Origin of the sequence: Streptomyces humi, assembly GCF_001005085.2 — a bacterium.
GTDB classification, from domain to species: Bacteria; Actinomycetota; Actinomycetes; order Streptomycetales; family Streptomycetaceae; genus Streptomyces; species Streptomyces humi.
In genome coordinates this window covers 1-162,330 of the sequence record NZ_LBMU02000022.1, presented here as the reverse complement: position 1 = coordinate 162,330, position 162,330 = coordinate 1, and the positions used below count along the sequence as shown (strand labels likewise).

Annotated in this window: 108 protein-coding genes and 2 pseudogenes; 63 read left to right on the top strand and 47 right to left on the bottom strand. The window is 72.3% G+C overall.

Translation table 11 applies throughout. The features are described from left to right. Nucleotides 1-27: 27 nt before the first annotated feature. The 10 genes and pseudogenes from AAW13_RS09180 to poxB form a co-directional block, all read right to left on the bottom strand. Nucleotides 28-945 carry a TIGR03619 family F420-dependent LLM class oxidoreductase gene (locus AAW13_RS09180; RefSeq protein ID WP_046731562.1) on the bottom strand — a complete coding sequence of 306 codons (918 nt, stop codon included), beginning with the start codon at nucleotides 943-945 and terminating at the stop codon, nucleotides 28-30. A 10-nt stretch (nucleotides 946-955) separates the two neighbouring features. Then, complete coding sequence (locus tag AAW13_RS09175; RefSeq protein WP_046731561.1) at nucleotides 956-1,642, bottom strand: HAD-IA family hydrolase; 687 nt, start codon at nucleotides 1,640-1,642, stop codon at nucleotides 956-958. A 399-nt stretch (nucleotides 1,643-2,041) separates the two neighbouring features. Further along, the gene (locus tag AAW13_RS09170) at nucleotides 2,042-2,878 is read right to left on the bottom strand and encodes a prephenate dehydratase (protein ID WP_046731560.1); all 837 of its coding nucleotides are present in this window, start codon (nucleotides 2,876-2,878) and stop codon (nucleotides 2,042-2,044) included. A 230-nt stretch (nucleotides 2,879-3,108) separates the two neighbouring features. Continuing rightward, nucleotides 3,109-4,101, bottom strand: coding sequence for an NAD(P)-dependent oxidoreductase (locus tag AAW13_RS09165; protein ID WP_046731559.1), 993 nt, complete (start codon nucleotides 4,099-4,101; stop codon nucleotides 3,109-3,111). A gap of 313 nt (nucleotides 4,102-4,414) precedes the next feature. Then, nucleotides 4,415-4,903 carry a nuclear transport factor 2 family protein gene (locus AAW13_RS09160; RefSeq protein ID WP_046731558.1) on the bottom strand — a complete coding sequence of 163 codons (489 nt, stop codon included), beginning with the start codon at nucleotides 4,901-4,903 and terminating at the stop codon, nucleotides 4,415-4,417. A gap of 210 nt (nucleotides 4,904-5,113) precedes the next feature. Beyond that, nucleotides 5,114-6,247, bottom strand: a complete 1,134-nt coding sequence (locus AAW13_RS09155) for a glycosyltransferase (protein ID WP_046731557.1) — start codon at nucleotides 6,245-6,247, stop codon at nucleotides 5,114-5,116. Nucleotides 6,248-6,289: 42 nt separating this feature from the next. Continuing rightward, nucleotides 6,290-6,910, bottom strand: a complete 621-nt coding sequence (locus AAW13_RS09150) for a TetR/AcrR family transcriptional regulator (RefSeq protein ID WP_052768644.1) — start codon at nucleotides 6,908-6,910, stop codon at nucleotides 6,290-6,292. Nucleotides 6,911-6,975: 65 nt separating this feature from the next. Then, a pseudogene (locus tag AAW13_RS09145) lies at nucleotides 6,976-8,879 on the bottom strand (MFS transporter); the annotation flags it as partial. Between the two features lie 83 nt (nucleotides 8,880-8,962). Continuing rightward, nucleotides 8,963-9,466, bottom strand: coding sequence for a MarR family winged helix-turn-helix transcriptional regulator (locus AAW13_RS09140; RefSeq protein ID WP_046731556.1), 504 nt, complete (start codon nucleotides 9,464-9,466; stop codon nucleotides 8,963-8,965). Between the two features lie 128 nt (nucleotides 9,467-9,594). After that, nucleotides 9,595-11,328 (bottom strand): ubiquinone-dependent pyruvate dehydrogenase, encoded by a 1,734-nt coding sequence (poxB, locus tag AAW13_RS09135; RefSeq protein WP_046731555.1) that lies wholly within the window; start codon nucleotides 11,326-11,328, stop codon nucleotides 9,595-9,597. 705 nt (nucleotides 11,329-12,033) lie between these two features. Between poxB and AAW13_RS09130 the strand changes: the two genes are divergently transcribed. Further along, the gene (locus tag AAW13_RS09130; RefSeq protein ID WP_079178759.1) at nucleotides 12,034-13,209 is read left to right on the top strand and encodes an RICIN domain-containing protein; all 1,176 of its coding nucleotides are present in this window, start codon (nucleotides 12,034-12,036) and stop codon (nucleotides 13,207-13,209) included. Between the two features lie 62 nt (nucleotides 13,210-13,271). Here the strand turns inward: AAW13_RS09130 and AAW13_RS09125 are convergent, their stop codons facing one another. Further along, a complete protein-coding gene (locus tag AAW13_RS09125; protein ID WP_071659491.1) occupies nucleotides 13,272-16,289 on the bottom strand; it encodes a S8 family serine peptidase in 3,018 nt (1,005 codons plus the stop codon). Nucleotides 16,290-16,499: 210 nt separating this feature from the next. On the opposite strand from AAW13_RS09125, the gene AAW13_RS09120 reads away from it, so the two are divergent. Together AAW13_RS09120 and AAW13_RS09115 are read left to right on the top strand one after the other, a co-directional pair. Next, nucleotides 16,500-17,483 carry a transcriptional regulator gene (locus tag AAW13_RS09120; protein ID WP_046731553.1) on the top strand — a complete coding sequence of 328 codons (984 nt, stop codon included), beginning with the start codon at nucleotides 16,500-16,502 and terminating at the stop codon, nucleotides 17,481-17,483. A gap of 595 nt (nucleotides 17,484-18,078) precedes the next feature. Beyond that, entirely contained in the window at nucleotides 18,079-20,871 is a 2,793-nt protein-coding gene (locus AAW13_RS09115; RefSeq protein ID WP_046731575.1) for a helix-turn-helix transcriptional regulator, read from the top strand. 363 nt (nucleotides 20,872-21,234) lie between these two features. On the opposite strand, the gene AAW13_RS09110 is transcribed toward AAW13_RS09115, so the two are convergent. Next, the gene (locus AAW13_RS09110; RefSeq protein WP_046731552.1) at nucleotides 21,235-21,990 is read right to left on the bottom strand and encodes a TetR/AcrR family transcriptional regulator; all 756 of its coding nucleotides are present in this window, start codon (nucleotides 21,988-21,990) and stop codon (nucleotides 21,235-21,237) included. 307 nt (nucleotides 21,991-22,297) lie between these two features. Here AAW13_RS09110 and AAW13_RS09105 point away from each other — a divergent pair, with 307 nt between their 5' ends. The 3 genes from AAW13_RS09105 to AAW13_RS09095 all read left to right on the top strand — a co-directional run bounded on the left by AAW13_RS09105 (nucleotide 22,298) and on the right by AAW13_RS09095 (nucleotide 28,690). Further along, nucleotides 22,298-23,218, top strand: coding sequence for an alpha/beta hydrolase (locus AAW13_RS09105; protein WP_046731551.1), 921 nt, complete (start codon nucleotides 22,298-22,300; stop codon nucleotides 23,216-23,218). Between the two features lie 255 nt (nucleotides 23,219-23,473). Then, nucleotides 23,474-25,744, top strand: a complete 2,271-nt coding sequence (locus AAW13_RS09100; RefSeq protein WP_046731550.1) for an ATP-binding protein — start codon at nucleotides 23,474-23,476, stop codon at nucleotides 25,742-25,744. 162 nt (nucleotides 25,745-25,906) lie between these two features. Further along, on the top strand, nucleotides 25,907-28,690 hold the full coding sequence (locus tag AAW13_RS09095; RefSeq protein WP_046731549.1) for an AAA family ATPase: 2,784 nt from the start codon (nucleotides 25,907-25,909) through the stop codon (nucleotides 28,688-28,690). Between the two features lie 246 nt (nucleotides 28,691-28,936). Here the strand turns inward: AAW13_RS09095 and AAW13_RS09090 are convergent, their stop codons facing one another. Further along, nucleotides 28,937-32,275: a LuxR family transcriptional regulator gene (locus AAW13_RS09090; protein ID WP_079178758.1), complete on the bottom strand. Its 3,339-nt coding sequence runs from the start codon at nucleotides 32,273-32,275 to the stop codon at nucleotides 28,937-28,939. 190 nt (nucleotides 32,276-32,465) lie between these two features. Beyond that, the gene (locus AAW13_RS09085) at nucleotides 32,466-32,900 is read right to left on the bottom strand and encodes a hypothetical protein (RefSeq protein WP_046734438.1); all 435 of its coding nucleotides are present in this window, start codon (nucleotides 32,898-32,900) and stop codon (nucleotides 32,466-32,468) included. A gap of 332 nt (nucleotides 32,901-33,232) precedes the next feature. Here AAW13_RS09085 and AAW13_RS09080 point away from each other — a divergent pair, with 332 nt between their 5' ends. Beyond that, nucleotides 33,233-33,808, top strand: a complete 576-nt coding sequence (locus AAW13_RS09080; RefSeq protein WP_046734437.1) for a TetR/AcrR family transcriptional regulator — start codon at nucleotides 33,233-33,235, stop codon at nucleotides 33,806-33,808. Between the two features lie 75 nt (nucleotides 33,809-33,883). On the opposite strand, the gene AAW13_RS09075 is transcribed toward AAW13_RS09080, so the two are convergent. Beyond that, a complete protein-coding gene (locus AAW13_RS09075) occupies nucleotides 33,884-34,423 on the bottom strand; it encodes a CGNR zinc finger domain-containing protein (RefSeq protein WP_071659488.1) in 540 nt (179 codons plus the stop codon). A 120-nt stretch (nucleotides 34,424-34,543) separates the two neighbouring features. Here AAW13_RS09075 and AAW13_RS09070 point away from each other — a divergent pair, with 120 nt between their 5' ends. From AAW13_RS09070 to AAW13_RS09055, 4 genes are all read left to right on the top strand, one after another. Further along, entirely contained in the window at nucleotides 34,544-34,972 is a 429-nt protein-coding gene (locus AAW13_RS09070) for an SRPBCC family protein (protein WP_046734436.1), read from the top strand. Between the two features lie 127 nt (nucleotides 34,973-35,099). Beyond that, nucleotides 35,100-35,975 carry a helix-turn-helix domain-containing protein gene (locus AAW13_RS09065; protein WP_046734435.1) on the top strand — a complete coding sequence of 292 codons (876 nt, stop codon included), beginning with the start codon at nucleotides 35,100-35,102 and terminating at the stop codon, nucleotides 35,973-35,975. After that, nucleotides 35,972-36,328, top strand: a complete 357-nt coding sequence (locus tag AAW13_RS09060; RefSeq protein ID WP_046734434.1) for a DUF2255 family protein — start codon at nucleotides 35,972-35,974, stop codon at nucleotides 36,326-36,328. Before AAW13_RS09065 ends, AAW13_RS09060 begins: the two co-directional genes overlap by 4 nt. 244 nt (nucleotides 36,329-36,572) lie before the next feature. Beyond that, nucleotides 36,573-38,798, top strand: coding sequence for an ATP-binding protein (locus AAW13_RS09055; protein ID WP_046734433.1), 2,226 nt, complete (start codon nucleotides 36,573-36,575; stop codon nucleotides 38,796-38,798). Nucleotides 38,799-38,861: 63 nt separating this feature from the next. Here AAW13_RS09055 and AAW13_RS09050 read toward each other — a convergent pair whose 3' ends face one another. The 3 genes from AAW13_RS09050 to AAW13_RS09040 form a co-directional block, all read right to left on the bottom strand. After that, nucleotides 38,862-42,212, bottom strand: coding sequence for a right-handed parallel beta-helix repeat-containing protein (locus AAW13_RS09050; RefSeq protein WP_071659487.1), 3,351 nt, complete (start codon nucleotides 42,210-42,212; stop codon nucleotides 38,862-38,864). Between the two features lie 36 nt (nucleotides 42,213-42,248). Beyond that, nucleotides 42,249-43,922, bottom strand: coding sequence for a hypothetical protein (locus AAW13_RS46645; protein WP_240528579.1), 1,674 nt, complete (start codon nucleotides 43,920-43,922; stop codon nucleotides 42,249-42,251). A 78-nt stretch (nucleotides 43,923-44,000) separates the two neighbouring features. Further along, nucleotides 44,001-47,027: a hypothetical protein gene (locus AAW13_RS09040; protein WP_052768614.1), complete on the bottom strand. Its 3,027-nt coding sequence runs from the start codon at nucleotides 47,025-47,027 to the stop codon at nucleotides 44,001-44,003. A gap of 576 nt (nucleotides 47,028-47,603) precedes the next feature. On the opposite strand from AAW13_RS09040, the gene AAW13_RS09035 reads away from it, so the two are divergent. After that, nucleotides 47,604-48,800, top strand: coding sequence for a S8 family serine peptidase (locus AAW13_RS09035; RefSeq protein WP_240528578.1), 1,197 nt, complete (start codon nucleotides 47,604-47,606; stop codon nucleotides 48,798-48,800). 361 nt (nucleotides 48,801-49,161) lie between these two features. On the opposite strand, the gene eccCa is transcribed toward AAW13_RS09035, so the two are convergent. Then, a complete protein-coding gene (gene eccCa / locus AAW13_RS09030) occupies nucleotides 49,162-53,259 on the bottom strand; it encodes a type VII secretion protein EccCa (protein ID WP_063777077.1) in 4,098 nt (1,365 codons plus the stop codon). Nucleotides 53,260-53,661: 402 nt separating this feature from the next. Between eccCa and eccD the strand changes: the two genes are divergently transcribed. The 8 genes from eccD (at nucleotide 53,662) to AAW13_RS08990 (ending at nucleotide 61,767) form a co-directional block, all read left to right on the top strand. Beyond that, nucleotides 53,662-55,062, top strand: a complete 1,401-nt coding sequence (gene eccD, locus AAW13_RS09025) for a type VII secretion integral membrane protein EccD (RefSeq protein ID WP_046731021.1) — start codon at nucleotides 53,662-53,664, stop codon at nucleotides 55,060-55,062. Nucleotides 55,063-55,080: 18 nt separating this feature from the next. Next, complete coding sequence (gene eccB, locus AAW13_RS09020) at nucleotides 55,081-56,586, top strand: type VII secretion protein EccB (protein ID WP_046731020.1); 1,506 nt, start codon at nucleotides 55,081-55,083, stop codon at nucleotides 56,584-56,586. 159 nt (nucleotides 56,587-56,745) lie between these two features. After that, entirely contained in the window at nucleotides 56,746-57,105 is a 360-nt protein-coding gene (locus AAW13_RS09015) for a hypothetical protein (protein ID WP_046731019.1), read from the top strand. Between the two features lie 64 nt (nucleotides 57,106-57,169). Next, nucleotides 57,170-57,478, top strand: a complete 309-nt coding sequence (locus tag AAW13_RS09010) for a WXG100 family type VII secretion target (RefSeq protein ID WP_046731018.1) — start codon at nucleotides 57,170-57,172, stop codon at nucleotides 57,476-57,478. Between the two features lie 44 nt (nucleotides 57,479-57,522). Next, complete coding sequence (locus tag AAW13_RS09005) at nucleotides 57,523-57,984, top strand: type VII secretion system-associated protein (RefSeq protein WP_046731017.1); 462 nt, start codon at nucleotides 57,523-57,525, stop codon at nucleotides 57,982-57,984. A gap of 31 nt (nucleotides 57,985-58,015) precedes the next feature. Further along, complete coding sequence (locus AAW13_RS09000; RefSeq protein WP_046731016.1) at nucleotides 58,016-60,928, top strand: AAWKG family protein; 2,913 nt, start codon at nucleotides 58,016-58,018, stop codon at nucleotides 60,926-60,928. A gap of 64 nt (nucleotides 60,929-60,992) precedes the next feature. Continuing rightward, entirely contained in the window at nucleotides 60,993-61,415 is a 423-nt protein-coding gene (locus tag AAW13_RS08995) for a YbaB/EbfC family nucleoid-associated protein (protein WP_046731015.1), read from the top strand. Next, nucleotides 61,408-61,767 (top strand): hypothetical protein, encoded by a 360-nt coding sequence (locus tag AAW13_RS08990; RefSeq protein WP_046731014.1) that lies wholly within the window; start codon nucleotides 61,408-61,410, stop codon nucleotides 61,765-61,767. Before AAW13_RS08995 ends, AAW13_RS08990 begins: the two co-directional genes overlap by 8 nt. 120 nt (nucleotides 61,768-61,887) lie before the next feature. On the opposite strand, the gene AAW13_RS46640 is transcribed toward AAW13_RS08990, so the two are convergent. Then, nucleotides 61,888-63,381, bottom strand: a complete 1,494-nt coding sequence (locus AAW13_RS46640) for an RICIN domain-containing protein (RefSeq protein ID WP_240528577.1) — start codon at nucleotides 63,379-63,381, stop codon at nucleotides 61,888-61,890. A 277-nt stretch (nucleotides 63,382-63,658) separates the two neighbouring features. Between AAW13_RS46640 and AAW13_RS08980 the strand changes: the two genes are divergently transcribed. Both AAW13_RS08980 and AAW13_RS08975 read left to right on the top strand, forming a co-directional pair. Further along, nucleotides 63,659-79,183 (top strand): hypothetical protein, encoded by a 15,525-nt coding sequence (locus AAW13_RS08980; RefSeq protein ID WP_071659486.1) that lies wholly within the window; start codon nucleotides 63,659-63,661, stop codon nucleotides 79,181-79,183. 50 nt (nucleotides 79,184-79,233) lie between these two features. Beyond that, a complete protein-coding gene (locus tag AAW13_RS08975; protein ID WP_240528576.1) occupies nucleotides 79,234-80,046 on the top strand; it encodes a type VII secretion system-associated protein in 813 nt (270 codons plus the stop codon). A gap of 144 nt (nucleotides 80,047-80,190) precedes the next feature. Here the strand turns inward: AAW13_RS08975 and AAW13_RS08970 are convergent, their stop codons facing one another. Beyond that, nucleotides 80,191-81,603 (bottom strand): DUF6461 domain-containing protein, encoded by a 1,413-nt coding sequence (locus AAW13_RS08970; RefSeq protein ID WP_046730254.1) that lies wholly within the window; start codon nucleotides 81,601-81,603, stop codon nucleotides 80,191-80,193. 316 nt (nucleotides 81,604-81,919) lie between these two features. Here AAW13_RS08970 and AAW13_RS08965 point away from each other — a divergent pair, with 316 nt between their 5' ends. The 5 genes from AAW13_RS08965 to AAW13_RS46630 all read left to right on the top strand — a co-directional run bounded on the left by AAW13_RS08965 (nucleotide 81,920) and on the right by AAW13_RS46630 (nucleotide 86,373). After that, nucleotides 81,920-83,617: an amidohydrolase gene (locus AAW13_RS08965; RefSeq protein WP_046730253.1), complete on the top strand. Its 1,698-nt coding sequence runs from the start codon at nucleotides 81,920-81,922 to the stop codon at nucleotides 83,615-83,617. A 444-nt stretch (nucleotides 83,618-84,061) separates the two neighbouring features. Then, a complete protein-coding gene (locus AAW13_RS08960; protein ID WP_046730252.1) occupies nucleotides 84,062-84,529 on the top strand; it encodes an SsgA family sporulation/cell division regulator in 468 nt (155 codons plus the stop codon). A 184-nt stretch (nucleotides 84,530-84,713) separates the two neighbouring features. Beyond that, a complete protein-coding gene (locus AAW13_RS08955; RefSeq protein ID WP_046730251.1) occupies nucleotides 84,714-85,598 on the top strand; it encodes a Bax inhibitor-1/YccA family protein in 885 nt (294 codons plus the stop codon). Between the two features lie 148 nt (nucleotides 85,599-85,746). After that, nucleotides 85,747-85,884 (top strand): hypothetical protein, encoded by a 138-nt coding sequence (locus AAW13_RS46635; protein WP_240528575.1) that lies wholly within the window; start codon nucleotides 85,747-85,749, stop codon nucleotides 85,882-85,884. 279 nt (nucleotides 85,885-86,163) lie between these two features. After that, entirely contained in the window at nucleotides 86,164-86,373 is a 210-nt protein-coding gene (locus AAW13_RS46630) for a cytochrome P450 (protein ID WP_240528574.1), read from the top strand. A gap of 121 nt (nucleotides 86,374-86,494) precedes the next feature. Here AAW13_RS46630 and AAW13_RS08945 read toward each other — a convergent pair whose 3' ends face one another. The 5 genes from AAW13_RS08945 to AAW13_RS08920 form a co-directional block, all read right to left on the bottom strand. After that, nucleotides 86,495-87,079 (bottom strand): DUF308 domain-containing protein, encoded by a 585-nt coding sequence (locus AAW13_RS08945; protein ID WP_046730250.1) that lies wholly within the window; start codon nucleotides 87,077-87,079, stop codon nucleotides 86,495-86,497. A 44-nt stretch (nucleotides 87,080-87,123) separates the two neighbouring features. Continuing rightward, on the bottom strand, nucleotides 87,124-88,737 hold the full coding sequence (locus tag AAW13_RS08940; protein WP_046730249.1) for a tannase/feruloyl esterase family alpha/beta hydrolase: 1,614 nt from the start codon (nucleotides 88,735-88,737) through the stop codon (nucleotides 87,124-87,126). A 226-nt stretch (nucleotides 88,738-88,963) separates the two neighbouring features. Beyond that, nucleotides 88,964-91,567, bottom strand: coding sequence for a SpoIIE family protein phosphatase (locus tag AAW13_RS46625; RefSeq protein WP_240528573.1), 2,604 nt, complete (start codon nucleotides 91,565-91,567; stop codon nucleotides 88,964-88,966). Between the two features lies 1 nt (nucleotide 91,568). Then, on the bottom strand, nucleotides 91,569-92,270 hold the full coding sequence (locus AAW13_RS08925) for a cytochrome b/b6 domain-containing protein (protein ID WP_079178761.1): 702 nt from the start codon (nucleotides 92,268-92,270) through the stop codon (nucleotides 91,569-91,571). Continuing rightward, nucleotides 92,218-92,940 (bottom strand): molybdopterin-dependent oxidoreductase, encoded by a 723-nt coding sequence (locus AAW13_RS08920; protein WP_206306178.1) that lies wholly within the window; start codon nucleotides 92,938-92,940, stop codon nucleotides 92,218-92,220. Before AAW13_RS08920 ends, AAW13_RS08925 begins: the two co-directional genes overlap by 53 nt. A 447-nt stretch (nucleotides 92,941-93,387) precedes the next feature. Here AAW13_RS08920 and abc-f point away from each other — a divergent pair, with 447 nt between their 5' ends. The 5 genes from abc-f (at nucleotide 93,388) to AAW13_RS08890 (ending at nucleotide 99,674) form a co-directional block, all read left to right on the top strand. Continuing rightward, complete coding sequence (abc-f, locus tag AAW13_RS08910) at nucleotides 93,388-95,022, top strand: ribosomal protection-like ABC-F family protein (RefSeq protein ID WP_046730248.1); 1,635 nt, start codon at nucleotides 93,388-93,390, stop codon at nucleotides 95,020-95,022. A 79-nt stretch (nucleotides 95,023-95,101) separates the two neighbouring features. Continuing rightward, nucleotides 95,102-96,733, top strand: coding sequence for an ABC-F family ATP-binding cassette domain-containing protein (locus AAW13_RS08905; protein WP_046730247.1), 1,632 nt, complete (start codon nucleotides 95,102-95,104; stop codon nucleotides 96,731-96,733). Nucleotides 96,734-96,930: 197 nt separating this feature from the next. Continuing rightward, complete coding sequence (locus AAW13_RS08900; RefSeq protein WP_046730246.1) at nucleotides 96,931-97,494, top strand: CGNR zinc finger domain-containing protein; 564 nt, start codon at nucleotides 96,931-96,933, stop codon at nucleotides 97,492-97,494. 192 nt (nucleotides 97,495-97,686) lie between these two features. Next, nucleotides 97,687-98,637 (top strand): RNA polymerase sigma factor, encoded by a 951-nt coding sequence (locus AAW13_RS08895; RefSeq protein ID WP_046730245.1) that lies wholly within the window; start codon nucleotides 97,687-97,689, stop codon nucleotides 98,635-98,637. A 116-nt stretch (nucleotides 98,638-98,753) separates the two neighbouring features. Then, on the top strand, nucleotides 98,754-99,674 hold the full coding sequence (locus AAW13_RS08890; protein ID WP_046730244.1) for an alpha/beta fold hydrolase: 921 nt from the start codon (nucleotides 98,754-98,756) through the stop codon (nucleotides 99,672-99,674). A gap of 163 nt (nucleotides 99,675-99,837) precedes the next feature. On the opposite strand, the gene AAW13_RS08885 is transcribed toward AAW13_RS08890, so the two are convergent. The 3 genes from AAW13_RS08885 to AAW13_RS08875 form a co-directional block, all read right to left on the bottom strand. Next, nucleotides 99,838-100,218, bottom strand: coding sequence for a DUF6009 family protein (locus AAW13_RS08885; RefSeq protein ID WP_046730243.1), 381 nt, complete (start codon nucleotides 100,216-100,218; stop codon nucleotides 99,838-99,840). Between the two features lie 202 nt (nucleotides 100,219-100,420). Beyond that, complete coding sequence (locus AAW13_RS08880) at nucleotides 100,421-101,986, bottom strand: DNA primase family protein (RefSeq protein WP_046730242.1); 1,566 nt, start codon at nucleotides 101,984-101,986, stop codon at nucleotides 100,421-100,423. Continuing rightward, nucleotides 101,983-103,089, bottom strand: a complete 1,107-nt coding sequence (locus tag AAW13_RS08875; protein WP_079178756.1) for a bifunctional DNA primase/polymerase — start codon at nucleotides 103,087-103,089, stop codon at nucleotides 101,983-101,985. Before AAW13_RS08875 ends, AAW13_RS08880 begins: the two co-directional genes overlap by 4 nt. Nucleotides 103,090-103,892: 803 nt before the next feature. On the opposite strand from AAW13_RS08875, the gene AAW13_RS45835 reads away from it, so the two are divergent. Continuing rightward, a complete protein-coding gene (locus tag AAW13_RS45835; protein ID WP_167391697.1) occupies nucleotides 103,893-104,063 on the top strand; it encodes a hypothetical protein in 171 nt (56 codons plus the stop codon). 858 nt (nucleotides 104,064-104,921) lie between these two features. Here the strand turns inward: AAW13_RS45835 and AAW13_RS08865 are convergent. Beyond that, nucleotides 104,922-105,548 carry a nucleotidyltransferase family protein gene (locus AAW13_RS08865; protein ID WP_046730240.1) on the bottom strand — a complete coding sequence of 209 codons (627 nt, stop codon included), beginning with the start codon at nucleotides 105,546-105,548 and terminating at the stop codon, nucleotides 104,922-104,924. Nucleotides 105,549-105,887: 339 nt separating this feature from the next. Here AAW13_RS08865 and AAW13_RS08860 point away from each other — a divergent pair, with 339 nt between their 5' ends. From AAW13_RS08860 to AAW13_RS08835, 6 genes are all read left to right on the top strand, one after another. Next, nucleotides 105,888-107,153, top strand: a complete 1,266-nt coding sequence (locus AAW13_RS08860) for an AAA family ATPase (protein ID WP_046730239.1) — start codon at nucleotides 105,888-105,890, stop codon at nucleotides 107,151-107,153. Beyond that, a complete protein-coding gene (locus tag AAW13_RS08855; RefSeq protein ID WP_046730238.1) occupies nucleotides 107,150-108,325 on the top strand; it encodes a ParB/RepB/Spo0J family partition protein in 1,176 nt (391 codons plus the stop codon). The genes AAW13_RS08860 and AAW13_RS08855 overlap by 4 nt, the downstream gene beginning before the upstream one ends. 682 nt (nucleotides 108,326-109,007) lie before the next feature. Beyond that, on the top strand, nucleotides 109,008-109,460 hold the full coding sequence (locus AAW13_RS08850; RefSeq protein ID WP_046730237.1) for a MarR family transcriptional regulator: 453 nt from the start codon (nucleotides 109,008-109,010) through the stop codon (nucleotides 109,458-109,460). After that, complete coding sequence (locus AAW13_RS08845) at nucleotides 109,457-109,768, top strand: replication initiation protein, RepL2 (RefSeq protein WP_046730236.1); 312 nt, start codon at nucleotides 109,457-109,459, stop codon at nucleotides 109,766-109,768. The genes AAW13_RS08850 and AAW13_RS08845 overlap by 4 nt, the downstream gene beginning before the upstream one ends. A 661-nt stretch (nucleotides 109,769-110,429) precedes the next feature. Then, nucleotides 110,430-110,858, top strand: a complete 429-nt coding sequence (locus AAW13_RS08840) for an Ohr family peroxiredoxin (RefSeq protein WP_046730235.1) — start codon at nucleotides 110,430-110,432, stop codon at nucleotides 110,856-110,858. 121 nt (nucleotides 110,859-110,979) lie between these two features. After that, a complete protein-coding gene (locus AAW13_RS08835; RefSeq protein WP_143144992.1) occupies nucleotides 110,980-111,177 on the top strand; it encodes a hypothetical protein in 198 nt (65 codons plus the stop codon). Between the two features lie 120 nt (nucleotides 111,178-111,297). On the opposite strand, the gene AAW13_RS08830 is transcribed toward AAW13_RS08835, so the two are convergent. Further along, nucleotides 111,298-112,161, bottom strand: coding sequence for an SGNH/GDSL hydrolase family protein (locus tag AAW13_RS08830; protein ID WP_046730233.1), 864 nt, complete (start codon nucleotides 112,159-112,161; stop codon nucleotides 111,298-111,300). Nucleotides 112,162-112,569: 408 nt separating this feature from the next. Between AAW13_RS08830 and AAW13_RS08825 the strand changes: the two genes are divergently transcribed. The 5 genes from AAW13_RS08825 (at nucleotide 112,570) to AAW13_RS08805 (ending at nucleotide 117,329) form a co-directional block, all read left to right on the top strand. Further along, the gene (locus AAW13_RS08825; RefSeq protein ID WP_046730232.1) at nucleotides 112,570-113,016 is read left to right on the top strand and encodes a VOC family protein; all 447 of its coding nucleotides are present in this window, start codon (nucleotides 112,570-112,572) and stop codon (nucleotides 113,014-113,016) included. A gap of 97 nt (nucleotides 113,017-113,113) precedes the next feature. Next, nucleotides 113,114-114,577, top strand: a complete 1,464-nt coding sequence (locus AAW13_RS08820; RefSeq protein ID WP_046730231.1) for a dihydrolipoyl dehydrogenase family protein — start codon at nucleotides 113,114-113,116, stop codon at nucleotides 114,575-114,577. Next, nucleotides 114,574-115,170, top strand: coding sequence for a GPP34 family phosphoprotein (locus AAW13_RS08815; RefSeq protein WP_046730230.1), 597 nt, complete (start codon nucleotides 114,574-114,576; stop codon nucleotides 115,168-115,170). Before AAW13_RS08820 ends, AAW13_RS08815 begins: the two co-directional genes overlap by 4 nt. Nucleotides 115,171-115,311: 141 nt before the next feature. Further along, complete coding sequence (locus AAW13_RS08810; RefSeq protein WP_052768585.1) at nucleotides 115,312-116,361, top strand: hypothetical protein; 1,050 nt, start codon at nucleotides 115,312-115,314, stop codon at nucleotides 116,359-116,361. Nucleotides 116,362-116,474: 113 nt separating this feature from the next. After that, a complete protein-coding gene (locus AAW13_RS08805; protein ID WP_046730229.1) occupies nucleotides 116,475-117,329 on the top strand; it encodes an LLM class flavin-dependent oxidoreductase in 855 nt (284 codons plus the stop codon). A 7-nt stretch (nucleotides 117,330-117,336) separates the two neighbouring features. Here AAW13_RS08805 and AAW13_RS08800 read toward each other — a convergent pair whose 3' ends face one another. Beyond that, nucleotides 117,337-117,879, bottom strand: a complete 543-nt coding sequence (locus AAW13_RS08800) for a hypothetical protein (protein ID WP_206306177.1) — start codon at nucleotides 117,877-117,879, stop codon at nucleotides 117,337-117,339. Between the two features lie 441 nt (nucleotides 117,880-118,320). Further along, the gene (locus AAW13_RS47385; RefSeq protein ID WP_167391696.1) at nucleotides 118,321-119,055 is read right to left on the bottom strand and encodes a YbaB/EbfC family nucleoid-associated protein; all 735 of its coding nucleotides are present in this window, start codon (nucleotides 119,053-119,055) and stop codon (nucleotides 118,321-118,323) included. 407 nt (nucleotides 119,056-119,462) lie between these two features. On the opposite strand from AAW13_RS47385, the gene AAW13_RS08790 reads away from it, so the two are divergent. Continuing rightward, nucleotides 119,463-119,861 carry a 6-pyruvoyl trahydropterin synthase family protein gene (locus AAW13_RS08790; RefSeq protein ID WP_046730228.1) on the top strand — a complete coding sequence of 133 codons (399 nt, stop codon included), beginning with the start codon at nucleotides 119,463-119,465 and terminating at the stop codon, nucleotides 119,859-119,861. A 63-nt stretch (nucleotides 119,862-119,924) separates the two neighbouring features. Here AAW13_RS08790 and AAW13_RS08785 read toward each other — a convergent pair whose 3' ends face one another. Continuing rightward, nucleotides 119,925-124,019, bottom strand: a complete 4,095-nt coding sequence (locus AAW13_RS08785) for a discoidin domain-containing protein (protein ID WP_046730227.1) — start codon at nucleotides 124,017-124,019, stop codon at nucleotides 119,925-119,927. Nucleotides 124,020-124,668: 649 nt separating this feature from the next. Here AAW13_RS08785 and AAW13_RS08780 point away from each other — a divergent pair. Beyond that, complete coding sequence (locus AAW13_RS08780; protein ID WP_079178753.1) at nucleotides 124,669-125,166, top strand: sigma-70 family RNA polymerase sigma factor; 498 nt, start codon at nucleotides 124,669-124,671, stop codon at nucleotides 125,164-125,166. A gap of 113 nt (nucleotides 125,167-125,279) precedes the next feature. On the opposite strand, the gene AAW13_RS08775 is transcribed toward AAW13_RS08780, so the two are convergent. Beyond that, nucleotides 125,280-127,367, bottom strand: coding sequence for an AfsR/SARP family transcriptional regulator (locus AAW13_RS08775; RefSeq protein WP_240528572.1), 2,088 nt, complete (start codon nucleotides 127,365-127,367; stop codon nucleotides 125,280-125,282). A gap of 806 nt (nucleotides 127,368-128,173) precedes the next feature. Here AAW13_RS08775 and AAW13_RS08770 point away from each other — a divergent pair. The 3 genes from AAW13_RS08770 (at nucleotide 128,174) to AAW13_RS08760 (ending at nucleotide 131,656) form a co-directional block, all read left to right on the top strand. Continuing rightward, the gene (locus AAW13_RS08770) at nucleotides 128,174-128,800 is read left to right on the top strand and encodes a hypothetical protein (protein WP_046730225.1); all 627 of its coding nucleotides are present in this window, start codon (nucleotides 128,174-128,176) and stop codon (nucleotides 128,798-128,800) included. A gap of 682 nt (nucleotides 128,801-129,482) precedes the next feature. Further along, nucleotides 129,483-130,523, top strand: coding sequence for a M28 family peptidase (locus AAW13_RS47380; RefSeq protein ID WP_046730224.1), 1,041 nt, complete (start codon nucleotides 129,483-129,485; stop codon nucleotides 130,521-130,523). 149 nt (nucleotides 130,524-130,672) lie between these two features. After that, complete coding sequence (locus tag AAW13_RS08760; protein ID WP_046730223.1) at nucleotides 130,673-131,656, top strand: methyltransferase domain-containing protein; 984 nt, start codon at nucleotides 130,673-130,675, stop codon at nucleotides 131,654-131,656. Between the two features lie 186 nt (nucleotides 131,657-131,842). Here AAW13_RS08760 and AAW13_RS08755 read toward each other — a convergent pair whose 3' ends face one another. Further along, nucleotides 131,843-132,313 carry an SsgA family sporulation/cell division regulator gene (locus AAW13_RS08755; protein ID WP_046730222.1) on the bottom strand — a complete coding sequence of 157 codons (471 nt, stop codon included), beginning with the start codon at nucleotides 132,311-132,313 and terminating at the stop codon, nucleotides 131,843-131,845. 324 nt (nucleotides 132,314-132,637) lie between these two features. On the opposite strand from AAW13_RS08755, the gene AAW13_RS08750 reads away from it, so the two are divergent. Further along, nucleotides 132,638-133,441, top strand: a complete 804-nt coding sequence (locus AAW13_RS08750; protein WP_046730221.1) for an alpha/beta hydrolase — start codon at nucleotides 132,638-132,640, stop codon at nucleotides 133,439-133,441. A gap of 59 nt (nucleotides 133,442-133,500) precedes the next feature. On the opposite strand, the gene AAW13_RS08745 is transcribed toward AAW13_RS08750, so the two are convergent. Next, nucleotides 133,501-136,248 (bottom strand): helix-turn-helix transcriptional regulator, encoded by a 2,748-nt coding sequence (locus AAW13_RS08745; protein WP_107483280.1) that lies wholly within the window; start codon nucleotides 136,246-136,248, stop codon nucleotides 133,501-133,503. Between the two features lie 422 nt (nucleotides 136,249-136,670). Here AAW13_RS08745 and AAW13_RS08740 point away from each other — a divergent pair, with 422 nt between their 5' ends. The 3 genes from AAW13_RS08740 to AAW13_RS08730 all read left to right on the top strand — a co-directional run bounded on the left by AAW13_RS08740 (nucleotide 136,671) and on the right by AAW13_RS08730 (nucleotide 138,664). Next, nucleotides 136,671-137,645: a zinc-dependent alcohol dehydrogenase gene (locus AAW13_RS08740; RefSeq protein ID WP_046730219.1), complete on the top strand. Its 975-nt coding sequence runs from the start codon at nucleotides 136,671-136,673 to the stop codon at nucleotides 137,643-137,645. 166 nt (nucleotides 137,646-137,811) lie between these two features. Next, nucleotides 137,812-138,129 carry a WhiB family transcriptional regulator gene (locus AAW13_RS08735; RefSeq protein WP_046730218.1) on the top strand — a complete coding sequence of 106 codons (318 nt, stop codon included), beginning with the start codon at nucleotides 137,812-137,814 and terminating at the stop codon, nucleotides 138,127-138,129. Nucleotides 138,130-138,376: 247 nt separating this feature from the next. Further along, nucleotides 138,377-138,664 (top strand): metal-sensitive transcriptional regulator, encoded by a 288-nt coding sequence (locus AAW13_RS08730; protein WP_046730217.1) that lies wholly within the window; start codon nucleotides 138,377-138,379, stop codon nucleotides 138,662-138,664. Nucleotides 138,665-138,975: 311 nt separating this feature from the next. Here AAW13_RS08730 and AAW13_RS08725 read toward each other — a convergent pair whose 3' ends face one another. After that, nucleotides 138,976-139,332 (bottom strand): hypothetical protein, encoded by a 357-nt coding sequence (locus AAW13_RS08725; protein ID WP_046730216.1) that lies wholly within the window; start codon nucleotides 139,330-139,332, stop codon nucleotides 138,976-138,978. 396 nt (nucleotides 139,333-139,728) lie between these two features. Between AAW13_RS08725 and AAW13_RS08720 the strand changes: the two genes are divergently transcribed. Beyond that, nucleotides 139,729-140,769, top strand: coding sequence for an alpha/beta fold hydrolase (locus tag AAW13_RS08720; protein WP_046730215.1), 1,041 nt, complete (start codon nucleotides 139,729-139,731; stop codon nucleotides 140,767-140,769). Between the two features lie 46 nt (nucleotides 140,770-140,815). Here AAW13_RS08720 and AAW13_RS08715 read toward each other — a convergent pair whose 3' ends face one another. Continuing rightward, nucleotides 140,816-141,595, bottom strand: a complete 780-nt coding sequence (locus AAW13_RS08715; RefSeq protein WP_046730214.1) for an SDR family NAD(P)-dependent oxidoreductase — start codon at nucleotides 141,593-141,595, stop codon at nucleotides 140,816-140,818. 182 nt (nucleotides 141,596-141,777) lie between these two features. Here AAW13_RS08715 and AAW13_RS08710 point away from each other — a divergent pair, with 182 nt between their 5' ends. The 4 genes from AAW13_RS08710 to AAW13_RS08695 all read left to right on the top strand — a co-directional run bounded on the left by AAW13_RS08710 (nucleotide 141,778) and on the right by AAW13_RS08695 (nucleotide 144,657). Further along, on the top strand, nucleotides 141,778-141,972 hold the full coding sequence (locus AAW13_RS08710) for a hypothetical protein (protein WP_046730259.1): 195 nt from the start codon (nucleotides 141,778-141,780) through the stop codon (nucleotides 141,970-141,972). A gap of 78 nt (nucleotides 141,973-142,050) precedes the next feature. After that, entirely contained in the window at nucleotides 142,051-142,356 is a 306-nt protein-coding gene (locus AAW13_RS08705; protein ID WP_071659482.1) for a helix-turn-helix domain-containing protein, read from the top strand. Next, complete coding sequence (locus tag AAW13_RS08700; RefSeq protein ID WP_046730213.1) at nucleotides 142,353-144,044, top strand: helix-turn-helix domain-containing protein; 1,692 nt, start codon at nucleotides 142,353-142,355, stop codon at nucleotides 144,042-144,044. The genes AAW13_RS08705 and AAW13_RS08700 overlap by 4 nt, the downstream gene beginning before the upstream one ends. Before the next feature lie 37 nt (nucleotides 144,045-144,081). Further along, the gene (locus AAW13_RS08695; protein WP_046730212.1) at nucleotides 144,082-144,657 is read left to right on the top strand and encodes a hypothetical protein; all 576 of its coding nucleotides are present in this window, start codon (nucleotides 144,082-144,084) and stop codon (nucleotides 144,655-144,657) included. Between the two features lie 218 nt (nucleotides 144,658-144,875). On the opposite strand, the gene AAW13_RS08690 is transcribed toward AAW13_RS08695, so the two are convergent. The 6 genes from AAW13_RS08690 to AAW13_RS08665 all read right to left on the bottom strand — a co-directional run bounded on the left by AAW13_RS08690 (nucleotide 144,876) and on the right by AAW13_RS08665 (nucleotide 154,615). After that, a complete protein-coding gene (locus AAW13_RS08690; RefSeq protein ID WP_046730211.1) occupies nucleotides 144,876-148,274 on the bottom strand; it encodes a S8 family peptidase in 3,399 nt (1,132 codons plus the stop codon). A gap of 53 nt (nucleotides 148,275-148,327) precedes the next feature. Further along, on the bottom strand, nucleotides 148,328-149,113 hold the full coding sequence (locus AAW13_RS08685; protein ID WP_046730210.1) for a L,D-transpeptidase family protein: 786 nt from the start codon (nucleotides 149,111-149,113) through the stop codon (nucleotides 148,328-148,330). Between the two features lie 399 nt (nucleotides 149,114-149,512). Beyond that, nucleotides 149,513-150,727 (bottom strand): CU044_5270 family protein, encoded by a 1,215-nt coding sequence (locus AAW13_RS08680; RefSeq protein ID WP_046730209.1) that lies wholly within the window; start codon nucleotides 150,725-150,727, stop codon nucleotides 149,513-149,515. Further along, on the bottom strand, nucleotides 150,724-151,308 hold the full coding sequence (locus AAW13_RS08675) for an RNA polymerase sigma factor (protein ID WP_046730208.1): 585 nt from the start codon (nucleotides 151,306-151,308) through the stop codon (nucleotides 150,724-150,726). The genes AAW13_RS08680 and AAW13_RS08675 overlap by 4 nt, the downstream gene beginning before the upstream one ends. Nucleotides 151,309-151,544: 236 nt before the next feature. Further along, a complete protein-coding gene (locus tag AAW13_RS08670; protein ID WP_046730207.1) occupies nucleotides 151,545-153,791 on the bottom strand; it encodes an ATP-binding protein in 2,247 nt (748 codons plus the stop codon). A gap of 134 nt (nucleotides 153,792-153,925) precedes the next feature. Continuing rightward, the gene (locus tag AAW13_RS08665; protein ID WP_046730206.1) at nucleotides 153,926-154,615 is read right to left on the bottom strand and encodes a TetR/AcrR family transcriptional regulator; all 690 of its coding nucleotides are present in this window, start codon (nucleotides 154,613-154,615) and stop codon (nucleotides 153,926-153,928) included. A gap of 100 nt (nucleotides 154,616-154,715) precedes the next feature. On the opposite strand from AAW13_RS08665, the gene AAW13_RS08660 reads away from it, so the two are divergent. Beyond that, nucleotides 154,716-155,633, top strand: coding sequence for an SDR family oxidoreductase (locus AAW13_RS08660; protein WP_046730257.1), 918 nt, complete (start codon nucleotides 154,716-154,718; stop codon nucleotides 155,631-155,633). A 121-nt stretch (nucleotides 155,634-155,754) separates the two neighbouring features. Beyond that, nucleotides 155,755-156,465 carry a hypothetical protein gene (locus tag AAW13_RS08655; protein ID WP_046730205.1) on the top strand — a complete coding sequence of 237 codons (711 nt, stop codon included), beginning with the start codon at nucleotides 155,755-155,757 and terminating at the stop codon, nucleotides 156,463-156,465. An 85-nt stretch (nucleotides 156,466-156,550) separates the two neighbouring features. Here the strand turns inward: AAW13_RS08655 and AAW13_RS08650 are convergent, their stop codons facing one another. Next, nucleotides 156,551-157,246, bottom strand: a complete 696-nt coding sequence (locus AAW13_RS08650; RefSeq protein WP_046730204.1) for an SDR family oxidoreductase — start codon at nucleotides 157,244-157,246, stop codon at nucleotides 156,551-156,553. 102 nt (nucleotides 157,247-157,348) lie between these two features. Here AAW13_RS08650 and AAW13_RS08645 point away from each other — a divergent pair, with 102 nt between their 5' ends. Then, on the top strand, nucleotides 157,349-158,227 hold the full coding sequence (locus AAW13_RS08645) for a helix-turn-helix transcriptional regulator (RefSeq protein ID WP_046730203.1): 879 nt from the start codon (nucleotides 157,349-157,351) through the stop codon (nucleotides 158,225-158,227). Nucleotides 158,228-158,363: 136 nt separating this feature from the next. Here the strand turns inward: AAW13_RS08645 and AAW13_RS46605 are convergent. Beyond that, nucleotides 158,364-158,486, bottom strand: a pseudogene (locus AAW13_RS46605) (arsenite S-adenosylmethyltransferase); the annotation flags it as partial. Nucleotides 158,487-158,578: 92 nt separating this feature from the next. On the opposite strand from AAW13_RS46605, the gene AAW13_RS45825 reads away from it, so the two are divergent. Together AAW13_RS45825 and AAW13_RS08635 are read left to right on the top strand one after the other, a co-directional pair. Beyond that, nucleotides 158,579-158,752, top strand: coding sequence for a hypothetical protein (locus tag AAW13_RS45825; protein WP_167391695.1), 174 nt, complete (start codon nucleotides 158,579-158,581; stop codon nucleotides 158,750-158,752). 197 nt (nucleotides 158,753-158,949) lie between these two features. Continuing rightward, on the top strand, nucleotides 158,950-160,026 hold the full coding sequence (locus AAW13_RS08635; protein WP_052768582.1) for a lytic polysaccharide monooxygenase auxiliary activity family 9 protein: 1,077 nt from the start codon (nucleotides 158,950-158,952) through the stop codon (nucleotides 160,024-160,026). Nucleotides 160,027-162,330 lie beyond the last annotated feature (2,304 nt).

The following is a 162,330-nucleotide window of genomic DNA, read 5'->3' as shown; positions in this document are numbered from 1 at the left end:
GCCGGGGGCAGGAGGCGGTGCGGGCCGTCAGCCGCGGCGGACTCCCTCCAGGAAGCGGCCGGCCAGGTCGACCCGTTCGGTGAGGGTCGCGGGCCTCTGCCCGAAGTCCACGAACAGTTCGTGCACCCCCGCCTCGGCCGCGGCGCGGGCGTAGTCGACGTACTGGCCGAGGGTGCCCGCCCGGGGCATCCGGCCGGGGTCGGTTGGGGTTTCGGTCAGCTCGGGGTTGACGCGCAGCGCCATCCGCAGCCCCTCCGGGTCACGGCCGGCCGCGGCCGCCTCCTCGCGGACGGTGTCCCACATGCCCATCAGAGGGGTCAGCGGCATCGCCACGGGCAGCCAGCCGTCCAGCCGCCGTCCGATGCGCCGCAGACCACCGGGCGTGAAGGCGGCCAGCAGCACGGGCGGTGCGGGCCGCGTGCTCGGCTTGAGCCCCACCACGGTCTCCGGGATGGTGAACAGCGGTCCCTCGTGGGAGAAGACGTCGCTGGTCCAGTACTCCGCCAGGACGTCCAGGGTCTCGTCGAGCCGCGCGCCGCGCCCCTTCCAGGGGACCGAGACCGCGGTGTACTCGTCGGGCATCCAGCCGAGGCCCAGGCCCACGACCAGACGCCCCTGGCTGAGGACGTCCAGGGTGGTCAGCGAACGGGCGAGCATGATCGGCGGCTGCCACAGGCCGTTCAGCGTGCTGGTGCCCAGCTGGACACGGGTGGTGTGGGCGGCGGCGAAGGTGAGGGCCACCAGGGGGTCCATGTGGTTCTCGTAGACCCGTGGCATCTCGCCGTCGCCGCTCGGATAGGGGGCGCCCGGCACCGGCGGCGCGAGGACGCGGTCGCCCGTCCACAGGGAGTCGTAGCCGGCCTCCTCCGCGGTCCGGGAGATCCGGAGGATGCCCTCCGGCGTGGCGTCGGGGCCGAAGGTGGGCAGGGCCAGGCCCAGTTTCATGGGTGTCTCCTCACAGGATGGCCCGGTCGGGGGCCGGTTCGGGGGCCGGTTCGGGGGCCGGTTCGGGGGCCGGTTCGGTGAGCGGGATGCCCAGCAGGGCCTCCAGGGCGGCGACCGTCCGCGCGGGATCGGTCGCGTGCACGGTGGCGAAGCCCAGTTCAGCGGCGGGGGGCAGGTAGTGCTCGGTGTCGTCCACGAACACGCACTCCCCGGCGGACAGGCCGAGTTCCCGCAGCACGAGGCGGAAGATCTCCGGTTCGGGCTTGCGCAGGCCGTGGACCTCCGACAGCACCACGGCGTCGTACAGGGTGTCGAGCCCGTAGCCGTCGTACAGGTTCCACGGGGTCAGGCCGACGGTGTTGGAGAGGATGCCCACCCTGACCCCGGCCCGGCGGGCCGCGGCGGCCGCGGCGATCACCGCGGGCTGCGGGCGCAGGTCGGCGAAGACACGGCCCATCAGGTTGTCCGGTTCGACGCCGAGAAGCCGGCCGGCCGCCTCGTTCCACTGTGTCTGGGTGAGCGCGCCGCGCTCCAGGTCCTCGGTGAGCCGGACGCCCTCGGGGTTCAGGTAGATGCCGGTGAGCAGTGCCCCCTCGGCGAGTCCGGCGCGCTTCTCGAAGGCGAGCGCGGCGGGCAGCAGGGGGGTCGTCAGCACACCACCGAAGTCGAGCACGAGGCCCTTGCGGTGCTGGGTCATGCTCACACCTTAGAAGGCCGCCGGGGCCGCTCTTCCGGCAGGTCGCCAGGTGTCCCGGTGGGCAGCCACATGTGCGGCGAACGGCGGCCGGGGGCGGAACATGTGATGAGTGTGAACCCTCCGGGCGGCTCGTCACGTTCTACGGGTGGAAGGGTTCCGGGCCGCCCCGGCGACGGCGGCCGCGGCCCGGCCCGCGCCGTGTGACCGGTCACGACGGTCACGGTCGCGGGCGACCTGGTACCGGAGAGGGCGCGTCCCCCTTTCCGGACCGCTCCGCACACCCTCTGCCGTGGGTGCCGGAGCGGCAGCGGTCCCGCCCCGGCCCCGACGGCGGTGGCGGGACCGCGCACCACCCCGGCGGCCGCGGCCCGTCCCCGGAACCGCCCGGACGGCGCGCGGTCAGTCCTTCAGGCGGTGCGGGTGTGCCGCGTACACACCCAGGATGCGTACCTCGGAGGAGAAGAAACGCAGCTCGTGCAGGGCGAGTGCGACACCGGGGTCGTCGGGGTGGCCTTCGATCTCGACATAGAAGCGGCTGGCGTTGAGCCCCGCGCCCATCTGGTAGCTCTCGATCTTCGTGAGGTTCACCCCGCTGGTGGCGAACCCGCCGAGCGTCTTGTACAGCGCGCTCGGGATGTTGCGCACGCTGAAGAACAGGCTCGTCATGGTCGGCTCGCCCGGTGCCGGGGCCGGTGCCGCGTCCCGGGACAGGACGACGAACCGGGTCGTGTTGTCGGGGTCGTCCTCGACCTCGGGCCGCAGCACCTCCAGACCGTGGAGCGCGGCCGCGGCGGGCGGGGCGAGCGCCGCGTGCCGCGGGTCGCCGAGTTCCGCCACCTCGCGCGCCGCCCCGGCGGTGTCGTCGCTGACGAGGGTGCGCCAGCCGCCCTCGCGCAGCACCTTGCGGCACTGCCCGAGGGCGTGCACATGGCTGCGTACGCACTCCACCTGGTCCAGGGCCGCGCCGGGCACCCCCATCAGGTCGAAGCGGATGGCGAGGAAGTACTCGGCGACGATGAACAGCCCTGACTCCGGCAGCAGATGGTGGACGTCGGCGACGCGGCCGGCCGCGGAGTTGTCCACCGGGATCACGGCCACGTCGGCGCTGCCGAGGGTGACGGCCTCCAGGGCCTGCTCGAAGCCCGTGCAGGGCAGTTCGCGGCCGTCGGGGTAGAGCGCCGCGGCCGCGGTCGCCGAGTTCGAGCCGGGTTCACCCTGATATGCGACGGTCGTCACCGGTCGTGCCCTTCCGTAGGAGGTCCTGTCGTCGCGCGGCAGAAGCTCCCTTGCGAACCGCACCTGTTGAAGTATCGGTGAACCCACCCCGGCCGACGGCACCAGGGGGCGTGCCGGGCCGCGGAGGGGGCGCGGTGGCCGTTCGTCTCGGAGCGGGTGAGCACCTGGGCGAGAGGGGGTGTCCGGTCCCGGCACCCGCGGGCGGTGGCCGTGGGTGGATGCCGTCATGGCTAGGCGGCCCGTTCGCCGGTGCCGGCACCGGTGGTCGTGAGGACGACGTTGTCCAGTGCCTCGCCGCGCGCGAAGCGGGTCAGCTGGCTGCGCAGGAAGTCCGTGTCCATCGACGGGAACACGTCGGTGGACGCCGCCACGCGCGGGGTGACCAGCGCGCCCGGCAGCCGCCGCAGGGGGTGACCGGACGGCAGCGGTTCCGGGCCGGTGACGTCGAGGGCGACCCGCAGCCGGCCGGCCCGTACCTGCCGGAGCAGTGCGGCGGTGTCCACCGGTTCGCCGCGGGCGACGTGCACCAGGAGGGCCCCGTCCTTGAGCAGTTCCAGCGCGTCGGCGTCGAACATGCCGCGCGTCCGGTCGGTGAGCGGGGCGCACACCACCACCGCGTCGGCTGTGGGCAGCAGGGCGGGCAGGTCCGCCACGCCGTACACCCGTCCGGCCGGCGTGGTGCGCGCCGTCCTGGCCACCAGTACCGCCTCGCACCGGAAGGGGCCGAGCCGGGCGGCTACGGAGGCGCCGACGGCTCCGTAACCGATGACCAGGACGCGCTTGCCGTGCAGGGAGGACCGGAACTCGGGGCGCCTGACGCCCTCGGCCTGCCGGGCGGGGAACCGGTCGAGCCCCCGGCACAGCGCGAGCAGCAGGGTGATTGCCCGCTCGGCGGTGGTCTCGCGCCGTCCGGCGGTGGTCTCGCGGTGCACGCCGCGCCCGCCGGCCAGTCTGGTGCCGGCGGGCATCTCGTCCAGCAACGGCAGCATGTGCTCGTGGCCGGAGCCGAGCAGCTGGAGCACCTCGAGGCCGCGCATCCGCGGCAGCACCGGGCCCAGGACGTGTTCCGCGCCGGGTCCCGGCGGGCCGACGAGGAAGCGCACGGCGGCGGGGTCGCCGGGCAACGGGCCCGAGCCGTCCCAGCAGGCGTAGGAGAGCCCGTCGGGCAGTCCGGAGATCTGGTCCCGGTGACAGGGCAGCCAGACGGTCTTGCCGTCCTTCATGGTGCATCAGCTTCTTCCGGCTCTGGTGCCACACGGCCCGGTGGCTGACTGCCGGGCCGGGAAAACCCACACGTGTGTTCACCCACTTGCTTGAGTCAACGTGTGTATCACGGAGCGGCGTTCACATGAAACTCGGACATGTGCCGCGAAGTGACGTGTGTCACGGCGTGAGACAGATGTGCCAGGAGACCGCGGCTGCCCGCCGGATCGGGCACCGCTCCGAGGCGACCAGGCCATTGGCGAGCAGGGCTATCGGCGAGCAGGGCTATTGGCGAGCAGGGCTATTACGGCGTAAAGACGCCCTGCCGTTGTCCTAGCCCCGCCCGGCCGGCTGACGCAGGTGCCCGCTCACGTCGCCGACCAGATTGATGCGGACCCGCCGCTCCACGAAGCGCCACTGACCGCCCCGGCGTTCGAAGCGGTCGTGGTACCGGCCGCCGGCGATGGCCTGGAGCGGCAGTTCGGGGAGGGCCTGGAGCACGGTGACGTACGAGCGCGCCACAGCCGTGCCCGCCTCCTCGTCGACCTCGACGGCGAGGTTGGTGGTGACGTGCTGCGTCCGCGGAGTGCCGTCGGCGTAGACGATCAGCGTGTCGTGGAACATCTTCTCGATCGCGTCACGTCCGCTCACCGGCTCGCCGCTGCCCGTGAAGACGGCGTCGGCGAGGAGCTCGCCGAGTCCGCCGAAGTCCCCGTCGTCCACCAGCTCGGCGTACCGGGCGATCAGGTTCTCCACAACGCGGTGACCGGGCGTCCGGTGACCTGGCGTCCGGTCACCGGTCGGGCGGGGGGAAATGGACATGATCGCCTCCAGATGGGACGGGCCGGGTCTCGCGCGCCGACCCAGGTGTCCGCGGTGACGCACCGGCCGGTGGTGACACCCAGCTTGCCATGCGGCGGCACCTGGTCCGAGCGCCACACCTCGGTCCCGGACACCTGTGTGCCGTGGGCCTGCCGGTCACAGACACAGGTGTGTGCCCGGCAGGCTCCGCACCGGGGGCGGACGGCGGGCTCAGGCCAGGGCGGCGGCCAGCTGGTCCGCGACGGCGCTCGCGGAGGGCATCGCGGCGATCTGCTCGGCGGCCCGGCGGGCGTTGTCGCGGTACTCGGCGCCGCTCAGCACCTCGGCCACGGCCTTCGCCACGGCCTCCGGTCCGGCGGGCGGCGGTACGGCGGCCCCGAGACGCGCCCCCGCGACGGCTCCGGCCTGGAGGAACTGGTCGGCGCCCTGCGGAACGACCACCATGGGCAGGCCGCGGGAGAGGGTGCCCAGCGTCGTGCCCGCGCCCCCGTGGGTGACCACGAGGTCGACGTTGTCGAGCAGTTCGGCCAGCGGGGTGAACCCGACGAACTCGACGTGGTCGGGCCGGTCACCGTAGTCGGCGGCGGTGGCGGTCAGACCGAGGGTGACCACGAGGTCGGCGAGCGGCGCGAGGGCGTCGACGATCGGGCGCAGCAGCGCAGGCGTCCCGAAGTGGGTGCCGAAGGAGAGCAGCACCTTCGGCCGGGTCCGGACGGCGAGAGCGGCCGGGGTGACCGGGCCGTCTGTCGGGACGGGGCCGCGATGGGCCTCGGTGCGCAGCGGAAGGCGGCCCTGCGGCGGCTGCCAGCCGGGTCCCTGGAGGACTTCGGGGCAGGGGTCCACGTACCAGGCGGGCGTCGGCACGGCCAGCCCGCGCTCCTTGTAGGCGCGCTCGGCGATCACGTCGAAGACGTCGGTGAACTCGGCGGGGATCAGCGGCCCGAACGCGTGCTTGGCGTAGGGAACTTCCAGGGCGGCGGCGACGAACGGGCCCACGTAGTCGGTGGCCTCGGCGACGATCACATCGGGCCGGAACCCGCGCGCCGCGGCGATCGCCGCGTCCGCGCTCAGCTCGATCCGCGCCCCGGCGAACACCTCGGCCGCGACGGCGGGGCTGGGCACGGTCGGATCGTCCACACCGGCCCGGCGCGCGCCCTCCGCGAGCAGCTCGGGCATCTCGGGGCCGGCGGCCAGCAGCGGCAGGCGCTCGGCGTCGAGCATCGGCCCGAAGGCGGCCGAGGTGAGTACGGCGACGTCGTCCCCGCGGTCGCGGAAGGCGCGGGCGAGCGGAAGCAGCGGCATGAGATGACCGTGTGCCGGGGTGCTGGAGAAAAGGATACGCATACCGGCAGTCTAGAACTTCGATGAAGTCACACTTCAACGAATTCAGTCACACTTGAGCAACAGGGCGGCACACACGGCGTCCGTGAGGAAGACACATGCGCCGTCCCAGTCCCAGCCGATCTCCAGCATCCGGAACCAGGACGGCGGGGTCACGAAGTACTCCAGGACGCGGACCGCGTCGCTCGCCGTGACACCCGGGCGCAGCGCGCCGAGTCGCTCCAGCCGGCCGGTCACCACCGCGAAGCGCTCCCGTTCCAACTGGCGGATCCGGTCCAGCAGGGCGGCGACGCCCTGGTCGACGGTCGCCGCGTCGAAGAGCGCGGTCATGGTGTGCCGGTGGTGGCGCACCAGGTCGTGGATGCTGCGCACCACCAGCCGCACCACCTCGTCGCCGGTGGTGGCGCTCTCGATGGCCACCAGGACCTCGCCGATGCCCGCGTCGCCGGCGGCGCGCTCGGTCAGCGCGGTGACCAGGGCCGCCTTGCTGCCGAACGCCGCGTAGACGGTGCCCTGGGCGACCTCGGCCTCCTCGGCGATGCGCTTGATGGTGACCCGGGCGTACCCGTGCTCGGCGAACAGCGCCTCGGCCGTGTCCAGGACGGCCGTCCGCGTCGCCGCGGCTGCGCGTTCACGCACGGTGGAACGGTAGGTGCGGGTCGTCATGGGCCCCAGTCTAGGAATACGCCGTGCACGGTGATCGTCGAATACGCCGTGCACGGTGATCGTCTCGCCCGGTCACCGCCGGTCAGAGCACCGGTACCGGCAGCCGGACGTCGTGGACGACCGGCTGCCCGGCCACCACGATCGTTGACTTCAGGGGCCGGCAGCCGTCGGCGACCGTGGTCAGGACGTACCGCCCGTCCGCCGGGACGCGCAGCGCGTACGTGCCGTCGGACCCGACCGCCGACCGGCCGAGCTCGTGGCCCTCCACGGTGCTCAGCGTGACCGTGGCCCGCGGTACGGCGCCGCCCCCGGCGACGCTGACCCGGCCGCGGACCGCGACCCGTTCGGCCGGGTCCACGACCCGCTCGGCGGCGATGTCCCGGGCGTCCGCGTCGACGGCCTCGGCCGCCACCGGGAGGCCGGCGACCGCCTCGGCGTTCTGGAGTTCCTCCGCGGCCTGGGCCAGCCCGCTGGAGGCGCGCAGCGGAACCTCCTTGATGAACAGGGTGAACAGGAAGGCGATCAGGGCCACCGGGGCGACGTACATGAAGATGTCGCCGATGCCGTGGCCGTAGGCGCTCTCCAGCCAGGTGCGCACCGGGGCGGGCAGGGCCGCGAGGTCGGGCAGTCGGCCGCTGCCGGAGGCCTTCGCGGCCGCGGCCCGGTCCTGCGGGCCGAGTCCGGTGACGGTCGCGCGGGCGTAGTGGCCGATCCGAGTGGTGAGGACCGAGCCGAGCACCGACACGCCCACCGCGCCGCCGAGGGAGCGGAAGAAGGTCACCGTGGAGGACGCGGCGCCCAGGTCACCCGGGGACACCTGGTTCTGGGTGCACAGCACGAGGTTTTGCAGCGTCATGCCGACGCCGAGGCCCATCAGCGCCATGCACAGCGCGATGAACGGGTACGGGGTGTCGTGGCGGAGCATGCCCAGCAGGGCGAGGCCGGCGGTCAGCAGGACACCGCCGGTCAGCAGCCACCCCTTCCACCTGCCGGTGCGGGTGATGATCCGGCCGGAGACCGTGGAGGAGACGAACAGGCCCGCGATGAACGGGATCGTCATCACACCCGACCTGGTCGGGGAATCGCCGCGGGCCAGCTGGAAGTACTGGCTGAAGAAGACCGTGCCGACGAACAGCGCGATGCCGACGAACAGGGAGGCGACCGAGGCGAGGGTGATGGTCCGGTTGCGGAACAGCCGCAGCGGGATGACCGGCTCGCTGGCCTTCGTCTCGACGTACAGGAAGACCAGCGTCAGCACGAGCGACGCCCCGACCAGCGTGTACGTCTGCCAGGACAGCCAGTCGTACTTGTCGTCCGCGAAGGTGACCCAGACCAGCAGGGTGCAGACGGCGGCGGTGACGAAGAAGGCGCCGGCCCAGTCGACCCTGACCCGGCGTCTGGTCACCGGCAGGTTCAGGGTGCGCTGGAGCACGACCAGGGCGACCACGGCGAACGGGATGCCGACGAACAGGCACCAGCGCCAGCCGAGCCAGTCGGTGTCGGTGATGACACCGCCGAGGAGCGGTCCGCCGACGGTGGCGACGGCGAAGGTGGCGCCGAGGTAGCCGGAGTAACGGCCGCGCTCCCGGGGCGAGATCATCGCGGCCAGCACGACCTGCGCGAGGGCGGACAGACCGCCGCCGCCCAGGCCCTGGATGACCCGGGCGCCGATCAGTGTGGCGGGGTTCTGCGCCAGACCGGCCACCAGGGAGCCGACGACGTAGATCACCAGCGCCGACTGGACCAGGATCTTCTTGCTGAACTGGTCGGCGAGCTTGCCCCACAGCGGGGTCGAGGCGGTCACCGCGAGCAGGGAGGCGGTGACGACCCAGGTGTAGGCGCTCTGGCCACCGCCGAGGTCGCCGATGATCCGCGGGAGCGCGTTGGTGACGACGGTCGAGGACAGGATGGCGCAGAACAGGCCGAGCAGCAGGCCCGACAGCGCGCGCATGATCTGCGCGTGGGTCATCGGTGCCGGGGTGTCCCCTCCTTCCGGGTGGGCGTGCGCCCGCACACCTGCGCTGGGAGTGGTTGTCATGGGTTCTGGGTTCCTTACGTGCGTGTGACAGCGGGGGTGGGCGGGAAGGGGGCGGCCTGCGGCGGCTCGGCAGGGGTGTTCCGTTCGGGCCGTGGGTCGTCGAAGCCGGCCCGGAGCCGGGACAGCAGCCCGGTCAGCCTGCGGACGTCGTCGTCGCTCCAGTCGCCCAGCCGACGGGCCAGTTCCTCGGCGGTACGGTCGGAGAGTTCGGCGAGCCGGGCCCGGCCCTCGGCGGTCAGGCGCAGGATGCGCGAGCGCCGGTCGGCGGGGTCGGGGCTGCGGTCCAGCCAGCCCCGGGCCGCCAGGTGGGCCACGAGGCGGCTGGTGACCGACATGTCGACGGCCAGCAGTTCGGCGAGCCTGCCGATCCGCATGTCGCCGTCGCGGCCGAGCAGCGCCAGGGCGGTGGCCGCTCCGTTGGAGCAGCCGTCCGGGAGGACCCGGCCCAGCTCCCGCCGCACGGAGGCGACGGCGCCCAGCTGGCGCATCAGCTCCTCGTACTCGGCCTTCTCGGCCACATGTGCCTCCATAGTCATTGCTCAAGGCAACTATGAGACCAATCGGTTGCCTTGGGCAAACACCTGAGGTGTGCACTGACGCACACCTCAGGGTCGACAGGTATTTCGGACGGGTCCGCCCGTGCCGGTCAGCGCAGGAGTCGGCGGGCGACGTTGGTGGTGACCAGGTCGAGGAGTTCCTCACCCCGGCCGGACAGGACGGTGCGGATGGCGTAGAGGGTGAAGCCCTTGGCCTGTTCCACCGTGACCGCAGGCGGCACGGAGAGTTCCTGGCGGGCCGTCATGACCTCGACCAGCGCGGGTCCCTCGTGGGCGAAGGCGCCCTTGAGCGCGTCCTCCAGATCGCCGGGCCGTTCGACCCGGCGGGACCACAGCCCGACCGCGGCGGCGACCTCGGCGAGCTGCGGGTTGTCCAGCTCGGTGGCGTAGTTGACGATGCCGGCCGCCTTCATCTCCAGCTCCACGAAGTTCAGCGAGCCGTTGTTGAAGACGACGATCTTGGCGGGCAGCCGGTTCTGCCGGAGCGTGAACAGCTCGCCCAGGAGCATGGTGAGACCGCCGTCGCCGGACAGCGAGACCACCTGCCGGCCCGGGTACGCCGCCTGCGCGCCCACGGCGTGCGGCAGGGCGTTGGCCATGGTGCCGTGGTTGAACGAACCGAGCAGCCGCCGGCGCCCGTTGAAGGTCAGGTAGCGAGCCGCCCACACCACCGGGGAGCCGACGTCGACGGTGAACACCGCGTCCTCGTCGGCGAGCCGGTCGATGGTGCTCGCCACGAACTGCGGATGGATCGGGGTGCGTTCGTGATCGTTGACGGCGAGCGCGTCCAGCGACCTGCGGGTGCGGGCGTAGTGGGCGAGGGCGTCGTCGAGGTGCTTCCGGCCGGTCTTGACGGTCAGCAGCGGCAGCAGCGCGGGCAGGGTGTCGCGGACACTGCCCACCAGGGGCAGGTCGACATGGGTGCGGCGGCCGATCTGCTCGCCGCGGAGGTCGAGCTGCACGACCTTGGCACCCTGCGGGTAGAACTGCCGGTACGGGAAGTCGGTGCCCAGCATCAGCAGGGTGTCGGCCTCCTCGATCGCCTTGTAGCCGGAGGCGAAGCCGAGCAGGCCGGTCATGCCGACGTCGTACGGGTTGTCGTACTCGACGTACTCCTTGCCGCGCAGCGCGTGCACCACCGGGGCCTTGAGGGTCTCGGCGAGCCGGACCAGGTCGTCGTGGGCACCGGCGGCACCGGCGCCCGCCAGGACCGTCACCCGCTCACCGGCGTTCAGCAGGGCGGCGGCCTCGCGCAGGGCCTCGTCGTCCGGGCGCACGACGCTGCGGGCCGGGCGGACCACCGTGGGGGCCAGGTCGCGGCCGACCCTGCCGAGGAAGATCTCGCCGGGTACGACGACCACCGCCACTCCCCTGCGCTCCACGGCGGCCCGCATCGCCGTCTCCAGGATGCGCGGCCCGTGTTCGGGACTGGTGACGGTCTCCGCGTAGACGCTGCAATCGGCGAACAGCTCCTGCGGGCGGGTCTCCTGGAAGTAGCCGGAGCCGATCTCGGCGCCCGGGATCTGCGCGGCGACGGCGAGCACCGGCACCCGGCTGCGCTGGGCGTCGAAGAGGCCGTTGATCAGGTGCAGGTTGCCCGGACCGCAGCTGCCGACGCAGACGTTGAGCTCCCCGGTCAGCCCGGCCTCGGCGGCCGCGGCGAGGGCGGCGCTCTCCTCGTGCCGCACGTGCACCCAGTCGACGTCGTCCTCCCGCCGTATGGCGTCCGTCAGGCCGTTGAGCGAATCGCCGGGCAGGCCGTAGAGACGGCGCACGCCGGAGGCCTTGAGGGAGGCGATGACGTGTTCGGCGAAGGTGCGCATACGGGTTGCCTTTCGTCGGTCGTGAGCGCGTCCGGTGCGCGGGGAGGCCACGCTGGGCGGGGGCGACGGCACCGGGGCCCGCCGGGGTGGACGAGCTCCCGCCAGTCTCGGGGAGCCGGCATCGCGCACACATCCGTCGGATGACTGCTTCCTCGCCACCGGACCGTCCCGGCCCCTCGGTCGGACTACTGCCGGGCCGGGCGCCCGCACGCCGCACCCGCCGCACCCGCCGGCCCGGCGGACGCCCGGCGTGCGGCTGTTGTCCGTCGGCCTTCTCGTGATTCCGCCACGCGGTCACCCCGGGTGGCACACCTTGTTCCGCGGTCTCACCCACCTGTCCCTCGGGACACCTCCATGTCTTCGAGCCGATCGCGTACCCGGCACACCTGATCACCCGGGCGGAGCCGGCGAACGCGGGCCGGCCGGTGCCGGCGGGGCTCGGGAGGCACGCTGCTCGTGTCATCGCCCACAGCATGGGCGGATAGCATCAACTCCCCCACGACCGGACGCCGTCCGCGACACGGAACGCCCGGTGGCGGGCCGCCGGTGCGCCGGTTCGAGTCCGCGTCCGCCGACCGGTATCAGTCGTGTGCCGCACGTGGCGGGGCGCGCCGCACGTGTGGTGGGGCCCGACCGCCCGGCGGACCGGTCGGCCACCCCCTCCCGCGGCAGCGCCCCGTCCCCGGCCATGCCGGAAAGGAACCCATGAAACCTCCACGTACGCCCGGCCCCGAGGGGAACCTCCCCCGGCGGGTCCCGGGCACCTCCAGACCGGTCGGAGCCGGCTCCGGGCCGGCCCGGGACGGCGCCGCGCCCGACGGCACGGAGCAGGCCGAGGTCGGCCGCGCGCCCGACGGCACGGAGCAGGCCGGGGTCGGCCGCGCGCCCGCGGCGAGCGGGAGGGACGCCCCGGTGCCCCGGCTCGCCCAGGTCTCCACGCTCGGCTCGCGGTCCGGCGCCGGCCGCGGTGCGGGGGCGGCGCCCCCGGCGCCGGGCTCCGCCGTGGGCGGCTCCGCCCCGGACGGAGACCGGGCGGGCGACGCCTTCGCACGGGGCGGGAGCACCCGCCGGGGGCCGTCCCCGCGCGTGGTCGTGCCGCTCCGTCCGGCCGCCCGGCGCGGTGCCGACACGTCACGGCGGGAGGGACTGCGCGGCGCGCTCGCCGTCGTCGGCATCGTGGGCCTGCTGTCGGCGGGCAGCGTCCTGCTGACCCTGCACCTGCTCGACGGCGACGACGACGGCACCCGGCACGACAGGGCCTCGGTGTCCGTCGACTCCGGTGGCCGCGACACGGACGTCGTCGACGGACTCGGCATCACACCCGGTCCCTCGCGGTCCTCCGGAACCGCCGTCGGCACGACGCCCGACGGCTCGGCGGCGCCCACGTCGGGCTCTCCCGGCGTCAGCGCGTCGGGCAGGGCCTCCGCGACCCCGGGCGCACACGCCACCGCCTCGGCGAAGAGCACCGGCGGGGCGAAGACGACCGCCCAGGCCGTGGCGCCGGGGGTGCGGGTGTACAGCCACGCGTCGCAGCGCTGCGTCGACGTCGTGGGCGGCAGGGCGGCGCAGGGCGCGAAGCTGATGATCTGGGACTGCGGCGGGACCGCGTCGCAGCACTGGACGTTCACCGGCGGCACCATGCGCGCGCTCGGCATGTGCGTGCAGCTCGCGGGCGGTTCCACCGCCGACGGGGCGGACCTCGAACTCGGCGCCTGCGACGGGAGCCCGGCCCAGGAGTTCGCGCTGAACCAGCGCAGCGACCTGGTCAGCGCCCTCGCGGACAAGTGCGCGGACGTACGGGACAACGGCACCGCGAACGGCACCCGGCTCCAGCTGTGGTCGTGCTCCGGCGGCGACAACCAGAAGTGGTCCACGTCCTGACACGTGTGCGACACGCCGGGGCGGGCCGGCCGCCGTGGCGGCCGGCCCGCGGGAGAGTGGGCTCAGCCGCCGATGCCGACCAGCGTGCCGGTGCCGTCCTGGTACCTGACGTAGGCCGTGGCCGGCGCCGAGGTGTCCACCCCCGACCAGGTGCCGGTGACCGTGAAGGGGACCCCCGGCCTGGTCGCGGGCCGGGTGGGCGTCACACCGAAGGTGCCGGTCGTGGGTGTGTCCGCGCCCACCACGTTCGCCTGGAGGGTGTATCCGACGGCGGACGGGTCCGACGACACGACACCGCCGGGCGCGATGACCATGATCGCGTACTTGCCCGGTGTCAGGGCCGTCAGGCCGACACGTGCCCGGTGCTCGTACGCGCTGAGGTTCCCGGACGTGGCCGGCGTGCCGTCCGCCCGCAGGGGCGTCACCAGCAGGTACAGCTGTTCGTCGGGATCGTCCGCGGTGGCGTAGAACTCGGCCGCCGCGGTCCCTTCGGGCACCGTGAGATCGTATTCCCGCAGGTAGTCCGTCTCGGCGGACACCTCGCCGTGCACCCGCGCGCCCGCCACCGGGCCGTAGGCGGTGAGCGTCTGCTTCTCGGTGCCCGGGGTCACGGAGTAGGAGACACTGCCCGCGGCACCGCTGCCGGTGACCCGGTCGGGAGCGAGTTGGCCCTGCGGGGTGACCACGATCGGGCTGCGCACCGACACCCGGCCGCCGCCGGTCCACGTGAGGGATCCGGTGACGGGTGTGCCGGAGACCGCGGTGGTGCGCGTCAGTTCGATGCGGACCTCGGCGGTCTGGCCGGCGCGGGTGAAGCGCAGCGTCGAGGGCCGCACCTCGGCCCGGAAGCCGGGCAGTCGCACCGACGCCCGGTACACGCCCGGCCGGACCGCGGTCAGCGTGCGGGTCAGGGTGCGTGAGCCGAGCAGCCGGTCGACCGAGAGGGACGGGTAGTTCAGGTCGCTCGGCGCGACGGCGGCGACGCCGGTCCCGGTGTGCACGCCGAGACCCTCCTCGTAGCCGAGCCAGTCACGGTTCGACGAGTCGTACACCAGACCGGGGTTGAGCATCGCGGTGGGGTCGACCTCCCCGGAGCCCTGTGCGTACGGGTCGGTCTCTTTACCGCCCGAGGCGTCCTTGGTGTCGACCGCGGTCGTCATCAGGGCGGACTTCACCGCCATCGGGGACCACTCGGGATGGACACCGAAGTAGAGCGCGGCGAGCCCGGAGACCTGCGGCGCGGCCATCGACGTACCCGTCATGAAGTCGAAGTCGTGCCCCTGGTTGCTCGCCGGCGCGACGGAGGCCAGCACGGCCACGCCCGGTGCGGCGAGGTCCGGCTTGATCAGCGCGCCCTTGTTGACGCCCGAGGGGCCGCGGGAGGAGAACGGCGCGATCTGCGGATAGGGCGTTCCGGTGGAACCGCCCGGTTCCAGCGTCGCGACGGCGCCGGGCGTCGCCGCGTAGGCCCGGACCGTCGAGGCCGCCGGCGTGTTCAGGTGCACCGTGGGCACCTGGTGGATGTCGCCGTCGGTGTCCTGGTCGCCGACGTTCACCAGCACCATGCCGACGCCCCCGGCCCGCGCCACCTCGGCGGACTTGCTCACCCGGGAGGTGACACCCCGGTCGCACACCACGATCTTCCCCGCCGTCTTCGCGGGATCGAGGGTCCCCGCCCGGCACAGGTCCGCGTCGCCCGCCGTCGCCTGGGAGGTCCTGGCATCGGCCGACAGCACCAGCGGCTTCGGCCCCAGCCCGGTGCTCACGGTGACGCTGGCGCCGACGAAGGTCCGTCCGTCGCCCAGCTCCACCGTGGCCTCAGGGGTCTTCATCGTGCTGGCCGCGACCGTGGTGACCCAGGGGGACGTGTTGTCGATCCAGCCCTCCGTGGGCCCGCTGTTGCCCGCGGACGCCGACACGAACACCCCGGCCTCGGCCGCCGCCCGGAACGCCTGCTGGACGGGCGAGTCCAGCGCCGATTCCGTGACCGAGCCCGCGGAGTAGTTGATGACGTCGACGCCGTCCGCCACCGCCTGGTCGATCGCCGCGACGATGTCGGAGTCGACGGCGGTGCCCTCCCCGTCCGAGTCCGTCCAGAAGGCCTTGTACACGGCGACCGCCGCGCCGGGCGCCACTCCGGAGATCTTCCCGAAGTCCTGGCCGTTCACGGTGGCCCGGACGTCCGCGTCGCCCGCGGCGGTGGACGCGGTGTGGGTGCCGTGGCCGTTGCCGTCCCGCGGCGAGACGTAGTCGTCCTGCTGGTCCGCGGGTGTGTTCGCCCGCCAGCCGTCGCCGAAGTACCGGGCACCGACGATCTTCGTGTTGCAGGCGTCGGCGGTGAACTGCTCACCGGTCTGGCAGACGCCGGTGAAGGTGCCTCCGTCGGCCTTGCGCATCCTGATCGTGCCGCTCTCGCGGTAGGGGCGGTACGGGTCCTTGGCAGTGGCCGGGGCGGTGCCCAGGGCGGGGGCGGCGAAGGACGCGCTCTCGGGCCACACACCGGTGTCGATGTCGCCGATGACCACGCCCCTGCCCGACTTCGCGGTGCCGCCCAGCGCCGACCACAGGCCGTGCGGGCCCGACAGCCCGAGGACGTCGGTCGAGCGGGAGTCGTCGGTGAGTTCGCTCCGCCCGTCCGGACTGATCCTGAGCACGTCCGGCCGGGTGGCCAGCCGGGCCGCCTGAACGGCCGTCAGGTCGGCGGTGAAGCCGTTGGTCACCACGGAGTAGCGCTGCCGGACCTTGGCGCCGACGGCCGCGGCGGCCTTGTCCTGCCGCCCGTCGAGGTAGTCCCGGTAGCGGTGCGCGGCGGTGCTGGAGGCGTCTATCCGGCCGCCCGAACCCGGTGCGGTGGCGGCCAGTCCGCGTACCCCGCCCTGGTAGAGGGCGACGGGCGCGTCGGCGAGGGTGACGATGTACCGGGCGGACGGCAGGTGCCCGGTCACGGGGACGGGGACGGGGACGGGGGTGAGCGGATCGCCGGCGGCCTGGGCCGGTGATCCGGTGCAGACGGCGGCCAGGGCGACGGCGAGAGCCGCCGTGCCCCGGGCGAGTGTCCTTCTTCGGACCGTGGATCTCACACGTTCCTCCAGGAAGTGGGCCGAGCCGGAGGGTGTCTCCAGCACCTCGGGTGGCGCTGCGCGTGCGGGTGAAGGGCGCGGACGGGTGTCGCGGCGAGGAAAGTGAACGCTGTACCTCGGACAGGTGTCCAGATAATCTGGTGGCCGGTTTGGACGGATGGCCAACCGCGTCACGGATGTCACACATCTCACCGACGGAGGTACGCATACGTGCTCACGACCCTGGGCATAGCAGAGTCCGACGAGCAGGTGTACCGGTGCTTCCTGGATCGCGGCCGGGCGACGGTCGCCGACGTCGTCGCGGCCCTGGGCGTCCGGGAGCACGACGTCCTGCGGTCCACCGACCGGCTGCGCGGACTCGGGCTGCTGCACGTCACCGGCCCCGGCCGGTTCCAGGCCACGAACCCCCAGGCGGTGCTGTTTCCGCTGCTGGCCAGGCGACAGCTGGAGCTGGAGACCGCGCTGGCCTCGGCCCGTACGGAGGTCGACCGGATCGCCGAGCGCTACCGGGAGGGGCGGCTGCGCTCCGATCCGCGCAACCTGGTGGAGGTCCTGTCCGACCGCGAGCTGATCCTGGAACGGGTCGCGGAGCTGAGCAGTTCGGCGAAGAGCCACATGTGGGCCCTGGACCGGCCGCCCTACGTGGGCCGCCCGGACGGCGCACTCCACAGCAACGAGGAGGAGTTCGAGATCACGGCGGCCTGGCTGGCGCAGGGCATCGACGTGCGCTCGGTCTACTGCCCGCAGTCCATGGAACGCCCCGGCCGGTTCGCCACGGTGCTCCGGCTCGCCGAACTGGGCGAGCAGTCAAGGATGTTGCCGTACCTGCCGTTCAAACTGCACATCATCGACCGGCGGGTGGCACTGGTCCCGCTGTCCGGCCCGGTCTACGACGACCTGGTCGTCATCCATCCGTCCGGCATGCTCGACGCGCTGATGGAGCTCTACGAGGCCTACTGGGCCCGCGCCGAGCCGGTCTCCGGGGCGGCGGACGCCGAGGACGAGGCCTTCGACGCGGACGACCTCCTGCTCCTCGGGATGCTGAAGGCCGGGCTCAAGGACCAGGCCATCGGCCGTCAGCTGGGGTGCAGCACCCGGACCGCGACCCGGCGCGTCGCCGCCGTACTGAGCAAGCTGGGCGCGGACACCCGCTTCCAGGCGGGCAGCAGGGCCGCCGCCCGGGGCCTGATCTGAGCGGCGGCCCCGGCGCCGGCGGTACGACTCGACGTAGCCGTCGGCGGGGATGCCCACGCCGGTGACGTCGTCGTAGCCCCTCACGGCCTTCAGGGAGGTGTTCTCGCCGAGGCCGCGGACGGTGGTGACCCGGCCGTCACACCGGACGGGTTCACATGTCACACGGACCGGGACTCACACACGTCGGCGGCCCGCACGCGTGTGCGCGCTGAAGCATGTGGGCGGGGCAGGCGTGTGCGCGGGGCGCGGACGGAGCGCGGGGCACGGGCGGGGCACGCGTGTGCGGGGCGCTCGGGCGGGGCGCAGGGCACGGGTGGGCACGCGTGTGCGGGGCGCTCGGGCGGGGCACGGGCGGGGCGCAGGGCACGGGCGGGCACGCGTGTGCGCGGGGCGGGGACGGTGCGCGGGGCGGGGCGCCCCGGCTTGGCGCTCCGGGGTTCGGAACGGTGCCCTGCCTCACCGTGGGGCGGGCCGCTGACCTGGGCGGCTCCTACAATTGCGGGGCACCGTTGGAGGGACGCCGATGACCCGTTTCGGGAGGACGCGCACGACGCACACACCGCCGTCGGGGCACGGCCCGCAGGGGGCGGTGCCCGTGGCGTCCGCTGACGCACCGCTCGGCGGCGCCGTCGGCCACCTGGTGGGCCGGGAACGGGACCTGGACCGCGTTCTGGGCGCCGTCGGACGGCACCCGGGGGGTGCGCTGCTGCTGTCCGGGGATCCCGGCGTCGGCAAGTCCGCGGTCCTCGACGCCGTGGCCGCGGCCGCGGCGCACGACGGGATCCGCGTGCTGCGTGCGGCCGGCGCCGAGTTCGAGGCGGACGTCGGCTACTCGGCGCTGAACCAGATCCTGCTCCCGTTGCACGGCGCCCTCGACCGGCTCGACGCACCGGGCAGGGACGCCCTGGGCGTCGCCCTGGGCTTCGGCGCCGGCCCGCGCCCCGAGCGCCTCGTCGTCTGCAACGCCACCCTGGCCCTGCTGCGGTCGGCGGCCGCGGACGGCCCGGTCCTGCTGATCGTGGACGACCTGCCCTGGGTGGACCGGGCGAGCGCCGCCGTCCTCGGCTTCCTCGCCCGGCGGCTGTCCGGGGACCGGATCCGGTTCCTCGGGGCCTCCCGCACCGGCGTGGACGGCTTCTTCGACGGCGCAGGCCTGCCGTCGTACGAACTGCCCGCGCTGGACACGGACTCCGCCGCCCGCCTGGTCGACCTGCGCTTCCCCGATCTCGCGCACCCGGTACGGCGGCGGCTGCTGGACGCCGCGCAGGGCAACCCGCTGGCGCTGCTCGAACTCCCCGACGCGCTGCGCGCGGACCAGCGCCGGGCCCGGGAGGTGCTGCCGGCGGTCCTGCCGCTCGGCGAACGCCTCCAGTCCCTCTTCGTCTCCCGGGTCCTGTCGCTGCCCGCGCCGACCCGCGACCTGCTGCTGCTCGCCACCCTCGACGGCACCGGCGACCTCGGCGTGCTCTCGGCGGCCGCGCGGGAGTCGGACGGCGCACCCGACCTGGCTGATCTCGACCCCGCCGAGCGGGACGGGCTGGTGCGGGTGACGGAGTCCCCGCGCCGCCTGGTGTTCCGGCATCCGCTGATCATGTCCGCCGTGGTCGAGGCCGCCACCAGCAGCACCCGCCGCGCGGCGCACCGCGCGCTGGCGCGGGTGCCGGGCGGCCGGCCCGAGCAGCGCGCCTGGCACCTGGGCGAGGCCACCCTCCAACCGGACGAGGAGGTGGCCCTGCTGCTGGAGCGCACGGCCCGCCGCATCCTCGACCGCGGGGACGCGGTGGCGGCGATCGCGGCGCTCACCCGGGCGGCCGACCTGAGCCCCCGGGGCGCCGACCGTGCGCGGCGGCTGTCGGAGGCGGCCTACGTGGGCGCCGAGTCGATCGGCGCGCTGCGCAGCGCCTCGGAGCTGCTGGAGGACGCCCGGCGGGCGGATCCCGGCCACGGCTCGTCCCTGAACTCCGCGAACGCCGCGGTGCAGCTCGTGCTGAACAGCGACGGCGACCTGGCCACCGCCCACCGCCTCCTGGTCGGCGCCATCGAGGAGGGCGACCACGGCTACGACGCCGGGGACCCGGCCCTCGTCGACGCGCTGCACTTCCTGCTGCTGCTGTGCAACTACGGTGCCCGCGAGGAGCTCTGGCAGCCCTACTACCGGGCCGTGGCCCGGCTGCGGCCCGCTCCCCCGCCGCTGCTCCTGGTCGCCGCCCGGACCTGGGGGGACCCGGCCCGCGCCGACGCGGCCACGCTGCGCGAGCTGGACGGGATCATCGACGGCGCGCTGCGGGAGACCGATCCGGCCAGGGTCGTCCGGGTGGGGACCGCGGCCGTCTACCCGGACCGGCTGTCCGCGGTGCGCGAGGCGGCCTGGCGGCTGGTCCGGCAGGGCCGCGAGGGCGGTCCGGTGCGCCGGCACATCGGGGCCCTGCTGCACCTGTGCCTGGACGACTACCACCGGGGCAGGTGGGCGGAGGTCCTGGAGCTGTCGGAGGAGGGGCTGACGCTCTGCGCGGCCTCCGGGTACGCCGTCTGCGCCTGGTTCTTCCAGTACACCAAGGGGCTGGTGACCGCCTCCCGGGGCGACACGACCACCGCGCACGCGCTCGCCGAGGCGATGACGGGCTGGGCCGCGCCGCGCGGTGTCCGGGAGGCCGTGCACTGTGCCCAGCACGTGCACGCGCTCGCGGACATCGCCGACGGCGACTTCGACGCGGCGTTCCGCCGGGTGAGCGACATCAGCGCCGCGGGCAGCTTTCCCCCGTACGTCGCGCACGCGGCGTGGGTGTTCTTCGAACTGGTGGAGGCCGCGGTGCGCACCGACCGGCGGGCGGAGGCCCTGGCACACGTGCGTGCGCTGCGCGCGACCGAGGTGGCCGGGCTCTCGTCCCGGCTGGCCCTGCTGGCCGGCTGTGCCGAGGCCCTCGTCGCGGACGACGCCGCCGAGACGGCCCGGCTGTTCGCGCGGGCGCTGGCCGTACCGGACGTGGAGCGGTGGCCGTTCGAGCTGGCCCGGGTACGGCTGGCACAGGGCGAGTGGCTGCGCCGGTCCCGGGCGCTGTCCGAGTCGAAGGGTCCGCTGACGGCCGCGCTGCGGGCCTTCGAGGAGCTGGGCTCCTCGGCGTGGGCGGAGCGCGCCCGCAAGGAGCTGCGCGCGGCCGGGCGGGTCCTGCCGGGCGCGGGCCACGACCGGTCCGGGACGGCCCTCACCCCGCAGGAGCGTGAGATCGCGGAACTCGCGGCGAGCGGTCTGACGAACAAGCAGATCGCCGAGCGCCTGTTCATCTCGCACCGCACCGTCGGCGCCCATCTCTACCAGATCTACCCGAAGCTGGGCATCGCCTCCCGGGTGGCGCTACGGGACGCCCTGCGCCGGCACGACACGGACTGACGGCGAGCGGACCGACGGCGCGACGCGGACCGACGGCACGAGCGGACCGACGGCACGACACGGACCGACGGCACGAGCGGACCGCCGGCACGAGCGGACCGACGGCACGACACGGACTGACGGCGAGCGGACCGACGGCGCGACGCGGACTGACGGGCACGAGCGGACCAACGGCACGAGCGGGTGACAGTGCCGCACGGCCGGCCGGCTCACCGTGCCGGCGTGCGACGGCATCCGTCGTGGGCCGGGACAGCCGGGACCACGTGGCCCCTCCGTCCGACCGACCGCACCTGTGCCGGCGGTGCCCACCGGGGCCGCGTCATCGGGACATGACCATTCCTGTCCGTGCCCCGGCGCTCCCGGTCAGGCGTCCGCGTCCGCCCCGTCCGCCAGCCGGTTGAGCCACTCCAGGAGCAGGATCCGCTCACCGGCGCTGAGCGGCGCGGTCCCGTCCTCGCCGACTGCGGCGAGCAGGGCCATGGCGGGGGCCGCCACGGCCGCGCCGGTGGCGACGGGACCGCGTTCGGCCGGGTCCGCGGACGGGAGCGTAAGGGTGTTGATCACCATCTCGCGGGCCTCCCGGGCGTTGCGCAGATCGCGCTCGTGCTCCGGGTGACCGATCAGGGTCAGGATCGTCCCCACACCGGTGGAGTGCATGACCTCGGTCGCCCGCTCGACGCTCATCCGCAGCCGCCCGGCGGCGGCGACCCTGGTGACCATGCGCCGCAGGTCGTCGGCGGCGCGACGGCCGGTCCCCGGCACGTGCCCGGGGCGGACCTGTCCGTAGACCAGCGTGTAGTACGCCGGGTGTTCGAGACCGAAGGAGATGTGGAGGTCCCACGCGTCCCGCAGCGCCTGCACGGGGTCGTCGCCGGTGAACAGTTCCGCCTTGATCTCGAGGTAGCGCCGGAAGCCGTGCTCCGCCACCGCTTCTAGCAGCCCGTCCTTGTCCCCGAAGATCCGGAAGATCGACGGCGCCGGGACACCCGCGCGGGCGGCGACGGCCCGGGTCGACACCGCTTCCAGGCCGCCTTCCTCCAGCAGGCTCGCGGCGGCGAGCACGATCCTCTGCCGGAGTGTGGGTCCCGCCTTCTCCGACGCCGTCTCCTCTTCAACCATGTATCGACGATATCATTTACGCGGATCATCGATTCACGCGGGAGAACGAGCGGGCCGAGCGGTCAGTGGGCGTCGGGCTCCGTGGGGCCGGTCCCGGTCTGTCGGGCGGCGGGCGCTGCCTCGAGGAGATGGTTGCGCGTCGGTCGACGGGCCGGCTGTCCGACGGCCGCCCAGGCGCCGGGGGGGCAGGTTTCTTCCCAGGCAGAAACCTGTCTCTCCCGTCGCCGGGCGGCCGGGCGCATGGTGGGTGTGTGCCCGGCGGACCGGCCGGGACACGGAACACATGTCACCCCAAGGAGCTGTCACCATGTCCATGACCCGCGTCGGTTTCCTCAGCGCCGGCATCGAGATCGCCGCGCACCTCTACCTCCCCGAGACCCCCGCGGACGGCCCGCGTGCGGCCCTGGTGGTCGGCCACCCCGGCACCGGCGTCAAGGAGCAGACCTCCGGAATCTATGCCCGGTTGATGGCCGACCGCGGCTTCGTCACCCTCGCCTTCGACGCCGCCCACCAGGGCGAGTCGGGCGGCCTGCCGCGCGGCCTGGAGGACCCCGCCCAGCGCGTCGAGGACTTCAAGGCCGCCGTCTCCTACCTCACCACCCGGGACGAGGTCGACCCCGACCGCATCGGCCTGCTCGGCATCTGCGCCGGTGGCGGCTACTCCCTCGCCGCCACCGGCGGAGACCACCGCGTCAAGGCCGTGGCCACCGTCTCCACCGCCGAACCCGCCCGCCAGTTCCGCTACGGCGCCGACGGCTCCCAGGACCCCGCCGTCTTCCAGCACCTCCTCGACGCCGCCGCCACCGCCCGCACCGCCGCGGCCCGCGGCGAGGACCCCGGCGCCCTGACCATGTTCCCCGACACCGCCGAACAGGCCCGCGTCCTCGGCGGCGAACACGGCGTCGAAGGCTGGGAGTACTACTGCGGCCCCCGCGGCCACCACGAGCGCTCCGCCAAGTCCCTCGCTTGGGAGAGCATCGACAAGATGGCCTCCAGCGACGTCTTCCACGCCGTCCCCCTCATCGCGCCGCGCCCCGTCCTCCAGATCATCGGCGAACGCGCCGTCACCGCCTGGATGGCGACGGAGGCCCACCAGCGCGCCACCGGCCCCAAGGAACTCCACCGCCTCCCGGGCGCCAGTCACGTGGACCTCTACGACAAGCGCGAGTACATCGACCCCGCCGTCGACAAGCTCACCGAGTTCTTCACCGCCGGTCTCGGCAGGTGAGCCCCGGGCGCGGCCGGTCCCGGCGCGCTCCCCACGGACACACCGCACTTCCGCGCGGACACACCGCACTTCCACGCGGGCACACCCTGACCCACAGGGCTCCGTGGGGCACGTGTCCGCCACTGGTGTCCCGCGGTGTCCGCCCTTCCCCGTCACCGCGGACACCGCCGGCGGCACACACCCGGAGGGCGGCTCCGTCACCCGGGCGCCCCTTGCTTTAATGGGCGTTCCAGAACTGGTGCACCGGGGGCGGGTTTGGACGGGACGGAGTTCGGGCGGCTGTTGCGGGAGGCGCGGCAGCGGGCGCTGCTGACGCTGGAGAACCTCGCCGAGGTGTCCGGTGTGAGTGTGCGGGCCATCAGCGACATGGAACGCGGCCAGAGCCTGCCGAGGCAGGCGACGCTCAGCGAGCTGATGGACGCCCTGGAACCGAGCGAGGACGAACGGCGCCGACTCGTCGAGGCGTCGATGCGGCGCGCGGGCGACCCGGCGGTGCGCGTTCCTCGCCAACTGCCGCCCGACCTCGCCGTGTTCCGCGGTCGCGAGGCGGCCCTCGCGACGCTGTACGGGCTCAGCGCGCAGGTCACCGAGCAGGGCGGCCACGTCGTCGTCTCCGCGATCGGCGGCATGGCGGGCGTCGGCAAGACGACCCTCGCGGTGCACTGGGCGCACCAGGTGGCCGACCGGTTCCCCGACGGACAGCTGTACGTGAACCTGCGCGGCTTCGAGGACACCGGGAGTCCCCTGGACCCCGCGGAGGCCCTGGGCGGGTTCCTCACCGCCCTCGGCGTGGCCGACCGTGACATCCCGCGCGGCGCCGAGGAGCGCGGCGCTCTCTTCCGGGAGCGGACGGCGTCCCGGCGGCTGCTCCTCGTACTGGACAACGCGCGCGACGAGGCACAGGTCAGGCCGCTGCTGCCGGCGTCGGGCTGTCTGACCGTCATCACCTCGCGCAGCCTGCTCCCCGGTCTGGCCGCGGTGGAGGGTGCCCGGCTGGTCGGGCTGGACGTGTGGACCCGGGAGGAGGCGCTGGCCGCGCTCGCCGCCCGGATCGGCGAGGAGCGCTGCCTGGCGGAACCCGGGGCCGCCGAGGAACTCGTCGGGCTGTGCGGGTTCCTGCCGCTGGCGGTCGCGATCGTCGCCGCGCAGCTGAGCGCGACCCCGCAGATGCCGCTGCGGCTCGGGGTACGGGAGCTGCGTGAGTCCATGCCGCTCCTGGACGCCCTGTGGACGGGGGCCGGCCGGGGCGACGTACGGGCCGTGTTCTCCTGGTCGTACCGGGCCCTGGCGTCCGGGACGGCGGGCTTCTTCCGGCATCTGGCGCTGCACCCGGGTCCCGCGGTGACGACGGCGGCGGCCGCCTCCCTCGCCGGCGTCGGCATGCCCGAGGCCCGGCGGTACCTGCGGCAGCTGAGCTCCGCGAACCTGCTGTCCCGGGACGCGGAGGGCCGGTACGTGCTGCACGACCTGGTGCGGGCCTACGGCACCGAACTCGTCGAACTGGAGAAGGACGACCGGCTCGGCGCCCAGATCCGGCTGCTGGACTACCTGCGCCACAACGCCCACATGGCCAACCGCTTCCTGGGACGCACCCTCGCCGACGAGGCCGATCCGCCGGCCGACGGCGTGGTGGGCGTCGTACTCGGGACCCGTGAGGAGGCGCTGGACTGGTTCCGCCAGGAGGAGGCCACGGTCGCCGCGGCGCTGCGCTCCCTGGACGACCCCCGGCTGCTGCGGTTCCGGATGACCCTCACCCAGGACTGGGTGAGCTACTACTCGGTCATGGGCCGCTGGAGCGCGGAGATCGAGACCAAGCGCATCGGTCTGGACGCCGCGCTGCTGCTGGACGAACCGGCCGCCGTGGTGCGCAACTCCGCGGCCCTCGCCCGCGCGCTGGCGGAGACCGGGCAGACCGAGGAGGCCGACCAGCAGGTCGAGTTGATGCTCGGGCAGCTGCACCGGCTCGGCCCGGCCGAGCAGGCGTCCACCGAACGGACCGTCGGCTGGGTGCGCGGCCGCCAGAAGCGCCACGCGCAGGCGCTGCACCATGCCCGCCGGGCACTGGAGATCTACCGCGCGCTGGGCGACGACCGGGCAACGGCCCGCGAGATGAACGCGGTCGGCTGGTACCTCGCCCTGCTCGGCCGGTACGAGGAGACGGTCGCCCTGTGCGAGGAGGCGATCCCCCTGCTGCGGCGGGACGACAACCTCCGGATCGAGGCCGCCGCCTGGGACACCATGGGCTACGCCCGGCAGCGCCTCGGCGACCTGGCCGGCGCGGCGGCGGACTACCGGGAGTCGCTGCGGATCTACGGGGAGGCCTTCGACGGCTACAACCAGGCCGAGGTGCTCGACCACCTGGCGACGGCACAGCGGGAACAGGGCGACCTCGCGGGCGCGCGGGCGAGCTGGCTGCGGGCGGCCGAGCTGCTGAGCGCGATCCACAGCCCGCGCGCGGCCCGGATGCGGGCCAACGCGCGGTCACTGCTCCCGGACGCCCCCGAAAGGGGTCCCGGACAGACCTGACCCCGCCCGTTCCCGCACGACCCGGCCTGCGGTCTTCTTCCGGCAGCGGGCAAGCTGCATGTGAACTGCCTGGTTCTGTAGCCGTCATTCCACTGAGATGGGAGGGGCAAGAGAGCGTCCCCCGGTCCGGCGGGAAGGCTCGCCGCGGAACAGGGGTCATCGATGAACGCGCAGTCCAGGCTCTCCTCACCCACCGTCGGTCAGGCGGAACCTCACACGCTGTCGCTGGTCACCCCGCTCGTCGAGGCGCCGCCGGCCGGGCTCGTCGGCCGCGACGGCGAACTGCGGGCGCTGCGCGACTTCCTGCGCGAGGCGACGGCCCACGGCGCGGCCCGGCTGGTGAGCGGACACGCCGGTTCGGGCAAGTCGGCGCTGCTGGAGGCCGTCGTCCAGGACGCCACCACCGCCGGGATGCGGGTGCTGCGCTGTGCGGGCATCCGCGGCGGCGAGCCGTCCGACCTGTCGGGCCTGCTCCAGCTGGTGTGGCCGGTACTGGGCACACCGGGCCGGTCGTCCTGCGCCGGACGGCTCGACGCGCTGGAGATGCTCCTGGTCGACGGGGCGCCCGCGCCCGGCGAACGGTCGCGGCTGTCGTTCGCCGTCCTCGACGTCCTGGAGGCGGCCGGCGCCGGACAGCCGCTGCTGCTGGCCGTGGACGACTGGGACGCGCTGGACGAGTGCAGCAGGGACGTGCTGTCCTTCGTGGCCCGGCGGACCGGGGGCCACCCGCTGGCCGTGCTGCTGACCACGCGCACGCACCGCGGCCGTCCGGCGCCCCTGGCCGGCGTTCCCGAACTGGCGCTCGGCCCGCTGACCTCCGCACGGTCCGCCCGGCTGCTGGCGGCGCGCAGGCCGGGCCTGGACCCGCAGGCCGCGCGCGAACTGCTGGCGACCGCGGCCGGCAATCCGCTGGCGCTGCTCGAACTGCCCGTCCGTGACGAGGACTCGCTGCCCTACGCGCCGGTCTCCTCGGACCGGCTGGCCGCCGCGATGTCACCGGGCGTCGCGCGCCTGCCCGCGGGGACCCGGGACCTGTTGCTGGTGGCGGCGCTGCACCCGGCGGGCGACCTCCCGCTGCTGCTGTCGGCCGCTTCCCGGATCGGCGGCACGGAACTGGGCTTCGCGGCCCTCGAACCCGCCGAACGCGAAGGCCTGGTGGCGTTCGACGGCATACGGCTGGTCTTCGCCCACCCCGCGACGGCGGGGGCCGTGGTCCACGACGTGGCTCCGGGACACCGCCGCAGCGCGCACGCGGCCCTGGCCGCCGTCCTGGCACCCGGCTCGGTCCGGACGCTGTGGCATCTGTCGCAGACCGCCGAGGGACACGACCAGGACCTGGCGGGCCGCCTCGAAGCGGTGCACGGTCACGCCCTGCGGCAGAGCGAGCCGCTGCTGGCGGTACGACTGCTGCGGCGGGCGGCCGAACTTCATCCGGCGCCCGCGGACCAGGGCCGCTGTGCGCTGCGCGCCGCCCAGCTCGCGCACGTCCTCGGACTGGAGCGGATGACCCGGACGATGGCCCACCGCGCGCTGCGCCGGCCGCTGGGCCCCCTGGGCACCCTGTGCGCCGAGGCCCTGGCGCGCACCGGCGGCGAGCGTCCGGCCGCCGACCCGGCGGCGTGGCCCGCGCCGGACGGCCCGGACGAGCGGGAGAACGCGCTGGAGCTGGCCCGTGTCACGGCACCCGACGTCGCGGACGACGAGGTGCGCGCCGACGCGCTGCTCGCCTTCCTGGACGGGCTGCCGGGCCGGGCGGACGACCCGCGGCTGCTCCAGGCCATGGCGACGGCCGGTCCGGTCCGCCGGGCCGCGACGGTCCTCGCGGGGGTCCGCGCCGTCCGGCACCTGGCCGACCTGCCGGTACGCGACCTCGAACGGCTCGGCGAGGCGGCCCTGTTGACCGGTGACCCGTTGCGGGCGCTGGACCTGTACCGGCAGGCGGAGCGCCGGCACCGTTTCCACGACGTGCCCGACCAGCTTCCCCGGGTGCTGCTGCGGCAGGGCCTCGCGCATCTGGCGATGGGCGACTGGGGGCAGGGCGGTCACGCGTTCGGGCGGTGCGCGGAACTCGCCGAGGGCCACGGCCAGGGCCCCGCCGCGGCGGCGGCACGGCTGCTGGCCGACCTGGTGCGGGCGCTGCGCACCGGCGGCACGGTGCGTCCCGGCGGCGTCGCCGAACTGGCGGCCGCCCGGCGTGCGGTCCGCTCGGTCGACGCGGTCCTCGCCGTCGGCACGGCCTGTGCCCTGGCGGAGAGCGGCGACTTCGAGGCGGCCTTCGCCGCGCTGTCGGCCCTCCTGGACGGTCCCCGGGTGGGCGCGGCGGCCCTGTTCGCGCTCGTGCCCTTCGCGGAGGCGGCGGAGGCCGTGAACGCCGCCGAGGAGGCGCTCGGGGTGCTCGACCGGCTGGAGGCCCGGCTGGGCGCGGAGTGCGCGCCCGGGGTCGCCGTCAGGTTCACGGTGGCGCGGGCGGTCCTCGCGGACGACGAGGACACCGGGGAGCTCTTCGAGCGGGCCCTCGCCGAGGACCTGTCCGGCTGGCCCTACCTGGAGGCGCCACTGCGGCTGACGCACGGACGGTGGCTGCGGCGCAGGCGGCAGTTCGCCGACTCCCGCGCCACCCTCAGGCAGGCGGCGGCCGGCTTCGCGATGATGGGCGCCGAGGCGCGCACCGCGCGGATCACCGCGGAGCTGCGGGCGTCCGGTGAGCGGCCGGACAGCGGTGCGGCGGGTGCGCCCCGCCGGTCGACGGCCGGTGACCTGCTCTCCGCCCAGGAGCTGCGGATCGCCGAACTCGCCGGCCGAGGCCTGTCCAACCGCGAGATCGGTGAACTGCTCGACCTGTCGCCGCGGACCATCGGGGCGTACCTCTACCGCATCTTCCCGCGGCTGGGCGTGACGGCACGCGCACAGCTGGCCGCGGTACTGAAGCACCACGCCCCGTCCTGACGCCGGACGCCTCGACGCCTCGACGCCTCGACGCCTCCGAGCGAAGCCGGCCCCACCGCACCCGGTCCTGCTCCGGCCCCACCGCACCCGTCCTGCTCCGGCCCTCCGCGCCTCCGAGCGAAGCCGGCCCCACCGCACCCGGTCGTGCTCCGGCCCCTTCGGCGCACCCGGTCCCGCACGGCAGCGCACCCTCCCTGGCCGGCCCGTTCGTCCGGTACCCCCTGAAGTCCGGGCGACCGCTCCCTCTCAGTCCGCGCCGATCCTCGCCGCGAGCTGGGCGCGGGAGGTGACGTCCAGTTTCGGGAAGATCTGGTAGAGGTGCGAGGCGACCGTACGGGGTGACAGGCGCAGCCGTTCGCCGATGGCCCGGTTGGTCAGACCGCGGGCGGCCAGGCGCGCGATGGCCAGCTGCTGCGGGGACAGCACCTGGGAGACGTCGTCCGAACCGGCCCGTCCGGCCTCCCCGGCCGGGCGTTCGGCCGTCGCCTGCCCGGTCGCCCGCAGCTCCGAGGCGGCCTGTTCGGCACGGGACCGCGCGCCCAGGGCCCGGAAGACCGACTCGGCCGTGGCCAGCGGTGCCCGCGACGCGGTGACCCGGCGCCGGCGCCTGAGCCAGGCCCCGTAGCCGAACTCGGTCATGCCGTGCAGCAGCGGCCACGCCTCGGCCCCCGGTTCCAGCGCCCGGCGGTAGCGGACCTCCGCCTCCTCGTCGGGGGCGAGGACCGCGTCGGCGTACGCCAGGATCCGCTCCAGCAGCGGCGCGCGCCCCTCCTCGGTCAGGGCCGCGATGTGCGCGACGACGGCCCTGGCGCCGGCCGCCTCCCCGGCGGCCGGCGCGGCCTCGGCCAGGAACGCGAGCGCCCAGAACTCCTCGTAGGCGTACGGCGTCGATGCCGGCGCCGACATCGACGCCGACGGCTCGGCGAACAGCGAGCGCAGCCGCGCGTAGGCCTCGGCGTACCGGCCCGTGCCCGACGCGGTGAGCGCACGGGCCAGGGCGGCCAGGCTCAACTGCCGGTTCTGGCCGAGTCGCAGGGAGGCCTCCTCGACCTCCGCCGCGCGTTCCAGTGCCCGTTCGTGGTGTCCCTGGAGAGCGTCGAGGATGCCGAGGGTCACGCCGGCCCGCGCCACCCAGTCGGGCTGCCCGGTCCGGTCGGCGATCGTACGGCCCTCCTCGGCGAGCGCGCGGGCGGTGCGCCAGCGGGTGCCGAGCCATATCTGGCCCATCGCCCTCGGTACGAGGACGTACGGCAGCCGTCCGTAGCGGCCGCCCGCGCGGAGGGCCGCCTCCGCCCTCGCGAAGTGCGCTGCGGCCCGGTCGAGGTCGGTGGCGAGGTGGGCGATCTGGCCGAGCAGGGCCTGCTCATCGCCCTCGGGCAGCGTGGACGCTGGACGCGGGGTCGCCGGCCGGGGTGCCGCGAGCGGGTCGGTCAGCGCCATCACGGCGAGATCACGCGCGTCCGGGGGTCCGGACCGCAGGTCCTCGAACGCCCGCCGGACCGCCCGGCGTTCGGCGGGGCCGGCCTGCTGCCACCAGCACCGGCGGGCCGCCGCGTACAGCAGCTTCCGGGCGAGGTCGGCGTCCTGGGCGGCGACGGCGCGGGCCGCCTCGCACAGTTCCGCGATGCGGCCGCGGCCGACGACGCTGTTGCCGGGCAGCAGTTCGTGCACCCACAGCAGCAGGGCCCGGCCGAACGTGCCGAGTTCGGCCGGGTCGATTCCGCGGGCGTGGCGCAGCGCCTGTTCCACGAGGCCGTGGTCGCAGGCCAGCTCGACGGCGCGCAGCAGCCGGTCCGCCCGGCGTGCCGGGTCCGGGGAGAGCCGGGCGGCGTCCTCCAGGGCGGTCAGGGCCGTGAGCACCCCGGTACCGGAGCGGGGCCCGTCGGCCAGCGACTCCAGCCGCCGGGCGAGTTCCTCGTCGGGGGCCGCCGCGCACCGGGCCGCGTGCCAGGCGGCGTGCGCCGGACTGGTCAGGCACTGCCCCAGCACCGCGTGGGCGGCCATCCGCCGGGCGGCGGGCTCCAGTCGCAGTACGGCGGACCGGAGCAACTGCCGCGGGAAGCACAGCCCCGGCTCTCCCGCGACGACGACACCGGCACCCACACCGGTGCCGGCATCGGCACCGGCACCCCCCACGGCTGGGCCCGCGTCGAGGACGTACCCGTCTCCCGCTGCCTCCGAGCCCACGCCCGCCCCTGCGCCTACGCCACCCCCCGCACCACCGACGGCGCCGACGCCCCCCGCACCACCAACGGTGCCGACGCCCGCCGCACCACCCACACTGCCGGCACCCCCCGCACCACCGACGGTGCCGACACCCCCGGCACCACCCACACTGCCGACCGTGCCGACGCCGTCCGCGCCACCCGAACTGCCGGCACCCCCTGCACCACCGACGGTGCCGACACCCCCGGCACCACCCACACCGCCGGCCCCTCCCGCGGCTTCCGCGGCGCCGTAGGTCTCCCCTGTCGGCACGGCGCTGTCGGCTTCCGCGGTGGCCGCCTCCCGCACGGCTCCCGTCGTCCCGATGAGGAGACCCAGGCCGGTGAGCTCGGCGAGTCCGGCTCGGGCCGCGGCGACGCTGCCCAGCAGCAGCGTGCTCGCCGCCAGGACGTCCCGCGTCAGCGGTGACACGCTCAGCGCGGCGACGAGCAGGACGCCCCGGGCCGCCGCCGACAGCCCCTTCAGGTCCTCCGCGTGCGCCTCCGCCAGCCGCGCCGTGGCCGGCAGCATGCCGAAGCCCGCGGTGTCGCCGAGCGGGCCGGCCCCGAGCGACAGTTCCGTGAGGGCGAGCGGGTTTCCCCCGGCGACGGCGAGGACGAGTTGCTCCTCGGTGTACCCGACGGCCCGTCCCGTGCGGTGAAGGAGGATCCGGGCCTCGGGAACGGGCAGGGCGTCGAGCGTGACGGTGAGCGGGTCCACAGGCGCGGAGACGGTCCCGGGGGCCGCGCGCTCGGCGACGATCATGCCCACATGTGTGTCTCCGCAGAGCCGGGCCAGGGCGTTCAGGGTGTCGCGGCTCGCGGAGTCGAGCCGGTCGAGGTCGTCGACGCACAGCAGCACCGGCTCCGGTGTCCGGGCCAGCAGCCGGAGCGCGGCGGTCGCCGGACCGGCGGGGTCCGGGGTCGCCGGGCCACCGCCGAACGCGGCGTCCAGTAGGGCGCGTTCCGGGGCCGGGAGCTCGTCCAGCCGTGCCAGTTCGGGGCGGAGCAGGCCGTGCAGCGCGGCGTACGGCAGGGCCCGCTCGGCGGGTGCCCATGCCGTCGAGAGCACCTTGATGCCCCGGCGCCCGGCGGCCGCCGCCGCGAAGCGTACGACCGCGGACCTGCCCGTCCCCGCGGCGCCGCGGACACGCAGCACCCGTCCGCCCCGGGGAAGTTCGGCCAGCAGTTCGCTGATCAGCCGCTTCTCGTGGTCACGGCCCACCAGACCGGCGTCGTCCGCACCGGATTGCCCGGTACCCGCACTGCCGGGACCCGAGCCGTCGACACCCGAGCCGTCGACACCCGTGCTGTCGCGACCCGTGCTGTCATGAGCCCTGCTGTCGCGATCCGTGCCGTTCCGGTCGACGTGCGTCCTCACTCCACGCCCTCCTCCGTCTTCCGGAACGACGAAAGGTGCGTTCGTGCGCCGTCCTCGGCCGGCTCCGTCCGCGTACGTACTCGCCCACGTGTGTTCAGCACCGGCACGCGCTCCTACCGCCCGTCTGCATACCCATGCGCATGTGTGCTCATCTCCGTCGCGTGTACGTGCCGTGCCGCCGCGCGCATGGTCATCCGGACGCCTGCTCGTCCGCGCGCCCGTGCCCGGTGCCGGCGGCAGCGCAGAGGTCGCGGATGCTGACATCGGTCCCGAACCGCAGACGGCGGAAGACCCAGTCGATCGGGTGGCACTCCCGTGCGTCGGGCAACTCCACCACCAGCGGATGGTCCGCCGGCTGCGCGGTCGGGGCGTGCCGCCAGGCCCCGCCGGCGTGCCGGGTGAGGATCTCACCGACGTAGCAGCCGAAGCCGACCAGGGACTCGGCCATGTCCTCACCGGTGACACCCTCGGCCCGGAACCCGTCGACGATGTCCTCCACCAGCACGATGCTCTCCGGACTGTAGTCCAGTTCCGCACCGCTGATGTCGGCCGCGGTCGCGACGATGGCGGCGGCGTGCCGGGACGCGTTGCCGGGCTCAAGCGGGGGGTTCAGGTGCACCTGCATGTTGGTCCTCGGGCTGTTGCCGTCAATGTGGACGAGGCTAATCGCACCATGCCCGGCCGAGCATGCCCCTCCCCGTATCGACCGGGTTCCCGGGTGACCGGCGAGGCCGCGCCGGGGACAGGGGCGCCGACACCCCGATTCCATGTTTGCAGTCGATCGACTCATGCCGGTGGGCGGCCGTCCTGCCAGAGTCGGGCCCGTGTTCCGTTTCTCCATGTCCAGGGCCCCGGACCGGGTGCCCACGCCGTACGCCGATCGACGCCCTCGTCCCGCCACGGAGACCCCGTCGGCTGGTACCGGACCGACGGCCCCGTCGACGAAAGGATCCCGGGGTGGCACGCCCTCGTGAGTTCGACATCGACGTGGCGGTGGAGCAGGCCATGGGTCTGTTCCGGCGGCAGGGATACCACGCCACGGCGATGCCGCAGCTCACCGCCCTGCTGGGGATCGGCAGCGGCAGCCTGTACGCGGCGTTCGGTTCGAAGGACGGCCTGTACGCCCGCGCCCTGGCCCGCTACTGCGACGCCATGGTGGCGGCCCTCGACCGGGACGTACGGGCCGGCGCCGACCTCCGTACGGCTCTGCGCGCGCTGCTGGTCGCGATGATCGAGGCCGACGTGACCGACCCCGAGCGCGGCTGCCTGCTGGTGAGCGCGGCCACCGAACGCGCCGCGCACGACGGTACGGTGGAGCAGGTGCGGCTGACGGTGACCGCCCTGGAGTCCGTGCTGACCGAGGCGCTGGAGCGGGCCCGGGGGCGAGGCGAGCTGAGCGGCGAGCGCAGTCCGGTGGAACTCGCCCGGTTCCTCACCACGTTCGTCCAGGGCATGCGTGTGGTGGGCCAGGCACGTGTGGACCGCGCGTTCCTGGAATCCGCGGTCAGCGGGGCCTTGCGGGCCCTGGACTGAGCGTTCGCGGAGCACGCGGGAACGTTCCGGGAACGCCCTCGGGGCCCGCTCGACCGGGGCGGATCCGGCCCGCGTTCATCCGCGGCGGCGGGCGCGCAGGGCGGCCGCCTTGGCGCGGTTCCCGCAGGTCCGCATCGCACACCATTCACGTCGGCGGCCCCGCGAGCGGTCGAGGTAGACGTGTGTGCAGTCGGGGTGCCCGCATTCACGCAGAAGTTCCGCCTGGGCGCCCGCGACGATCTCCACCGTCTCCCGGGCCAGGTCGGTCAGGGCCTGGCCGGCCGTACCGTGACGGCTGGTGCCCGTGGCGCCCAGACACATCGTCACCGGCACCGAGGCGGCCTGCCGGTTCACCGCGGCGACCGCCGGGGCGGGCAGCGGCCGGCCGGCGAGACGTGCCCCGACCAGCGCGTAGATCGCCTCGCGCAGCGTTGTCGCCGCCCGCAGGTCCGCCCGGCCCGAGCCGGGTTCCAGGTCCAGCAGGCCGGACTCGACGAACCAGGAGTCGAGCAGTCCCGGGGTGGCGATCCGCTCGATCGGAACGGGCGCGCGCCGTGCCTGCAAGGTGCCCACGAAGTCGAGCGCGGGCGTCCCGCACGGAAACACATGTCTCACGAGGCCCTCCTGACAGGTGACTGGACACCCTCCAAGAGTAACCGGCTTGACGGGTGACGGAAATACATGGGAGTCTTCCGTCACCGGCCAGACCAGTTACTTATCGGTGAGGACAATCCCATGGCAGTCGTACGCATCCACCTCGTCTCCACGCTCGCCCCCAAGGACGTGCTGGGAGTCCTGACCGACTTCGGCCCATCCCGCGCCCAGGCCTGGCCCACCATCGACGCCGACCACTTCGAGGTCCACGACCTCGGCGACACCTGGGCCGAGGTCACCGAGGGCACCGCCGCCGCCTGGGAGCGGGCCCGCTACGAATGGCAGCCCGGCGGCGACACCGTCACCATCACCACCCTCGACTCCAAGCTCTTCGGCGCCGGCGGCGGCTGGGTCTTCAAGATGACCCCCGAGGGCGACGGCACCCGCGTCGACATCGAACTCACGCGCCGGCCCGCCACCCTCAAGGGCAAGATGCTCGCCTCACTGCTCCCCCTCGCCGCCCCCGGCTCCCTGCGCAAGTCCTTCGCGGGCCCCCTCCAGGCCGCGTGACGCCCGGCACGAGGGGCCGGCGGCGTCGACCGCCGGCCCCGGCCGGGAGAGACAGGTTTCTGCCCGGGAAGGATCCTGCCCCCTCACACCTGTGTCGTGCGGGGCGCGGCCGCATGACACTGGAGACATGAGACAGACACCCGACTCCCCTCTCGGCGCCTTCCTCCGGGCCCGTCGGGCGCAGCTGACACCACAGGAGTGCGGTCTGCCCGAGGCGGACACCCCGCGCCGGGTCGCCGGGCTGCGCCGCGAGGAGGTCGCCCGGCTCGCCGCGATCAGCGTGGACCACTACACCCGGCTCGAACAGGGCCGGGTCCTGGCCTCCGCCTCCGTACTGGTCACCCTGGTCCGCGCGCTGCGCCTCGACGACGACCAGAAGACCTACCTGTACGAACTGGCCGCCCGGAGCGGCGCCCGCCCGCGCCGCCGCCGGTCCGCACAGCAGGTGCGGCCCGCGATGCGCCGTCTGCTCGGCCGGCTCACCGACACGCCGGCGCTCGTCCTCGGCCGGCGGCTGGACATCCTGGCCTGGAACCAGGCCGCCACCGCCCTCTACACCGACTTCGCCGCCGTGCCGGCCGACCGGCGCAACTACGTGTACCTGCTGTTCACCGACCCGGTGGTCCGGGAACTGCACGCCGCCTGGGAGCACGACGCCCGGGACGCCGTCGCCGCCCTGCGCACGGCGGCCGCCGCCGACCCCGACGACCCGGAACTGGCCCGTGTGGTGGGCACCCTGACCATCCGGGACCCGGACTTCCGCACCTGGTGGGCCGAACACCGCGGGAACGGCGCCGGATACGGCACCAAGCACTACCGCCACCCCCTGGTCGGCGACCTCACCCTCGACTGCGACACCTGGACCAGCCCGGACGGCTCCGGACAGCGTCTGATGGTCCTCACCGCCGAGACCGGCACCCCCTCCCACGACGCCCTGCGCATCCTCGACTCGTGGACCGCGCGGGAACACCTCACACCACGGACCGAGGACCTGCCCCGATGAACACCTGGACACCCGAGGAACAGACCCGGCTCACCGAGACCCACTCCCTGGTCCTGACCGCCGGGGACGGTGAGCACCCCGGAGTGGAGATCGGTATGGCGCTCGTGGACGGCCGGCTGTACGTCCGGGCCTACCGGGGCGTCGGCTCACGCTGGTACCGCGCGGCCCGGGAACACGGGCGCGGCAGGATCCGGCTGGGTTCCGAGACCCGCGACGTCCTGCTGACGACGGAGGGCCTCCGGCCGCCCGCCGGACTCGACGCCGCCTTCCGCGACAAGTACGGCCCGGTGGCGGACGCCCTCGTCGCCGTCCCGGAGGCCCGTGCCGCCACGGTCCGGATCGATCCGGTGTGAGGACCGGGTATCGACACACAGAACGGCATACGAAAAGACACACGCGACGACACAGGCGACGGCACACGCAACGACACACGCGACGACAATGCGACGGCACCCGGAACGGCGCACGGAACGACAGCGGCCCGACATGTGAGATCCGGGCTGAACACTCATTCCACAACTGCTACGTTTCACGGCGTCGCGGAGTACGACGCCGGACCCGCGGCAGGCGTCTCGGGACACGGCAGCGGGGAGTGGGATGAGCAAGGAGATGTTCGGCGGCCTGTTGCGGGAGGCGCGGCAGCGGTCGGTTCTCACCCTGGAGGGTCTCGCGGAGGCCTCGGGGGTGAGTGTCCGGGCCATCAGCGACATGGAACGGGGCCGGAGCCTGCCGCGCCGCTCCACGCTGAACGAGTTGCTGGACGCGCTCGAACTGGACGAGTCCGAACGACGGCGTCTCGTACAGGCCGCCACCCCGCGCACTCACCAGGTGCCCCGGCAACTCCCGCCCGACCTCGCGGTGTTCCGCGGTCACGAGCAGGCGCTGGAGGCCGTCCACCGGTGTGCCGGGCAGGCCGACGGACAGGGCCGGCATGTCGTGATCGCCGCGGTGGGCGGTATGGCCGGGGTCGGCAAGACCACGCTGGCGGTGCACTGGGCCCACCGGATGGCGGAACGTTTCCCCGATGGTCAGCTGTATGTGAACCTCCGCGGGTTCGAGGAGTCCGCGCGTCCTCTGGAACCGGGTGAGGCCCTGGGCGGGTTCCTGCGGGCCCTCGGGGTGCCCAGCAACGACATACCTCCCGCCACCCACGAGCGCGCCGCCCTGTTCCGGGAGCGGACCGCGTCCCGGCGGCTGATCGTCGTACTCGACAACGCGCGGGACGCCGAGCAGGTCACCCCCCTGCTGCCCGCCGCCGGCTGCCTGTCCCTCGTCACCTCGCGCAACCAGCTGTTCTCCCTGGCCGCGACGGAGGGCGCCACCCTCGTCAACCTCGGTGTGTGGTCCGAGGAGGAGGCGCTGGCCGCACTCGCCGCCCGCGTCGGTGACGCCCGCTGCCGGGCCGAGCCGGACGCGGCGGCCGAACTGGTCGCCCTGTGCGGGCACCTGCCCCTGGCGGTCGCCGTCGTCGGCGCGCAGCTGAGCGGCAGTCCCGAGGTGTCGCTGCGGTCCGGCGTCCGGGAGCTGCGCGAGGCCGGATCCCGCCTGGACGCCCTCGCGGCCGACGACGGGCAGGGCGGTGTCCGGGCCGTCTTCTCGTGGTCCTACCGGGCGCTCGACGAGGAGACGGCACGGTTCTTCCGCCATCTGGCGGCCCACCCGGGCCCGGCCGTCTCCGCCGAGGCCGCCGCCTCGCTCGCCGGGACGCAGCTGCCGGTGACCAGGCGTCGGCTGCGTGAGCTGACCACCGCCAGTCTGCTGTCCCGGGACGCCGAGGGGCGGTATGTGATGCACGACCTGGTCAGGGCGTACGGCGCCGAGCTCATGGAGCGGGCCGGGGACGACCGGGCGGGCGCCGAGATCCGGCTGCTGGACTACCTGCGCCACAACGCGCTCTCCGCCGGCCGGTTCGTCTCCCGTTTCCCCTCGGAGACGGCCGACGCACCGGCGCCCGGAGTCGTACATGTGGCGGTCGACGACCGCGAGGAGGCACTGGACTGGTTCCGCCGCGAGGAACCCGCCGTCGCGGCCGTCCTGCGCACCGTACGGGACCCCCGTCTGCTCCGGCACCGGGTGAACCTGGCGCTGGAGTGGGTGGGTTACAACGCGGCGGCGGGCCGCTGGGCCGAGGAGGCGTCGGCCGCGCGCCTCGGGCTCGACGCGGCCCTCGCCCTCGACGACCCCGTCGCCGTCGCGCGGACCGGTGCGCATCTGGCGCGTGCCCTGGTCGAGACGGGCCGGCCGGCCGAGGCCGACGAGCCCATCGGCACGATGCTGGGACAGCTGCCGCGGTTGCCCACGGACCACCAGGTCCGGGTCGAACGCAACGTCAGTTTCCTGCGCGGCCGGCAGCAGCGCCACGAGGAGGCGCTGGAGCACGCGCGCCGCAGTCTGGCGATCGCCCGTACCCACTCCGGCGACCACGAGGTCGCGCGCACCCTCGTCGGGGTGGGCTTCTGTCTCGCCATGCTCGGCAAGCACGAAGAGGCCATCGCCACCGGCGAGGAGGCGGTGCCCATGCTGCGGGAGCTCGGGGACCGCAGCGGCGAGGCGTCCGTGCGGGACTCCATCGGCCTCGCCCAGCAGCGGCTGGGCCGCCTCCAGGACGCCGTCGCCAGCTACCACGAGTCCCTGCGGCTCGTCGAGGAGGTCCACGACGACTACATGCGCGCGGAGACCCTGGACCACCTCGCCTCCGCCCTGCTGGAACTCGGCGAGCCCACCAGGGCGCGCGCCCACTGGCTGCACGCGGCCGACCTGCTCACCGCCCTGCGCGTACCCCGCGCCGAGGTGCTGCGCGCCAAGGCGGAGGCCGCCGGATGAGGAAGACGCGGGCCGCGCCGCGGGCCGGTCGGGGCCCGTAGCGGCGCGGCCTCGCCCCCGTGGTCAGACGCTCAGGCCCGGCTGGGTGGCGAGCGCCGCTTCGGGCAGGTCCTCGGGGCGGAGGGTGGTGAGGGCCTCCAGGTCCGGGGCGGGCAGCGAGGCCAGCCGGCCCGCCTGGCGGGTCATCATGGTCTCCAGCAGCTGGCGGGCGAGACGCGCGTTGCCGAAGCTCCTGGTGCGCGGCAGCGAGTCGAGGTGGACACGCAGCGCCTCCACCGTCGGCGGCGCGCACACGTATCCCGCCGTCGTCGCCTGCTCCTCCATGATGGACAGCAGTTCACCGGTCGAGTAGTCCTCGAAGGTGACGTGCCGGGAGAACCGGGAGGCGAGGCCGGGGTTGGACTCCAGGAACCGGTCCATCTCCGCGGGATAGCCGGCGACGATCACCACGACCTCGTCACGGCGGTCCTCCATCAGTTTCAGCAGGGTGTCCACCGCCTCCCGGCCGAAGTCCTGCGGCGAGTTCTCCGGGGTCAGCGTGTACGCCTCGTCGATGAACAGCACACCGCCGACGGCCTCCTCGAACTTCTCCGTGGTCAGCTGCGCGGTGTGGCCGATGTAGCGGCCGACCAGGTCGGCCCTGGCCACCTCGACGAGCTGCCCCTGGCCCAGCACGCCGAAGGACTTCAGCAGGTCGGCGTAGAGCCGGGCCACGGTGGTCTTGCCGGTGCCGGGCGGCCCGGAGAACACCGCGTGGTGGCTGACCGAGGGCGTCGGCAGTCCGAGCGCGGCACGCTGCTGGTAGTTGGTGAGGAGGTTCACGATGCCGCCGACCTCGCGCTTGACCGCCCCGAGGCCGGTCATGGCCCGCAGCCGGGCCAGCACGTCGGACTCGCCGGGCGCCTTCTCCTTGGCCTCCGTGCGCAGTTCCTCGGCGAGGTCGGCGCCGACGTCCTCGGGCAGCATCAGCATCAGGTCCGCCTCGCTGGCCTCGGGCAGGGTGGCCAGCCGCAGCGACTGCCGGTCGACCATCTCCTCGAACACCTGGCGGGCGGCCCGGCCGTTGCCGAAGGTGGCGTCCCGCCGCATCCGGCCGAACCGCAGGCCCAGCGCCTGCCTGGTGAGCGGGTCCAGTACGTAGCGGTGGCCCGCGCACATGGACTCGGCGATGGTGACGAGCTCGTCCACCGAGTAGTTCTCGAACTCGATGGTCCGGGTGAACCGGGAGGCCAGGCCGGGGTTGGCGGCGAGGAGGTCCTCCATCTCCTTCGGGTAGCCCGCGACGATCACGACGGTGTCGTCACGGTGGTCCTCGATCAGCTTCACCAGGGTGTCGATGGCCTCCTGGCCGAAGTCGACGCTGGAGCCCTTGCTGTCCGACAGCAGCGTGTACGCCTCGTCGATGAACAGCACACCGCCCAGGGCCTGTTCGAAGACCTCGGTGGTCTTGATCGCGGTGCCGCCGATCACCTGGGCGACCAGGTCGGCGCGGGCCACCTCCACGATGTGGCCGGACGACAGCATCCCGAGGCTCGCCAGGATGCCGCCGTAGAGCCGGGCCACCGTGGTCTTGCCGGTGCCGGGCGGCCCCGCGAACACCAGGTGTCGGCTCATCGGCGGGGCGGGGATGCCCAGTTGGGCCCGCCGCTGGGCGAGCTTGCCCAGGCTGACGAGCATGCTGACCTGTTCCTTGACGTTGGCGAGGCCGACCAGCCCGTTCAACTCCGCGACCAGGGCGTTCTCCGACGCCCCGCCCTCCGTGCCGCCGGGGCCGCCGGCCGCGGCGCTGTCGGGAACGACCGGATCGGCGGCCGGGTCGGTGCCCTCGTCCGGCGACTTGTTGTCGACACTGGTGAGACCGGAGAGCGTGAACTCGCCCCGGGACGGGGCGCGTTTGATGCCGGCGCCGCGGTTGGAGCGTACGGTGCAGTCGGTGACCTCGACGGACCGGTCGGTGTCGATCCGGATGCCGTCACCGGCGTTCCCGCTGAACTCGCAGGACTTCAGTGCCGCCCGGCCGCCCGAGCCGACCAGCGCACCGTGACCGCCGCTGCCCAGCACCCGGGTGCGTACGAGGGTCAGGTCGCCGTCCTCCTCGACGGCGGCGCCCGAGGCGGAGCAGCCGGAGATCTCGCAGTCGCGCAGCGTGACACGGCCGTTGCCGCCGACGCACACCCCGGACCTGCCCGCGCCGCGCAGCGCGGAGGTCCCCATGTGCGGGTTGCCGCCGCCCTCGACGCGCAGCGCGTGCCCGGCGCAGTCGCCGACCTCGCAGTCCTCGAACCGGCCGCGGCCGTTCCCGGCGACCAGCAGGCCCGCGCCGCGCGCCTCCGTGATCCGGGCCCGGCGCAGCAGCGGGTTGGCCCCGGCGGACAGCGACACACCGTGCCCGCCGGCCCGTACGACGTCCAGTTGGTCGAACTCGGCGGCGGACTCGCCGTCCAGCAGCACGCCCACGGCCTTGCTGTTCGTCACCCGGGTCCCGGTCAGGGACGGGGTGCTGGAGTCGTCGACGTGCACGGCGGCCTCGCCGGCCGCGTCGAAGGCGCAGTTCACGAAGTAGCCGCGGGAACGGCCGGTGACGTACAGGCCGCTGCCGCGGGTGCGGGAGGTCTCGCAGTAGGACAGCTGCGGGTCGGAGCGGTCCGCGACCACGAAGCCGTGACTGGCGGAGTCGTACACCTGTACGTGGGACAGCTCGGTGCGCGCGGAGCTGGCGAGGTGCACGCCCACCGAGCAGTCGCGCAGTGTCGTGCGCACCACCCGCAGTGACGTGCCGCCCTCCAGTGCGAGCCCCGGCTTCTCCACGGCGGTGATCTCGCAGTCCTCCACGACGCCCCGGGACTGTCCGTTGGCCAGCACGCCGTTGCCGCGCGCGTCCCGGATACGGCAGTTGCGCACGTCGGCGCGGCCCTGCTCGCTGATCACCACCGCGGAGGTGCCCAGGTTCTCGATCAGGCAGTCCTCGATGACACTGCCGGTGGTGCCGGCCTCCACCACGCCCGCGCCGACGGGGTTGGTGATCCGGCAGGACCGCACGGCGAGGGATCCGCTGCCGCGGCTGAGCAGGGCCGTCCAGCCCGCGCCGAGCACCTCGCAGCCGTCCAGGGCGACCTGTCCGCGCACCGCGTCGATGACCGGCAGTTCGCCCTCACCGCCGCGCAGCACCAGGTCGGTCAGCATCACGGCGTCGGCGGCGAGTGTGACGGCGGCGCCCTTGTCGGGGGCGATCTCCACACTGCCGCGCGGGCCGTCGGCGACGATGGTCACCCGGTTGTTCACCACCAGGGTCTCCCGGTAGCTGCCCGGCCGGACGCTGATGACGGCTCCCGGCCGGGCGTGGGCGAGTGCCGCGCCGATGGTGGTGTGGTCGCACCCGTTCTCCTGGCCGACGGTGATCAGATGGCGGGCCACGCCTGCTCCTTCGTGTTCGCGGTGTTCGCGGTGGGCTCAGTGCTGGGTGCCGGCGGCCCAGAGGGTCTGATCGCCGGAGCTCAGGATCGTGACGTTGCCGTCGTTCTGGATGACCAGCTCGGCGCCGCTGTGGCCGCCGGTCCGGGAGGACCACAGGGTCTGCTGGTAGGCGGACCGGACGACGAGTTCGCCGTCGGCCTTGAAGGTGGCGTAGTTGTTCTCCCCGGTGGTGTGGGAGGACCAGCGGACGGTGCCGTTCTCGTCGGAGATGACGAGGTCACCGCTCGCGCGCATGGTGATCCGCATCCGGTCGGAGTTCACGGACTCCCCGGAGCGCAGGGTGAAGGCGGAGGTGAAGACCTTGGTGCTCCACTGCGGGGCCGGGTCCGCCTTCGTGGTCTGGTCGGAGGCGGCAGCGGAACCGGCCGAGGCACCGACCGCCGCGGCGGTGCCGCCGGCCGCCTTCGTGTCCGTCGCCTTCGTGTCCGTCGTCTTCGTGTCCGTCGCGGTGGTGTCGGCCGCCTTCGTGTCCGTCGCGGTGGTGTCCGTCGCGGTGGTGTCCGTCGCCGAGGAAGAGCTCGCCCGTGTGCTGTCTGCGGACGACGGGGCGGAGGCGTCGCCGTCCACCGGCGTCAGCGCCTCACCGGCCGCCGTGGGCTTGGTCGTCGTGGCGGCACCGGTGGCCGCCGTCGAGGCCGCCCGCGCCGCGACCGGGGCGGTGTCGGTGGTCGTGTCGGACTTCGTGGTGGTGGGGGTGGTGGGCTTGGCGGCGGCCATGACCGTCGTCTTCACGGGCGTCTTGGCGGGCGTCTTGACGGGCGTCTTGGCGGGCGTCTTGGCGGCGTCGGTCGGGTCCGTGGTCTTGGTGCTCGCGGCGGCGGGCCCGGGCGCGTCGGCCTCCTTCGCGGTGGCGCCCTTCGCGGCCGCGGCGGCCGTCGGGTGGCCCGCCGTGTCCGCTGCCGCCACCGCCGTACCCGGGGCGGGGGTGTCGGCGCCGGAGCCGGAACCGTCCGCGGCCAGCACGCCTGGCACCTGCGCCGAGTCGGACGCCGTCCCGGTGTCACCGGCCGCGGCGGCGCCCCCGGCACCGTGCCAGGCCCCGGCGTCCGGGTCCAGCAGGTTGTCGGCGGACGTCGTCTCACCGCCGGTGGCGGAGTCCTGGAGGGGCATCTCGCTGGGGTAGGCGTCCGGGTGCCGGTCGGGGGCGCCGCCGCCCTCCACCGCCACCGGGTCCGCCTTGCCGAGACCCTCGTACGTCGTCGTGTGGTCCTTGGCGTTGGACGTCAGGAACGGGGTGGCGACCACGACCGCGCCCGCCACGGCGGCGGCGACCAGGAAGGGCCGTTCCGCGACCTTGGAGGTCAGCCGGCCGGACCCCGAACGGCGCTGCGGCGGGCCCGCCGGGGCTGCCGCGCCCTCGGCACCGGCGGCGGGCTCCTGGCCGGCCTCGTCCCTGCCGCGCGGACGCCAGGCGGCCGGGTCGGACTCCGGCTCGCTCGGGACGGTGCGGGAGGCGGCCAGGACCGAGGAGAGGGACCGGAGCGTGCTCTCGTCGTTCCCGGCGCCGAGCGGATCCGCCGGGGCGAGGGGCGTCATGCTCGCGCCGTCGGGCATGGGCAGCGCCGCGGCGCGGCGCACGCGCCGGCCGGCGTGGGCGGTGCCGGTGGTGGCGATCGGTTCGGCGGTGGGCCTCGGCGTTCTGGGGGACATGACGCTCCTCGGGGCGGGACGCTGGGTGTGGGGCTGGTGGGGACTGACTGCCGGCTGTGTTGTCCGGAGGGCCGGGGGCTAGGCCTCCGGGTTCGGGAAGGGCACCGGTCCGGAGCGCTGTGCCGGCGGTGGACCGGCATCTCGTCCGGGCTCGGCGGCGGGCAGGTCGAGCACGGCCCGCAGCCGCTCGAGGAGGGCCGCGTCCAGCTGCGGGGAGGAGGCGTGCGCCTGCTGCGGCAGCTCCTGGAGGAGCCCGACAGTGGCCGCGCCGTGCCGGGTGACGCCGAGGACCCGGAACCTGGACTCCCGGGTGAAGAGGATGTCCTGGCCGTCGTCGCCGGGGCGGGTGCCGGTACGACGGCCGGTGACCGACCAGATGAGCACGTGGTCGGTGGCCGGGCCCGGGTACGTACGTCCCACGGAGACCGCGCGGACCGGCAGGGTCCCCGTCCACTCCTCGCCCACCGCCTCCGGGGTGACGCGCGAGACGAGTTCGGCGGCCGTGCTCGACGTGGCGCCTCGGTAGGAGGGCAGCCGGCGCATGCCGGACCGCAGGCAGCTCAGCAGCGTCCGGCTCTGGTCGTCGCCCTGCGCGAGGGCGGCCCGCAGCTGCCCGTCGTCCACTGCCGTCATGTAGACGTGGACGGCCACCAGTTCCGCGATCGTGACTTCGGACTGCGCGGGCGGGTTCGCCGCGAACAGGCGTTCCGTGATCTGCGCGACCGCCGCACGGTGCTGCTTCCAGAAGGGGCCGAGATGAGCGCGCAGCTTCTCGTGGTCGGGACCGTCGCCCCGACCGGCCCGCGCTGCGGGTGCACCGGCGCTCCCGGTCGGTTCCTTCGTCGCCGACGAGGCGGTCGAGGCCGGCACGGCCGGAGTGTCCGCCCGAGCCGAAGCACCGACCACGGCCGACGGCGCCACGGGGACTTCCTGCACGGGCGCCGAGAGGAACGCGCCCCCCGTCACCGCCACCGCCGCAGGCGAGCCCGGGGCAGAGGAAGAGGCCGCGTTCGGGGCGGAGGCCGAGGCAGAGGACGGGGCGGTGGACGAGGCCGAGTTCGGGGCGGAGGACGGGGCGGTGGACGAGGCCGAGTTCGGGGCAGAGGCTGGGGCGGTGGACGAGGCCGAGTTCGGGGCGGAGGACGGGGCGGTGGACGAGGCCGGGGCGGGGCGGCCGAGGGACGTCGGCGCCGTCTGCTCCTCCGGCCGCGCGGAAGCCCGCTCCACGACGGTCGCCGAAGCCGAAGCACCGACAGCCGACGAGGACGGCCCCGGCTCAACAGCAATGCTCGGGGACGGGGTCGGCGCGCTAGCAGTGGTCGGGGACGGGGTCGGCGCGGCAGCAGTGGTCGGGGACGGCGCGCTCGTCGCAGCCGGTTCCGAAGTGCCGGTACGCGTGGGCAGTTCCCGTGCGTCCCTCGCCGTCCCGTCCACCGCCTCGCGCTCGGTGAACGCCCGTCCGGCGGCCCGCGGGGCGGCCCCGGGCACCTGCTCCCGCTCCTCCACCGCAGGCGTCCGCCCCAGGGACGGGAAGGCCTCGGCGCCGGACGACGACACCGACCGCACGCCCGTCTCGCCCACGGCCGACACCTCGCCCTCCGCCGACACCTCGGCGCCGACAGCCGCGATAGCCGAGGCAGCCGTGACAACCGAGGCAGCCGTGGTAGCAGCGACAGCCGTGACAGCCGAGGCCGGCGCACCTTCCTCCGTCTCCGCCTCCTCCCTCGACTGCGGCATGAGGGAGAAGTCGTGACGGACCGTGAGCCGTCGCAGGTTCTCCATGCCGTTGCGGCCGAGAACTCCGTGGACGTGGACCACGGCCCGCTCCCGCACCTCGGGTTCCAGCTCCCCGAACAGGCGGTCCAGGCTCGGCCAGAGCGCGTCGTCGAGGGCGCGGCGCGGCGTCCCGAGTTCGATCGCGACGGTGTCCGCACCGGCCGTGCGGGTCGCGGCGACGAGCGGCGGCTCCCCGCTGCGCGGCCCGGCCCACAGCCCCGCGGGGGTGACGGCCACCTTCCAGGTCCGGCCGAACGGCAGCGCATCGTGCTCCGTGCCCTCGAGCAGGGCGGCGGGGGCACGCCACGAGGTGACCCGCGTGCCCTGCCTCCGCCCGTCCGTCGCCGGCGCGCAGGTGAGTGTCTCCGCGAACGGCCGCCAGGCCGGCGTGCCCTCGCCGTCGACCAGGTACAGCTCCGTCGAGGCCGTGCCCTCCGCGCCGTCGCCCGCCGCTCCGTCACCCGCCTCCCCGCCTTCGACCACCACCGGAACGCCGTTGGCCACGTGCACGTCGGTGCCCAGCAGGTCCGCCACCTCCTGCCCGGTCTCCAGCAGGGAGCGCCCGTCCAGGGAGAGCAGCCGGATGTCCTTGCGCACGCGTCCCGGCAGCGCGGCGATGACCGTCGCCAGCCCCGCGGCGGACACACCCGGCGCGTCGACGAGCAGGTGCGGCCGGTCCGGGTCGGGCGGGACGGCGTACGGCAGGGTGTGCACGGCGGCGGAGGGCGTACCGGTCGGACGGATCATCAGGCCTGCGGGCACCGGCTCGACGACGTGGTCGGGAACCGCGTCCAGGTCCAGCCGTTCCAGTGCGGACTCCCAGTCGGGGATCGGCAGCCGGCTGCCCACGGGCCGCGGCACGTCGCCCACGGAGAAGTGCCACCAGCCGCCGGGGGCGTCGGGCAGGTCGGGTGAGAAGAGGGTGCCGTCCGGGACTACGACGGCGGGCCCGGCGGTGGCCAGCACGTCGAGTGCCCAGCGCTCGCAGAGGAGCCGGGCCGTGGAAGGGCGGCCGTCGGCCTCGTCGGCTCCCGCCGACATCACCAGCCGCAGCAGCCGTACCTCTTCGTCCTTGAACTCCCCGAGTACGGGGGCGAGTCGTTCGCACAAACCCTCGACGCCGTCGGTGCCGAGGGCGGCCCCGACCAGGACCACGGCCTCGTCGGGGCGGGCGGGTCCGAGCCAGTCGGCGATCTCGGCGAGCCGCTGCGGCGGGGTGCCGCCGGTGTGGACCAGGTGGACGTGCTCACGGGCGCGCGTGACCGTCAGGCGGGTAACCGCGCTGCGGTCGGTGGTTCCGCCTCGCCGGCCGGTGCCGCGCCGGATCATCACACACTCCTCACGAGGACGGCGGTCAGGCGATCCTCACAGTTCGCGGTCACATCCGGCCGGGACGGGCGGGGGCGGGCGCCCCGGCCCGGCGAGTGACCTGGCGGTGACAGCGGACCGGTGCCGGTCCGGCACCGAACGGAAAGTCAGTCGTTCTGCGGTACGTTTCTCAAGTAGTGACATGCGGTTCGGCGACGCCGCCCATTGCCACACGTATCTCTTGCGCGCAGCTTACCCGCTGGCACCGACGAGCGGGTTCCGGGTGTCCCCCATGGGACACGATCGTCACATGTCGCGTCGAGCGGTCGTCGACGCTGACTAGCATGTCCTCTGGTCCCCGCCCATCGGGACACGGCGGCCGCACACGCCCGCCCCGGGCCGGTCGGTCTCCGCCCGTGCCTTCGTTCCTGCCCGCCCCCGCCTGCCACATGGCGTGCCAACCGGTCACACTCGGCCAGGGAATTGGATGACATGACCGACGACAGCCCCTTCCTCCGCCGTCCCGCCCGTGCCCCCCGGACAGCAGGTCGCGCCGGGCTCCGGCCGGTGTGCGGGTCAGGTGTGCCGCGCCTGTCGGTGCTGGCTCCGCTCCTGGGGGCGGTACTGGCGGTGGCTCCGGCGGTCGGTGCCTCGGCAGCCGGGGACGCGACGGCGTCCCCCTCCGCGTCGGCCTCGGCGGGCCCCCAGCTGCCGCTCACACCTTCCTCGGTCGATCCCGAGTCCGGTACCTGCGCCAAGGTGTCGCCCACTCAGGTGGGCGCCACTCCCTGGGCGCAGCTGAGTCTGGACGTGGCGCAGGCCAACAAGTACACCCGGGGCGACGGCGTCCTGGTCGGCGTGGTGGACACGGGGGTGGCACCACAGGCCGCCGGGCTCGCCGGGCGGGTCCACGCCGCCGGTGCCGCCGCGCAGGACTGTGTGGGGCACGGCACGTTCCTGGCCGGGGTGATCGCCGCCTCGGCCGTGCCCGGCAGCGGGTTCGCGGGAGTGGCACCCGGGGCACGCGTCGTCGCCGAGCGGGGCACGGACCAGTGGGGGCGGCCGAGCGCCGAGTTGGTGGCGCAGGGGATCGAGGCCGCGGTCGCGGCGGGCGCGAAGGTGGTGGACGTCTCGGCCGCCCTGTCCGCGGACACCGCCCCGCTCCGGGCCGCCCTCGAGCACGCCGCCGCCAAGGACGTGCTCGTGGTGGCCCCGGCCGCGCCCGACACCGCGCCCGAGAGCAGCTCCGGGCAGTCCTCCGAGCCGCCGCCCGCCTCCTACTGGCCGGCCGCGGCGGACGGCGTCGTCTCCGTGCTGGACGTGGACATCAACGGCGCCCACCCCGACGGGGTCCCGCAGCCGGTCCACGCCGACCTGGCCGCGCCCGGCGACGGAATCACCGGGATCGGACCGAAGGGCACGGGCAATTACGTCGCGAACGGCGCGTCCGTGGCCGCGGCGTTCGTGGCCGGCACGGCCGCGCTGGTACGGGCCCACCTGCCGCATCTCACCGCGGCCCAGACCGCCACCCGGCTGGAGGCGACCGCCGCGCACGCCTCGGTGCCGCTGCTCGATCCCTCCGCGGCGCTCAGCACGGTGCTGCCGACGGCGGCGCCGTCCGCCGCCCCGGACCCCGCGCTGCACCTGCCCGAGCCGGCGCCGACGAGCCGTCTCGTCCCCCGTGCCTGGGCGCTGGCCGGGGCCTGTCTGCTGCTGGGCGTCCTGACGGCCGGTGCGATGACCGTCGCCCGCCTCCGCACGTCCCGACGACGAACCGGCAGAAACCCCGCCTGACCCACGGACGACCACGGCGAAAAACCGCAGCCGAGCAAGGCCTGCCCCACGGACCGCAACGGCGAGAAGCCGCAACCGAGCCAGGCCTGACCCACGGACCACAACGGCGAAAAACCACAGCCGTGCCAGGCCTGCCCCGCGGACCAGCGCGGCCTGAGGCGGGGATCCGCACAGCGAGGCCCGGGGAGAGCGGCATTCACGGCGAGGCCCGGGGTGAGCGGCATTCACGGCGAGGCCGGGGAGAGCGGCATTCACGGCGAGGCCGGGGAGAGCGGCAACCACGGCGAGGCCCGGGGAGAGCGGCAACCACCGCTCGTCCCGGCCCTCGCCTGCGCCGCCGAACCGCTTCCCCTCCGGATGCTCAGCGGCCGGCCGGGACCTCCGCCGTCTCGTCCTCCAGAACCGCCGTCTGGATCTGCGTCACGCTGCGGCGCGTGATGTAGTTGCCGCGGCCGGGCGGCAGGATCCGCGGCTTCACGTTGCCGAACACGTATCCCTCGCTGGGCGGGCAGGACAGCAGCAGACCCGGCGCGTTGACCTCCAGCAGACGTCGTACGAACGGGTCGTTGACGCCACGCATCGAGCCCGCCGCGGACCGGGTGAGGATCACGTGCAGGCCCACCTCGTAACCGAGCGGGAGGTGTTCGAGCAGCGGCTCGAAGACCGTGCGCACGGGAGTCGCGACGAGGTCGTAGTCGTCGACGAGGAGGAACAGCCGCGGCCCCGCCCACCAGTCGGCCTGCCGCATCCGGGCAGGGGTGATCTCCGGCCCCGGGGTGCGGGTCTTCAGCGCGCGGGCCACACCCTTGACGTACTCGTCCAGCTGGTCCACCGACACCGCGTGCCCCAGCCGGTACTCCTCCGGCACCGACTCGACGAGCTCACGGCGGAAGTCCACGGCGAGGATGCGCGCCTCGGCCGGGGTGAACTGCCGGGTGACCGCCTTGGCGACCAGGCGCAGCAGGTTGGTCTTGCCCGACTCGGTGTCGCCGAAGGCCACCAGGTGCGGCGTGTCGGCGAAGTTGTGCCAGGCCGGTGCCAGTTCCTTCTCCTCGACGCCGAGCGCGATCTGGAAGCGGCGTCCCTCGGGTGGCGGGGCCAGTTCGCGGGCGTCGAGCCTCGTCGGCAGCATCCGCACCGGCGGCGCGGCCGGCCCCTGCCACTCCTCGGCCACGGCCCGCACCAGGTCGGCGACGCCGTCACCGAGGTCGGCGGCGTCACCGACCCCGTCGATCCGCGGCAGCGCGGTGAGGAAGTGCAGTTTGGAGTCGACCGTCAGGCCCCGGCCGGGAATGCGCGGGATGTTCCTGGCCAGCCGGATGTCGATCATGGACTCCAGCGCGTCGCCCATCCGCAGCTCCAGCTTGGTGGCCGACTGGTCGCGCACCGCGGCGCTCAGCTCGACCCAGCGGGTGGTCGAGGTCACCACGTGGATGCCGTAGTTGAGGCCGCTGGTGGCGAGCTGGTTGACCACCGCGACGTGGTCCTGGAACTCCTGCCGGACGGTCTGCCAGCCGTCGATCACCAGGAACACGTCGCCGTGCCGCTCCTCGGGGAACTCGCCGGCCGCCCGGCGGCGCCGCAGCGTGGCCATCGAGTCGATGCCGTGTTCCAGGAAGAGCCGCTCGCGGTGGGCGAGCAGGGTCGTCATCTCGGAGAGGGTGCGTCCCACCCGCTCGCCCTCCAGCCGGCCGGCGACACCGCCGACGTGCGGCAGACCGGCCAGCGAGGCGAGTGCTCCGCCGCCGAAGTCCAGGCAGTAGAACTGCACTTCGCGCGGGGTGTGGGTGAGGGCCAGCGCGGTGATCAGGTTGCGGATCAGGGTGGACTTGCCGCTCTGCGGTCCGCCGCCGATGGCCACGTGGCCGCCGGCTGCGCTGAGGTCCACCATCAGCAGGTCGCGCACCTGCTCGAACGGCTTGTCCACGATGCCGAGCGGGACCCGCAGCCTGCCGCGGCCCTCCCAGTCGACGGTGCTGAGCCCGAGTCCGGGGTCCGGGACCAGCGGCGGCAGCAGCGCGTCGAGAGTGGGCGGTGCGCCCAGCGGCGGCAGCCACACCTGGTAGGCGGGCGGCCCCGCGTCCCGCAGCTTGTCGATGGCGACCGCCATCAGGCTGGTGTCGTCCTCGTCCTCCGTGTCCGGGCCGGCGGCCCGCTCCGGCGCCTCGGCCTCAGGTGTCTCCCGGGCGTTCACCCAGTCCCCGGTCCAGGGCACCACCTGGCCGGCGATCTTCTCCTGGGCGAGCGCCCCGACCCGCTGCCGGTAGGCACCCGACACGTAGGCGGCGCGGAAACGGGTGAGCGGCTCCACACCGCTCTTCAGGTAACCGGCGCCGGGCTGGGACGGCAGCTCGTAGGCGTCCGGCACGCCGAGCACACCCCGGCTCTCCATCGCGGAGAACGTCCGCAGACCGATCCGGTACGACAGGTGGCTCTCCAACTGGTGCATGCGCCCCTCGTCCAGGCGCTGCGAGGCGAGCAGCAGATGGACGCCGAGGGACCGGCCGAGGCGGCCGATGGCCACGAACAGGTCCATGAACTCACGGTGCGCGGAGAGCAGTTCGCTGAACTCGTCGACGACGACCAGCAGGCTGGGCAGCGGCTCCAGGTCCGCTCCGGCGGCCCGCGCCTTCTCGTAGTCGAGCGCGGAGGTGTAGTTGCCGGCGCTGCGCAGCAGTTCCTGGCGGCGCTGCATCTCGCCGCGCAGGGCGTCCTGCATCCGGTCCACCAGCGCGGCCTCGTCGGCCAGGTTGGTGATCACGGCGGAGGTGTGCGGCAGCGCGTCGAAGCCGAGGAAGGTGGCGCCGCCCTTGAAGTCGACGAGGACGAAGTTCAGCGTCTCGGACGAGTGGCCGAGGGCGAGTCCGAGGACCAGGGTGCGCAGCAGTTCGCTCTTGCCGGAGCCGGTGGCGCCGATGAGCATGCCGTGCGGGCCCATGCCGTCCTGGGCGGACTCCTTGATGTCCAGTTCGACGGGGCGGCCGTCGGCGCCGACGGCGATGGGCACGCGCAGCCGCCTGTGCTGGCCGGTGCGGCGCTCCCAGTACTCCTGCGGGGAGTAGCGGTGCAGGTCGGTGATGCCGAGGAGGGTGGTGAGCTGGATGTCCGTGGCCAGCGGCTGCGCGGCCTCCGCGGTCGCGCCGGTGCGCATCGGCGCGAGGTGGGCGGCGAGCGCGCGCACGGCGGCCGGGCCGAGCCGGTCGGCCCGGCCCAGCGGGATCGCGGTCTCCTTACGGTTGCGATCGGTCCGTACGATCTTCACCTCGTCGTACGTTCCGGCCGTCCCCGCGCTCGCCGTGCCGGACGCGGGCGTCCCCGCGCTCGCCGTGCCGGACGCGGCCGTCCCCGTCGGCCGCGCGGCCTCCTCCGACTCCTCCACCAGCAGCCGCAGCACGGTCCGGCCGGGCTTCCAGGCCAGGCCCTCGGAGACGTCCAGCACCACCACGTTGCGGTACCCGGCCCGCTCGAAGCGGTGGCCGGCGGGCACCTGGCCGCCGTCCAGCACCACGACCACGTACGGCTCGTCCTTGCTCGGGGAGGCGCCCGCCTCGAAGAGCCCACGGTCCGTCAGCTCCTCGCCGAGCAGGTCCTCCAGCTCCGCGAGGGTCGAGGTGATCAGCCGGGCCGGTCCCGCGCCGTCGGACTCCTTCGGATGCAGGGCGTGCGGCAGCCACTTCGACCACTCCCACTCGGCGCGGTTCTCCGGCGCCACGCAGAAGGCGATCATCAGGTCCTGCGGGGTGTGCAGCACGGCGAGCTGGGCGAGCAGCGCCCGGACGGTCCCGAGCACCTTCTCCCGCTCGCCCCGGAACATCACCCGCGACCACGCCCTCAGGAAGACCGCGATGGGCTGGCCGGGGACCGTGGAGTAGGCGTTGATGAAGGCGCGCAGCGCGTGCGCGGAGAGCGGGTCGAGGTCCTCGACCGGCTTCGCCGTCCTGTTGACCAGCTGCATCGCGAGCCGCTGTTCACCGACCGCGACCCGCACCTCCGCGAAGTCCTCGTCTGAGGTGCGGCGTTCCCACAGCCGGGTCGTCTGCGCGAACGACCACAGGGCGGTGGGCTCGGGGTGCCGCCAGGCCAGCGCGCGCTGCTGCGCGGCGACCGCGGACCGCACCCGGCGCCGCACCCCGCCGAGGTAACGCAGGTAGTCACGGCGGACACCCTGCATCTTCTGCTTGCGTTCGGAGCCGGACTTCACCAGCTGCCCCACCAGCATCATGATCATCGACAGCAGCATCAGTCCGACCACCAGATAGATGACCGGGCCCGTGCCACTGCCGATACGTGTGTAGAGCAGCACCATACCGACCGACATACCGGCCATCGGCAGGTAGGTGAGCATGTTGGCCGCGGACGACGGTGTCGCCTCCGCCAGCGTCGGTGGTTCCTGGAGCGTCAGCTCTCCGTCGGGCAGTTCCGGGCCCCGGCGGCGGGCCGGCCTCCGGAAGAAAACCACACTCAACTGGGCTCTCCTTCAACTGTGCACAGGGCGGTCAACAGGGCCCCGGGGCAACGGCGGTGAGGGGCCTGGAGAGCGGGCTCACCACAGCGGGGACGGTCATGTCCCACCTCCGCCCGGGACGGTCCTGGCTCCGGGCCGCGGCGGCATCGGAGCCATCCGTGAACACGTGTGCCGCCGGGGGCTCGGGTGATGAAACGCTTCCGGCCATGAGAGTATCTGACTGTCAGGTGTTTCTGACGAAGGCATCGGTAGCCTCGACCGCCCCGCTTCTCCCGGCACAGTGACGCCCACGCCGTGACGGAGCGGCGTCCCCGCCCGCCTCGCCCTGCCGTCACATGTTCCGCGGAGCACGTGGCGGCACGGCCGTGTATCTCCCCTCGGAAGGCTGTTGCCCCCATGAGCGAAGGCTCACTGAACGGGCTGTGCCGTCTCACGGTGCGCGCCCCTGAGAAGACACTGGACCTCGCCGTCCCGGCCGACGTCCCGATCGCCGACCTGCTGCCCGTGATCGCCGGACACGCGGGCGAGGACCTCGCCGAACAGGGCCTGGAACACGGCGGTTGGGTGCTGCAACGCCTCGGCGGGCATCCGCTGGACCTGGAGGGCACCCCGGAGTCGCTCGACCTCCGCGAGGGCGAGACGCTGGTACTGAGCCCCGGGACCGAGGCCCTGCCCCCGGTGCGCTACGACAGCCTCCTGGAAGCCGTCTCGGCGGTGGTCCAGCACCTGCCGCACGCCTGGACCCCGCAGGTCAGCCGGTGGGTGCTGCGGGTGCTGATGGCCGCGGCCCTGCTCGGCTGCCTGGTGCTGCTCGTCACGTCGAAGGGCGCCGCCGGCGACCGGGTGGCCCTCGCCGCGGGCGCGGCCCTGCTGACGCTCTCCGGGGCGGGCTCGGCCGCCCGGGTCCTGGACGACCCGCAGGGCGGTGTGGTCCTGGGCCTGTTCGGCGCGGCCTTCCTGGCGGCGGCCGGCCTGCTGCTGGTCGGTGGCGGCCGGGCCGGGGACGGTTCGGCCCGGACGGTCGGCGCCCATCTCCTCGCCGCGGGCGCCGCGGGCAGCGTGGGACTCGTCCTGGCCACCGCGGTGGTCACCGGCTACCCCGTGGTGTTCGCGTCCTGCGGGGTGCTGTCGCTGGCGGCCGTGCTCGGCGGCAGCCTGATGGTGGCGCTGGACGTCTCCGCGCACCAGGCCGCCGCCGCCGTCGCCGCGGCCGCCGTCCTCCTCGGCGCCTTCATCCCGATGATGTCCTTCTCGCTCTCGGGTCTGCGCCTGCCCCCGCTGCCCACCACCCCGGACCAGCTCCAGGAGGGCATCGAACCGCGCACCGAGAACGACGTCGCGAGCGGCGGCGCCGCCGTCGACCGGTGGATGACCGGCCTGTACGGCGCGGTGGGCGTGGTCTGCCTCGCCGCCTTCGCCGCGCTGGCCCGCCACCCCGGCCTGCCGGAGACGGTCACCTCCGTGGTCCTCGCGGTCCTGCTCGGCCTGCACGGACGGAGCCTGGGCACGTCCTGGCAGCGGATCGCGCTGAGCGTGCCCGCGGGCATCGGCACGGTCCTGCTGGTCACCGAACTCGCGGTACGGCACGGCCGGCCCGGGGAACTCCTCGGTATCGCGGCGCTGCTGCTGTGCGCCGCCCTCGCCGCGGTCGTCTCCTGGACGGTGCCCGGCCGTCGGCTGCTGCCGTACTGGGGGCGGGCGGGAGACCTGTTCCAGTCCGGCGCGGCCCTCGCCCTGCTCCCCCTCGCCCTGTGGGTCCTGGACGTGTACCAGCGCCTGCGCGGCCTGTTCGGCTGAATCTGAGGAGGTGTCACCATGCAGTCCCGACGCGACCAGGTCATCGCGCACCAGTTCCTGGTGTCCCGGCTGACCTCGGGTTTGCTGCGCGCCGACCCCGACGTGACGGAACCGCCCACCCGGCGCACCAACCGCGGCATGACCTACGGCATGGTGATCGCCGCCGTCGTCTCCGCCGGGTCCCTGGTGTTCGGTCTGGTCAAACCCGGCGGCAACACCACCTGGGAGAGCGGCAAGGCGCTCATCGTCGAGAAGGAGACCGGCACCCGGTACGTGTACGACGGCCGGCTGCACACGGTGCTCAACTACCCCTCGGCGCGCCTGCTGCTGGGGGCGGACATGACCACCGTGTCCGTCTCCGCGAACTCGCTGAGCGCGGCCAGGCACGGCAGTGAGGTCGGCATTCCCGGCGCCCCGGACTCCCTTCCCACGGCGGACAGCCTGAACGCCCACCCCTGGCAGGTGTGCGCCGCCACCACGAGCACCGACTCCGGGGCCCGCAAGCCGCTCACGGTGCTCGCCGTGGACAGCGCCCAGGAGGGCGCGGGCGTCCGGGAGGACCAGGCGGTCCTGGTGAAGGGGCCGGACGGCGACACCTATCTGCTGTGGCAGGACAACCGGTTCAAGGTGGCCGGCGGCCAGCAGGCGCTGGCGGCGCTCGGCTACGGCGGTGCCGGCGCCACCTCCGTGTCCGCCGCGTTCCTCGACGCGGTGCCCGCCGGCCCTGACCTCGCGGCCCCGCCGGTGTCGGAACCTGGCACCACCGGGCCGGTCCTGGACGGCCAGGCCACCCGGGTCGGGCAGGTCTTCTCCGTCCAGACGCCGGGATCGGCGAAGCGCTACTACGTGCTCGGCGACGACGGCCTGGTCCCGATCACCACGACCCAGGCGGCGCTGGCCCTCGGTGACCCCGGGACCAGGCAGAAGGCCTACGGGGGAGCCGTGCCGAAGGAGGTGGTCCTGTCGGCGCAGGCGCTCAGCGGCGCGCTGGCGGCCTCGGGTTCGGCCTCCGCCACCGCCGTACGGCAGGCCGGGGCGCAGCTTCCGGCCCGGCCGCCTGCCCTGCTGGGCGTGCCCGACTCCGCGGGCGTCTGCGTCGGCCTCGACGCACAGGGCGCCAAGAGCATCCGGGTGACGCTGACCGTGGTGTCCGGCAAGACGGTCGTCGACGACGCCCTGCCGCCGCTGAAGGCGTCGGCGCCCGCCTGTCTGCCCGTCGACGGCATCGCGGTGGCACCGGGCAGCGGAAGTCTGGTGCGCGCGCTCAGCAGTTCGGGCAGCGGCACGGGAACCACCACCTACCTCGTCACCGACAACGGAGTGAAGTACCGGGTGCCGACGGCGTCCGCCGCCACGGACCTGGGCTACGACCTCTCGGCCGCCGACGGCCTGCCGGCCGCCCTGCTGAACATGCTGCCCACCGGCCCCGACCTCTCCCCGGCCTCGGCGGCCACCGGCCACCCGGCGACCACGGGCACACCCACGTGCGGACAGCGCAAGGGGACCGGGACCGACGCGCAGTGAATCGGCAGCGGCTAGAGTGAACCGCGAGACACGTATCTCGCGTCTCACACGTGCGGGGGTCGCCGTGCGACGCACGCACCCCCTCCGGCCACGCACCACCACGGCCGACCGACCTCACCGGAGGCCCTGGTCGGATCCCACCACATCCCGAGGAGCAGCATGAGCAGCAACCTTCAGGCGTCATCGGCGCGCACGTACGGCAGCGTCATCGACTCGCTACAGAGTGCCCAGCGCAAGATCATCGCGGCGCAGGGCGAGGTCAACGGCCAGCGCTCGTCGCTCTCCCACGCGTACCAGGGCGAGGACGGTGCGCTGTTCGGCCAGAAGCTCGACGAGTGGCTCGACGAGGGCACGCAGATCCTCAACCTCTGCTCGCTGATGCAGGAGACGCTCACGCAGGCCAGCCAGCGCTCGGCCGCCACCCAGCAGCACGCCGTCTCCGCGGTGCACAACGTCCGCACCGGCGACGGGACCGGCGTCTCCATCTCGCAGAACGCCTACAACCAGATGACCGGCTGACCTTCCGGCTTCCCGGACCAGCCCCACCGCTTCAGCCCTTCACTTCGACATCCGAGGAGACATCGTGTCCGACGGCATCTACATGGACCACAGCCAGGTCATGGTCGCGATCGAGGACCTGCAAAACCAGACCAAGAAGATCATCGACGCCGTGCACGACCTGGAGAACGAGATCAGGCCCGCTCTGCACACGTGGTCCGGCCCGGACCGGGACGTCTACACGACCCAGGTGCAGCCCGGCTGGGACAACAACGTCAACAAGCTCACGGTCAGCCTGGACAACCTCATCATCATCCTGAACGACAACAAGGAGAACTACGCCCAGACCTCGCTCAGGAACGAGGAGAGCTTCGCGAACATCCCCGTCCACTGACCTGACCCACCCTCCCCACTCGTCAAAGCGGCAGGAAGGCGCCCATGGCCGGCAGCGAGCACCACAATCTGGAGCAGCTGGACTACACAGCCCTACAGAACTTCATCGACACGGACGTCGGCGGCTTCCTGCACAAGATCGACGACATCCGTTCGCCGGACGCGCATCCGACCTCGCTCTACGACGTCAGCAAGAAGCCGCAGGTCCTGGCGATCGGACCGATGGCGAGTGACGACCAGACGGGCGGCAAGAACATCTGCGACAACGCCAAGAAGGCCGCGACCGCCATCGACGAGGTGTTCAACCACCACAAGGCCGCCTTCACCAAGCTCCAGGCGGATCTGCGGAACGTCATCACGACCATGAAGAGCGCCCAGGCCCACAACCTCACACAGGTCCAGTCGGCGAAGTTCATGAACGCCATCGGCGACTACCAGACGGCCCTCGGCGGCAGCACGGCCACCGGATCCGGCACAGGCAACGGCCAGAGTTCCCTGGGTCTCTGACCACTGACGACATCCCTGGAGTAAGACGACCATGGCCGTGCAGAGCTGGGAAGACATCCTGCACCTGTTGACCGGTTGGTCGCTGGTCAAACGCACCGACGTCACCGACGTCACGGGTGACAGCGGCATGCCCTGGATCAACTACACGTTCAAGAGGGGCGGGCTGACGTTCGACAGCGACGACGACTTCTTCGCGTGGATCGTGCCGCAGAACCCCAACAAGGGTTTCCACTTCGAGTTCTACACAGCCGGCGGCGGAGTGCGTAAATGCCGGGTCGACATCACGTACATCGACAGTCCCGCGTTCCACGGCTACTGGGGCAACTCCAACGCGGTGCTGTCCGACCTGCTCACCCAGCACTCCTCCGTCAAGGGCGACATCGGTGACGGCGGAGACAGCGCACCCGACGTCGACGGCGTGAAGCTGAGCACGTTCGCCGAGCTCGCCTGGTCCTTCGACGCCGCGGGAGACTTCTTCAAGCAGCAGACCGCGGTCCTGGCGGACTGGAAGCAGCAGCTCGGCAGCGAGCAGGCGTCCTGGAAGGGCAACGCCGCCGGCGCGTTCTGGCTGCTGGTCGACGATCTGCACAAGAAGTACGAGAACTACACCTCCCAGCTCCAGCCGCCGGGCTTCAGCCCCCAACACCGTTCTCCCACCACGGGGTTCGTCAGCAAGACGCTGCACGGGGACGACCTGATCGGCGCCGAGGAGTCCCTGTACAAGGCGTACACCGAGCTGCACAAGATCTACAACGACTTCTACTGGCAGCAGGGCAAACCCGTCACCACCACCCTGCCGGACGGCTCGACCACACAGCAGCAGATCGCCGCCGATCCCCTGGACGTGCTCAACCAGGTGTTCGTCGAGATCGGACGCTGGATCATCGACAACAACGCCCGCCGCATCGGAACCCCTGATCCGGACTACCTCTCGGACGTCCCGGCTGCTCCGGTCGCCGAGACCAAAGAAGGCTTCAGCGAGAACATCACCTGGGGCGGCCTCACCGACGCGGGCACCTGGCACGCCGCGGCGAAGGAAGCGGTGCAGCGCTGGACCAGCAACGTCGAGACCAATCTGGACGCCCCTTCGCGGCAGGTACTGGAGACCCTCCAGAAGGACTGGTCCCGGGTGCTCGACTCGTCGTGGAACCCGGCCTTCTCCTTCACCGACACGAGTTCCTCGCTGACCTCGGACGTGCAGTCGGAATCCAGTGACTCGAGCAACAACAGCCTCAACGACAACCTGAAGAAGCTCGGCGACGGCCTGAACAACCTCGGCGGTGGACTGAACAACCTCGGGGGCGGGATCAACGACGGTTTCAACAACCTCGGGGACGGCCTCAACAACAGCTTCAGCCACCTCGGCGACGGCCTCGACAACGTCGGCAACGGCCTCAGCAACGGTCTGTCGAACCTCACCGGCAACGGCGGGTTCTCGAACTTCTCCGCCTCCGGGAACGGCGGCCTCACCGACGGGCTGGGCGGCGGACTGGGCGGCGGGGACGGCCAGTCCACGAACATCCCGGACATCAGCGGCAACGGCGGCTTCGGTTCCGGCCTGCCGGACACCAGCACACTGACAGGTGACGGCGGAGGTACGGGGTTCGGCTCCGGGCTGCCCATCAGCAACATCGACGGCAGCACCACCTCCCGTACCGGCAACGGTGTGACGACCACCTACCCGAACGGCAACACGGTCACCCGCAACGCCGACGGCAGCATCACCTCCACGTTCTCCGACGGCACCAGCCGGACCGTCTCACCCGACGGCGACGTGACCACCGTGGACGCCCAGGGCAACACCACCACCAGCCATCTCGGGGTCGGCGAGTCGCTCGGCAACCCGGACGGCACGAGCATCACCCGCAACGGCGACGGCAGCCTGACCCAGACGGCCACCGACGGCACCAAGACGACGACGTTCAGCAACGGCGCGTCGGAGATCGTCACCCCGGACGGCAACACGCAGCTGACCTCGCCCGACGGCACCGTCTCGCACGTCAACTCCGACGGCAGCCTGACCACGGACAACCCGGACGGCTCGAAGATCACCGTGCACCCGAACGGCGACGTGACCACCGTCGACGCCCAGGGTCACACCACCACCAGCCACCTGGACACCGGCAAGAGCATCACCACCGGGGACGGCAGCACCATCACCGTCGACGGCAAGGGTGACATCGTCACGCACAACCCGGACGGCAGCTCCACGACACTGCACCCGGACGGCACGATCACCACCACCCAGGCCACGTCGGACCACCCGGGCGGGAACGGCAACGGGACGCTCACGACACCCCACATCGACATCCCCACCTACAGCGGCGGCGGCCAGACCACGTACACGCCGGACGGCACGTCCGTCACCAGCCACCCCAACGGCGTCACCGAGTACAAGCACACCGACGGCAGCGGGCTGGTGACCACGTCGGACGGCCGGTTCCAGTCGGTTCCCAGCCCCGAGAGCGCGGCGGCCGCGGAAGCCGCCAAGTCCGCCGCCGAGGCGTTGGGCGGCGGCACCGCGGCCGGCGTCGCCGCGGGTGCGCAGGCCCAGGCCGGGAGCACGGACAGCCAGAGCGCCATGGGGCTGCTCTCCCCCATGATGATGATGGCCGGCATGAACCGCATGGGCGGCCAGCAGGGCGGCCAGGGCGGTGGGGACAGGGAACGCAACCTCTACGACGGCAACGACATGGACGGCGCCGTCGTCCAGCACGGCATGTCACCGTTCGGCGCCCGGACCGCCCCGGAGGAGCCGGCGGAGTGGGAAGAGGAGGAGACCGACTCCGACGAACTCCTCGGCCCCCGCCGTCCGTCCACCGAGTCCGGCTACGGCCCCGCCGGCGGCGCCCGGCAGTCGACCGAGAGCGCCGCCTGGTCCGGCAGGAACCAGGACGTCTGGGGCACCGAGGAGGGCGGGCTGCCCGCCTCGATCGGTCACTGACTCCCGCGCGAACCGCGCGTCGCACCGTTCCACGGCGAGCGGTCCCACCGGCACAGGAGAATCCATGAGTTCATCACTTCAGGAACAACAGCAGCAGGCTCTCGACGAGTTCAGGAAGCAGCGGCAGGCGCTCGTCGACGCCCGGAAGGAGATCCGGGCGATCTCCGTCACCGCCCGGTCCAGGGACGGCGTCGTCGAGGTGACGGTGGGCCACGACGGGGCGCCGTCGGGGCTGCGCTTCCCCAACAACAAGTTCAAGGAGATGACGGGGCAGGCGCTGGCGGCCAGCGTCCTGGAGGCCATGACGGCGTCCCGGGCCCAGATGACCTCGCGCGCCATGGCCGTCATCCAGGCCGCGGGGGGCACCGCGCCCACCGGTCTGGACGGCGGGGTCCTCGACCGCGTCGACCTGGACAGGCTCCTGGACGGGGGCTCGCTGGAGGAAGTCCTCAAGCCGCGACGGCCGGGAGGTGACAGCCGTGGCTGACGGCAGCCTCTTCGCGGCCGATCCCAGTCGCATCAAAGCCGGCGGCGACGCCACCGGCCAGGTGGCTGACATGACGGACCGCACCGCCGAGCAGTTCAGGGACGACACCTCCTTCGACCCGGGCGATCCGCCCTGGGGCAACGACTCGTACGGCAGCCAGTACGTCCAGAACTACGTTCCGGCCCACAACCTGATCAACAAGGGCATCCTCGACCTGGCGCGGGCCATGGCGGCCGCCGGTGCCCTCACGGTCGACTCGGGCAAGAGCTTCGAGAACGCCCAGCACGACAACACGCACGCGATCAGCGACCTGCCCGAACCCGACGTCCACACCACCCCCCACCGGGTCTGACGGACCCGCCGACGGGTCCGCGGCACCGCCGCGCGAACCGCGAAGGACCTCACCCCACGCCGGGCGACCGGACGTGCGGTGAGGTCCTTCCGTGCGCTCGGCCCGGTCGTCCGCCGTGACCTACTTCCTGGACCACTTCTGGTTGTCGGTGCCGGCGCAGGACCACAGCTGGAGGCGTGTGCCGTTGGCGGTCTGCTGGTCCTTCACGTCCACGCACTTGTTCGCGAGCACGCTGGTCAGGTCCTGCCGGACGTTGAGCCGGAACTGCTGCGCGGGCCCGCCGTTGCAGGTGGCCAGCTGGACGACCGTACCGTTGGCCGTCGAAGCGCCCGCGGCGTCCATGCAGAGACCGAAGGCGCGGATCGTGCCGTCGGAGGCGAAGGTCCACTTCTGCGCCGAGGAGCCGGAGCAGTCCCGGATCTCCAGTGGCGAACCGTCCTTGCCCTGGCCGCCCGCCACCGTGAGGCAGCGGTGCGAGGCGTGGCTGAACACCATCACACCCGAGCTGCTGGAACCGCCGGAGGAGGCCGGAGCCGTCGTCGCGGCAGCGGCGGCCGGGGTGTCCTGGGCGGCGGGGTGGGTCGCCGACGACGACGCGCCGTGGCCCGCCGAGGTGTCGCCGGCGTGCGACGAGGCCGCCGACGAACCCGAAGCGGCGCTGTGCGAGCCGTTTTTGGCCGGGCCGGACGCGGCGTGCTTGCCGTCACCGCTCTGGCCGTGGCCGGTGTGGCCCGCGGCGGCCGCGTCCGGCGTGGCACCGGACCGGTGGCCCGACGACGGCAGCAGCGCCCCCGGCACACCCGCCTGGGCGCCGCCGTCCCCACCCGGCTCGAGCAGGGTGGCAGCGGGGTCGGGGCCGGCATTGGCGTGGCCGGAGCCGCCGCCCCGCAGCCCCACGAGGACACCCGCCACCAGAACGACGCCGGTGACCGCCGCGACGGTCAGCACGGTGCGGTGGGTACCGCGCAACAGGGCACGGGCACCCCGACGTCCGTTCCGCGCCGCGGCCCCGGCCACGCCGGTGGCCCCCGCCACGCCGGTGACCCCGGCCGTTTCCGTGGCGGAGGCCGTTTCCGTGGCGGAGGCGGAGGCCAGGAGGTCGGCGGCACTACCGGCTGCCGCCCCGCTGCCCCCACTCTTCCCCTTCTTCGTGGCGCCGGAAGCCGTGGCGCGGCCCGCAGTGGGGCTGGGTGCCGTGGCGCCGGTCGCCGTGGCGCCGGGTGCTGCGTCGCGGGCCGCGGTGGTGCCGGGCCCGGTGGTGCCGGCCGGCTTCACCCCGGGTTCGTCCACGTCGCCCGTGCCGGGCGTCGTGGGCCGCAGGGTGCCCGGCCGTGTCAGGGACGAGAGGCCGGCGAGCGGGGTGCGGGGAACGGCTGCCTCGCCGGACCGTGCCGCGGTCTCCCGGGCACCACGTGTGTTCTCGGGCTTCGAGGCCGAAGGCTTCCTCCGCCCCGCCGAGGGGTCGGCTGACGTCGTCGGGCCGGTCACCGACTCCGTGGCGATCGGGGCGCCTCGTTCCACGGCGCCCGGACTCGCGCCGGCCGCCGCGCCCGCGACGACCGGGGTACTTGCCGGAGCCGCGCGGGCGGGCCGCGGCGGATCTGGAGACTTCATGTGCTTCCTTCCAAGGGAGCGCAGATCAGGGTCCAGTGTTTCCGGGCTACGGCACACGTGCCTAGTCCCACACCTGCATAACGGACCCGTGTGCCGCAGGCTATCGCACGTGTGAGTTACAACTCATCTGGACCACATCCACACCACGTGAACTCGATACACATGTCGACGCGTATAACTGAACGAGAGTTCCGTCCTGCGCCAGGTGTCGCGGGTGCCGGGCCCGCGGTCGTGGTCACGGTCGCCGGACGATGAGCGTGCAACAGGTGGAGACGCTGTGATTGAGGAGCCCTGGTACAACCCGATCGTGGTCTTCATCTCGGGTATGTCCGTTCCGCTGGGGTCGTCGGAGCGGATGCGCGACGAGGTGCAGGCTCCTCATGAGGAACTGGTCAAGTTCCTGGACGGGTTCGAGAACCTGGTGGCGCAGGTCGCGGGGGGCACCGCTCAGGGGGCGAGCGGTGACTGGCCGGAGGCGTACACCGAGGCGATGAAGACGTTCCTGTCCGGGGGCGGTGCGGACTACATCTCCGGTCTGAGGGACACGGCGGCCCAGATCGCGGACGGCGCGCACGAGTTCGCGTACCAGCTGGACTACACCAACCTGATGATCGTCCTCCAGGTGCTGGCGTTCCTGGTGGAGTGGGCGATCACCCTCATCATGTGGGAGTGGAACCCGATCGGGGCGGCCATCGAGCAGGCCTTCCTGGAGCAGCTGTTCAAAATCCTGTTCGGCAACACCCTGAGGCGCTTCCTCACCCACGCCGCGATGACGATGGTGACCAACGTCGCGATCTCGTCGGCGCTCGACGGGCTGGCCCGGTGGATCCTGGCGCTGAACGGCGAGCACACCTCCCAGGGTGACCAGTACCGCAGGAGCGCGGTGCTCTCCGGCGCCGTCCAGGGTGCGTTCGGTGCCGCGGTGCCGCTGCTGACGGGCCCGATCAAGAAGCTGATCTCCAAGGGGTTCTCGCCCGCCGCGATCAAGTCGATGCAGGAGTCGATCGAGAACGCCCTCCAGCACCCGCCTTCCCCGGCACCCACCAGGACGGCCACGTCCGACCTGGCCGGCGCGGTGAAGGCGGGGGCGAAGAGCGGCGACGACCTGCCCGACACCCCGCTGGACAAGGACCTCGCCGACGTCGGCGGCTCGTTCGGCCCCAAGCTGGCCGCCCTGACCGTTCCGATGCGCGTCTCCCTCACGCACGACGTCGTCTCGAAGGAGGCCCAGGGTGAGTTCCGGAACGCGGTGGGCAAGGAGTTCGAGACCGCGTTCGGGAAGCAGCTCGGGTCGGACCTGGCGCGTGAGATGGGCTCGGACTGGGCCTCCGCCTTCATGGCGCACGCCAACGGCAGGAACCTCGCGGAGGCGTTGAAGTCGACGCTGGGCCCGATGGAGAAGCTGGGCACGAAGTACGCCCCGCTGCGCACGGCCCTCTCGGACGGGGTGGCCGAGGCCATGCCGTCGGTCTGGAAGGAGAAGCCGCCGCACCTGCTCGTGGACACGGCGTTCAGCGCGGGTTACCAGAACCTGTCCGAGGGCGTCGTCAACTACATCGAGCAGGGCGAGTTCAGCACCAGCAAGGAGACCACGTTCGGCGCGGTGGGCGGCGAGGTCCTCGGCCACGCCAAGCATCCGATCCTGGCGGGTGTGCACAGCACCCTCAAGGGCGCGCTGTCGCTCGACTTCAAGATGCCCCAGTTCCTCGTCCCGACGGCGCACGTGAACACGGCCGCCGCCGACGACCTCGCCGCGCCGCCGCCCCAGTACAGCGCGACCGTGACCGGGGGCGACACCAGTCTCGGGGGTGCGAACGGGGAGGAGTTCGTGCCACCACCCACCTACAGCGAGGCGGTCGGCGGCCCGTTCACGGCACCGCACATCGACACCCCGACGTTCGACGCCCCGACGCTGAACGCCCCGCCCCTCAACGCCCCGACGCTGAACGCCCCGACCTTCAACGCCTCTTCCTTCAACACCCCGACGCTGAACACCCCGTCCCCCAACACCCCGACCCCGACGGCCCCGTCCCCCAACACCCCGTCACCCAGCACCCCGACCACGAACGCCCCGGCCTCCGGCGCTCCGGCCACCCGCGCTCCGTCGCCCAACGGTTCCGGCGCGCATCCGACGTCGACGGGCTCCCCCCTGCCCACCAGTTCGAACGCCGGTTCCCCCGCGGCGCCCGGGGCCGGTGCGGCGGGCAGGGGCGTTCCAGGGCCGGGCGGCACGGCAGCCGGAACGCCCCCGGCGGGCCAGACACCGCCGTCCGGTCCGACCCGCGTCAGCACCACGAGCGCGGCGGGCGGCGACCGGTCCCGCCCGCAGCCACCGGAATCCACCGAGAGGCCGGCCTCCGGTACGCCGCGCCCGTCGCGCCCGGAGTCGGGCACCGCACAGCCGGGCTCCCCCGGACCCGGCCGGCTGTCCACCGAATCCTCCGGCGACACCGCCGGAGACGGCCGCCAAGAACCGGACGCCTCAGCGAGCCCTGCCCACGAGCAGGCCGAAGCCTTCCGGCACGGCGTCGACGAGGCCGTGGCGCAAGGCGGAGGGCACAGCGCCGCGAGGAGCCCGGAGGACTTCCACGGCACGCTCCGGTCCACGCCGCCGGGCAGCGAGCGGAACGCGGTCGCGTCCGGTCGTCCGGTCGAAGGCCAGGGCCCGTCGCAGGCGGCGGCCCTCTCCGGCGAGCACACGCCCCCCACCACGGCAGGCGGCCGGCCGACGACCGGCGTGGACAAGGGGAAGGGGCGCGCGGTCGAACCCGACGCGCCGGTCTCCCCGCTCAGGCAGCCGTCCGAGGACCCCAGGCTCCTGTCGGCGGACGAAGCCGACGCGATCCACGAGCAGCTGAGGGAGGAGCTGGGCCTCGACGCCTACCGCCGTGTCGTCCTCCAGGCCTCCGCGCTGACCGGCACCGTACTCGACATGCCGTTGAGCCTGGAGCGGGGCCTGGCCGACACCAGCCCGGGGGCCTACTCCGTACTGACCGACGTGGCGGTCGTCCTGGCCCAGCACCTCGACGACCCCGGGACGGGCATCCGTCTGGCCGGCGACCACGCCCGCACCCTGCGGGACGACCTGAACCTGGACGTCGCGCCGCCGCGGCTCCCGGGAGGCGCGTCCGAGGAGCCGGCCGAGGGCGACCGGCCGGGCGTGACCCGTCCGCAGACTCCGGCCGCCTCGTCCGCCGGGCACACCGGTGCCCACCCGCCCCTGCGTCCGCCCACCGTCACGGAGTCGCCGTACACCCCCGCGTCCGAAACCAGCACCGACCCCGCGTCCGAAACCGGCACCGACCCCGCGTCCGGAACCGAGGCCCGGAGCGCGGCCGGCCACACCTCGACCGCCGGTTCCGGGGCGGGCGTCGCCCAGGGTCCCTCCCGCCCTGAGCGACGGCCCTGGATGGTGTCGGACGGCAGGTACGTGCCCGTCGCCATGACCGACCCGGCAACCGGGCAGCAGTTGGTCGACCCCCGGTCGGGGCTGCCGCGCACGGAGTACGTACGCGTCCCGTACGAGCCGTCGACGCACGTCTTCCGTGTGCTGGACGGCCACCAGGTCGGCCTCACGCCCAAGGACGTCCGGGACTGGCTGGCCGAGGAGGGCCTGTACGTCCCGCCCGGCCCGGTACGCGAGGCGGTCACGGAGCACCTCTACGGGGCCCGGGACGGCGAGGTCGTCTACCAGCCGCACGACGCGGCGCAGCTGGTGCGGGACCTGCGGTCGGCAGCCCACACCCAGCTGCGCTCCGGACAGGACTCCGTGATCGACGCCGTCATCGAGACATCGGCCCTGATCACCGAGAAGTATCCACCCGCCGGGCACTTCTACCTGGGGCTGGGCCGCAGCCCCGCCGCCGTCGTCGCCGCCCTCCAGGCGACCGGCCACCCGGCCGAGTCCGTGCCGCTGTCCGACTTCCGTCCCGCTCCGGCAGGCGGCGAGTGGTCGATCTTCCGTGACGCGTTCAAGGACTATCCCCCGCTCACCGACGAGCAGCGGGAGATGCTCCACGTACACCTCGACGAGTTCGTCCGCCCGCATCTCGAAGCGGGCAAGGACGTCGTCCTCATCGACTACACCCAGACCGGCCTCTCCCTCTTCGCCGCACAGCACTACCTGGGTGCCTACCTCGCCGAGCGCGGGTACGACACGCAGGTCAAGGCGCTCGCGATGCACCAGCACATCGACGCCGACCGGCTCGGCGCGACCATGGACACGATCCGGACACCGCGCAGTTGGCTGCGCCAGCCCCTCGACTGGTACTACAACACCGACCAGCGCATCGCGTGGGGCAGGAACGCCGACAGCTTCGACCTCGGCGTGGACGGCGTACACGCCGACAGCGGCGATGTCCTCGGACAGGCCTTCAAGCAGGAGGCGTTCGACGGGCTCGCGGAACACGGTTCCTACAAACTCCTGCGCCAGTCGCCGCAGGAGTTCGAGGCCAACCGGCCGCTCGTGGAGCACGCCCAGCATGCCACCGGCTACCAGGTGCTGAAGGGTCTCGTGAAATCCCACCTCGCGATCAGCGAGGACCCCGGTTCCCCCCGGCCCACCTCCGGCACCGACCTGCCGACCCCGGCACGGTCGGCCGACGCGCACGAGGACGCCGCACGGTCGGCCGACGCGCACGAGGCCCCGGCACAGTCCGCACACGCCGTCGCCGACACCCCGCAGCAGGCGGAGCAGCACAGCGACCGCTCCGCCGACTCCATGGACCACGCCGACTCCATGGACCACGCCGACTCCATGGACCACGCCGTCCGGCCGGTCTCACCCGAGCCGGCCGCCGACGAGGAGGAGGAGCCCCCGAGTCCGGAGGTGCTGTCGGCGCACCTGGACGAAGAGGACTGGTGGAAGCTCTACATCAGGCCCGGCGACCTCGGCGCGGCGGTGGAGGCCGCACGCGCCGACACCACGACGGCCGCCGGTCCCGGCGGCTACTACGAGCAGGTCGCCGCCGGTTATCAGCAGCGCATGATCAGCGCCTACCGTGAGTTCCTGGACGACCCACGTGCCCTGAACACCCCCCTCACAGCCACGGACTACACCCGTATGCACGAGGTCGTGACGGGCTACGGTCCGGAGGGGATCGGCCGGTCGGGCATCGGTTCGACAGGCGCGCCGACGGAATCCGGTCACCTGAGTTCCGACCTCCTCTCCGAGACCCTGCTGGGCCGGCCGCTGATCACCCGGCACACAGGAGACGCCTGGTCCTACAGGGGCGACGCGCTGCTCACCGTCGTGTCGGACCAGGCGGCTCCCGCGATCATGGCCCGCTACCACGAGCACGAGGTCCCGGACCTGGTCGACGCGGTGTTCGCACAGCACTACCGCGAGGTGGCACGCGCGGGCTGGAAGGACGAACGCGCGATCATCAGGTCGGTCGCCCGGACCGTGCGCGCCCTGTCCGTCCTCGACACCGTGGACCCGTCCTCCGGCGCCGAGGCAGTCCACCATCGCCTGCTCCTGCACAGGCTCCTCCTGGAACAGGGTTTCCCGCCGGTCGTCTCGCCCGAACTCGACCGGATGTTCAGGGGCGACCACAGCATCGAGGAGATCCGCCGCGTCCTCGAGAAGGAGCTCACTCCGCCGGACGCGTCCGGTCCCTCGACGGTGCCCGGAGGCGAGCAGGCCCAGCCGGAGATCAAAACGCTTTCCGACTACCATCCCGAAAAGGAGTGGTGGAACTTCTACATCACCGGAAACGCCCACTGGCTGGCGACCAGCACACTGCACGAGAATCCGGATCTCCAGGGAGACCCGGGCCGCTACTTCGACGTGAAGATCAAGAACTCCGCCTACGACTCCTCGCCCGGTTACCAGCAGAGCATGATCGCCGCCTACAAGGTGGCCCTGGACGACAAGGAATTCGTCGCCAAGCGACTGACGGCCGCGGACCACAAGGCGCTCCACGAGCTCGCCACCGGAAAGATCGAGGGCAAGTTCGGCTGGACGCAGGGCAAGGGCGCCGTCTTCCCGATGCGGAGGGCGATCGCGCTCAGCCCCGACCTGGTGCAGGAGACCCTGCTCGGCCGGCAGGTGGCCGACCGGATGAAGTTCGACGGCAGCGAACCGCCCATCACGACCGTCAACGGCAATCTCATGATGGTCAGCCATCAGGCCGGCGACGCGCGGCGGTACGTCGACGCCGTCTACGACCGCTACTACGAGGAAATACGCCAGGCGGATCCCGGTGACCGGCGCGCCGTCATCACGGCCATCGGCCGGGCCGTCCGGACCCTGCTGGTGATCCATGCCTTCAGCGACGCCAACAGCAGGCTCACCATGCGTCTGATCCTTCCCAAGATGCTGCTGGAAAACGGCCTGCCACCGGTGAATTCATCGGCCTTCCACCAGATCTTCCAGGGCGGTTACTCCCTGGAGTACATCACCGACATCGTCGATTCCCTCATCACCGAGAAGCTCGGCGGCCCCGCTTTCCGGCTGCCGTCGGAACTCGCCGAACGCGAGGAGGACGAGGAACCCCCGGCCACTGCCGCCCCGGGACCGGAGCGTTCAGGGGGAACGGCGGCACACACAACCCCTCCCGCCCCCACCTCCGCCCCTGCTCCCGCCCCCGCTCCCGCTCCCGCTTCCTCCCCGGCTCCCTCACCCGAGCCCGCACGTCCCCACACCTCGGCCGCCGACACCCACACCCACGCCGACACCCACACCCACGTCGACACCCACGCCGACGCCGACACCCACGTCGACACCCACGCCGACGCCGACACCCACGCCGACACCCACGTCGACGCCGTCGACGGGACGGGCCGCCCCCACGGCGGAGACGACGACAGCGACACCGTGCGAGCCGACGACGACACCGAGCGGCCACCGGACGCGCTCTCCGACTTCGCCCCGGAGACCGACTGGTGGAGGTTCTTCATCGATCAGAGTGATCACGGTGCCGCGGCGCAGGCCGCACGCGACGACGCGACCACGGACGGCAACCCCGGGGCGTACTACGAACGCACGCACCCCGGTTACCGGAACGGCATCACCGCGGTGTACCGGGAAGCGCTCGACGACGGGTCCGCACTGACCGAACGCCTGGACTCCGACGCGTACCTGCGGCTCTACCGCACCCTGGCGTCCCACGTCGGGTTCACCGGCACGTGGGCGGACCACACCACCGGTGCCTCCCGTATCGAGGCGTCGGAGATCCACCCCGAACTGCTCGACGAGACCCTGCTCGGTCGCCGGCTGATGGTGCCGTGGTCGGACACGACGGCGCTCGCCGATCGGAACAACATGCCGGTCGTCGCCTTCGGCGGAGCCGGCGGCCAGCACACCGTCCTGCGGAGTTACAGCCGTGCCGAGACACCGGCACTCGTCGACGCGGTGCTGAGCCGGCACTACCGGACCATCGACCTGCTGGACCCGACGGACGAGCGCCGGATCCTGGCGTCCATCGCCCGGACGGTGCGCACCCTCATGGTCATCCAGCCGTTCCGCGGCGGGAACGACCTGATGAACGTCCGGGTGGTGTTGTTCCGGCTGCTGCTCGAACAGGGGTTCCCGCCCGTCATCTCGCCGCGTCTCACCGAGGTGTTCGGCGGCGCGCACTCGGTGCGGGAGATGACGGACGTCATGGCGCACTCGCTCGAGAAGCACTGGGGTTTCGGTTTCAGCGATCCGCTGCCCGCGGCCGCCCTGCCGGACAGCCCGTCACGAACAGCGGCCGACCTGGCAGCGGTGCACTACTCGGAAGCGGCTGCCGCTTTCGAGAAGAACCTCGGCCGTCACCTGCTCCAGCGTCCGGAGGCGGTCGGGGCGACCCGCAAGGTGGCGCAGGCCGTCTGGGACCTGCTCGCCGAGAAGGCACCCGACCGGCTCTCCGAGCTGGGGGCCAGGGACGGCATGCTGGCCGGCAGTGTCGGAACGGACCGCGACGTCCTCCACGAAGTCGTACGCTCCGGCAACCTCCGTGAGCTGAGCACGCTGCTGTTCAACACCTCCGCCAACCAGGCGCTGCGCGATCACATCGCACCGCCCGGCTACGAGGACTTCCCCGCGATCGGCCAGGAACGGTCCTGGCGCCGCCAGTACCCCTCCTACGGCGGCCGGATGTACGTCGACGACATCACCCCTCCGCTCAGCGAGGCGGAACGGGCCGCCTCGGTGAAGACCGACGCGTCCGGCCGGGAGTACGTGCGGTGGTTCAGGGCGGCCGACAAGAACCACCTGCCGGTCGAGGCGCCCCTGCACACACAGGGCCAGGGCACGGGAGCCCTCGTCGCCACCGGCACGTCCGGTTCGGTGGCCCTGATCCTCGAGACGGCCTGGCGCCTCGGGCAGCTGACCGGCCAGACCTTCGACCTGGACGAGCTGCGTCTGGCACTGGTGGGCCACAACCTCGCCCTCGGCCACCACACGCTGCACGAGCTCATGAGGTCGACCGAGATCTGGGAGGAGCGGCACGACCGCCCCCTCGGCGTACGGTACGAGGACGGCTGGAGCCGCTACCGGCACCTGGCTCCGCTGACCGAGCAGGAGCTGCGCGAACACGTCGCCGAGAACGGCCTGTTCCCCGACGAGATCGCCCTGGGCGTACGTGATCCCCGTCTCGACGACCCGTCCGTCGCCGACGGCGAGACCGTCCTGCGCGCCCTCGGCATCGCCCCCGGGCGGTGGGCCGCCGAACTCGAACTCGACGAGCACGGCGACTCGTTGCCCGAGTGGCACCCGGAGTCCGCCGGCCTGCCGGCCACCCGACTGGACGCCTGGTCGCAGTACCTGGGGGCGCGGTACGCCCTGGACCTGGCCGTCGAGCAGGAGAACCTCCTGCCGTCCGCGGGACCCGACGCCACCGGCGAGACCGGCCCGGACAACCACGCGGGGGCCGAACCTCAGCGGGCGGCCTCATCGGTGGCGGAACACACCCGGCGGTTGGCGTCCGCCGCAACGGCGCTGTCCGCCACGGGACATGATCCCGAGGAACTGGGCAGACGCTTCTCCGCCTGGCTCCAGGACCAGCACCGGACTGCGGACACGCCCCCGGTGGACAAGGGCAAGGGGCGGGAGGTCCCGTCCGGGGCACCGCAGGGTGACCACGACGAGCGGTTGCCGCCACGGGAGCAGGCGGACCCCGTGCACGTACGCCTGGAGGAGGAACTCGGCACGGACGCATACGTGCGGACCGTCACGCGGGCGTCCGGGATCGTCGCTTCCGTGATCGACATGCGCCCGCGGATCGGCGTCGGACTGTCCGACGCCGATCCCGACACCTACGCGGTGCTGACTCAGGTGGCGGACATCCTCGCTCACCACGATGACCCGGCCACGGCGGCCGACGCGGCGCGCGCGCACGCCGTCGCCGCCCGCGACCGGCTGGGCCTGCCCCACGCCCCCGCGAAGGGGGTGGCGGGCAGTGCGGAGCACCACGACGGCACCGCCGGTGAGGACCCGGACGCGGCAGGGCCTTCGCGCCCGGCAGGGCGGCAGGAGAGCGTCGCGGACACCGTGGCGGCCGTACTGGCGCCGGCGGACGCCGACGAGGATCCGGCGGGGCCCGCGGTGCTCTCGGACATGTTCCCCGAGCAGGACTGGTGGCGGCTCTACGTTCCCGCGGGCGACCACGCCCTGGTGGAGGACGCGGCGAAGCGGTTCGGCACCGTGGGCGACCCCGGTGTGCACTACGACGTACACGCGCCGGGTCATCGCGAGCGCATGGTGGCCGTGTACACCGACGAGCTGGAACGGCCGGAGGCCGTGGCCAGGCCGGTGGACGCGGCGGAGTACGCCCGGCTGTACACACGTGTCACGGGTCTGGCGGACACGGACCAGGTCCCGTGGTCCGACCACGACTGGGGGCACCCGCTGCCGCGGTCCGGCCACGTCGCCTCCGACCTGCTGGAGGAGACGCTGCTGGGCCGGCGGGTGGTCACCCGGGACGCCGGGGACACGGCTGGTGCCCTGCTGAAGGTGGAGAGCGACGCCGGCGGGAAGTTCTTCACCACCGTCTACCGGCGGGCCGAGATCCCGCGGTTGCTCGACGCGGTGTTCGCCCGCCACTACGAGACGATGGCGCACCTGGATCCGTCCGACGAGGTCGCGGTGCTGACGGGGATCGCCCGGACGGTGCGCACCCTCACCGTTCTGAACCCGGCCGGGCAGGCCGGCTCGCTGCACGGCCTCCTGCTGCTGCCCAAGCTCCTGCTCCAGCAGGGTTTCCCGCCGGTGTCGTCGACCGAACTACAGCACATGTTCAACGGCGACCACACGGTGCCCGAGATCACCCGGGCGATCGTCCGGGCGATGACCGAGGGCGCCGGGGAGCCCACCCCGGACGCGGAGCCCGCCCCCACCGGGACTCCCGAGGCGACGAAGCCGGCCCCGCTCTCCGAACACCTGCCGGAGAAGGACTGGTGGCGCCTCTACATCGATCCCCAGTTCCACGAGCACGCCGAGACCGCCGCCCAGGACAACCACGCCCTGCTGGGCGACCCCGGCATGCACTTCGACGTGGGTTCCGGGTCGGTGGGAGGTTCACCCGGGTACCAGGCGAACATGATCCGCGCCTACCGGGAGGTCCTGGACGACCCGGACGCCCTGGCCGCGCGAATGAACGCCGCGGAGCACCACAGGCTGCACACCCTCCTCACCGGCGGCCTCGTGGGCAGGTTCACGTGGTCGTCGAAGAAGACCGCGTTCCCGCTGCGGGCGGACATCCGCGACGAGCACGGCAGGTTCGTGGACCACGGTGACCTCAGCCCCGACATCCTCGAGGAGACGCTGCTCGGCCGGCGGCTGGCCGCACCCTACGTCTTCGAGGACTTCGACCCCCGCAACCAGCCGATCACCACCTACTCCAAGGCCCTCGGCCTGCTCAACTCCAACCACTCCGACGGAAGGGCGGCCCTGCGGGTCGACGCCGTCTACGACCGGTACTACGAAGAGGTCCGGCTCGCCGGGAGCGACCGGACCGCCGTGCTCGGGGCCATCGCCCGCGCCGTGCGGGCCCTGATGGTGCTCCATCCGTTCACCGACGCCAACAGCCGGCTCAACATCCGCCTCGTCCTGCCCAGACTCCTGCTCCAGAACGACCTGCCGCCCGTCTACCACGAGGACTTCCACGTCCTCTTCCAGGGCGGCCACTCGATCGCGACCATCACCCACACCCTGAGCACCCTCGTCGACAGGCACCACGGCCTGCCCGAGACCCCACAGCACACCCCGCCGGACCGGGCCGCGCAGGAAGAGACCGCGCCGGCCCGGACCGCGCGAGAAGAGACCGCGCCGGACGAGGACTGGCGGGACGAGGACGCGCGGGACGAGGGCGCGCGGGACGAGGACGCGCCTGACGAGGGCGCGCGGGACGAGGACGGTGCGGCGGACGCCGACGCCCTGCGGTCGTTCCACCGGATCTGGGAGAAGACGTCGGCCGACCGCGGGCTGCCGGCCCCGCTGCTCGCCGCGGTGACGGAGGCGCACACCCGTCTGGGCGGCTCACCGGAGCACGTGGACCGCCTGATCGCACGGTTCGACGCCCAGGTCGGGGACTTCGACGGCCTGTCCCCGGCGGACCGGCACGTGGCGGTCGTCGCCCAGCGGCTCCTGCGCGGCACTCCGCGGGATGCCGACGCCGCCGTGGACGCGGCACGGTCCGCCGGTGTCACCGCCTCCGAACCGGAGGACCCCGGCACGTCCGCGACCACGAGCGCGCACCCCTCGGGTCCGGCGGCGCTCACGAGGGAGGACCGGGCCGCGCTTGAGCAGGCCGAGAGCTTCCTGGAAACGGTGTCGCCGCAGGAGTCCGCGCAGGCCGGGCGTTGGGCCGCCGGCCAGGTGTCCGCCGATCACACCTGGTACGTGGACGCCCATCACCCGCGGGCAGCCGAGCGGCGTGAACTGCTCGCCGCCTTCGTCACGTTGCTGAGCCACAGCCGGCTCACGCACGGCGTCGACGAGAGCCGTGCGCTCTCCCTGGAACTCGCCCACCGGTACGGAACACGGCGGACCACCGGCCTGCCCGGCGGGGCCGCCCCGGAGGCCGCCCCGGACCGGGCGGACCTCCCGCCCTCATCCGCCGAGCATCCGGCGGCCGGGCCGAGCCGGCACGACGACGCCCTCGAACAGCCGCTGCCCGAGGACTCCAGGGAGCTGACGGATCCGATCCGCGACGAGAGCCCGTACAAGCGGCTGCCGACCCGGGAACTCGGCAAGGCCGACCTGCCCGCCGAGCAGCGCGCCCGGCTGCAACCGGTCCTGGACAGCTACGGAAGGCGGGCACCCGGCCACGGCACCGGCGAGACCCCGCTCGCGGCCGGGGAACGCCAGGACCGGTTGTCCGCCTTCCAGGGCCGGATGACGCGGTGGGGGAAGTCCCCTTCGCCGGCCGGCGATGCCGCCGGGCTGGTGCCTGGCGTACCCGTGCACGACGCTCTGGCAGCGGCGCTGGGTGTGCTGGGCCGGGTCCCCGAGCCGGGTTTCACGGGCCGGCTGGAGAGTGCCGGTGATCTCGCCGGGCTCTCGCGGCTGGAGCAGGACACGGTGATCGTGGCCGGACACCTGCTGGAACGTCCCGACGACATGCCGGGGGCGATCGCTCTGGCGGGGCGTCTGCTGGCGGACGCCCCCTACCTGCGGGACAGCAGGCTCGCGGGCGGGGGCACGGACCAGCCGGGCAGCACGTGGGACATGGTGAAGGCAGGTTTCCAGGTCCTGAGCGTGAACCAGGACACGCGGCCCGCCACCAACTCCCGGGAGATGGCCATCTCCCATATCGACCACGAGCTGAAGAAGGCGGGTCTGGACGGTGTGGAGACCGTCGGTTCCGGTGTGAAGAGCTCCATCGAGGCGATCTGGGCCATGACGGGGGAGAAGGGCGCGCGGGATGTGCACACCCTGATGCAGGATCCCTCTCTGACCGAGCTCTTCAAGATCCGGGCCGACGACCCGAGGGCGGACGCGGCACACCGGTACATCGCGCAGAAGGAGTTCGAGTACTGGACCAGGCAGCACGCGCAGAACCCGACGCCGGGAACCAGTGCGGCGACGAGCATTCCGGTGGAGACCCGGGTCGCGCTCCAGAAGCTCATGGGGTCGACGACGGACTGGGCGGAGCGCTTCCGCAGGGCCGGTGCCAGTTCGGGTGACCAGTTCGGCGGCGGCTTCAGCGCGGAGCCGCCGGCGGCTGAGGTCCCGGCGCAGGGCGGGACGGTGCCGCCGGGTCCGGGCGTGGACCTGTACCGGGCGCTGCCGGACATCGAGGCGGTGCGGACGGCCCAGTCGATGATCGAGGTACCGGCCGGTGTCGGGCGTCCGGTGGCCGCGCGGCTGGAACTCGCCCGCCACCCGGAGACCACGGACATCGCACCGGCCGGCACGGCAGAACCCGCGTCCGACGGCCCGGCACACACCACGGCCGCCGTCCCGCCGGCCGGCACGGCAGACATCACCGCAGACACCACCGCCGCAGACATCGCGGACGACGGCGAGCCCGGCGAAGCGGCGGCCGGCACGGCACGCGGCGCGGCCGGTGTCGGCGGTTCCGGGGCGCAGTCGCGTCCGGAGGAACCTCGCGCGTCCGACGGCGGCGGCCCGACCTCCGGTGAGACGGCCGCGCCGCGCATCGTCGACTCGGTCTTCTCCATCCTCACCGCCTCCCCCGCGCACGACACCCCTACGGACGACACCCCCGCGCACGACACCCCCGCGGACGCGGAGACGACCGGACCGACGGAAGACGGCGCCGAGCAACCTCCCCCGGCCCGGGGTACCGACGCCCCCGGCATGTCCGCGGCGCCGCCGCACTCCCGGTCGTCGGCATCCGGGGCGGAGCCCGGTCCCGACAAGGGCAAGCAACGCGCACACGTGTGGGAGGGTGCGGGCGGCGGCAGCCGGGACGCGGGGGCGGTGATCGACGCGGGGGCGGCGCTCACGGACGCCCGACGGGGGGTCGTGGCGGCCGAGGCCGCGCTGCACCTGGCCCAGACGCGGTCCGAGCAGGGGGTGGGTGGTTCCGGCGACGCCGGCGGCGAGCGGCTGGCCCGGGCGTACGACGACTACGTGTCGGCCGGTCAGGCTCTCTCCGACGCCGAAGCCCACTGGTACGAGGTGACGGGCGGCGACCCGCTGCCGGAGGTGCGGCGGTACGACGGCCCCGGCCTCGGCGGCGGCATGCCCCTCCTGGGACGGTCCACCGGGGGCGTTGCTCCGCCGCGGGTGCCGCCGGTGACGGAGAACCCCTACTACGCGGACTGGCTGCACCGAAACGCCCCCGCCGGGACGAACAGCCGTAGGTTCCAAGCCATCCACTCCAGCCTCGACGCGTGGTTCCACGGCGCGGGCGGCCTCGACCGGGTGCACGACTCCATCGACGCGTGGCTGAGGTCCTCCTCGGCTCAGAGCAGGAGTTCCCAGCGCAGTGCCGTCGTGCATCTGCGCGATGAACTGCTCAGGGATGCCGGGCGGACCGTGGAGCAGCGCCCCGCGCGCCAGGGGCAGTCCGGGCAGGGGCGGACGACGCCGGTGGGCCGGCTGGAGTGGGGACAGGGTCTGGAGCGGTTCGACAGCCGGGCCTCCCACATGAGTGGTGTCTCGGTCGCCAGCACCGAGAGCCGGCGCCGCGGACGCGGCGTCTTCGGCCGCATCGGAGACGCGCTCAAGCGATCGGTCTCCCGCGACGGCTCCCACCGCGACAGCATCGACCACCCACAGGGCACGATGTATCCGCAGGGCACGATGCACCCACAGGGCACGATGTATCCGCAGGGCACCGGCGGGCATCCCTACGGAAGCCAGGTCGCCGTCGACACCCTCGCCGGCTCGTTCCAGAACCTGAGCATGACCTCCCGCCGGCAGGTCCCGCCGTCGGTACCGGCCCCCGTCGCCACCCACGCGGCCGGCGTCCTGCACCTACGGACTCCCGGCGACAGTGCGGCGCACTTCACTGCCTACGCGCGGATACCGGCGGGCATCAGCCGGGGACTTTCAGAGGTCTCCGGCCTCCGCTTCAACGGCAGGGAATTCGAAGGCGATGCGCGCATCGCGGTCGAGAATCTCAACAATGCCAAGATCGCCACTCAGGAGAGATGGCTCGTCCACAGCAGCAGCGGTGGCGCACACGCGGTTCGCGGAACCGACCTGGCGAGCCTCAGGAAAAAGCTGATCAAAAAGCATCCGGTGCTCAGCACCTACTTCAGGGATCTGGAGGGCGGCAACGTCTCCGGAAGCAATCCGTTCGGTGCACGCGAGATGAGCCACAAACACGTTCCGCTGTCGCAGGACATGATCGCCAAGATCAGCTACTACCGATATGACAGGCACTATCACAACGTCGTCGATTCGTTCAAGGCGGCAGCCGAAGCCGTGGCCGAGAAGTTCGAACTGCCAGGACGGCAGATAGAGATCATCATCTCGCCGTACGCCAACAAGAACTACACGATTCAGACCGATGGCAGGGTGACAGTGAGTGGAGGAATTCCGGACGTTCCGGACGGGGCGGGCATTCTCTTCCTGATCCCCAACAAGTTCTACGTACTGCTGGGTCCGTACATCCAGCCCGGACATGTCATGCACGAGTTCGGACACTGGCTCACGTACGCCGCGGATCCACTCCTTCATCACAAGCTGTGGGACGCCGACTGGAAGCACGCCGACGCACGGCAGGTCGCCCTGCGGACGCCAGGAAACAGATTCGTCAACCAGGATGGCTACGCCGGGGAAAACCCGTCCGAGTTCGTCGCCGAAGCGTTCAGAGGACTGGTGGAGGGCCACACGCTCCCGGCTGATGTCGTCAAAATGTACGAAGCCTTTGGCGGCCCCGTACCCCGGAGGCACCGATGACGGACCCCCGGCCGGTCATTTCCGTGTCACAGCGGTCGAAGGAGAACGTCTTGTCCGAGCAACACCCGCCGGCCCAGCAGGAGTCGGTGACCTCCGGTGCGGTCCCTCCGGTGCCGGAGGGGGATGTCCCGGTCCCCGTTCCGCCGCCGGGGATCGTCGGCGCCGCGCGGTTCGCACGGGACCAGTGGCTCGTGGAGGTCGACCCCGCGTGGACGGACGAGGAGGAGGTACCGCCCTGGGCGGTCGTCGCCGAGTGGCGCAGTGACGCCAGGGGCCTGGTCGTCGACCGGCGGGGCAACGAGGGCTACCGGCCGTCCCCCCTGGCGTTGGACTGGCCCGCCCCCACCGACCCGGTGGACGAGGCGATGCAGTGGGCGGCCACCGGGCACGGTGCCGTCGAGGCCGTACTCGAGGCCCTCGTCGAGGCCGCGCAGGTCGCCGTCCTCACCACACTGGACGGCGCGTTCGTCGTGGCCCTCTCCCAGGACGGCGCCCAGGTGGTACCCGTCTACACGGCCGAGGAACAGATGCAGGGCGTCGGCCGGCTGGCCGCGCGTACCGCGCCGATCGGCGACCTGCTGGAAGAGCTGCCGGAAGGCCACGAGTTCTATCTCAACCCGGCGGGCCCGGTCGCCATGCGGGTACGGACGGATGCGCTGCGCGAGACGGTGGAGCGGGTGTCGGCCCGGCACGGCGCCACGCAACAGCCGTTGCCCGAAACGCCGTTCGCCCCGGTGCCCACCCAGAGCACGGAGGTGGGCGGACCGGGCGGCGGCACCCCGTCGGAGCCGGTGGGTACCGGTGCCGCGGACGGACCGCAGCGGGAAGGCGACGTCGGCGCGGGCGTCACCGTGGCCCACTGAGGGAACGGGCCGGGGCCGGCAGCCCACGCTGCCGGCCCCGGCCCCGGCCCCGTACGCAGCCGTACGGCCTCACACCGTCGCCCCCCTCGTCGCCCCCCCTCGTCGCCCCCGTCGCCCCCCTCGCCCTCGCCGTCCCCGCCGCCGTCACCGACTTTCCAGCACGGCACCCGGGTGAGTTCCCTCGAAGTCCCTGCCGCTCAGCCGTATCCCCGCCGCCAGGCAGGCCACCTCCACGGCGGGCGGCAGGAAGTCGTCGTCCTCGTCCTCCCGGTAGACCCCCACGCCGATCTGTTCCATGAAGGGCACGAAGACGCCCCGCTCGGTGCCCCTGACCGCCGCCCTGCCGCGTTCCAGCCGGTCGGAGTCCGCCTCCCCGTACCGGGCGAGCGGTCGCCCGTCCCGGTACCAGGCGAGGGACTGCCAGCCGTCGAAGTCCAGGTAGTACACGATCGCGTCGGTACCGCGGGACACCTCCTTCGCCCGTTCCACGCCCGCCGAGCCGCAGGGCTCGACGACCACGACGTGCCGGTCCACCCGCACCGCCAGCGCGCCCCACATGTCGCCGTCGGCGTCCGAGAACACCTCCTTCAGCAGGTCCTGGGGGGTCGTGGACCGGATCGTCCCGTCGGGCACGCCGAGGCGCCGCAGGACCTCCCGCTCGTCGGCGTGCTCCACCAGGGTCAGGGTGCAGGGGCCCTCGGACAGGTCCAGCAGGTCGAACCAGTCCCGGGACGGCCCGGTGCCGGCCGGGCGCCGGGGCTTGGCGGCCTCCTTGGCCTGCCGGCGGGCCTCGGCGCGCCGGAGGGCCGCCAGCCGGGCCTCCTCGGCGGCCGTGCGGCTGTCGTGGAGTTCGGCGCCGTTCTCGTCGAGCAGCACGACGTCACCCCGGTCGCGCACCACCACCGCGGAGACCCGCACCGCGGTGGGGTCCAGCCGGTAGCGGCCGGTCCAGCGCAGCAGAGCCATGGAGTTGGTGCCCGTGCGCAGGATGCCGTCGGTGCCGAGGGTGAGCCGGCCGGGTGCCTGCACGGGTATCGACCAGATCTGGCGGTCCATGCGCTCGCCGGGAGCCGTGAGGACGGTCCGGCCGGCCGGGTCGTGGCTGAGCCGGTACTGGCCGTTCGGCGAGCACAACGGCTCGCTCAGTACCTGTCCGGGCAGCAGCCGGTCGCCGCCGGCCGGCCGGTAGGCCGCCAGTTCGGCCGCGCTCAGCGGATCCCGGCTCCAGCGCAGGCCCCCGTCGGGGTCGGTGAGGACAAGGCGCCCCTGGTCGGTGACGGAGGCGGCGACCGCCCTGCGGTCGATGTCGCCCGACGCCCAGACGGGGATCGCCGGCCAGGCCTCCAGGACCAGCCGCCCCTCGGGGTGCAGGACGAGTTGCCCGGGTGCCGTGCCGGGCGTGCCCACGTGCCACAGGTCCCGGCCCTCGGCGCGGTCCCGCAGGACGGCCGTGCCGTCCTGGCGGTGTTCGAGGGCGTAGCCGCCGCTCGGCGAGACCAGGGACCGGAGGTGCAAGGACTCCCCCGCCCTCAGCACGGTCGTGTCGGTGGTGCTCATCAGGGCCTCCAGCCAGTGGACATCCGTCGGCGCGGCCGCGTGACGGTGGGGAGACGGCCGTTCCGCCGGGGGAGACGGAACGGCCGCCGGGAACCGCCGCGCCTCGGCCGCGCGACGAGCGTCCCGTATCTGAGGACGGTTCCGGGACCCCGATGGTTCACACCCGCTTCGGCTCCGGAACTCCCAACCGGTCACACCTGTTTCGGTGTCGCGGTCTCCGAGTAGACACATATGATCCTCGGCGGCATGCCGCGAACACATGTCACGGAGCCGGCCGGCCGGCTCTGCCCTCACACTCCGAGGACGAGAGACTGACGTGAACGACTTCCAACCCGGCCGCAGGCGCCTGCTGAAGATGTTCGGCCTCGGCGCCACCGCGACCACCGCGGCCATCCTCCAGGCCGACCCGGTACTCGCGGCGACGCTCGGGTACGACGAGAAGACCGGCGTCTCCCCCGCCTCGTACCGGGCCCCCGAGGGGCTGGCGCGGAACACCGCCGCCAAGCGGACCGCGCTGGACTGGATATCGGCCAACGAGAAGGCGGTCACCAGGCTGAGCGACCAGGTGTGGCAGCACGCGGAGCTGTCGCTGCGCGAGTGGAAGTCCTCCCTGGCCCACGCCGAACTGCTGAAGGACAACGGCTTCACGGTCGAGTGGGGCGCGGCGGGGTTCCCGACGGCGTTCGTCGCCACGTACGGCACCGAGGGCCCCGTCCTCGGTTTCAACGCCGAGTACGACGCCCTGCCCGGGCTGTCCCAGAAGAAGGGTGTGGGCAGCCACGACCCTCTCGTCTACAACTACGACGCGTACGGCCCCACTTACGGGGCCGGCCACGGCGACGCCCACAACGCCCTGGGCGCGGGCGGCACCGCCGCCGCGATCGCCGTCGCCCAGGCGATCCGCGCGGGCGGCCTCAAGGCCCGGGTCAGGCTGTTCGGCAGCGCCGGCGAGGAGCAGCTCGTCGGCAAGGCGTACGCGGTCAAGGAAGGCGTCTACGACGGCCTCGACGCGTTCCTGGACTGGCACCCGTTCAACATCACGGTGCCGTTCTGGAACACCACGAGCGCCCTGATCTCGGCCACCTTCACCTTCCTCGGCGCTTCCGGGCACGGCGGCACCCCGCTCGGCAACAAGAGCGGCCTGGACGGCGCACTGCTGATGGCGACGATGTCGGAGTACCTGCGGGAGAAGAACGTCGCCCCGTCGGGCCGCTTCCACTACGCGATCATCAACGGCGGCGGCGCGCCCAACGTGACCCCGGACATGTGCTCCATCTGGTTCTTCGTCCGCGAGGGCAGTCCGGCCCGCGCCCAGGTGCTGTACGACAAGATCGTGGAGTGCGGCAAGGCCGCCGCGCAGGCCAGCCAGACCCGCCTCGTGCACAAGTTCCACTCCGCGACCTGGAACCTCCTCGCGAACAGGGCCGGCGCGGAACTGCTCAACGACAACATGCGGCAGATCGGTGCCCCGGAGTTCACCGACGCCGACCACGCACTGGCGAAGGCCGTGCAGAAGTCGCTGGGCAAGCCCGAGGTGGGGATGCCGACCGAGCTGACCCCGCTCGCTCCCCCGGCCGCCGCCTACACCGGCGGCCTGGCCACCGACACCGCCGACATCAGCTGGCAGGCGCCCACCGCTGTGCTGCTGTCCGCGGCCTACCCGCCCGGCATCCCCAACCACAACTGGGGTGTCACGGCGACGGCGGCCACCGGCATCGGCCACCAAGCCCTCCTCTCCGCCGCCCGCTACCTGGCGGCGGCCGCGGTCGACCTGATCGAGCAGCCGGACCTGCTGGACGCGATGAAGCAGGAGTACAAGGACCGTACCGACGGCGTCGGATGGGCCTCGATGATCCCGGACGGCAACCAGCCGCCGCTGTACGAGCCGCCGGCCGCGTTCCTGAAGGCGACCGGGCAGAGCTGGCCGCCGAAGGGGGTGACCTGGCCGGTGCCGCCGGTGGTCTCCACGGAACAGCTCGGAACGACGGGCCCCAACCTGGCGCCGGTGACCTGACACCGGAGCGTCCCGACAACCCCCGTCCGCGGTCACTTCTCCCTCCGGCCCCGGGCGGGGGTTCGCCATGTGCCTTGCCCGTGCGGCGAGACCGCGTCGCTGCTCACGAACACCGGGCGCGGTGCGGGGCCGAGCGTGCGCCCCGGCACCGCCCGGCACCGCCCGGCACCGCCCGGCCCCGGCACCGGCACCGGCACCGGCACCGCGTCCGCTCGGGCACTTCAGACATTTGACTTACCTCATGGGCCCTGCGGTCCGCCGGACACGTGCCAAACACCCTCGCACCCGGGCGCGCCTTCCGCGGACGCGGTGCTTCCGCGTGCCGGGGCTGCCAACTGCTCCGATCTCCTCTCCGCCTTGACCGTCAACTGACCGATGTGCCGGTCGCACCCCCCGCGGAGAGTGGTGGACACAGACTTCGTCCCACGGAGGGGAACTCCCGTGATGCACCGTGATCAGCCACCCCTGCGGGCGCGTTCGACGCCCGAGCTCGTGCCCTCGCTGTTCCTGGACCTGGACCAGATGCTCGACGAGTTCACCAGGCTGCCGATACGGGCGAGGTTCCGCTTCGACCCGGACATGCCCGCCGTGATCACGGTCGAGTTCCTGGCGGAACGCGGGCCCGGCCTGGTCTGGCTCCTCGGCCGCGAACTCCTCCGGCGGGGCGTCACGGCGATGAGCGGAACCGGTGACGTACGCATGTGGCCGACGCTGCCCGGAGGGCGGCCCGCTTCCTGGCTGCTCCTCGAATCGGAGGAGGTGGAGGCGTTGTTCGAGGTGCCGACCGACGAGCTCGCGGAGTGGCTCGACGCGACCTACCGGATCGTCTCGGCCGAGGCGGAGATGGACGGCCTGAACTGGGACGGCTTCCTGATGGAGCTGCTCGGCGGCCCGGCGGCGGCCTCCGAATGAGCCTCGCCGGCCCCGCCGGCGGATGACTTGCTCTTCCAATCGTCACCTGTCAGAGTGGTGACGAAACAGGGTTGCCGTCGTCGGCCCGGTGCGTGGCCACCGCCACACGTATGCCGCCCCGGGCACCCTCGATGACAACGCTTTGCCGCAGGCCGCGCGTGTGCGGCGGACGAGGAGGAAGAACGTGAGGACCAGCAACCCGATCTTTTCCCGCTGGGGCGCCGACCGCGCCCCGGAGCCGGCCCGGACGCCCCAGCCGATGGGCGTCACGGTCGGCGGCCGCCCCGTGGACGGCCACCAGAGCGGCCACGGCCACCAGGACAACCACGGCTACCAGGACAACCCTTACGCTCCCGGCGCCGGCGCCTCGGCGGCGAGCACCCGGGACGCCCTCACGATGGACGACGTCCTCGTCCGCACCGGGACGACGCTCGGCACCGTGGCCCTGACGGCCGTGCTCTCCTGGCTGCTGCTGCCCGTCGACGAGGCGAACCTCGGCCGCTCCTACGGTCTCGCCGTGGGCGCCGCCCTCGTCGCCTTCGTCCTGTCACTGGTCCAGTCGTTCAAGCAGACACCGTCCCCGGCGCTGATCCTCGGCTACGCGGCCTTCGAGGGTGTGTTCCTCGGGGTGCTTTCCAGCACGGTCTCGACGTACCTCTCCCCCGGTGTCGTAGTCCAGGCGGTGCTCGGCACCTTCGCGGTCTTCGCCGCCGTACTCCTCGCCTACCGGATGCGTTGGATACGTGTCGACCGGCGGTTCGCGGGGTTCGTGGCCTCCGCCGCGACCGGCTTCCTGCTGCTGCTCGCCGCCGACCTCCTCTTCTCCGCCTTCGGCGCGGGAGGCGGCCTCGGCTTCCACAGCGGCGGGCTCGGCATCCTCTTCGGGATCGTCGGCATCGTGCTCGGCGCCGGATTCCTCGCCCTGGACTTCAAGCAGGTCGAGGACGCCGTCGCCTACGGCGCCCCGCGCGAGGAGGCCTGGCTGGCGGCCTTCGGTCTCGTCACCACGCTGGTGTGGATCTACCTGGAGGTGCTGCGCGTGCTGACCCTCTTCAACAGCGACAACTGACTCCCCCGAGTTCCCCGGCGCCGGAGGGGCACGCGCGGCGCGCGTGCCCCTCCGGCGCCCTCGTGCGCGGGTCCGCTCCCTGAACTTCCCCGGCACCCCGCTCGTTCTGGTGACCACGGCCCGGCGGCGAGAACGGGAGACACGTGCCATGAGCCTCCACGAGGAGTGCCCGTACCGGGACGGCCGGGTCGTCATCGGTCCCGCCTTCAAGGCCGACGCCCCGCCCGGTACGCCCGGCTGCGCGAGCACGGCCCGATCCACCCGGCCGAGTTCCACCTGGGCCTGACGGGACGGGTGGTGCTCGGCCACGACCTGGCCCGGGAGGCGCTGGTCCACCCCGCCCTGCTCAAGGACGCCACGCCCGCGGCCGAGGCACTGGCCGCCGCCGGTCACGTCCTGCACAGGCCGTCGGTGGGACTCGGCGCGCAGATGATGGAGGCCGACCCGCCCGAGCACACCCGGCTGCGCCGGCTGGCCGCGGCCGCCTTCACCCCGCGCCGCACCGCCGAACTCGCGCCGCGCGTCGAGCAGATCGCCCGCGGCCTGATCGACGCACTCCCCCGGGGTGGGCGAGACGGACCTCGTCCAGGCCTTCAACGCCCCGCCGCCGGCCACCGTCATCGCCGAACTCCTCGGCATCCCCGAGGAGTACCACCGGGATTTCCGACACTGGTCCGGCCAGGCGCTCCAGGCACCGGTGGAGTCGTTGGAGTGGATCGGCTCCGGCATCATCCGCGGTGTGCTGTCCCTGCCGGTGCGCCACCGCGCCGGCTGACGCGGCCCCGTACGGGAGCGTCCGCGCTCTCATCGGAGAACGTCCCGGCCCGCGCACGGAAACGTCCCGGCCCGCGCCGTGGCAGGCGCGGACCGGGACGGAATCCGGACAGGTACGTTCGTCAGACGGCCCGGGTGCGCAGCTGGCGGGACTTCCAGCCCAGCAGCAGGGCCTGGAGGACGAACCACACCCCGCCGCCCGTGGCGTACACCGAGAGCACGTCGAGCGAGGGGTTGTCGCCCGCGGCCTGGATGTTGTAGGTGATGCCGACCAGGAAGGACAGGCCGCCCGAGATCAGGGTCGGCCACTGCTTGCCGAGTTCGGGACCGCGCCGCCGTATCCCGACGACCACCTGGGCGGCACCGGAGACGAGGGCCCAGGCGCCGAAGACATGGAGCACCGGTGCCACACCACCGGCGCCTGCGACGCCGAGCGCGATGGCCGCCAGCGTGCTGAGCACCCCGTTGAAGGCGATGACGCGGCGCTCGGAACCGGCGGGCGTCGCACGGTGGTCGATCAGCGAGGACACCGCGTCGATCAGCGGGTAGACGACCAGCAGGGTGATCGCCACGGCGTCGACGTCCTCGTGCGCCCTGGCGAACACCAGGGCCCACACCACCGCCAGGACACCGCGGGTCAGGTAAAGCCTCAGCAGGGAGGAGCGTTCGCCCGCCGCGTTCGCCGGCGTGGCTGTCTGCGTGCTCATGGTGGTTCGGCCTTTCTCAGGTCAGGAGGTGGTCGCCGGCCCCGTCAGTGCCGGGACGGGGAGACGCACCGGAAGCTGGACGCGAGGGCCGGGTCTCCGTGGCCCTGGTAGCGGGACACCGCGGGGTAGCTGCACAGGTCGTGCGCGACCTGCCGGCCGTCGGCGTTGACGAGGGTGGCGGGCAGCGTCCTGGGCGCCTTGCCGTGCTCGACCCAGGAGGTCAGCGCGGCCAGGCCGTCGGCCGAGCCGTCGGTGCCGTTGAGGCCGCAGTGGGCGGTGTTCGGGGCGATGAACAGACGGTAGAAGTCGTCGGTCTTCTTGGCGCTGCCGATCTCGCGTACCACCTGATCGCGGTACCGCACGGTGCCGGCGGCCGGAATGTACTGGTCGGCGTCGCCCTGCCAGGAGATCAGCTTGCCGCCGGACGAGCGGAAGGCGGACAGGTCCGGGTCGTCGGTGCCGATGACCTTGTCGTACTCGGCCTCGGACTGCTTGAAGAGCTTGGTGAAGTCGCCGTAGGTGATCTTCGAGACGTCGAAGGACGGGTCCTTCTCCAGGAAGAGCTGCACCCAGAGCGCCGGCACCGGGAAGGGCGCGCCCTTGACGGTGCCGTCGGTGTCCGTGGTGCTGCCGGCCAGACCGCTCAGGTCGGCGCCGACCGGGACACCGGCCCACAGCTTCTTGCCCGAGGCGGTGCGCGGGCCGTCCCAGATCTTGCGGACCACGTTCGCGTCGGCCGCCGTGACGGTCAGCTCCTTGCCGTCGCACACGACCTTGGTGCCGATCAGGCTGCGGGGGTCGAAGTCGCACCGGGACGCGTCGTTGACCAGGCCGTCCCGGACGCCGTCGAGCTTGTCGCAGCCCTTGACGGCGGCGTCGGTGAACGCCTTGAACTCGCAGGCCGTCGGGTAGGTCTTCTCGTTGTTCATGACCACCTGCGGCCACAGGGTGGCGACCTCGAACTCGTCCCAGTTGACGGCGGGCGCGTTCGCGAGGATGCCGTCGTAGTCGTCGGGGTAGCGCTGGGCCTCCATGTAGCCCTCGCGTCCCCCGGTGGAGCAGCCGGTGAAGTAGGAGAAGGCGGCGCGCCGGCCGTAGACCCCGTTCACGACCTCCTTGCCGACGAGCGCGGCCTCGTGCTGGGAGCGGGAGGCGAAGTTCTTCAGCAGGGCGGTGTCGACCTGGTTCCTGCCGTTCAGCACCCAGCTGGTGTCGAGGACGTCACCGATGCCCGCGTCCGTGGTGGTCGCCGCGTAGCCGCTCTTGACCGCGGTGCCCAGTCCGACGCCGTTGTCACCGGCGCTGTAGGCGCTGCCGCCGATCGCCTGGAAGCGGCCGTTCCACTGGGTCAGGGGGAGCCAGGTCTGCACCTTGGCGTGGTCGTCGTCGCCCGGGTGCGTGAGGGTGACCGTCACCTGGCAGAAGGCCGGGACGCCGGAGACGTCGCCCCCGAGCAGGCCGGTGCCGTGGATGGTGCCGCCGTCCTGGCGGACCGCCGTCACGGACTCCACCTTGGTGCCGGACGGGGCCTTCACCGACGGCGCCGCGCAGGCCGGCGGCGCGGCGACGGAGGTCAGGGGCTCCGCCGAGGCGGTCGGCAGGTACACCGCCGCAGCCAGCGGCACGCCGGCCGCGAGAACAGTGAGGACTTTCTTCATTGCTTTCCCATCGGAGAAGTAGGTGTGCGCCTGGCTGCGGCAACACATGTGCATGGCACATCTCAACCGGGTCAGACTTTATCACCGGTTAAGGCGGTGACGAAAGAGGGTGTGTCGAACTCAGGTGTGCGGGTCGGCCGGGCACCCTCTAAGCCGGTTCCAGCCTGGCCGCGCGCCGGGCCCCGCCACATCAGTCAGTTGACGGTCGGCACACCTTCCACCCGCGTCAGGCGCCGCCGCCGTCCGCACCGGGAATGTCCATCTCCAGCCACACGGTCTTGCCCCGGCCGCTCGGCGAGGTGTTCCAGGTGTGCGCCAGCGCGTCGACCAGGTACAGGCCGCGCCCGTGCTCGGCCCGCGCGCTGCCCTCCTCGGTGAGCGAGTAGGCGGCCGGCACCGGCGGGTCGGTGTCCGCGTCGCGCACCTCCAGCCGGAGCCGGTCACCGGTCACCCGCAGCCGCACGTCCACATCGCTGCCCGCATGGACGAGCGCGTTCGTCACGAGCTCCGACGTGATGAGCGTGAGGTCGTCCGACAGGTCCGCCAGACCCCAGTCGTCCAGGCGCTCGCGCACGAAGCCGCGGGCCTCCCGGACCGCCCGCAGATCACGCCGGTGCAGGTGCATGCCGGCCACTCGCGGGGACCGGCCGCTGTCCGTCCCCTCGTACCGGGCCAGCAGCAGCGCGGCGTCGTCTCGACTGGCGGGTGCGTCCTGGAGCAGCCGGTCCGCCAGGTGTTCCAGGCCGGTGTCCGCGGGCGCGCCGACGGCGTCCAGCCGTTCCCGGACGTCGTCGCGGTCCCGTACGTGCAGTCCGTCGGAGTAGAGCACGAGCACCGACCCGGGCGGGAGGGTGTGCTCCCGGGCGCCGTAGGGCTCGCGCACCCGCACCCCGAGCGGCACGTTGGCCGGTGCCGAGAGGCGGCGGACGGTGCCGTCGGGAAGCCGGGCGAGCGGTGCCGGATGGCCGGCCAGCGCGACCTCGGCGGCTCCGGTCCCGGTGTCGACCGCCATCACGCAGCAGGTGGCGAGGAGTTCGGTGCCGAGCCGGGGCAGCAGACGGCCGGTGCGCTCCAGCACCGCGGCCGGCCCGTGCCCCTCGGTGGCGTACGCGGCCACCGCCGTCCGCAGCTGGCCCATGACGGCGGCGCTCTCCAGGGTGTGCCCCTCGACGTCCCCGAGGACCAGGACCACCCGGTCGTCCGGCATGGTGATCACGTCGTACCAGTCGCCGCCGGTCTCGCCCGCGGTCGGGGCGGGCCGGTAGCGGGCGGTGGTGGTCAGGCGGGGTGTGTCCGCGAGGGCGGCGGGCAGCAGCCGTCGCTGCATGCCCTCGACGAGTGCCCGGCGACCGGTGCTCAGCTCGATGCGCTGAACGGCCGAGCCGAGGCGGCCGGCCATCATGGTCAGGACGGCCCGTTCCTCGGGCGGGAACACCCGAGGCCCGTCGAACGACAGACAGCACACGCCCACGACGGGCGCGGCCTCGGCCATCGGCAGGTCCTCGACGTGCCGGCTGCCGACCAGGGGAAGGTACGCGGCGGCGGGCGCCGCGTCGCCGCCCGGACCGGCGTCCCGTGCAGGGGCATCGCGCGGACCGGCATCGGCGTCGGCCGGACCCGGCGCGCCCGATGACCCCGATGAGCCCAATGAGCCCAATGAGCCCGATGAGCCAGGGTCAGGGAGAACCGACGCACCGGGACCGCTCGGGTCCGGCGCCCCGCCGAAGGGAGCCGGCGCCCCGCCGAAGGAAGCGGGCGCCCCGCCGAAGGGAGCCGGCGCCCCGCCGAAGGGAGCCGGCGCCCCGCCGAAGGAAGCGGGCGCCCCGCCGAAGGGAGCCGGCGCCCCGCCGAAGGGAGCCGGCGCGCCGGAGTCGAAGGGAGCCGGCGCGCCGGAGTCGAACAGCGCCCTTTCCCGCAGCGCGCGGGCGGCGGGCGCGCCGGAGTGCAGGGCGGTGCCGTGCAGTTCCCGTACGAGGGCGGCGGAGTCCCCGCTGTGGCCCAGGACCCACAGTCTGCCCTCGGCCGCGGAGGCCAGCGCCAGCGCCCGCGCGCCCAGCGGTGCCATGAGGCAGAACTCGGCGGCGCCGACGACGTGCTCCCAGGTGGTCGCCCGGTTGAGCATCTCGGTCAGCCGCTGGAGCGCGTACAGCAGGGTCATCCCCGAGGAGCCCGGCACCCCCGGCACACCCCGGACCGCCTGGGCGGCGGGTACGGCGTGCGGTTCGGTGCCGAGGACCGGGACCAGCACGGGCAGGGTGCCGGGCACGACCGCCACACCGCGGTCCTGGAGGCCGCACAGCAGGGCGACGAGCCGCTCCGCGATCCGGGTGAGCCGTCGGCGGTCCGCCTCGTCGTATCCGTCGCCGTTCTCGGTGCGCAGCACGGTGAGGGAGCCGAAACGGCGGTCCTCCCGCTCCAGCGGCACCGAGGCGACGGTGTAGGGATAGGCGAGGGCGTCGTGCCGCGGGTCGGCGAGGGGGTCGGGGTCCGCCAGCAGCGCCGGACCTCCGAAGGCCAGGGCACGCGCCGAGGCGTACGGGGAGTCCAGGGTCATCCGGCCGGGCAGGGTGAGGACGGACGGCGGGCTGCCCCCGATCATGGCGGCACGCAGTTCGCCGCCGTCGGGAGTCAGCAGGTACACGGCCGCCGCCACCGCGTGCAGGCGGTGGGCGGTCTGGTGCACGGCCCGGTACAGGACAGCGGTCAGCTCGCCGCCGGGCTCCCCGGCGGACGCCTGTACCCGGCCGTACGCCCCCGGTGCCACCGCGTCCGGCGCGCTGCGGTCGTCCATGAGCCCTTCCGGCAGGACCCGCCCCCGTTCAAGGGACATGTCACACCTTGTCGGCTTTCTCGGCTTTCTCGGACACGGTACCCGCGCGTTCCTCGCCCAGCCACCGCGAGTGGTGCCGCTCCGCCCAGGACCGGCTGACGTGTCCGGTGCGCATGCCGAGCCTGGCCTCCGGGTCCTCGAGGGCCTTGCGCAGGTGGCCCAGGACGACGAAGGTGATCGCCCAGGCCAGGATGTCGTGGACGAAGATGGCGCTGGTGCGGGAGACGAAGGGCAGCAGCCCCATGAACCACATCAGCAGGCCGGTGCACATCATGACCAGCACGGCACCGGCGATCCAGCCCGCGTAGAGCTTCTGGCCGGCGTTGAACTTGCCGGCCGGCCGTGCCCCGGGCCCGTGGCGGCGCCTGCGGACGGCGCGCAGCCACTGCCGGTCGTACACCGCGAAGCGGTTGAGTCTGCGCAGGTCCGCGCGGAACGCGGGCGACAGGAGCCCCAGCAGGACGGGCAGCGGCAGGAGGATCCCCGACCACTCATGGAGTGTGACCATCAGGTGCCGCCGTCCGACGAGCTGGGCGAGCGGCCCGAGGTACAGGCAGCCGGCAGTGACCAGGCACACCAGCATCAGCAGCCCGGTGGTGCGGTGGACCCATCGTTCGGCGGTGGTGAAGCGGCGGACCCGCCCGGCCGCCTCAGGCCGCGTCACCGTGCCGGTCGGCGTCGTCGAGCCAGCCGTCGACCGCATAACCGCGCTCCTCCCAGTAGCCGGGGACGACCTTGTCGGTGACCGAGATACCGGACAGCCACTTGGCCGACTTGTAGAAGTACATGGGGGCCACGTAGAGGCGGACCGGGCCGCCGTGCTCGTGGCTGATGGGTTTGTCCTGCATGTTCAGCGCCACCAGGACGTCCGAGCGGCGGGCCTGTTCCAGGGTGAGGCTCTCGCTGTAGGCGCCGTCGAAGCAGGTGAAGCGGACCGCCGCGCCCGGCGAGCGCACCCCGGCGTCGTCGAGGATGTCCGCCAGCCGCACCCCGTCGAAAGGTGTCTTCTCCACCCGCCAGCCGTCGGTGCACACGACGTCGTGCACCACCCGGGTCTGCGGCATCGCGCGCAGCTGGTCGAGGGTGTAGCTCCTGGCCCGTTCCACCAGTCCGGTGACCCGCAGCGCGTAGTTCGTCTCGTCCTTGCGCGGCACCGAGCCCACGACGCTGTAGTACCGGAAGCCGCCCGGATCGGGCAGCAGCCCGGTGAGGCCCGTGGCGTCGACCTGGGAGGCCGCGGCGAGGAAGTCCTCCCAGCCGCGCTGTAGCCAGGGCGCCGCGGCGAGCCCCGCCGCACCCGCTCCGAGCATGCCCAGCATCGCCCGCCGGCCCACCGGCGGGCCCTCGGACCCCCGCTTCGGCTTTTCCGTCATGCCCAGTGTGCTCCTTCGAGGCGGCGACGATCCGGCGCTGCCGGGTGTGCCCACACGTGTGAACACTGCCGAGCCCTCGTGTACGCGTCCGAGCACGACATCGTCACCTGTTAAACTGGTGACGATCGTGGCACGTCGCTCTCGGCCTGTCAACAACGTGGCAAAGGAGCCGCCCGCCCACATATGCGGCAGAGCACACACGTACGAGTTCCGGCCGGAACGCCCGTCGGACGTCGGCTGCTACCCTTGGGGAGACGTTGACCGTGTATCGAGGAGTGACAGACGTGGCGGGTGAAGACGACATCTCCGGGTGAGACCCGGTTCTGACGGCCACCGGCAGGCGCCCAGAAGCGCCGCTGACGTGGCCCGTCTCGTCGTACCCCTTTTCCCACGTCTGCCCTGGGCAGAGGTCTCTTCCCTGCCCTCACACCGTCCGAGGTCATCGCCATGTCCGACGCTTCCGTCGTCTGCTCCAACCTGTCCTTCGCCTGGCCCGACGACACTCCCGTCTTCCACGACCTGTCGTTCACCGTGTCCCCCGGCCGCACCGGCCTGGTCGCCCCCAACGGCTCGGGCAAGAGCACGCTGCTCAAGCTGATCGCCGGCGAACTCCGGCCCGCCACCGGCTCGGTGTCGGTCGGCGGCACCCTCGGCTACCTCCCGCAGAGCCTCCCGCTGACCGGGAACCTCACGGTCGCCGAGGTGCTCGGAGTCGACGCGGTGATCCGCGCCATCGACGCCGTGGAATCCGGCGACGTCGGCGAGGAGCACTTCACCACCATCGGTGACGACTGGGACATCGAGGAGCGCACCCGCGCCCAGTTCGACCGGCTCGGTCTCGCCGACCTCACCCTGGACCGCAGTCTGAGCACGCTCAGCGGCGGCCAGGTCGTCTCCCTGGGGCTCGCCGCCCAGCTGCTGAGGCGTCCCGACGTCCTGCTGCTCGACGAGCCCACCAACAACCTCGACCTCGGGGCCCGGCACAGGCTCTACGACGTGCTGTCCGACTTCTCCGGCTGCCTGCTGCTGGTCAGCCACGACCGCGCGCTGCTCGACCGCATGGAACGCGTCGCCGAACTCGGCAGCGACGAACTGCGCCTGTACGGCGGCAACTTCACCGAGTACGAGGAGGCGGTACGCGCCGAGCAGGAGGTCGCCGAGAAGAACGTCCGCAACGCCGAGGCGGAACTCAAGCGCGAGAAGCGGGAGATGCAGCAGGCCCGGGAACGCGCCGAGCGCCGTGCGAGCAACGCCGCCAGGAACCTCAAGAACGCCGGACTGCCCAAGATCTTCGCCGGCAACATGAAGCGCGGCGCGCAGGAGGCCGCGGGCAGGTCGGGCACCATACACGCCTCCCGCGTCAGCGACGCCAAGGCCCGCCTCGACGAGGCCGGGCGCGCGCTGCGCGACGAGCAGCGCCTCACCCTGGAGCTGCCCGACACCCAGGTGCCGGCCGGGCGCAACCTCTTCCTCGGCGAGGGCATGCAGGTCCGCCTCGGGGGACGGGACGTGTTCGCGGCGGGCGGGGCGGACCTGACCGTCCGCGGCCCCGAACGGATCGCGCTCACCGGCCCCAACGGTGCGGGCAAGACCACCCTGATGCGGCTGATCACCGGCGAACTCGCCCCGGACGGAGGGGAGATCAGGCGCAGCGACGGCCGGATCGCCTATCTCTCACAGCGCCTGGACCTGCTGGACCTGGACCGCACGGTCGCGCAGAACTTCGCCGCGTTCGCACCCGAGCGGCCCGAGGCGGAGCGGATGAACCTGCTCGCCCGCTTCCTCTTCCGGGGCGCGCGGGCACACCTGCCCGTCGGGGTGCTCTCCGGCGGGGAGCGGCTGCGCGCCACCCTGGCGTGTGTGCTGTGCGCCGAACCGGCCCCGCACCTGCTGCTGCTCGACGAGCCCACCAACAACCTCGACCTGGTCAGCGCGGGCCAGCTGGAGAGCGCGCTCGACTCCTACCAGGGCGCCTTCCTGGTGGTCAGCCACGACGAGCGGTTCCTCGCGGAGATCGGCGTGAACCGCTGGCTGCGGCTGGCCGACGGGGCGCTCACGGAGACGGGGGCTCCCGCGGTGTGAGCCGCCGGCGTGTGACGTGGCCCGCGTCCGAGGCCCCGTGCCCGGCGGGCCGACCACCGATCACCCTGGACGGTTCCCCGTGCCCCAGCCCGCCCTGCTCGCCCATGGCCTCGTCCGCAGCCTGGGCGGCCGTCGCGTCCTCGACGGCGTCTCCCTGACCGCCTCCCCCGGCCACCGCATCGGCCTGATCGGGGAGAACGGCGTCGGCAAGTCCACCCTGCTGCGGGTGCTGGCCGGCGTCGACGAACCCGACGCGGGAAGCGTCACCCGCCCCGCCGACCTCGGTTTCCTGCACCAGGAGCTGCCGTTCGACGCCGCCTCGACCATCGCCGCGGTGCTCGCCGAGGCCCTGCGGGAGGCCCGCGAGGACCTCGCCGAACTGGACCGGCTCGGCGAGCGGCTGGCGCTCGTCCCCGAGGACGACCCCGGCCACCGGGAGCTCCTCGACGCCTACGGCCGCCGCCTCGAACTGGCCCAGGACCGGGAGTCCTGGGACGCCGACCGCCGCGCCGCGCTGGTCCTGGACGGCCTGGGCCTGGGCGCCCTCGGGCCCGACCGCGCCCTCGGTTCGCTCTCCGGTGGCCAGCGCGGTCGTCTCGCGCTGGCCGCCCTGCTGGTACGGCGGCCGTCCGCACTGCTCCTGGACGAGCCGACCAACCACCTGGACGACGACGCCGCCGCCTTCCTGGAGGAGCAGGTCCGTGGCCTGCCCGGCACCGTGGTCGTCGCCGGCCACGACCGGGCGTTCCTCGACGCGGTCTGCACCGACCTGGTCGACCTCGACCCGGCGGTGGACGGACCGGTCCGCTACGGCGGCGACTACAGCGCCTACCTGACCGGGAAGCGCGCCGAACGAGCGCGCTGGGAGCGGCGGTACGCCGAGGAGCAGGAGGAACTGGAGGCGCTGCGCGAGTCGGTGGGCGTGACCGCGCACCGGGTGGCACCGGACCGGGGCCGGACCGACAACGAGAAGATGGGCTACGGCCACCGTGCGGGCCGCGTGCAGAGCTCGGTCTCCCGGCGGGTGCGCAACGCCACTCGGCGGCTGGCGGAGCTGGAGCGCACCCGGGTCGCCGCACCGCCGAGGCCGCTGCGCTTCACCGGCGGCGAACTCGCGGCCCGCGCCGAGGAGGGCCCGCGGCCGCTGATGGCGCTGCACGCGGTACGGGTCCCCGGCCGGCTGGCGCTGGACGCGCTGGAGGTGTCGCCGACCGACCGGCTGCTGGTCACGGGCGGCAACGGGGCGGGCAAGTCGACGCTGCTCGCCGTGCTCGCCGGGCGTCTCACCGCCGAGGGCGAGGTGCACCGGCAGCGGAGGCTGACGGTGGGCCTGCTCACCCAGGACACCGTGTTCGAGCGGCCCGACCGTACGGTCCGGGACACCTACGAGCTGGCGCTGGGAGCACAGCGGGCCGAGAAGGTGCCGCTGAGTTCCCTCGGCCTGCTGCACGACGCGGATCTCGGCAAGCCGGTCGGGCAGCTGTCCGTGGGGCAGCGCAGGCGCCTGGCGCTGGCCCTGCTGGTGGCCCGCCCGCCCCGGCTCCTGCTGCTCGACGAGCCGACCAACCACCTCTCCCCCGCCCTGTGCGACGAACTGGAGGCCGCGCTGGGCCCCGGTCCCGGCGCGATCGTCGTGGCGAGCCACGACCGCTGGCTGCGCCGGCGGTGGCAGGGCCGCGAACTGCGGCTGACACCGGGAAGGGACGCCTGACGGGGGCCCGGAACCACCCGGGACCACGCCCTGCCCCCTGCGAACCGCCTCCACTGCCCTTTGCTGTGGTGCGCTGCTCTCCGCTGCCGTGCGCCGGCCTCCGCTGCCGTACGATTCCGTGCACACCCGTGACCGCGTACCGCCTGAACCGGTGACGAGCCCTTGCTTCGGCAGGAGTCACCTGTCAAAATGGTGATGTGAATCTTAACCATGTGTTCGTATGCGGCCATCCGGCTCTCGACTTCGCGGCCACGCTCCGGGCCCGGCGCTCGACCCGGTTCGAGATGTTCGTGACGCCGGAGCGGCTGAACGCCTGGTACCTGGAGTCCGGCCTGGTGGACACGATCACGCCGGGGGACGAGGACGACGTCCGGGAGGCGACCGCCGTACGCGAGGCGATCTACCGGCTCGTCACCGACCGCCGCCTCGGCGAGGGCTTCGACCCGGAGGCGCTCGACACGGTCAACGCGGCCGCGCGCAGGACGCCGGTGACGCCCCAGCTCACCGAGAACGGGCGGCTCACCGAGGCGACCCCCGCGCAGGCGCTGGCGACCGTCGCCCGGCAGGCCGTCGAACTGCTCAGCGGCCCGGACGTCCCCCTGATGAAGGAGTGCGGCAACCCCGAGTGCACGCGCGTCTACATCGACCGCTCCCGGGGCATGCGGCGCCAGTGGTGCGGCATGGAGTCCTGCGGCAACAGGATCAAGGCCGCCGCCTACCGCGCCCGCAAGAAGACCGAACCCGCCGTCACCGCCCACTGACCCCGCCCGCACCGCCCGCCCGCCGTACGGCAGCGGGGTGCCCCGACACCCCGCTGCCCCACCTTCTCGGAACCTGACGACACGCCTGAGAGCCATGTCACGGATGCGGGTGTGCATGCTCGGTGATCTCCCGCCGCCGCCACGGTTAGGCTCGATCAGCGAACACGTGTGATGCGGCCGGGAGGACGAGGTATGAGCGTACTGCCGGGGGACGCCGGGCCGATCGAGGACGCTGCGCTGACCCTGGCGGCACAGGCGGGTGACGTGTCGGCCCTGGCCCGATTGCTGGAGCGGCACCGGCCGGGGATGCGCGCGGTGGCGCTCAGCCTGCTGGGGCCCGGTCCCGACGTGGACGACGTCCTTCAGGAAGCGGCCCTAATGGCGCTGCGCCGGATCGTGGACGTCCGCGACCCCCAGGCCGTCGGTCCCTGGCTGCGCATGGTCGTACGCAACAACTGCCGGACCGTACTGCGCGTCTCCCACCGCGTCGAGCCCGTGGAGTCGCTGCCGCTGCCGTCGGACGGCGCGACACCGGAACAGGTCCTGGAGACGCACGCGCTGCGGGACTGGATCTGGGAGGCCGTCGAAGCGCTCTCCCCCACCGTCCGCCTGCCGCTCGTCCTGCGTTACTTCTCCACCGGCATCACCTCGTACCAGCAGATAGCCGAGGCCTGCGCCATCCCCGTGCGCACCGTGCGGAGCCGGCTGAACCAGGCTCGCGAGGCCCTCACCCAGGCCCTCGCCGCGACCGCCGCCACGGCGCACGACGACACGGTGCGGCGTACCGAGAACAGCTGGCGCGAGGCACACGAGACCCTCGCGGCCGCCGAGCGCGGCGAGTTCGGCAAGGTGCTCAAGGACCGCTACTCCCCCGGCGTCACGCTACTGGCGGGCGGCGAGCGGCTCGGCGGGGCGGAGCTGCTGCTGGCGGGCATGGAGAGCGACCTCGCGGCAGGCGTGCGGCAGCGGCCGCTGCACGTGGTGGCCGGCCGGAGCCTGGTCGTGTGGGAGATGGAACTGATCAACCCGCCGGGCGACCCCGACCACTGCCCGCCCGGCGTCGCGTGGATCATCTCCCTGAACGGCGGCCGCTTCGACCGGGTCTCGCTCCACCACGCAGCGCGCCCCCCAGCCGCACCCTGACCGGCTGACCCGCAGCCCACCCTTGTGACCCACGTCATACCGAAGCGATCCAACTTCTCCGCCCCGGGAGCGTCTTGTCGGTGTTCCAGACACCTACGGACCTCTCGGAGAGCCCGATGAACACTTCCGTCGAAGACACCGACCCCCTGTCCCCCGGCACCCACGCCTACTGGGCGGACGGGGTCCTCCAGCGCTACCACGTCCACGGCAGCGGCCCGGTGTGCGTGGCGCATTCCGGCGGGCCCGGCCTGGTCTGGGAGTACCTGCGCATGCCGGACCTCGAAGAGCACCTGACGATGGTGTACGTCGAGCCCATCGGCACCGCCGAGGACAGCCGCCTCCCCTCACACCCGCACGGCTACACCCGTGAGCGCTACAGCCGGTCCCTTCAGACCCTGATCGAGTACCTCGGGGTCTCCAGGACCCACCTGCTGGGGCACTCCCACGGTGCTTTCGTGGCCGCCTACCACGCCCTGCACCGCGCGGAGCAGCTGTCAGGCGTCGTGCTGTACGAGGGCGCGCCCGTGACCGGGCCCGAGCACGGCGCCGAGGCCGGCCGGATGGTGGAGGCCTTCGTCGCCAAGCACGCCGGCCACCCCGGGCTGCCCGACGTGCTGGCCGCTTTCGGCGCGATGTCCACCATCTCCAGCGACGAACAGACCGTGGCGGTCGCCCGCGGCGTGCTGCCCTCGTACTTCGCCGACTACTGGGGCGACGAGGAGCGCCTGGCCCCGTTCCGGGACTCCGTCCAGGGCACGTACATCTCGGGCCTGGACGCGGACCTCACCCCCGACACCATCGACGACCGGGCAGGCCTGAAGGACCTCCAGGTGCCCGCGCTGGTCGTCGTGGGCCGGCACGATGTGATCTGCGGGCCACGATGGGGCCTCGAACTGGACGAGCTGATCCCCGACTCGCAGCTGCTGATGCTGGAGAACAGCGGGCACCTCGGCCACATCGAGGAGCCCCTGGTGTTCGCGGACGCGGTCCGCGACTTCGTCCTGCGGACCACCGGCCCCGGCGCGGGCGCCGAGTAGCCGTCGGCCGGCCCGTGCGTCGGCCCGCTGTGGGCCGGCGCACATGAACCCGGCAGCGGAGCAGACCCGTCCTAGTAACGGGGGCCTGTCGGCCCGCGGCGCCCGGACGGGGCCGTGCACGGCCCCGAGGGAGTGCCCGGGCCGACCGCCGGGCGCGGGCGGGTCAGGGCGCCGACGCTATGGCCACCGAGCCGGACTGCGACCGCGGGGTCTTCGCCCCGGGCTGCTTCGGAGCGATCGTGCGCGGGTCGACCGCCTCGCCCGGGGCCCCTTCGCGGTACAGGCCGTCGGGAAGACTGTCCCGGTCGTGGGGAAGCAGGAAGAACACCCGGCGCTTGTACAGACCGCTGTCCGGGTCCGGCGAGGCGTCCTCGTCGAGCAGCGCGTACCCCACCATGCGCCCGTCGCGCGCGTACGGCGGCTTGGTGTTGCGCCGCCTGGTCTTGTCCAGTGCCTGACGGACGTAGTCCAGCCGCTCGGGGTTCTCCAGCCACACCACCTCTGCCTCGTGGATGAGGTCGCTCCCGGTCAACAGCGAACTCATGGCTGTAGCCCCTCCTTCGTCGGCGTGCTCCCCGGCCATGAGGGCATGGCCGGACATCTGTCCGTGTCGCTCCGGCCCGCTAGCCGCCCGGGGACGGGCCGCTCCGTCGGGGCCACCGCGGGCGGGGCCTGCCCACCATGGTAGAGCGCACGACGACGGCGGTGTAGGGCACGTGGGGCAGATGACCGACCCGCGACAGTCGTCATGCGTGCTCCAACAGCGCGATTCCCGGGTAGTACTTCCGCCCGTTCGACTTGATCATGTCGTTCGGCGAAGCCACGCCCACCTCCTGGCGGACCCGGTTGGCGAAGGCCCTGGGGGTCGCCGGCCGGATCCCCTCCCCCGCGTTGCACCAGGAGCTGTACTCCGAGTAGAGCAGCCCTTGTTCGACCCGCAGGTCCTTCGCCGAGTCGCCGTCCCGGGTGCAGCATTCGGCCAGGAAACGGCCGATGTGGTCCTCGGTGGTGGCATACGCCGTGGTGGCCATACGGACCCTGTCGGGGCCCTCCAGCGGGTCCCTGGTGCGCAGATAGCGCCGGGCTCCCTCGATCAGCCAGTGCAGGATGCCCGGCCCCTCGTCGCGGACGAGTTCGAAAGCCAGGTTGTCGATCCTGCGGTGGGCCGGGACGGTCCGGGTGAAGGGCAGCAGGCGGATGCGCCGCCAGAAGGCGAAGCCACCGGTGGAGACCTCGGGACGGTGGTTGCCGAGCAGCCAGAGGTGGTGGGTCGGGGTGAACGAGAAGTAGTCCTGGCGCATCCGGCGCGCCTTGATCTTGTCACCGCCGGTCAGGAGCCGGACGCGTGCCTCGTCGAACTTGTCGTTCGGCTTCAGCTCGCTGCACACCACGAGGCGCCGGCCGTGCAGCTCGGTGAGCTCGGTGGAGTGCTCCGAGAACGCGCCACGGTCCATCAGGAAGCCCGGTGGAGCCGCGTCCGCGTAGTCACCGAGGATCTGGATCATGATGTCCAGCAGCACGGACTTGCCGTTCTTGCCCTCACCGTGGAGAAAGGGCAGCACCTGGGCTCCGACGTCTCCCGTGATGGAGTACCCGAGCAGCAGATGCAGGAAGTCGATCATCTCCCGGCCCTCGTCGTCGTCCCCGAAGGTGTCGGCGAGGAAACGGTGCCAGCGGGGCGTCTCCATGGCCTGGGGAGCGACGCTGGTGGCACGGGAGTGGAAGTCACGGGTGGGGTCGGCCTTGCGCAGATACCCGCTGTGCAGGTCCACCACCCCCACGGGGGTGCACAGGGCGTAGGGGTCGCCGTCGAGCCTGTCGGGGTCCACGGAGATGTCCGGTGAGGCCTTCGCCTGGGTCAGGAGGGCCTTCAGCCCGGTCGTCGACAGCGTCCGCCGCTTGTGCTGCACCAACTCCCGCGCGCCGAAGACCCCGCGCGGATCGGCGACCGGCATGTCCTCGGCCATCTCCCCCGCCGCCCACAGCGCGGCCTTCTCACCTCCGGCGCGCTTCCAGCGGTAGCCGTCCCAGGCGAACCAGCCCAGGCCCTCCACGTGCCGGAACTGGTCGTGGTACAGCTGCACGAAAAGCCGGGCGTTGCCGCGGTCCGAGAGGGACGGCGGCACCAGAGAGGCGGAAAAGCCGGAACCGGCGCCGGGGGGCTGTCCGGGGGACGTACCGGAGGTGTTCAAGGAACCCTGGGCGGGCAGCCTGGGCGCGGGAGCCGCCGGCTCCGCCGCCTCCAGGTCGAGCATCTGCTGAGCGGCCGCCTGCGGATCAAAACGCGGCGAGCCTTCGACGCTGCTGCTCATGGACGTCCTTTGAGGTGGAGAGGGCGGACGGACCCTACGGCAAGGGCGTCGTCGACGATCTTTTCATTCCGGGCCTGCTGCCAGGGGCGGGCATGGTGGGCGACACGGACGAGTCGGTCCCGAATGGTCCCGTGGTCCAGGTGTCCGGCTCCCACCAGGCCGCCGGCGGTGTATGCCGCCCGGTTGAGTTTCTCGGTGAAGCCGGTGCCCTCCGGCGCCGCGGCACACTCCGCGATAAGTGTGATCAACGGCTCGACGATCTGCTCGGCGAAGACCGGTCGCCGCCGGGTGGGCGCCTCCGTGAGCGGGGAGACCGAGGCGGGGACGTCGGTCTTCCGGGGCTCGCTCACATGTCCCGTGCGCCGTAGCTCGCTGCCGAGCCACTCCGGGAGCACGGCGGGCCGGCGGACCGTGCCCTCCGCACGGTAGACCCCTTGAGGGGTCCTGGTTCCGGGGGCGACGATGTAACCGCCCTGGGCACGTACGTCCACCTGCCAGGCCAACGCGGTGTGCCGGGCCGAACCTGTCGAACACCTGTACCGCACAGAGGGGTCAGGGTTCCGGTACCAGACATGCAGACCTCCCGACGGGGTCCGCACCCGCAACGTGTGCTCGTCCTCCGCGGGAGCGGTCTGACCCCGGTACGCCGCGAGGAGGGCCAACGTGTCGAAACCCGAGGCCAGCCCGTCCAGTCTGACCCCCTCCGGAATGCGGATACCCGGCAGCAACTGCCCTCGGTCCGGAACGGGCGCCTGGTGGGCGTCGATGTCGATGACGACGAGTCCCGCGGGGCCGCACGCCACACCCACCCCTGGAAAGGGACTGGACGCCCACCAGCGGGCGATCAGGGCCGGGTCGGTGGTAGCGGCGTGGAAGCCGTGGCAAGGGCGTCCTGCGGCGATACAGGGGCATGTGGCCGGGTCGTGCCGATCGGCCTGGCAACGAGGGCAGTTCCGGACGGGGGTCTTCCTGCCGGGGGCGAGCGGGTGCACCGGCCAGCCCTGGGCGGCACACCATCGTGCGACGACGCTCGGCGAGCCGGGGACGACAGCGGTACTGCCGTCGAAGCTCTCACCTTCGCGGGGCACGGGAATCGTCCTCATCTCGTCTGTCTGCCGGTCACTTCACACACCTGACGTGGGAGGTTGCCGCCGTCAGGGACCGAAGGGACTCTGATGCGAAAAGAGTGTAAGGCCCACCTTCGGAAAAATGAGTCCGTCCGACCCGCGTGCCGTTTCTATCAGTTCCTTGGGTCCCTTGGGTCCCTCGTCCGGGGCGCTCCCCACCCTAGGGGCTGAAGGGACCGAAGAGCACAGGGGTCTTGGCGCTCTGCGCGTCATGTCTCCGGGGGGGGGCTTCCCCGTCCGCCGAGGGACCGAAAGGGTCCAGAGACCGAAGCCAAGGGTCTGGGACTGAGAGTCCCTCTTCAGTCCCTTTCCTCATCATCGCAGGTCAGCGCTCTGCCAGTCCCCAGATCAGGGACTGGAGGGACTTAACTCGGCAATTATGAGCTGTACTTAACATGTGGGTTGTATGCGCACGCGCGTACGAATACATCTCTTGTCTACGTCATAATTGCCGATTTCAGTCCCTACGGTCCCTACTTCCCTCCCCGAAAAGCCTCTGACCTGCACAAACATCAGGGACCAAAGCCCAGGGACCAAAGAACCGCAGTCCCTTCAGTCCCGTCCCTGAGCCCCTGTCAGTCCCCGAACCCTTCCAGCCGACAGGATCGGACCGCCTCGCCGCTGTCGGCCAAGCACTGCGTGCCAGTCCTACGCCCGACCGGGGCAATGCCGTTCCGCCTGGTGTCGTGGACTCTGCCGCCTGGGATCGCCTCGGTGACAGGAAGACCGCCTTGTTTGAGCAAGAGCGCCGACGCCGTGCACCTATTACGCCGTAATAGGTGCAGGGGCAGCCCCGGCTCTCCCAGGGCAATGAACTACGCACGCGGGTGACCTACCGGATGGAGATCACAGCCCCCGACGGCGACGAACTCGGTCCGCAGATCCGTCCGGCCGCCACTGCCGCCTTGCCGGAGACCATGGCCGCCTTGGTCAAGCTGGCCCAGGACTGATGGCCCTCGTCCCCGGCGCGAGCCCCGGCTTCCTGCTCTGGCACGCCCCCTCCGTTGGCAACGTGACATTGCCATCGCTCTTGCCCCCTAGACCTCACCCACGTTCAGTTCGTTCTTCTCCCCTGCGCTGGAAGCCGAAGGTCTGATCGAGCGTGAGATCGACCCTGGCGACACCCGTGCCAGACAACTGCGTGTCACCAGCGTCGGCGCAGAACTGGCCCACGCGATCGCCGCTGTCGAGAACGTGGACGCGCGTTTCTTCCAACCGGTGTCGCACAACGAACGCCGTGCCCCTGCTCAGGTGCTTGGTCCACCCCGAAGCCTGACCTTGCTGCCCGGGCCCGGCCCTCCCCCACTTCTGGGCTCCGGCCTATTACGCCGTAATAGGCCGGAGCCCAGTCCAAGCGCTCTCCGTGGCTGCGCCATGCTGATTCACAGTCTGTGCCGCAGCTTGCCCTTCTGCTGCCCGTGGTGAGCCGGCTCCTGGAACAGCGGGAGTTCCTACGGAGCGATGACGACGTCGACTACTGGCTGGACGAGATCGAGGCGGTGCTCCCCCACTGTCGAACCCCGTTGCAGAAGGCGAGCCTCGACCGCTGCTTCGATGCGGCTCTGCGCGCGCTGTCCAAACTGGAAAGAGACGCAGCCCAACCAGTGGCGCTGAACGAATCGGCAGGAGACCGAGGGCACCACGAGTCCGTCGCGGTCTTCCCTCGACGCCGGCCATCGCCACGACATCCCCCAGTTCCTGCCGACTGCTGGACGCGACTCCGTGTCCGCTACGAACGGCGTGCCGACCTTCATGTCGGTCTGCTGCAACTCGCCTGCGACATCGTCTGTCTGCGTCGACTGCGCGCATCAGGTTGAGGCAGGCGTCAAGGTGGTGGCCTTCGAAGGCCAGTCGAGCACGGTCAGCTCGGGCCACTGCTGTCGCCAGCGAGCCGTCTTTGTCTCGTATACCGCGCGCGGAGCAAGCACTGGATTGGGCCGGACGACGAGATTGAACACGTCGGCGAGCCCGTGCGGTGCATAGACGCGCCACTGCCCATCCCGCTCCAGGCGAACTCCCAAGCAGCAGGTAGTGGCAGCGAAGCTGTCGATGGCAGCCTCGGTGGAGGCGTAGGGAGCGCACGCGACGCCGAACTTCTGCTCGTACCAGAGGTGGACACGTGCCTCGTTACGGACCTCGACCTGTGCCGGCAATCCGGCGAAGGCCGCGTCGGCGGCCTTGATCACAGCGTCCTCCGCCTCCCACGACAGGTCGTGATTGTCGAAGTAGAAGACGTCGTAGTCCTTGATGCCGCTGGAGGGGTGCCTGTTCGTGGCCACGTTCCAGACGGTCTGGAACAGACAGCCTGCCGTCAGGTACCAGCCCGGCAGCCCGAATCGCGCCGTGCGGTTCAGAACCTCCACCAGCACCTCGTTGCGGGACAGCACGGACTTCAGGGCTGCGAGCTGCTCGTCAAGCGGGAGGCGACCAATCACCGCTCATGCCTACCACGTCGCAGCCCAACAGCGCCTGCGTACCGTCTTCGAGGCTGTCCTGATAGATCCCATTCTGAAACGATCAGTTAGTGGCCAGGACGTATGCGACCCGGCGCTGACTCACCCGGGACTTGTGCTTGATACGGGGTGCGAACAGGTGGAGGGTGAGGCAGCACAGGGCTATTACGCCGTAATAGGTCTCACGGTCTCGCGCAAGTGGAGCGAACTCGCCGGACCTATTACGCCGTAATAGGTCTGTGAGGCCTCTCGCCAACACCGGGGCGGACTAACTAACGTGTCGGTGCAACAGATGGCACTGGACGTTAGTAAGGTAGCGCCATGAGTATGCCAGCCACCTCGAACGACCGAGTCAAGGTCGTGTCCAAGCTGCCGGGATGGCTCCGGCAGAACCTCAAGGTCAGAACCGCCCAACTCGGCATCGAGATTCAGACCGCCGTCGAACAGGGCATCGCCGCCTGGTGCGACCTGGCGTCGGCCACCGCCTCGGTGGACACCGGTGGGGCCGAGTCCTTCTCCACCTTCCTGCCCCCGGGCCAGTGGGAGGAGTTCCGCGGGATCGCCGAGGACCGGCGCGTCTCTCTCATCCAGGGACTCGCCCAGTCCGTCCAGCTCTGGCTGGACACCCACCCAGCCCCCGACGTCCAGCGTTCGGAGATCCCCCGACGCATCATCGTCTGCAACCAGAAGGGTGGCGTGGGCAAGACCGCCATCACCGCAGGCGTGGGGGAGGCGTTGTCGGAGGACTCCACCCGGCTCTTCCCCGTGCGCGTGGCCAAGGCTCTGGCGACGGCACTGCGCGACAGCGAGGACCAGCCGGACTCAGCCGAGAGCGACAACGACCCGCTCAGTGTGGAGAAGCTGCCCGGCCACGGCCTGCGCGTCCTCCTGGTCGACTTCGACCCGCAGTGTCACCTCACCAACCAGCTGGGCGCCGCTCCTCTGCCGATGAACGGCGACAGCCTCACCAACCACATGGCAGGCGAGACCAAGGGCGAGCTGCGGGACCTGATCGTGTCCGTCGACGAGGAACACTTCGGTGGCCGACTGCACCTGCTGCCCGCCTGCCATGACGCTTTCCTTCTCGACGTCCGTCTGTCAGCGGTACGTGCTCGGGAGAGTGCTCTTGAGCGGGCCCTGATGCCGCTCGAATCCGATTACGACGTCATCATCGTCGACTGCCCGCCCAGCCTCGGTCTCAGCATGGACGCGGCCGCCTACTACGGCCGCCGACGCGACGGCGAAGTTCCCGGAGAGTCCGGAGCCCTCATCGTCGTTCAGGCCGAGGACAGTTCGGCGGACGCCTACGACCTGCTGACGAACCAGATAGAGGATCTCCGTAACGACCTCGCCCTGGACATCGACTACCTGGGCATCGTCGTCAACCTCTACGACAGCCGCCGCGGATACATCGCCACATCGTCTCTCCAAGGCTGGGTCGACATAAAGGATCCGAAGGTCGTCGGTCTCATCAGCGACCTCAAGGAGCAGAAGGAGGCCGTCCGCATGAAGCAGCCCCTGCTCAGTTATGCGCCCTCCTCGCAGCAAGCTGTAGCCATGCGTGCACTGGCCCGGGAGATCTCATGAGCAAGGCCGACCAGTTGGGAGCCGGGCGCTTCGGGGGAGGTGCCCGGCCTGTCAGCGCCCGGCGCACCGCCATCGGCGCGGCCACCGGCGTCCCCACCGAAGGAGTGGCTCCTCCGACTCGACTGCCGGTCAAGCGGATCAGCCCCAACCCCGAGAACCCGCGCACCAGCATGGGCGATCTCACCGAACTCGCCGGCAGTCTCGCGGAACACGGTCAGAAGGCAGCCATCACGGTGATGAACCGTGATGCCTACATCAAGGCCAACCCGGACCGGGCCGGCGATCTCGAACCCGACACCACCCATGTCGTCGTCGACGGCAGCAGCCGGCTGGCTGCCGCGCGGGAAGCGGGACTCACTCATCTCAACGTCATGGTCGACGACGAGCAGGGGAGTGACGGCGACGCGATCCTGGAATCCGCGCTGGTCGCGAATATTCACCGTAATGATCTCGATCCTCTGGACGAGGCGCGCGCCTTGCAACGCCTTCTCGCCATCCACGGCTCACAGGTCAAGCTCGCCAAGCGGTTGCGCAAGTCGCAGGGCTGGGTCTCCCAGCGACTTGCCCTGCTCAATCTGACGCCCGAACTCCAGGCCGCCGTCGGAGAAGAGCCCGTCGAGCTGCTGCGCTCCGTCGCCAAGCTTCCGCATGACCGTCAGGAGGAAGCTCTCCAGGAGCTCAAGACCGAACGGGCGGGCAGGGAAGCGGAGCGGCGGGCCCCCGTACCCGCTCCTGTAACCCATGAGCCCCCGCCGCAGGATTCGGTGCCGCACGAAGCAGCGCCGCAGGAAGCAGCGCCGGAGGAGCCGGCGTCGCGAGAACCGGTGCTCTCCCGGTCCCTGACGGAAGCACTGGAATCCGAACAGCCCTCGGCGTCAGTGCCGCCTCCGGTCTCTCCGCCAGAAGTGTCGGTCCCTGCGACGCGCGCCCCTCAGCGTGCTACGGCGGCTGGAGCCTCCAGTCCCTCCGCCGCCGAGACCGAGGCACCGGAGAGGGCGGAGAGCGCCGCGCCCGACCCCCAGGCGCGAGGGGGACGCCAGCTGCCGTACGACGACGGCTGGTACATCGCGATGCACCTCATCAAGAAGATGAGCGACACCGAGTTCGACAAGATGCTGAGCCTTCTCAACAAGCACCAGAGCGAACGTCTCGGATCCCAGCCGACGAGTTGATCCCTTCGCACTGATCGCTGCTGCGCCTGCGGCCGACACGAGCATTGTCGCGTGTCGGCCGCAGGCGTTTTCTCATGTCGACCGGGTCTCTCCGCACGTGCCGGACGTCTCCTGCATGGACCTGCCCCGTTCCGGCCTCAGGCAGGGTGCGGGGTTCACCAACAGATGACGTGGCTGGGCCAGGTGGGGGGCTGAGCGAGACATACGCGCGCCTGGGTGCGTCCATGCCGGTACGTCGTGGCTGGCTTTCTGTGGTGCGGGAAGTGTGGGAGAGAGGTAGGCCTGTAGGCAGAAGGGGAAGCCGGGTACGGCGCTGTTTCACATCAAGAGAGGGCGACCTCGCAGAAACCCGTCTGACCTGCGGAAACAGGGGTCGGGACCCAGTTCCTCAGAACTGCCAGGCAGTTCCTGTGGCAGCGGTGGTCAGTCCACAGGAACTGGGTACCGCTGTTCTACGACAGCGGTAGATTGACGTCACGTTCATTTCTCCGCCTCCGGTGACCCCGCCTCGGAGACCGACGCCGTACCGGGCCGCCCCTGCTCCTGGAGGCACGCGACACGTCCTGTAGGCGGAGTTGATTGACTTCCTGCTCATGTACGTTAGGTTCATCAAGGCGGTTCAACCGGTTCGACAGCCGTCCCCCAAGGAACAGTGCGGCAACGACCATGCACGGAGGGCCTGTTGGGAGCAGTACGCAGACTGGTCGACGCCGACACCGGTGAGCCGGTCCCCTATGCGCCGTATGCCTTCTCCGGCAGGCACACCCAGGTGGACAAGGCCCGGGTCGAGGCCATCACGGAGTCCAAGGCCTTCACGCCCAGTCAGAAGTTCCTGGTGCTCTGGTGGATCGGTGTCTCGCCGGAGGGGATGGAGCCCCTGCGGGCCACGGGAGCCGACATCGCCAAGCGCGTGGGCATGTCGACCGATGCCGTGGGGAAGGTCAACAGGAAGCTGACCAAGCACCGGATCCTGGTCGTCCGCGGACGTATCGGGAATTACAACCTCTATCGGATCAGCCCCTACATCGCGTTTCATGGAACAGGCTTGGAACAGCGTGAAGCGGTGAAAGCATGTAATCCGCCGGACATCCCGGGCTTTGACGAGAACACCCCAGCACGGTGGGAGGCAAAGTGACCAGTGACGACAAGCAGCAGAATCTGAGGCTGCTGGAGGCCACGGCCGGCATGACCGCCAATCAGCGTCTCGTCGTCATGCTCTACGCCCTGCACCCGACTGACCGTTCAGGTGCCGTTCTGGAGACGGCGGCTCAGTTGGCCAAGCTGGTCGGCATGGCGCCGCCGGTCTTCTCCAGGACCCGGAAGCAGGTCATCGGGCTTGGCTGGCTGGAGGAGTCCGAGAAGATCGGGCACATCAGGTACTACCGGCTGACTCCCGGACGACTGGGGGAGCGGGTCGTCGTGCCGCTCCGACGCGCCACCTGAAACGTCCTACGGGTCGCCCCTCATTGACCTGACGTACATGAGGGGCGACCCGTAGGACGTCCTGTCTGCCCTCCCGGCAATGTCCGTGCCAGGGGCTGCTCTTCCGCGGGGACCGGTCTTCGCGGTCATGAAACGGGCGAACGCGTCGATATCCGTAACTGATTCGAACAGTTCGATTCTTCGCTCAGAGCGATTCTCCCGGAAGCCGCTTCGCCCGCATCGGGCCGTCGGCGAGCTTCCGGACGCTCTACGAGCGCTCAGATGCGGACGACGTTCTCTGTTTCCGGTCCCTTCGGTCCCTTTCCAGCTCGCGCGCGGTCCTCTGCCGCAGCGCCGACTCGGCGCGGGCACGGCGGACACCGCGTCACCGTGCGGAGCGCATCCGCACCACATCAGGCCCATGTCGCGCCGGTGTGACACACATGTGTTCCGTGCTCGAGGACCAGAATAGACACGTGTGCGGCGGCGCGGCTCGCGCGCCACATGTGCTTCTGCTCACACCTCGCCCTCCGGACCCCCGTTACCGTAGAACGGGAATGTCACCCCCTTGACGGGTGACGAACGTCGCTGCCATGATTACGTCACCGCCTCAACCGGTGACACGTTGGTGTTCCGGTCGGAGGCGGCCAGAGACCATTCGATCCTGATGGGGAGCACAGCCATGGCAGTCAGCTACACCGCCGTTGTCGAAGTCGACGGAGAAGGCCGGAACGGCGGCCATGCCCGTTCTTCCGACGGCCTGCTGGAGACCGGCCTGGCTCTTCCGAAGGAACTCGGCGGCGCCGGTACCGCGACCAACCCCGAGCAGCTGCTCGCGGCCGGCTGGGCCGCCTGCTTCCTCGGCGCCCTCCGCCGCGCCGCCAGCCTCCGCAAGGTGCGGCTGACCAGCACCACCATCACGGCCGAGATCACCCTGACCCACGGCGACGACGGCGAGTTCTCGCTCTCCGCGGTCCTCAGCCCCGTGCTCGGCGGCGTGGACCAGGCCACCGCGGAGGAACTGGCGCACGCCGCGCACCAGATCTGCCCCTACTCCAAGGCCACGCGCGACAACATCCCGGTCGTCATCAACGCCGGCGCCGCTGCCTGACCTCTCCCGACCGCGGGTCCCGTGTCTCTCCCACACTCCCCACGGGGCCCGCCCCCTCTGTCACACCCACACCGTCCATTCCACACCGTCCATCGGAGAGCGAGGGCAGGACATGGCCTTCATGACGCACACCCGCCCACGGAACGCCGACCGCCTCGGCTTCCTCCTCAAAGGTGCCTTCGTCGGTTCCGGCGGACAGCCGCCCCGGGAGACCGGGCGCATCGCCCAGCGGGACCTGCCCATCGACGCCCAGGTGTGGAACTGGACGGAGAGCGTGCTGTTCTCGGGGTACGGCCCGGGGGCGTCCAGCTTTCGCTGAGACCCGACCCCCGCACTCGGTGCGCGAAGTGGACGGAGCGCGAAAAGGCCGGTCCAGCACGGGATCGTGCCGGACCGGCCCGGGGCATCAGCCCCGCTCGGCCCCGCCCGGCGGGTGAGGTCAGTGGTGCCAGGTGCGCCGGACGAGGGTGCTCTCGACGGCGGTGGCCATCGCGCTCTCACCCGTGGCGTTGGGGTGCACCGGAGCGGCCGGCGTCTCGGGCGCGAAGGTCTCGATCCAGCGCTCGCCGGTCGGCTTGCACAGGTCGTGACCGATCGTCGGCGTGTACGTGTTCACGTACCGAGCCCCGCTCCTGCGGGCCTGGCGGGCCAGCATCGCGTTGAGTTCCTTCTCCTTGTCGCGGACCCAGGCGAAGTCGCCCATGGCCAGCGGCACGGTCTTGCTGGTGCAGCCCACGCCGTCGTCGGGGAAGAGGTCGGGGTAACCGACGACCACGACCTCTGCGTGCGGCGCGCGGTGGTGGACGGCACGCAGCACCTTGGCGACCTTGGGCGCGGTCTGGCCGATGGCGTCCGAGATCTGGTCCGTCCCGGTGCCCGTGAAGTGGGTCCGGCAGGGGGTGCCGGTCGGGTCGGTGGACGTGAGCTGGGCGCAGGTGCCCAGCACGGTCGAGAAGCCGATGTCGTTGCCGCCGATGGTGACGGTGACCAGGTCGGTTCCCCGGCTGAGGGCGTCGAGCTGGGCCGGCACACCGGCGGTCCCCGAGGCCCCCATGTCCGCGGTGGTGGCACCCGAGCAGCTGACGTCCGTCAGCGTCGCACCCTGCGACCGCGCCACCAGCGAGGGGTAGTTCTGGCTGGAACGCAGACAGGTCGCGTCGACCTGGGTGGGCACGAGCGGCGCGGAGGCGTACGAGTCGCCGAGGGCGACGTAGTCCACCCGGCCGCCCGTCGTGGTCGTGCTCGCCGCAGCCGTTCCGGCCGGTGCGAGGGCGGCACCGGCGGAGAGGAGTGCGGCACCCACCGTAAGTGCGCGTCCGGCGCGGGAGGTGGGAAACAGTTTCCTCAAGATCTGTCCTTCCGTGTGCGGTTGAGGGCCCCGCCTCAGGGCGGGCACCCAACCTTCACACGTATCTGAGGGCGACCAGGTGCCGAGGGCACCGGTAACGAATCAGCGACATCTGCTTAAGGCACGGGGGATCCGAGCCCCGTCGGAACACACCGTCAGGTGACTGATGCGGGACATGTGACCCGCGACGGAGGCTGTGCCACGGACCGTAGCGACCTGGCCGTGACCGGACCAGCCGTGACCGGACCAGCCGTGACCGGACCAGCCGTGACCGGAGCAGCCGCAAAAGAACCAGCCGTGAGCGAGCCAGCCGTAAGCGAACTCGCCATGGGCGAACGGAACATCGAAAGCGAGAGCATTGCCATGGACATGAAGCTCGAAGTCGTCATCCTGCCGGTGTCCGACGTGGACCGCGCCAAGGGCTTCTACGTGGAGCGGCTCGGCTGGCGCCTCGACGCCGACTTCCCGATCAACGACGGCTACCGGATCGTGCAGGTGACCCCGCCCGGCTCCGAGTGCTCGGTCATCTTCGGGCAGGGCCTCACCGGGCAGGAGCCCGGCACGCTGCACGGTCTCCAGCTGACCGTCACCGACATCGTCAAGGCGCAGGAGGAACTGGAGTCCCGCGGCGTGCGGGTCGACGGACCGTTCCGCGACGAGACCGGCGCCTTCCACCACGCGGGCGGTACCCACCGGGTGCCGGGCGCCCACCCCGAGCGCGCCAGCTACGGCACCTTCGCGGCCTTCAAGGACGCCGACGGCAACGAGTGGTTCCTCCAGGAGGTCACCGAGCGCGCCCCCGGCCGCTGAGCCTCCGCGTCCCGTCAGCCACGACACCCGCCCCGCCACCGGCGCCCCTCGGACCGCCGCCCGGCCGCCCGGCCGGACCCCATCCACCGGAGGACACATGACGACCGACGACACCCGCACCTACGACGTCATCGTGATCGGCGCGGGGCCGGTCGGCGAGAACGTGGCGGACCGCACCACCGCCGCAGGCCTGAGCACCGTCATCGTGGAGAGCGAACTGGTCGGCGGCGAATGCTCCTACTGGGCCTGCGAACCCAGCAAGGCACTGCTGCGGCCCGCCCTGCTCCGCGCCGACGCCCTGCACGTGCCCGGTCTCGCCCCGGCCCTGAGCGGCCCGTTGGACACGAAGGCGGTCCTGGCGCACCGCGACCGGATGTCCGCCGACTGGAAGGACGACGGCCAGGTCGCGTGGCTCAGGTCGGCCGGCATCGAGCTGCTGCGCGGGCACGGACGGCTCGTGGGGGAGCGCGAGGTCACCGTACGGACCCCCGAGGGCGACACGGTGCGGCTGCGTGCCCGGCACGCCGTCGCCGTCTGCACCGGCAGCCGCGCGGCCCTGCCCGGCCTGCCCGGGATCGACACCGTGCGGCCCTGGACCAGCCGGGAGGCGACCAGCGCCCAGCAGGCACCCCGGCGCCTGGTGGTCGTCGGGGCCGGAGTGGTGGGCGTCGAGATGGCCACCGCCTGGCAGGCCCTGGGCAGTCAGGTGACCCTGCTCGCCCGCGGGGACGGCCTGCTGCCCCGCCTCGAACCCTTCGCCGGTGAACTCGTCACGGAGCGCCTGCGCGAGGCCGGCGCCGACGTACGGTTCGGCACCGAGGTCGTCGCGGTGCGCCGCGCACGCGAGGAAGCCGACGGTGCGGGCCGGGACGGCGAGGTCCTGATCACCCTGTCGGACGGCGGTGAACTCGTCGCCGACGAGATCCTGTTCGCCACCGGCCGGGCGCCCAACTCCGGGGACGTCGGGCTCGACACCGTCGGACTCACCCCGGGGGAGTGGCTCACCACCGACGACACCCTGACCGTCACCGCCGTACCGGGAGAGTGGCTGTACGCCGTCGGTGACGTCAACCACCGGGCACTCTTCACCCATCAGGGGAAGTACCAGGCCAGGGTCGCCGGTGCTGTCATCGCCGCCCGCGCCCGTGGCGAGGAACTCGACACCGGCCGCTGGGCCCGGCACAGCACGACGGCCGACGCCGAGGCCGTCCCCGGGGTCGTCTTCACCGACCCCGAGGTCGCCTCCGTGGGGCTGACCACCGCCGAGGCCGAACGCACCGGCCGCGCCGTCGAGGTCGTCGACCACGAGATCGGGCATCTCGCGGGTGCCCTCCAGTACCGCCCCGACTACCGCGGCCGGGCCCGGATCCTGATCGACCCGGACCGTCAGGTCGTCGTCGGCGCGACCTTCGTCGGACCGGGCGTCGGCGAACTGCTGTACTCGGCCACCGTCGCCATCACCGGCGAGGTGCCCGTCGAGCGGCTGTGGCACGCCGTCCCCGCCTTCCCCACCATCAGCGAGGTGTGGCTGCGCCTGCTGGAGACGAGGCGGGACTCATGAGCACCGCACGCGACCTCGCGCTCGTGGTCCTGGGCCGGCCGCTCGGACGGACCGTGGAACAGGGCGATCTGTCCCTGGCGCTGGCCGGAGCCGAGACCGTCGACCTCCTGGAGAGCGGGGCGTTGACCCTGGACGGTGAGCGCATGGTGCCGGGCGGGCGTACGGCGACCGGCGATCCGCTGCTGGACGAGGCGGTGGCCGCGCTGGTCCGGCGCGAGCCGTACGAGACGGTGGGGGACTGGCTGTGGCGCCGCGGGGCCGAACTCAGCGCCGCCTACGTCGAGGACCTGACGCGGACCGGGTTCTTCGTCCGTTCCCGGCGCCTCTGGCTGTCGGTGCGGGGCGCCGGGACAGTGCCCGCCGACACGCCGCAGCGCCGCCGTGCCGAGCACCGCCTGGCCACGGGCGAGCCCGTCCTCGCCGCCCTGACGGCAGCTCTGGACGCGGGCGATCCGCCCGCGAGTACCGCGGAGTTGGGGGAGGCGGTCACGACGGTACTGGCCGCCGTCGGGAACGCGGTGACGGAACTCGAGGCGGCCCGGCTGCGCCGGGACGCCGAACACGCCGCCTTCGACAACATATGGCGGGCCTAGGGCGCCTGTCGCGCCGGACCCGTCGCTGGGGGACACCTGCCGTACAGCTTGAACACCGGCCGCCGGACAGGTCGTTCTGGATGGGTAGGATCGAAACACATGTGAGTGAACGACTCACATCTGCCTCGTGGAGAAGGACGGATGGCCGGACTGAGTTATCGGCACCGGGCGGATGCCGCCCTGCGCAGTGGCGTGCCCCGGTCCGTCCTGGACGTGGCGGTGGCCGCGTACGAGGCGAGCGCCGGTGACCTGCTGACCGTGTGGGGCGGGATGGTGCAGTACCTGGCCGGGCAGCCCGCCGGGACACGCGAGGCCCTGCTGGGGGCGCTTCCCGGCCGGTACCGGCAGGCACCTCCCGGATCGGGGCTCCGGCTGGGGCTGTTGCACCTCGCGGCGGTTCTGGGCCGGGACAGCGCCACCGACGTGCTGGCCGCCGAGCGCCGGGAAGCGGTCCTGGCGCTCGACAACCGCTGGGCCGTCAAGGACCACGCCCTGCTCCACCTCGCCCGTACCGAACTCGCCACCGGCCGTACCCTGCCCGCCCCGGTCGTGGCCACGGTGCGCCGCTCCGCCCGGCTGACCCGCGACCCCGGCTGGGCGGCCCTCGCCGCCCGGCTGACCCAGCCCCTGCTCAACGTGGGGGAGCGGTGGGCGGACGCGGCACTGGCCGACCTGGCCGGGCGCGGCGCCGCATGGCACGCCCTGGTGGTCCACGCCGGGACCGCGCGGGCCGGCACGCCCACGGAGACGTGGGACCGGACGGCCCGCGAACTGCTCGATCAGGCCGGCGAGGGGGAGGTGCGCCGGACCGTCCTGTCCTGGCTGCCGCTGGTGGGGCAGGCGAGACCCCGCCCGCCGGCCAGGACGGAGACCGCCGCCTGGGGCGCGGTCGACCAGCAGCTCGACCCCTTCAACGCGGACTTCCTGCGTGGCCTCGTGATGCTGCTCCCCCTGACGGGGCCGGACGCGGAGACGGTGTCGGAACTGGGTCGCCTCGTCGACACCTGCACCTACACGGCACCACAGGGCGGTGGGCCGCGCAGTGCGCGGGTCGCCAACGCGGCCGTGGTCGCACTGGGGTGCCTCGGCAGCTCCGCCGCGACGGCGGAACTGCGCGGGCTCGCCGGCCGGACGTCGTACGGCAACACCCGTCGCGTGATCGACCGTCGGTTGCTCCTCCGGGCGCCCTGACGACTCCGGGTGAACCTTTTTCCCCCGCCCGACCGTGAAGGGAGGGGGGAACGCAGGAAGCCCCGGGCACGACGGAACGTGCCCGCGGTCCGTCGTCAGGAGAAGGCACGCCAGTGAAGATCGGTATCGGGCTCCCCAACCAGGTCCGCGACGTCCGGCCCGACACCGTCCCGGCCTGGGCCAGGGCGGCGGAGGACGCCGGGTTCAGCTCCCTCGGCTCGCTCGGCCGCATCGCCTACCCCGGTCTCATGGACACCGTCGCCCTGGCCGCGGCGGCGGGGGCCACCCGCGGGATCGGCCTGATCAGCACGCTGCTGCTGGCCCCGGTCTGGCCGCCGGTCCTGCTGGCCAAGGAGGTCGCGGGCATCGACGCGGTATCCGGCGGACGGCTCACGCTCGGCCTCGGACTGGGCGGCCGGCCGGACGACTTCGTGGTGGACGGCCTCGGCCCGCGGGGCACCGGGAAGCGGCTGGACCGGGACATCGAGACCTACCGCAGCGTCTGGCGCGGCGAGGTGCCGCCCGGCTGCGAGAACCCGGCCGTGCCCGCGGGTACCCGCGAGGTGCCCCTGCTCTTCGGCGGGATGGCGCAGGCGTCCTTCGAGCGGGTCGCCAGGGCCGGCCGTGGATACATCGGCCCGTCGGCTCCGCCCGCGGCCGTCGGCCCGGCCTTCGACCGTGCGCGGGCCGCCTGGCGGGCGGCCGGCCGCGAGGGTGCGCCCTACCTCGTGGCGCTCGCCTACTTCGCCCTGGGTGACGAGGACCGCGGCCGGGCCAACGTGTACGACTACTACCGTCCTGCCGGACCGGAGGGGGCCCGGGCGAGGGCCGCCGAGACCAGCGGCACGGTCGCCGCCGTGCGCGCCACGGTCAAGGCCTTCGAGGAACTCGGCGTCGACGAACTCATGTTGAACCCGACCGTGGACGATCCCGACGAGGTGGCACGGCTGGCGGACGCGGTCCTGTAGCCGCGGTCTACTTGATCACTGTGTACATGACAGATCGCTGCTGCTTGTGCCGCCTGATACGTCCCTTGGCGACCAGGGACTCAAGGGTGTTCCGCACCACCTGCGGCGTGGGCTTGCGGTCCGGGAACTTCTGCATGAGCTCGTCCCGCAACTCCTTCGCCAGGCGCGGCTCCTCGTACTTGCCGAGCAGGTCCGCGAGCAGGTCACCGAGCAGAGGCTGACGCGACTTCCCCTTCGCGCCGGCCTTCGCCGAGGTGCTGGCCGGTGTGTTCGCGGCTGTCGCCGAGCGCCGTGCGGCGGCGGTGGTGGCGGCCTTCTTCGGCTTCGCCACGACCGGCTCGTCCTGCAACTGCTCGGGCAGGCGGGACGCGTCCGCGAAGCCCTCGTACCGCTCGGCGAGGTTCAGGATGTCCGCGAGAAGGGCTTCCTCCTGCTTCAACACCGTGATCCGCTCCGTCAGCTCCTGCTGTCGTCGGCGGTTCTCCTCCAGGTCCGACGCGGCTTGTTCCACGTACCGCGACCGGAGCGTGGCGGCTGACTGGCTGGTCACAACCGTTCACTCCCTCGATATGGATGACGTTGCGCATGGTACCCACGCCGAGGGTCCCGTGCTGATAAGTGTCGACGCCAGACGGTTCGTCGGGCATGTTCACTCTTCACGATAAGCGCTGAGGTGCCTGCGCATGCGGGGTGCGCTGGCTTTTCTTCCACCTTTCGGGGGGCCGACGACGTCACCCGCCCGGGACTCCCCTCGAACATACTGCCCGGTAAGTGTGTCGGGGAACCGTTTCGCCCGCCCTTTGTGGACCGATGCGGTCCGCCCCCAAGCGCACGGGGATGCCTTGGGAACCGCAGCCCCGGGCAACGGCTGGACGGCGCCGACCGCCCCCGCGGACCTCCACGAGCGTCGACATATACGGACGCACACCTTCCGCACGCCCCGCCAACACATTTCACTGTAGGATGTCTTCATCCAAATAGGCACACGTGTTTATGTTCGCGCGTCGCCGACCTGTCCGGTGTCCCTGACCGGTCGTTCCACCGCGCCCGCGGACCCGCACACCGGGGGACGGCAGGAGTCGTTCACAGCGCCGCACACGGACTCCCGCAGTGCCATGACCGCGTTCCGCAGCTCCGTCGGCAGGGGAGCGTGCGCCGTGCCGGACCGCGTACCGGGGCGGCCACGGCCCCAGAGCGGGCCCTGCGGTCGCGACCACAGGGGCTCCGGGGCGCCCGCGGCCGTCTCCCGCGCACCCACCGCGCCGTCCGCCCGCACCTCACCGGGATCCAGCACGGGCACCCGGCCGGAGGCCACCGCACGGGCCTCGCGCACCAGCCGGCGCCAGCACACCGGCGAGGCCTCCCGGACCGTGTCGGCCGTGACCGCTTCGTCCCGGTGCACGGGCTCCGTGGCCTGCGGAAGCCGGAAGTTCGAGGCCATCATCACGGCGGTGGCGCGAGCCGCGACCTCGGCACGGGCCGTCGTCAGAGCCTCCAGGACGCTGTCGCCGAGGCTCGGGGCCCGCATCTCGCGGAACCGCTTGTCGACGAAACTGATGCCGGCGGCGCGACCGTGGGCATCCACCGTGACCTCCACGACGCCGTCCCTGGAACGTGCCGTCACCGACAGCGCCCTCATCTGTTCCCGGGCCCTGGCCAGGGCCCCGTGCTGCTCGGCGAAGTCGGCAAGGGCTTTTTCCAGACGACTTCCCGGTGGTGTGTTCATCGTCCTCCTCTGCCGCCGAACCACCCGTGGGCGGTTCGGCCTCGGGACGGCCGCACAGCCCGCCGCTCCGGGCACCTCCACGGCGCCCGCGCGCCCGCTCGAGCCGTCTCCGCGTCCGCGGGAAGCGCACTCGGACCGAAACCTTTTCCGGTACATGAAGGACACGATCGGAGGGCACACTTGGTTCACACCGGACCAGGACGGCACCGCCCCCGGCGTTCCGGCGGCAGACGGGCCCGTCACACGCGGACCCGTCACACGCGAGCCGGGTATGCTCCGTGCCGAGCTCCCCGCCACCGCGTACCGGGACGGAAGTGTGTCCGCGGCGGCGGGGGCGATCCCGAGCCGGACCGCGCCGGAGCCCCGTGGACGTCCGACGCGCCGGTCCGCCCCCACCTGGAGGATCCTTGTTCAGCATCACGGTACGTGACCACATGATGGTCGCCCACAGCTTCCGCGGAGAGGTCTTCGGCCCGGCCCAGCGGCTGCACGGGGCGACGTTCGTGGTGGACGCGACCTTCCGGCGGCCCGAGCTGGACGACGACAACATCGTCGTCGACATCGGCCTGGCCACCTCGGAACTCGGCAAGGTGATCGGTGAGTTCAACTACCGCAACCTCGACGACGAGAAGCAGTTCGACCAGATCAACACCTCCACGGAGTACCTGGCCAAGGTGATCGCCGACCGCCTGGTCGAGGCGATCCACGCGGGGACGCTCGGCGAGGGTGCCCGCGGCATCCGCCAGGTGGCCGTGACGCTGCACGAGTCGCACATCGCCTGGGCCGGCTACGAACGCGACGTCTGACACACGTACCGGAGCCCGTGCCGCCGACCCGGCGGCACGGGCTCCGGGCCCTCGCGGAACCGCTCAGCCGCGCACCGTCACGGGGGGAGCGTTGTACCCCTCGGCCCGCAGCCGCGGCCGCCCCGAGGACAGCGCGGAGGCGGGCCACGCGAGGGCCACCGTGCGGGTCTCACCGGGCAGCAGCCACAGGTAGTTGTCGTCGTAGAGCGTCGGCAGGACCCGGCCGCCGTCCTCGTCGAGCAGGGAGAGCCGGACCATCGCGGCGACCATGGAGCCCCGGTTGCGGACCGTGGCGGTGGCGGCCCGCCTGTTCCCGTCGTGCGTCACCCCGCTGAGGGAGGCCGACAGCCTCGTCTGCCGGACCTGGTTGAGGGCGCGCAGCGCCTCGGGGGTGCGGCAGCGCCAGTAGGTGTTGCGCGACAGCACCCGTCCCCGCCCGTCCGTCAGGGCCAGCCGCAGCAGGTGCAGGTCCGGCAAATCGTCCGCGGGGGCCGCGCCGAACGCCACCGCCGAGGCCGCGGGCGCCACGTCCACGCGTGTGCGCCGGGTGACTTCGAGCCGTCGCCCGGACAGGTCGTACGTCTCCGCGCTGACCGTCGCCCCGCTGAGCGCCGTACGGGTGTGGTTGACCGCGATGACCTCCCACTTCACCGGGTCGGCCTGGACGTGCAGCGGTTCGCAGGCCGTGCGGCAGCCGAAATAGGCACCGTTGACGTCGAAGTCGTAGTCGTAGGTCTGCCAGACCGTGCTGTGCCAGGCCGGGTGGGACATCCACAGCATCAGCCCGCTGGCGTTGTCCCACAGGTTGGCGTTCCACGCCTCGAACATGGCCCGGAAGTTCTCGTAGTTGACGAACTGCGCCTTGCGGGTGAAGTCGTCCAGGTCGCGGGCGGCACCCAGCCGGCTCTCGACTGCGGCCTGGTAGTTCTGCGGCGCCTGGTTGCCGTGCTCGCTCCAGTCGTGGTGGTACCAGGCGCCGCCGACCGGCCACTCCGGCCCGTCGGAGCCGACCATGGCCCGGGTGCTCTCGGCGGTGGAGACCACGGGCATCCCGATCTCGGTGTGGAAGCCGAAGTCCTTGCTGCCGTACGTCGACGGGTCGAAGTAGCGCTCCGGCTCCACCCAGCCGTAGGGGCCGCCGCCGGTGACGATCCCGCCCGCCGAGTTGTTCTGGTAGAGCACCCCGGGCACCTGGCTCTGCACCGCCCTGCGCATACCGTCGTCGACCGCCGCCGGCGGGTTGCCCTCGTTGGCCCCGCACCACACCGCCACGCTCGGGTGGATGCGGTAGCGCAGCACGGTGTCGCGGGCGACGGACAGGAACGCCTCGTGGTCCGGCGGGTCCATGCCCCAGGCGTTGGGGAAGTCGTTCCACACCAGGATGCCGTGCTCGTCGCAGGCGGCGTAGAACTCCTCGCGGTTGCTGCTGCCCACCCAGTTGCGGATCATCGTGAAGTTCATGGCGCGGTGCATGCGTACGGCCGCGTCCATGCGCTCGGCGGGCATCCGGCGCAGCAGTTCGTCCCAGCCCCAGTTGCCGCCGCGCACCAGCACCCGTACCCCGTTGACGCTGATCTTCAGCGGGTCGGGGGTGTTGGAGACGGTCGTGACATCGGCCCAGGTGTCACCGTCGTCGGAGACCTGGACCGTGTACGTCTTCGGGTACGCCTGCTCCCAGACGACGGCCACCCGGTCGAAGCGCCGGGCGGTACCGAGGTCCACCTGGATCCACTGGTGATCCTCGTAGGCGGAGGACCAGCGGGTGTTCGGGTCGCCGTCGGTGGCGTGCGCGGCCGGGTGGCCGTCCTCCGTGCTGGAGGCGGTGGCCGTCCGGCGCAGGGCCAGGTCGGTGCCCGGCTCGGCGCTGTCCACGACCGCCAGCGACCACAGTGAGGTGCCCCAGCTGGTGTTGCGGATGCCGCAGGACAGACGGACGTAACGGGCCGTGCGGGCCTCGAAGTCGGTCACCCGCAGACTCGCGTCGCCGCTGTTGAACGGCAGCGGCACGGCCGTGTTGTCGACCGAGGCGGCGTCCGTCCACTGCTCGCCGTCCGCGGAGACCTGCACGACGAACGTACGCGCGTAGGCCTGCTCCCACACCAGGTCGACCCGGTCGAGGGACTGCACCGAGCCGAGGTCGACACGTATCCACTGGTCGTCCTCGTAGGCGGAGGACCAGCGGGTGCCCGGGTCGCCGTCGGTGACGTTGGCCGGCCCGTGGTCGTCCTCGTCGGTGCTGGACGCCTCGGCCGGAGCGCGCAGGGCGAGGTCGGTGCCCGGCCGGGCGCTGTCGAACACGGACAGCGCCCACAGCGAACTGCCCCAGCCGGTGGCCCGGGTCAGGCAGCGCACGCGGACGTGGCGGGCCTGCCGGGCGTCGAACCGCACGGTCTGCGTGTACGCGTCCGAGGACGGGGTGAACGCCAGCGGGGTGTCGTACTCGTAGCCGAACTGCCGGATGCCGAACCGGGTGGTGCGCCGGTCGCTCTCGGAGCCGCCGCTCACCGCCGTCAGCGTGAGGTCGTGCAGGGCGGGCTCGCCCAGTCCGTTGGGCCACCACAGCTCGGGGCCGCGCACCCGCAGGGCGCCGAACGCGTCGGGGGAGAAGACGACATCCACGTCCGCGCCGGCCGCGACGGTGACCGTACGGGAGACCCGCACCTCACCGAAAGCGGCGGTGACGGTGGCCTCGTGGTCGGCGGAGTCGGCGTTGCGCACCGGGACGGTGACGGTCAGTTCGGCCACCGACAGGTCAGGCAGCTTCGGCAGCACGGTGTCCACGCGCGGGTCGCCGATCACGATGTGCCCGGTCGATCTCAGCCGGACGTGGTTCCAGATCCCCGCCGCCCGGTCACGGACGGCCGGCATCCAGTCCCAGCCCGAGGACGCCAGGTACGTCGGCGAGTTGCGGTTCATCGTGTCGGCGCCCGCGTCCACCCAGGACTCACCCGCGGGACCCTTGTCACCGGGGCTGCCGGGCACCGGCATGGGGGAGACCCGCACGGCGAGCGCGTTGCCGCCCTTCGTGGCCAGGAACGCGCTGACGTCGATGACGGAGCGGGCGAAGGGAAACGTCACTTCGCCCACTCCGTGTCCGTTGAGCCAGATCTCGGCCTTGTGGTTGACGCCGTCGAACTCCAGCCAGACGTGCCGCCCCGCGCCGGTGCGCAGACCGCGGGGCACCTCGAACTCCCGCCGATACCACCAGGAGTGCCGGGAAAGAGCCTCGGGGATGCGCAGGTTGTTCAGTCCCGCCACGGGGTCGGGCAGGTGGCCCTGGTCCACGAGGGAGCCCAGCACGGTGCCGGGCACGGTCGCGGGCAGCCGGCGGCCGGTGTCCGCGCCGGCCCTCGACAGCGCCGCGCCGTCGCCGTCCGCCCAGTCGTCCAGGGTGAGCGTCCAGCCCGACTCCAGCGGCACCGTGCCGTCGGCGGCGAAGGCCAGGGCGGGGGCGCCGGCGTGACGGGTGCCCCAGTCGGTCCAGCCGGTGGCCTTCGGGCGGTGGGCGGGGGCGGTGCCGTACACCTCGAAGCCGTTGAGGCCGAGCGGGTTCGCGTCCGAGCGCCGCAGGGCCGTCATCCGGACCCAGCGGGCCGCGACCGGCTCGGCCAGCGGGATGTCCACCACACCGCCGGTGCCGGCTGTGCTGCGGTACACGCTGCCCCAGGTGCGCATGTCACGGGACGTCTCGACGACGAACTCGGTCGCGTAGCTGGAGAGCAGCTCCGCGCCGGTGGTTCCCTGGCGCGGGTTTCCACTGCTCGGAGGGGTGAACACCGGGTCGCCCGCCGCGGCTTCGAAGGTCAGCCGGATCCGGTCGACGCGGCAGTCCGCCTCCAGGTCGACCGAGATCCACTGCGGGTCGCCGGCCTCGGCACGCCAGCCGGTGCCGCGTACGCCGGGTACCGGCACCGCGTCCACCGCGAACTCCGCGGGAGTGGGCGCGTAGGCCTGCGAGGAGACCCGCACCGGGCGGTAGGCGGCGAGCTCGCCCGCGGCGGGGGAGGAGCCGGCGCCCGTCGGGTCCGCGGTGCGTTCGGCCGCGCCGGCCACCGGGGCGAGCACCGTGCCGAGGCCGAACCCGGCCAGCAGGGTCGAACCGGTGGCGACGACGGCACGCCGGGAGGGGAGGTGCGATGGACTCGGCTGATCGGCCATGGATGAGTCGTCCAATCACAGGCGGGTGGGTCGGGAGCGGTGCATTGCCGGACACGGACGCCCCGCGATCTGACAACGTTGCCATAGGCTGTTGCGGCGAACACTTTCCTGTCAAGGCTCATGACGACGGTGAATGACGGGACGGGCGTCCGACGCCGCGGAACCGCCGGTGCCCGACGGACGGGACAAGGCGTCCCTCGCACACCTGTGCCGGCGGAGCTCCTGCCGAATGAGAAACGTGCCAACACGACCAGGATGTCTTCCGGGGCGCCGTGACGACTACCTCCTTGCCTCGCGGTCGTCACATGTGTTCTCTTTGGAACGAGCGCCGACGGGTAGGGCAAGGCGGCTCGACGCGGGTGACATACAACTCACATCCCCGTGGTCGTTTGGGCCCTGCTGTCACGGGGAATCGGTGCGGCGGGCCGGTAAATCCCTGTTGGGGCGGGGTCTCCCGGTTGCCCGCGACCGGTTCTGGGACATGTGTGCTCGCCGGTCCGGGGCACGGCACTCGGGCGACACAAATGCAGCATTATTCCGGCACCCGGCGCTGCCTACAGTGCGAGCGCGGAGGTTGCATCCGGCCTCCGGTCGCCGCTCGAAGAGAACCAGGATGGTCCAGAACACTATGGCTACGCCCCTCACAGCCATGTCCCGATCCGATCTGCTCGGCACGATCATGAGGGAACACCGGGACGGTCTTGTCTCGTACGCCGAGAAGATGCTGGGTGACCACGGACTCGCCGAGGACATCGTCCAGGAGACGATCATCCGTGCCTGGCGGAACATCGACCGGCTGCTCGGGATGGAGGGCTCGGTACGCGGCTGGCTCTTCACCGTGACCCGGCACCTGGTCATCGACTGGGTCCGCAAGCCCCACGCGCGCCGGGAGGTCGTCGGAGTCAGCTACAGCGACCCGGTTCTGGGCGCCGACAGCACGGAGGCGGTGCACCACGCCCTGGTGGTCCGGCCCCTGTTGCGCCAGCTGTCGCCCGAGCACCGTGCCGTGCTGGTCCACATATACCTGTGCGACCGCAGCATCCAGGAGACCGCCGGCATCCTCGGGGTGCCCGCGGGCACCGTCAAGAGCCGCCAGCACAACGCGCTGCGCAAACTGCGCAACGCGGCCCGGCCGGAGGCCGCCTGACGGGGTACCGCCGGCCGCCGCCCCCGGAGGTGCCGCCCTCATGCCGGAGGACGGCGGGGCTGAGCCAGGGTTCCGCCGGGCGGAACCCGTCCGCTCCCCGGCGCCGTCCGGTTTCAGAAGCCGGTCGATTCCAGACAGGTCTCCAGCGCCGAGGTCAGCCGGCGCCGGAACGTCTCGCCGCGGGGATGGTGGCTGATGGAGCGGACCAGTTCCGGCAGCAGATACTGCTCGGCCACGATCCACTCGGCGGCGTCCGCGCGGCCGCCGAACCGCTGGGGCCGCACACCCGGCCTCGGCGGCGGCAGGATCACGGTGGAGCGGTGCGGAGCGAGCAACGCGGTGGCGGCGTCGGCGCTGTAGAGATAGTGCTCGAACATCCGGGACAGCGCCTCCGACCGTACCGTCGGCGCGTCGAGGAGCGAGCTCAGCTCCCGCGCGTAGGTGCGCAGCAGTTCATGACATGTGTACCTGCCCGCGGCCAGTTCGACGAGCAGACAGTGGTCCATCAGCTCGGCCACGTCCTGCCGGGTCCTGCGCAGGTCGGTGCCTGCCAGGCTGGCGGCGGCAGGCACGGTGACCTCGCGCGAGAGGTGCAGGCTGAGCAGCCGGAACAGGCGGGCGGCGCTGCTGCTCAGTGCTTCGTAGGAACTGTGGAACGAACTGCGGAGGTCGGTGCGGGCGTCGCGGCCGGACAGGGCGTCGAGACAGTCGTCGGTGTCCTTGAGCCTGGCCGCGAGCGAGGCCAGGGGGAAGTGGGGCTGGAGCAGTGTGCGGGTGGCGGCGACCGCGAGCGCCAGCGGCAGCCCGCCGCACAGCTCCACGATCTCGACCGCGGCGGCGTACTCGGCTCTGATCCGGTCGGTGCCGAGGCGCCGGTCGAGCAGTTCGAGCCCCTCCTCACGGCTCATGGGCTCCAGGGTGATGATCCGGGCGTTGTCCGTGACGGCGAGTCCCTCCATGTGCCGCCGGCTCGTGACGACGGCGAGAGAGCCCGGAGCGGCGGGCAGCAGGGGCCGTACCTGTTCGCAGTCCTCGGCGTCGTCCAGGACGAGCAGCAGCCGGCGCCCGTCCAGCGCGGTGCGGTAGGCGGCGGCGAGCGCGGCGGCGCTCGGGTGCGCACGGTCGCTCTTCACACCCAGCGCGTCCAGCACCTCGGTGATGGCCTCGGCCGGTTCGAGCGGGGCGCGGGAGGTGTGGTGGCCCTGGAGGTCGACGTAGATCTGTCCGTCGGGGAAGTGGTCGGCGACCAGATGGCCCCAGTGCACGGCCAGTGTCGTCTTGCCGACGCCTGCCATGCCGCAGATCGCCGCGGTCATCGTGGGCGGCTGGCACTCGCCCTTCAGCGGCAGCAGTTCCAGGCACTGGCTCAGCGCCTGCTGGCGGCCGGTGAAGGAGAGGCAGTCCGCGGGCAGCTGGGCGGGCCGGCCGGCGTCCCCGGCACGGGATGCCGCGCCGGCCGGGTCCCGGGCCACCCTGCGCTGGAGCAGATGCTGCTGGGCGGCGCGGAGTTCGGGGCCGGGCTCGACACCCAGCTCCTCGGCGAGCGCGCCACGGATGTTCTCGAACTGCCGCAGGGCTTCGGCCGGTCGGCCGGTGACGGCCAGCGCGCCGATTAACCGGGAGTGCAGGGCCTCGTCGAACGGGTGGCTCTCCACGGCGTGCCGCAGCACCGCCAGCACCTCCTCGGTCAGGGCGGGGGCCGCGGTCAGGACGGCGTCGGCGGCCTCCTTCACCGTCGCGACGAACTCGTGGCCGACCGAGGTGAAGACCGGGTGCCGTGCCACCGAGGTACCGGCGGCCACGACGGGCCCGCGCCACAGCCGCAGTGCCTCCACGAAGTCCTGCGCGGCCTGTGCCGGGGCACCGCCCTTGACCGCGAGCTGCGCCTGGGCCCGCAGGTCGCGAAAGCGCAGCAGGTCCGAGGTCGAGGTGTCGACCAGCAGGCGGTACCCGTCGGCGGCCCGGACGAGATGTGCCGCGTTGGTCCGGCTGCGCAGCTCCGGTTCGAGCGTTCTGCGCAGCGCGCCGATGTGCCGGTGCACCACGTTGACGGCACTGGTGGGGGGTTCGTCGTCCCAGAGGATGTCCACCGCTTCGCTCAGGGTGAGCGGGCCGGGGGCGCGCAGCAGCAGCAGGGCGAGCAGGGCGAGTCGTTTCGGGGGACCCAGATCGATCTCGGTGTCCCCGCGTATCGCGCGCACGGTTCCGAGGATTGAGTAGCGCACTGTCGCGTCCATCTCGCGGCTGGCCTCGCTGTTTCTCATCTGGTGCTGCTGGTTGCCCGTCCGGTCTGCTGTCACAGCAGCGGTGGGGGGCCAGGCCGTGTCCTGCCGAGGAGCTTGTTGCCAAGACCGCGAAGTTTAGCCATGTCGCGTGACATGTTTTCGCACCCGAGGGACGCCCCGTGCCGGGTGTCACGGGGGTTCCGCGTACGCGGGAGGTGAGCGGACATGTCATGAACCTCCGAAGGGGCGGAACGGCTTGCGGGGTGTGCCGACACGAGGCCACCGTGCCGCTCTTCTTCGTGGCGGACCGGTGGTGTGCGCCGGCCGCGGCCGGAACCGCTCGTGGTCACGCCCGGTGCCACCACGAGGGTGTCAGCGGTCACGTGTGTCGGGATCCGTCCACTGACTCGGCACTTCTTCCCGGGCCGGTTCCCCGATGCGTCGAATGACGGTCGGGGTGTGACCGGGTCCGCGATCGACATGTGTGCCTCCTCGCACCAACCAGTAACCGTTTTGACCGGTGACGACTTCACTGCGACCCTCCCATGTCCTTGCGTCACCTGTCAAGACGGTTACTTTCCGGTCGTGGGTGCCGAGGGATCCGGCGCGGACGCCTCTGAACAGGCCGTGAACCCCGGCGGGGCCGGTTCCGTTCACCTCATGAGGGGTCTTCGCCGGCCGGGCGGTGCCCGGCCGGGTCCGGTGCACACGCGCGGCCGCGCGACAGCGGTCCGGCCGACCGCACGCCGGCCCGGTCACCGCCGGTGAGAGGAGGAGCACCCGTGTACGTCCTGGTCCCTGACGACCCGGTGTTCTTCGCGAAGTTCCAGAGCCTGGAGGAACCGCTCCTGCGCCACCTGTACCGACTGCACAGCGAGGGTCCCGGATCCGGCGAGGAGCGGATCATCTCGGATGCCTACGACAGCTGGGTCCAGGTACTGCTGAAGCTGCCGGTGTGGTCCCGGTGGCATCCGGTCGAGCCGTCCGCCGAGCCGTCGGCCGAGCAACCGCGCTACACCCTGTACAGCGCGCGTGGCGACCAGCTGACCGGTCTGTACCCGACCGAGGTGGCCGCGGCCGACCTGGGACACCTGACGGCCTGCCTCGATCTGTTCGTCGAGAACGGAAGGATCCAGCGGCCCGGACAGGTCCGGACGGGTGCCGAACCGGCGCAGGCGGAGCAGGACCTCGTCGACCTCTTCCGGCGCGTCATGGACGTGCTGCTGCTGCCTCCGCCGGAGGAACTGCTGGACACCCTGCTGCCTGTCGTGCCCCAGGAACCGGTCGTCTCCGTGACCTTGCCGGAGGAACAGGAGGCGGAGTACCGGGAGTTCTGCGTACAGATCGTGACCCTCCTGAGCTCGGGCGACGCGTTCGCCTTCCGCAGCCACCGGGCCATGTACCCCTGAGGCGCCCGGGACGGTGCCCGGCTGCCCGGTCCGCCGTCGCGCGAAGTGGTGCTGAACCTCTCCGGCCCGCGGCACCCATTCCCTGACAAGGCTCTGCCGTCGTTCCCTGACCGGGAGGCCCTGCCGTCGTTCCCTGGCCGGAAGGCCCTGCCGTCGTTCCCTGGCCGGAAGGCCCTGCCGTCGTTCCCTGGCCGGAAGGCTCTGCCGTCGGACACGCGGGCGGCGGAGCCGCGACGGGACTCGGAGTCCAGCCACACCGCGAGCGGTCGGGTCCCGTCTCCGCACCGGTGGCCGGAGTCCTCCCCGGGCCGCCCGCGCACAGTCCGGGTAAGTGCCGGTCCGCGGGTGTGATCGCCAGGGTCGCCCGCAGAGCCGGTCCACGGCGTCGCGGCCCGGACGCCGGAAGGTGTGTGGGTGGCGCGGCCGCCCTCATGTCGGGGAAGAGCACGAGGACGGCCGCCCCGTCCTGCGACCAGGCCAGCCAATGAACATCCTGGGCGCAGGGGCTCTTCTCTGGGGAAACGGGATTGGAGGCACGCCGGGTTCACGGGGCGGCCGGGGAAATCGCTCCGAGACGCCCGAGGTGGCAAGGACACGGCCGGGCGGAACGGCACATCTGCCGGGACACGCGGCCCTGTTAGTTTGTCCGGCGACCTTGATCCCGCGCAGACCGGAGTGCCGGATGACGAACGACCCGACGGCGCAGCCGGGTTCGCAAGCCCTCCCGGACCCCGCCCGGCTGCGCCGGCACGTGGAGTTCCTCGCCGCCGGACCGCGCAGCCGCCGCCGGGCACCGGCGGCGATGGAGCGGGCCGAGGCGTACGTCCGGGAGGAACTGGCCGCCGCCGGCTGGCTGGTACGCCGACGCCCGTTCGAAGCGCGCTGGCAGCTCGGCGCGACGGACCGGCACGGTCACCGCGCGCTCGCCCTCAAGCCCCGCCTCCACCCGCGGCTGCGCGGCGCGAACCTCGTCGCCACCCTGCCCGGGGCCGGCGCCGGGCCGGTCGTGGTGGTCGGTGCCCATCTGGACAGTGTCAGTGGCAGTCCGGGCGCGGACGACAACGCCTCCGGGGTGGCGGTGGTCCTGGAGACGGCACGGCTGCTGGCCGGGGCGCCCGTCCCGCCGCGTGTCGTCCTCGCCGTGTTCGACATGGAGGAACTCGGACTGATCGGCGCCCGTCAGGCGGCCCGCGAACTCGGCCGCGGCCCCGAGGTGCGCGGGATGATCTGCCTGGAGTCGGTCGGATACTTCTCGGACGCCCCGGGCACCCAGCGGCTCCCGGTCGGCTTCGAGAGGTTCTTCCCCGAGGCGTCGGCCGCGACCCGGGCCGGCGGCCACCGGGGCGACTTCACCCTCGTGGTGCACCGGCGTTCCTCGGCGGCGGCCGCCGGGACCTGGCAGCGGGCCGCCGCGGCGGCACCCACCGCGTTGCCGGCCCTGCTGCTGCGGGACCCGCGGCCCGACGGTCCGCTGGGCCTGCTGATCGGGCTGGCCGTGCCACCCGCCAACCACCTGGGGCGCAGCGACCACGCGCCGTTCTGGAACCGCGGCATTCCCGCGCTGATGCTGACGGACACCGCGAACTTCCGCAATCCCCACTACCACCGGCCGAGCGATGTGCCGGACACCCTCGACTACGCGCGTCTGGCCTCGGTGGCCGCGGCCACCGCGGTGACCGCCGTCTCCTGGTCCGACACCGGCCCTCGGCCCCCCGTGCCATGAGCGGACCCGGCAGGAGCACGGGACCGCCGGGAGAACCGGGACCCGACCGGCGCAGGACCGGCGGCCCTGTCCACTCACACCTTTCTGTGGCACCCTATGTGTGCGAAGGTGTGACACACGTGTCGCAGCAGTGCAGCTCCGGAGGCCCCATGTCCGCACCGCCCGAACCCGCCGAGTCCTCCGAGGGACCCGTCCTGGTGCTCGGTGACGACCCCGCGGCCGTCCTGGAAGCCGCCGTATGGGCCATGGCCGCGCTCGTGAGCACCCAGCGGCAGGCCCTGTCGGAGCCCCTCGACGACGTGCTCCTGCGCGATCCGCGGCGCACCGCGGTCCTGGAGAGCGTGGGCCTGGTCCGTCGAGGCCCCGACGGGTACGTCCTCCACCCCTCGCTCCCGCAGGCCGACGCGGCGACGGCGGGCAGCGCGTCGGCGGCGAAGCTCAGCTCGCTGCGGCAGGCCGTCGCCGCCGCCTCCGACGGCGCGGGCACGCCGGAAGGCGGCTGGGGTGCGCAGAGCGACGAGGTGCTGCTCGACCAGGGACGGGCCTCCGCCGCGACCGGGCGGGCGCTCGCCGGGAAGATCGTGCCGCGACTGGCCGGCTGTGCGGAGCGGCTGGCGGCCGAGGGAAGCCGGGTCCTCGACGTGGGCACCGGCGTCGGCGCGCTGGCCCTGGCGCTGGCCGAGCGCCTTCCCGGTACGAGGGTGGAGGGCATCGACGTACTGGAGCGGGCGCTGGACCTGGGACGTGCCGAACTGGCCGCCGCGGACCCGGCGGTGGCCGCCCGGGTGTCCCTGAGCCTGAGGGACGCGGTGGACGTGTCGGAGAAGGACGCCTACCAACTGGTCTGGCTGCCGGCGCCGTTCCTGTCGGAGGTGGCCCTGGCAGCGGCCCTGCCCCGGCTCGCCGAGGCGCTGGCGCCGGGGGCGTGGCTGGTCGCGGGGACCAATCCGGTCGCCGAGGACCCGCTGCGCCGCTCCGTCGGCCGGTGGACCGCGGTGCGCGGCGGCGGCAACTCCTTCGACACCGCCCGTATGACCGAGGAACTCGAAGCCCTCGGGCTGGGGGAGACGAACACCTTCCCGACCGTTCCGGGCGGCCCCGTCCTCGTCGCGGCCCGACGCCCCGAGCACTGAGCCGAGAGCCCGCCTGCCTCACCCACGGCCGGCAGCGACACGGCTGTCACGGTCGGCGGCGACCCGGCCCTCACGCCCGGCGGGATACGGCCGGCAGCGACACGGCTGTCACGGTCGGCAGCGGTACGGCCCTCACGCCCGGCGGCGCGACAAGACGGCGCTCCGGCCCTGACCGACCCCTCCCGGTCAGTCGGACCGAGCCCCCGGCTCCTGGAGCAGGTCCGCGGTGGCGACGTCCCAGTCGATCTCGGTGAGTTCGTGACCGGCGGGAACCAACCGGTAGGTGTGGTCCAGCCACTCCGCCAGCGGCGGCACGGGCAGTTCGAACAGGGCCGCCATGTCCCGGGAGGCCAGCTGAAGCAGCGCGGTGGCCCGGTCCTCGGGGTGCGACGGCCAGATCTGGACGTCCCCGAGACCGCTCACCGAGTACAGCCCCTGCTGGAGGAGGTCACGACCGATCCGCCACATGACACGCGGGCCGCCCTCGATCACGAACTCCACGCACACGACCAGGGGGGACTCCGGGTCGAACCGGAACTCCGCCCTGATGGGCTGGCGGGCGGAGACGTCCAGCACACGCTCGATGTCCAAGATCAGCTCAGGGCTGTCGTACGGCCCTGTCGTTCGGGCCTGTAGCTCGGGTCGGTTGCCGCTCATGACGAGTTGGTCCTTCTCTCCGGCGGATGCTGGCCCGACCTACTCTCGTCGTCGCGGCGGCGTCGTACATAAGTAACTTGACCGTCCGGCATCCAAGTCATCGACGGTGCGGCGGACGACCGGTGCCCGGCAGGCGGACCGCTGTCCACCTCCGGGCAGCCCGTGCGAGGCGGCCCGGAAGCGGTGCGCAGGGACCTCGGCGGCCATCGGCGGCCCAACATTAAGTCATTCGACTGTCGCCCCTGACCTGCGGCTGAACGATCCTGGAACCGTCGCCCGTGTGCCGGTGCCGGGCGGCGGTCGTCATGCTCGGAGGAGCCAGCCGTGAACCGTACTCCCGTCGTCTTCATCCACGGCGCGTGGCTGCACGCGCTTTCCTGGGAGTCATGGGCCGAGCGTTTCGCCAGCCGCGGGTTCCTGGCCCTCACCCCGGGCTGGCCGGGGGAGGCGGCCGCCGCCCGTGAGGTGCGCACCTCCGCCTCGGACGTGTTCGCGGGCGTCGGCCTGGACGTGCTCACCGACCACTACGCGCACATCGTGCGCTCGTTCGACATCGCCCCGGTGATCGTCGGCCACTCCGTCGGCGGTCTGATCGCCCAGCACCTGATCGGCGCCAACATCGGACGGGCCGCGGTGGCCATCGCGCCTGCCCCGGTCAACGACGTACCGCTGTCCGCCACACCGTCCCCGCTGTGGACTCCCGGCGCCGCCGACGAGGCCGGTGGCCTGGTCACGCTGTCACCGACCCGGTTCCAGCAGGCCTTCGCGAACACCGTCGGGGCCGAGGAGGCCGCCCGCCTCTTCGAACGCTATGTGGTCCCGACCCCCCGCCGTCTGCTCGCCGACCTCGGGTACGCCGGCGCGGCGCGCAGCCCCCGCACCCGGGTGGACGTCGGCAACGCGGACCGCGGCCCGCTCCTGCTGATCTCCGGCCAGGAGGACCTGCTCGTGCCCGACGCCGCCACCCGCGCGGTGTACAAGCAGTACGGCGACTCCACGGCCGTCACCGACCTGAAGCAGTTCGCGGACCGCGCCCACTCCCTGGTCGTCGACGCCGGGTGGCGGCACGTCGCCGACTACGTGCTCGGCTGGCTGGACGAACGCGGCCTGCACGCCCACCCGGCGTAGGTGCCGCGGTGCCGGCCGGGCCCGGCGCCCCGCCCCGGCCGCCGGGACGCGCACGGGCGTCACACGGTCTGCTCGCCGGGTGCCTTGCCCAGGGCGTCGCGCAGGGCGGCGCGGGAGGTGATGCCGAGTTTGGGGAAGACGCGGTAGAGGTGTGAGCTGACGGTGCGCGGTGACAGGTGCATGCGTTCGCCGATCTCCTTGTTGGTGAGACCGCCCGCCGCGAGATCGGCGATCCGGCGCTCCTGCCAGGTCAGCGCCGCCAGGTGCGCCGAGGAGGTGAGCCCTGCCGCGCCGGCCGCCCGTAGTTCGGCTTGGGCGCGTTCGGTCCAGGTGCGTGCGCCGAGTCGATGGAAGGCCTCTGCGGCGAGGGTGAGGGTGTGGCGAGCTGCTTTGCGTCCGTGGGTGTGTCGGAGGCGGGTGCCGTGGGCGAGGCGGATGCGGGCGAGTTCGTAGGGGAAGTGGGGGGCGTGGGGGTGGTTTTCGGCTTGGTTGTAGTGGTGGGTGGCTCGGGTGGGGTCGGTGGTGGTCATGGCGAGGGCGCCGTGGGTGATGAGGGCGAGGCGGGGGGAGATGTGGGGGAGGTTCACGTGGTGGGCGGCGAGGGCGTGGGCGTGGGCTTGTTCGGTGCGGCCGGTGTGGAGGGCTGCTTCGACGAGGTCGAGCAGGGTGCGGGGGGCTTGGTGGGCGTAGGGGGTGAAGGTGCCGGGGGGTGTGATGCCGATGGCGTGGAGGTAGGCGGCTTCGTAGTCGCCTTCGGCGAGGGCGGCGGTGGTGCCGATGGTGTCGGTGATCTGGGTGAGGAAGCCGATGCCGCGGGGGCGGGCCCAGGTGTCGACGTGGGCCTGGAGTTCGCGGGCGTGGTCGGTGTCGCCGCGCAGGGCGGCGAGCAGGCCGAGGTAGGCCCGGCTGTGATGGGCGAACAGCGCGTGCCGGTGCGAGGTCGTCAGCTCCAGGCAGCGCTGCCCGGTCCGCTCGGCCTCCGCCCACTCGCCGACCGCGATCTGGTCGAGCATGATCAGGTGCAGCATCGTCATGCCGGTGACCATGGCCCCCGTCTCCACCTCCCGGTCCACGATGCGCTGGAGGTGCGGCCGGTACCGGCTGAGGGTGTCCACGTGGTACGCCGCGACCGCCAGTCTGCTGACGTCCCACGGTTCGAGGTCACGCAGCTCGGCGAAGGCGCGGTCCACCCGCCCGTCCACCCCTGCGCCGCGGCGCACCACGTCGCCCCAGGCGTCCTGGTAGATCCGGGAGAGCGGGGGCACCAGGTCGCCGAGGGACCCCAGTACCTCGTGCGCCTGCGCCCAGCCGGTCTCGTCGCCGGCGTACTGGCTGATCGCCAGCAGCAGGTTGACCAGACGCGTGAGCACCTCGTCCGGCTCCCGTGCCCCGCTGTCCCGGATGGTCTCGACCGCTGCCAGCACCTGGTGGCGGGACGACCGCACGTCCCCGTCCTCGTACAGCGCGACGTAGGCGGAGGTCACCACCGAGGCCGGGGACTCCTGCCTCCCGGACGCGGTGTCCGAGCGGACCAGCTGCTGCGCCTGGTCCAGCAGCCCCGCGTGCCCGGCGATGAAGGCCGCGTCGCCGAGCCGGCGGGAACGGTCCTCGCGGCTCTCGCTGAGCTCCGCCGCGCGGGTCAGCCACGCGACGGCGGCCAGTGCCCCGCCGCGCCGGGTCGCGGACTCCGCGGCCAGCTCCAGCGCGGCCGCCACCTCCTCGTCCGGGTCCACCGTCGACGCCGCCAGGTGCGTGGCCCGCCGCTCCACGTCCTCCCGGTGCACCCCCGCCAGCACCGCGTGCGCCACCCGCCGCTCGTTCGGGGTGGCCATCTGGACCACCGTCGAGCGCACCAGCGGGTGCCGGAAGAGGAAGTCGCCGGTGAGCGGGTCGATGTCCAGCAGCCCGCAGGCCGCGGCCTCGTCGGCGTGCACCATGCGGTAACGGGTGCCCCGGGTGCGGCCGGCCGCCGTCCCCGCTCCGACGCCGTCCAGGGCGCCGCGCAGCAGTTCGGCCCGCACCGGCCCGCCGAGGGACTCGATGCGCGCGCCGTACACCTGCTGGAGGCGCTGGGGGAGCGGGATGCCGGAGTAGCCGAGCAGTTCCTCGGGGGTGCGTTCCGCCCGGCGCCCGCGCACATAGGGCGGCAGTTCCAGCAGGGCCAGCGGGTTCCCCTGCGCCTCGTCCAGGACGAGACGGCGGATGTTCGAATCCAGCCCGGGGTGATGCATGTCCAGCAGTTCTTCGGAGGCCTTCTCCGAGAGGGTGGTCACCGTCAGGCCGGTCAGGGCGGCCGTGTCGAAGCCGGAGGGCACGTCGCAGCGCAGACCGACGACGAGCTTCACCGAACTGCCGGTCAGCCGGCGTCCCACGAAGCCGCACACCTCGGTGCTGGAGGTGTCGAACCACTGGCCGTCGTCGAGGACCAGCAACAACGGCTGCTGCGACGCCGCGAGGGAGAGCAGGTCCAGGACGGCGATGCCGAGGGTCATGACGGAGGGCGGCGCGCTCTCGCCGCCCCTGCCGAAGACGACGTCGAAGACCCTGCGGTGGCCGTCGTCCAGCCGGTCGACGTAGGTGAGCAGCGGATACAGGAACTGGTGCAGCCCGGCGAACGGCAGCTCCGACTCGGCCTCCACCCCGGCCGCCCTGATCACCCGGTGCTTCCCGGCCGTCGCGATGTCGGCGGTGTAGTCCAGCAGAGCGCTCTTGCCGACCCCGGTGTCACCCCGCAGGACGAGGGCCCGTCCTCCCGGGTCCGTCACGAGCGCCGACAGCGTCTCCTGCTCGTTCTCACGGCCGACCATCGTCCCGGCGATCGACTCCACAGCCCCGCACTCCCTTCACCGCTGAACCAGCCCGGCCCGGACACGCCGGTCCGTGCGCACACATCGCCAGGCGTCATGGCGAGAGTACGTCGTCCTTGACGCTCGCCGGGCGAACACATCCCCGCCGTTCCCCGCCCGAACCGAGGGTGTGTGCGGCCGGCCGTCCGACTCCGGCCCCCGTCCACAACGTACGCATACCTCACGCACACCTTCACGCAGGAGACTAGATGCCCCGGGGGGTTTCGTCACCTGGTATGGCCGAAAAAGTTCTTGTTGCGCGGCTTGCCTGCCCCCTACGGACCGTCCGGTCGGGCGCTCGGGACCGCGTGGAAGTGTGTACCTTCTGCTGCGAGACATGTTCTGTCGGTCCGACGTCCCCACCCGCCAGGAGGAACACCCCGATGCCCCACTCCGCCCGCGCGTTCTGGCTGCGTTCGCCGAACCACGGCGAGATACGTGATGTCTCGCTGCCGAACCCCGGAGAAGGCGACGTCGTGGTGCGCACCCTGTGGTCGGGGGTCAGCCGCGGCACCGAGACGCTGGTCTTCCGCGGCCAGGTGCCCCGCAGCCAGTGGGACGTGATGCGGGCACCGTTCCAGGACGGCGAGTTCCCCGGCCCGGTGAAGTACGGCTACCTCAACGTCGGCGTCGTGGAGGCGGGCCCGGCCCGCCTGACCGGCCGGACGGTGTTCTGTCTCTACCCGCACCAGACCCGCTACGTCGTCCCCGCGAGCGCGGTCACCCCGCTGCCCGACGGCGTGCCGGCCGAGCGGGCCGTCCTCGCCGGCACCGTCGAGACCGCCGTGAACGCCCTGTGGGACGCCGCGCCCCTGATCGGCGACCGGATCGCGGTGGTCGGCGGCGGCATGGTCGGCTGCTCGGTGGCGGCCCTGCTGGCCCGTTTCCCCGGGGTGCGGGTGCAGCTGGTGGACGCCGACCCCGCCCGCTCGGCCGTCGCCGCAGCGCTCGGCGCGGAGTTCGCCGCCCCCGAGGAGGCACGCGAGGAGTGCGACCTGGTCGTGCACGCCAGCGCCACCGAGCAGGGCCTCGCCCGGTCCCTGGAACTGGTCAGGACCGAGGGCACGGTGATCGACCTGAGCTGGTACGGCGACCGGCGCGTCGCCCTGCCGCTCGGCGAGGGCTTCCACTCCCGCCGGCTCACCATCCGCAGCAGCCAGGTCGGCACCGTCTCGCCCGCCCGCGGCCACCGCGGCTACGCGGACCGGCTCGCGCTCGCCCTGGAGCTCCTCGCCGACCCGGCCCTGGACGTCCTGATCACCGGCGAGAGCCGGTTCGAGGAACTGCCCGCCGTCCTGCCGGATCTCGCCTCGGGCGCCGTACCCGCGCTGTGCCACCGCGTCCGGTACGAGGACTGACCTCCGGTGGGTCTGACACGACGATGTAACACATGTGAGATACGATCACATGTGTTCAGCGAGGTGTGTGCGCAGGCGCAGGCGGGGCCCCGCGGGCGCACCGCTGGGAAGCGAGGCTGGTGTGGACTGGGTCCTGCGAGGGCTGTGCCGGACACAGCCGGAGCGGATGTTCGCCGAGGGCACCGCACAGAACGACGCCAAGTCGGTGTGCGCCGGCTGCCCGGTGCGCCTGGAGTGCCTCGCCCACGCCCTGGACCACCGCGAGGAGCACGGCGTGTGGGGCGCCATGACCGAACGGGAGCGCCGCGCACTGCTGCGCAGCCGGCCGGCCGTGAAGTCCTGGGCCGAGATCTTCCGGTCGGCCCGGACCCGCGAGGACACCCGGCTCGTCGACCTGCCCCAACCGGTCCTGGGCCGACTGGACAGAGAGGCGCGGGAAACGGAGCGGCACCCCGACGTACGGCCCGCACACTCCGACCGCTGACCGCTGACCGCTGACCGCTGACCGCTGGCCGCCGCCGCACGCAAGCGGCCCGGACGCCTCCGCGGCCTGGAGTCGTCCGCCGGCCCGAGGTGTCCGTCGTCGCGGGTCGTCGCGAACGCTACAGTTGTGGATCGACACACCCGGAACCACCTCGTCAGGCGAGTCGCCCCACGTGTGTCAGCCGGTCCGCGGCGCCGAGCGGACCGGGAGACCCAGTGCTCGTCGGCGTACCGGTCGAGGAGTGAGCGTGGAGCTGGAACTCGAAGGAGCCGAGCTGAAGGCCGTACTGAACCGGCTGCGCCGTGCTCAGGGGCAGCTCTCGGGCGTCATCCGGATGATGGAGGAGGGCCAGGACTGCGCGGACGTCGTCACCCAACTCGCGGCCACCTCGAGGGCATTGGACCGGGCCGGGTTCTCGATCATCGCGACGGGGCTACAGAAGTGCGTGGCGGAGACCGAGTCCGGCCGCGCGAGCAGTGAGGACGGCGCCCGGATGCGGGCCCGCCTGGAGAAGCTCTTCCTGTCGCTGGCGTAGCAGAAGGCCGCCGACTTCACGGGCCCGTGTATGCCGGTCGCGGCAGGTTTCCCCCCGACCGGCCACCCGGAACAGGGACCGAAGGGACCGAGTTCCGGAACAACGGCTCCAGAACGGCTCCAGAACGGCTCCAGAACGGCTCCAGAACGCCAGCCGTCGGGATCCGGAGCGGCACCGCCGCCGCCTGTGCCGTCGTCGCCGCCGCTCCCTGACCGGCGCCGAGGGCGTGACCACCCGCGAGGACGGCACACCAAAGGCGTCGACCGCTGAGTCGCCCCGGTCGTCGGCCGGCCGGGGCGCCATATGTGTCGTTACGCCGGCACCACGCGGTAGCTCAGCGCCGCCCACGGCAGGTCGGTCTGCGCCAGTGAGCCGGAGCGCCAGGTCGCGCCGGTGCAGCCGGCCCCCGAGGCGAGTTCCAGCGAGGCGGCGCCGTTGGCGATCTGGACCGAGCGGACCGGTCCTGACAGGGAGTGGCACGTGCCTAGGTCACCGAGATCGACCTTGGTGACCGCACCGGTTCCGGTGGTACCGGAGTACAGGTAGGCACCTTCCGTCAGCGTGGGCCAGGTCGCCGCGTTCGCCGTCCCGGCACTCATGCCCGTCAGGGCCGCGGTGACGATCGCGGCAGCGGCCGCGCCACGGAGCTTCGTCCTGGTGGTGAACATGCGATCCGCCCTTTCCTCGTGTGCCGATTCGCACATTGAAACACGTGTCGACGGATCGGAAAGAGCGGAATCGGTCATCCCACACTGCCGTCAGCCGCCACCGACCAGTCCTAAGAGGCCCCCGTACCGCAGGTGTCCAACTGGAGCGCGGTGCCGACGACGGCGCCGCCGGTACCCGACCGTGAGCCTGTCCGGGCGGCGCTCGGTCTCCCCGTGCCTGTGGTCAGGTTGGCCGAAACCCACACCTCACTCGACACATGTCCCCGCGAGCCTGCTGACCCGTCTGCTTGACACAGATACCCTGACCAAGCATCCTCGTCACCTGTTAAAGGGGTGACGTATCGCGAGTGTGTACACGTCTCCTCACACCTCAGAATCGAACGCGAGGACGCCGACATGATCAGCAGGCGCAGACTGACCCAGGCCGCGACCGCGACGGCCCTGGCGGGAGCCGCCGGCCTCACCGGGGCGCCCCAGGCCTCGGCGCGCACGGGTACGGCGGCCTCCAAGACCTCGGCCGGAGGCGCCACGCACGAGCTGGGACCCGTCCGGCACACCCGCACGGACCTCCTCGACATCGCGTACCACGACGTCGGTCCGGCCGGCGGCAGGCCCGTGATCCTCCTGCACGGCTGGCCCTTCAGCCCCGTCGGCTCCTACGCCGAGGTGGCGCCCGCCCTCGCCCGGCACGACTACCGCTGCTACATCCCCTACCTGCGCGGTCACGGAGAGACCCGGTTCCGGCACGCCGACACCCTCCGCTCCGGGGAGCAGGCGGCGCTCGGCGCCGACCTCATCGCCTTCATGGACGCGCTGCGCATCCCGCGGGCCCTGTTCGCGGGCTACGACTGGGGCGGCCGCGCCGCTGACGTCGCCGCCGCGCTGTGGCCCGGGCGCTGCACCGGCCTGGTCTCCGTCAACGGCTACCTCGTCCAGAACCTGGCCGCCGCCCGCAACCCGCTGGCCCCCTCGCTGGAGGAGGGTTACTGGTACTTCTTCTACTTCCTGACCGAGCGCGGCCGGCAGGGGCTACAGCGAGACAGGGAGGGCCTGGCGCGCGTCGTCTGGCACCGCAACTCGCCCCGATGGCAGTTCACCGAGGCCGAGTTCGCGCGGACGGCAGCGCTGTGGACCAACCCGGACTACGTCGACGTGGTGATCCACAGCTACCGGCACCGGCTGGCCGCCGCGCCCGGCGACCCCCGGTACGCGGACCTGGAGGACAGGCTGCTGGACCAGCCCAGGATCACCGTCCCCACGGTCACGCTGGACGGGGCGGCCGACGGCGTCGTCCCACCGACCGACGGCAGCGGCTACGCCGCGCATTTCGCGGGCCCCTGGACGCACCACGTCGTGCCCGGCGCGGGCCACAACCTGCCGCAGGAGCAGCCGGGAGCGTTCACCGCGGCGGTCCGAGAGGCAGCCGCCATGCGGTGAGCCGCACGACCCCCCGGCAGTACCCGTTCCCGGCCCTTTCGCGGGCCTAGTAGTAGATCGAGCCCTTCAGCCCGCCGCCCACGTTGACCGGGTCACCGTTGATGGCCACGCTGAGCGGGCTCGCCAGGAAGGCGACGACGGCCGCCACCTCGGACGGTTCCACGAGCCGCTCGATCGACGCGGCCGCCGCCCACTCCCGCTCCAGTTCCTGCGTGCTGCGGCCCGAGGCCGCGGCACGGCGTTCGAGGTTCGCCACGAAGGTGCTGGTACGGGTGGCACCGGGATGCACGGAGTTGACGTTGACGCCACTCGGCCCGAGTTCGTCGGCCAGGTTCTTCGTCATGGCGGTCACCGCGACGTTGCGGACCGAACCGGTCACCGATCCGGTCATGCGCGCCCCCAGTCCGCCGATGTTGACGATTCTTCCCCAGCCCCGTTCCGTCATCTCCGGGGCGAAGGCGCGGACGCATCGGAGGTAACCCCGCACCTTCACGTTGATCTCGGCTTCCAGGGCGTCCTCCGGGATCGCCCCGGGGTTCATGGCGGCGGCGTTGTTCACCAGGATGTCCACCCCGCCGAGCCGGTCCCGCACGGTCGCGGCCATGGCCCGCACCGAGGCGTCGTCCCCGGTGTCGGCGGCGACGCCGATGACCTCGGCACCGGTCTCCGAGCCGAGGAGCGCCGCCTGTTCCGCCACCTGGTCGGCGGATCGGGCCACGAGGGCGACGGACACGCCTTCCGCCGCCAGGGCCCGCCCGATGGCGAATCCGATACCCCGGCTGCCACCGGTGATCACGGCCCGTCGACCGCTGAGTTGAAGATCCATGGCCCCTTCAAACGTCGCTGCTCACTGATGTGCTGACTGCCGCTTCCGATCATACGTATGCGCAACCCAAACATGTCTCGAACTCCGTTTCCGTCACCGTCTTGACCGGTGACGAAAAGAAGAGCATGCTGGTACTCGTCCAGGCCCACCAGCAGGACGCGATCACGGAGTGGAGAACGACCATGAAGAAGGAACTCACCACCGACGCCGCCGCGGCGGAACTGCGTCACGCCCGGTTCGGCCGGCTCCCCGAGCGCATCCGCTTCGACCAGATGACCCAGGAGGTGGAGGCCACGCCCGGCGGCGCCAAGGACTCGTACAACCCCGAAGGCAACTGGAAGTACTACTCGTGCCTGGCCCTCGACCTGGGTCTGTAGTCCCGGCCCGGCCGCCGAGCCGCGATGCGGTTTCCGTATGACGGGTGAGCTTCGCGGGGTAGGGTCGGCGGCGTGAGCATGAACCTCGAAGAGCGGGTCCGTTCGGCGGTGGCGGCGCTCCTGCACGCCACCGGCGAATCGCAGACCAGGCTCGCCGACGCGCTGGGGGTCACCCAGGCCCAGGTGAGCCGCCGCCAGTCAGGCACCGCCGGGTGGAGTCTGAGCGACTGCGAGGCGGTCGCCGCGCACTACGGCATCGACCCGCTCGATCTCCTCGCGGGACCGACCCGGGCCGTCGAGGCACTGCCCGCCGCCCGCCGCCGCGCACCCGGCCGGCCGCCCGGCGGGGCACGTATCACCGCCGTCGAGGGGACGGTGCGATGACGGACTTCGGCGCGATCGACGCACTGCTCGCCGGGGCGAGGAAAGAGGTCCCGCTGCCGCCCGCCGACGAACGGCGCCGGCTGCGCGAGGAGCTGAATCTCTCCCGCCCCCAGCTCGCCCAGGCCCTGGGGGTCAGCTCGTCCACGGTCGGAGGCTGGGAGACCGGTCGCGACCCGAGCGGTGAGACCCGGGAGAAGTACGCGTACTTCCTCGAAGGAGCACGCACCAAGCTGGCCACCGTCGCCGCCGAGTCCCACGACGCGGAGGAGGACGACGACCCGACGGAGCCCGACGGCCCGGAGGAGGGCAGCGACCCCACGCAGCCCGGCGACACGCGGGCGGTCGTCCAGGACGGCGACGACGTCGATGTGCTCACCACACCCCAGCCCTGCGTCCTGTGCGGACAGCCCGCCCACCACCAGGTAGCGGGCTTCCCCCAGCACCTGGACCCGACGGACTGCGGCACGCCGTCCCCCGCGGCCCCCACCCGGCGCGGCACACCCGACACCGGACGGCCCGACCCGGCCGGCCGGCCCCGGCTCCCGGACAACCACGACGGCGCCACCGCATCCGCATCCACCCCCACGCCCGCCCCGACGCAAATCCCCACACCCGCACCCACACCTACACCCGCACCCACACCCACACCTGCGTCCCCGTCCCCGTCCCCGCGGCGCGGTGTCAAGGTCGTGCCCGTCGGCCGTCGCCTCAAGTCCGCCGACACCCCGGACCTCATCGGTGCCGCCGTCGCCGCCGCCCTAGCCGAGCACTCCGGTGACGTCGAGGCGGCGACCAAGGCCCTGCTGAAACGGGCCATTCCCGACGCCATGGCCCTGCTGGACCACAGCCGTATGGGCGGACGCTACGAACTGGTCGCCCATCCCTGGCTGCCCGACGTCCTGCGCAAGCAGTCCGCCCGCGGCGCCGACCAGATCTGGGAGGCCCGCCCCAAGTGGACGAGGCCCGAACTCCCGCCAGGCGCACACGAGATCACGGCCCTGGACGTCAACGGCGCCTACCTCAGCGCGCTCAAGACCCACCTCCCGCTCGGCCAGCTCGAACACTCCACCGGCGACCAGCACGACCGCCGCCGCGCCGGCGTCCACCTGATCACCCCGCCCGACTGGGAGCACGACGCCTACCTGCCCAACCCGATCGGCAGCCGTGACGAACCCGGCCCGCTGTGGGTCACCGAACCCACCCTGCGCCTGCTGCTGCGGGTGTCGGGCCCGAAGTACGGGCTGTGCGAACCGCCTCGGATCCACGAGTCGTGGACGTCGGGCGCCACGGAGGGCCTGCTGGAGAAGTTCCGCGTCGCCCTGAAGGACGCCCGGGACCGGGCGATCACCGAGGACGACGAGGTGACACTGGAGTACGTCAAGGCCATGTACTCCAAGTTCGTCTCCACCCTCGGGGAGTCCAACTACAACCGCGAGCTGTACCGCACCGACTGGATGCACCTCATCCGCTCCCAGGCCTTCGCCAACCTGTGGTGGAAGGCCCACCGCGCCTACGACGAGGGCCTGATGGTCGTACGCGCCATGGGCACCGACGAACTGCACGTCACCGGCGACTGGCGGGCGGTGTTCCCCGAGGGCCGAGGCGTCGCCGAGGTGAAGGTCAAGGACGTGTACACGGTGGACACCGAGCCGGCCGACGACGGCACGGGAACCGCTGTACCCTCATGAACACCCGTCACCCGGCCGCGCAGCGAGGAGTGGAGAGATGCCGGAGAGGAACATCGACTTCGGCAAGTTCGGAGCCCGCGGCGTCAAGGGCCACGAGGCCGCGGCCCGCCAGCTCGACGCGCTCGCCGGTTTCGTCGCCACCCCCATCACGCAGCGCCGCGGTCTGCTCGCCCGGCTGCACTACCTGACCCGCACCGACCGCGCCCGCCAGGCGGCCCGCGAGGCCGGCCTCACCGTCACCGACCGCACCCTGAAGGCCTGGCTGGACGGCAGACGCAGCCCCTCCGGGAAGAACCTCCAGGCCATCGAGACCGCGTACCGCACGGTCCGCCGCCACAACGTGGCCCGCTACCTGACCGCCCGCCTCAACCGCGAGGGCCGCGGCACCCGCGTCGAGTTCCACCCCCTCAACCAGTCCCAGGTGACCCGCCCGCACCAGCGCGTCGTCTCCTTCCGCACCCTCAACGTGCGCCACTGGGACCGGATCGTCGAGGCCTGGGCCAACGACGACGAGGACGCCCTCGACGACGCCTGGACCAACGACGCGACGGTGGACCTCGGCTCCGAGTGGGGCCAGTACGAATACGTCACCAACGTCGGCTTCGCCGCCTGACCCCGCCACCGGACGCGACCCACGAGCCACCCGGAGCCGGTCACCGGACGCGATCCACGAGCCACCCGGAGCCGGTCACACGACGCGACCCACGAGCCACCCGGAGCCCGGTCACCGGACACGCCTGCCCGGCGCACCCCGGCAGCACCCCGAGCCACCTCCGGCCGGGGGCGGCACCGGTGCCGCCCCCGGCCGGAGGACATGACGGGCCCGACGGGCTACTGCGTGGTGACGTAGGCCCGTTCGATCGTCTGGACCAGTGTGTTGCCCTGAGCGTCGGTCAGCTCGGCCCGCAGGGAGACCGACCCCGCCTCGGCCGGGTGCCGCAACGACAGGTGGGTACCACCGACGGCCTCGGCGGGCTGCCAGGTGCTCCCGCCGTCGTACGAGACGGCGAAGGCCAGCTTCCCGGGCCGCTGTCCCGCCGCGGCGCCCTCGATGTGGAAGGGCACGTCGAACCTCCGGCCCGCCTTCGCGGTACTGGCCGACGTCAGACGGGGCGTGAAGCGGACCACGGACAGCGGCAGCGCGGACCACGCGCCCTGCGGTGTCTCGGCGGAACGGAAGGTCCACACCGTCCTGACACGGGTGCTGACAGGTGTGAGCGCCGGATCACGGGAGGTGTCCAGGGTCAGCACGTACGCGCTGTCCTGGGCGGGAACGGTGTACCGGGCGACGTCCTCGGTCGGGGAGACCCCGTCGGGATCGGCCACCTCCTTGCCGTCGACCAGCAGCGAAGCCTCCCGCAGCGTCCCGGAGTGGGTGTTCCAGTGCCGGGCGCCGTCGTTGTACTGCGGAAGGTAGGCCCTGATGACGTTCCCGTTCCGGGAGATCCCGGGGGTGAGGACGGGCGGCGCGGTGCTCGTGTCACCGAGGGCCGGGCCGAAGACGCCGACGTTGAACCGCTCGGTGTAGTGCCTGCCGGCCCGGTACGTCCCGGTGGTCCACAGCTCGGTGTCGGGCCCGGAGCCCGCCTGGACGAGGAAGTTCCACCTGATGCCGTCGCCGAGGACGTAGTCGGTGCCCCGCAGCGGCAGGACGCCCGTCACGGGTGTGCCCAGCGCGGTGAGCTCGCCGTCCGGTGTGAGGGGCTGCGCGAGGAGGTTCACCGGCTCGCCCGCCGTGGGCGAGCCGATCCGGACGTCGACCGCGGCGAGCTGCGCCGGTGCCACCTCGGTGCTGAAGCCGCCGAGCCGGCCGGTACGTCTCCACGCCAGGTGGTAGTTCACCGGTGTGCTGCTCTCCTGGTCGCTCCAGGTGCCCGCGTACTGGGCGTACGCCTGGCCGGCGGGCAGTTCGGGGCCGAGCTGCCCGACCGTGAAGCTCTGGAAGTCGGGGAAACCGTAGGCGAACAGGCCCCGGTCCAGCCCCGCACCCCGTTGCCACCCGACGGCGACCAGGGCGTCGATGTTCGTGGCCGCCCGGTCGGGCAGGGCAGCCCGGACCGGTCGGGTCCGCCGGGCATCGAAGGTGACCGTGGTGTCCCGGTCCAGCCGCAGTCTCGGCTGGAACAGCAGCGCGTGGACCGGGGACTCGTACCCGGGGTGGATCATGTCGCTGAGGGAGTAGTCGCCCTTGGGCAGCCGGACCGCGAGTTCGCCGTCCTCCTCGTCGGCGTAGGAGGCGTCGAAGTCGCTGTCCACGCCCTGGACGTCGGCCACGGCATCACCCGTGGGGGCGCCGTTCTCGTCGACGTGCCTCAGCGTCAGGGTGTACATCTCGACCTCGCGCTCCACCCCGACGGCGGTGCGCACCCTGACCTTGCCATCGGCGGACACGGCGGACACCGAGCCGCCGAACGTGCCGTCGGTGCTCCCGGCCCGGGTGTCGGCCGTGACGGTGGCGCTCGCCTCACCGCCCGCCGGGACGGTGATCCGCTGCGGCGAGACGGCGAACATGCCGTCGGCGGCTGGTCCACCGGCCACCGAGAGCGCGTCGACGGACAGGTCCAGAGTGACCGGCTCCGTACCGAGGTTGCGGTACGTGAGCTGCTTCGTCACCGGCTTGTCGTCGTCGTGCGGCCACTCCTGCCTGCCGAAGTCGAGCGGCCCCTGCTCGGTGACGACGCTCTGCCCGATGGCACGGGCCACATCGGTACGGCCGGTGCCCTGTTGGAACGAGCTGTACGCGCCGGGCTCGGCCGAAACGGTCAGCACCTCCTTGATCCGCTCGCCGCTCCAGTCCGGATGCTCCTGGACCATGAGGGCGGCCGCGCCGGCCACGTGCGGGGTGGCCATGGAGGTGCCGTCGAGAGTGATGTAGCCCGGTATGTCGGAGGGGTATTCCGCCTCCAGGACGCTGCCGGGTGCCGCTGCCGCCGTGATCGCGACACCGGGCGCGGTCAGGTCGGGTTTGACCCCGCTGTCCCCGACCCGCGGGCCGCGGCCGGAGAAGTCCGCGAGCCGGTCGGCCTTGTCGACGGCGCCGACGGTGAGCGCGGCCGCGGCGCTGCCCGGTGTGTCGACCGTGTGCTCGCCCGGCCCCTCGTTGCCGGCCGCGACGACGAAGAGCGTGCCGGTCTCCGCGGAGAGCCGGTCGATCGCCTCCTCCACCGGATCGTCGCCGGGTGTGTCCGCACCGCCGAGACTCAGGTTGACGATGTCGGCGCCCTGGGCCACCGCCCACTCCATACCGGCCAGGACGCCGGACTCCTCGCCGGCGCCCGAGTCGTCGAGCACCTTGCCGTCCAGGATCTTCGCACCCGGAGCGACGCCCTTGTACGTGCCGCCGGACTCGGCCCCCGTCCCGGCGACGACGGACGCCACATGGGTACCGTGCCCGAAGTGGTCCTCGACGTCCGGGGAACCGGAGAAGTCGCGTTCCGCGATCACCTGGCCCGCCAGATCCGGGTGGTCCTCGTCGACGCCGCTGTCCAGCACGGCGACCTTGACGCCGGTGCCGTCATAGCCGGCGGCCCAGGCGGTCGGGGCGCCGATCTGCGGCACACCCCTGTCGAGGGCGGTCCGCAGCGTGCCGTCCAGCCACACCTTCTTCACCCCCGTAGCGGGTGCGAACCCCGCCTCTGCCCCCGCACGTTGCTCGGTGCCGGTGCCGGTGCCGGTGCCGGTGCCGGTGCCGGTGCCGGTCACGGCGTCCCAGAACTGGGCACCACGGTTCTTGGCGGTGCGCATCGCCGTCCCGTTGACGACGGACAGGGTGCGCTCGACCTCCGCCCCGGCCCCGGTGAACGTGCTCGTCGAGCGCTTCCTGCGGTCCCGGAAGGTGACGATCAGCGGCAGGTCGGAACGGTGTGCGTCGTCGTAGTGGTCCGCCACCAGTCCGGTCACGTCGAACAGCCGCGGGTCCAGCCGGCCCGTCGCCAGCAGCAGCTCCGCGTCACCGGGTACCACGTGTGTGTGTCCGGCGACCTTCCGGACCGCGATCGGTACGTTCTCCCGGCCCTTGGCCCGCTCCACCCCGATGACCTGGCCGGTGGCGTTCACCATGACCCGGTCACCGGTGACCAGCGTCACCGTCCTCGACGCCTTCGCCGTACCGGCGTCACCGACGCTCCGGGCACCGCCCTGCTCCGCTGCGGCGGCTCCGCCGACCGAACCGGAGGTGAGCGCCACGACGAGGGCGACGGCCGCCGCCAGGTGTCCGCTGGGTCTGCGCATGAAAACGGCTCCTGTCCGTTGACTTGGTGGGAACAGCACGTCTGCGGGGCGGATCACCGGGCGAGAGAGGCCACGTCACCCATCACCACGACCGGGTGGTCAGCGGGTTCGAGCGCGCGCAGCAACTGCCGCATGTGCGACTTGGAGAGACTGACGCAGGCGTGCGTGGGGCCGCCGTGGTCGACGTGTATCCATATGCCCCCACCGCGGTTCGCGCCCATCGGCTGGGTGCCGTCCATCGGCGACGTACCGGGCTGCCGGTTGTAGTTGATGGCGATGACGTAGTCGAAGGCGCCGCTGAGCGGCTCGCCCTCGAAGCCGGTGCCGCTGACCGAGAAGGCACCGGACCGGTGGTACGGCAGCTTGGTACCAGGGTCGGCCAGGCGCCCGCCGGCGTCGGTGAGGCCGAAGACACCGACGGGGCTGTGCAGGTCGCCCGCGTAGTGCTCGTCGGTCCAACCCCGGTAGCCGTTGTGCGCGGCCCACACCGCGCCCGGACGCCAGCCCCCGTCGACGCGCTGCCAGAGCACGGCTTCCGCGGTGGCCGACGTCCTGCCGGCCCCGGTGACGAGGAGGACCTGCCGGGTGTCGGCCGGGACCTGCGCCAGGGTCTTGGGTCCGACCCCCGGCAACCGGGCGGGAAAGTGCGGCCGCGGCCGAGCCGTCGCCCGGGGCGCGGCGGGCGCGGGCACCTGCTGCCCGATCGCCGCCCGGGCGGCGTCCTGGACGGCCGCGGCCTGTGCGGGGTCGCTTTCGGGCAGGTGGAGGTAGGCGGCGATGCCGAGCGCGGAGACGACGAGGGCGGCGGACGCCGACAGATGTGGCCTGCGGAGGCGCATGGGTGCGGGCTTTCTCGGAGGAGGGGGAATGAAGAGGGAAAAAGAACACGAACACCTGACGTCCCCACAGGCGCCACAGGTGTCATGCACGGGTGTCACGCACAGGTGTCATGCACAGGTGTCATGCACGGGTGCCGTGCACAGGTGTCATACAGAGGTGACTTGCAAGGCCCGTCCACAGCTGTCACGGGAGCCGATCCGGGCCGCGTCACCGGCAACCCGGCCACCGGCAGCCCTGCCACCGGCAGCCCAGCAGCCCTGCCACCGGCAGCCCAGCAGCCCTGCCACCGGCAGCCCGGCAGCCCGGCCACCGGGAACCCGGCCGAGGCGGCGCGCAGCGTCCCCCTGCGGAGCTCTGTCCGGCAAGGGGACGCGGTCCGGGACATGAACCCGCTCGGATCAGCCGCGGGCGTTCTTCGGCACGGTGATCTGGTGCTCGCCCCAGCTCATCCGGGTGGTCGCCTGGTAGTTGACCGACGTGCCCGCCTTCAGACCCGCCGCCTCGGCCCTGGCGGAGGGCTCGACCAGCAGGAGCTGATCGCAGAGCATCGCGCCGGTCGACGGATCGACGACCAGCCGCTGCTTCGTGGTACCCAACGCCGTCCGGTACGTGTCGGGGAACTCGACGCCGACCCCCTCGCGTCCCAGCGGATCCGTGACGTGTCCGACCACGCGCACCCCGGGCAGCGCGGCCATCACACGGTACGCGGCCGCCCGTACGGCCGGCTTCACCGGCATCGTCACGAGGTTGCCCGCCTGGCGCAGCATCCAGGTGCTGCGGTCCGACGCGCCGCTGTCGGCGCTGTTGCCCTGCGCGTAGAGCTTCTCCAGATACCGGCGCAGTTCCGTGCTGGTGGCGGGCAGCGCCCGAAGGTCCTGGTAGGAGACGTTGTCCGGGCCGACGGCGTAGATCTTGTCGTCGACGTTGGTCCGCATGACCGTCGGCCGGCCGCTTCCCAACGTGTACGACCTGGCGATCTCACCCTTCTTCCCAGCCTCCACGGTGACGCTGCCGGGCGAGCCCGCGGCCTGCCAACGTGCCTTGTCCGCCGCGGTCCAGGGCTCCGTCACGTCGTCCAGTCCGGTGACCATCAGACTCCCGGTCCCGGTCCGCACACCCACCGACCACTCCTCGGTCGACGTGTTGCGCACCGCGAAGGACCGCCCGTCCGCCTCGGCGACGTCCACGTTCTGCGACCGTGTGGTGGTCTGCCAGTACGTGCCCTCGGCGGCCGAGGTCTCCGCCTTCCTGGCCGCGCTGAGCAGTTCGATGTGACCGTCGACGCGGACGTTCTCGCCGGTGTCCGACGACGGCGTCCCCGTGGCGGAACGCGGCTGCGCCGCGGGCCGGTCGGCCGGTGCCTGCCGATCGACCGTACCCACGGCCACCACCACCGACGCCGCCGCGGCCACGAGGGCCACCGCTCCCAGCGGCCGGAAACCGCTTCTGCGGCGCACCGCGCGGTTGTCCGCGGCTTCGGCGGTGATGCGGGCGAAGTCCTGCCGCTGCCGCGTGGGGTCGGCCAGCCGGGAGGGATCCAGTGCGTCGGGCCGGGCGTCCGCGAGCACCTTCAGGACGTCGGGCCGCCCGGATCGCTTGGCGGGGTTCTTCATGCGGGTGCTCCTTGGCCATGAGGGGGACATGAGGTGTGTACGGCGTTCACGGATGCCGCTTCGGACGACGGTCCCGCCTCCGGCGCCTGTGCCGTCTCGAGAGCCTTCTCCAGACGGCGCCGGGCCCGGTACAGCCGGACGGTCAGGGTCGCGCCGGTGCAGTTCAGGACCCGGGCGGCGTCCCGGGCGCTCAGGCCGTGCCAGGCGATCAGCGTGAGCAGTTCCCGGTCGGCATCCGACAGGCTCGCAAGGGCCTGGAGCGCGATGTGCCGGTCCGTGACCACCGCCGCGACATCACCGACGTCGGTCTGGCCGCCGCTGCCGATGCGTTGTGCCTCCTCGGCCGCCAGCAGGTAGCGCAGCGCGTCCCGGCGACGCAGCTCGCGCACCAGGTTGCGGGCCACGCCCAGGAGCCAGGGGAGCGGCGGGTGCGGGATGTCGTCCACCCGCCGCCAGGCGACCGTGAAGGTCTCGCTGGTGATGTCCTCTCCCACCTGCCGTCCGACCAGGCTCGTGGCATAGCCGAGGACACGTGGGTAATGCTCTTCGTAGACATCTCGGAAGCGCTCGGCAGGCGTCACGCGCCCTCCTCTCGTCTCGGCTTTCACACCGAGCAATGCGCGCAGCGACCCGTTTCTTACACGGCGGAGCGAAAAACCTTCCTGTGATCGGTGTCACGCCGGTCCCCGACAGCCCACACCCGTCGGGCGGGTTCGCGCCGCCGCAGCACCTCCCGGCCGACCCGGCGATGCCGCGAGGTGTCAGCGGAACGATACGGAGCGGAACGATACGGAGCGGAACGTCACGAAGCGGAACGTCACGGAGCGGCCTGTGCCTCCGGTCGCGACAGCGCCGTCGCCTTGGCACGTATCTCCGCGGCGCGGGCGACCCGCAGGCCGTCGAAGAGGTCGGCCGCCCGCGTCCAGCTCGCCCGCGCCCGCGAGACGTCGCCCAACTCCAGCTGCGCGGAGGCGAGATGGTCCAGCACTGCGGCCAGGCTGTAGTCGTTGAACAGTTCCTCGAACAGCCGCAGGGACCTCTCGTAGTCCACGATCGCGGCCTCGGGATCACCCAGTTGCTGCCGGGCGTAGCCGATGCTGTCCCAGGCCGCCGCCTCGTTGCCGCGGTCACCGAGGTCCCGCAGGATCGGGATGGCCTCCTCACACGTCACGATGGCCTCCCGGTACTCACCGAGGGCGGAGAGGAACCAGCCCACCGAACCGAGTTCCACCGCGATCTGGTCGCGCTGCCCGAGTCCACGGAAGATCTCCAGAGCCCGCCGTGAATGACGCAGGCCCTCCGCATGACGCTCCTGCCCGTCCCGCGTCCAGGCGATGCTCCGCTCGGCGCGGCCGCGGTCCTCGGCGGGCAGCCGGTGGAGCTGGGCGAGGATCAGCTCGACCGGTTCGTCGGCCTCGTCGAGACGCCCGGTCTCCACGAGGGCGCGCGCCAGGCTCCCCGCGGCCCTGACCAGGGCGACCGGGTCGTCCAGGGCGACGGCCGCGTCGAGCCCGACACGCTGGGCCGTGATCTCCTCAGCCCACCGCCCCTCGATCACATGGAAGCTCGCCCACTCCTGGACGAGGCCGACACGGTGGCGCAGCAGCCCGGGATCCGCCCGCAGCCGCAGGGCAGCCGCCGCGGTCTGCTCCTCCTGCCGGTACCAGGCGAGCGCTTCCTCCCGGTCGTCGATCGCCACACTCACGACCGCGGGCACCGGCACGTCCGCCCGCTCGGGCATGTACCTCGCGATGTAGCGGTTGGCGGCGTGGGCGTTGTGGCACAGATAGTGCAGCAGACGTGCCTCCGCGCCGTGCCGGTCGTCGCCGTGCCGTTCGACGAGTTCCGCACCGTAGGCACGGACCAGGTCGTGCACGACGTACCGGCCCTCGGCGTCCCGGGTCAGCAGACTCGCGGAGACCAGTTCGCGCAGACGGCGCCTCGCCGCCGGCACACCGACCCCCGCCAAGGAGGCGACGGACTCCACCGAGGCCGCCGGGCCCGGATGCAGGGACAGATACCTGAAGAACCGTGCCGTCTCCGCGGGGAGCGTCCGGTAGGAGCAGGAGAACACGGCCCGTACGTCGGCACGCCGGTCGTCGACCGACAACGCGTCGAGCCTGGCCTCCGCCAGCTCACGCACCGCCACGCGCAGCGGCAGACCGGGCGACACGCTCAGCTGGGCGCCGACCACGGCGACCGCCAGCGGCAACTGCCCGCACAGGCCGACCAGATCGGCGGCGGCCCGGGGCTCCGCCCGGACCCGTTCCTCGCCGACCCGCGCGGCCAGCGCCGCCAGCGACTCCGCCTCGCTCCACACCTCCAGCGCGATCAGCGCCGCCCCCTCCGTCGCGGCCAGACCGGACATCCGCTCTCGCGAGGTGATGATGGCCAGGCACCCCGGCGACGCGGGCAGCAGCGGCCGCACCTGCTCCTCGTCGCGCGCGTTGTCGAGTACGACGATCAGCCGCAGGGCAGCCACCCGCTCCCGGAACAGCGCCGACCGCTCCCGGGTGCCGGCCGGAAGATCGGCGCTGGGCACCCCGAGCGCACCGAGGAACCCGCCCAGCGCCTCCCCGGGATCCAGGGGCCGCGCGTCCTCCTCGAAGCCGCGCAGGTTCACGTACAACTGGCCGTCGGGAAAGCGACCGGCCTCCTGGTGCGCCCAGTGCACCGCCAGCGTCGTCTTGCCGACCCCGGCCATACCCCCGATCGCCGAGATGACGACGTGCCGGACCGGCCCGGTGAGCTGCGCGGTCATCGCACGGACCGCGGCCAGCGTCTTCTCCCGGCCGTGAAAGACCACGGGATCGGGCGGGAGTTGCCGGGGTGCCTGGTGCGTGCGCCGACGCGCCGCCCGCACCAGCCGACGACGCTCGTCCTCGTCAGGGCCCAGGGCCTCCAGCAGTTCGCCCAGGGTGGTGGAGCGCGGCAGACTCTGTCCGCGTTCCATGTCGCTGATGGCGCGGACACTCACCCCGGACGCCGCGGCCAGGCCCTCCAGCGTCAACAGCGCCCGCTGCCGCGCCTCACGCAGCAGCCGACCGAACGTGTTGTCGTCCATTCCCATCCCGCCCGCCCCAGGCTTTCTGCGTAGTACCGGCCCCCGGGCCGCCGCGAAGGTAACAGCTCAGGTCCGCGGGACGACAAGGCCGTCTCGTCAGGTGAACTCCCCTCGACGCGTGGAGCGGCCGACGGTCAGGAGGCCGGCCTGGCGTCGATCCGTTCCGCCTGACGGGCCAGCAGGCCGGAGGCGGTGACCGCCGTGGTACGGCGGACCAGGTCGGTGAAGTCCAGACGCATGGCGGCCAGCGCGGGGTCGGAGGCGTAGGCGGCCAGCATCGCTTCCGAGGGACGACTGCACTGCCACGCCGTCATGGCCATCAGCAGCGTCGACTCCACCAGAGCGGCAGCGCCCCCGGCGCCCAGCTCGGGGAGGTGGCGCAGCGTGACCTGGACCAGGGTCTCCAGCGACTGCCGAGCCGCGTGCTTGTGCCGGATACCGATGTCGGTGGAGATGTTGTGTTCCAGGACCGAGCCCTGGGCGCTGAGCAGGTCGCACAGCACCGGTCTCCGGGCCAGCGAGGTGGCCACGGTGTCGGCCAGCCGGTCTCCACGCTCCCGCACAGTGGCTTCACCGGACGGACGCACGCGCTCCAGTTCGGCGATCCAGTCCTGGATCTCGGTGTCGAGCAGATCGAGGAGGATCGCCTCGCGCGACTCGAAGTAGCGCATCACGTTGGCCTTGGCCAGGCCGACCCGCCGACTCAGCTCGTTCAGGCTGAGCCTGGCCACCGGCATCTCGGTCAGCATCGCGGCCGCGGTGTCGAGGATCTGACGTCGTCGCTGGCTGCGTTGCTCGTCGGTACGCGCGCGCTGGAAAGTCACACCCCCATATTACAGACCGGCGGTACTTTGATAAGTGACCGGCGGTACGTTACCGTGGCACGGAGACAAGATACCGGCAGTACTTAAATTGGGGTTCGTCATGTACCAGGTTCCTGACCAGCAGGGAAAGCTCGCCGTAGTGACCGGCGCGAACAGCGGCACCGGCAAGGAGGCTGCCAAGCGGCTCGCCGGAGCCGGAGCCCACGTAGTGCTCGCGGTGCGCACTCCGGCCAAGGGCGAACAGGCCCGGGACGAAATCCTCGCCGCTCACCCCGGCGCCCAGGTCGAGGTCCGCCACCTGGACCTCGCCGACCTGGCCTCGGTTCGCAAGCTCGCCGAAGACCTGACCTCCGACGGCAGGCCCCTCGACCTGCTGCTGAACAACGCCGGAGTGATGAACGTGCCCCAGCGCACGGAGACCGCCGACGGCTTCGAACTCCAACTGGGCAGCAACTTCCTCGGCCCGTTCGCGCTCACCGTCCGACTCCTGCCCTTGCTGCTGGCCGCCCCTGCCCCGCGGGTCGCCACGATGAGCAGCGGCACCGCCAACCGGGCTCGAATCGACTTCGGCGACCTGCACGCCACCCGCGACTACAGCCCCACCCGGGCCTACGCCCAGTCCAAGCTCGCCGACATGCTGATGATGCTCCACCTGGCCGACCTCGCCACCGAACACGGCTGGCCCCTGCTGTCGGCCGGCGCACACCCCGGCTACACCCGCACCAACCTGATGACCTCAGGCCCGACCCTGAACGGCGGCCGCCCCGGCCTGCTGGAATCGCTGCTGTACAAGATCGTGCCGTCCCAGGCACCGGAACAGGGCGCAGAACCCCTGCTGTACGCGGCCACCAGCCCCGACGCCAAAGCCGGCGGCTACTACGGCCCGCGCTGGGCCATGATCGGCCCCACGAAGCTCACCAAGCTCCCACGCAGCGCCCAGGACAGGCCCACCGCGGCACACCTGTGGACCGAAGCCGAACGCCTCACCCACGTCTCCGTCCCCACCCGGAACCTCTGAACCAAAGCACGTCGAACACCACCACAAGCCGACCACGCATCCGGTGTCGTAGGGCTCAGCGCACCTGGGCAGACAGCCCTTGCGGCACTCACTTTCCGACGGACGCGAGGGGGAGAGCGACATGGTGCGCAGCGGCCGGCGACCAGCCAGGACAGTACGACTGGCCGGACGGAGACCGGGTACCCGCCAGGCCCCGGCCCGCAGGCCGACAGGGCTGCGGCAACGGTGGCGCCACATCGACTGGAGCAGAGCCGGCACCATCACGGCGGTCGTCGCCGCCCTCGCGGGACTGCTGCTCACCGGCGTGTCCACGCTCTACGACGCGCTCGTCTCGCAGGGCGAACTGGGGCAGGCACGTCAGGCGGCCGATCAGGAAACCCGCGCCCAGGCCCTGCGTGTGTCCTACTGGACGGAATACCCGACCCCTTTCGTCAAGCGCTTACACGTCATCAACGGTTCCCCGGACCCGGTGTGGGAAGTCGATCTGCTCATGTCGCCCGCCGAAGCGGGCCGGGATCATGTGCTCCAACTCCCGACCCTGGCACCCTGCTCCGAAACGGTCATGACACAAGAGGCCTGGGGCCTGACACCGGGACAGGGGCCGCCGTACGCGGCGGGCGACCGGCCACCCGGCGTCGTCCGCTGGATGGCGTTCCGCGACCGGGACGGTGTCGTCTGGAAACGGGACGGCAACGGACTCTCCCGCTTGTCGGACGACTGGACCGTGCTGAGCGTGGGCCACGGAGATCACGCCCTGGCGATCACAGCCGTCACCGAGGGCGCCCGCGGCGTCCTCCCCGTGAAACAGACCCCGTCCTGCGGAAACAGTTGACCTGCGTCAACAATGAAGAACCCCGGCACGAGCACGCCCCCGCAACCCCTGTCCGTGCCGGGCACACCCCGGATTCAGGGACGGATCACCAGGCCATCGCGCCGTGACGGTCACGGAAGGTCCCGGTCGGTCCGTCCGCCCCGATGGTGGCGAGCTCGACGATCGCGTCCGTCCCCTCGGTCACTGTCTGCGGGCCGCTGTGCCCGTTGAAGTCGGTAGCGGTGTAGCCCGGATCAGCCGCGTTCACCTTCACGTCCGGCCAGGACTTCGCGTACTGCGTGGTCAGCATCGTCACGGCGGCCTTCGACGCCGTGTAGAGCGGCGCGAGATACCTCGACTCGACGCGCTCGGTGTCGTGAGTGGCCGCGAACGACCCCATGCCACTGGAGACATTGACGATGACCGGGTGCGCCGACTCGCGCAGCAGCGGCAGGAACGCATGCGTCACCCGCACGATCCCCACGACATTGACCTCGAACACCTCACTGGCGTCAGCGGCCGTGATCTCGTCGGCCGGACTGTGTGTCCCGAAGACACCCGCGTTGTTGATCAGGACGTCGATGCCGCCCTCGCGAGCCTCGATGTCGGCGACGGCCGAAGCCACCGACGCGTCGTCCGTCACGTCGATCTGGACGAAACGGGCCCCGAGTGCGTCGGCGGCTGCCTGGCCGCGCTCCCGATCACGCGCACCGACGAGGACGGTGTGACCGGCCTCGAGCAGCCGACGGGCGGTCTCGTACCCGAGAGACTTGTTGGCTCCCGTGATGAATGTGGTCGTCATGCGTCCACTCTCCGCCCGCGGCGAGAGGCCAGCCAGTGCTCTCCACGACGGTAGGACGACCAGTACCAGGCACGACGACGGCCCGACGGACACAATGGCCGAGTGGACGAGACCCTGGGCACGGCACTGCACCGCTGGCGCGACCGCCTTTCTCCCGCCGACGTCGGACTGACCACACGGCCCGGACGACGCGCGGTGGGGCTGCGACGCGAGGAACTGGCCGAACTCGCCGGACTGTCGGTCGACTACGTGGTCCGCCTGGAACAGGGCCGCGCCACAAGCCCTTCGGCGCAGGTCGTCGCGAGCCTGACCAGGGCACTGCAACTCCAGCCCATGGAACGCGACCACGCCTACCGGCTGGCCGGCCTCCTGCCACCCCAGGAGGGCACGGTCTCCACACATGTTCCGGCCGGAATCCAACGGATGCTGGCCCGCCTCGGAGAATTCCCCGTGGGCGTGTTCAGCGCCGACTGGACCCTGCTGTCCTGGACCCCCGCATGGTCAGTACTGATGGGCGACCCCAGCGCACGGACACACGACGAGCGCAACCTGGCACGGGCGGTCTTCGCCACAGGACCCAGCCGGCTCGCGTCCTGGCCCGTACTCCAGGACGACGACGCCCTGAAACCCGCCCTCGTCGCCGACCTGCGCACCGCTCTCATCGACCACCCCCGCGACCACGGCCTGACCGACCTCGTCGAGGAACTGCGCTCCACCAGCGTGGAGTTCGCCCGACTGTGGGACGAGGGCACGGTCGGCCCGCACGTATCGGCCCGCAAGACCGTCGTACACCCCCAGGTGGGTGAGGTGGTCTGCGACTGCGACGTGCTCACCGTCCCAGGCTGCGACATCCGCCTCGTCGTCTACACGGTGGCAGCGGGTTCCACCGACGCGGAGAAGCTGGAGTTCCTACGGGTCACGAACGGCGTCCGCGCCGACGACCCCACACCTCCAGGCCCCGGCCTCTTCTCCACCCCATAACTCCCGACAGGACCACGAACACCAACAATCACCCCGCCGACAAAGAAGACGGCCCCCGGAAGCCCCCCACGCCGACAGCAAGCACGGAGCGGGCAGCACTTCTGATGGCCATCTGGTGATCGGGACAAGAGTGGCCGCGCTCGTCTTCTCGGAGCTCGGCGACGGCGGCGGGGCTGCCGCAGCCGAGCGAAGCGGCGACCGCTTCGGCGGGCAGGACATCGCGCTCGTGGACGGCGTAGAGGGTGGAGCCGAAGTTCTCACCGGGGCCAAGGCGGCCTCGGGGTACGGATGCCAGGGCTGACCGAGTTCTCATCCGGGCACCGGGCGGGGCCTCGCCGTGCGCGGGAGAACGTGATCGTCCTGCACGGTATGCGCTGGCCCGACGAAGTCCGCGACCCCAGCGCGCCGTACCCGCCGGCTGCTGACGCCTCCGAGGCGGAGGTTGATGAGGCGGTGGAGCTGATCGAGCGGATGGCCACCGGCCGCCTACCCGCCCCGCACGCGCGCGCCGGGAGCCATGGCTGAACTACTCGCCCTGGGGAGTCCTGAGCGATGTGCCGTGAGCTGATCTTGAGCCAGTTGGCTGAGCCATGCTGGGCCCGCGACGACCCTCCAATGGTTCGCTTTATGTGGTCGCGCGATTACGCAAGGTTTCTCGCGGGCTGCTGGCCCGGCACCTGAGATTGCCGGGCCAGGTCGCACAGAGCCAGAAGTGAGACTCGATGAGCAACACCCAGCCGACACCCTCCGGTCTGCGCGCCGACATGAAGCACCGCGCTGACGGCAAGCACCAGATGTACGGCCTCCACCTGCGCTGGCAGATCGGCGACAACCAGCCGGATCACGGTACCTGGCCCCCGCCGGCCGACTGGAACGACGGCACCGCGCCCTACCCGCACGTGTACGAGGTGTGGATCAACGACGAGGCGCGGCAGACGGTCTTCCTCCACTGGCCGTCCTGGGACTGGTCGCTGTCCAACGCCCACTGGGTGGACCTGGGCGAAGAGCCGGGCGACCGCTACGTGGTGAAGATCCGCGCCAGGACCAGCGACGGCCAGTTCACCCCGTTCACCAACGAGGTGACCGTCAACGGCAGCGAAGCGGTGAACTGGACCGCCCCGGCCCCCCGCCACGACGCCCCCGCCGCTCCCGCCTCGGCCGATCCACGGCACGGAACCGCGAACCACCCGCGCAGCCGGGCGGCCGCCGCGATCCGGGACCTGGACTCTTCACCGATCTGCGTGGAGGCACGGAAGCTCAACACCAGCACCGACTGGCATGAAGTCCTGCCGGGTGCGGAGCGGATGCTTGCCGACTACCCGTGGAACCACCAGGAGAGGTACCTGGAATACCGCAAGTTCTTCGACGGCAGCAATGTCGCCTCCACCGGGAACCCGGCATACAGCGGCCTGGACCTCGCACCGGACGACAGACTGGGCGACTGGCCGCTGACGGAGCTGGACACGAGTGCCGCCACGCAGACCTTCACCTACGACTACATGGCCTACCACACCGGTGAGACCTGGTCACACCGGTGGTTCATCACCCGCGAGGAGTGGAGCCCGGACAACGGGCTCACCTGGGAAGACCTCGACCCCACCCCCTTCCTCGTCGAGACCCACGGCAGCACCGAGGAGGAATCCACCTCCTGGGAGTTCGCCACCCTGCCACGGCGCCTGGGCCGGGCCGCACTCGTAGAGGTCTGGGGCGGACACGGCGGCCCTCACACCCCCAACGGCGAGAACGGCGGCAACACCGGTGAGTTCTTCCTGTCGACCTGCGACGTCGTGCTCCGCTGACGAGAGGGCCGAGGAACCAGTGAAGAACACGCCGGCCCGCCGGTAGCGGCCGGCGGTCTACCGGAAGACACCACCCACGATCCGGCGCGGGCCTCCCATCCACCGATGGCGGCCCGCGCCGGGCCGTCGGGCTCGCGCACCCTGAACCGACAGCCCTCGCCCTGAAGGGCGCCCGATTCTGCCCCCCGCCGACCGCATCGAGGACGTACCCGACCGGCTGCGCGACCCGGCCGCCGCCCGAGACATCCCCGACCTGGACGGCCACCACCCCCGCGTCCAAGCCGCCGTCCTCGCCACCCCCGGCGCCCGCGAACGCCTCGACAACCTCACCGACTACAGCACCCTGCCCGCCGGCCCCGCCGTATCGCGGATCGGCTGCGCTGGCGGCTGCCACGGTTTGGGGTCGGTGTTTCTTGTTGGGTGAGTGTTTGTGCGGGTTGGTTGGGCGTGGTGGTTGTGGGTGTGGGCATTGTTCTCGGTCTGTGTTCGTTCTCGGACGCGCGGGTCACCTGTTGCCGCAGCCGTCTCCATGTCCCACGGGCGCATCCCTGTTGCTCTGTCAGTGCCTGCATGGCCGCGGCCACCCCTCTCTGCGGCTCCGCTCGCCTGAACAAGGGGAGTTCTCGCGTGAGGCGGCCGTCGATCAGCCCTCATACTCTCCTGTTCGCGGTGGTGGGTTTGGATTCTGTGCGCTGTGGGCTTCGCTGGTGCAGTCTCCGGTTGCGGTGAGCTTGGCCGCCTTGGCCGCCTTGGCTGTCCTGGGGTCCCCTCCCTCTCTCCCTCTCCCTCCCTCTTTCTTGGCGAGTTCGTGCGCGGGTGGGTCGTGTCCGGTGCGAGGTGCTTGCTCACGGCGTCGTCCGGGGGCGTCTGTTCTCGGTCTCCAATATTTGTCGCTCCCGGGCCAGAGCCTTTTCCTGCACTGCTCCTCCACGCCTGTTTAGGCAGTGCTTGGGGCGGCATTCGTCGTGATCGCGGTTGGCCCGGTGTGGTGAAGTCTCGTGCGTTCGGTGTCTGGGGGAGCGGGCGGTGCCTGCGCGCCTGCCCGTTTCTCCGGGACGAGTCGGCACTGTGGCCCGTCCAGTTCCCGCCAGAACATGCGCACTGTCCTCGAACCGGCCCCGGACCTGACCCTGCCCCGGACCTGACCCTGCCCCGGGCCCTGGCCCCGCCCGACCCTGGCCCCGGGCCCGACCCTGCCCCGGGCCCTGGCCCCGGGCCCTGGCCCTGCCCCGGGTCCTGACCCGGACCTTGCCCCGGGCCCGGGTTGGCACTCCTTCGCGGTTTCACTGCCTTGCCGGTTTCTGCTGACCGGCTGGCGCAGTTCTCGTCGCTGACTCCTTGCCCGTCGGACGGCCGTTGTCTCCAACGTGCCGTGTTCCACCCCGTGATAGACGGTGGGCAGTGTTGTGATGTCGTCTCCGAGCCACCCTGTCCCTCAGGCAACGTAACCGGCTCGTTGAACGCATCACGTAAACGCGGAGGAGGGATCCCGAGTGTGCGCTACGGGTGCCGATACCCCGTCAGTCACCACGTATCGGTGGCAACGACAGGATCGGCAACGCTCGGGAACCGGTACTCCCACCCCTGCCACGCACACATAGGCCTCCCGCCACCTGCGCCCTGCCGGCCTGCCGTTCGGAAAGCGCGCCTCGCCTGGGCGGTCCACCGAGCGCATCCCCGCGACCACAGCTCCGGCCCGACCACAGCCCCGACCTGACCAGAAGGGATGGGCCACCACCCCGCCCCTGCTCCTGTACGAATTCCACTGGCCGGCAGGCTGAGCCGGTCATCCGCGGATGCTGATGCAGGATCATGACTGCCTCCCGCGTCACCGTGCTGCTGTACTCGGCCGGAGGGCCTGTGGTCGCCGGTCCTCACCGTCTCGGAGCCGACCGCTACTCTCGCCGTTCGGGGCAATCGCGCACGACCGGATCTTCCGAAGGGGCTCAGTTCCTCGGCCGCCGTCACGGCCGTTGCACCGTGACCCGCCAGCCCCTGCGTACCGGACGCTCACGTGACGCGGATACGCCCCATCCCCTGGGCTGAACTTCGAGGCCCACAGCAGCAGGGCCTCTCCACCCAGTGACGACAGTCCGGTCCATCTGCACAGGGCGCAGATATCAACCAGTCCGAATTCCGTTTCCGTTTCCGTCTCTGCCATTGCCTGCACCGCCCGGGACAGTGACACGTGAAGGGGAAGAACGCGGACGAGATCACTGCCACGTAAGTCAGCATCCTTTCAAGAGGTCAACTGAACCTTTCCGCGACCAATCTGAATATCCATCAACTCCGGACAGCAGACGC

Bases quoted from the DNA above. Each gene is read 5' to 3' on its own strand.
- AAW13_RS09180 (WP_046731562.1), bottom strand. From the start codon at position 945: ATGAAACTGGGCCTGGCCCTGCCCACCTTCGGCCCCGACGCCACGCCG.
- AAW13_RS09175 (WP_046731561.1), bottom strand. From the start codon at position 1,642: ATGACCCAGCACCGCAAGGGCCTCGTGCTCGACTTCGGTGGTGTGCTG.
- AAW13_RS09165 (WP_046731559.1), bottom strand. From the start codon at position 4,101: ATGAAGGACGGCAAGACCGTCTGGCTGCCCTGTCACCGGGACCAGATC.
- AAW13_RS09160 (WP_046731558.1), bottom strand. From the start codon at position 4,903: ATGTCCATTTCCCCCCGCCCGACCGGTGACCGGACGCCAGGTCACCGG.
- AAW13_RS09155 (WP_046731557.1), bottom strand. From the start codon at position 6,247: ATGCGTATCCTTTTCTCCAGCACCCCGGCACACGGTCATCTCATGCCG.
- AAW13_RS09150 (WP_052768644.1), bottom strand. From the start codon at position 6,910: ATGACGACCCGCACCTACCGTTCCACCGTGCGTGAACGCGCAGCCGCG.
- poxB (WP_046731555.1), bottom strand. From the start codon at position 11,328: ATGCGCACCTTCGCCGAACACGTCATCGCCTCCCTCAAGGCCTCCGGC.
- AAW13_RS09130 (WP_079178759.1), top strand. From the start codon at position 12,034: ATGAAACCTCCACGTACGCCCGGCCCCGAGGGGAACCTCCCCCGGCGG.
- AAW13_RS09110 (WP_046731552.1), bottom strand. From the start codon at position 21,990: ATGGTTGAAGAGGAGACGGCGTCGGAGAAGGCGGGACCCACACTCCGG.
- AAW13_RS09105 (WP_046731551.1), top strand. From the start codon at position 22,298: ATGTCCATGACCCGCGTCGGTTTCCTCAGCGCCGGCATCGAGATCGCC.
- AAW13_RS09095 (WP_046731549.1), top strand. From the start codon at position 25,907: ATGAACGCGCAGTCCAGGCTCTCCTCACCCACCGTCGGTCAGGCGGAA.
- AAW13_RS09085 (WP_046734438.1), bottom strand. From the start codon at position 32,900: ATGCAGGTGCACCTGAACCCCCCGCTTGAGCCCGGCAACGCGTCCCGG.
- AAW13_RS09070 (WP_046734436.1), top strand. From the start codon at position 34,544: ATGGCAGTCGTACGCATCCACCTCGTCTCCACGCTCGCCCCCAAGGAC.
- AAW13_RS09065 (WP_046734435.1), top strand. From the start codon at position 35,100: ATGAGACAGACACCCGACTCCCCTCTCGGCGCCTTCCTCCGGGCCCGT.
- AAW13_RS09060 (WP_046734434.1), top strand. From the start codon at position 35,972: ATGAACACCTGGACACCCGAGGAACAGACCCGGCTCACCGAGACCCAC.
- AAW13_RS09055 (WP_046734433.1), top strand. From the start codon at position 36,573: ATGAGCAAGGAGATGTTCGGCGGCCTGTTGCGGGAGGCGCGGCAGCGG.
- AAW13_RS46645 (WP_240528579.1), bottom strand. From the start codon at position 43,922: ATGTCCCCCAGAACGCCGAGGCCCACCGCCGAACCGATCGCCACCACC.
- AAW13_RS09040 (WP_052768614.1), bottom strand. From the start codon at position 47,027: ATGATCCGGCGCGGCACCGGCCGGCGAGGCGGAACCACCGACCGCAGC.
- eccD (WP_046731021.1), top strand. From the start codon at position 53,662: ATGAGCGAAGGCTCACTGAACGGGCTGTGCCGTCTCACGGTGCGCGCC.
- eccB (WP_046731020.1), top strand. From the start codon at position 55,081: ATGCAGTCCCGACGCGACCAGGTCATCGCGCACCAGTTCCTGGTGTCC.
- AAW13_RS09015 (WP_046731019.1), top strand. From the start codon at position 56,746: ATGAGCAGCAACCTTCAGGCGTCATCGGCGCGCACGTACGGCAGCGTC.
- AAW13_RS09005 (WP_046731017.1), top strand. From the start codon at position 57,523: ATGGCCGGCAGCGAGCACCACAATCTGGAGCAGCTGGACTACACAGCC.
- AAW13_RS09000 (WP_046731016.1), top strand. From the start codon at position 58,016: ATGGCCGTGCAGAGCTGGGAAGACATCCTGCACCTGTTGACCGGTTGG.
- AAW13_RS08995 (WP_046731015.1), top strand. From the start codon at position 60,993: ATGAGTTCATCACTTCAGGAACAACAGCAGCAGGCTCTCGACGAGTTC.
- AAW13_RS46640 (WP_240528577.1), bottom strand. From the start codon at position 63,381: ATGAAGTCTCCAGATCCGCCGCGGCCCGCCCGCGCGGCTCCGGCAAGT.
- AAW13_RS08970 (WP_046730254.1), bottom strand. From the start codon at position 81,603: ATGAGCACCACCGACACGACCGTGCTGAGGGCGGGGGAGTCCTTGCAC.
- AAW13_RS08960 (WP_046730252.1), top strand. From the start codon at position 84,062: ATGCACCGTGATCAGCCACCCCTGCGGGCGCGTTCGACGCCCGAGCTC.
- AAW13_RS46635 (WP_240528575.1), top strand. From the start codon at position 85,747: ATGAGCCTCCACGAGGAGTGCCCGTACCGGGACGGCCGGGTCGTCATC.
- AAW13_RS08945 (WP_046730250.1), bottom strand. From the start codon at position 87,079: ATGAGCACGCAGACAGCCACGCCGGCGAACGCGGCGGGCGAACGCTCC.
- AAW13_RS08940 (WP_046730249.1), bottom strand. From the start codon at position 88,737: ATGAAGAAAGTCCTCACTGTTCTCGCGGCCGGCGTGCCGCTGGCTGCG.
- AAW13_RS46625 (WP_240528573.1), bottom strand. From the start codon at position 91,567: ATGTCCCTTGAACGGGGGCGGGTCCTGCCGGAAGGGCTCATGGACGAC.
- AAW13_RS08925 (WP_079178761.1), bottom strand. From the start codon at position 92,270: ATGCGGTCGACGGCTGGCTCGACGACGCCGACCGGCACGGTGACGCGG.
- AAW13_RS08920 (WP_206306178.1), bottom strand. From the start codon at position 92,940: ATGACGGAAAAGCCGAAGCGGGGGTCCGAGGGCCCGCCGGTGGGCCGG.
- abc-f (WP_046730248.1), top strand. From the start codon at position 93,388: ATGTCCGACGCTTCCGTCGTCTGCTCCAACCTGTCCTTCGCCTGGCCC.
- AAW13_RS08895 (WP_046730245.1), top strand. From the start codon at position 97,687: ATGAGCGTACTGCCGGGGGACGCCGGGCCGATCGAGGACGCTGCGCTG.
- AAW13_RS08890 (WP_046730244.1), top strand. From the start codon at position 98,754: ATGAACACTTCCGTCGAAGACACCGACCCCCTGTCCCCCGGCACCCAC.
- AAW13_RS08885 (WP_046730243.1), bottom strand. From the start codon at position 100,218: ATGAGTTCGCTGTTGACCGGGAGCGACCTCATCCACGAGGCAGAGGTG.
- AAW13_RS08880 (WP_046730242.1), bottom strand. From the start codon at position 101,986: ATGAGCAGCAGCGTCGAAGGCTCGCCGCGTTTTGATCCGCAGGCGGCC.
- AAW13_RS08875 (WP_079178756.1), bottom strand. From the start codon at position 103,089: ATGAGGACGATTCCCGTGCCCCGCGAAGGTGAGAGCTTCGACGGCAGT.
- AAW13_RS08860 (WP_046730239.1), top strand. From the start codon at position 105,888: ATGAGTATGCCAGCCACCTCGAACGACCGAGTCAAGGTCGTGTCCAAG.
- AAW13_RS08855 (WP_046730238.1), top strand. From the start codon at position 107,150: ATGAGCAAGGCCGACCAGTTGGGAGCCGGGCGCTTCGGGGGAGGTGCC.
- AAW13_RS08840 (WP_046730235.1), top strand. From the start codon at position 110,430: ATGGCAGTCAGCTACACCGCCGTTGTCGAAGTCGACGGAGAAGGCCGG.
- AAW13_RS08835 (WP_143144992.1), top strand. From the start codon at position 110,980: ATGACGCACACCCGCCCACGGAACGCCGACCGCCTCGGCTTCCTCCTC.
- AAW13_RS08825 (WP_046730232.1), top strand. From the start codon at position 112,570: ATGGACATGAAGCTCGAAGTCGTCATCCTGCCGGTGTCCGACGTGGAC.
- AAW13_RS08820 (WP_046730231.1), top strand. From the start codon at position 113,114: ATGACGACCGACGACACCCGCACCTACGACGTCATCGTGATCGGCGCG.
- AAW13_RS08815 (WP_046730230.1), top strand. From the start codon at position 114,574: ATGAGCACCGCACGCGACCTCGCGCTCGTGGTCCTGGGCCGGCCGCTC.
- AAW13_RS08810 (WP_052768585.1), top strand. From the start codon at position 115,312: ATGGCCGGACTGAGTTATCGGCACCGGGCGGATGCCGCCCTGCGCAGT.
- AAW13_RS47385 (WP_167391696.1), bottom strand. From the start codon at position 119,055: ATGAACACACCACCGGGAAGTCGTCTGGAAAAAGCCCTTGCCGACTTC.
- AAW13_RS08785 (WP_046730227.1), bottom strand. From the start codon at position 124,019: ATGGCCGATCAGCCGAGTCCATCGCACCTCCCCTCCCGGCGTGCCGTC.
- AAW13_RS08780 (WP_079178753.1), top strand. From the start codon at position 124,669: ATGTCCCGATCCGATCTGCTCGGCACGATCATGAGGGAACACCGGGAC.
- AAW13_RS47380 (WP_046730224.1), top strand. From the start codon at position 129,483: ATGACGAACGACCCGACGGCGCAGCCGGGTTCGCAAGCCCTCCCGGAC.
- AAW13_RS08760 (WP_046730223.1), top strand. From the start codon at position 130,673: ATGTCCGCACCGCCCGAACCCGCCGAGTCCTCCGAGGGACCCGTCCTG.
- AAW13_RS08755 (WP_046730222.1), bottom strand. From the start codon at position 132,313: ATGAGCGGCAACCGACCCGAGCTACAGGCCCGAACGACAGGGCCGTAC.
- AAW13_RS08745 (WP_107483280.1), bottom strand. From the start codon at position 136,248: ATGGTCGGCCGTGAGAACGAGCAGGAGACGCTGTCGGCGCTCGTGACG.
- AAW13_RS08740 (WP_046730219.1), top strand. From the start codon at position 136,671: ATGCCCCACTCCGCCCGCGCGTTCTGGCTGCGTTCGCCGAACCACGGC.
- AAW13_RS08735 (WP_046730218.1), top strand. From the start codon at position 137,812: ATGTTCGCCGAGGGCACCGCACAGAACGACGCCAAGTCGGTGTGCGCC.
- AAW13_RS08725 (WP_046730216.1), bottom strand. From the start codon at position 139,332: ATGTTCACCACCAGGACGAAGCTCCGTGGCGCGGCCGCTGCCGCGATC.
- AAW13_RS08720 (WP_046730215.1), top strand. From the start codon at position 139,729: ATGATCAGCAGGCGCAGACTGACCCAGGCCGCGACCGCGACGGCCCTG.
- AAW13_RS08715 (WP_046730214.1), bottom strand. From the start codon at position 141,595: ATGGATCTTCAACTCAGCGGTCGACGGGCCGTGATCACCGGTGGCAGC.
- AAW13_RS08710 (WP_046730259.1), top strand. From the start codon at position 141,778: ATGAAGAAGGAACTCACCACCGACGCCGCCGCGGCGGAACTGCGTCAC.
- AAW13_RS08705 (WP_071659482.1), top strand. From the start codon at position 142,051: ATGAACCTCGAAGAGCGGGTCCGTTCGGCGGTGGCGGCGCTCCTGCAC.
- AAW13_RS08700 (WP_046730213.1), top strand. From the start codon at position 142,353: ATGACGGACTTCGGCGCGATCGACGCACTGCTCGCCGGGGCGAGGAAA.
- AAW13_RS08695 (WP_046730212.1), top strand. From the start codon at position 144,082: ATGCCGGAGAGGAACATCGACTTCGGCAAGTTCGGAGCCCGCGGCGTC.
- AAW13_RS08690 (WP_046730211.1), bottom strand. From the start codon at position 148,274: ATGCGCAGACCCAGCGGACACCTGGCGGCGGCCGTCGCCCTCGTCGTG.
- AAW13_RS08685 (WP_046730210.1), bottom strand. From the start codon at position 149,113: ATGCGCCTCCGCAGGCCACATCTGTCGGCGTCCGCCGCCCTCGTCGTC.
- AAW13_RS08680 (WP_046730209.1), bottom strand. From the start codon at position 150,727: ATGAAGAACCCCGCCAAGCGATCCGGGCGGCCCGACGTCCTGAAGGTG.
- AAW13_RS08670 (WP_046730207.1), bottom strand. From the start codon at position 153,791: ATGGACGACAACACGTTCGGTCGGCTGCTGCGTGAGGCGCGGCAGCGG.
- AAW13_RS08660 (WP_046730257.1), top strand. From the start codon at position 154,716: ATGTACCAGGTTCCTGACCAGCAGGGAAAGCTCGCCGTAGTGACCGGC.
- AAW13_RS08655 (WP_046730205.1), top strand. From the start codon at position 155,755: ATGGTGCGCAGCGGCCGGCGACCAGCCAGGACAGTACGACTGGCCGGA.
- AAW13_RS08650 (WP_046730204.1), bottom strand. From the start codon at position 157,246: ATGACGACCACATTCATCACGGGAGCCAACAAGTCTCTCGGGTACGAG.
- AAW13_RS08635 (WP_052768582.1), top strand. From the start codon at position 158,950: ATGAGCAACACCCAGCCGACACCCTCCGGTCTGCGCGCCGACATGAAG.